The organism is Acutalibacter muris, from assembly GCF_002201475.1.
Taxonomy (GTDB): domain Bacteria; phylum Bacillota; class Clostridia; order Oscillospirales; family Acutalibacteraceae; genus Acutalibacter; species Acutalibacter muris.
The window spans coordinates 1870839-2094745 of sequence record NZ_CP021422.1 but is presented as its reverse complement, the minus strand read 5'-3'; the positions used below and the strand labels follow the sequence as shown (position 1 = coordinate 2094745).

The 223907-nt window shown below is 51.3% G+C and carries 237 protein-coding genes, 1 tRNA gene, 9 pseudogenes, 1 riboswitch and 1 other annotated feature (2 of these 249 cut by a window edge); of the genes and pseudogenes, 151 read left to right on the top strand and 96 right to left on the bottom strand.

Annotated elements, in window-relative coordinates:
- The 9 genes from ADH66_RS10705 to ADH66_RS10665 form a co-directional block, all read right to left on the bottom strand.
- Positions 1-840: the 5' portion of a DUF3991 and TOPRIM domain-containing protein gene (locus ADH66_RS10705; protein ID WP_236757016.1), read on the bottom strand. The gene continues 132 nt to the left of window position 1, outside the view; 840 of the gene's 972 nt are visible here — the first part of the coding sequence; it begins with the start codon at positions 838-840; its stop codon lies beyond the left edge, outside the window.
- Complete coding sequence (locus ADH66_RS10700) at positions 789-1775, bottom strand: hypothetical protein (protein ID WP_066541002.1); 987 nt, start codon at positions 1773-1775, stop codon at positions 789-791. Before ADH66_RS10700 ends, ADH66_RS10705 begins: the two co-directional genes overlap by 52 nt.
- A gap of 15 nt (positions 1776-1790) precedes the next feature.
- The gene (locus ADH66_RS10695; RefSeq protein ID WP_066541004.1) at positions 1791-2219 is read right to left on the bottom strand and encodes a hypothetical protein; all 429 of its coding nucleotides are present in this window, start codon (positions 2217-2219) and stop codon (positions 1791-1793) included.
- Complete coding sequence (locus tag ADH66_RS10690) at positions 2216-3460, bottom strand: VirD4-like conjugal transfer protein, CD1115 family (RefSeq protein WP_157767209.1); 1245 nt, start codon at positions 3458-3460, stop codon at positions 2216-2218. Before ADH66_RS10690 ends, ADH66_RS10695 begins: the two co-directional genes overlap by 4 nt.
- 10 nt (positions 3461-3470) lie before the next feature.
- Positions 3471-4058, bottom strand: coding sequence for a ClpP family protease (locus ADH66_RS10685; protein ID WP_066541011.1), 588 nt, complete (start codon positions 4056-4058; stop codon positions 3471-3473).
- A 13-nt stretch (positions 4059-4071) separates the two neighbouring features.
- Entirely contained in the window at positions 4072-4695 is a 624-nt protein-coding gene (locus ADH66_RS10680) for a hypothetical protein (RefSeq protein WP_066541014.1), read from the bottom strand.
- Between the two features lie 385 nt (positions 4696-5080).
- Positions 5081-5899: an Rpn family recombination-promoting nuclease/putative transposase gene (locus ADH66_RS10675; RefSeq protein ID WP_088364430.1), complete on the bottom strand. Its 819-nt coding sequence runs from the start codon at positions 5897-5899 to the stop codon at positions 5081-5083.
- Between the two features lie 65 nt (positions 5900-5964).
- Entirely contained in the window at positions 5965-6438 is a 474-nt protein-coding gene (locus ADH66_RS10670) for a hypothetical protein (protein ID WP_066541021.1), read from the bottom strand.
- 17 nt (positions 6439-6455) lie between these two features.
- The gene (locus ADH66_RS10665; RefSeq protein WP_066541023.1) at positions 6456-7013 is read right to left on the bottom strand and encodes a hypothetical protein; all 558 of its coding nucleotides are present in this window, start codon (positions 7011-7013) and stop codon (positions 6456-6458) included.
- A gap of 235 nt (positions 7014-7248) precedes the next feature.
- Here ADH66_RS10665 and ADH66_RS10660 point away from each other — a divergent pair, with 235 nt between their 5' ends.
- Positions 7249-8388, top strand: a complete 1140-nt coding sequence (locus tag ADH66_RS10660) for a tyrosine-type recombinase/integrase (RefSeq protein WP_157130712.1) — start codon at positions 7249-7251, stop codon at positions 8386-8388.
- A 613-nt stretch (positions 8389-9001) separates the two neighbouring features.
- Here ADH66_RS10660 and ADH66_RS10655 read toward each other — a convergent pair.
- The 3 genes from ADH66_RS10655 to ADH66_RS10645 form a co-directional block, all read right to left on the bottom strand.
- Positions 9002-10132, bottom strand: coding sequence for a Gfo/Idh/MocA family protein (locus tag ADH66_RS10655; protein ID WP_066541029.1), 1131 nt, complete (start codon positions 10130-10132; stop codon positions 9002-9004).
- Positions 10133-10224: 92 nt separating this feature from the next.
- Positions 10225-11157: a sugar phosphate isomerase/epimerase family protein gene (locus ADH66_RS10650; RefSeq protein ID WP_066541031.1), complete on the bottom strand. Its 933-nt coding sequence runs from the start codon at positions 11155-11157 to the stop codon at positions 10225-10227.
- A 93-nt stretch (positions 11158-11250) separates the two neighbouring features.
- Entirely contained in the window at positions 11251-12486 is a 1236-nt protein-coding gene (locus tag ADH66_RS10645; RefSeq protein WP_066541033.1) for an MFS transporter, read from the bottom strand.
- 298 nt (positions 12487-12784) lie between these two features.
- Here ADH66_RS10645 and ADH66_RS10640 point away from each other — a divergent pair, with 298 nt between their 5' ends.
- The 9 genes from ADH66_RS10640 to ADH66_RS10600 all read left to right on the top strand — a co-directional run bounded on the left by ADH66_RS10640 (position 12785) and on the right by ADH66_RS10600 (position 20237).
- Entirely contained in the window at positions 12785-13699 is a 915-nt protein-coding gene (locus tag ADH66_RS10640) for an ABC transporter permease (RefSeq protein WP_407922926.1), read from the top strand.
- Positions 13700-13724: 25 nt separating this feature from the next.
- Positions 13725-14609 carry a carbohydrate ABC transporter permease gene (locus ADH66_RS10635; RefSeq protein ID WP_066542033.1) on the top strand — a complete coding sequence of 295 codons (885 nt, stop codon included), beginning with the start codon at positions 13725-13727 and terminating at the stop codon, positions 14607-14609.
- 35 nt (positions 14610-14644) lie between these two features.
- The gene (locus tag ADH66_RS10630; RefSeq protein ID WP_162288749.1) at positions 14645-15439 is read left to right on the top strand and encodes an AraC family transcriptional regulator; all 795 of its coding nucleotides are present in this window, start codon (positions 14645-14647) and stop codon (positions 15437-15439) included.
- Positions 15440-15521: 82 nt separating this feature from the next.
- Positions 15522-17081 carry an ABC transporter substrate-binding protein gene (locus ADH66_RS10625; RefSeq protein WP_066541038.1) on the top strand — a complete coding sequence of 520 codons (1560 nt, stop codon included), beginning with the start codon at positions 15522-15524 and terminating at the stop codon, positions 17079-17081.
- Between the two features lie 46 nt (positions 17082-17127).
- Positions 17128-18234 (top strand): Gfo/Idh/MocA family protein, encoded by a 1107-nt coding sequence (locus tag ADH66_RS10620; RefSeq protein ID WP_066541041.1) that lies wholly within the window; start codon positions 17128-17130, stop codon positions 18232-18234.
- A gap of 62 nt (positions 18235-18296) precedes the next feature.
- Positions 18297-19169, top strand: coding sequence for an AraC family transcriptional regulator (locus ADH66_RS10615; protein ID WP_236757243.1), 873 nt, complete (start codon positions 18297-18299; stop codon positions 19167-19169).
- A gap of 279 nt (positions 19170-19448) precedes the next feature.
- A complete protein-coding gene (locus ADH66_RS10610) occupies positions 19449-19634 on the top strand; it encodes a hypothetical protein (protein WP_157130713.1) in 186 nt (61 codons plus the stop codon).
- Positions 19613-19882: a helix-turn-helix domain-containing protein gene (locus ADH66_RS10605; RefSeq protein WP_084384545.1), complete on the top strand. Its 270-nt coding sequence runs from the start codon at positions 19613-19615 to the stop codon at positions 19880-19882. The genes ADH66_RS10610 and ADH66_RS10605 overlap by 22 nt, the downstream gene beginning before the upstream one ends.
- Positions 19875-20237, top strand: a complete 363-nt coding sequence (locus ADH66_RS10600; protein ID WP_066541047.1) for a helix-turn-helix domain-containing protein — start codon at positions 19875-19877, stop codon at positions 20235-20237. Before ADH66_RS10605 ends, ADH66_RS10600 begins: the two co-directional genes overlap by 8 nt.
- A 478-nt stretch (positions 20238-20715) precedes the next feature.
- On the opposite strand, the gene ADH66_RS10595 is transcribed toward ADH66_RS10600, so the two are convergent.
- The 21 genes from ADH66_RS10595 to ADH66_RS10480 all read right to left on the bottom strand — a co-directional run bounded on the left by ADH66_RS10595 (position 20716) and on the right by ADH66_RS10480 (position 48147).
- Positions 20716-22224, bottom strand: coding sequence for a recombinase family protein (locus ADH66_RS10595; protein WP_066542035.1), 1509 nt, complete (start codon positions 22222-22224; stop codon positions 20716-20718).
- 275 nt (positions 22225-22499) lie between these two features.
- Complete coding sequence (locus ADH66_RS10590; protein WP_066541049.1) at positions 22500-22931, bottom strand: hypothetical protein; 432 nt, start codon at positions 22929-22931, stop codon at positions 22500-22502.
- Entirely contained in the window at positions 22928-23452 is a 525-nt protein-coding gene (locus ADH66_RS10585; protein WP_066541051.1) for a hypothetical protein, read from the bottom strand. Before ADH66_RS10585 ends, ADH66_RS10590 begins: the two co-directional genes overlap by 4 nt.
- Before the next feature lie 285 nt (positions 23453-23737).
- Positions 23738-26128 carry a helix-turn-helix domain-containing protein gene (locus ADH66_RS10580; protein ID WP_066541052.1) on the bottom strand — a complete coding sequence of 797 codons (2391 nt, stop codon included), beginning with the start codon at positions 26126-26128 and terminating at the stop codon, positions 23738-23740.
- Between the two features lie 128 nt (positions 26129-26256).
- On the bottom strand, positions 26257-27093 hold the full coding sequence (locus tag ADH66_RS10575) for a hypothetical protein (RefSeq protein WP_066541053.1): 837 nt from the start codon (positions 27091-27093) through the stop codon (positions 26257-26259).
- Positions 27094-27394: 301 nt separating this feature from the next.
- Positions 27395-29362: a PcfJ domain-containing protein gene (locus ADH66_RS10570; protein WP_066541055.1), complete on the bottom strand. Its 1968-nt coding sequence runs from the start codon at positions 29360-29362 to the stop codon at positions 27395-27397.
- An 11-nt stretch (positions 29363-29373) separates the two neighbouring features.
- A complete protein-coding gene (locus ADH66_RS10565) occupies positions 29374-29838 on the bottom strand; it encodes a Cas9 inhibitor AcrIIA9 family protein (RefSeq protein WP_066541056.1) in 465 nt (154 codons plus the stop codon).
- A 74-nt stretch (positions 29839-29912) separates the two neighbouring features.
- Complete coding sequence (locus tag ADH66_RS10560; RefSeq protein ID WP_066541057.1) at positions 29913-30335, bottom strand: single-stranded DNA-binding protein; 423 nt, start codon at positions 30333-30335, stop codon at positions 29913-29915.
- A gap of 659 nt (positions 30336-30994) precedes the next feature.
- Positions 30995-32374 carry an S-layer homology domain-containing protein gene (locus tag ADH66_RS10555; RefSeq protein WP_066541058.1) on the bottom strand — a complete coding sequence of 460 codons (1380 nt, stop codon included), beginning with the start codon at positions 32372-32374 and terminating at the stop codon, positions 30995-30997.
- A 655-nt stretch (positions 32375-33029) separates the two neighbouring features.
- Positions 33030-34967: a DNA primase family protein gene (locus tag ADH66_RS10545; protein ID WP_066541060.1), complete on the bottom strand. Its 1938-nt coding sequence runs from the start codon at positions 34965-34967 to the stop codon at positions 33030-33032.
- Positions 34968-36491: 1524 nt separating this feature from the next.
- Positions 36492-38921, bottom strand: coding sequence for a hypothetical protein (locus tag ADH66_RS10535; protein ID WP_066541062.1), 2430 nt, complete (start codon positions 38919-38921; stop codon positions 36492-36494).
- Complete coding sequence (locus ADH66_RS10530; RefSeq protein WP_066541000.1) at positions 38887-41010, bottom strand: hypothetical protein; 2124 nt, start codon at positions 41008-41010, stop codon at positions 38887-38889. The genes ADH66_RS10535 and ADH66_RS10530 overlap by 35 nt, the downstream gene beginning before the upstream one ends.
- Positions 40988-41959 carry a DUF3991 and TOPRIM domain-containing protein gene (locus ADH66_RS10525; protein WP_236757016.1) on the bottom strand — a complete coding sequence of 324 codons (972 nt, stop codon included), beginning with the start codon at positions 41957-41959 and terminating at the stop codon, positions 40988-40990. Before ADH66_RS10525 ends, ADH66_RS10530 begins: the two co-directional genes overlap by 23 nt.
- Entirely contained in the window at positions 41908-42894 is a 987-nt protein-coding gene (locus ADH66_RS10520) for a hypothetical protein (RefSeq protein ID WP_066541063.1), read from the bottom strand. Before ADH66_RS10520 ends, ADH66_RS10525 begins: the two co-directional genes overlap by 52 nt.
- A gap of 18 nt (positions 42895-42912) precedes the next feature.
- Entirely contained in the window at positions 42913-43341 is a 429-nt protein-coding gene (locus tag ADH66_RS10515) for a hypothetical protein (protein ID WP_066541064.1), read from the bottom strand.
- The gene (locus ADH66_RS10510; protein ID WP_157767209.1) at positions 43338-44582 is read right to left on the bottom strand and encodes a VirD4-like conjugal transfer protein, CD1115 family; all 1245 of its coding nucleotides are present in this window, start codon (positions 44580-44582) and stop codon (positions 43338-43340) included. Before ADH66_RS10510 ends, ADH66_RS10515 begins: the two co-directional genes overlap by 4 nt.
- A 10-nt stretch (positions 44583-44592) precedes the next feature.
- Positions 44593-45180 (bottom strand): ClpP family protease, encoded by a 588-nt coding sequence (locus ADH66_RS10505; protein ID WP_066541011.1) that lies wholly within the window; start codon positions 45178-45180, stop codon positions 44593-44595.
- Positions 45181-45193: 13 nt separating this feature from the next.
- Positions 45194-45817, bottom strand: a complete 624-nt coding sequence (locus ADH66_RS10500) for a hypothetical protein (RefSeq protein ID WP_066541065.1) — start codon at positions 45815-45817, stop codon at positions 45194-45196.
- A 385-nt stretch (positions 45818-46202) separates the two neighbouring features.
- A complete protein-coding gene (locus ADH66_RS10490; protein ID WP_088364426.1) occupies positions 46203-47033 on the bottom strand; it encodes an Rpn family recombination-promoting nuclease/putative transposase in 831 nt (276 codons plus the stop codon).
- A gap of 65 nt (positions 47034-47098) precedes the next feature.
- The gene (locus ADH66_RS10485) at positions 47099-47572 is read right to left on the bottom strand and encodes a hypothetical protein (protein ID WP_066541071.1); all 474 of its coding nucleotides are present in this window, start codon (positions 47570-47572) and stop codon (positions 47099-47101) included.
- Between the two features lie 17 nt (positions 47573-47589).
- Positions 47590-48147 (bottom strand): hypothetical protein, encoded by a 558-nt coding sequence (locus tag ADH66_RS10480; protein ID WP_066541072.1) that lies wholly within the window; start codon positions 48145-48147, stop codon positions 47590-47592.
- A 235-nt stretch (positions 48148-48382) separates the two neighbouring features.
- Here ADH66_RS10480 and ADH66_RS10475 point away from each other — a divergent pair, with 235 nt between their 5' ends.
- The 5 genes from ADH66_RS10475 (at position 48383) to ADH66_RS10455 (ending at position 53394) form a co-directional block, all read left to right on the top strand.
- A complete protein-coding gene (locus ADH66_RS10475) occupies positions 48383-49522 on the top strand; it encodes a tyrosine-type recombinase/integrase (RefSeq protein ID WP_162288748.1) in 1140 nt (379 codons plus the stop codon).
- Positions 49523-50123: 601 nt separating this feature from the next.
- Positions 50124-50993 (top strand): LysR family transcriptional regulator, encoded by an 870-nt coding sequence (locus ADH66_RS10470; RefSeq protein ID WP_066541077.1) that lies wholly within the window; start codon positions 50124-50126, stop codon positions 50991-50993.
- Between the two features lie 81 nt (positions 50994-51074).
- Positions 51075-52232 carry an iron-containing alcohol dehydrogenase gene (locus tag ADH66_RS10465; protein ID WP_066541078.1) on the top strand — a complete coding sequence of 386 codons (1158 nt, stop codon included), beginning with the start codon at positions 51075-51077 and terminating at the stop codon, positions 52230-52232.
- Between the two features lie 16 nt (positions 52233-52248).
- Complete coding sequence (locus ADH66_RS10460; protein WP_066541079.1) at positions 52249-52647, top strand: cupin domain-containing protein; 399 nt, start codon at positions 52249-52251, stop codon at positions 52645-52647.
- Positions 52648-52668: 21 nt separating this feature from the next.
- Complete coding sequence (locus tag ADH66_RS10455; RefSeq protein WP_066541080.1) at positions 52669-53394, top strand: carboxymuconolactone decarboxylase family protein; 726 nt, start codon at positions 52669-52671, stop codon at positions 53392-53394.
- A gap of 138 nt (positions 53395-53532) precedes the next feature.
- Here ADH66_RS10455 and ADH66_RS10450 read toward each other — a convergent pair.
- A pseudogene (locus ADH66_RS10450) lies at positions 53533-54736 on the bottom strand (IS110 family RNA-guided transposase).
- A 324-nt stretch (positions 54737-55060) separates the two neighbouring features.
- On the opposite strand from ADH66_RS10450, the gene ADH66_RS10445 reads away from it, so the two are divergent.
- From ADH66_RS10445 to ADH66_RS10375, 15 genes are all read left to right on the top strand, one after another.
- Positions 55061-55834, top strand: a complete 774-nt coding sequence (locus ADH66_RS10445; RefSeq protein ID WP_066541082.1) for an EFR1 family ferrodoxin — start codon at positions 55061-55063, stop codon at positions 55832-55834.
- A gap of 12 nt (positions 55835-55846) precedes the next feature.
- A complete protein-coding gene (locus tag ADH66_RS10440) occupies positions 55847-57202 on the top strand; it encodes a prolyl oligopeptidase family serine peptidase (RefSeq protein ID WP_066541084.1) in 1356 nt (451 codons plus the stop codon).
- Positions 57203-57868: 666 nt separating this feature from the next.
- The gene (locus tag ADH66_RS10435) at positions 57869-58237 is read left to right on the top strand and encodes a sigma-70 family RNA polymerase sigma factor (RefSeq protein ID WP_157767208.1); all 369 of its coding nucleotides are present in this window, start codon (positions 57869-57871) and stop codon (positions 58235-58237) included.
- Positions 58238-58353: 116 nt separating this feature from the next.
- Positions 58354-58569: a helix-turn-helix domain-containing protein gene (locus ADH66_RS10430; protein ID WP_066541088.1), complete on the top strand. Its 216-nt coding sequence runs from the start codon at positions 58354-58356 to the stop codon at positions 58567-58569.
- Complete coding sequence (locus ADH66_RS10425) at positions 58562-58924, top strand: helix-turn-helix domain-containing protein (RefSeq protein ID WP_066541090.1); 363 nt, start codon at positions 58562-58564, stop codon at positions 58922-58924. Before ADH66_RS10430 ends, ADH66_RS10425 begins: the two co-directional genes overlap by 8 nt.
- A gap of 220 nt (positions 58925-59144) precedes the next feature.
- Positions 59145-59570, top strand: coding sequence for a plasmid mobilization protein (locus tag ADH66_RS21750; RefSeq protein WP_407922925.1), 426 nt, complete (start codon positions 59145-59147; stop codon positions 59568-59570).
- Positions 59571-59591: 21 nt separating this feature from the next.
- Positions 59592-60596 carry a relaxase/mobilization nuclease domain-containing protein gene (locus tag ADH66_RS10415; RefSeq protein ID WP_066541092.1) on the top strand — a complete coding sequence of 335 codons (1005 nt, stop codon included), beginning with the start codon at positions 59592-59594 and terminating at the stop codon, positions 60594-60596.
- Between the two features lie 107 nt (positions 60597-60703).
- Positions 60704-61921 carry a tyrosine-type recombinase/integrase gene (locus ADH66_RS10410; RefSeq protein WP_066541093.1) on the top strand — a complete coding sequence of 406 codons (1218 nt, stop codon included), beginning with the start codon at positions 60704-60706 and terminating at the stop codon, positions 61919-61921.
- A gap of 620 nt (positions 61922-62541) precedes the next feature.
- A complete protein-coding gene (locus tag ADH66_RS10405; RefSeq protein WP_066541077.1) occupies positions 62542-63411 on the top strand; it encodes a LysR family transcriptional regulator in 870 nt (289 codons plus the stop codon).
- 81 nt (positions 63412-63492) lie between these two features.
- A complete protein-coding gene (locus ADH66_RS10400) occupies positions 63493-64650 on the top strand; it encodes an iron-containing alcohol dehydrogenase (protein ID WP_066541094.1) in 1158 nt (385 codons plus the stop codon).
- Between the two features lie 18 nt (positions 64651-64668).
- Positions 64669-65067, top strand: a complete 399-nt coding sequence (locus tag ADH66_RS10395) for a cupin domain-containing protein (protein WP_066541096.1) — start codon at positions 64669-64671, stop codon at positions 65065-65067.
- A gap of 21 nt (positions 65068-65088) precedes the next feature.
- The gene (locus ADH66_RS10390) at positions 65089-65805 is read left to right on the top strand and encodes a carboxymuconolactone decarboxylase family protein (protein WP_066541098.1); all 717 of its coding nucleotides are present in this window, start codon (positions 65089-65091) and stop codon (positions 65803-65805) included.
- A gap of 16 nt (positions 65806-65821) precedes the next feature.
- On the top strand, positions 65822-66595 hold the full coding sequence (locus tag ADH66_RS10385; protein ID WP_066541100.1) for an EFR1 family ferrodoxin: 774 nt from the start codon (positions 65822-65824) through the stop codon (positions 66593-66595).
- Positions 66596-66607: 12 nt separating this feature from the next.
- Positions 66608-67963, top strand: coding sequence for a prolyl oligopeptidase family serine peptidase (locus tag ADH66_RS10380; RefSeq protein WP_066541102.1), 1356 nt, complete (start codon positions 66608-66610; stop codon positions 67961-67963).
- Positions 67964-68572: 609 nt separating this feature from the next.
- Positions 68573-69790, top strand: coding sequence for a tyrosine-type recombinase/integrase (locus ADH66_RS10375; RefSeq protein ID WP_066541103.1), 1218 nt, complete (start codon positions 68573-68575; stop codon positions 69788-69790).
- Positions 69791-69993: 203 nt separating this feature from the next.
- Here ADH66_RS10375 and ADH66_RS10370 read toward each other — a convergent pair.
- Positions 69994-70069, bottom strand: a tRNA-Trp gene (locus tag ADH66_RS10370).
- A 177-nt stretch (positions 70070-70246) separates the two neighbouring features.
- Here ADH66_RS10370 and ADH66_RS10365 point away from each other — a divergent pair.
- The 3 genes from ADH66_RS10365 to ADH66_RS10355 are packed head-to-tail and all read left to right on the top strand — an operon-like array spanning position 70247 to position 72453.
- A complete protein-coding gene (locus ADH66_RS10365; RefSeq protein WP_066541106.1) occupies positions 70247-71218 on the top strand; it encodes a ComEC/Rec2 family competence protein in 972 nt (323 codons plus the stop codon).
- On the top strand, positions 71190-71411 hold the full coding sequence (locus tag ADH66_RS10360; protein WP_066541108.1) for a DUF3006 domain-containing protein: 222 nt from the start codon (positions 71190-71192) through the stop codon (positions 71409-71411). The genes ADH66_RS10365 and ADH66_RS10360 overlap by 29 nt, the downstream gene beginning before the upstream one ends.
- A 31-nt stretch (positions 71412-71442) precedes the next feature.
- The gene (locus ADH66_RS10355; RefSeq protein ID WP_066541110.1) at positions 71443-72453 is read left to right on the top strand and encodes a sugar-transfer associated ATP-grasp domain-containing protein; all 1011 of its coding nucleotides are present in this window, start codon (positions 71443-71445) and stop codon (positions 72451-72453) included.
- 71 nt (positions 72454-72524) lie between these two features.
- On the opposite strand, the gene ADH66_RS10350 is transcribed toward ADH66_RS10355, so the two are convergent.
- Complete coding sequence (locus tag ADH66_RS10350) at positions 72525-73733, bottom strand: FtsW/RodA/SpoVE family cell cycle protein (RefSeq protein ID WP_066541112.1); 1209 nt, start codon at positions 73731-73733, stop codon at positions 72525-72527.
- 226 nt (positions 73734-73959) lie between these two features.
- Here ADH66_RS10350 and ADH66_RS10345 point away from each other — a divergent pair, with 226 nt between their 5' ends.
- The 17 genes from ADH66_RS10345 (at position 73960) to ADH66_RS10265 (ending at position 92811) form a co-directional block, all read left to right on the top strand.
- Positions 73960-75630: a formate--tetrahydrofolate ligase gene (locus ADH66_RS10345; protein ID WP_066541114.1), complete on the top strand. Its 1671-nt coding sequence runs from the start codon at positions 73960-73962 to the stop codon at positions 75628-75630.
- Positions 75617-76066, top strand: coding sequence for a tRNA (adenosine(37)-N6)-threonylcarbamoyltransferase complex ATPase subunit type 1 TsaE (tsaE, locus tag ADH66_RS10340; protein ID WP_066541116.1), 450 nt, complete (start codon positions 75617-75619; stop codon positions 76064-76066). Before ADH66_RS10345 ends, tsaE begins: the two co-directional genes overlap by 14 nt.
- Complete coding sequence (gene tsaB / locus ADH66_RS10335; RefSeq protein ID WP_066541118.1) at positions 76066-76767, top strand: tRNA (adenosine(37)-N6)-threonylcarbamoyltransferase complex dimerization subunit type 1 TsaB; 702 nt, start codon at positions 76066-76068, stop codon at positions 76765-76767. Before tsaE ends, tsaB begins: the two co-directional genes overlap by 1 nt.
- Positions 76764-77210 carry a ribose 5-phosphate isomerase B gene (gene rpiB, locus ADH66_RS10330; RefSeq protein WP_066541120.1) on the top strand — a complete coding sequence of 149 codons (447 nt, stop codon included), beginning with the start codon at positions 76764-76766 and terminating at the stop codon, positions 77208-77210. The genes tsaB and rpiB overlap by 4 nt, the downstream gene beginning before the upstream one ends.
- Before the next feature lie 13 nt (positions 77211-77223).
- Positions 77224-77862, top strand: a complete 639-nt coding sequence (gene upp / locus ADH66_RS10325) for a uracil phosphoribosyltransferase (protein ID WP_066541122.1) — start codon at positions 77224-77226, stop codon at positions 77860-77862.
- Between the two features lie 88 nt (positions 77863-77950).
- Entirely contained in the window at positions 77951-79207 is a 1257-nt protein-coding gene (locus ADH66_RS10320; RefSeq protein WP_066541124.1) for a M16 family metallopeptidase, read from the top strand.
- Positions 79207-80478, top strand: coding sequence for an EF-P 5-aminopentanol modification-associated protein YfmH (gene yfmH, locus ADH66_RS10315; protein ID WP_066541130.1), 1272 nt, complete (start codon positions 79207-79209; stop codon positions 80476-80478). The genes ADH66_RS10320 and yfmH overlap by 1 nt, the downstream gene beginning before the upstream one ends.
- 27 nt (positions 80479-80505) lie before the next feature.
- Positions 80506-81519, top strand: a complete 1014-nt coding sequence (lgt, locus tag ADH66_RS10310; RefSeq protein ID WP_066541131.1) for a prolipoprotein diacylglyceryl transferase — start codon at positions 80506-80508, stop codon at positions 81517-81519.
- Positions 81520-81523: 4 nt separating this feature from the next.
- The gene (folD, locus tag ADH66_RS10305; RefSeq protein ID WP_066541132.1) at positions 81524-82384 is read left to right on the top strand and encodes a bifunctional methylenetetrahydrofolate dehydrogenase/methenyltetrahydrofolate cyclohydrolase FolD; all 861 of its coding nucleotides are present in this window, start codon (positions 81524-81526) and stop codon (positions 82382-82384) included.
- Positions 82385-82427: 43 nt separating this feature from the next.
- On the top strand, positions 82428-84317 hold the full coding sequence (dxs, locus tag ADH66_RS10300) for a 1-deoxy-D-xylulose-5-phosphate synthase (RefSeq protein WP_066541133.1): 1890 nt from the start codon (positions 82428-82430) through the stop codon (positions 84315-84317).
- Between the two features lies 1 nt (position 84318).
- On the top strand, positions 84319-85107 hold the full coding sequence (locus ADH66_RS10295; RefSeq protein ID WP_066541134.1) for a TlyA family RNA methyltransferase: 789 nt from the start codon (positions 84319-84321) through the stop codon (positions 85105-85107).
- A gap of 11 nt (positions 85108-85118) precedes the next feature.
- Positions 85119-85952 (top strand): NAD(+)/NADH kinase, encoded by an 834-nt coding sequence (locus ADH66_RS10290; RefSeq protein WP_066541135.1) that lies wholly within the window; start codon positions 85119-85121, stop codon positions 85950-85952.
- 37 nt (positions 85953-85989) lie between these two features.
- Positions 85990-86436, top strand: coding sequence for an arginine repressor (gene argR / locus ADH66_RS10285; RefSeq protein ID WP_066541136.1), 447 nt, complete (start codon positions 85990-85992; stop codon positions 86434-86436).
- 34 nt (positions 86437-86470) lie between these two features.
- Positions 86471-88129, top strand: a complete 1659-nt coding sequence (recN, locus tag ADH66_RS10280) for a DNA repair protein RecN (protein WP_066541138.1) — start codon at positions 86471-86473, stop codon at positions 88127-88129.
- A gap of 29 nt (positions 88130-88158) precedes the next feature.
- Positions 88159-88427: a binding site (T-box leader), on the top strand.
- Between the two features lie 62 nt (positions 88428-88489).
- Complete coding sequence (locus ADH66_RS10275) at positions 88490-88963, top strand: GNAT family N-acetyltransferase (protein WP_157767207.1); 474 nt, start codon at positions 88490-88492, stop codon at positions 88961-88963.
- Between the two features lie 5 nt (positions 88964-88968).
- Positions 88969-90189, top strand: coding sequence for a tyrosine--tRNA ligase (tyrS, locus tag ADH66_RS10270; RefSeq protein ID WP_066542037.1), 1221 nt, complete (start codon positions 88969-88971; stop codon positions 90187-90189).
- Positions 90190-90267: 78 nt separating this feature from the next.
- A complete protein-coding gene (locus ADH66_RS10265; protein ID WP_084384549.1) occupies positions 90268-92811 on the top strand; it encodes a YfhO family protein in 2544 nt (847 codons plus the stop codon).
- A gap of 58 nt (positions 92812-92869) precedes the next feature.
- Here the strand turns inward: ADH66_RS10265 and ADH66_RS10260 are convergent, their stop codons facing one another.
- From ADH66_RS10260 to asd, 4 genes are read right to left on the bottom strand one after another with little or no spacing between them, the layout of a single operon-like run.
- Positions 92870-93328 (bottom strand): ACT domain-containing protein, encoded by a 459-nt coding sequence (locus ADH66_RS10260; protein WP_066541145.1) that lies wholly within the window; start codon positions 93326-93328, stop codon positions 92870-92872.
- Positions 93329-93346: 18 nt separating this feature from the next.
- Positions 93347-94105: a 4-hydroxy-tetrahydrodipicolinate reductase gene (gene dapB / locus ADH66_RS10255; protein WP_066541147.1), complete on the bottom strand. Its 759-nt coding sequence runs from the start codon at positions 94103-94105 to the stop codon at positions 93347-93349.
- A gap of 40 nt (positions 94106-94145) precedes the next feature.
- Positions 94146-95039 carry a 4-hydroxy-tetrahydrodipicolinate synthase gene (gene dapA / locus ADH66_RS10250; RefSeq protein ID WP_066541148.1) on the bottom strand — a complete coding sequence of 298 codons (894 nt, stop codon included), beginning with the start codon at positions 95037-95039 and terminating at the stop codon, positions 94146-94148.
- Between the two features lie 33 nt (positions 95040-95072).
- A complete protein-coding gene (gene asd / locus ADH66_RS10245) occupies positions 95073-96152 on the bottom strand; it encodes an aspartate-semialdehyde dehydrogenase (RefSeq protein WP_066541150.1) in 1080 nt (359 codons plus the stop codon).
- Positions 96153-96317: 165 nt separating this feature from the next.
- Here asd and queA point away from each other — a divergent pair, with 165 nt between their 5' ends.
- A complete protein-coding gene (gene queA / locus ADH66_RS10240; protein ID WP_066541152.1) occupies positions 96318-97358 on the top strand; it encodes a tRNA preQ1(34) S-adenosylmethionine ribosyltransferase-isomerase QueA in 1041 nt (346 codons plus the stop codon).
- Positions 97359-97367: 9 nt separating this feature from the next.
- Entirely contained in the window at positions 97368-97820 is a 453-nt protein-coding gene (locus ADH66_RS20025) for a hypothetical protein (protein WP_066541155.1), read from the top strand.
- Between the two features lie 137 nt (positions 97821-97957).
- On the opposite strand, the pseudogene ADH66_RS10235 reads toward ADH66_RS20025, so the two are convergent.
- Positions 97958-98238: pseudogene (locus ADH66_RS10235) on the bottom strand (IS256 family transposase); the annotation flags it as partial.
- 71 nt (positions 98239-98309) lie between these two features.
- On the opposite strand from ADH66_RS10235, the gene ADH66_RS20640 reads away from it, so the two are divergent.
- From ADH66_RS20640 to ADH66_RS10205, 7 genes and pseudogenes are all read left to right on the top strand, one after another.
- Positions 98310-98621, top strand: coding sequence for a hypothetical protein (locus ADH66_RS20640; protein WP_066541159.1), 312 nt, complete (start codon positions 98310-98312; stop codon positions 98619-98621).
- A 44-nt stretch (positions 98622-98665) separates the two neighbouring features.
- Complete coding sequence (locus ADH66_RS21020; RefSeq protein WP_066541160.1) at positions 98666-99067, top strand: hypothetical protein; 402 nt, start codon at positions 98666-98668, stop codon at positions 99065-99067.
- Positions 99060-99541, top strand: a pseudogene (locus ADH66_RS21745) (ATP-binding protein). Before ADH66_RS21020 ends, ADH66_RS21745 begins: the two are co-directional and overlap by 8 nt.
- Positions 99538-100200, top strand: a pseudogene (locus ADH66_RS21490) (DUF6033 family protein). The pseudogenes ADH66_RS21745 and ADH66_RS21490 overlap by 4 nt, the downstream one beginning before the upstream one ends.
- 409 nt (positions 100201-100609) lie before the next feature.
- Positions 100610-101394 (top strand): IS5 family transposase gene (locus ADH66_RS10215; RefSeq protein ID WP_088364424.1). Its coding sequence is split into 2 segments (ribosomal slippage): positions 100610-100997 and positions 100997-101394, totalling 786 coding nucleotides; the frame shifts between segments, so codons are not numbered across the junction.
- 39 nt (positions 101395-101433) lie between these two features.
- Positions 101434-102381 (top strand): ATP-binding protein, encoded by a 948-nt coding sequence (locus ADH66_RS10210; protein ID WP_207652979.1) that lies wholly within the window; start codon positions 101434-101436, stop codon positions 102379-102381.
- Between the two features lie 63 nt (positions 102382-102444).
- Positions 102445-102780 carry a hypothetical protein gene (locus ADH66_RS10205; RefSeq protein WP_066541167.1) on the top strand — a complete coding sequence of 112 codons (336 nt, stop codon included), beginning with the start codon at positions 102445-102447 and terminating at the stop codon, positions 102778-102780.
- Positions 102781-102829: 49 nt separating this feature from the next.
- On the opposite strand, the gene ADH66_RS10200 is transcribed toward ADH66_RS10205, so the two are convergent.
- From ADH66_RS10200 to ADH66_RS10190, 3 genes are read right to left on the bottom strand one after another with little or no spacing between them, the layout of a single operon-like run.
- Positions 102830-103363 carry a permease gene (locus ADH66_RS10200; protein WP_066541169.1) on the bottom strand — a complete coding sequence of 178 codons (534 nt, stop codon included), beginning with the start codon at positions 103361-103363 and terminating at the stop codon, positions 102830-102832.
- Positions 103360-103848, bottom strand: a complete 489-nt coding sequence (locus ADH66_RS10195) for a permease (RefSeq protein ID WP_066541172.1) — start codon at positions 103846-103848, stop codon at positions 103360-103362. The genes ADH66_RS10200 and ADH66_RS10195 overlap by 4 nt, the downstream gene beginning before the upstream one ends.
- The gene (locus ADH66_RS10190; RefSeq protein WP_066541173.1) at positions 103845-104393 is read right to left on the bottom strand and encodes an ECF transporter S component; all 549 of its coding nucleotides are present in this window, start codon (positions 104391-104393) and stop codon (positions 103845-103847) included. The genes ADH66_RS10195 and ADH66_RS10190 overlap by 4 nt, the downstream gene beginning before the upstream one ends.
- A gap of 419 nt (positions 104394-104812) precedes the next feature.
- A riboswitch (TPP riboswitch) is annotated at positions 104813-104918 on the top strand.
- Between the two features lie 277 nt (positions 104919-105195).
- On the opposite strand from ADH66_RS10190, the gene thiM reads away from it, so the two are divergent.
- The 5 genes from thiM to tenA all read left to right on the top strand — a co-directional run bounded on the left by thiM (position 105196) and on the right by tenA (position 108848).
- Entirely contained in the window at positions 105196-106017 is an 822-nt protein-coding gene (gene thiM, locus ADH66_RS10185) for a hydroxyethylthiazole kinase (protein WP_066541175.1), read from the top strand.
- Positions 106004-106645, top strand: a complete 642-nt coding sequence (thiE, locus tag ADH66_RS10180) for a thiamine phosphate synthase (RefSeq protein WP_066541177.1) — start codon at positions 106004-106006, stop codon at positions 106643-106645. The genes thiM and thiE overlap by 14 nt, the downstream gene beginning before the upstream one ends.
- Positions 106642-107301: an HAD family hydrolase gene (locus tag ADH66_RS10175; protein ID WP_066541179.1), complete on the top strand. Its 660-nt coding sequence runs from the start codon at positions 106642-106644 to the stop codon at positions 107299-107301. Before thiE ends, ADH66_RS10175 begins: the two co-directional genes overlap by 4 nt.
- Before the next feature lie 78 nt (positions 107302-107379).
- Positions 107380-108186, top strand: coding sequence for a bifunctional hydroxymethylpyrimidine kinase/phosphomethylpyrimidine kinase (gene thiD / locus ADH66_RS10170; RefSeq protein WP_066541180.1), 807 nt, complete (start codon positions 107380-107382; stop codon positions 108184-108186).
- Entirely contained in the window at positions 108186-108848 is a 663-nt protein-coding gene (tenA, locus tag ADH66_RS10165; RefSeq protein ID WP_066541182.1) for a thiaminase II, read from the top strand. The genes thiD and tenA overlap by 1 nt, the downstream gene beginning before the upstream one ends.
- 138 nt (positions 108849-108986) lie before the next feature.
- Here tenA and ADH66_RS10160 read toward each other — a convergent pair whose 3' ends face one another.
- Positions 108987-109247 carry an AbrB/MazE/SpoVT family DNA-binding domain-containing protein gene (locus ADH66_RS10160; RefSeq protein WP_066541184.1) on the bottom strand — a complete coding sequence of 87 codons (261 nt, stop codon included), beginning with the start codon at positions 109245-109247 and terminating at the stop codon, positions 108987-108989.
- A 268-nt stretch (positions 109248-109515) separates the two neighbouring features.
- Here ADH66_RS10160 and ADH66_RS10155 point away from each other — a divergent pair, with 268 nt between their 5' ends.
- The 7 genes from ADH66_RS10155 (at position 109516) to ADH66_RS10125 (ending at position 115720) form a co-directional block, all read left to right on the top strand.
- Complete coding sequence (locus ADH66_RS10155; RefSeq protein WP_066541186.1) at positions 109516-110646, top strand: helix-turn-helix domain-containing protein; 1131 nt, start codon at positions 109516-109518, stop codon at positions 110644-110646.
- A complete protein-coding gene (locus tag ADH66_RS10150) occupies positions 110639-110842 on the top strand; it encodes a PLDc N-terminal domain-containing protein (protein WP_066541188.1) in 204 nt (67 codons plus the stop codon). Before ADH66_RS10155 ends, ADH66_RS10150 begins: the two co-directional genes overlap by 8 nt.
- A gap of 1 nt (position 110843) precedes the next feature.
- Positions 110844-111740, top strand: coding sequence for an ABC transporter ATP-binding protein (locus ADH66_RS10145; protein WP_066541190.1), 897 nt, complete (start codon positions 110844-110846; stop codon positions 111738-111740).
- Positions 111737-112498: an ABC transporter permease gene (locus ADH66_RS10140; protein ID WP_066541192.1), complete on the top strand. Its 762-nt coding sequence runs from the start codon at positions 111737-111739 to the stop codon at positions 112496-112498. The genes ADH66_RS10145 and ADH66_RS10140 overlap by 4 nt, the downstream gene beginning before the upstream one ends.
- Positions 112499-112636: 138 nt before the next feature.
- Complete coding sequence (locus ADH66_RS10135) at positions 112637-113389, top strand: ABC transporter ATP-binding protein (protein WP_066541194.1); 753 nt, start codon at positions 112637-112639, stop codon at positions 113387-113389.
- A complete protein-coding gene (locus tag ADH66_RS10130; protein WP_066541196.1) occupies positions 113358-114935 on the top strand; it encodes a hypothetical protein in 1578 nt (525 codons plus the stop codon). Before ADH66_RS10135 ends, ADH66_RS10130 begins: the two co-directional genes overlap by 32 nt.
- 182 nt (positions 114936-115117) lie before the next feature.
- Positions 115118-115720 carry a helix-turn-helix transcriptional regulator gene (locus ADH66_RS10125; protein ID WP_407922894.1) on the top strand — a complete coding sequence of 201 codons (603 nt, stop codon included), beginning with the start codon at positions 115118-115120 and terminating at the stop codon, positions 115718-115720.
- Here ADH66_RS10125 and ADH66_RS10120 read toward each other — a convergent pair.
- A protein-coding gene (locus ADH66_RS10120; RefSeq protein WP_088364400.1) for an IS5 family transposase occupies positions 115706-116502 on the bottom strand; the annotation gives its coding sequence in 2 pieces (ribosomal slippage) (positions 115706-116112 and positions 116112-116502; 798 coding nt in all). The genes ADH66_RS10125 and ADH66_RS10120 overlap by 15 nt on opposite strands.
- A 92-nt stretch (positions 116503-116594) precedes the next feature.
- Here ADH66_RS10120 and ADH66_RS10115 point away from each other — a divergent pair.
- From ADH66_RS10115 to ADH66_RS20020, 5 genes are all read left to right on the top strand, one after another.
- Positions 116595-116918 (top strand): GyrI-like domain-containing protein, encoded by a 324-nt coding sequence (locus ADH66_RS10115; RefSeq protein ID WP_236757011.1) that lies wholly within the window; start codon positions 116595-116597, stop codon positions 116916-116918.
- Between the two features lie 278 nt (positions 116919-117196).
- The gene (locus ADH66_RS10110) at positions 117197-117772 is read left to right on the top strand and encodes a TetR/AcrR family transcriptional regulator (RefSeq protein ID WP_066541198.1); all 576 of its coding nucleotides are present in this window, start codon (positions 117197-117199) and stop codon (positions 117770-117772) included.
- Between the two features lie 85 nt (positions 117773-117857).
- Positions 117858-119594, top strand: coding sequence for a biosynthetic-type acetolactate synthase large subunit (gene ilvB, locus ADH66_RS10105; protein ID WP_066541202.1), 1737 nt, complete (start codon positions 117858-117860; stop codon positions 119592-119594).
- The gene (gene ilvN, locus ADH66_RS10100) at positions 119591-120091 is read left to right on the top strand and encodes an acetolactate synthase small subunit (RefSeq protein ID WP_066541204.1); all 501 of its coding nucleotides are present in this window, start codon (positions 119591-119593) and stop codon (positions 120089-120091) included. Before ilvB ends, ilvN begins: the two co-directional genes overlap by 4 nt.
- Positions 120092-120284: 193 nt before the next feature.
- Complete coding sequence (locus ADH66_RS20020; RefSeq protein WP_066541206.1) at positions 120285-121019, top strand: DUF6070 family protein; 735 nt, start codon at positions 120285-120287, stop codon at positions 121017-121019.
- On the opposite strand, the pseudogene ADH66_RS10095 reads toward ADH66_RS20020, so the two are convergent.
- Positions 120945-121514: pseudogene (locus ADH66_RS10095) on the bottom strand (IS630 family transposase); the annotation flags it as partial. The gene ADH66_RS20020 and the pseudogene ADH66_RS10095 sit on opposite strands and share 75 nt — an antisense overlap.
- A gap of 21 nt (positions 121515-121535) precedes the next feature.
- A complete protein-coding gene (locus ADH66_RS10090) occupies positions 121536-121988 on the bottom strand; it encodes a winged helix-turn-helix domain-containing protein (protein WP_084384191.1) in 453 nt (150 codons plus the stop codon).
- Between ADH66_RS10090 and ADH66_RS10085 the strand changes: the two genes are divergently transcribed.
- The 5 genes from ADH66_RS10085 to ADH66_RS10065 all read left to right on the top strand — a co-directional run bounded on the left by ADH66_RS10085 (position 121974) and on the right by ADH66_RS10065 (position 125168).
- Complete coding sequence (locus tag ADH66_RS10085) at positions 121974-122663, top strand: DUF6070 family protein (protein WP_330397737.1); 690 nt, start codon at positions 121974-121976, stop codon at positions 122661-122663. The genes ADH66_RS10090 and ADH66_RS10085 overlap by 15 nt on opposite strands.
- A 66-nt stretch (positions 122664-122729) precedes the next feature.
- A complete protein-coding gene (locus tag ADH66_RS10080; RefSeq protein ID WP_066541210.1) occupies positions 122730-122996 on the top strand; it encodes a hypothetical protein in 267 nt (88 codons plus the stop codon).
- 76 nt (positions 122997-123072) lie between these two features.
- On the top strand, positions 123073-123267 hold the full coding sequence (locus ADH66_RS20635; protein ID WP_066541212.1) for a hypothetical protein: 195 nt from the start codon (positions 123073-123075) through the stop codon (positions 123265-123267).
- A 51-nt stretch (positions 123268-123318) separates the two neighbouring features.
- Positions 123319-123966: a response regulator transcription factor gene (locus tag ADH66_RS10070; protein ID WP_066541214.1), complete on the top strand. Its 648-nt coding sequence runs from the start codon at positions 123319-123321 to the stop codon at positions 123964-123966.
- A 14-nt stretch (positions 123967-123980) separates the two neighbouring features.
- Positions 123981-125168, top strand: a complete 1188-nt coding sequence (locus ADH66_RS10065; RefSeq protein ID WP_066541215.1) for a HAMP domain-containing sensor histidine kinase — start codon at positions 123981-123983, stop codon at positions 125166-125168.
- Between the two features lie 190 nt (positions 125169-125358).
- Here ADH66_RS10065 and ADH66_RS10060 read toward each other — a convergent pair.
- Positions 125359-126558, bottom strand: a pseudogene (locus ADH66_RS10060) (IS110 family RNA-guided transposase).
- Between the two features lie 331 nt (positions 126559-126889).
- Between ADH66_RS10060 and ADH66_RS10055 the strand changes: the two are divergent.
- The 14 genes from ADH66_RS10055 (at position 126890) to ADH66_RS09995 (ending at position 135990) form a co-directional block, all read left to right on the top strand.
- On the top strand, positions 126890-127225 hold the full coding sequence (locus tag ADH66_RS10055) for a hypothetical protein (RefSeq protein ID WP_207652978.1): 336 nt from the start codon (positions 126890-126892) through the stop codon (positions 127223-127225).
- Positions 127226-127282: 57 nt separating this feature from the next.
- Entirely contained in the window at positions 127283-127654 is a 372-nt protein-coding gene (locus tag ADH66_RS10050; RefSeq protein WP_207652977.1) for a hypothetical protein, read from the top strand.
- A gap of 457 nt (positions 127655-128111) precedes the next feature.
- A complete protein-coding gene (locus tag ADH66_RS10045; RefSeq protein WP_066541218.1) occupies positions 128112-128489 on the top strand; it encodes a GntR family transcriptional regulator in 378 nt (125 codons plus the stop codon).
- A gap of 2 nt (positions 128490-128491) precedes the next feature.
- Complete coding sequence (locus ADH66_RS10040) at positions 128492-129352, top strand: ABC transporter ATP-binding protein (RefSeq protein WP_066541223.1); 861 nt, start codon at positions 128492-128494, stop codon at positions 129350-129352.
- Complete coding sequence (locus ADH66_RS10035) at positions 129349-129996, top strand: ABC-2 transporter permease (RefSeq protein ID WP_066541225.1); 648 nt, start codon at positions 129349-129351, stop codon at positions 129994-129996. The genes ADH66_RS10040 and ADH66_RS10035 overlap by 4 nt, the downstream gene beginning before the upstream one ends.
- 177 nt (positions 129997-130173) lie before the next feature.
- The gene (locus ADH66_RS20630; RefSeq protein ID WP_207652976.1) at positions 130174-130353 is read left to right on the top strand and encodes a hypothetical protein; all 180 of its coding nucleotides are present in this window, start codon (positions 130174-130176) and stop codon (positions 130351-130353) included.
- Positions 130354-130438: 85 nt separating this feature from the next.
- Entirely contained in the window at positions 130439-130978 is a 540-nt protein-coding gene (locus ADH66_RS10030) for a DUF1697 domain-containing protein (RefSeq protein WP_066541227.1), read from the top strand.
- 40 nt (positions 130979-131018) lie between these two features.
- Positions 131019-131309: a hypothetical protein gene (locus ADH66_RS10025; protein WP_407922893.1), complete on the top strand. Its 291-nt coding sequence runs from the start codon at positions 131019-131021 to the stop codon at positions 131307-131309.
- A gap of 304 nt (positions 131310-131613) precedes the next feature.
- Positions 131614-132378 carry an EFR1 family ferrodoxin gene (locus ADH66_RS10020; RefSeq protein WP_066541229.1) on the top strand — a complete coding sequence of 255 codons (765 nt, stop codon included), beginning with the start codon at positions 131614-131616 and terminating at the stop codon, positions 132376-132378.
- Positions 132379-132441: 63 nt separating this feature from the next.
- On the top strand, positions 132442-133080 hold the full coding sequence (locus ADH66_RS10015) for a methyltransferase type 11 (protein ID WP_066541231.1): 639 nt from the start codon (positions 132442-132444) through the stop codon (positions 133078-133080).
- 73 nt (positions 133081-133153) lie between these two features.
- A complete protein-coding gene (locus ADH66_RS10010; protein ID WP_066541234.1) occupies positions 133154-133567 on the top strand; it encodes an SRPBCC family protein in 414 nt (137 codons plus the stop codon).
- 137 nt (positions 133568-133704) lie between these two features.
- Positions 133705-133854, top strand: a complete 150-nt coding sequence (locus ADH66_RS20015; protein ID WP_157130717.1) for a hypothetical protein — start codon at positions 133705-133707, stop codon at positions 133852-133854.
- Positions 133855-134125: 271 nt separating this feature from the next.
- Positions 134126-134800 carry a response regulator transcription factor gene (locus tag ADH66_RS10000; RefSeq protein ID WP_066541241.1) on the top strand — a complete coding sequence of 225 codons (675 nt, stop codon included), beginning with the start codon at positions 134126-134128 and terminating at the stop codon, positions 134798-134800.
- Positions 134788-135990 (top strand): HAMP domain-containing sensor histidine kinase, encoded by a 1203-nt coding sequence (locus ADH66_RS09995; protein WP_084384552.1) that lies wholly within the window; start codon positions 134788-134790, stop codon positions 135988-135990. The genes ADH66_RS10000 and ADH66_RS09995 overlap by 13 nt, the downstream gene beginning before the upstream one ends.
- Before the next feature lie 83 nt (positions 135991-136073).
- Here ADH66_RS09995 and ADH66_RS09990 read toward each other — a convergent pair whose 3' ends face one another.
- Genes ADH66_RS09990 through ADH66_RS09980 form a run of 3 tightly spaced genes read right to left on the bottom strand, consistent with a single transcriptional unit; the run spans position 136074 to position 138399 of the window.
- Complete coding sequence (locus tag ADH66_RS09990) at positions 136074-136790, bottom strand: ABC transporter permease (RefSeq protein ID WP_066541243.1); 717 nt, start codon at positions 136788-136790, stop codon at positions 136074-136076.
- Between the two features lie 5 nt (positions 136791-136795).
- Positions 136796-137602, bottom strand: a complete 807-nt coding sequence (locus ADH66_RS09985; protein ID WP_066541245.1) for an ABC transporter ATP-binding protein — start codon at positions 137600-137602, stop codon at positions 136796-136798.
- Positions 137599-138399 (bottom strand): MerR family transcriptional regulator, encoded by an 801-nt coding sequence (locus ADH66_RS09980; RefSeq protein WP_066541247.1) that lies wholly within the window; start codon positions 138397-138399, stop codon positions 137599-137601. Before ADH66_RS09980 ends, ADH66_RS09985 begins: the two co-directional genes overlap by 4 nt.
- A 290-nt stretch (positions 138400-138689) precedes the next feature.
- Between ADH66_RS09980 and ADH66_RS09975 the strand changes: the two genes are divergently transcribed.
- The 3 genes from ADH66_RS09975 to ADH66_RS09965 are packed head-to-tail and all read left to right on the top strand — an operon-like array spanning position 138690 to position 141518.
- Entirely contained in the window at positions 138690-139592 is a 903-nt protein-coding gene (locus ADH66_RS09975; RefSeq protein WP_066541249.1) for an ABC transporter ATP-binding protein, read from the top strand.
- Complete coding sequence (locus ADH66_RS09970; protein WP_066541251.1) at positions 139592-140938, top strand: hypothetical protein; 1347 nt, start codon at positions 139592-139594, stop codon at positions 140936-140938. The genes ADH66_RS09975 and ADH66_RS09970 overlap by 1 nt, the downstream gene beginning before the upstream one ends.
- Complete coding sequence (locus tag ADH66_RS09965) at positions 140871-141518, top strand: hypothetical protein (RefSeq protein WP_157130718.1); 648 nt, start codon at positions 140871-140873, stop codon at positions 141516-141518. The genes ADH66_RS09970 and ADH66_RS09965 overlap by 68 nt, the downstream gene beginning before the upstream one ends.
- 118 nt (positions 141519-141636) lie before the next feature.
- On the opposite strand, the gene ADH66_RS09960 is transcribed toward ADH66_RS09965, so the two are convergent.
- Complete coding sequence (locus ADH66_RS09960) at positions 141637-143028, bottom strand: sensor histidine kinase (RefSeq protein ID WP_066541255.1); 1392 nt, start codon at positions 143026-143028, stop codon at positions 141637-141639.
- 1 nt (position 143029) lies between these two features.
- Complete coding sequence (locus ADH66_RS09955; RefSeq protein WP_066541256.1) at positions 143030-143734, bottom strand: response regulator transcription factor; 705 nt, start codon at positions 143732-143734, stop codon at positions 143030-143032.
- A 154-nt stretch (positions 143735-143888) separates the two neighbouring features.
- Here ADH66_RS09955 and ADH66_RS09950 point away from each other — a divergent pair, with 154 nt between their 5' ends.
- The 8 genes from ADH66_RS09950 to ADH66_RS09915 all read left to right on the top strand — a co-directional run bounded on the left by ADH66_RS09950 (position 143889) and on the right by ADH66_RS09915 (position 148752).
- A complete protein-coding gene (locus ADH66_RS09950; RefSeq protein WP_066541257.1) occupies positions 143889-144644 on the top strand; it encodes an ABC transporter ATP-binding protein in 756 nt (251 codons plus the stop codon).
- A gap of 8 nt (positions 144645-144652) precedes the next feature.
- The gene (locus ADH66_RS09945) at positions 144653-145363 is read left to right on the top strand and encodes an ABC transporter permease (RefSeq protein WP_236757009.1); all 711 of its coding nucleotides are present in this window, start codon (positions 144653-144655) and stop codon (positions 145361-145363) included.
- A complete protein-coding gene (locus tag ADH66_RS09940; protein WP_066541259.1) occupies positions 145360-146130 on the top strand; it encodes an ABC transporter permease in 771 nt (256 codons plus the stop codon). Before ADH66_RS09945 ends, ADH66_RS09940 begins: the two co-directional genes overlap by 4 nt.
- Positions 146131-146135: 5 nt before the next feature.
- The gene (locus ADH66_RS09935; protein ID WP_066541260.1) at positions 146136-146420 is read left to right on the top strand and encodes a hypothetical protein; all 285 of its coding nucleotides are present in this window, start codon (positions 146136-146138) and stop codon (positions 146418-146420) included.
- 10 nt (positions 146421-146430) lie between these two features.
- On the top strand, positions 146431-146934 hold the full coding sequence (locus ADH66_RS09930) for a hypothetical protein (RefSeq protein WP_066541261.1): 504 nt from the start codon (positions 146431-146433) through the stop codon (positions 146932-146934).
- 4 nt (positions 146935-146938) lie between these two features.
- Positions 146939-147187 carry an AAA family ATPase gene (locus ADH66_RS09925; RefSeq protein WP_066541262.1) on the top strand — a complete coding sequence of 83 codons (249 nt, stop codon included), beginning with the start codon at positions 146939-146941 and terminating at the stop codon, positions 147185-147187.
- Between the two features lie 74 nt (positions 147188-147261).
- Positions 147262-147831, top strand: a complete 570-nt coding sequence (locus ADH66_RS09920; protein ID WP_066541263.1) for a TetR/AcrR family transcriptional regulator — start codon at positions 147262-147264, stop codon at positions 147829-147831.
- A gap of 168 nt (positions 147832-147999) precedes the next feature.
- Positions 148000-148752, top strand: coding sequence for an RNA polymerase sigma factor (locus tag ADH66_RS09915; RefSeq protein ID WP_084384555.1), 753 nt, complete (start codon positions 148000-148002; stop codon positions 148750-148752).
- A gap of 80 nt (positions 148753-148832) precedes the next feature.
- On the opposite strand, the gene ADH66_RS09905 is transcribed toward ADH66_RS09915, so the two are convergent.
- Positions 148833-149141 carry a hypothetical protein gene (locus tag ADH66_RS09905; RefSeq protein ID WP_236757005.1) on the bottom strand — a complete coding sequence of 103 codons (309 nt, stop codon included), beginning with the start codon at positions 149139-149141 and terminating at the stop codon, positions 148833-148835.
- Between the two features lie 113 nt (positions 149142-149254).
- A pseudogene (locus tag ADH66_RS09900) lies at positions 149255-150224 on the bottom strand (MSCRAMM family protein); the annotation flags it as partial.
- A 307-nt stretch (positions 150225-150531) separates the two neighbouring features.
- On the opposite strand from ADH66_RS09900, the gene ADH66_RS20625 reads away from it, so the two are divergent.
- Both ADH66_RS20625 and ADH66_RS21740 read left to right on the top strand, forming a co-directional pair.
- Positions 150532-150681 (top strand): hypothetical protein, encoded by a 150-nt coding sequence (locus tag ADH66_RS20625; protein WP_207652975.1) that lies wholly within the window; start codon positions 150532-150534, stop codon positions 150679-150681.
- Positions 150682-151200: 519 nt separating this feature from the next.
- A complete protein-coding gene (locus ADH66_RS21740) occupies positions 151201-151461 on the top strand; it encodes a transposase (RefSeq protein ID WP_089413688.1) in 261 nt (86 codons plus the stop codon).
- Positions 151462-151642: 181 nt separating this feature from the next.
- On the opposite strand, the gene ADH66_RS09885 is transcribed toward ADH66_RS21740, so the two are convergent.
- From ADH66_RS09885 to ADH66_RS09880, 3 genes are all read right to left on the bottom strand, one after another.
- Positions 151643-152053, bottom strand: a complete 411-nt coding sequence (locus ADH66_RS09885; RefSeq protein WP_157767205.1) for a transposase — start codon at positions 152051-152053, stop codon at positions 151643-151645.
- 410 nt (positions 152054-152463) lie between these two features.
- Positions 152464-152631 carry a hypothetical protein gene (locus tag ADH66_RS20010; RefSeq protein ID WP_157130719.1) on the bottom strand — a complete coding sequence of 56 codons (168 nt, stop codon included), beginning with the start codon at positions 152629-152631 and terminating at the stop codon, positions 152464-152466.
- Complete coding sequence (locus ADH66_RS09880) at positions 152631-152813, bottom strand: hypothetical protein (protein WP_066541268.1); 183 nt, start codon at positions 152811-152813, stop codon at positions 152631-152633. The genes ADH66_RS20010 and ADH66_RS09880 overlap by 1 nt, the downstream gene beginning before the upstream one ends.
- Positions 152814-153002: 189 nt before the next feature.
- Between ADH66_RS09880 and ADH66_RS09875 the strand changes: the two genes are divergently transcribed.
- Positions 153003-153587: a helix-turn-helix domain-containing protein gene (locus ADH66_RS09875; RefSeq protein ID WP_066541270.1), complete on the top strand. Its 585-nt coding sequence runs from the start codon at positions 153003-153005 to the stop codon at positions 153585-153587.
- A complete protein-coding gene (locus tag ADH66_RS09870) occupies positions 153580-154974 on the top strand; it encodes a site-specific integrase (protein ID WP_066541272.1) in 1395 nt (464 codons plus the stop codon). Before ADH66_RS09875 ends, ADH66_RS09870 begins: the two co-directional genes overlap by 8 nt.
- A 334-nt stretch (positions 154975-155308) precedes the next feature.
- On the opposite strand, the gene ADH66_RS09865 is transcribed toward ADH66_RS09870, so the two are convergent.
- The 3 genes from ADH66_RS09865 to ADH66_RS09855 all read right to left on the bottom strand — a co-directional run bounded on the left by ADH66_RS09865 (position 155309) and on the right by ADH66_RS09855 (position 156447).
- On the bottom strand, positions 155309-155608 hold the full coding sequence (locus tag ADH66_RS09865) for a nucleotidyltransferase domain-containing protein (RefSeq protein WP_066541274.1): 300 nt from the start codon (positions 155606-155608) through the stop codon (positions 155309-155311).
- 134 nt (positions 155609-155742) lie between these two features.
- Positions 155743-155982, bottom strand: coding sequence for a HEPN domain-containing protein (locus ADH66_RS21000; RefSeq protein WP_236757004.1), 240 nt, complete (start codon positions 155980-155982; stop codon positions 155743-155745).
- Between the two features lie 123 nt (positions 155983-156105).
- Entirely contained in the window at positions 156106-156447 is a 342-nt protein-coding gene (locus tag ADH66_RS09855; protein WP_066541278.1) for a PadR family transcriptional regulator, read from the bottom strand.
- A gap of 161 nt (positions 156448-156608) precedes the next feature.
- On the opposite strand from ADH66_RS09855, the gene ADH66_RS09850 reads away from it, so the two are divergent.
- The 4 genes from ADH66_RS09850 to ADH66_RS09835 are packed head-to-tail and all read left to right on the top strand — an operon-like array spanning position 156609 to position 160053.
- A complete protein-coding gene (locus tag ADH66_RS09850) occupies positions 156609-157757 on the top strand; it encodes a hypothetical protein (protein ID WP_066541280.1) in 1149 nt (382 codons plus the stop codon).
- A complete protein-coding gene (locus ADH66_RS09845) occupies positions 157754-158530 on the top strand; it encodes a hypothetical protein (RefSeq protein WP_066541281.1) in 777 nt (258 codons plus the stop codon). Before ADH66_RS09850 ends, ADH66_RS09845 begins: the two co-directional genes overlap by 4 nt.
- Positions 158523-159386 carry a hypothetical protein gene (locus ADH66_RS09840; protein ID WP_066541283.1) on the top strand — a complete coding sequence of 288 codons (864 nt, stop codon included), beginning with the start codon at positions 158523-158525 and terminating at the stop codon, positions 159384-159386. The genes ADH66_RS09845 and ADH66_RS09840 overlap by 8 nt, the downstream gene beginning before the upstream one ends.
- Positions 159387-159396: 10 nt before the next feature.
- Positions 159397-160053: an ABC transporter ATP-binding protein gene (locus ADH66_RS09835; protein ID WP_066541285.1), complete on the top strand. Its 657-nt coding sequence runs from the start codon at positions 159397-159399 to the stop codon at positions 160051-160053.
- A 37-nt stretch (positions 160054-160090) separates the two neighbouring features.
- Here ADH66_RS09835 and ADH66_RS09830 read toward each other — a convergent pair whose 3' ends face one another.
- Complete coding sequence (locus ADH66_RS09830) at positions 160091-161062, bottom strand: DUF6076 domain-containing protein (RefSeq protein ID WP_066541287.1); 972 nt, start codon at positions 161060-161062, stop codon at positions 160091-160093.
- 161 nt (positions 161063-161223) lie between these two features.
- Here ADH66_RS09830 and ADH66_RS09825 point away from each other — a divergent pair, with 161 nt between their 5' ends.
- The 6 genes from ADH66_RS09825 to ADH66_RS09800 all read left to right on the top strand — a co-directional run bounded on the left by ADH66_RS09825 (position 161224) and on the right by ADH66_RS09800 (position 164030).
- The gene (locus ADH66_RS09825) at positions 161224-161436 is read left to right on the top strand and encodes a helix-turn-helix domain-containing protein (RefSeq protein ID WP_066541288.1); all 213 of its coding nucleotides are present in this window, start codon (positions 161224-161226) and stop codon (positions 161434-161436) included.
- A 47-nt stretch (positions 161437-161483) separates the two neighbouring features.
- Positions 161484-161795, top strand: coding sequence for a helix-turn-helix domain-containing protein (locus ADH66_RS09820; RefSeq protein WP_236757003.1), 312 nt, complete (start codon positions 161484-161486; stop codon positions 161793-161795).
- Between the two features lie 96 nt (positions 161796-161891).
- Complete coding sequence (gene mobL, locus ADH66_RS20340) at positions 161892-162404, top strand: relaxase MobL (RefSeq protein ID WP_066541290.1); 513 nt, start codon at positions 161892-161894, stop codon at positions 162402-162404.
- 326 nt (positions 162405-162730) lie between these two features.
- The gene (locus tag ADH66_RS09810) at positions 162731-162943 is read left to right on the top strand and encodes a helix-turn-helix domain-containing protein (RefSeq protein ID WP_066541291.1); all 213 of its coding nucleotides are present in this window, start codon (positions 162731-162733) and stop codon (positions 162941-162943) included.
- Positions 162940-163302 (top strand): helix-turn-helix domain-containing protein, encoded by a 363-nt coding sequence (locus ADH66_RS09805; RefSeq protein WP_066541293.1) that lies wholly within the window; start codon positions 162940-162942, stop codon positions 163300-163302. The genes ADH66_RS09810 and ADH66_RS09805 overlap by 4 nt, the downstream gene beginning before the upstream one ends.
- A gap of 320 nt (positions 163303-163622) precedes the next feature.
- Complete coding sequence (locus tag ADH66_RS09800; protein WP_066541295.1) at positions 163623-164030, top strand: hypothetical protein; 408 nt, start codon at positions 163623-163625, stop codon at positions 164028-164030.
- On the opposite strand, the gene ADH66_RS21735 is transcribed toward ADH66_RS09800, so the two are convergent.
- From ADH66_RS21735 to ADH66_RS09780, 4 genes are read right to left on the bottom strand one after another with little or no spacing between them, the layout of a single operon-like run.
- Complete coding sequence (locus ADH66_RS21735) at positions 164002-164802, bottom strand: hypothetical protein (protein ID WP_236756998.1); 801 nt, start codon at positions 164800-164802, stop codon at positions 164002-164004. The two genes, ADH66_RS09800 and ADH66_RS21735, sit on opposite strands and share 29 nt — an antisense overlap.
- A gap of 60 nt (positions 164803-164862) precedes the next feature.
- The gene (locus tag ADH66_RS09790) at positions 164863-165039 is read right to left on the bottom strand and encodes a winged helix-turn-helix domain-containing protein (RefSeq protein ID WP_236756997.1); all 177 of its coding nucleotides are present in this window, start codon (positions 165037-165039) and stop codon (positions 164863-164865) included.
- Positions 165036-165605 (bottom strand): helix-turn-helix domain-containing protein, encoded by a 570-nt coding sequence (locus tag ADH66_RS09785; RefSeq protein WP_236756995.1) that lies wholly within the window; start codon positions 165603-165605, stop codon positions 165036-165038. Before ADH66_RS09785 ends, ADH66_RS09790 begins: the two co-directional genes overlap by 4 nt.
- Positions 165606-165634: 29 nt before the next feature.
- Entirely contained in the window at positions 165635-166156 is a 522-nt protein-coding gene (locus ADH66_RS09780) for a DUF5720 family protein (RefSeq protein WP_066538197.1), read from the bottom strand.
- 154 nt (positions 166157-166310) lie between these two features.
- Here ADH66_RS09780 and ADH66_RS09775 point away from each other — a divergent pair, with 154 nt between their 5' ends.
- Complete coding sequence (locus ADH66_RS09775) at positions 166311-166508, top strand: hypothetical protein (RefSeq protein WP_088364421.1); 198 nt, start codon at positions 166311-166313, stop codon at positions 166506-166508.
- Here the strand turns inward: ADH66_RS09775 and ADH66_RS09770 are convergent.
- Together ADH66_RS09770 and ADH66_RS09765 are read right to left on the bottom strand one after the other, a co-directional pair.
- Positions 166505-168478: a BbrUII/HgiDII family restriction enzyme gene (locus ADH66_RS09770; RefSeq protein WP_066538200.1), complete on the bottom strand. Its 1974-nt coding sequence runs from the start codon at positions 168476-168478 to the stop codon at positions 166505-166507. The genes ADH66_RS09775 and ADH66_RS09770 overlap by 4 nt on opposite strands.
- Positions 168475-169629, bottom strand: a complete 1155-nt coding sequence (locus ADH66_RS09765) for a DNA cytosine methyltransferase (RefSeq protein ID WP_257789571.1) — start codon at positions 169627-169629, stop codon at positions 168475-168477. The genes ADH66_RS09770 and ADH66_RS09765 overlap by 4 nt, the downstream gene beginning before the upstream one ends.
- Positions 169630-170076: 447 nt before the next feature.
- Between ADH66_RS09765 and ADH66_RS19700 the strand changes: the two are divergent.
- Positions 170077-170250, top strand: a pseudogene (locus ADH66_RS19700) (tyrosine-type recombinase/integrase); the annotation flags it as partial.
- 364 nt (positions 170251-170614) lie between these two features.
- Here ADH66_RS19700 and ADH66_RS21730 read toward each other — a convergent pair.
- Together ADH66_RS21730 and ADH66_RS09755 are read right to left on the bottom strand one after the other, a co-directional pair.
- The gene (locus tag ADH66_RS21730; RefSeq protein WP_066541297.1) at positions 170615-170974 is read right to left on the bottom strand and encodes a HepT-like ribonuclease domain-containing protein; all 360 of its coding nucleotides are present in this window, start codon (positions 170972-170974) and stop codon (positions 170615-170617) included.
- Positions 170943-171245 (bottom strand): nucleotidyltransferase family protein, encoded by a 303-nt coding sequence (locus ADH66_RS09755; RefSeq protein WP_066541299.1) that lies wholly within the window; start codon positions 171243-171245, stop codon positions 170943-170945. Before ADH66_RS09755 ends, ADH66_RS21730 begins: the two co-directional genes overlap by 32 nt.
- Before the next feature lie 53 nt (positions 171246-171298).
- Here ADH66_RS09755 and ADH66_RS09750 point away from each other — a divergent pair.
- Both ADH66_RS09750 and ADH66_RS09740 read left to right on the top strand, forming a co-directional pair.
- A protein-coding gene (locus tag ADH66_RS09750; RefSeq protein ID WP_088364387.1) for an IS5 family transposase occupies positions 171299-172056 on the top strand; the annotation gives its coding sequence in 2 pieces (ribosomal slippage) (positions 171299-171620 and positions 171620-172056; 759 coding nt in all).
- Positions 172057-172980: 924 nt separating this feature from the next.
- The gene (locus tag ADH66_RS09740; protein WP_157767204.1) at positions 172981-175089 is read left to right on the top strand and encodes a helix-turn-helix domain-containing protein; all 2109 of its coding nucleotides are present in this window, start codon (positions 172981-172983) and stop codon (positions 175087-175089) included.
- 52 nt (positions 175090-175141) lie between these two features.
- Here ADH66_RS09740 and ADH66_RS09735 read toward each other — a convergent pair whose 3' ends face one another.
- The 5 genes from ADH66_RS09735 to ADH66_RS09715 form a co-directional block, all read right to left on the bottom strand.
- On the bottom strand, positions 175142-177103 hold the full coding sequence (locus tag ADH66_RS09735) for a glutaminase domain-containing protein (protein WP_066541305.1): 1962 nt from the start codon (positions 177101-177103) through the stop codon (positions 175142-175144).
- Between the two features lie 55 nt (positions 177104-177158).
- Positions 177159-178622, bottom strand: a complete 1464-nt coding sequence (locus tag ADH66_RS09730; protein WP_066541307.1) for a sulfatase family protein — start codon at positions 178620-178622, stop codon at positions 177159-177161.
- 90 nt (positions 178623-178712) lie between these two features.
- Positions 178713-180404 carry an extracellular solute-binding protein gene (locus ADH66_RS09725; RefSeq protein ID WP_066541310.1) on the bottom strand — a complete coding sequence of 564 codons (1692 nt, stop codon included), beginning with the start codon at positions 180402-180404 and terminating at the stop codon, positions 178713-178715.
- Positions 180405-180426: 22 nt separating this feature from the next.
- On the bottom strand, positions 180427-181341 hold the full coding sequence (locus tag ADH66_RS09720; RefSeq protein WP_066541311.1) for a carbohydrate ABC transporter permease: 915 nt from the start codon (positions 181339-181341) through the stop codon (positions 180427-180429).
- 15 nt (positions 181342-181356) lie between these two features.
- A complete protein-coding gene (locus tag ADH66_RS09715) occupies positions 181357-182211 on the bottom strand; it encodes an ABC transporter permease (RefSeq protein ID WP_236756992.1) in 855 nt (284 codons plus the stop codon).
- Between the two features lie 459 nt (positions 182212-182670).
- Between ADH66_RS09715 and ADH66_RS09710 the strand changes: the two genes are divergently transcribed.
- Genes ADH66_RS09710 through ADH66_RS09700 form a run of 3 tightly spaced genes read left to right on the top strand, consistent with a single transcriptional unit; the run spans position 182671 to position 186013 of the window.
- On the top strand, positions 182671-184110 hold the full coding sequence (locus ADH66_RS09710; protein WP_236756991.1) for a sulfatase family protein: 1440 nt from the start codon (positions 182671-182673) through the stop codon (positions 184108-184110).
- Positions 184098-185225: an anaerobic sulfatase maturase gene (locus ADH66_RS09705; protein ID WP_066541314.1), complete on the top strand. Its 1128-nt coding sequence runs from the start codon at positions 184098-184100 to the stop codon at positions 185223-185225. Before ADH66_RS09710 ends, ADH66_RS09705 begins: the two co-directional genes overlap by 13 nt.
- Positions 185222-186013, top strand: a complete 792-nt coding sequence (locus ADH66_RS09700) for a sulfite exporter TauE/SafE family protein (protein WP_066541316.1) — start codon at positions 185222-185224, stop codon at positions 186011-186013. Before ADH66_RS09705 ends, ADH66_RS09700 begins: the two co-directional genes overlap by 4 nt.
- 274 nt (positions 186014-186287) lie before the next feature.
- Here the strand turns inward: ADH66_RS09700 and ADH66_RS09695 are convergent, their stop codons facing one another.
- Positions 186288-187256, bottom strand: coding sequence for a DUF6076 domain-containing protein (locus ADH66_RS09695; RefSeq protein ID WP_066541318.1), 969 nt, complete (start codon positions 187254-187256; stop codon positions 186288-186290).
- A 163-nt stretch (positions 187257-187419) separates the two neighbouring features.
- On the opposite strand from ADH66_RS09695, the gene ADH66_RS09690 reads away from it, so the two are divergent.
- The 7 genes from ADH66_RS09690 to ADH66_RS09660 all read left to right on the top strand — a co-directional run bounded on the left by ADH66_RS09690 (position 187420) and on the right by ADH66_RS09660 (position 192232).
- The gene (locus ADH66_RS09690; RefSeq protein ID WP_088364418.1) at positions 187420-187632 is read left to right on the top strand and encodes a helix-turn-helix domain-containing protein; all 213 of its coding nucleotides are present in this window, start codon (positions 187420-187422) and stop codon (positions 187630-187632) included.
- A complete protein-coding gene (locus tag ADH66_RS09685; protein WP_066541322.1) occupies positions 187629-187991 on the top strand; it encodes a helix-turn-helix domain-containing protein in 363 nt (120 codons plus the stop codon). The genes ADH66_RS09690 and ADH66_RS09685 overlap by 4 nt, the downstream gene beginning before the upstream one ends.
- Before the next feature lie 367 nt (positions 187992-188358).
- A complete protein-coding gene (locus tag ADH66_RS09680) occupies positions 188359-188721 on the top strand; it encodes a hypothetical protein (RefSeq protein ID WP_066541324.1) in 363 nt (120 codons plus the stop codon).
- A 2-nt stretch (positions 188722-188723) separates the two neighbouring features.
- Complete coding sequence (gene mobP3 / locus ADH66_RS09675) at positions 188724-190073, top strand: MobP3 family relaxase (protein ID WP_066541326.1); 1350 nt, start codon at positions 188724-188726, stop codon at positions 190071-190073.
- A 129-nt stretch (positions 190074-190202) separates the two neighbouring features.
- Positions 190203-191351: a tyrosine-type recombinase/integrase gene (locus ADH66_RS09670; protein WP_066541327.1), complete on the top strand. Its 1149-nt coding sequence runs from the start codon at positions 190203-190205 to the stop codon at positions 191349-191351.
- A 373-nt stretch (positions 191352-191724) separates the two neighbouring features.
- Complete coding sequence (locus ADH66_RS09665) at positions 191725-191967, top strand: hypothetical protein (RefSeq protein ID WP_066541328.1); 243 nt, start codon at positions 191725-191727, stop codon at positions 191965-191967.
- On the top strand, positions 191960-192232 hold the full coding sequence (locus tag ADH66_RS09660; RefSeq protein WP_066541329.1) for a type II toxin-antitoxin system YafQ family toxin: 273 nt from the start codon (positions 191960-191962) through the stop codon (positions 192230-192232). The genes ADH66_RS09665 and ADH66_RS09660 overlap by 8 nt, the downstream gene beginning before the upstream one ends.
- 70 nt (positions 192233-192302) lie before the next feature.
- Here the strand turns inward: ADH66_RS09660 and ADH66_RS09655 are convergent, their stop codons facing one another.
- From ADH66_RS09655 to ADH66_RS09610, 11 genes are all read right to left on the bottom strand, one after another.
- On the bottom strand, positions 192303-193955 hold the full coding sequence (locus ADH66_RS09655) for an ABC transporter ATP-binding protein (protein ID WP_066541330.1): 1653 nt from the start codon (positions 193953-193955) through the stop codon (positions 192303-192305).
- Complete coding sequence (locus tag ADH66_RS09650) at positions 193942-194832, bottom strand: helix-turn-helix transcriptional regulator (protein ID WP_066541335.1); 891 nt, start codon at positions 194830-194832, stop codon at positions 193942-193944. The genes ADH66_RS09655 and ADH66_RS09650 overlap by 14 nt, the downstream gene beginning before the upstream one ends.
- A gap of 164 nt (positions 194833-194996) precedes the next feature.
- Complete coding sequence (locus tag ADH66_RS09645; RefSeq protein ID WP_066541337.1) at positions 194997-195326, bottom strand: plasmid mobilization protein; 330 nt, start codon at positions 195324-195326, stop codon at positions 194997-194999.
- Between the two features lie 292 nt (positions 195327-195618).
- On the bottom strand, positions 195619-197841 hold the full coding sequence (locus ADH66_RS21985) for a phage/plasmid primase, P4 family (RefSeq protein ID WP_084384562.1): 2223 nt from the start codon (positions 197839-197841) through the stop codon (positions 195619-195621).
- Positions 197842-197857: 16 nt separating this feature from the next.
- Positions 197858-197983 (bottom strand): cysteine-rich KTR domain-containing protein, encoded by a 126-nt coding sequence (locus ADH66_RS09635; RefSeq protein WP_201448101.1) that lies wholly within the window; start codon positions 197981-197983, stop codon positions 197858-197860.
- 10 nt (positions 197984-197993) lie between these two features.
- Positions 197994-198752, bottom strand: a complete 759-nt coding sequence (locus tag ADH66_RS09630) for a CPBP family intramembrane glutamic endopeptidase (RefSeq protein WP_066541343.1) — start codon at positions 198750-198752, stop codon at positions 197994-197996.
- The gene (locus ADH66_RS09625) at positions 198749-199321 is read right to left on the bottom strand and encodes a TetR/AcrR family transcriptional regulator (RefSeq protein WP_066541345.1); all 573 of its coding nucleotides are present in this window, start codon (positions 199319-199321) and stop codon (positions 198749-198751) included. Before ADH66_RS09625 ends, ADH66_RS09630 begins: the two co-directional genes overlap by 4 nt.
- Before the next feature lie 221 nt (positions 199322-199542).
- Complete coding sequence (locus ADH66_RS09620; RefSeq protein WP_066541347.1) at positions 199543-199917, bottom strand: TnpV protein; 375 nt, start codon at positions 199915-199917, stop codon at positions 199543-199545.
- A gap of 51 nt (positions 199918-199968) precedes the next feature.
- On the bottom strand, positions 199969-200109 hold the full coding sequence (locus ADH66_RS20000) for a hypothetical protein (RefSeq protein ID WP_157130722.1): 141 nt from the start codon (positions 200107-200109) through the stop codon (positions 199969-199971).
- 112 nt (positions 200110-200221) lie between these two features.
- On the bottom strand, positions 200222-200407 hold the full coding sequence (locus ADH66_RS09615) for a hypothetical protein (RefSeq protein WP_066541349.1): 186 nt from the start codon (positions 200405-200407) through the stop codon (positions 200222-200224).
- Complete coding sequence (locus ADH66_RS09610; RefSeq protein ID WP_066541351.1) at positions 200407-200589, bottom strand: hypothetical protein; 183 nt, start codon at positions 200587-200589, stop codon at positions 200407-200409. The genes ADH66_RS09615 and ADH66_RS09610 overlap by 1 nt, the downstream gene beginning before the upstream one ends.
- Positions 200590-200781: 192 nt before the next feature.
- Between ADH66_RS09610 and ADH66_RS09605 the strand changes: the two genes are divergently transcribed.
- From ADH66_RS09605 to ADH66_RS09595, 3 genes are read left to right on the top strand one after another with little or no spacing between them, the layout of a single operon-like run.
- On the top strand, positions 200782-201366 hold the full coding sequence (locus ADH66_RS09605; protein ID WP_066541353.1) for a helix-turn-helix domain-containing protein: 585 nt from the start codon (positions 200782-200784) through the stop codon (positions 201364-201366).
- A complete protein-coding gene (locus ADH66_RS09600; RefSeq protein WP_066541354.1) occupies positions 201359-201895 on the top strand; it encodes a tyrosine-type recombinase/integrase in 537 nt (178 codons plus the stop codon). The genes ADH66_RS09605 and ADH66_RS09600 overlap by 8 nt, the downstream gene beginning before the upstream one ends.
- Positions 201880-202752: a site-specific integrase gene (locus tag ADH66_RS09595; RefSeq protein ID WP_066541355.1), complete on the top strand. Its 873-nt coding sequence runs from the start codon at positions 201880-201882 to the stop codon at positions 202750-202752. The genes ADH66_RS09600 and ADH66_RS09595 overlap by 16 nt, the downstream gene beginning before the upstream one ends.
- A 502-nt stretch (positions 202753-203254) precedes the next feature.
- On the opposite strand, the gene ADH66_RS09590 is transcribed toward ADH66_RS09595, so the two are convergent.
- The 3 genes from ADH66_RS09590 to ADH66_RS09580 are packed head-to-tail and all read right to left on the bottom strand — an operon-like array spanning position 203255 to position 208343.
- On the bottom strand, positions 203255-204535 hold the full coding sequence (locus ADH66_RS09590) for an L-cysteine desulfidase family protein (protein ID WP_066541357.1): 1281 nt from the start codon (positions 204533-204535) through the stop codon (positions 203255-203257).
- Positions 204536-204550: 15 nt separating this feature from the next.
- Positions 204551-205450 carry a YitT family protein gene (locus ADH66_RS09585; RefSeq protein WP_066541359.1) on the bottom strand — a complete coding sequence of 300 codons (900 nt, stop codon included), beginning with the start codon at positions 205448-205450 and terminating at the stop codon, positions 204551-204553.
- 1 nt (position 205451) lies between these two features.
- On the bottom strand, positions 205452-208343 hold the full coding sequence (locus ADH66_RS09580) for an insulinase family protein (protein WP_066541361.1): 2892 nt from the start codon (positions 208341-208343) through the stop codon (positions 205452-205454).
- A gap of 291 nt (positions 208344-208634) precedes the next feature.
- On the opposite strand from ADH66_RS09580, the gene ADH66_RS09575 reads away from it, so the two are divergent.
- The 8 genes from ADH66_RS09575 (at position 208635) to ADH66_RS09540 (ending at position 216191) form a co-directional block, all read left to right on the top strand.
- Positions 208635-209495: an NAD(P)/FAD-dependent oxidoreductase gene (locus ADH66_RS09575; protein ID WP_066541363.1), complete on the top strand. Its 861-nt coding sequence runs from the start codon at positions 208635-208637 to the stop codon at positions 209493-209495.
- Positions 209492-210412, top strand: a complete 921-nt coding sequence (locus ADH66_RS09570) for a trigger factor (protein ID WP_066541365.1) — start codon at positions 209492-209494, stop codon at positions 210410-210412. The genes ADH66_RS09575 and ADH66_RS09570 overlap by 4 nt, the downstream gene beginning before the upstream one ends.
- A gap of 14 nt (positions 210413-210426) precedes the next feature.
- On the top strand, positions 210427-210744 hold the full coding sequence (locus ADH66_RS09565; protein WP_066541367.1) for a thioredoxin family protein: 318 nt from the start codon (positions 210427-210429) through the stop codon (positions 210742-210744).
- 105 nt (positions 210745-210849) lie between these two features.
- Complete coding sequence (locus ADH66_RS09560; RefSeq protein ID WP_066541369.1) at positions 210850-211329, top strand: hypothetical protein; 480 nt, start codon at positions 210850-210852, stop codon at positions 211327-211329.
- Between the two features lie 85 nt (positions 211330-211414).
- The gene (locus tag ADH66_RS09555; protein WP_066541370.1) at positions 211415-213154 is read left to right on the top strand and encodes an ABC transporter ATP-binding protein; all 1740 of its coding nucleotides are present in this window, start codon (positions 211415-211417) and stop codon (positions 213152-213154) included.
- Between the two features lies 1 nt (position 213155).
- The gene (locus ADH66_RS09550) at positions 213156-214931 is read left to right on the top strand and encodes an ABC transporter ATP-binding protein (RefSeq protein WP_066541372.1); all 1776 of its coding nucleotides are present in this window, start codon (positions 213156-213158) and stop codon (positions 214929-214931) included.
- Complete coding sequence (locus ADH66_RS09545) at positions 214928-215407, top strand: hypothetical protein (RefSeq protein WP_066541373.1); 480 nt, start codon at positions 214928-214930, stop codon at positions 215405-215407. The genes ADH66_RS09550 and ADH66_RS09545 overlap by 4 nt, the downstream gene beginning before the upstream one ends.
- 19 nt (positions 215408-215426) lie before the next feature.
- Positions 215427-216191 (top strand): LytR/AlgR family response regulator transcription factor, encoded by a 765-nt coding sequence (locus ADH66_RS09540; RefSeq protein WP_066541374.1) that lies wholly within the window; start codon positions 215427-215429, stop codon positions 216189-216191.
- Between the two features lie 83 nt (positions 216192-216274).
- On the opposite strand, the gene ADH66_RS09535 is transcribed toward ADH66_RS09540, so the two are convergent.
- Complete coding sequence (locus ADH66_RS09535; protein ID WP_066541375.1) at positions 216275-217246, bottom strand: DUF6076 domain-containing protein; 972 nt, start codon at positions 217244-217246, stop codon at positions 216275-216277.
- Between the two features lie 162 nt (positions 217247-217408).
- Here ADH66_RS09535 and ADH66_RS09530 point away from each other — a divergent pair, with 162 nt between their 5' ends.
- From ADH66_RS09530 to ADH66_RS09510, 5 genes are all read left to right on the top strand, one after another.
- Complete coding sequence (locus ADH66_RS09530; RefSeq protein ID WP_066541376.1) at positions 217409-217621, top strand: helix-turn-helix domain-containing protein; 213 nt, start codon at positions 217409-217411, stop codon at positions 217619-217621.
- Positions 217618-217980, top strand: coding sequence for a helix-turn-helix domain-containing protein (locus ADH66_RS09525; protein WP_066541377.1), 363 nt, complete (start codon positions 217618-217620; stop codon positions 217978-217980). The genes ADH66_RS09530 and ADH66_RS09525 overlap by 4 nt, the downstream gene beginning before the upstream one ends.
- 366 nt (positions 217981-218346) lie before the next feature.
- Entirely contained in the window at positions 218347-218709 is a 363-nt protein-coding gene (locus ADH66_RS09520) for a hypothetical protein (protein WP_066541324.1), read from the top strand.
- A 2-nt stretch (positions 218710-218711) separates the two neighbouring features.
- Positions 218712-220061 (top strand): MobP3 family relaxase, encoded by a 1350-nt coding sequence (gene mobP3 / locus ADH66_RS09515; RefSeq protein ID WP_066541326.1) that lies wholly within the window; start codon positions 218712-218714, stop codon positions 220059-220061.
- 129 nt (positions 220062-220190) lie between these two features.
- Positions 220191-221342, top strand: coding sequence for a tyrosine-type recombinase/integrase (locus tag ADH66_RS09510; protein WP_066541378.1), 1152 nt, complete (start codon positions 220191-220193; stop codon positions 221340-221342).
- 281 nt (positions 221343-221623) lie between these two features.
- Here ADH66_RS09510 and ADH66_RS09505 read toward each other — a convergent pair.
- From ADH66_RS09505 to ADH66_RS09495, 4 genes and pseudogenes are all read right to left on the bottom strand, one after another.
- Positions 221624-221872 (bottom strand): annotated as a pseudogene (locus tag ADH66_RS09505) (nucleotidyltransferase domain-containing protein); the annotation flags it as partial.
- A gap of 28 nt (positions 221873-221900) precedes the next feature.
- Entirely contained in the window at positions 221901-222044 is a 144-nt protein-coding gene (locus ADH66_RS21725) for a HEPN domain-containing protein (protein ID WP_201448100.1), read from the bottom strand.
- Between the two features lie 82 nt (positions 222045-222126).
- Positions 222127-222297: a HEPN domain-containing protein gene (locus ADH66_RS21285; RefSeq protein ID WP_201448075.1), complete on the bottom strand. Its 171-nt coding sequence runs from the start codon at positions 222295-222297 to the stop codon at positions 222127-222129.
- A 125-nt stretch (positions 222298-222422) separates the two neighbouring features.
- Positions 222423-222794 (bottom strand): PadR family transcriptional regulator, encoded by a 372-nt coding sequence (locus ADH66_RS09495; RefSeq protein WP_084384566.1) that lies wholly within the window; start codon positions 222792-222794, stop codon positions 222423-222425.
- Between the two features lie 142 nt (positions 222795-222936).
- Here ADH66_RS09495 and ADH66_RS09490 point away from each other — a divergent pair, with 142 nt between their 5' ends.
- On the top strand, positions 222937-223907 hold the 5' portion of the coding sequence (locus ADH66_RS09490; RefSeq protein ID WP_066541382.1) for a hypothetical protein. Its footprint extends 193 nt past the window's final position; the window shows 971 of its 1164 coding nt (coding positions 1-971); the start codon lies at positions 222937-222939; the stop codon falls past the right edge of the window.

Genomic DNA, 223907 nt, shown 5'->3' with positions numbered 1-223907 from the left:
TTCCGCAGCCCTGCGCCCTGGGGGGTCGTTGTCCAGGTGCAGGCCGATTTTCCGGATGCCTCTCTCGTCATGCAGAAACTGCCCGAGAGCGGGGGGCAGGCCGTTTCCCGATACCCCGCCCAAAGACAGCAGGTGGTCCCGCCGCCAGAATCTTCCGTCCAGCGTTTCCAGGGCGGCATAGGACAACAGGTCGACGGCCCCCTCAAACACATGGAGCGCCGCGCTGTCAGCGGCCCGGACGCGGAACGCGAACCGCTTGTCGCTGCCCCTGGCCTCGCCCTTAAAGCTGGAGTTCACCCCTCTTAGGGCGGCATACCGGGGCTGCCCCCGGGCGTCAAAGCCTACGAACACGGCGTTGTGATAGGGCAGGCTCTCATAGAGCAGGCCAGTCCGCAGGCAGTAGTCAATTATGGCTTGGCCGATACCGCGTTTCAGCAGGTACGCGGCTGCACGTTCACTGGACGGGCTTGGGTTTGGCAAAGCTAACTTGCGCTCATGATTTCTGGGCGCAAAAAAAGACGGCATACCTGCCGCCTTTCCATGAAGCCGCTCCATAGCTGTCGTGAACGGCAGATTCTTAACCTTGATAAGATAGTCCAGCGCCGAGCAGCCGCCAAAGCCCTGGGAGAACCAGTACCACTTGCCGTTGCTGATACGCAGGGAATCGTGCTCTTTGGTGCAGAACACCCCCGGCGAGACCCGGCGCAGGTTGTCCGGCTCGTAACGCTGTAGATAGTCCAGCAGGCCGATTCCCCGGACATCCATAATCGCATCTTTGCCGTAGTACATCATGCCGGGATGGCGGCGGGGGCGGGCTGAATGAAGCCAGCCGCCAGCCATTGGTCGAAGTCCTTGCGGGATACCGGGACAGGCTCCTGTTCAGGCAAGTCGATAAAGCTGTACAGGATGGACTCCGCGTCGCTGCCCACAACGGCAAGCTCCCACCCGCCTTGCAGGGTGTAGCGCTTCTCTGGGACAGGCTGGAGTAATGCGGGCTTTGGAACGGCTGGGGCACGCTCTGCCTCGGCCGGCGCGGCCTGCATCCTCCGCACGGCTTTGGCAATCACGGACAGGCACATGGCGGCGGTTTCTGTCACGGCGCTGCCCAGAATCGTCAGGGTAGACGGAGTGTTGAAGTCCAGCAAGCCGTAAAAGTCCTCGTCTATGAAATGTGGCGAGGGGTCAAGCCCGCACCTTGACAGAAGCATATAGCCCACGCTGTTCTCTATCATGGTGCGGTAGGCGGCAAGCAGGTTATCGCTGTCCAGCTCTTCCAGCAGACTGCCGGGGCTATGGGCGGCCAGGTCATCTAAGCGGTCGTCCAGGGTGCAGGCGACCGTCTTTCTGGCAGCGGCAAGCAGGGTTTCGGCAAAGCCAGAGGCGTCCTCCAGCTTGCCGAGGTAAGACTCCAGAGCCTTACCTATCCCCTTTTGATTTTCCGGCCGGACGTGCCAGAGCAGGACCGGTCTGGACTCATCCGTTTCCCTGGTGTCGGCTATGTCGTAATAGTATACCAGCTTCTTCCCCCGGCCCTCCGGCACAGGGACGCCGTGGCAGCCCTTCTTGGCAGGACGCCCGTACACGGCCTCCCAGTCGCTGGATTTCATCAGGGCGGCAGCGTCCGGGCGCTGGGCATAGGCCAGCACCTGGGCCGGGAAGGGCAGCTTAAAGCTCCGGCTGGCAAAGGCCAGAAACTTCCGCCACTCCTGCACATCCAGCAGTTTTTTCATGGTCTGGCGGCTGAGGGCGCGGAGTGAATCATAGGCAGCGGGCATAGCAGGGCCTCCTTTCTACATAATCTCGGATTTATACGCGGTGTAGCTGTACCCATCTTCCGGCACTTCCTCCACCCACAATTTGCAGGCACTGTTCCCGCCGAAACGCTCCCAGGCGGTGCTTTCAGCCGATTCCCGGCTATCCGCAAAGACCACCCCGCACCTGCGCCCAATGGCGATGCCTGTCCGCATGACACAGATTGTCATGCAGAAGAAATAGGGCTTGAGCGTGGGGGTGTTCCCCTCCAGCGCGTGGCGGGCCCGGGCGAGCAGGTCCAGCTTGACGGCGGTAATGCTGTCAAAGTAGTGGCCCCAGCAGTAATCGTTCCCGGCTTTGCACTCCCAGGTAACAAATTGCTTGCCGTTTTCTTGCTCTCCCAGCACGAACTCCACATCCCCGACATGAACTGAATCTGTAATTGTGTAGCCTGCGTTTGTCCTCATGCAATTGCCTCCTCTTGGTCAGTTTTTTCGTAGCCCCGGCGCTCATGACAGCGCCGGTGGCTGTATAGGTCGAATTTCCTGGTGAGCCTCGGCTGCTCTCCCCGGGCGAACAGCCACGCGCTGTCCAGGGGCATAGACAGCATCGTGCCGGTGCTGCGGTTGGCCTTGAGGCCCATGTACCGGGCGGTCTCCACGTCCTGTCCGCCCAGGTACAGGCAATGGTCGCAGTTGTTGATGATGGTCATAGCCGCCGCGTGGCCGTACATACTCTCCAGCTGGGAAATGCTCTGCAAAATCACGCTGGCGGAGATATCTCGGGAACGGACAACGGACAGTATCTTGTCAAAGTCCGGGATGCGGGCGTTGGCGGCAAAGTCGTCCAGGATGAAGCGTACCGGGACGTTCAGACGGTGGGCGGGATTGTGGTCCGCTTCATCGCAGAGGACGTGCAGGGCCTGGGTGTAAAACAGGTTTGCCAGCCGGTCCATGGAGCGGTCGGTATCGCTGACGCCGAGAAACACGGCGGTCTTTTCCCGGCCCAGCCGGGCAAGGCCGATTTTGTCCGGGTTGTGGAACATGGCCCTGGCCCCCGCATAGTCCAGCGGGGCCAGCTTTTCCGCCAGGAACATGAGCACGCAGGCGTTGGTACGGTCGGCCTTTTCGCCGTCCCGGCAAATAGAGTAGCGGCGCGCGGCGAAGGAGTCCGGGTCCAGGACGGCAAGCTCGTCCATCAGCTTCGAGAGCCTGCCCGTGCCAATCTCCCGGGAGAGGCGTACCACGGAGTCCATGGTGTGCTCCTCTTCCGGCAGGCTCTCCAGCACATAGCCAATGATGCTCTCCAGGTAAATCCGGGCGGAAAACTCCCAGAACGGGTCCCGGGGCGTCTCGATGGGGATAAGGGCGGCGGAGACAGCCATAATGTCCTGTTCGTTGTGGCGGTTGGTCTTGGGGTCCAGACGGATGTAGTCCAGGGGGTTGTAGCCGCTGGACGGGCCTCCGCAAAGGTCAAGGGAGAGCACCTTATAGCCATTTTGACGAAGTACGGCCTCGGTCTCGGCCCGCAGGCTGTTCTTGGTGTCAGCCACGATAAAGCTCTCGCTGCATTGCAGGATGTTGGGCAGCACGTACCCCCGGGTCTTGCCCGCTCCGCTGGGGCCGACAATCAGGTCGTTGTTGTTCAGCCCCGTGGCGTGGGAGTTATTGTCTGCGAGGCAGTCTTGGGACAGGATTCTATAGCTCATGGTTTCCACCTCACATTTCTTCCACGATGTAGTCAGCCAGGCCGAAGCCGACAGCCTCCTGGGCGTTGAAATAGGTATCTTTTGCGGTACAGGCGAAAATCTCATCCAGAGGGCGCCCGGTGTGCTTCGCCAGAATCCCGGCTGTGATTTGCCGGGTCTCCATCAGGTTCCTGCTCAAGCTGTCGATGGTTAGGGCGCTGCCATTTATACCTGTAGTCAGCGGGTCGTGAATCATGATTTTCCCGTGGGGTAAAATCCCCCGCTCTGTGCCGCTGGCAAACAGGATAGCGGCCATGCTGGCGGCAGTACCCACGCAGACGGTGCGGACGGGGCACTTGACAGCCCGCATCACGTCATAGAGCGCCAGCCCGCTGGCAACCTCGCCGCCCGGGCTGTTGATATAGACCGTGATGGGGGCCGCAGAGTCAGACTTCTGTAAGTATCTCAGCTGCAAAATGATGGAATAGGCCGACTCCTGGGTGATTTCGCCGACAAGTTCGATTTCCCGCTCTTTGAACAGTTCATCCTGCAAGCTGTGGGCTGTGGCGCCCTCGCTGGTTTCGGTCAGAATATTGGGCATGGTGTAAAATGGATTCATAGCAAAAACCTCCTTATATCATGGTGAATGGCAGGACCAGCAGGTAGTGGCGGATGCAGGCGACCGCAGCGGCTTCCAGTTCCCCGGCCAGGTGCAGCGCCTCGCCGGTTTGGATTTTCCCCTCGTCCTCCGGCACATAATGAACGGCAATATTTTCATGGATGAAGCGGGAGAAATCCATAGGCTTGCCGCCGGTCATCCCCTCCACGGCCAGGGCCATGGCCTGGGTGCGCAGGGCGAGTATGCGCCTCTTGAGATGGCTGTCGGGTGCTTTCAGGCGCTCGGACAGGGGGAGGCGCTGGTTACTGGCTGGGGCAGACGCAGGCCGGCAGTCGGCAAAGGCGCGGCCCAGCAGCGCGATGGCGTCCACGAACATACCCGAGCCGCTGCCGCCAGGGAACGGGGCCTCACACAGCTCCTGTATGGCCCGGGACATTTGCCGGTAGGTGATGACTGCCCCATCGTCTGGGTCCAGGCTGAGAATCCGCTGCATCTGCTCCCACTGTTTCCCCTCCGGGAAGAAGCCGTAGGCCGGGGCGCTGCCCCAGCTTTGGAGGATTTTAGGCAGTACGGTAGGGTCACTGCAACCCGTTTCCTCCAGGGTCTGTAGGCGGGTATCAAGGGATATGCGGCTCATGGCAGGTCACTCCTTTCAGGTGAAATTACGGCATGGCGGCTCCTGGCATCGGGACGATGCGGCTTTGGACAAAGGGGAGGATGATAACACCAGAGCCATGATATGCGGATTGGCTGTCGCATTGTCGCACCGTCGTAGCCTGTCAAAAAACTTTTTTCCAATACTATACACTACCTATTTTTCCTTACCTTTAAAAGTTTTCAAAAATAGGTGAGACAGTGCGACAAACTTTCAGCTTTCCTTTCCTGGCAATATGTTTCCATGTCCCACAACCTGTCGCACCATGGTCGCACGGTTGTCGTCCCTGCGACTGTCCTGCCCTGGGCAAATAAAACAGGAGGCAGGTCCAGTTGACCTGCCTCCCATCACTTTTCTGCTGTGCTTGTTACTCGTCCAGCATCTTCCGGTACTTTGGCCGGTCACTGGCTGGGACATTAAGCAAATCCATTGCCTTGTCCGCTGGAATATCAAGGTTCTCCATTAGAGCCTTGAGGTTGGCAAACAGTTTGCTTTCTTCCCCCTCCTGCCGGCCTTCCCACTTCATATCCTGCAATTTCATAGCCAGCGTCATATAAGTCCCCTCCATTTCTTCATCGGTTTTCACAGCCTCCACCGCCTGCTCTATCTGGGCCACATAGCCCGAGCGAACGTCCAGCGGCCTGCCTCTGTAGCCCGCGTCAATGTAGCGCAGAAAGTCCAGCACCTCAGCGCTGCTGTTGCCCTCTGTGAAGCTGGCGTTGAGGATGTAGGCATGGGAGCCGTCGTCGTAGGCAATATCCTCCGCGCCTTCTATCACGGACCTGCGCCTGTATACCGCCAGCCCGCGCTTGTAGTAATCGTCCGTGCAGATAAAGATAACAAAGCTCTGACGCAGCTCCCGGTAGCTTTCCGCTGATTTCAGGGTCCTGCGGTCAATGCTGCTCTGGTAATAGCGGATGCGCTTTTCCAGGCCATAGCTGGCCCCGGTCTGCATCTCCACGTCATACTGGGTGCGGCTCTCGTCCTCCAGGCACACGTCCAGACGCACGCCGTGAAGGGCCGCGCCGTCTGTCAGCTCTTTCTGCTTGTCTACCGCCGTGATGCTGCCAATCTTCTTGCCCAGCAGGGCCTCTAAAAAGGGCTTTGCGTTCTCCGGGCGGCGCATGACCTCCCCGAACATAAAGTCGTCCGCCAGCGTCAGCTCATGGAACGGCTTGATTGCCATGGGTATCACCTTCTTTACTATTAGTATATTCTTTTTTTCAGGGATTTGCAAGGGCTTTGGCTGTATCAGGCTGCATTTTCCTCCAGGCCGCCGGGCTCAAGACGCCAAAGCTCGTCCGTCAGGTCCTTTAGTGTGCAGGTCACGCGGGGGCACCTCTCTGGAGACTCGGCGGGCAGGATTTCAATGCCCAGCGCCAGCACCTTTCGGTAGACATTCTCACAGCAGAAGTATCCGCCCCGGCTGTCGTTTCTCAAGTGGGACAGGAAGAAGTTATTGTGGTCCACGCCAGCGCGGCGGATGCCGAAAATCTCCACGGTATAGTAAGGCTCTGTGACAGGACGGGGTTCCAGCTGCTTGCGAACCATATCCCAGCTGATAATGAAATCGCTGGCGAAGCGCTCACAGAAGCGGCCCACGTCTTGGATAAGACGCGTGATAATGCTGGACAGGTTTAAATTGTCCAGGGTTCCGGTCTCCGTGCAGAGTATATGCTCACACTGCTCGAAGTTGCGGACGATAATCTGTGGGGTAGGTTGCAAAGGTTTTCCTCCTTCCATCAGGCCAGCAGGCTCTTGCCGGTGGGTTCCATAACGCGGTGGGGTATCCTCTTGACTTCCGTGTACTCGCCAGGGGCATAGTGCTCTAACATGAAAATGAAGCCCTCCCGCAGCCGGTCGCAGGTCTTGTCAAAATCCTGGACCAGCTCCACCCGGCCGCGCAGGTCCTGCATATCCCAGCCGGCAAAGTCCTCGTACATGTCGATGGAGCGGCCGGGATAAAGTGAGTAAGTGCCGTCCTCGTTTGCCTGGGCCTCGTACAGCACCAGGTAGCCGCTGCTGCGGCCGTTGAAGCCGATATGGTAGCCGGTGCGCTGGTAAAAGTCCGAGACAGTACGGGCAAAGAATATGTCCCAATCGGGGGCCTCAACCTCGCCGCTAGCCACGTCATAGGCCAGGTCTTGCAGCTCGCCGGGGATATCCAGGTTTTGGATTTTGACATTGTTGGCGTAGGACGTGAAGCAGTTCAATGAGTTCATGGTGTTGTAGCGGTAGTGGCGGGCCAGGAAGCCGGTCATGGCTGCCCGGCTGCGTTTGTTTACTTTCTGGTAGAACATGGCGTTCCTCCTTTGCGCCCGTAAGGGGGTGGGATTTTTCTAAGGAACGCCTGGCATCGGGAGATGCAAAGGAGGAGCCTGCCCGGGTGGGCAAACTCCTTTTTTGGGGATAGTGTGGAAGCGGGTGTTAGCGGCCCTTTTCAGCTTTTTTGATATTTTCAGACAACTTCATAGTGAATGTAATGGCAAAGCCTTTAAGAGAACCGACGACCGCTGGGACGGCACAGTTTGGTATATGGACGAGAAAGGGGAGCGCAAGCGCAAATCGTTCTCCGGTACTACCAAGGCAGAAGTCACCAAGAAGATGACAGACTACGTTGCTGCTTTCAATGATGCCTTGCAGGAGTCGGACGAGTCCCGCAGAACACTCAAGGAGAGCATGACCCACTGGCTCCAGGTGTTCAAATTTCCCTCAGTGGAGCGCACTACTTACGACCGCTGTGAATGTACGGTAGAACACCAGATTTTTCCTTTGCTTGGAGAGAAAGTAGTGGGCGACATCACCGCCGCCGACCTCAAGGAAGTGCTGAACCACTGGACGGTGGAGGGGTATGCTTACACCACCGTAAAGAAAGTTTACATCGTCCTCAACGAGTATTTCCGTTATCTGACCCAGCAGGAAATCCTCGCAAAGAATCCCATGAACAGCGTTCCCATGATAAAGAAATCTAACTTCATGGCGGCGCAAAACAAAGAGGACTTACCCACGCAAGAAACCGTCACGGTGTTCACGCCGGAAGAAATTGAGAAATTCAAAATTGAGGCATTCAGCAAATTCAGCAACGGCAGGCCCAAGTACCAGCAGCCAGCGGCTTACAGCCTCATGTTGAACACAGGACTAAGGACAGGTGAACTGCTGGGCTTGCTCAACAGCGACATCGACCTGGAGCATAAGTTCCTGGAGGTACGCCAGAACGTGAAAGAGGTGTGCAGGAGGGATGGGGTAGAGTACACACCCGGCAGAGAGGTAAAGGTAGGCAAGACAAAAACGGCCACCAGTAAGCGCCGTGTGCCCCTGAATGGGGCCGCAGTCGAGGCGGTAAGGGAGTTACGCCAGGAACGCGACTTCGGCCCCACAGCGCCCCTCGTGAGCGACGAGAAGGGCGACTACACCCGCCCGGTCAACTTCCGCAAGAGGTACTACAGAATTCTCAGGGCAGCGGGGATAGAGCAGAAGGGTCTCCATAGTCTCAGACACACTTTTGGAAGTTCGCTGGTGAACGGCATCCGCCAGCCAGACGGAACCCTCATGGCACTCTCGCCTCGTCAGGTGGCAGACCTCCTGGGCCACAGCACATCACAGATCACCGAGATGTACTACGTCAAAAAAGACACCACCCGGCTGCAAGGAATCACAGACGGGTTCAATTTTTAGCCAGAGCAGGCCGATGCCACCGAACAAGCCCCGAAATTTTGATGATTTATTGATGATGTGCCAGACGGAAAGGTTAGAAACGGATACGACCAGATACGAAAAAACAGCAAAATACACGCCCCTGGGGGCGGCAATCCAGACCGCATCCCACCACCTCAAAACACGAGAAAAGCCCGGGATTCCAAGGAATTCCGGGCCATATCTGTGGCAGGGGCAGAAGGATTCGAACCCTCGGCACGCGGTTTTGGAGTGGATGTGGGAAAAGCATTAGCGAGCATATAGCCGCCTGTTTTCCGTGCTGTTGAGCCACAAGTTTTTCTGAAATGCACGCCTCGAAAGATTTTGATACCTTATTGATGATTTTCAAAAATCTCAGGCCCCAACCGATCGCCACAACAGTTAAAATTTGCACTACAAACCAAAGAAAAATCGCCCTTAATTACTATAACTGTTTTCAGCATTTTCAGCCGATCAAAAACGCCTGCCCAATGGCACTGGATATTTTTTGAGAATATGCCGCGCTAAACACATTTTTCTGTGAAATGGACAATCACACCAGAATACTTACTACAGACGGAAGGCCACCCCAAAGTGCCCTTCCGCTTTTTTGCAATTACCCTTCAAACAAAACGGCCTCACCACTCTCATTCGACCGAAAACAAGCCTCCATCAATCGCAAAACACGCAGCGCGTGCTCCTGAGTCACGATCTGTTTCGCGGTACCCATGCAGACCTCCGCAAAATTCCTATAGAGAGTATTCCTATCAAAGTCAAAGCGGGGGAGAGGCCGCTCCTCCACAGACTCGCCCACGGAGCGAGGGGCCATAGTCTTTGTCAGCCCGGCTCCGGCGGCAATTGGCTCGGCGTCCTTGTCCTCCCAGGAGGTCAGGCGAATCATTTTGCCGTCCAGCTGAAAATTATGTATTACTGCGGAGCCCCGGTCGCCGTAAATGCACCACATTGGTTCGCTTATAAAGTGGCAGGTGCCAACTTCAATATCAACGGTGAGCCCGCTCTCGAATGTCATGTGCAACTGAAAGCCGTCCTCACATTCTTTGTTAGTAATATAGGTACAGCTGCAAAACAGCTTTATGACCTTTTCCGGAATCATCTGCAAAATGCGGTCAATCAGATGCACTCCCCAGTCCAGCATCATTCCGCCGCCATACTCTTTTATCCCACGCCAATCGCCGGGAATGCCCCGGGAGCCTGTAAGGCGGCTCTTGATGTTAAATACGTTACCAACAAGCTTATCGTCGTATATCTTTTTGATAATAAGATAATCTTCGTCCCATTCTCTGTTCTGCCTGGGATAGAACACCCTGCCCGTCTCCCTGGATACTTGCATGACCTCTTCCAGGTCTTCGCTGGTTATCATAACAGGCTTTTCGCAGAGAACATGCTTTCCGGCGCGCATTGCCGCGATGGATTGCTCCTTGTGAAGATGGTTCGGAGTGGCTACCAAAACAGCGTCTATATCCGGGTCGGCGAGCATGGCGTCATAGCTCTCATAGACAGGAATTTTGCGCTCTTGCGCCCACTGCCTGCGCTCGGGCTTTATATCGAAAATGCCTCTCAGTCGCAAATGTTTTGAAATATCCGTAGTAAGAGCTCCCGGAAATTTAGGCACATCGTCCGTTTTTACCTTCCAAAGGGCGTTGCCGGTGCCGCTTTGAAGGGCAATCGCGTGCCCGCTTCCCATTCCTCCGCATCCGACGATTCCAATATTCAATATTTTTTCCATACTTTTCCTCCTGAGATGAATACTAAAGGGCTGCCGCCCCAAAAGGGGAGAAGCCCTTCAGTTTGGATGATTCGGCTAAGAATACGTGTTTTTTAATTATCCCAGCTTATTCCAGTGTACTTTTTGAACGCCACCATGCTCTTCTCAATGCTTACCAGCTGACTTTCCAGCCTGGTGGCGTCCTGCTCAAGAATTATATACTCGGCGTCTGTATACGTGTTGGCGGCGTCAATAATATCCTGAATATGCATAATGCCCATGCCAATTTCCGTAAATGCGGTGCTGCGGATGCGACGGGCTTTTTTTGCGGCCTCGTCAGGCTCAGCATGGCCGCCGGTTCTTGCGTAGAAGCTGTTGCCGTCGGTACCCGCGCCCTCCGCGGGCATGGTGCACTCCTCGGGGGTAAGGCCGCGCATGTTGAGAGGCTCCATGCTGTCCCAGGCGAAATCCTTCTGGTGCAGCAGCTTAACGCGCCTGCCGAAATGCTTGAGCTGCTCCACAGGATTCAGTCCGGCGCGCATTACCCAGAAGGTGTCCAGCTCCAGAGAGAGATAATCCGGGTCGGTATTCTCCATCATCAGATCCATAACTGTTTTTCCGTTGATGGTATAGAACTCATGATAGTGGTTGTGGTACAGATAGGTCATGCCGGCCTCTTTGCAGATTTTGCCGGTCTTATTAAAGCGCTCGCACTGATACATCAGGTCATCGTATGTAGTAAACCGCCCATTGGGACATACGATATTGTGGTTGCCCAGCACCTGGTTGTATTCAATGACTTCCGGCAGATTGGCCTTTTCCATGGGGAAAATATGGGCGCTCACAACCTTGGAGCCAAACTTGTCAAAGGTGGATTTCAGCGTCTCGGCGGGAACATTGAAGCCGCACCCAGAGTCCTTGATTGCGTTATGGTTGCATACTTCAATGTTTTTGTAGCCCAGCTCCCCAACCTTTTCCACAGTGGCAATGGGGTCTTTTGCCATTTCCTCGCGTACAGAATACAGAATTAACCCTACTTTAATCATTTCAGTAAAACCTCCTTTGTTTGTTGCGGGCTCTATATTAAAATTATATAACGCCTGAAATAGTTGACAATCCCATACGGATGGATAAAGCTCTCATTTTGTTGGGTTCTGCGGGAATGAAATTCCCTGCTTTTTTGAGAACACAAGATAAAAAACGATAGTAAGAGCTGTAACTCCGGCCATAACAAGGTACATGCCCCCATAGCCAGTCTCCTTTGCCAAAAGGCCGGAAACATAGGCCCCAAGGGAAAGTCCTATATCTCCCAAAACGTAATAGGTTCCGTTTGCCACGCCCCTTTTTTCCGGCGGCGCAGATTTTACGGATATCATCTGACTCATTGACATGACAGCGCCAAAGCCTATGCCGTAAAGCGCGCCGCCAATATATATCTGCCAAGGAGACGTGAGGTTTCCTAGCATAACAAAAACCAGGCCCATCAATATCAGTCCGGGGATTATGAGAAAGCTGGGGTGAGTTTTGTCCGCAAATCTGCCCAGAACAGGCCGGAAGAGGATAAGCACAACTGAGTTTACAGTGAAAAACAGCCCTATCTGTGTCAGGTTTTGCTTAAAGCCGTAAATCGCGAGATAGTTTGAAATAGCGCTGTGCAGGATTCCCATAAACAGCAGAAGCATGGCTCCCAGCAGAGCATCTTTATAGATGAATTTTTTCAAGAATCTCATTACGGGATTCCCGTCTTGAGCGCTGTCAACAGGCTCCTCCGCATTAACAGGCAGGGAGACCGGCGCGTCCTTAATAAGCTGTAAAGCCGCAAAAGCACCCACAATAGTAACAAGAGCCAAAATAAAGGCGAGCCTATACTGTGACAGTTTCGCAAAATATGTCCCCAGCACAGGCGCAACACACTGGGCGAGAGAGCTTGCGAGACTGTACATGCCAATGCCCTCGCCCATGCGCTCCGGCGGCAGGTACTCGATGGCAAGAGTGCTCAAAACGGTAATAAGCGCGCCGTGTCCAATGCCCTGCATAATTCGCGCCGCGGCAATCAGCCAAAGGCCTTTAGCGGGCAGATACAGGGCATATGCCGCCATCATGCATATCAGCGATATGCCCACAAGCCTTTTCTTGCTTTTGCTGTCAGACAGCCATCCCACGACCGCGCGTGCAATCATGGAGAAAAAGGTCGCCACCGCGACAATAGCCCCAATAAGGTCGGTGCCTATCCCAAAGCCCTCCGCATAGACCGGCAGCACTGGGTTAAACATGCCGTTTGCCATTGCCACAATAAATGAGACCAGCATGGCCAGGACAAAATTGCGGTTCCAGAGCTTAGGCTTGGGCTCTGCCGTTTTTTGTGTTCTGTTCATATACCCATTCCTTTCAAATGAAGAGTTTTATTCATATTAACAAAACATAGCAAAAATATACACATCAAAACGTCATCTAAAACTCTCAAAATGTTTGATTTAGGGATAAATACGGCGATAAAAAATGGAAATAGTACGCCTATAGAACAAAAACCCAACATTTTGAGATGTTTTCCCGACGGTTTGAGGTATCATTGCATAGGAAAATATGCTAAAATATTTTAAAATTTAGCCGAGTGGCTATGCAATATCCATCAAGAAATCAAATCTGTGACTGGAGGGAAACACTTTGAAGAGAGTGGGTCGAGTACAAAAATGGGTTCAGTTTTTGCCGCTTTATCTGATGATGCTGCCGGGGCTTGCGTATCTGTTTATCAACAATTACATCCCAATGGCTGGAATTGTCGTGGCATTCAAAAAGTACAACGTGAATGACGGGATATTCAGAAGTCCATGGAACGGATTCGAGAATTTCGAGTATCTCTTTTCCACCAGCGACGCCGCTATAATAATCCGCAACACTCTGCTCTATAACGTGGCGTTTATTATTATCAACATGGTGATAGGGGTCACACTTGCCATATTTATCACAGACGTGACGAATAAGGGGCTGCAAAAGCTGTATCAAAGCTCTATACTGCTCCCGTACCTTATTTCCATTGTGGTTGTCAGCTATATTGTCTTCGCGCTTTTAAGCCATGAGAACGGTATGCTGAACAACTCGCTGCTCCCGCTCTTCGGCAAGGAGCCTGTCCAGTGGTATCTTGAGGAGGGGCCATGGCCCGTCATCCTGATAGTGACCAACTGCTGGAAGGGCGTGGGCTATGGAACGCTTATCTACATTGCCGGCATAGCGGGAATTGACAAGGCCTTCTATGAGGCCGCCGAGTTGGACGGAGCGAGCAAATGGCAGCAGATTACCAGAATTACGCTGCCCTGCCTCATTCCCTCTATCGTGACTCTCCTTATCCTTCATATCGGAAAGATTTTCTACTCCGACTTCGGGCTCTTCTATCAGGTGCCCCAAAACTCCGGCGCGATTTATAATGTGACAAATACTATTGACACCTATGTTTACCGGGCGCTGATGGCTGCCGGAGGAATAGGCCGCAGCGCGGCGGCGGGCATTATCCAGTCCGTGGTGGGCTTTGTGCTGGTAATGGTCTCAAACCTTGTCGTCCGGCGCATAAGCTCCGAGAACGCGATATTCTAAAACCAAAGGGGGATTTTCTGTGATTATGTCCAATGGCCGCAGAGCCTATCAGATAGTGATAAACATTATACTTATCCTGGTGGCGCTGGTAATGATACTGCCGCTGGTGCTCCTGTTCATGTCGTCAATTACAGACGAGAACATACTTATTACAAACGGCTACTCCTTCTTCCCGGAGAAATTCAGCCTATACGCCTATCGCTATATCCTGCAAAACTATATGACTATCTTCAGGGCATACGGCATCACTATCTTAGCCACCCTGATTGGCACCACAGGCAGCATTGTGCTTGTCACTATGCTAGCTTACCCGCTTTCACTAAAGGAACTGCCGGGCAAGAGGTTCTTCAACTTTTATGTGCTTTTCACCATGCTCTTCAACGGCGGGCTTGTCCCCTCGTATATCATGTGGACAAACAATTTCCATATAAAAAACACAATTTGGGCCTACATCTTTCCAAATCTGCTCTTGGGTGCGTTCAACATAATTCTCGCCCGCACATATTTCAAAAGCTCAATCCCAGAGGACATCTACGAGGCGGCCAAAATAGACGGTGCAAGCTATATGAAGATATACTGGAAGATGGTGCTTCCCCTTGGCAAGCCGATTATTGTTACCGTAGGACTCTTCACCGGCCTTCATTACTGGAACGATTGGACAAACGGCCTCTATTACATCAATAAGTCCGAGATGCTGAGCATCCAGGCACTGCTAAACAGGATGATACTGGACATCCAGGCGCTCAATGCCAACGCCGGTTCCGCTTCGGGTACTGACGTGCTTGCGATTCCTCAGGTCTCAATCCGCATGGCAATTTCCTTCGTGGCCGTGCTGCCAATTCTCATGGTGTTCCCGTTCCTGCAAAAATACTTTGCAAGCGGCATTATGTTGGGCGCGGTAAAGGGATAATGAAGTCGCCGCTGCGGGTTGAGAGAGACAGCTTTATGATGGCCTACGCAACACACCGGGTCATACCCTTTGTAACTCATTGGCACCCATGTGTTGAAATAGTATACTGTGTGGACGGCAGCTTTGCCGTTCAGGCAGAGGACAAGGTATACCAAATGAAAGAGGACGACATCATTGTTGTGGGCTGCTGCGAAAACCACAATTTCAATTCAGTCACACGTCCGATAAGCTACTATTCTATGCTCTTTGACCCAGAAATACTGCCCCTGCCGTCGGCCGCAGAGCGTTTTGGATTTAATCTGCCATTAAAGCACAGCTCTGATTGGCCGACAGAGCTGAAAGAGAAAATGAGGATTTATATACTGGAAATTTATGAGGAGTATACGCAGAAGAAATGCGGATACATGACGGCCATATTATCCACGCTTCTGAAAATGCAGGCGCTGCTGATTAGAGCCTTCCCCGACTGCCTTAAATCAGACTACAGGCAGATTGGGAACAAGGGAGCCGAGATACTCCGGTATATGTCCGAGCACTATTTAGAGCCAATCACCCTGGGAAGCTGTGCAGACAGCATGAATTTTGGCCGGTCATATTTTTCGCATCTATTTAAGAAAGAGATTGGCGAGCCGTTCCATACGGCGCTTCTAAAGCTTCGGCTCTCAAAGGCGGAGTGGCTTCTGCTGTATACCTCAGAGCCGATAGCGTCAGTGGTCGATAAGTCAGGATTTCAAAACGAGAAAACCTTTTACCGGGTGTTCAGAAAATTCTATGGAGTATCTCCCATAGAATTTAGGCGCACGGCCTCAGTGGACTATAGGGATGGATAGAAAGGAGGTGATAGGCAGAGCGGATAAAATATGGTCAGACGAAAATCATTTTTATTTTTGAAAAAACAGGAGGAACTCTCAAATGAGCAAGAAAATTTTATGCCTGATACTGACTCTCGCGCTTTTAGCCACTTGCTTTGTGGGCTGCGCAGACAAGGGCGAATCCAAGAAGGAAAGCAGCTCCACGCCGGAAAGCAGTGCCGCGGAATCATCCGAGACCCAGAGCAGCGACACCGGAGACAAGACTACAGACGAGGAGCCCTACACCGTGCACTTCGCCTACTATATCGCAAAAGAAAGCCCAAATATGGGCGCTCTTTCAGACGCTGTCAATGAGCTCGCCATGAAGGAGCTGAATATGAAGGTGGATTTGCAGGCGCTGACTCAGGGCACCTATCATCAGCAGATTCCCATGATGTTAGCGGCAGGCGAGCCGATGGACGTATTTATCAGCCGCGCCTCAGAGGTCGGCACCTTTATTGAGTCCCAGTACATTTTAGACTGCACCCCGTATCTGGACAAAATGGAAAACGCGAAGGCGGCTCTTGGCGACGACATCCAGGCCTGCTATATCGGCGATTTTCTAGCGGGCTTCGGCTCCATGGCCGAGCGGGCCACTCCCGGTGCAATGGTAGTGCGCAAGGACATTTTCGACGAGCTGGGATTCAAGAAGGAGGACTTTGACTACACGCTCCCCAATATGGGCGTTCTGGATCAGATTACAGAGATGTACGCAAAGGTAAAGGAAAAATACCCCGACATGATTTGCTTCGACGGTACGGCAGTGCCTGCCTCCTGCGCCTTCTGCTTTGTGGACAACCTGTCCAGCTCCTTTGGCGTCCTTGAGACCCCTGAGAGCACAACCGTTGTAAACTGGTTCGAGACCGATATGTACCGCCGGCTCTGCGAGGCCGCAATGGAGTGGTATAATAAGGGCTATAGCTCCAAAGACATTGCCGTGAACACAGACGGCGGCGACGTGAAAATGAAGGGCGGCAACTGCTTCTCCTATTTCCAGAGCTGGAAGCCCGGCGTTGAGACCGAGAAAAAGTCGCAGACCGGCTATGACGTAGAGATGATACAGCTCATAGACGCCCCGAAGACCAGCTATAATGTTAATACCCGCCTATGGAGCATTGCCAATTCCTCTGAAGACCCGGAGAAGGCGGCTCAGTTCCTGGATTGGACTTATAAGAGCGGAGAGTTTACAGACCTTATCAACTGGGGCGTGCCCGGAACGGACTGGGTGCTGAATGACGACGGTCAGGCCGATTATCCCGAGGGAGTCACCGCGGCCACTGTTGGCTATCACAACGACAAGGGCTTCTCCTATCCGAACCAGTTCAACGGCACTCTCTGGGCCGGAGCCCCCAAGGATCTGTGGGAGCAGTATGAGACTTGGCACGCCACCTTGAAGGAGTCCGCGGCCTTTGGCTTTGCGTTCAACTCCATGCCAGTGGCTACAGAGATGGCTACGCTTCAGACCGTGTACGACAAGTATCAGAAGACCGTGGGCTTTGGCACTCTGCCGGACTTGGACGCCGCCATTCAGGAGTTCAACGACGCGCTGTATGAGGCTGGTCTGCAGAAGGTTCTGGACGAAAAGCAGAAGCAGCTGGACGAGTGGCTTGCAAATAAATAAAATATTAAGTATAATATAAAATGATTTTGAAAGGACATGATATACTATGAAGCATAAGATAGGTATTGTGGGCTGCGGAGGCATTGCCCATCAGAAGCACTTTCCCGCACTGAACAATGCGAAGGACAGGGTGGAGGTAATAGCCCTCTGCGACATCATCCCCGAGAGGGCCGAAAAGGCCGTTTCGGAGGTGGGGGAGCCGGACGCCAAGGTATACACCGATTATCACGACCTTGTGAATAACCCCGATGTGGAGATAGTCTACGTTCTGACGCCGAATGTGGCCCACTGTGAGATATCCGTGGCGGCGCTGGAGGCAGGCAAGCACGTGCTGTGCGAGAAGCCCATGGCCGCGAACGTATTTGACGCCCAGCGCATGATGGACGCCTATAAAAAGAGTGGCAAGCTCTTTACAATAGGCTATCAGAACCGCTACCGCGCGGACAGTCAGACCCTGAAGACCCTCTGCGAGGAGGGGGCCTTGGGCGAGATATATTATGCCCAGGCACATGCCCTGCGCCGCCGCGGTGTACCCACCTGGGGCGTTTTCACAGACAAGTCCAAGCAGGGGGGAGGCCCACTTATTGACATCGGCACCCATTCCCTGGATTTGACTCTATGGTTTATGAACAACTACGAGCCCGCGGCAGTGACCGGCGTGACCTTCGCTAAGCTGGGGCCGACCCTGCCGAAGAATATGCAGGGCAACCCCATGGGCGCCTGGGATCCTGCCACATATGAGGTAGAGGATGCGGCCTTTGCCTTTGTCACCATGAAAGACGGCTCCTTGATAACAATAGACGCCACCTGGATACTCAACTCAACCGAGGAGCGCTGCGCAGCCGCGTATCTCTGCGGAACCAAGGCCGGCGCTGAACTCACCGGCGTGGGCGGTGCCAACGACCATAAGCTGTACTTAAACCAGATTATGGGAAACAAGCAGGTGCAGAGCGAGGTAAATACCTCTGCGGGCGGCGTAGACCTCTTCCCGGGAAAAGCCGTGAAGCCGGGCGATATCGAGTGCAAGGTGTGGCTCGACGCGATTGAAGGCAAGGGCGAGCTGGTTGTAAAGCCCGAGCAGGCTTTTGTGGTCACAAAGATTCTGGACGCGGTCTATCAGTCGGCAAAAGAGGGCAGACAGATAGTTTTCTAAAGGCAATACAATGAAGAAAGCCTGACGGCGCAAACCGTCAGGCTAATTGTATCTTGAGCGAGGTGATTTATATGCCGAAGCTCCCGTTGGGGTGCGGAGCATCCAACTATGAGCCGAGAAAAATTGACGAAAAATTTCCCATTGATATGGCTGTGATGGACGGCTCAAAAGCCTTCCTATATCATTGGCACGAGGCGGTAGAGATACTGCTGGGCCTGGAGGGTGAAACCACCGTTGGCATAAGGAGCGGCGATGTCACTCTTGGCCCCGGAAAGATATTGATAATAAGCTCCAAGGAGAGCCACTCCATACTCCCCGGAAACAGAAAGGCAAAAAGGCTTGCTATAAACTTTTCGCTTTCTCTCTTGCGCGACGAGCGGCTAAACAACAGAGAGCTAGCCGAGGCTTTCAACAGAATAGAGGGCTTCAGTGACAGCTGGAGCACCGCTGACATAGAAAAAATATGGGGCTGCGCCTATAAAATATGGCAGGAGTATATGGAAAGGCAGGTCGGGTGGCGGGAGATGTGCCTTGCGGCGCTTTTGGACATGGCCCTTTATGCGCACAGAAGCCTTCCGAAGCGCAACATGGCGGCAGGTGAGGAAACAGGAATGCTGCGCGAGACCCTAGCATACCTGTCCGCGCACTATCTGGAGGACATCAGCCTCGACAGTTGCGCCGAGGAGCTCTGCTTCAACAGAACTTATCTCTCACACCAATTCAAAAAGGAAACCGGAGTGTCCTTCCACAGCTACGTAGTAAATATGCGCCTCAGAAGAGCCGAAAAGCTGCTAAAAAGCACAGATATGCCCGTCACCATGGTTTCAAGGGAATCGGGATTTCAAAGCGAGAAGTCGTTCTATAGAGTGTTCAGAGAGCGGTATGGAGTATCGCCGGGGGCGTATAGGATAAAAGTGCGTTCTTCTGACAGTTAGTTTAGCGGGCACAAAGAATATATACTGCATAAGCGAAGAAAAGCCTTTTCGACAATTCTAATCCGAATATTGCAATTTAAATTTGGAAGTATTAAAATAAATATAATGAAAGCTAAAAACACGCAGTTTTGGTGAAGTTGCACTCGTGTGGCCTCTGACTTTCATGGCACGCATTGGACACAAAATCAGAACGGGATGCGGGAGATCATGAACGTCCAAAGTATTTGGCGCTCAGCGCTGTGTGGCCTTTCCCAAACGGAAAGGAGCCCGATGGTCATAATGTCCGAAGGTGAGCCGATCTCAGTGCCAAAGGAGGCCGCGGAATTTCTGGAGCAGGATGGAAAGCGGGAGCAAGCAGAGGCTAAGCGGGAATTGATCCAGCTATGCTATCGCGAGGGGCTGTCCTTGGAGAAGATCGGAGCGATCCGAGAGGCGTATCCAAGATGGCAGTCTCAAAGCAACTGAAGAAAGTTCACAAAGAACTGAGGGACTCCTTACTCTTTTTTGTTTCGAGAAATTTATCTAAATTGCTGCCGCTGTTTTTGAACGCAAAGACAGTGGCTCAGGTGCTGGAAATTTCAGCGGGAGAAACCTATCAACTACTGCATCGCAAGGACTTTCCGGTGGTGAAAATCGGGTCACGGTTGGTGGTTCCAAAGGAAAAATTCCTCGCATGGGTTGAGGAACAGGCAGGAGGGGGGCACCATGAATAATTTTCTAAGAGCACAGAGTTGCGGCGCAAAGAATTTCTTTCCTCTGCCTAACGCTATTTTCAGTTTGGGATTGTCAACAGGTGAACTGGCTGTCTACGCCTATCTCATGTACTGCGAGGACAGGAAATCACATCAGTGCTGGCCAAGCTATAAAACTATAGGTGAGGCAGTTGGCATGAGCCGCAACACGGTGCAGAAATATGTGCGGGAGATGGAGTACAAGGCGCTCATTATTACGGAGCCTACCAAGTACGAATCAGCGGGCGGGCATGTTCGAAATGGCAATCTGATTTTCACGATTCTGCCCATTCAAGGGGCAATCGAGTACCACAACGAGTGCCAATTATCGAGATAAGCTTTTGTAACCCCTGTGAGGGCCGCGTCGGGCAATTGTGGCAACGGCTAAAGTTTAGCAACAGCCAGCCCAGGACGCCGTTGCGGGGCGTTTGTGGCGATTTGTGAGGGGTTTTTAGAGAGGGGCAGAACCCAGGATTTTACGACTTTTTCCAGAGATGAAAGGACGAAGGGCGCAGAAAACCTGCCCTTGGGGCAGGGGCAAGCATAGCGTCCGGCTATACGCCGTCCGCAGGAGCCGGGAAACCCGGCTCTCCCCCTGCCCCTAAAGGGGAGTTGGAAGGGCTTTGTTGGGCGCTCAAAAATTGCGCCGCATAAACAAAGAAGAGATTTTTCAGAGGAGGAGAAAAAGTAAGAAAAATGTCAGTGGACTTTCGAGGCAAGGTGTGGTATTGTGGTGTGCTGAGAAAGGGGGGCTGACAGATGGCTCAGAAAAAACTGCTAACAAACGGCAAAGCACTACAATCACTATGAAGTACTCAAATCTTCCACACAATCTCGACACTGTCTTTCGTGGCCTTGACTTGAGCAATCAGCAGGTCAACCACGCTTCTTTTATCATCAATCGAAAGTTCGTCCCACTTTGAAAAATATCCTGTAAGTGTCTTGACATCTGTGGCTGGCGTGGCAGTGGTAATTTCACGTATCTCTTTTTGCACTTCTTTGAGCTGTGCATCCAAGTCGGACGCTCTCTGATTTATGAGAGACATAAGTGCACCATCTGCCTGGATGACCTTCTCCAGAAGCGTGTTCATTTCTTCGCTCAACTGGTGCTCTTTGACCCGAAGCCCATTCAATTTTGGACTCACTCTTGACTCTGTGGAAGAAGTAAGTGTTTCAAAAGATTTCAGTCTTTCCCGTATGGCATCCAATACGAATTTTTCAAGCTCTGGTGCGCGTAGAGTACCAAACCCGTCACATCCTCTGGCGTTAAGGTGATACCCGCACATAAAGTAGCGCACGCCATTCTTTTTGGAATATCGGATACTTAGGGCATGACCACATTTTCCACACTTAGCTTTACCAAGCAGCCAAGAGTTCTTAACCTTTGTGGGTATGCCAACATTTCTATTGTTGAGGCATTTCTTACGAGCCGCCAGCCATATGTCGGACGGAATGATTCCCTCGTGTGGAGCAAGCACCAGCGTTTGCCCTTCCAGCGACAGAGTTTTGCGCTTGGTCTCCTGGGTTTCATAAAGATAGCATCCATTGGTCCCGATAAAGTCGGAAGGGTCATTGACTATGAGAGTACCTTGACCTTTATAGAATTCGTAAATGTCCAAGTCTGCCTGGAGGTATATCGGGTTTTTGACTATCTCGGCAATCCTTGTCCTGTTCCATCCTTTACCCCGCCGGGTGCGAATCTTATTGTCGCCAAGATACCTCATGATGTCTCCAAAAGAAACCTGCGGCTGAGCATACATCTGGTAGATAACTCTAACGACTTCAGCCTCTTCCGGGGAAATTACATATCGGGAGGTTTTTATCCCATCAATAACATAGGGCTCAATGGAATATCCATAGGGAACAGGACCGCCCATAAAGAATCCGTGTTTTGAGCGGGAAGCATAAGCATCGGCCACTCTCTTTTGGATAGTTTCACGCTCAAGCTGCGCAAAGACGATGCAGATATTCAGCATAGCCCGCCCCATGGGGGAAGATGTGTCAAACTTCTCGGTGGTGGACACAAACTCCACACCGTACTTGTGGAACTCTTCCATCATTGAGGTAAAGTCCAGGATAGAGCGGCTAATTCTATCCAGCTTGTACACAATGACGCGCTTGATTTCCCCGTTCTTAATGTCATTCATCATCCGCTGGAAATCCGGCCTGTCGGTGTTCTTGCCAGAAAAGCCCCTGTCACTATAGTATCTGTACTCGCCGCCCCTCGTTTCATATTGACAGAACTCCATCTGGCTCTCAATGGAAATGCTGTCTGCCCGGTCTACAGACTGCCGGGTGTATATGGCGTCAATCATATTGAACAAACCCCTTTCATTATGGAAGGGGGCCGCTAACGGTTTGATTATACCGCAGCAGCCCCCGTTTTTCAAGATATATAATTTTTGAACACCTGATATAATCCCCGCTCGACTTCGGTATGGACTTTCTCTTTCCTTTGCTCGTCATATTGGGGAAACGAGTTTATGAAGATGATTTTTCTCCCATCGAGAACGGAGGATGATGTCTCTTTTGAATACGTGATATGTTTGTTTTGATTCATTTTATGTTTTCTAATGCTGCGCTGTTGTGGCTATATCTTTCACCAAATTCGGAATAACCGCAAATCTTTTGTGATGGTAACACCCATGTGTCCAAAGTCGGAAAAGGCAGGAGTATCATGATTATATGCATACGCAAATAACCTTTTTGCTTCAATATCACCGTGTATCGTGCGCCTGAATTCTGCCCTGTCATGGTTCCATTCTTCCTGGTAATCGCTAACGAAGAGGTAGCAATCTATCGTGCCAATCTGCGTATGAGAGCGAACAACCGCATATACCAGAACCTTATACTGTTCCTCAAACCGCCGGATTCGTTTAAGGTCGTCACCTTTGGCCCAGGAGGAAGTGCCTGTAATATCGTCGCTGATGCTCACTTTATCCTCCTTCTCAAATCGAGTTTTGTCCTGGGAGGAAAGGCCCAGCATTTCCATCCGAGACAAAGCCTCGGTCTTCTTAATTTCTCTTGTCATATGTCTTCCTCGCTTTCTTTTTCATCGGGACATAAGTTGAACTGGATATCTTTTTCAACCATTTCTTCAATAAAGGTAGACAGTACTAAACGTCTCTCTCTTAGGAAGATGTGTGCCCAGGTTCTTGCTTTCATGCAGGAAATAAGGTAGGATGGGTTTTCGCGTACACCGGAGACGCCCTTTTCATATTGGGCTTCCATGTATCCCTTGATGTATGCTGCTATTTCATCTTCCCGCGCTGCCTGCGGTTTGACCAGATGCTCATTGCGGTAATGAGATTCATGAAAAGTGGGTTCAAACTCATCCCCAGTTTCTTCCGCATGGAAGCCCATTAAGTGCTGCACTTCTGTTGGAAGTGTTAGGACATCTTCGATTGTAATGCCGACCAATTCGGGGCTGTCGTTTAGGTGGGCGAGTTTGAGCGCTGCCCGCTCAAGGACAACCAATACGTCCAACTGGCCAGTACTTTTTACCCTGAAAACCCGTTTGCTGCCCCACAAGCCAAATAAAGTGATTATCATATTAAAAACTTCCCTTCGGAAAATTATTTTGAACCGCGAACTCAAACCGGAGTGGCCACTTATCCGGGTGAGCTCTTGTTCTGAGAATATGATAGCACAGTTACCCGGCAAATTTTTTGGGTATTCCTTTTGGGGATATTTATCTAGGTGAAAAGGAGTATATAATACCAAATCCGAACTAGGAAAAAGATAAAAAACGGCGTAAATTCAGCAAACATCACTGATTTTACGCCGCTATAAAAAGACAATTATAGATTTTTCACAAATGAGCTGGCCGAGAAATTATTACTTTTTTTGCTGATTTCTAGACTCCTGGCGCGCCTTTTTTGCGCTAGACTGCATGTCTTCGAACATTTTCCTACAAAACCTCACTGAGTGTAAGTAGTAATTGCAAAGGATGAAATCATAAAATCTGTTGTCGGATGAAGTATTAAGAGAGTATCCGGCAAGCTCTATCAGCCTACGGCTGACTTTATATGGAAGATGTAGGGCGATACATATGTCGACTACGTTGTTTAACCTAGGCGTCTGTGAAGTTTCTCGATAGTTATTTATTGTACTCACCGAAATTCCTGTCACATCGCTAAGAGCTTCTGTAGTCATCTGTCTTTCTTTCATGAGATTCTGCAAAGCGCGTGGAAAAGTGTCCATCATACTTACTTGTTTATCAATAAGTTGGATATTAAATACTATATCTTCAATATGCGGTTGTGTGTCATTCTCATAAGACTCTATGTCTTGCTTTTCATATTCTGCAAAATCTTGCTTCCTTTTTTCGCGTTTCTTTTCATTATAGCTTTCATACGGACGTTTTTTATTGAAATTATATGTCGATTTCCGAACAAGTGGTAATTCTATTGATAGTTTTGTATAGGATTCTTCTCTGAAAAGAACACTGTCCAAAAGGAAAGGTATATTATTCCGTGAGGCTACCACCTCAAACTTCAAACAGCACTCGTCCACATGAAGCCTCGCGTACTCGGTCAGCATGGATGCAGCACCCACACCTAAAACAAAGCGCGGGTCGTTCAGGCAGACGTGGGACTCCACCACCGTGTACTCGCCGGATTGCAGGCGCTCCCTCAATTCCTCGCTCTCATCATAAAGCTGCGCCAGCTCTACCGCGCTGATAGTGAACGTCTGATTTTTCTCCAGCGCCCCCGGCGCAAAGGCATAGGGCCGCAAATACCGGCCATCCACATAATCCAGCACACCCCTGGCCTCCGGGTATCCCACTTCCAACAGGCGTATCTTAACAGCCAGCTTCGATACTCCAAACAGGTCCGCTAACTCGGCTATGACAGGAGGCAGCAGGTCGACAAGCGGCTTGTCCGGCGAGTCTTGCCGTTGTAAACGAATCAGCTCCCAGGTCTTCCTTTTGAACGCGGGATACGGCATCTGTATCTTGGGGGCCAGGGCGTTGGCCTGCCATTCTATCCCTGGAAGGCGGTCTGTCACGCCTCCGGCCATGCCGCCATCCACCAGACAGGAGATAGGCTGTCTGCCGGCAATCAGTCTGGCTAAGTAATACGCCTTTCGGTGCCTGTGCCAGTGGAGGCATTCGTGGACAATTGTGTTGTTTATAGAGCCAATGGGACGCGTTTGGGACGCCTGTTCATCAACGATAATAGTACCCGCCCGGACGTTCTCCTGTACCATAGCGTCCTCGTTGGGGCGATAGAACGCGGCTTCGCAATCGTCCATAAATACCGCGCCAAACACCCTTTTTTCTTTTGAGAGGTGCCGGTACTGTATGGTAAGGCCCATCCTCTGGGCCAGCAAGTCCGGGTCAAGTACTTGCGGCGTATGGATGCACTGGCCGAACCCAAATTCCTTCAATACCTTCAAGGCATCCCGCTCAAGCTGCCTTTCCAAAACAAAGGGCAGAATTACTTCCATGGGGCTGTCCTCGCTGCGGGTGACCGCTTCTATAAAGATGGCGCCCACAGAAAAATCCTGTAGTGATTCTTCCAGGTTTGCATGGCATTTAAGGGTGAACCATTGCTGGTACACGTTTGTTTGCAGAGAGCCCTTTTTGCTGCGTTCCGTGGCGCTGATTTCTGCCGCCGCTACGATTTCAAAACCGATGTCCATGCCCGGCTTGTCCTCTGCGTTGCCAGCCCAAGTGATGTCTAAGCCGCGCAGGCTTGCACCCTCTGTCTTTTCCACCCATGGCGGGGAAGGCAGCCGCAAAGCGTCTGGATGGGCCGAAATATAGGCGCTCAAAGCTGCCTTAACTGCGTCCTGATGTGTATGTATGATAATGCCCCATATGCTATCGTCCTGATACCTTTTCTCCGGTTTGATACGTATCGTGCGCACTCGAAAATCATCCAACGCCATGTCTTTAGACAGCGTGCCAGAGCATGATACCACAAAGGTTTGGCGGCATTCCCAAATACAATCTGGTATCAGGGTTCCGTCAGTGTCATACCGAGGCCCGGTGATTATTACTGCCGAAAGTTCCACATCAAAACCAATCCGGCTTCCACTTTGCCATATGACCGGCGGGACGCCGCTGACAGTGACATTTTTCAATTTCGCGTACTCCACTGAGACCTCTTGCGGCACATGGAGATGCAGCCTTTCCGGATTGCTGAAGACGAAACTTTTTAGAATGGCCGTAATCTTATTGATGTGTTCATCTCTGAGCAGGGCTTCTGTGTTCAACACCATTCCTGACCTCCCGCGTATAGCTTGGTATACAAGCAATTATACACACAGGGGCGCAGCATGTCAACAAAAGGAGAACCCTCTGGAATCCCATCCAGAGGGCTCTTTTTCCTGCTTTGTTTTGCTGCCGGTTACGCGACGGCATCGCGGCTGTAATGGTACGTCTCGCAGCCGCATATTTCGGGGCACTCCGTGTCATTCCAATAGTGGATGACAATCAGGCCCGGATACTTCCTGGCCAAGGCGTCCAAAACCTTATGGGGAATGCCTCCTTCCGTGGTAAATGCCAGATGCGCGGCATAGTCGAGGGTATAGACGCAGGAACAATTCTCCGGCCCGGCCGCAACGCCCCAAAGGTCTGCCAGAAACGCCTGGAAAGCCGGAGAATCCGGCCGGAAAGCCTGGCGGAACCGCTCCCTGCTGTCTTCCCACCTGGCCATGCTTATGGTGTTCCCGCGCTCTTTCAGATAGGCTTCTTCATGGGAAGCAATGAGCGCAAGGAAACTCTCCGGGTCATGGTGGCAGCTGGCAAAGGCTTCCTCCAAACACCAGAATGCCGCGAAGCCGGAAAACGGACGCGTAAGGTGGCAGAAGTAGTAGAACCCTTCCTTGGTAACATTGCGGAAGCCTTGCAGAAAAAGCTCCTTCCCGCGAAGATACGGACCGGCTTTTACTTCCTTGTGCCTGTCCAGGTATTCCCGTTCCTCCCGCAGCATGGCTTTTGTATCCAGCCCTTTGCCGCAAAGAAAGTCTTGTAGGAAAAGCCTGGCCGCGTACCCGGCATATGGCTTCATATCGGGCACATCCACCGGCAAATGGGCCGGCGCAGGCAGAATGCTGGCAAAGTCCAGCCGGGAGTTCCCGACTACGTTTTCTTTGACCGCTCTACGCACCTGGGTGACCCTGCCTGTGAGTTCAAGCCGGCTTTCCATAGTGTGGAAACCCGTGGCATCACATTCGACTGCCATAGGGCATCACTCCTTTTTTATAAATATTCAGAAAAGAGAAACCCGTTCTGCACATTGCACCAAACGATGAAAGCGTGTGGGCCATATGCCCGGCTTGCCCCTTCTGTTGTGCAATCTCGTTATTTTTTACAGGGTATAATCCCTTTTCTGTAGTTATATTATACCATAAACCGGCTCACTTGTCAAAGGTCGGAACACTTTTCCAGGGAGCAGGAAGTTCCGCTGCTGACGCATTAAGTCGTACATATATGCAAAATGTTCATAATTTTTTAACATTTAATTTTGCAAACTTTTGCAAAATTTATGCGGCTTCTCGCCGTATGTCCATACTCTTCCACCGAAGAATCTTCCTGCAAAACCCTTCCGTAAACGCCCGCACCTCTTTGGGGGCGGAGCAGTCCCCGAAGCCGTACAGCTGGATAATCCGCCCGGTGTCCGTGTCGATTTCAGCGGTAAAGTAAGGCTTGTCAGGGGCCGAAACTTTGCGGATAAAGAACACCATCTGATGGCCCAGGAGATGCCTTTCAAAGTAGGCGCTCATGCCCACACAGTGATTGAGCCGCTGGCCCTCAGTGGTCAAGTCGCTGCGCTTCATGGGGTAGGCCACGCAGTAATCCTCATTGGCGTAGTCCTGGGCCCACCCGTACAGGCCCTCGTCAATGGCCCGCTGAAAGCGCTCATCGTCCGGCCTGGACTTCAGCTCGTTGACCCTTGCTGCCAGCAGGTCATGGCGCTCTTTCAGGTCCCGAGGCTCCAGGATGGCCCGCTGGCTCATGTCGCTTTTCAGGCTCTGGGCCATGTCGAGATAGTCCCGGTAGAGCCGCAGGAAGTAGGGGAGCTTGTTGCGCCGCATCCGGCCGGTGGAAGCCTCTTTCTGCGCCTGCACGTACCGCAGGGAGCGGCCTATGGCGTTAAAGTGGGCAATTCTCTCCAGCAGAATCAGGCAATCGCCGTCCAGACGCTGGGCGCACAGCTGGCGCAGGTCCTCGGGGGCAGCGTTCCGCTGGGCAGCTATGGCCTTTATTTCCTGGAAGCTGGCCTGGCTCTCCCGCATGGCGGGAAGGAAGTGCTTGCCCAGCCCGGTCAGCTCCGGCAGGTTCTTCGCGCTGGCATCCGGCAGATTCCCCGCCGCAAGGACCGGCAGTCCGGCCTTCATCAGGTACTCGGCCTGGGGGATATTCTTGAGATTGTCCAGCAGACGGCGGAAGGAGATAGGGCGGCGCAGTCCCGCAAGCCCTGCCTGCAAGTCCACATTGTAATACCTTTCGCCAAATACCTCCCGTAAATTTGACGTGTACACATAGCTGTCCCCCAGGCACTCCGTGCCACACCGCAGCCGCCGCCAATCGTACCCGTAGTATGGGGCCTGGCACCAGGCGTAGGCGTACTCGATGGGCTTGCCGTTGACGGTCAGAAACAGCGTCTTGAAGTAGTCGGAGAAATAGTAATCCGGCTCCTTGCGGTCGGGGTAGATAATGCGCTCCACGTCCACATAGCGCAGGAGCAGCTGGCCGTCTACTTTATAGGCGATGCAGATTTTGACCTTGTGGGTGACTTCTTTTTCAAGCCAGCCGGCCCTATAGATTACCGGGTGGCCGCACTTGGGGCAGATTCCGGAGCCTCCAGGCTTGACCTCGCGCCCCACCTGAAACGACTTTCCGCAATGCCTGCACACGGCCCGCCGCTCACCGGAGACTTGGCCATTGGCCAATATCTTTTTCAGCTTTGAAACATACAGCACCGAGGACTGGAAAACGCGGTCCTCGCAGAACGCCGCCAGGTCTGCGGGGTACTTGGGGAACATGGCAAAGTGGGCCTTTTGCAGCGCCCTTTTTCGCTCCCGGGCCCGGTCGCGGCGTTCCTGATTTACACGGTATATAAACATCTGAATAGCGCAGCCAATCTTGCTATTATCGCCACGCCAGTCCGCAACACGGCCCAGTACCTCTTCCACCGCCGCGATACTCGCGGGATTCGCGGCAATATCGTCGGGCAAAGAATAGATATGGCTTTCTGTAGGATTACGCTTAGTCCAGCCGGGCTCTGTAAAGGTGCTGAAGGGGTGCTGGAGGCGGGTAATATAGTTCCTGCCGTCGGAGTAAAAGCGGTACAGGAGTTCCCGCTTGCGGCTGTATACGTCTACGGCCAGCACGTCGCCGCAGCGTCCGGCGTGGTGGACCGCCGCCCCAGCGCAGACGCCAGCGTGCCTGGGCAGGCGCTTGGGAGCGGGCGACAGTGGCAGGGCGGCCAGAATCTTCTTAATCAGCATAGATTTCCTCCTTAGAATAGCGACAGTTGGATGCTCTCGGGCTTGGCCGGGGCGGGCTTTGGAGCCGGAGCAGGCGCTGCCTTTTTGGCGGACACCTTCGGCGCGGGCTTCTCCGGGAGTTTCGCCATTTCTTCCTCGGAGGGGGCCGCGCCGTTTATCTCAATATTCATCAGGAACCTTACATCCGCATTGGGGAAGTAGGCCCGCACGATGCCGCGGTACACGTCAATGTCCGACACGCAGTTACCGGCGCCCTTCATGACTTCCGCGCAGCAGTCGGAGAGGGTGCGCCTGGTCTTGTAGACTACTTCTGCAAACAATGGCGATTCCTCACAGAAGTGGCACAGCTGGGAGGCGGCGAACTGAGAGATGGCCTGCTCTTTTCTGCCGCCAGTGAAATTATTTAGCTCGGCGGTAATTTTCTCTTGGGCCAGCGCCGGGAAGAGACGGTCCTGGATGGTGATGATTTGCTCCATGTGATTTCATATCCTCCTTTTTTGGGCAGTAAAAAACAGCAGCCCACGCATAGGCGCATGGCTGCTGTTGGGCGTCAGAACGGCAGGTCATCGTCGGCGTCATAGTTTGGAAGCGCCGGGGCTGTAGCCGCATTTTTGGAGTTCCCCTTAGCACGCTTTTTAGGCTTTGGGCTGGCTTCCTGGCTGGCTCTGGGGCCGCAGAAGTCTACTTCGCGGGCGACAACCTCGGTAGCCTTGCGCGTGTTGCCGTTGCGGTCCTCATAGGTGCGGGTCTGGAGGCTGCCGACAAGGTTCATCTCCTGCCCTTTGGCGAAATACTTGCAGATAAACTCGGCTGTGCTGCGCCAGGCTACGCAGTCAACAAAAGACGCTTTCTGCTTATCGCCGTAGCCGGAGTTTACGGCAAGAGAGAAGCTGACAACAGCAATGTCGTTGGGGGTATGCCTGATTTCAGGGGCGGCGGTGAGACGGCCGTGGAGAGCTACTGTATTCATCATAGTTAGTCCATCCTTTTCGTGTTTTTGTCGGTCGGCCCATGCCGCCGGAGATTGTTTTTCAAGGATAAACTTGGCCGCATTTTGCGGCAAAAATTCACGCTGCCCATGGCGCGGACAAGGACAGTCGCAGGGACGACAACCGTGCGACCATGGTGCGACAGGTTGTGGGACATGGAAGCATATTGCCAGAAAAGGAAAGCTGGAAGTTTGTCGCACTGTCTCACCTATTTTTGAAAACTTTTAAAAGTAAGGAAAAATAGGTAGGGTTACAGTATTGGGAAAAAGTTTTTTTGGCAGGCTGCGACGGTGCGACAATGCGACAGCCAATCCGCATATCATGGCTCTGGTGTTATCATCCTCCCCTTTGTCTGAATCCCCCATCGGACGAGGCAGGGAACCTAGACCCTGACGGAAGCAATAGCGGTGGCACGATTGACGAAGTGGCGCCTATTGACAAATAAAATAGCCGAAAAAAAAACACCCCGTACCAAAATCTGTTATGATTCGGTACAGGGTGTTTTATAAAAAATCTTGCTTAATTTAATGACATCAGCTGACATCGATAGGGGTATGTGGTATAATATGGACATAGTAAGAAAAAAAATAAGAAATACCCCTTCAGGCGTATTTCTTATTAGTTGTTGGAGAAGTCATAGGTGTTAATTATCTTTGTTGTACCAGTCATAAATGTTAATGTCCCTTGCACCGCAGGATGTGCAATAACTGAAGTCCGGGCCGAGGTTACCGGAAGAGTAATCATCTCTCCATTCAGGGTGACGGCATCCTGTCATCTCAACGTAAATTCGTTCATGAGTCTCAACGTTTTCAAAGTACTCAATCTCATTGTTGACCCGACGCGGGTGATGGATGGTGTCAATTAAGGTGCCTGCAGGTTGGCCATACTCGTTTGCACCAGTGAGACGGAGTTCTTCGTCCCATGCCTCGGAGATGAGAATTTCTTTGGTATGGCGCTCCCAGATATTCTCATCAGAGATGCTGTTGATTATATGAGTAGACACGCAGGGGCGTACAGTGTTGCACTTGGTGCAGGTCTCTTCGGAGGGCATGTCAGCTTTGTAAATCTTCTCAGACATGGTGCCGAAAGTCAGGGGTAGGCCGTTGTCGGTGCTATGGTTTCCGCCGTGTAAGCAAGGGCAGCCCGTCTCATCGCCGAGGATACCCATAGCGTCACTGAGTTCTTTAGTGCTGGAATACTTGTCCGCATTGTCATACATCCACTGTGCTATATTCATATTGCAGCCGTTACATGCGACGAGGTCCAGCGCGTCGGCGTGAGCCCACTCGCGGACAGTCTCAGTAAGGAGCGTGACCTTCTCAGTCTTCGTCACTTTCCATTCATGGTCGCAGGTGGTAGGGACGTCGGGCTTGTTGGCATCCAGGTCTTCTTTAATCTCAATAAAGCGCTTGAAGATGGTCGCAATCTCAGCACGGGTGGCGGAGTAGCGGGGACGGAGCGTGCCATTGGCGTCGCCGCGCATCAGGGCAGCGGACGTGGCCCACTGCATGGCCTCTACAGCCCAGGAGCTGACGTTAACCTTGTCAGGAGCGTTGTCCAGGAACTTGCTGTCAATGGTCAGCGTGTAGTCTCTCTTGAGATAGTTGAACAGAATAAGGGCGGCCTGCTCGCGGGTGACGTAGTTATTGGGGCCAAATCTATTGTCGCCCACGCCATTGACGATGTTATTCTGAGAGGCCCAGGCAATGTAAGGCTCGGCCCAGTCCTTCTTCACGTCGCGGAACGTGCAGGTGCCTTTGTACTGGTTCTGGTCAATGCCGGCAATGCGGCCCAGCACCGTGACGAACATGGCGCGGGTGGTGGTCTGGTTGGGGCTGAACTTGTTGTCACCGGTGCCGGACATGTAGCCGTTCTCGGCCATGTAGGTGACAGGCTCGTAGTACCAGGCGTTCTGGGGCACGTCCGTGAAGCTGCTGGCCGCCGCAAAGGCGGACATAGGGATGACGGACAGGATGGTGATGATGGCCAACAGGATAGCCATCAGGCGAGTGGATTTTTTCATGGTGCGCTACCGTTTCCTTTCATAAAATGATTCAAAGCGGCCCCCGGTGCTGCCAAGCACCGCCCCGATGGGGAAGAAGGACTGGCACGGTTCAAAAATGCCGCCTCGGGCCAGGAAAATGTCATAGAGCGGTATTCCCAGCGAGGCCCACAGGGACCCCGCTTTTTCTTGGGATTTTCCGCCCAAGACAAACAAAAAAGCGGTGCAGGCTTATTACCTACACCGCATAAATTCATATGCAAAACACAGCCCTATCCGTGAATCCCCTTTGACAAAATATAGCTTGCAAATTCACTGGGGATTCAGTATAATAGGGTTGGCGAAACCACAATAGGTTTCTGTGTAGGAGGGGTCTTCTCCTGCATAGGGTCATGGGGGGACGGCAATCCCCCCAGACCTGCCCTTTATTTATCTTGGTAGCTTAATTGTAGCACTTTCCCTGGCAAAATGCAAGAGAGAAATGCAAAAAGGCACAGGTTTTCAGCCTGGGCCTTTTTTGATGGGCTGGACGCCTTAGCAGACGCTCCCTCATATTATATTCATATAGCTCTGTTGCGCTATTCACTTTCAAATTCAGTTGCGAAATCTTTTCGAAATTAGCTGCAAAGTCGTTTCGTATTCACTATAGTGCCAACTATGTTGGCCAATCAAATCATTAGTCAATTGGTTCTGTAATAAAAGTTATCTTTTCCGGCAGGACATTATCTTCGGGTCTCGTTGCGTATTTTTCTTCTAAATCCTCGTTTTCCGGAACGCGTATGATTCCCCGGTATTTTTCCTTCGGTGTAGGTATGCATCGTAAGCTCCGGTTACCGCCAAAGTAGCGTCTGCTGTACCAGTTCTCCAATTTGTACTCCTCTATGAGGACTTCGGCGCAGTCCATATTTCCTTTTGAACGTACTTCCAGGTCCCTCCTGTTTTCATCCTGATGTAAGGTCCACGCAGGGAATGAAGGAAGGTTTCGCTTTAACTCATCGATAAACCTGTTCCGCGACAGCGGCGATTTACCGGGAACATTTCTGCCATACCAGGATTTGTATAGGTCGTACAGGAACGTGTACGGCACCAAATCCCACATGAGCACACCCATGACCTCATTCATGAATTGAAGCACCGGGTCGTTCATCTCTTTGGACTTGTCCAGCTCGCACTTACACGACTCCGGCTCTGGAAGCTGGTCATAATCCATGTTCAGGACCTTGAACAAAACGTACTGTAAAACTTCTTTCCTATGCACATAGTCAGCCTTGATGTACCTGCGTTCCTCGCCGGTGAAACATTTCGTCATAGGTACGCATAGCTGCCGCCGGTTCAGTGAATCCGATTTATCCCGATAGTTGGGATAGTCGTTCAAACACTGTAACATGAATCCCCGGAACCGGAATGTGATAGGGGGCTTGTACTTGCGGTTGAGCTGAATCTGGTCGCCCGTGATGATTGCTTTCAGATTCCCAACGGAGTCGACATACGTTCCCACATCGTTTTCGTCAGTCAAAATGGCGTTGACGTGGGTGAGCGGCTCCAGCATGAAATCTTTACCGAAGTTGGTGATAGGGATGTTGGCGTAGTTACCCTTTCCCAGCAGGCTGCGCAGCAATTCGCAAAGTGTGCCCTTGCCGTTGTTGCCCTTGGGGGAAATGAGAAATACCGCCTTATCCCACGGCACCAAATACCGCACCATGGCGCCGGTAATCTTCCACAACAGCTCCGTCATTTCCGCTTTGTCGGGAAGATGGTCCACCAGCGATTCCATCCAGGACACCACATCCCACTTTGTGCCGTCCGGATTGATAATGACGGGATTTGCCGCAATCGGGTTGTAATCCGTCCCGCATTTGGATGTAAATACATATTCCGGGCTGAAAGGGATTAGCCGCTTCTTTTTGTAATCAAAAATGCCGTTGTTTACCGGAATCAAATTCGGGTCGAGAAGCCGGCTGGCTATCGGCGCGGTATCCATCAAAACCGCCTTGATTTCGCTGATATCGCTCTTGCGCAGGGAACTGTTATAGCGCCGGCAAAGCGCGTTGATGGCGTCTTCATCAATGTTGTAGATACCACGGTTTGGGCCATCCCTTTCGTAGATGCCAAGAACATAACTTTTCTCGTCATCCTCGTTATTAAGCTGAATCCGTTTGACATGATTCAGTCCTATGCAGCAAGCAGCAATCCGTGGGGGGTCAAGTGCGTCTAAAAATTTCCACTTTTCGTCTTTTTCCCCTTTAGGAAGACTGTTGTTTCTGACTCTAATTGCCAAATTTATATCCTCTACGGCTCCCCCCGCGACCTCCTCGGGAGTTAGAGAAGCGTTCTTCTTTTTCAGTTCCCGCAAGTAATCAAGTAATATGAACTGCAAAAACTGGTCGCGAGTGCGCAGCGACGTTAAGATTGTTCCAGTGGCTGCGGCATTCTGAACATCTGACGTGCTGCCATCAACGGCATTTTCAAGGTCAGGGTGAGGCTTCGGCTCCTTTCTTTCCTGGGCCTCTGGTTCCGCCCCCCACTGTGTCAAGTTGGTGCCCACTGGGAGGTCTGGTTGGAATTCTGGGTGCACAAAATCACACTCCTTTAAAATATTTGGTTGTATTTCCATGGGAGGAAATTCCGACCATTTTTATTCGTGCTCTGTTGTTTTATAGGCATCCTCTCCTTGCGTTTTTGCCATATCTCGGGCTCTGATGTAATTATACCATACCGAAATCGGGAAAATCAAGGGTGCCAAACTGTCCCAATCGAGGAAAAGCCGCGTCACCATTGCAAAGTCTCACGAAAAAATTTTTTTTGCGGCTACTCTTGCCAATGATTGGTTTTTGACTAAGCGTATTTTCAATCATAACCTTATCGAAGTACCGCGCACAAGCCGGAAGCCCTTGCCCTTAAAACCGAAACGATTGGCAGCTTTATCGTTTCGGCTGTGGCGGCTGTGCCGCTTCAGGGCACCCTAAGAACAGTCCGGGGGACTGTTCTTAGGGCAAGCGTAGCGCAGTAAAAGCCTCGGAGCGAAGCGGAGAGGTTGCCCGCCAATGGCGGGCAACGGCGTCGGCTATGCCGACCGTCACCCCGCAGGGGTGGCGTCGCCGCTTTTATGCCCTTTTTCCCTTTTTGGTCTTCTCGCGGGCCATAAGGCCCCGGAAGGCCAAGTTGGCCCATGAATAGCGGCATTTCGGGCGGTGACAAGCTGCAAAATTTGGTCAAAATTTTGTCATCCGCTGTCACCGTTGTCATCGGCGCCGCGAAAATTCCTCGTTTCATGGGCCTTCTGTGTCCTGTGTTGTCACCGCGAATTCGTAAAAAAAACGCGCCGGTGATAAGTCAAAAAATTGGGAGCAATCGCCCCGGCATTGCGACGGATAGTCGTGAGGGGCCCTCGTCCCGTTCGCAGCCTCGGGCAGTTTGCAAAACTGCAAAGCAGGCGGAGGTGTGCTGCGGGGTTGCAGGCGAGCAGCTTTGGATAGTTTGCTGATGGGCTGAGAACCTTGACGCGAGTTCCCACCCCTGGCTGTCGCTGGAATGGGGCCGCTGGCCCCCTATAAAAAAGAGGGCTCCCGGATGGGAGTCCTCTTAACATTCGTAAGCAGGCTTCAGCTTGGGCATTGGCGGGCAGGACAGAGGCAGGGATGACAACCGTGCGACCATGGTGCGACAGGTTGTGGGACATGGAAGCATATTGCCAGAAAAGGAAAGCTGGAAGTTTGTCGCACTGTCTCACCTATTTTTGAAAACTTTTAAGTAAACAGAAATAGGCAGCATACAGAAGACAGAAAAAGTTTTTTGGCGGGGTGCGACAATGCGACAGCCAATCCGCATATCATGGCTCTGCTGTTATCATCCTCCCCCTTTGTCCAAAGCCCGCATTGGGGGGCTGCCTCGGCGCTGGCCCATTCGTGGGCCTTTTCGGGGCCAATTTTGGGCCTTTTCGGGGCCAATTTTGGGCTGAAAGTACCCGTGGGCCTTTTAGGGGCCGTTTTTGGCCCTTTTAGGGGCCAATTTTGGGCTGAAAGTATCCGTGGCCCATTCGTGGGCCTTTTAGGGGCCATTTTTGGCCCATTTCGGGGCCACTTTTGGGCCAAAAAAAGAAGCAGCCCCAGCCAAGTTCTGGCCGGGACTGCTCTGCGTGTTAGCTTTGAATCAGGAACCTGTTGGCCTGGTAGCTGCCCTCCTTGGAGACCGCTGCCTCCCCGTCCAGGCTGTCCAGGTACTGCGCCCCGCCTTTGGACTTGGAAATGAAGATATGCAGCCGGGTCTGGGTGAAGCCCTGGGGACTGTAGTCCGCGTAATCCTGGCTGAGTACCAGCAGGATGCCCAGCTCTTCCGCCTTGCGCTTTGCCAGTTCTACCAGCGCCTGTGCCGCCTGTGTTTTGGCCTCCGGCCCTAGGCCGCTGATATATGGCCGTTCCAGGAATAGGGTCATCTGCTCGCGCTCCTGCTGGCCGGTTCCCCCAGCCTCCAGGTCCACAAAGGTCAGGCTGCCGCCCCCGGCGCTGGTCCTGCGGCACTTGGTCAGCCGCAGGAATGCCCGGCCCACGATACGTCCGTCCAGGCGGGCATACAGCACCTTCTTATTGCTGTCAAAGGCCGAGAGCAGGCACTTTCTGTACATGCCGTCCAAGTAGGACAGGCAGGTCCGCTGGGGCTGGCAGCCCAGGAGCATGGTGTCAAAGAAGCCGTCATGCTCCCCGGCCTCCATGCCGCCAACCGTCACAGCAAGATTCTCCGGCCACTGGCTCTTAACCCGGCTGGGGATATTCATGTCCAGCTCCCGCCGCAGGTCGCCCTCATGGTACTTCACTTCCCGCAGGCGGCCCATCAGCTCGGCCTTTACTACCCGCAGGTACGCTTCCTGGTGGGCTTCGTCCAAGCAGCGCATATACGCGCTGGCAATAGCCGCGCCGTCCTGACTCAAGAATCCGGCAATACTTTCTCTGTGCTGTTCTATGAAATCAGCAGTCAGGCCCATGGTCTGGGCCAATGAGCGCCAGTCACCGTCTACCTCCATAAGACGCGCCTTGAACCCGTCCATAGTCTGAAACTGCCCCAGGGCATCCAGGCTGCGCAGGGCAAGCAGGACGTCGCTGCGGCTCTCCATGCCCGGCAGCAGGTGCCGAACGCCGTCCAAGTGGACCAGCAGCCGCGCCGTGTCCGCCGGGGACAGGCCGTCAATATGGCTGAACAGTTCCTGCCTCCACACGCTTAGCGGCTTTTGGTCCAGCAGGGCGGCGAGAGCGTCTATTGAACCGGCGGCAATATCTCTAAGCGCCTCCCGCTTGCACACTTCCTTGAACACCCGCAGCCTATAGTCCTGGCTTTCCGATTTCAAGGCGTGATAAAAGTCCAAATAAGGCTTCCGGACGCCGTACAGCGCCCGCAGCTCGGGGAATGTGTAACGCCTGCCGGGGACAAGGTGCTGGATATCCAGCTTTGCCCTGCGCATCCAGGCACAGCAGGCCAGGTCTTTGGCAGAAAGTTGGTTGAGGTTGAAGTGCTCCCGGTAGAGCTGCCCTTGCAGTAGGAAGGAGAAAGCGGGCAGGTCAAGGAACGCCCCCGGGTTCCCATCTACCAGACGGATGAAATGAGCCTTGCCGTTGGCCATGGCGTAGAGCAGGACGTCCTCCAGGTGCTGGGGGAGGGCGGCGAGGTCCAGGTTCTTGAACTTTACGCCGGAAATCAGATTGACATAGCCGCTGTAGCTGCAAAGGGCCTTTTCCCAATCCATATCCCCATGCAGGGCCGTGCGCCGGACCATCTGGCCCAGGGCGTTCAGAGAGCAGCCGTCGTGCTGCCAATGGTCCAGAAACCGGGCGGCGGCAGCGGGAAGCAGCTTGTCCGTCAGGCGGGCCAACAGGCGGATGTGCTCCCCCGGAGCCTCCGCAAAGCGGGCATACTCCGGCATACCCAGGTTTTCTTTAATTTGCAGGTTGTGCAGAAGCCAGGGTATCTTCCGCAGGTCCGGGCAGCGTTCCAGCAGCTCCCACACCTCGCGAAACGGCGAACTGCGGAACAGGGTGCTGCCAGGCACGTAAGGCTCCAAAAGCTGGTCCTGCTGCTGGCGGGTAAGCTTCACGGGCACATCCCGGCATTGGCGCAGGCTGTTAATGACCGTGTCGCGCTGTTTATAGGGCAGCACCATGGAGGCAAAGTTTTCCAGGTAGACCAGCCGGGCGTTGGGTTCCAGGCCGTCATATACCAGACACTCTACCAGTTCTTTCAGGCCATAGCGGGTAACAGCAACTCCGTGTTCCTGGCAGGAGGCCAGCAGGCTGTCCAAGCGGTCAAGTTGCCCCTGCTCCAGCAGCGGCAGAAGCCGCGCCAGATACCGGGCAAAGTCCTGCCTTTGAATCAGTTCCCGCTGTATGTGCGGGCCCATGGCCGCGTCCCCGGGGAGTTCCCGCGCCACGCGGCCGCAGGCTTCCCCCAGCTGGGGAAGGCCATACTCTTTCAGCCAGTCCAGCGATAAGTGACGTTCGTTTAAGTCCAAAATGGCGGCGGCCCGCTCTTTTATCCGTTTTCCCAGGTCAGCAGGCCGGACACATTGCGCTGTCATTGTCATGCTCAAAATCCTCCTTTATTTTTTGAATCTGCTCCTGTACATCCGGCCACTCTATGGCATTGTTTTTCAAAAGCAGGGCGTAGACAGCCAGCAGGGCGGTCAGTTCCTCATGTTCCAGCTGGCCAGCAGCCAGCCGGCTGGGAAGCCCCTCGCGGGCGATGCGGCAGGCCAGAGATTGCTTACTGTGGTAGTCGCGGTAGCTCTCCAGAAATTTGAGAACGCCCTGCCAGTTTTCCGCGCTGGTATACCTATCCCGCATAGCTTGCAGTTCTTCCCGCTTTTTCCGCTCCTCTGCCTCCTGCTTCCTGGCGGCGATTGCAGCGCGGTCAGCCTGCTGTTCTTGCTCTGTCAGATACCGTGATTTGAGTTCCCGGACAACATAATCTGGGACCTGTACCCGGCTGATTGCCAGGTCGAATAGTTCCCGCTGTTCCGCCGGGGAGAGCAGCTCCGGCGCGAACCCGTCCCGCAGGATTTCCGACACAAGGCCGGCGTATTTTTCCGGCTCGTAGCAGAAGCAGTAGTCCTGCAGCCAGTCCAGCAGCTGCCGGTGGCCGTCTATGTCCAGAAAATCACGCTTCAGGTGCAGGGACTCCGAGCGGGAGTAATAGCTATAGTTAGGACGATATAGACTTTCCTTAAAATCCCTGTGCTCCCAGTTCCAGAAGCGCTTCAAGCCGGGCATACCGTACTCGGAGAAGAATTTCTCATAGAACCGGTATGCCTGCGCGGTGGATATGCCTTTCAGGTATCGCCGGATATTGCCCATAGCGTCCGGGCTTTTGACATTCCCCTCGCTGTCCAGGCTTTCCTGGAAGCAGGCCCATAGGTCAACGAGGCCGTTGTTCACCAGTAGGGAAAAACAGGAACTGTACGCTTCTCCGGTACAGGCGGTTTTGTAATCGCCGCCGGTGAGCTGGTCGTAGCGCGTTATCCGGGCTGTTAAGTCCTCCGGAGAAAGACCGCTGTGCAGGTCCCGCTCAAAAAGGCCCTTGTATTTGTCCTGGTCCATAGAACCTGCCAGGGAATCCCACTTGGAGTCCAGGATGTCGAAGCCGTCCAGGGCCGGGTGCCCTATCCCCGCCAATTTTGTGAACCAGGCGAAAGTGGCAGGCTCCTGGATTCGCGCCCCCTCTTTGAGAGCGTCTGCAAGGGTCCCGCAGCCATAGCACTTGATGCGGAACCGGCTGTACTTACGAAAGAGCCATTCAAGGGCCGGGTACACTTCCTCCGGGAGAGGGACAGGCTGGCCCAGAGCCGTCTGGAACAGCCCCACCACGATTTTCTCCGTCACCAGGGAGTCAGGGCCCAGCTTGCTCTCTGGGGCCAGCGCCGCCTGCATATTCAGGCAGGCGATTTCCAGGGGCGTGTAGCCGTGGGATTCCAGCACAATATAAGGCTTGCTCCCCGGCTTGACATTCGAGGCGGGCAGGGCACATATGGCCCGGAACAGGGCCGTGTCCTTGCCCCGCAGGGTCTTGACGTGGGGTGCGGCATGGGCAATCAGCCAGGCGAACAGGCGCATATTGCCTATGGCGGGCACAGTGCGTCCGCTCCCCAGCAAAACGGACAGCTGAGGGCGTAAGGCGCGCTCGGCCTGGGCGAAGTCCGGCAGGACGCTCATGGCGAAGAGCAGTTCCTCGGTCTTGGCGCACTGTGTACCCAGTAAAATCCTCTCCCAAAGGCCGGCGTCCTTTTCGTCCTCCAGCAGATAGCGGGCGGCGGTCAGGTAGATATCGCCCCGGAACTCCTCCCGCACTTTCCGCATGAAGTCCACCCGCTGGGGGCCGACGAACATTTCATCTGTCAGCAGGTCTTTCACATAGCCAAGGGCCAGGGCAATAGCCCGCAGGTCGGGGAGGGCCATGCCAAAGCGGGATTCGTAGCGTTCCAGCAGCTCGCCCAGGTAGAGGAAGCCGTACTTGTCCTGGAGGCCGCTGGCATTGGCGGTATTATCGTAAAACAGGCAGCGCTCTTTTACAAACTCCCTCTGGGCGTGGCTGGCCCCGGCTGTTTCCAGCACAAAGGCGATAATATCATTGAGCAGGCTGGTGTTGACCTCTCCCTCATAAATTTTCAGTTGCGTCATTCTGTCCTCCTTGTTGCAGCCGCAAACGCAGCCAGTCGTTATAGTCTTTCCCCTGCGGGGGCGGCAGGTCGTAGAGCGCGTACCGGCCCCGCAGACAGTCCATGATACATTCCGCAGCCCTGCGCCCTGGGGGGTCGTTGTCCAGGTGCAGGCCGATTTTCCGGATGCCTCTCTCGTCATGCAGAAACTGCCCGAGAGCGGGGGGCAGGCCGTTTCCCGATACCCCGCCCAAAGACAGCAGGTGGTCCCGCCGCCAGAATCTTCCGTCCAGCGTTTCCAGGGCGGCATAGGACAACAGGTCGACGGCCCCCTCAAACACATGGAGCGCCGCGCTGTCAGCGGCCCGGACGCGGAACGCGAACCGCTTGTCGCTGCCCCTGGCCTCGCCCTTAAAGCTGGAGTTCACCCCTCTTAGGGCGGCATACCGGGGCTGCCCCCGGGCGTCAAAGCCTACGAACACGGCGTTGTGATAGGGCAGGCTCTCATAGAGCAGGCCAGTCCGCAGGCAGTAGTCAATTATGGCTTGGCCGATACCGCGTTTCAGCAGGTACGCGGCTGCACGTTCACTGGACGGGCTTGGGTTTGGCAAAGCTAACTTGCGCTCATGATTTCTGGGCGCAAAAAAAGACGGCATACCTGCCGCCTTTCCATGAAGCCGCTCCATAGCTGTCGTGAACGGCAGATTCTTAACCTTGATAAGATAGTCCAGCGCCGAGCAGCCGCCAAAGCCCTGGGAGAACCAGTACCACTTGCCGTTGCTGATACGCAGGGAATCGTGCTCTTTGGTGCAGAACACCCCCGGCGAGACCCGGCGCAGGTTGTCCGGCTCGTAACGCTGTAGATAGTCCAGCAGGCCGATTCCCCGGACATCCATAATCGCATCTTTGCCGTAGTACATCATGCCGGGATGGCGGCGGGGGCGGGCTGAATGAAGCCAGCCGCCAGCCATTGGTCGAAGTCCTTGCGGGATACCGGGACAGGCTCCTGTTCAGGCAAGTCGATAAAGCTGTACAGGATGGACTCCGCGTCGCTGCCCACAACGGCAAGCTCCCACCCGCCTTGCAGGGTGTAGCGCTTCTCTGGGACAGGCTGGAGTAATGCGGGCTTTGGAACGGCTGGGGCACGCTCTGCCTCGGCCGGCGCGGCCTGCATCCTCCGCACGGCTTTGGCAATCACGGACAGGCACATGGCGGCGGTTTCTGTCACGGCGCTGCCCAGAATCGTCAGGGTAGACGGAGTGTTGAAGTCCAGCAAGCCGTAAAAGTCCTCGTCTATGAAATGTGGCGAGGGGTCAAGCCCGCACCTTGACAGAAGCATATAGCCCACGCTGTTCTCTATCATGGTGCGGTAGGCGGCAAGCAGGTTATCGCTGTCCAGCTCTTCCAGCAGACTGCCGGGGCTATGGGCGGCCAGGTCATCTAAGCGGTCGTCCAGGGTGCAGGCGACCGTCTTTCTGGCAGCGGCAAGCAGGGTTTCGGCAAAGCCAGAGGCGTCCTCCAGCTTGCCGAGGTAAGACTCCAGAGCCTTACCTATCCCCTTTTGATTTTCCGGCCGGACGTGCCAGAGCGGGACCGGTCTGGACTCATCCGTTTCCCTGGTGTCGGCTATGTCGTAATAGTATACCAGCTTCTTCCCCCGGCCCTCCGGCACAGGGACGCCGTGGCAGCCCTTCTTGACAGGACGCCCGTACACGGCCTCCCAGTCGCTGGATTTCATCAGGGCGGCAGCGTCCGGGCGCTGGGCATAGGCCAGCACCTGGGCCGGGAAGGGCAGCTTAAAGCTCCGGCTGGCAAAGGCCAGAAACTTCCGCCACTCCTGCACATCCAGCAGTTTTTTCATGGTCTGGCGGCTGAGGGCGCGGAGGGAGTCATAGGTCGCGGCCATATGTGGAAACCTCCTTTTCTATATGATTTCAGACTTATACACATTGTAATCGTACCCGTCCTCCGGGACTTCATCCACCCACAATTTGCAGGCACTGTTCCCGCCGAAACGCTCCCAGGCAAGCTCTTCCGCTGGCTCGGGGCCGTCTGCCATGACTACCCCGCACCTGCGGCCGATAGCGGCCCCTGTGCGCCGGGCGCAGACAGTCATGCAGAAGAAATAGGGTTTCCTGGCAGGCTCTTTCCCACCCAGCGCTTCATGGGCCCGGATAAGCAAGTCTCGTTTGGCGGCGGCAAGGCTGTCGAAGTAGTGGCCCCAGCAGTAATCGTTCCCGGCTTTGCACTCCCAGGTAACAAATTGCTTGCCGTTTTCTTGCTCTCCCAGCACGAACTCCACGTCCCCGACATGAACTGAATCTGTAATTGTGTAGCCTGCGTTTGTCCTCATGCAATTGCCTCCTCTTGGTCAGTTTTTTCGTAGCCCCGGCGCTCATGACAGCGCCGGTGGCTGTATAGGTCGAATTTCCTGGTGAGCCTCGGCTGCTCTCCCCGGGCGAACAGCCACGCGCTGTCCAGGGGCATAGACAGCATCGTGCCGGTGCTGCGGTTGGCCTTGAGGCCCATGTACCGGGCGGTCTCCACGTCCTGCCCGCCCAGGTACAGGCAGTGGTCGCAGTTGTTGATGATGGTCATAGCCGCCGCGTGGCCGTACATACTCTCCAGCTGGGAAATGCTCTGCAAAATCACGCTGGCGGAGATATCTCGGGAACGGACAACGGACAGTATCTTGTCAAAGTCCGGGATGCGGGCGTTGGCGGCAAAGTCGTCTAGGATGAAGCGTACCGGGACGTTCAGACGGTGGGCGGGATTGTGGTCCGCTTCATCGCAGAGGACGTGCAGGGCCTGGGTGTAAAACAGGTTTGCCAGCCGGTCCATGGAGCGGTCGGTATCGCTGACGCCGAGAAACACGGCAGTCTTTTCCCGGCCCAGCCGGGCAAGGCCGATTTTGTCCGGGTTGTGGAACATGGCCCTGGCCCCCGCATAGTCCAGCGGGGCCAGCTTTTCCGCCAGGAACATGAGCACGCAGGCGTTGGTACGGTCGGCCTTTTCGCCGTCCCGGCAAATAGAGTAGCGGCGCGCGGCGAAGGAGTCCGGGTCCAGGACGGCAAGCTCGTCCATCAGCTTCGAGAGCCTGCCCGTGCCAATCTCCCGGGAGAGGCGTACCACGGAGTCCATGGTGTGCTCCTCTTCCGGCAGGCTCTCCAGCACATAGCCAATGATGCTCTCCAGGTAAATCCGGGCGGAAAACTCCCAGAACGGGTCCCGGGGCGTCTCGATGGGGATAAGGGCGGCGGAGACAGCCATAATGTCCTGTTCGTTGTGGCGGTTGGTCTTGGGGTCCAGACGGATGTAGTCCAGGGGGTTGTAGCCGCTGGACGGGCCTCCGCAAAGGTCAAGGGAGAGCACCTTATAGCCATTTTGACGAAGTACGGCCTCGGTCTCGGCCCGCAGGCTGTTCTTGGTGTCAGCCACGATAAAGCTCTCGCTGCATTGCAGGATGTTGGGCAGCACGTACCCCCGGGTCTTGCCCGCTCCGCTGGGGCCGACAATCAGGTCGTTGTTGTTCAGCCCCGTGGCGTGGGAGTTATTGTCTGCGAGGCAGTCTTGGGACAGGATTCTATAGCTCATGGTTTCCACCTCACATTTCTTCCACGATGTAGTCAGCCAGGCCGAAGCCGACAGCCTCCTGGGCGTTGAAATAGGTATCTTTTGCGGTACAGGCGAAAATCTCATCCAGAGGGCGCCCGGTGTGCTTCGCCAGAATCCCGGCTGTGATTTGCCGGGTCTCCATCAGGTTCCTGCTCAAGCTGTCGATGGTTAGGGCGCTGCCATTTATACCTGTAGTCAGCGGGTCGTGAATCATGATTTTCCCGTGGGGTAAAATCCCCCGCTCTGTGCCGCTGGCAAACAGGATAGCGGCCATGCTGGCGGCAGTACCCACGCAGACGGTGCGGACGGGGCACTTGACAGCCCGCATCACGTCATAGAGCGCCAGCCCGCTGGCAACCTCGCCGCCCGGGCTGTTGATATAGACCGTGATGGGGGCCGCAGAGTCGGACTTCTGTAAGTATCTCAGCTGCAAAATGATGGAATAGGCCGACTCCTGGGTGATTTCGCCGACAAGTTCGATTTCCCGCTCTTTGAACAGTTCATCCTGCAAGCTGTGGGCTGTGGCGCCCTCGCTGGTTTCGGTCAGAATATTGGGCATGGTGTAAAATGGATTCATAGCAAAAACCTCCTTATATCATGGTGAATGGCAGGACCAGCAGGTAGTGGCGGATGCAGGCGGCCGCAGCGGCTTCCAGTTCCCCGGCCAGGTGCAGCGCCTCGCCGATTTGGATTTTCCCCTCGTCCTCCGGCACATAATGAACGGCAATATTTTCATGGATGAAGCGGGAGAAATCCATAGGCTTGCCGCCGGTCATCCCATCCACTGCCAGGGCCATGGCCTGGGTGCGCAGGGCGAGTATGCGCCTCTTGAGATGGCTGTCGGGTGCTTTCAGGCGCTCGGACAGGGGGAGGCGCTGGTTACTGGCTGGGGCAGACGCAGGCCGGCAGTCGGCAAAGGCGCGGCCCAGCAGCGCGATGGCATCCACGAACATACCTGAGCCGCTGCCGCCAGGGAACGGGGCCTCACACAGCTCCTGTATGGCCCGGGACATTTGCCGGTAGGTGATGACTGCCCCATCGTCTGGGTCCAGGCTGAGAATCCGCTGCATCTGCTCCCACTGTTTCCCCTCCGGGAAGAAGCCGTAGGCCGGGGCGCTGCCCCAGCTTTGGAGGATTTTAGGCAGTACGGTAGGGTCACTGCAACCCGTTTCCTCCAGGGTCTGTAGGCGGGTATCAAGGGATATGCAGCTCATGGCAGGTCACTCCTTTCAGGTGAAATTACGGCATGGCGGCTCCTGGCATCGGGACGATGCGGCTTTGGACAAAGGGGAGGATGATAACACCAGAGCCATGATATGCGGATTGGCTGTCGCATTGTCGCACCGTCGCAGCCTGTCAAAAAACTTTTTCCCAATACTATACACTACCTATTTTTCCTTACTTTTAAAAGTTTTCAAAAATAGGTGAGACAGTGCGACAAACTTTCAGCTTTCCTTTCCTGGCAATATGTTTCCATGTCCCACAACCTGTCGCACCATGGTCGCACGGTTGTCGTCCCTGCGACTGTCCTGCCCTGGGCAAATAAAACAGGAGGCAGGTCCAGTTGACCTGCCTCCCATCACTTTTCTGCTGTGCTTGTTACTCGTCCAGCATCTTCCGGTACTTTGGCCGGTCACTGGCTGGGACATTAAGCAAATCCATTGCCTTGTCCGCTGGAATATCAAGGTTCTCCATTAGAGCCTTGAGGTTGGCAAACAGTTTGCTTTCTTCCCCCTCCTGCCTGCCCTCCTGCCGGCCTTCCCACTTCATATCCTGCAATTTCATAGCCAGCGTCATATAAGTCCCCTCCATTTCTTCATCGGTTTTCACAGCCTCCACCGCCTGCTCTATCTGGGCCACATAGCCCGAGCGAACGTCCAGCGGCCTGCCTCTGTAGCCCGCGTCAATGTAGCGTAGGAAGTCCAGCACCTCAGCGCTGCTGTTGCCCTCTGTGAAGCTGGCGTTGAGGATGTAGGCATGGGAGCCGTCGTCGTAGGCAATATCCTCCGCGCCTTCTATCACGGACCTGCGCCTGTATACCGCCAGTCCGCGCTTGTAGTAATCGTCCGTGCAGATAAAGATAACAAAGCTCTGACGCAGCTCCCGGTAGCTTTCCGCCGATTTCAGGGTCCTGCGGTCAATGCTGCTCTGGTAATAGCGGATGCGCTTTTCCAGGCCATAGCTGGCTCCGGTCTGCATCTCCACGTCATACTGGGTGCGGCTCTCGTCCTCCAGGCACACGTCCAGACGCACGCCGTGAAGGGCCGCGCCGTCTGTCAGCTCTTTCTGCTTGTCTATCGCCGTGATGCTGCCAATCTTCTTGCCCAGCAGGGCCTCTAAAAAGGGCTTTGCGTTCTCCGGGCGGCGCATGACCTCCCCGAACATAAAGTCGTCCGCCAGCGTCAGCTCATGGAACGGCTTGATTGCCATGGGTATCACCTTCTTTACTATTAGTATATTCTTTTTTTCAGGGATTTGCAAGGGCTTTGGCTGTATCAGGCTGCATTTTCCTCCAGGTCGCCGGGCTCAACACGCCAAAGCTCGTCCGTCAGGTCCTTTAGTGTGCAGGTCACGCGGGGGCACCTCTCTGGAGACTCGGCGGGCAGGATTTCAATGCCCAGCGCCAGCACCTTTCGGTAGACATTCTCACAGCAGAAGTATCTGCCCCGGCTGTCGTTTCTCAAGTGGGACAGGAAGAAGTTATTGTGGTCCACCCCAGCGCGGCGGATGCCGAAAATCTCCACGGTATAGTAAGGCTCTGTGACAGGACGGGGTTCCAGCTGCTTGCGAACCATATCCCAGCTGATAATGAAATCGCTGGCGAAGCGCTCACAGAAGCGGCCCACGTCTTGGATAAGACGCGTGATAATGCTGGACAGGTTTAAATTGTCCAGGGTTCCGGTCTCAGTACAAAGTATGCGCTCACACTGCTCGAAGTTGCGGACGATAATCTGTGGGGTAGGTTGCAAAGGTTTTCCTCCTTTCATCAGGCCAGCAGGCTCTTGCCGGTGGGTTCCATAACGCGGTGGGGTATCCTCTTGACTTCCGTGTACTCGCCAGGGGCATAGTGCTCTAACATGAAAATGAAGCCCTCCCGCAGCCGGTCGCAGGTCTTGTCAAAATCCTGGACCAGCTCCACCCGGCCGCGCAGGTCCTGCATATCCCAGCCGGCAAAGTCCTCGTACATGTCGATGGAGCGGCCGGGATAAAGTGAGTAAGTGCCGTCCTCGTTTGCCTGGGCCTCGTACAGCACCAGGTAGCCGCTGCTGCGACCGTTGAAGCCGATATGGTAGCCGGTGCGCTGGTAAAAGTCCGAGACAGTACGGGCAAAGAATATGTCCCAATCGGGAGCCTCCACCTCGCCGCTAGCCACGTCATAGGCCAGGTCTTGCAGCTCGCTGGGGATATCCAGGTTCGGCACCTTGACGTCGTTGGCGTAGGATGTTGACCGGTTCCAGGCGTTCATGGTGTTATAGCGGTAGTGGCGGGCCAGGAAGCCGGTCATGGCCTCCCGGCTGCGGCGGTTGACTTTCTGGTAGAACATGCTGCTCATCTCCTTTCGCTGGCCGGGGCCAGCGTCATTTCCCGCCACCCTTGGCATCGGGAGATGCAAAGGAGGAGCCTGCCCGGGTGGGCAAACTCCTTTTTTGGGGATAGTGTGGAAGCGGGTGTTAGCGGCCCTTTTCAGCTTTTTTGATATTTTCAGACAACTTCATAGTGAATGTAATGGCAAAGCCTTTAAGCGAACCGATGACCGCTGGGGAGGTACGGTCTGGTACATGGATGAGCGAGGGGAGCGACAACGGAAATCTTTCTCTGGCAAAACCAAGGCAGAGGTTACGAAGAAGATGACCGATTACGTTGCGGCCTTTAACGATACCTTGCAGGGGTCCGATGAATCTCGCAAAACGCTCAGGGAGAGCATGACCCACTGGCTCCAAGTGTTCAAGTTTCCTTCGGTGGAGCGCACAACCTACGACCGCTGTGAATGTACGTTAGAGCATCAAATTTTTCCTCTGCTTGGTGATAAGGTGGTGGGTGACATCACTGCTGCTGACCTCAAAGAATTGCTGAACCACTGGATGAGGAATGGCTACGCCTACACCACGGTGAAGAAAGTTTACATCGTTCTCAACGAGTATTTCCGCTACCTAACCCAGCAGGAAATCCTGGTGAAGAACCCCATGAACAGTGTACCCATGATAAAGAAATCGAACTTCATGGCGGCTCAGAACAAGGAAGATTTGCCCACGCAGGAAACGGTCACGGTGTTCACGCCGGAGGAAATAGAGAAATTCAAGGCCGAGGCATTCAGCAAATTTTCAAATGGCAAGCCAAAGTACCAGCAACCAGCGGCATACATTCTCATGCTGAACACAGGGTTACGGACAGGCGAACTGCTGGGCTTGCTAAATAGCGACATTAATTTGGAGGGCAGATACCTGGAGGTACGTCAGGGCGTGAAAGAGGTTTGTAAGCGTGAAGGAACAGATTACGTCCCCGGCCGGGAGGTAAAGGTAGGCAAGACCAAGACGGCCACCAGTAAGCGCCGTGTGCCCTTAAATGGGGCCGCAGTAGCCGCGATAGAGGAACTACGTGCCGAACGCGATTTCGGGCCAAATTCGCCCCTTGTGAGCGACGAGAAGGGCGGTTACACCCGCCCGGTGAACTTCCGAAAGAGGTACTACCGAATCTTGAAAGCAGCGGGCATAGAACAAAAAGGGCTACATTCACTCAGGCACCACTTCGCCACGCAGTTGATAAACGGTGTGAAACAGCCAGACGGCACAATTCTCGCCTTATCACCCCGTCAAGTAGCCGACCTTCTAGGCCACAGTACCTCTCAGATCACCGAGATGTACTACGTCAAGAAGGATACCACCCGCCTGCAAGGAATCACAGACGGGTTCATTTTTTAGCCAGAGCAGGCCGATGCCACCGAACAAGCCCCGAAATTTTGATGATTTATTGATGATGTGCCAGACGGAAAGGTTAGAAACGGATACGACCAGATGCGAAAATGAAGCGCAAAACAGGCAAAATGGAGCGGCACTATAGACCGCATACCACCACCCCAAAACACGAGAAAAGCCCGGAATTCCAAGGAATTCCGGGCCATGTCTGTGGCAGGGGCAGAAGGATTCGAACCCTCGGCACGCGGTTTTGGAGTGGATGTGGAAAAGACATGAGAGGACATACAACAGCCAGTTTTCCGCGCCGTTGAGCCGTTTGTGTTCCCGAAAAGTACGCCACAAAAGATTTTGATGATTTATTGATGATGTTGGATTTTCTCAGCCCTCAAAAAGGGCTTTTTTCATCTGCTTGTCTGAAAAAACTCTCAGAAAACTACATAGATAATACCATGCACACAAGCTAACTGTCAAGAGTTCGTCAGCTCAAAATTTGCGCCGCTAAACAAAGAAAACAATCAATTGCATGAATCGCTCTCAAAAACTCTTGCAGTCCAACGCCCCTACCTGATATACTATAAGTCAAAGTGAAAATGAGAGGAGAAACATAGTGGATTTACGCGTTCTCGAATACTTCCTGATGACCGCCGAAGAAGGCAGCATCACCCACGCCGCCGAGCTCCTCCACGTCTCCCAGCCCACCGTTTCCCGGCAGCTGATGGACCTGGAGCGTGAGCTTGGCAAGACACTTTTTATCCGCACAAAAAAGAACGTCAGCCTCACAAAGGACGGCCTCCTCTTTCGTGAGACCGCCCGAGAAATTCTCGCCCTCTACCAGAAGGCCGTGCGAGAAGACACCGGCGCCGCGGAGCTCTCCGGCGAGCTGTACCTGGGCATGGGCGAGACCGGCTCGGTGCGATTTTTGGCAGAGCAGATCGCCGCCTTTCAAGTGCTGCACCCCAGCGTACACTTCCACCTGATATCCGAAAACGCCGACCGCATATGCGAGGATATCGAGAAGGGGCTGCTGGACGCGGGATTTGTCATGCGGAATGTGAATCCGGCCACCTTTGAGATACTTGAGCTGGGCCTGACAGAGACCTGGGGTGTGCTGGTGCCAGAGAGCCATCCATTGGCCGGGGAGCCGGAGGTATCGGGCAGGCAGCTCCGGCAGGAGCGGCTGATATTGCCGGAGAACACCGTATTCAAGCAGGAGCTTTTGCGCTGGCTGGGGCAAGGGGCTGAAGAACGGGTAGGGGCCACCTACAACCTCATCTACAATGCCTTTCCCCTGGCCCAAACCGCCGGCGCGCTGATCGTCTGCCTGGGTACGGTCGGGGAACGCCAGGAGGGCCTGATCTTCCTTCCATTCGCCAAGGGTAAGACCGCCTCGGCGTCTCTGATATGGAAGAAAAAGCCCGTGCAGACTCCGGCGCTGGAGGCGTTCCTTGAGCATGTGGTTCATGCAATTTCCGAATAATGCTTTATTCAAAATGGGCATTTTACATTTCAATGGCCTTCTGTTATAATGTAACCAACACAAAAACAGGAGGTCATTTTCATGAAAAACTTTTTCTATCACGCACCGGTAAAGGTACTGTTCGGCGAGGGCGGCGTAGAGCGGCATTTGGGTATGGAGCTGCGGGCTTACGGCAAGACTGTCATGCTGGCTTACGGCGGCGGGTCCGTGAAGCGCAGCGGGCTCTACGACCAGCTCACCGGTATTTTGGAGCAGGCAGGCAAGACTGTCGTTGACTTCGGCGGCATCACCTCCAACCCCACTTATGACATGGTGGTAAAGGGTGCCGAGACCGTCAAAAACCAGAACGTTGACTTCATCCTGGCCGTAGGCGGCGGCTCGGTGATGGACTGTGTGAAGGTCATTTCGGCGGCGGCGAAGGCCCCCGGCGACTACTGGAAGCTGATTTTCGAGGACCATTACTACCCCATGAGCGGCACACCCTGGGGCGCTGTCGTCACCCTCTCGGGCACCGGCTCGGAAATGAACGGGCTGGGCGGTATCAGCAATAAGGCGCTGAACACGAAAGCCACCATGCCGGGCACCCCCGCCGGCTTCGCTATCTGTGACCCCACCTATCTGCTGACAGTACCGCAAAAGCAGCTGGCCTCCGGCATTTTCGACAATCTCAGCCACTGCATGGAGACCTACTTCGGCCCCGGCGAGTGCGTGTCCGACGCCATGAACGAGGCCGTCATGCACGATATTATTGAGAATGCCCGGGCCTGGCGGAGGGACCCCAAGAATATCGAGATTCTCGGCAACCTCATGTGGGATTCCTCCCTGCCCCAGACGTTCCTCTTCAACTGCGGCAAGGAGGGCGGCTTCCAGTGCCACCCCATCGAGGCCCAGCTTTGCGCCTACACTGGCGGTAACCACGGCATGGCCCTTGCAGTCATACACCCCAGTTACTACCGGCACATTGTGAAGGATATGCCCGAAAAATTCGCCCGGTTTGGGCAGAGGGTGTTCGACTTAGACCCCGCCGGGAAGACCACTCAGGAGCTGGCGGACGAGGCCGTTGAGGCTGTGGCTGCGTTCGTGAAGGAGCTGGGGCTGGACAGCAGCTTTACCGGGCTGGGGCTGAAGGTGGACGAGGATATCCTGCGCAAGGTCGCGGAGAATTGCGGCGTGAACGAGAGTATGCCCCGGGTGCTGCCCAGGGAGGAAATTTTCCAAATGCTGATGGAAGTCATGTAACCAAAAGGAGAAAACCATGAGCGGCACACTATTCCCCAAAGGCGGGCCGAACCCCGCCGGAGCCTATTTCACCGGGCAGTCATACCTGTCTCCCTTGAGCAAGGCGGGCGTTCAGATTTTTAATGTCACCTTCGAGCCGGGATGCCGGAACTTCTGGCACATCCACCACGCCAAGTCCGGCGGCGGGCAGATTTTGCTCTGCACCAGCGGCCGGGGCTGGTATCAAGAGTGGGAGCGTGAACCCCAAGAACTCCATTTTGGGGACGTAGTGAACATTCCACCAGAAGTCAAGCACTGGCACGGCGCGGCAAAAGACAGCGAATTCGTCCATGTGGCGGTGGAGGTGCCCGGGGAGGACTACTCCACCCAGTGGTGCGAGCCGGTCAGCGACGAAGAATACAGCAAACTGCCCTGAGCAGGAAAGGAGCAAGAGAGAATGGATATGAAGAAAATTTTCCCGGGCCTTAGCGAGAGCGACCCGGAGTTCGCTCAAATTTTCACAAACTTTGCCTTTGGCGAGGCGCTAGACACTCTACCGGAACTGCCGCCTATGGATGATTCTACACGCTACCTAGCAATTCTGGCCACCCTGCTGGGCTGTCAGGGGCTGGGCGCTTTCCGGCTCATGCTGCCCCTGGCCCTGGACGGCGGGCTTACCCCGGTGGAGGTAAAGGAGGCTGTATACCAGGCCGCGGCCTATCTGGGATTTGGCCGTATACTGCCCTTCCTGGACGCGGTCAACGAGGAATTGACCTGCAGGGGCATAGCCCTGCCATTGGAGCCCCAAGGCACCGTTGAGCCCGAACAGCGCCGGGAGGCGGGGAACCAGGTGCAAGTGGAGGCCTTCGGTGAGGGTCTGCGTGAGAGCTGGGAGCAGGGCCCCAAGGAGAAACGGCACATCAATAGCTGGCTTGCAAGCAATTGCTTTGGTGATTACTACACCCGCAAGGGCCTGAGCCTGCCCCAGCGGGAGATGATAACCTTCTGCTTCCTGGCGGCACAGGGCGGATGCGATCCCCAGCTCACCGCCCATGCCCGGGCCAATATAGTGGTGGGCAATGACAGGCTTTTCTTGATCCATATGGTCAGCCAGTGCCTGCCTTATATCGGCTATCCCAGAAGCCTGAACGCCTTGAACTGCATTGAAAACGCTTCAAAATAATCAAGACCTGCTAAAAAAAGTCAATAGAAAAAAGCAAGAAAAGCAAAAAAATAAATGTGTTGCAAAAAAGAGTATATGGAACCAGGCCACCGCCAGCAGTAAAAAGCGTTGGCCTGGGATAATTAAATTCATAAACAGTTATGCTTCTAAAGAATCGAGATAAGATTTCACAGAAGCATAGTAAATACGCAGGAACTTGTTAGCGGAAGCCATCATGTAAACTTTGTAAGGCTTGCCCTCAGAACGCTTTTTGTCCATAAACTGGTAAACAGGTTCATCGGCTGGAGAGCGGATCAGGATTGCAGTCATAATCAAAAACAAGGTTCTGCGCAGAGCAGGAGAGCCGCGCTTGGAAATGCTGCGGCTGTGGATATTGAGAGTGCCAGACTGGTAAGGCGGTGCATCAATCCCAGCGAAAGCAACCAAGGATTTCTTGGACTTGAAGCGGCCGCACGTCGCCAATCTCAGCCATAAGCTGGGGGCCGAGGGCAAGGCCGACACCGAACTTTTCCATTACCACAAAATATTCGGGTAGAGTAGAGGCTAAGGACTGCATTTTCTGCCTAAGAGCCGCAAGGTTTGAGGAAGCAGCCATGAGTTGTAAAACGGCCTGGTTGACCAGAAACTTGGTAGTGTCGGTTTTAGCAAACACGCTGACACAGGCGCTGGCGTGTCTGTGAATTTCACAGGCTTTGTCCACGTTGAAATGATATCCATGTTTACCGCACCATTTCTGGTATCTGGCGATAAAGACATTCTCAGAAAGCCCAGAAACACAGCCGCAATGCCAGAACTTGTCCACAAAGTCTACCCACTTTTCAGTGCCGTCAGCCCTTTGCGGGCTTGTGAAAAGGCGATTTGAGCCTGGGAATACCATGTCCAGCAGAGAAATCAGATTGTTTTTGAGCATGGTCTGAATCTTTGCGCACTGCTGGTACTGACGGTAGCAGGTCTTGAGCAACGCCCTGGTATCTTCCGGCGGTGCATAAGGTAAAAGGTCAGCCCAGTGCTGCAGGCCGTAGTCAGCAAGTTTCTCTGCGTCCTTCCTGTCCGTTTTAGCGGGTCGCAGGCTGTTGTTTCCATATCCATGTATCAACACAGGATTGACGACCGAAACGAAAACACCCGCACTATGCAAGGTGGAAGCAATAGGCAGATGATAGTTACCTGTCGCCTCCATGACCACACGAATCTCACCGTCCAGGCTTTTCAGCAGCTTTGCCAACTCGCTGAGTTCACTGGCGGTGTGGTTGATCTCAAACGGTGAAAGCACTTCTTCGCCAACACGCTTGACACATACTGTGCTTTTGCCCTTTGAAACATCGATGCCAACAGAGTTCATTTACATTCCTCCAATACAATATTGCACAACCGGAACCCATCTTTTCTCGCTGCCGATTCAATCTATTGGGTGACACGAACTCTGCCGGCAAATCTATCTTCCCGCCCATGGGTGGGAAGATGAACCACAGGACTGGCTCAATCTGCTTAAACCGAACGCTGCAACAAGAGGATGGCGGACTGTCTTGATTACGGACTTTGAAGCCCCAGGAGGTATACGTCAGCCAGTTGCCACTCTTATTGTAGCTTAGGCACGAGACGGTGAAAAGCCCTTCTGGTTGAAGGGTTCTTTCGACCAAATATATTGTAATAGGAGGAAAACATCATGGTCTTTTACTTCACCGCCACCGGCAACAGCCTCTATGCCGCAAAGCAGTTCGACATGGAGCTCGTCAGCATTCCCCAGGAGCTGAAAAAGACGGAGCGTCATTATAAGGCTGATTCCATCGGCATCGTGTGCCCGCTCTATGAGCTGGATATGCCCGAGGTCATCAAGGAGTTTATCAAAAACTCGGAATTCGAGACAGATTACTTTTACATCGTCATCACCTACGGCTGCCACCACGGCGGCGTGGCTGAGCGGGTACAGGAGTATCTTACAAGTATCGGCAAAAAGGCCGACTACATCAACACCGTTATCATGCTGGACAACGCCCTGCCGGTGTTCGACATGGAGGAACAGAAAAAGCTGGAGCCTGAGAAGAAGGTTGACGATCATTTAGCCGCCATCAAGGCCGACATCGATGGCAGAAAGCGGGAGATACAGTTTGCATCGCAACGTGAAAAGGACTTCTATCAGGGGTTTGTCAGCATGATAAAAGAGAACGGCCCCATGCTGTCAAAGCCCTACTACCGGGTGACGGAGGACTGCATCGGGTGCGGCATATGCTCACGGGTGTGTCCTATGGGGTGCATATCTGTGGAGGACAGCAAGGCCGAACACGACTATACCGACTGCGTAAGCTGCATGGCCTGCATCCACGCCTGCCCACAGAAGTCCATACAGTTCGCCACCTTCAAGGAAGTCAACCCTGAGCGCCGCTACCGCAACCCCAACATCCCGCTCAAGGAAATTATTGCGGGGAATTGCCAAAAGTAAAGGAGGACAACCATGTACCCATACAAAACCTTCACCATTGTTACCGACAACGGCCCCTACATCACCAAGCTCATTTTGAAAGCCCCCAAGTCCGTCCGCGCCGAGTGCATTGACAAAGACACCTTCTCCGTCTACGTGGAGCGCATCGACCCCAAGACCGGCAAGGGCTTCCTTGAGAACCACACCTGGCCCGGTCCGAAGATTTTCCCTTCCCAAGGCTACCGCCCGGTGTCGGCGGCATACCCCTGCGACGAGAACGGCGGTAAGGTCTACCAGTCGGGGCACATCGCTCTGGAGATGCCCTACCAGATGGGCGCTCCCATCGGCTACTCTATGGCGGCGAGCCTCCGGGAGGGCGGCTACAACGCCCTGGTGGAGTGCCGCTACCGGGTCACCCAGGTGAAGGATATCCCCGGCGAAGTGCCCATAAACGGCTGGATATTCGACGAGTCCCAGGGGGATATCTGCCCACAGCTGAGGGGATGGCAGAATGGGTGCTCCCACTATGAGCCGCTCCCTCTGAACTACGGCTATTTCACCCCGGACTTGGACCATGCCAAGCAAAGCTTCACCGCCCTGGACAGCAACTACGGCGACGAGTGGGAGCATACCTTCCCGGAGAAGCTGCCCCTGGTGATTTGGCTCCACGGCCACGGCGAGGGCGGCGATGACCCGGCTTTGGCCTACACCGGCAACAAGGTGGTGGCCATCTCCTCCGACGATATTCAGCGCAAGCTGGGAGGCGCGGCCTATGTGCTGGCCCCCCAGTGCCCCACCTTCTGGATGAATTCCGGCGCGGTGAACCATCAGGATCCCCAGGAGCTTACCAGCAGCAAAAGCATGTACACCGAGGCGGTGAAGGCCGCGATTGACGAGTTTATTGAGCTGCACCCGGACATCGACCGGGATAGGGTGTATATTGGAGGTTGCTCCAACGGCGGATTCATGACCATGCGTATGCTCCTGAGCTATCCGGACTTCTTCGCTGCGGCATACCCGGTCTGCGAGGCCTTGCGGCCCAGCGATTTCTCTCAGCAGGATATTGAGAACCTTAAGCACCTGCCCATGTGGTTCACCCAGGCTGAGAACGACCCCATCGTGCCCCCAGACGGCCTCGTGCTGCCACTCGTGCAGCGGCTGAAAGCGGCTGGCGCGGAGAATGTCCATGTTTCCCTATTTGAGCGGATCGTGGACCAGTCCGGGCTGCATAAGGACGGCCAGGGCAGGCCGCTGGAGTATATGGGGCACTTCTCTTGGATACACACCTTTAACGATGACTGTGTGTATGATCTGGATGGGACGAGAGTCATGCACGAGGGGCGGCCGGTGACCTTGTGGCGCTGGATGGGGAGGCAGTGCAGAAAATAGAGGAATATACGGAAAAGGGCATGACAGAAAACACCTAACATCAACCAAGCAACAGGCTGTTGAGCCGTGTGAGGGCGCTGTCGGACGATTTGAGGCAGTGGTAGGGAAGTTGACCGACCACAGGTAAAACACCGTGTTGTGGCATTTGTGGCGATTTGTGAGGGATGATTACCACAGTGCAGATATGCAGGACTCTGAAAGATTTTCCAGCCCCAGAGGACGCAGAAAGCCATCAAAAAGACAAGCAGGTTAAAGCGCGGGGGCGCTGGTCGCCATGTGGCGTAGAGTTCATGCAAAACATGAACTCTTGTCAAGCACCGACCGAGCCGACAGGCGAGACCTACCGCGCGGAAGACATCGGACGGCAGAGTCGACTGAATTTCTGGCACTCAAAATTTGCGCTGCATAAACAAAGAAAAAGGCTTTTCGACAATTCCAATCTCAGTATTGCAATTTCAGTGCGAAAGTGTTAAAATAAATATAGCGAAAGCTAAAAAACACACAGTTTCGGTGAGGTTACACTCGTGTGGCCTCTGACTTTCATGGCGCGCATCGGACACTAAAATTGCCCCGGGATGCGGGAGATCATGAACGTCCACAGTATTTGGCGCTGTGCCGACAGCGCTGTGTGGCCTTTCCTAAACGGAAAGGAGTCCGATGGTCATAATGTACGAGGGTGAGCCGATCTCAGTGCCAAAGGAGGTCGCAGAATTCCTGGAGCAGGACAGAAAGCGTGAGCAGGCGGAGGCCAAGCGGGACCAAAGGCATCTTAGTAAAGGTGATCTCGAAATGGTGCTGTCCCCGAAAAGCTATTGCTTGTACTCGTTGGACGATCTTGCGATCAGGAACCTCCGGCTTGAAAATTTGCGGAAAGCCGTGGCGTGTCTGGACAAGACCAAGCAGGAATTGATCCAGCTACGCTATGGCGAGGGGCTGTCCTTGGAGAAAATCGGAGCGATCCGAGGCGTATCCAAAATGGCAGTCTCAAAGCAACTGAAGAAAGTTCACAAAGAACTGAGGAGTTCCGTCTGGTGACGGGCTCCTTATTCTTTTTTGTTTCGAGAATTTTTTCTAAATTTTGGTTTACAAACTGTCTGCGAGTGTCCTTTATTATGTAGGATCAAATAGAAATCTATGGAAGGAGAATGCGATTGAAACAATCAAAATTCAAAAGCTATGATGAACTGCCGCTGTTTTTGAACGCAAAGACAGTGGCGCAGGTGCTGGGTATTTCGCTGGCGGGTACCTATGAACTACTGCACCGAGAGGGCTTTCCAGTGGTGAAAATCGGGTCACGGTTGGTGGTTCCCAAGGAAAAATTCCTCGCTTGGGTTGAGGAACAGGCAGGAGGTAGATGCCATGAATAATTTTCTGAGAGCACAATGCAGCGGAGCAAAGAATTTCTTTCCTCTGCCTAACGCTATCTTTAGTTTAGGGTTGTCTACGGGGGAACTGGCTGTCTATGCGTACCTCATGTACTGTGAGGATAGGAAGTCACATCAGTGCTGGCCCAGCTACAAAACGATAGGCCGGGCGGTGGGCATGAGCCGCAACACGGTGCAGAAGTATGTGCGGGAGCTTGAGTACAAGGCGCTGATTATTACGGAGCCTACAAAGTACGAATCTGATGGCAGGCAGGTTCGAAATGGTAATCTTGTTTTTACGATTCTGCCGATTCAAGGAGCAATTGAGTACCACAATGAGTGCCAGCTATCGGGGTAAGCGTTTGTAATCCCTGTGAGGGCCGTGTCGGGCAATCGTGGCAGGGGCTAAGGAAGCAGCGACAGCCAGCATAGAACGCCGTGTGAGGGCATTTGTGGCGATTTGTGAGGGCTTTTTGAAAGAGAGCAGAACCCACAATTTTCCAGCCTTATTTCCGGGGATGAAAGGGCGAAGGGCGCAGAAAACCTGCCTTTAGGCAGGGCAAGCATAGCGTCCGGCTATACGCCGGACGCAGGAGCCGGGAAATCCCGGCTCTCCCCCCCGGCCCCCTAAAGGGGGAGTTTTAAGGGCAAGGGCCATAACAGAGAGCAGAAAGGAGAGTGGATTTGCACTGAAAAAGAAGACAACTATCATTACCGCAAGGCTCACGCCGAGTGAAAAAGCCGCCATCCAAAAGCGGGCAAGGAAGGCCAAGATGACTATGACGGACTACATTATCCAGTATGCGCTGGGGAAAGAAATCGTCCAGGTGGATGGATTGGGTGAAATTCTTTCAGAAATAAAAGCCCAGGGACGCAATATAAATCAGCTTGCTACGCTGGCGAATATGGGGAGGCTCAGCGTGGTTCAAAGCGAGGATTTGATTGTTGCCTACAGTAAACTGTGTTCTCAACTGGAGAAAATTGCCGGGGAGGTGAATAGTTGACGCTGAGCGTCAACTATCGTGATGGCAACATTTATTGCGATTAGGAATAGGAAACAAACGGCTGGCGCGATGCAAGGTGTTCTGAAATATGTGGCGCAGGATTACAAAACCAAGTGGGGAAATTTGAAATTTGTGACAGGGCATAACTGCGTTCCACAGTGCGCTTTCACTGAGATGATGACCACGAAGAAACGATTTCGCAAGACTGACGGCAGACAGTTTTATCATTTCGTGCAGTCGTTCCCGGAGGAAGATGACCTCACTCCGCAGGAAGTGAACGCTATCGGTTTGGAATTTGCGGCGAGGGAGTTCCCGGATTTTGAAGTGGTGGTGGCAACGCATTTGGACACTGGTCACCTGCATAATCACCTTGTAGTCAACTCTGTAAACTGTGTAGATGGCAAGAAACTACATCAAAATGCTACTGACTTGCAGGCTCATCGTAATGTGAATGACGAGATTTGTTTGAAACATGGGCTTTCAGTTTTGGAAAAAGCAAAGCGGCACGAGAAGAAAAAGCGCATGAAGCCCGGCGAGTATCAGGCTGGCTTACGCGGAGAGAGTTGGAAATTGGATCTGATTCATGTGATCAATGAAGCGCTGGAGTACGCCGACGATCGGGAGTCTTTCATCTACAATGTGGAGCAAGAAGGGTATCAAGTGGTATGGTCAGACACCAGAAAGCACATCACTTTCATTACGCCAGAGGGTCGGCGGTGCCGTGACAGCAGTTTGCATGATGAAACGTTCCTCAAAGAGAACTTGGAGATGTTGTTCATGTTCCGGCAGGTGTTTGAGTTTTACCCCGGCAGCGAGGAACCAGAGGAAGGATGGCTTGGTGAAGTCGCGTACAATGCCGTGGAGTTTGGGCGGTACTTGGAACAGGCATTGGACACACCAGAGCTACCGCCCATTCCGACCTGGTCGGAGAGCAAACAGCGCAGCCGGGAGGCACTCAAGAAGTTAGCTCATGGTCAGCGCTTCGGTGGCGAGGACTATGATTACGATTATAGTTTTTCAATGTAGTGGGCGTTCAAAATTTGCGACGCAGAACAAAGAATACGGAAGAAAAATTTTCTGGACATTGCCGGGACATTATGGTATTGTGTTGTGTTAAGAAAGGGGGCTGACAAATGGCTCAGAAGAAGTTGTTGACTAACGGAAAAGCCTTTAAGAGAACCGACGACCGCTGGGGCGGCACAGTCTGGTATATGGACGAAAAAGGAGAGCGTAAGCGTAAATCATTCTCAGGCACGACAAAGGCTGAAGTCACCAAGAAAATGACAGACTATGTTGCAGCTTTCAACGATGTCTTGCAGGAGTCCGATGAATCCCGCAAAACGCTCAAGGAGAGCATGACCCACTGGCTCCAAGTGTTCAAGTTTCCATCGGTGGAACGCACCACCTACGACCGTTGTGAATGTACGGTGGAGCATCAAATCTTTCCTCTCCTGGGTGACAAGGTGGTAGGTGATATAACCGCCACTGACCTCAAGGGAGTGCTCAACCATTGGATGGGGGAGGGTTACGCTTATACCACGGTGAAGAAAGTGTACATTGTCCTCAACGAGTATTTCCGCTACCTGACCCAGCAGGAAATCCTGGCAAAGAACCCCATGAATAGCGTACCCATGATAAAGAAGTCAAACTTTATGGCGGCTCAGAACAAGGAAGACCTGCCTACGCAGGAAACGGTTACCGTGTTTACGCCAGAGGAAATAGAAAAATTCAAAGTCGAGGCGTTCAGTAAATTCAGTAACGGTAAGCCCAAGTATCAGCAGCCAGCGGCATACATTCTCATGCTGAACACAGGTCTACGCACAGGGGAGCTGCTGGGCCTGCTCAATAGCGACATTGACCTGGAGTATAAATATCTTGAGGTGCGCCAGGGAGTAAAGGAAGTGTGCAGGCGAGAGGGGACAGACTACGTCCCCGGCAGAGAAGTCAAAGTCGGCAAGACCAAAACGGCCACCAGCAAGCGCCGTGTGCCGCTGAATCAGGCCGCAGTGCAGGCGGTAAGGGAGTTACGCCAGGAACGCAACTTCGGCCCCACAGCGCCCCTCGTGAGCGACGAGAAGGGCGGCTACACCAGGCCGGTGAACTTCCGCAAGAGGTACTACCGGATTTTGAAAGCAGCGGGCATAGATCAGAAAGGATTGCACAGTTTAAGACATCATTTTGCGACCCAACTGATAAACGGCGTGAAACAGCCCGACGGCACCATCAAAGCACTCTCGCCCCGGCAGGTAGCCGACCTTCTGGGCCACAGCACATCGCAAATCACCGAGATGTACTACGTCAAGAAAGATACGACCCGTCTGCAAGGGATAACAGACGGGTTCAATTTTTGACCGAGGCCAGCAAAGCAAGATCGCAGCCCCGAATTTTTGATGATTTATTGATGCTGTGCCAAACGGAAAAGTTAGAAACGGATGCGACCAGATGCGAAAAAAGCGCAAAATACACGCCATAGAGAGCGGCTCGACAGACCGCACCCCACCGCCCCAAAACACGAGAAAAGCCCGGAATTCCAAGGAATTCCGGGCTTTGTCAGACTTGCCGGAGGCAACGTCTTTGGCAGGGGCAGAAGGATTCGAACCCTCGGCACGCGGTTTTGGAGTGGATGTGGAAAAGACATGAGAGGACATACAACAGCCAGTTTTCCGCGCCGTTGAGCCGTTTGTGTTCCCGAAAAGTACGCCACAAAAGATTTTGATGATTTATTGATGATGTTGGATTTTCTCAGCCCTCAAAAAGGGCTTTTTTCATCTGCTTGTCTGAAAAAACTCTCAGAAAACTACATAGATAATACCATGCACACAAGCTAACTGTCAAGAGTTCGTCAGCTCAAAATTTGCGCCGCTAAACAAAGAAAACAATCAATTGCATGAATCGCTCTCAAAAACTCTTGCAGTCCAACGCCCCTACCTGATATACTATAAGTCAAAGTGAAAATGAGAGGAGAAACATAGTGGATTTACGCGTTCTCGAATACTTCCTGATGACCGCCGAAGAAGGCAGCATCACCCACGCCGCCGAGCTCCTCCACGTCTCCCAGCCCACCGTTTCCCGGCAGCTGATGGACCTGGAGCGTGAGCTTGGCAAGACACTTTTTATCCGCACAAAAAAGAACGTCAGCCTCACAAAGGACGGCCTCCTCTTTCGTGAGACCGCCCGAGAAATTCTCGCCCTCTACCAGAAGGCCGTGCGAGAAGACACCGGCGCCGCGGAGCTCTCCGGCGAGCTGTACCTGGGCATGGGCGAGACCGGCTCGGTGCGATTTTTGGCAGAGCAGATCGCCGCCTTTCAAGTGCTGCACCCCAGCGTACACTTCCACCTGATATCCGAAAACGCCGACCGCATATGCGAGGATATCGAGAAGGGGCTGCTGGACGCGGGATTTGTCATGCGGAATGTGAATCCGGCCACCTTTGAGATACTTGAGCTGGGCCTGACAGAGACCTGGGGTGTGCTGGTGCCAGAGAGCCATCCATTGGCCGGGGAGCCGGAGGTATCGGGCAGGCAGCTCCGGCAGGAGCGGCTGATATTGCCGGAGAACACCGTATTCAAGCAGGAGCTTTTGCGCTGGCTGGGGCAAGGGGCTGAAGAACGGGTAGGGGCCACCTACAACCTCATCTACAATGCCTTTCCCCTGGCCCAAACCGCCGGCGCGCTGATCGTCTGCCTGGGTACGGTCGGGGAACGCCAGGAGGGCCTGATCTTCCTTCCATTCGCCAAGGGTAAGACCGCCTCGGCGTCTCTGATATGGAAGAAAAAGCCCGTGCAGACTCCGGCGCTGGAGGCGTTCCTTGAGCATGTGGTTCATGCAATTTCCGAATAATGCTTTATTCAAAATGGGCATTTTACATTTCAATGGCCTTCTGTTATAATGTAACCAACACAAAAACAGGAGGTCATTTTCATGAAAAACTTTTTCTATCACGCACCGGTAAAGGTACTGTTCGGCGAGGGCGGCGTAGAGCGGCATTTGGGTATGGAGCTGCGGGCTTACGGCAAGACTGTCATGCTGGCTTACGGCGGCGGGTCCGTGAAGCGCAGCGGGCTCTACGACCAGCTCACCGGTATTTTGGAGCAGGCAGGCAAGACTGTCGTTGACTTCGGCGGCATCACCTCCAACCCCACTTATGACATGGTGGTAAAGGGTGCCGAGACCGTCAAAAACCAGAACGTTGACTTCATCCTGGCCGTAGGCGGCGGCTCGGTGATGGACTGTGTGAAGGTCATTTCGGCGGCGGCGAAGGCCCCCGGCGACTACTGGAAGCTGATTTTCGAGGACCATTACTACCCCATGAGCGGCACACCCTGGGGCGCTGTCGTCACCCTCTCGGGCACCGGCTCGGAAATGAACGGGCTGGGCGGTATCAGCAATAAGGCGCTGAACACGAAAGCCACCATGCCGGGCACCCCCGCCGGCTTCGCTATCTGTGACCCCACCTATCTGCTGACAGTACCGCAAAAGCAGCTGGCCTCCGGCATTTTCGACAATCTCAGCCACTGCATGGAGACCTACTTCGGCCCCGGCGAGTGCGTGTCCGACGCCATGAACGAGGCCGTCATGCACGATATTATTGAGAATGCCCGGGCCTGGCGGAGGGACCCCAAGAATATCGAGATTCTCGGCAACCTCATGTGGGATTCCTCCCTGCCCCAGACGTTCCTCTTCAACTGCGGCAAGGAGGGCGGCTTCCAGTGCCACCCCATCGAGGCCCAGCTTTGCGCCTACACTGGCGGTAACCACGGCATGGCCCTTGCAGTCATACACCCCAGTTACTACCGGCACATTGTGAAGGATATGCCCGAAAAATTCGCCCGGTTTGGGCAGAGGGTGTTCGACTTAGACCCCGCCGGGAAGACCACTCAGGAGCTGGCGGACGAGGCCGTTGAGGCTGTGGCTGCGTTCGTGAAGGAGCTGGGGCTGGACAGCAGCTTTACGGAGCTGGGGTTGAAGGTGGACGAGGATATTTTGCGGAAGGTTTCTGAGAATTGCGGAGTGAACCCGAGTATGCCCCGGGTACTGCCCAGGGAGGAGATTTTCCAGATGTTGATGGAAGTCATGTAACCAAAAGGAGGAAGAACCATGAGCGGCACACTGTTCCCCAAAGGCGGGCCGAACCCCGCCGGAGCCTATTTCACCGGGCAGTCCTATCTGTCTGCCTTGAGCGAGGCGGGCGTGCAGATCTTCAATGTCACCTTCGAGCCGGGATGCCGGAACTTCTGGCACATCCACCACGCCAAATCCGGCGGCGGGCAGATCTTGCTCTGTACCCAAGGCCGGGGCTGGTATCAGGAGTGGGGCCAGGAGCCCCGGGAGCTCCATCCCGGGGACGTAGTAAACATTCCATCAGAGGTCAAGCACTGGCACGGCGCGGCAAAAGACAGCGAATTTGTCCATGTGGCGGTCGAGGTGCCCGGGGAGGACTACTCCACCCAGTGGTGCGAGCCGGTCAGCGACGAGGAATACAGCAAACTGCCCTGAACAGGAAAGGAGCAAGAGAGAATGGACACTAAGAAGATATTTCCGAGTCTTAGCGAGACCGACCCGGAGTTCGCTCGAATTTTTACAAGCTTCGCCTTCGGCGAGGTGCTGGACACCACGGAGCCTATGGACGAGCCCACACGCTATCTGGCGATCTTAGCCACCCTGCTGGGCTGTCAGGGGCTGGACGCCTTCCGGCTCATGCTGCCCCTGGCCCTGGACGGCGGGGTAACTCCCATAGAGGTGAAGGAAACTGTGTACCAGGCCGCCGCCTATCTGGGGCTGGGCCGTATGCTGCCCTTTCTGAGTGCGGTCAACGAGGAACTGAGCCGCCGGGGCATCGCCCTGCCGCTGGAGCCCCAGGGCACTGTCCAGCCCGAGCAACGCCGGGAGGCTGGTAATCAGATACAGGTGGAGGCTTTCGGAGAAGGCCTGAGAAATAGCTGGGAGCAGGGGCCAAGGGAGAAGCGGCACATCAACAGCTGGCTTGCCAGCAACTGTTTTGGGGATTACTACACCCGCACGGGCCTGAGTCTGCCCCAGCGGGAGATGATAACCTTCTGTTTCCTGGCGGCACAGGGCGGGTGCGAGCCCCAGCTTACCGCTCATGCCCGGGCCAACATGACCGTGGGCAATGACCGGCTTTTCCTGATCCAGGTGGTCAGCCAGTGCCTGCCCTATATCGGCTACCCAAGGAGCCTGAACGCTTTGAACTGCATTGAAAACGCTTCAAAATAAACAGGAGGAATTTTACATGGTATTATACTTCACTGCTACCGGAAACAGCCTCTATGCCGCCAAGCAGTTTGACACGGAGCTGGTCAGCATCCCTCAGGAGCTGAAAAAGACGGACAGGCGCTATAAGGCTGATTCCATCGGCATCGTCTGCCCGCTCTACGAGCTGGATATGCCTGATGTAATCAAGGAGTTTATCAAAAACTCAGAGTTTGAGACAGACTACTTTTACATCGTCATCACCTACGGTTGCCACCACGGCGGCGTGGCTGAGCGGGTACAGGAGTACCTTACAAGTGTCGGCAAAAAGGCCGACTACATCAACACCGTCATTATGCTGGACAACGCCCTGCCGGTGTTCGACATGGAGGAACAGAAAAAGCTGGAGCCAGAGAAAAATGTTGACGAGCATTTAGCTGCCATCAGGGCCGACATCGACGGCAAAAAGCGGGAGATTCAGTTTGCCAGCCAGGAGGAGAAAGACTTCTACCAGGGGTTTGTCAACATGATAAAAGAGAACGGCCCCATGCTGGTAAAGCCTTACTACCGGGTGACGGAGGACTGCATCGGCTGTGGGATATGCTCACGGGTGTGCCCAATGGGGTGCATTAGCGTGAAAGAGGGCAGGGCCGAACACGACTATACCGACTGCGTAAGCTGTATGGCCTGCATCCACGCCTGCCCACAGAAGTCCATACAGTTCGCCACCTTCAAGGAAGTCAACCCTGAGCACCGCTACCGCAACCCCAACATCCCGCTCAAGGAAATTATTGCGGGGAATTGCCAAAAGTAAAGGAGGACAACCATGTACCCATACAAAACCTTCACCATTGTCACCGACAACGGCCCCTACATCACCAAGCTCATTTTGAAAGCCCCCAAGTCCGTCCGCGCCGAGTGCATTGACAAAGACACCTTCTCCGTCTACGTGGAGCGCATCGACCCCAAGACCGGCAAGGGCTTCCTTGAGAACCACACCTGGCCCGGTCCGAAGATTTTCCCTTCCCAGGGCTACCGCCCGGTGTCGGCGGCGTACCCCTGCGACGAGAACGGCGGTAAGGTCTACCAGTCGGGGCACATCGCTCTGGAGATGCCCTACCAGATGGGCGCTCCCATCGGCTACTCTATGGCGGCGAGCCTCCGGGAGGGCGGCTACAACGCCCTGGTGGAGTGCCGCTACCGGGTCACCCAGGTGAAGGATATCCCCGGCGAAGTGCCCATAAACGGCTGGATATTCGACGAGTCCCAGGGGGATATCTGCCCACAGCTGAGGGGATGGCAGAATGGGTGCTCCCACTATGAGCCGCTCCCTCTGAACTACGGCTATTTCACCCCGGACTTGGACCATGCCAGGCAAAGCTTCACCGCCCTGGACAGCAACTACGGCGACGAGTGGGAGCATACCTTCCCGGAGAAGCTGCCCCTGGTGATTTGGCTCCACGGCCACGGCGAGGGCGGCGATGACCCGGCTTTGGCCTACACCGGCAACAAGGTGGTGGCCATCTCCTCCGACGATATTCAGCGCAAGCTGGGAGGTGCGGCCTATGTGCTGGTCCCCCAGTGCCCCACCTTCTGGATGAATTCCGGCGCGGTGAACCATCAGGATCCCCAGGAGCTTACCAGCAGCAAAAGCATGTACACCGAGGCGGTGAAGGCCGCGATTGACGAGTTTATTGAGCTGCACCCGGACATCGACCGGGACCGGGTGTACATCGGCGGATGCTCCAACGGCGGATTTATGACCATGCGGATGCTTCTGAGCTACCCGGGCTTCTTCGCGGCGGCATACCCGGTGTGCGAGGCCCTGCGGCCCAGCGACTTCTCAGAGCAGGATATTGAGAACCTCAAACACCTGCCTATGTGGTTCACCCAGGCCGAGAACGACCCCATCGTGCCCCCGGACGGTCTTGTATTGCCCCTGGTACGGCGGCTGAAGGCGGCGGGTGCGGAGAATGTCCATGTTTCCCTGTTCGAGCGGATCGTGGACAAGTCCGGGCTGTATAAGGACGGCCAGGGGAGGCCGCTGGAGTATATGGGGCACTTCTCCTGGATACACACCTTTAACGATGACTGTGTGTATGACCTGGACGGGACGAGGGTCATGCACGAGGGACGGCCTGTGACCCTCTGGCGCTGGATGGGGCGGCAGTGCAGAAAATAGAGGGATATGCAGAAAAGGAAAACACTTAGCATCAACAAGCAACAGGCTGTTGAGCCGTGTAAGGGCCGTGTCGGGCGATTTTGGGCAGCGGTCAAGAAAGTTACCACCCGCAGGTAAAGAACGCCGTGTGAGGGTATTTGTGGCGATTTGTGATGGGAGTATTTGCTAAGCCAGATAAAGGGCAGATATGCAGGAATATGAAAGATTATCCAGCCTCAAAGGGTGCAGAAAACGGTCGAAAAGCCAAGCAGGTTAAAGCGCGGGGTCTACCGCGCGGATAACATCGGACGGCAGAGCCGACCGTTGGGGCAAAATCAGGAATAAGCAGGTTCAGAAATCAGGGGTCGGTGGATGTCATGCAAAAACTTCCACTATTGTGGAAGGGCAAGCAGAGCGCTCGTCCGACGTTGTCGGACAGCACAGGTATCGGGCAGCAGCCCGAACCCACTTTTGTAAGGGTAAGGCGCCTAGCTCAAAATTTGCGCCGCATAACAAAGAATACGGCCTTTAGAAATCCGGAAATGCCAGAGCAAAAAGTAAGAAAAATGTCAGTAGACTTTTGCAACAGAGTGTGGTATGTTGTGTTGTTGACGAAAGGAGGGCTGACAAATGGCTCAGAAGAAGTTGTTGACTAACGGAAAAGCCTTTAAGCGCACAGATGACCGCTGGGGCGGGACAGTCTGGTACATGGATGAGAAAGGGGAGCGTAAGCGTAAAAGTTTTTCAGGCACTACCAAGGCAGAAGTCACAAAGAAGATGACTGACTACGTTGCGGCATTTAACGATGCCTTGCAGGAGTCAGACGAATCCCATAAGACTCTCCGCGAGAGCATGACCCACTGGCTCCAGGTTTTCAAGTTCCCCTCGGTGGAACGCACCACCTACGACCGCTGTGAATGTACGGTGGAGCATCAAATTTTTCCTTTGCTCGGAGAGAAAGTTGTAGGCGATATCACTGCGGCAGACCTCAAGGAACTGCTGAACCACTGGATGGGAGAGGGCTACGCCTACACCACAGTCAAGAAGGTGTACATCGTCCTCAACGAGTATTTCCGCTACCTGACCCAGCAAGAAATTTTAGCAAAGAGCCCAATGAACAGCGTACCCATGATAAAAAAGTCAAACTTCATGGCGGCTCAAAACAAAGAAGATCTGCCTACGCAGGAAACTGTCACGATTTTCACGCCAGAAGAAATTGAGAAATTCAAGGCCGAGGCATTCAGCACTTACGCCAACAGCAAGCCGAAATACCAGCAGCCAGCGGCTTACATCCTCATGCTGAACACCGGCCTGCGCACCGGGGAACTGCTGGGCTTGCTTAACAGCGATATCGACCTAGAGCATAAATATCTTGAGGTGCGCCAAGGGGTAAAGGAAGTCTGCAAGCGAGATGGCGTGAATTTTGAGCCAGGCAGGGAGGTCAAAGTTGGCAAAACGAAAACAGCCACCAGTAAGCGCCGTGTGCCGCTGAATCAGGCCGCAGTACAGGCAGTAAGGGAGTTACGCCAGGAGCGCGATTTCGGCCCCACAGCGCCCCTCGTGAGCGACGAGAGGGGCGACTACACCCGCCCAGTGAACTTCCGCAAGAGGTACTACAGAATTTTGAAAGCTGCCGGGATAGAACAGAAAGGGCTACATTCTCTCCGACACACATTCGGCAGCTCACTGGTCAACGGCATCCGCCAGCCGGACGGAACCCTCATGGCACTCTCGCCTAGGCAGGTAGCCGACCTCCTGGGACACAGTACCTCGCAAATCACGGAAATGTACTATGTCAAGAAAGACACGACTCGCCTACAAGGGATAACAGACGAGTTCAATTTTTAGCCAGAGCCAGTGCGAGAGAGGGGAGCACCTCGGATTTTTGATGATTTATTGATGATGTGCCAGATGGAAAAGTTAGAAACAGATACGACCAGATGCGAAAAAACAGCAAAATACACGCCGTAGAGAGCGGCACCATAGACCGCACCCCACCACCCCAAATACGAGAAAATCCCGGAATTCCAAGGAATTCCGGGATTTACCAGTGGCAGGGGCAGAAGGATTCGAACCCTCGGCACGCGGTTTTGGAGACCGCTGCTCTACCAGCTGAGCTATACCCCTATCTCTTAAGACTTGATTATTATACCACCTCACATACTAGATGTCAATCCTTTTTTCAGCAATTTTTGAGTTTGCAAGCAATATTATACTTTTGGAAAAACCAGTTGCGCCAGGAAGAAAATTGCGCTATAATAATTTAGAACACAGGCATAGTATTCATCCAACGAGGTTACATCAATGTCAAAAAGCACAGCCTCCGGCAGGAAAACAAGTTTTGTGCGGCGGTTTAGGATTATGAGGGTGTTTATGGTCTTGTCTGCGCTGATAATCTCCATTACCCCGGCGGGGCGACGGATATTTTCGCAGGCGTGCTATGAGTTTGGATTCAACGACCGGCGGGACGAGACAGGGCTGCTGGAGATACACATACTTGATGTGGGAAAAGCAGACGCTATCCTTATACGCAGCCAAGACCATGCGGCGCTGATAGACGCCGGAAAGTTTGACGCCGCAGACACGGTTGCGGACTATCTGCTGAGACACAAGGTGACGGCCCTCGATTACCTGATAATGTCACACCCTGACAGCGACCATATTGGCGGTATGCCGGGCGTGCTGGGTGAAATCAGCGTAGGCGCTTTCGTACAAGCTGATACCGGCTACTTTTCAGAAGAGGGCTCGGGCCTTTCGGCACTGCTGAGTATGCTTGAACAGAACGGTACAGATACTATGTCCATGGAACCAGGCGACAGCTTTACAATGGGGCAGGCCGTTTTTACAGCCATAGGACCGATGGGCAGCTTTGAAGATCCGAATAACTCATCGCTGGTGCTGCGTATGGACTGCCGTGATTTTTCTGCCCTGTTCTGCGGAGATATGGAGTATGACGCTGAGCAGGCGTTGATACTAAGCGGGCAGGATATTGATATCGATCTGTTAAAGGTCGGTCATCACGGCAGCAGCACCTCAAGCAGTCTGCGGTTCTTATGGGAGACGTCGCCTAAATACGCGGCGATATCCACTGCTCTGGACAGGAACCTGCTGCCCAGGGACGAGGTTCTGGAACGTCTTGAGGATGTTGGCGCGGAGATATACCGCACGGATACGGACGGAAATATTGTGTTTATATACGATGGGGGCCGCGTGCGGGTCAGATTGGATAAGGAGGAGCGTACAGATTATGAAACAGTTGAGCATAGACCGTTTTGAGGGCAAATTCGCCATTTGTGAGGATTCGGAGGAAAAATACTATGCCATAGAGACCTCCGAGTTGCCCGAGGGGGCAAAGGAAGGGGACGTATTGAGGATAACTGACGAGGGCGAGCTGCTTATTGACGAGGGGGAGACCCGTGCCCGCCGGGAGCGTATTGCGGCCAAGCAGCGCAGGGCTTTTGGAAAGTAAGCTTATTCTATCACAAAGGAGATGCTATAAATTGGGCAAGCTGAGTTATATCCTTGGTACGGCCATGCGTATGGACTATAAGGAGCTGTTCCGCACGGCGGGCATAGTCCACGCTATCACCGGCAGGAGCAGCCCTGCGGTGCTTGCTGATATTGTAGGCTGCGGACTACGCTATGGCGCGGGTTTTAACGACTATCTGCTGTGCGAATTTTACAATCTGACCCCGGAACAGAGGGCCACCTACGTGACGCGCAGTGTGAACAACACCCTGGTACAGATGTTGAACGATCCCGCATATTACAAGTATTTTGACTATAAGAGCACGTTTTATCGGACGTTCGCGGATTATATAGGCAGGGAATGGCTTGAGTTTTCTTCGGCCACCCAAAACCAGCTGGAGGATTTTGTCAGCGGCAGGGACGCCGTTATAGTGAAGCCGAACGATGGCACCGGCGGCAAAGGAGTGGAGAAGCTGGTCCTAAAGGATTTTTCAAGCGTAGAGGAGCTTTACAATAAGCTGCGGGAGGACAATGTGGGCGTGGTCGAGGAGGTACTGGAACAGCACCCTGAATTGAACGCGCTAAATCCATACTCTATTAACACTCTGCGTATAGTGACTATCCGAAACGATACCGGCGGGCATATCCTGTATGCCCATCTGCGCATAGGCAACGGCGGCCGCCCGGTAGACAACCTGCACTCGGGGGGGATGTTCGCGCCGGTGGACCTGGACACGGGGCGTATACAGTACCCGGCCTATGACAAGGACAGAAAGACATATGAGAAGCACCCCATGACAGGCGTGGCCATAGAGGGGCTTTTAATACCCCTCTGGGAGCAGGCGAAGGAACTGTGCCTGAAGGCCTCGGAGGTGATACCGCAGATGCGGTATGTGGGCTGGGACGTGGCCGTTACGCACAAGGGCCCGGTGCTGGTGGAGGGGAATAATCTGCCGGGGTACGATATCCTGCAAATGCCGCCCCATACGCCGGACAAGATAGGTATGCTGCCAAGGTTCAGGGAGTTTGTGGACGGTATATGAGAACACAAAAAAGCTGGTACGGCGTGGCCGTACCGGCTTTTTTGTGTTTACTATATTGAATATTCTGAAGGCTAGAGCTTTTTCACCTCGTGAGTTTTCTTGTAGGAGGGCCGAATCGGTTGACTGGGCCTTAGATGCAGGCCGTCTATCTCCTTGCGGCGCATATGGACGCTCTGGACCAGCCCGAAGCCCAGGTACAGGCACATGGACGAGGAGCCGCCAGCGCTGAAGAAGGGTAATGTTATACCCATGGCGGGGAGTATCGTCAGGCACATGCCGATGTTCCAGACGGACTGTAACGCTATTATCCCAAAGAATCCAAAACAAATATACCGGCCCAGGTCGTCCCGGGAGGTGCTTGCCACATGCAGGATCTTTATCATAAATAGCAGGAGAAGCCCAAGGATGGCCACGCACCCGATGAAGCCCAGCTCCTCGCCGGCTACGGAGAAGATGTAGTCGCTGTGCTGAAAGGGAACCACATTGCTCCTGACCCTTGGCCCCTGTCCAAGACCCTGGCCCCGGAGACCGCCGCTGCCGATGGAAACGCGTCCCTGCCACTGCTGAAATCCATCGGTCATGCGTATATCCGGGTCGGTGTCCAGGTTGAACACAGCCACGAAGCGGTTCTTCTGATAGTCCTTGAGAACGTACTGCCACACGATGGGCAGGGCCACCACAACAAGGCCAGCCAGTATGGCGAAGTACCGAAGGGGTACCCCGGCGGCAAGGCTCATGAACAGGAACATGGAGAAAAAACCGATGGTGGCGCCAGTGTCACCCTGAAGCTCACACAGGGCCATCGCTATCCCGGCGTGAAGGCACAGCAGGAGTATCTGGGGAAAATCTCCAATGGCCCCCTTCTTCTTAACGATGTCCAGATGCTTTGCGAAGGTGATCATAAACGCTATTTTGACCAATTCGCTGGATTGGAAGGTTCTGTTGCCGATACTTATCCACGCCCGGGCGTCCACGCCGCCGGAGCCCATAATGCGCTCGCCGAAAAGATAGGTATATATCATTAAAAAAATAGAGAAACCCGCGATAATGTACCAAAAGTTGGCAATATCGGCATAGTCAATGGAGCTGACAATCAGGGCGCCGGCGGCTCCAAGGACGATGGGGAACAGCTGTGCGCGGAAGTAGTCGGCGGAGGCAGACTGGGAAACGCTGTGCAGGAGCAAAAGGCTATAGGCGCACATGGCCGCCAGCAGCAACCAGAGAAGGATATCAGCGCGTTTTAGATAGTTAAGTATACTCTTTCCTATACTGTTAAGCATATATTGATTCCTTTATATAATAATATCGGATATATTGAAGTTTTAAAAAAGACGGCACATCAATTATGTTGACCTGTTTTGTTATTATAACATATCCGACGGCAGTGGGCAAGACCGAAAAACCTTGTTTGTTTCTTTTTTCCGATTCACTCTTTACTATTTCGCAAAGATACACTATAATGATAGAGCCATAAAGAAAATTTGCTGAAAGGTGTTGACGCGAGCCATGCTGACTGACATTGAGATCGCCCAGAGCGTAGAGCTGAAGCCCATAAAGGAGATTGGGGAGAAGCTGGGGCTTCTGGAGGAGGAGCTGGAGTTTTACGGCAGGTATAAGGCAAAGATCAGCGATAAGGCCATGAGCAGACTGAAGGACCGCAGGGACGGTAAGCTGATACTTGTTACCGCCATTAACCCGACCCCCGCCGGAGAGGGGAAGACCACCACCACCGCCGGCCTGGGACAGGCTATGGCGAAGATAGGCAAGAATGCCATTATAGCTCTTAGAGAGCCTTCTCTGGGGCCGGTGTTTGGTATCAAGGGCGGCGCGGCCGGAGGCGGCTATGCCCAGGTGCTGCCCATGGAGGATATAAATCTTCACTTTACCGGGGATATGCACGCTATAACCTCGGCCAATAACCTGTGCTGCGCTATGCTTGACAACCATCTCCAGCAGGGGAACCCCCTGGGGATAGACCCACGGCGGATTCTCATCAAGCGCTGCCTTGATATGAACGACAGGGCTCTGCGCAACGTAATAGTTGGGCTGGGCGGTAAAATAAACGGTGTGCCCAGGGAGGATAACTTTATCATCACCGTGGCCAGCGAGGTCATGGCTATACTTTGCCTTGCAAAAGACACCGTGGACCTGAAGGAGCGACTGGGGAATATCCTCATAGCCTACGATTATGAGGGCAAGCCCGTCTATGCCCGGGATATTAAGGCCCAGGGGGCCATGGCCGCGCTTTTGAGGGATGCCATCAACCCCAATCTGGTGCAGACTATAGAGGGAACTCCCGCCATCATGCACGGCGGGCCCTTTGCAAACATTGCCCACGGCTGCAACTCTGTGCGGGCCACAAGACTGGCGTTAAAGCTTGCGGACTACTGCATAACCGAGGCGGGCTTCGGATCTGACCTGGGGGCGGAGAAATTTATGGACATCAAGTGCCGCATGGCGGGGCTTGCGCCGGACTGCGTGGTGGTGGTGGCTACCGTGCGTGCCCTGAAATATAACGGCGGCGTACCGAAGGCGGAGCTCTCCACGGAGAACGTAGAAGCGCTAAAAAAGGGCATTGTGAATCTCAAGGCCCATGTGGAGAATATGCATAAGTTCGGCGTGCCGGTGGTGGTGGCTATCAACCGCTTCGGCACCGATACGGACGCGGAGCTGGGCGTAATAGACAGCTGCTGCAGGGAGCTGGGAGTCAGCTATGCCCTGTCCGAGGTATTCGGCAAGGGCGGTGAGGGCGGCATGGAGCTGGCAAAGACCGTCTGCGACGTGATAGACTGCAAAAAATCCAAATTTGCGCCCATCTATCCCGACGATGCCCCGGTGGAGGAGAAGATAAACGATATCGCCAGCAAAATTTACGGTGCGGCGGGTGTCGCTTTCACTAATCAGGCAAATAAGTCCCTGAAAGAGATAAAGGCTCTGGGCGGCGACAAAATGCCGGTCTGTATAGCAAAAACCCAGTATTCCCTCTCTGACGACCCAACCCTGCTGGGCAGGCCTACAGGGTTTACAGTGACGATCAGGGATCTGAAGCTGTCCTCCGGGGCGGGCTTTGTGGTGGCCTATGCGGGGGATATCATGACCATGCCCGGGCTGCCCAAGGTGCCGGCGGCGGAGAAGATTGACGTGGACGATAACGCGGTGATACATGGGCTGTTCTGACAAGGAGTTTTGCTTTACGACAAATTCGCCGGGCGAAACCCAGGCCCTTGGGGAGCGCCTTGCCCGCAGGCTCAAGGGTGGTGAGGTCATCGCCTTTACAGGTGGCATGGGGGCGGGAAAGACCGCCTTTACCCGAGGCTTGGCCATAGGCCTTGGGGCCGGGGACGTGGCAAGCAGCCCCACCTTCGCCATAGTGAACGAGTATAGGGGCAGGCTCACCCTGGAGCATTTTGATATGTACCGCATAGATACCTGGGAAAGCCTCTACTCCACCGGCTTTTTCGACTATCTGGACGCCGACCGGGTGCTGGCTATTGAGTGGAGCGAGAATATAGAAGGCGCGCTGCCGGAGGGCACGATATTTATAGACATATGCCCTGGGGACGCTGAGACACAGCGCATGATCACTATTAGAGGCTGGAGGGGGGAGCTTTAATGCTTATTCTGGGGATAGAATCCTCTGCGGGGCCGGCTTCGGCCGCCGTTGTGCAGGACGGGCGGCTGCTGGGGGAATTTTTTGTGAACACCAAGCAAACCCACAGCCAGACCCTTCTGCCCATGGTGAAGTCGTTGTTGGCAAATCTCAGCTTGAAGGTACGGGACCTGGACTGCATTGCCGTTGCCAACGGGCCTGGCTCCTTTACAGGAGTGCGCATTGGCGTAGCGTGTGTAAAGGGTATGGCCTTGCCGAACAATACTGCCTGCTGCGGTATTTCAACCTTGGAGGGGATCGCCTATGGCGGCGCTGGCCTTGTGGGCAGCATTATATGCGCGGCTATGGATGCCCGCTGCGGTCAGGTCTACAATGCGCTTTTTGAGGTGGAAGATACCGGCCTTGCCCGACTGACAGAGGACCGCGCCATATCCCTTGAGGAGCTGAGCCGGGAGTGCCGGAGCTATGGTGAACGGCTGGTGCTTTTCGGAGACGGCGCGCAGGTGTGCTATAAGGAGTTCGCCGCGTGGGGCGCAAGGCTGGCCCCGGAACCGGTGCGTTTCCAGCGTGCCGGCAGCGTGGCGCTGCTGGCAGGGGAACGGCAGTGGGTCACGGCGGGCGAATTGATGCCCGCATACCTGCGTATGCCCCAGGCGGAGAGGGAACTGAAAGCAAAACAGATGAATAGGGAGGATGTAAAATGAAACTTGCGGTAGGCTGTGACCACGGGGGCTTTGAGGTCCTGGAGAGTATTAGGGCGTATTTGAAAGAGAAGGGTATAGAGTATGTGGACTTTGGCACCCACAGCACGGACTCGGTGGATTATCCGCTTATAGCCCTAAAGGTGGCGAAGGACGTGTCCGGCGGTGATGCCGATCTGGGGGTGCTGGTGTGCTCCACGGGTATAGGCATCTCCATTGCCGCCAACAAGGTGGTGGGCATACGTGCCGCCGTTGTTACCAACGAGCTCTGCGCGGAGCTTACCCGCAAGGATAACAACGCCAATATCCTGTGCATGGGCGGCAAGGTGGTGGACGGCGGGACAGCGGTGAAAATACTTGACAAATTTATCAATACGGATTTTGAGGGCGGCCGCCACGCCCGCCGGGTGGGGCAGATAGCGGACATCGAAGCCGGAAGATTATAAAGGAGAAAATACCATGAAAAGTTATGATAATGTTTTTGTTATGGACCACCCGCTCATCCAGCACAAGCTGACCTTCCTGCGAAGTGTTGACACGGGCACCAAGGAGTTCAGGGAGCTTGTCAGCGAGATAGCCACCCTCATGTGCTATGAGGCCACTCGGGACCTGCCCCTTATGGACGTAGAGACGGTGACCCCCATGCAGAAGACCACCACCAAGGTGATAGCCGGGCGCAAGCTGGCCTTTGTGCCAATACTCCGGGCGGGCCTGGGCATGGTGGACGGTATGCTGAACCTGGTGCCCTCTGCAAAGGTTGGGCATATTGGGCTATATCGGGACCACGACACACTGAAGCCGGTGGAATACTATAATAAGCTGCCCCAGGACATCACCGAGAGGGACGTTATCGTGCTGGACCCCATGCTGGCCACCGGCGGCTCGGCCATGGACGCCATCACCCTTGTGAAGCGCAGCCACCCAAAGAGCATCAAGTTCCTGTGCATAATCGCCGCCCCTGAGGGCCTGGAGGTCCTGACAAAGACCCACCCGGATGTGCAGATATACTGCGCGGCGGTGGACGAGAAGCTCAACGAGAACGGCTATATCCTGCCGGGGTTGGGGGACGCAGGGGACAGGATTTTCGGTACACTGTAAACGGGGCTTTTCATTTTCCCATATCTGTGGTATAATATACATTATGGTGTATAACCGCCGTATAATCTGAGAATAAGGAAGCGTTTGGATGAGCGAGATCATGACCTGTCCCATCAGCGAGACCGTTGTGCTGAAAAGCTTTATAGACCCCAGCTTCAAGACCATGCGGGTGTCTGTGAATATGCTTTTGCCGATTGACAAGGCCACGGCGGCGAAGTATGCCCTGCTGCCCGCCCTTGTGAGCCGTGCCACCCGGGAGTACCCGGACTACACCGCGCTGGGCCGCCGGCTTGCGGAGCTCTATGGGGCGAGCCTGGGCTCGGGGGTGCAGAAGATAGGGGAGTATCAGGCCCTGGGGCTGTCCGTGGGGGGCATAGCCAGCCGGTATGCCCTTGACGGAGAGGATATGTTTCAAAAGCTGACAGGCCTCTTATTCAGCGTGCTTTTTGACCCGCTGAAGGAGGAGGACGGCTTGTTCCCCCTGGACGGCTTTACCCAGGAGAAGCGGCAGCAGCTGGAGCAGAAGGACGCGGAGTTCAGCGACAAGATGATATATGCCCACCAGCGATGCCACGAGCTGCTTTTTGAGGGCAGGCCCGCAGGTCTGGACCGCTTGGGCAGTAGGGAGGAGATAGAGGCCTTGACCTGTGAGGAGCTGAAAGGGGCTTGGGAGGAACTGCTGGAGAACGCCAGGTTCGAGATATTCGCCCTGGGCGACTGCCGGCCCGACGTGGAAGCTATCAGGGAAAGGTTTTCCAAAGTAGGTCATGCCTATAAGCTGGGTCAGGTGGCCTATGAGCCGCCGGAGCTGCGGAGGGTTACCGAGCGCCAGCCTGTTTCCCAATCAAAGCTGGCCATGGCTTTCCGGGCCAAGGTCCCCAAAGAGGAGCGGCTGCTGTTCCAGCTGATGAGCGCTGTGCTGGGTGAGCCCACCAGTTCCAAGCTGTTCCAGAACGTCAGGGAGAAACAGGGCCTTTGCTACTATTGCGACAGCACCTTCTCGTGGGTCAATAACGCGCTGTTTATTGAGAGCGGAGTGGAGACCGAAAACCTTGAGCGGACAGAGGAGGCCATACTGGCCCAGCTTACCGCCCTGCAGAGGGGCGAGGTCACGAAGGAGGAGCTGGAGTACGCAAAGCTCTATATGCGCAACAGCCTGCGTTCGGTGCGGGATACCCTTCACAGGGTGGAGGGCTGGTATTTGGGCCGTGCCTTTGATCAGCCGGACCTGTCGCCGGAGCGGGCGGCGGACCTTCTGATGGAGTACACCGTGGAGGACGTGGTGGAGGCCGCGAACCGCCTTGAACCGGCGGTCATCTACAAGCTGAAGGGAGGCGGGGAGTGATGGAGCTGAAAAGGGTTGAGAGTGCGCGGACCGGCGACTTTTACTATAAGGGCCGTCACCCTTCGGGGCTGGATATCTATCTGTACCCCAAGGAAAACGGCCGGAGCACCCGGGCGGTGTTTGGAACAAAGTACGGCTCTATTGACAACTGTTTCCAGCGCAGTGACGAGGCTTCGGCGGAGACCTTCCCCGAGGGTATTGCCCACTATCTTGAGCACAAGCTGTTTGAAAGCGAGGACGGCGACGCCTTTGCGCGCTATGCCGAGACCGGCGCCAACGCCAACGCCTTTACGGGCTTTGAGTCCACCTGCTACGTGTTCTCCTGCACGGATAGGCTGTACGATTCACTGCGCATACTGCTGGACTTTGTGCAGTCGCCATATTTCACAGAGGAAACCGTGGCGAAGGAGCAGGGGATAATTGGGCAGGAGATAAAGATGTATGAGGATCTTCCCGGATGGAGAGTGTTCTTTAATTATCTTCAAGCCATGTACCACAGCCACCCTGTGCGCAAGGACGCGGCCGGAACCATAGAGAGTATAGCTGAGATTACCCCTGAACACCTGTACCGCTGTTATAATACTTTCTATAATCTAAATAATATGGCCCTGGTGCTCTCCGGAAAATTTGATGTGGATAAGGTAATTACTGTCTGTGACGAAATGCTGAAGCCCTCCCCGCTTATAAGCGTAAAGAGGGTATTCCCAAAAGAGCCGGATACCGTTGTCCGGCCATTTATAGAGCAGAAGCTGTCGGTAGCTATGCCAGTCTTCCAGTTCGGCTATAAAGAGGACGCAAAAAAGCCCCGCAAAGAAACAGACATGGCGGCTATGAGCGCTCTTCTGGCTATATTGGCCTCCGACGCCTCGCCGATGTTCCGTAAGCTTTTAGACGGGGGACTGATAAACGAGGCCAGCTTTAGCCGGGATTATTTTGAAGGCTCCGGCTATGCTACAGTCATGTTCGGCGGAGAATCCAGGGACCCAGAGGCGGCCGCGGAACTTATCCGCAGCGAGGTGGCAAGGCTTCAAAAAGAGGGGATCACAGAAGAAGATTTCCGATGGGCCAAGCGAAGCTTGTATGGTGAGAGTATCTCAGCCTTGAACCATGCGGCGGGGATAGCCAGCTGGGTCATTGATTTTGCCTTTAAGGGCATGGAGCTCTTTACCTACATTGACGCGCTGGCCGGGCTTACGCTGCCACAGGTCCGTCAAAAGCTGGAGACACTACGCGACGACCGCAGCGTGCTGTCGGTGATATGGCCAATATAGCCTTTAGAGAAAGGATGGGTTTATCAGGTGGAGCACATTGTTGAATTTCCCGGAATGGGGATAAGCGTCAAGGTCAACGAGGTGGCGCTTACGCTTACTGAGAGCTATAGCATTCGCTGGTATGGGGTGATAATTGCCTTGGGATATCTGCTGGCGGTGCTGTATGCCTGGCGGAGCGTAAAGAAAATGAATATCAGCATGGACAAGCTTATTGATGCGGTGATAGCCGGCACCATTGGCGGAATTGTTTTCGCCAGACTCTATTATGTGGTGTTCTATTATGACAGCACGGGCCATAATAGGTATTTTGAAAACCCGATAGATATCCTCAAGATACATGATGGTGGAATTGCCATATACGGCGGCGTTATAGGCGCTCTGCTTATCGGCGGCCTTGTGGCCAAATGGCGTGGGCTTCGGGTGCCGGCGGTGCTTGATATAGCCTGCCTTGGCTTTCTTATCGGCCAGGGTGTGGGCCGCTGGGGAAACTTCGTGAACCAAGAGTGCTTCGGCGGGCCCACGGATCTGCCCTGGGGCATGGTGAGCGACAATACCGGCGGCGTGGCCGTGCACCCCTGCTTTTTGTATGAATCTCTCTTGTGTCTCCTGGGATTTGTGCTGCTGCATATCTTCACAAGAAAGTACCGGCGGTATGACGGACAGACCTTTATTCTGTACCTTATCTGGTACGGCGTGGTGCGCTTCTTTATTGAGGGCACCCGCACGGACAGCCTTGTGCTGTTCCCGGGGGGACCCAAGACGTCCCAGCTGGTGGCGGCGGGCTGTGTGCTGGTGGGAGTAATACTGCTCATAGTGTTCCGCAATAGGAACGACCTCTCCGGCTGCGGCAACAGGCATGTGATGGAGTCGGTGGGGCTGATAAAGGCAGAGGTGGATCCCTCCTTGCAGGCCAGCACCATTTTCGGAGACCTTCCGCCCTTTGAGGAGACCGGGGATAAGAAGGAGGAGAACGAAAGCGAGAACCGGGAAAAGCCGGATAAAGCCAAGAAGAAGGATAAAAAGGAAAAGGAAAGAGGGTGAGAGCATGGCTCTGCGCATAGACGGAAAGGCCGTTGCGGCCAAGGTGAAAGCCAGGGCTGCTGAGGAAACTGCCGCGCTGAAGGAGAGAGGCATTGTTCCAGGCCTTGCGGTGGTGATAGTTGGCAGCGACCCGGCCTCTAGGGTTTATGTAAACAACAAGAAGAAGGCCTGTCAAGAGACGGGTATATACTCGGAGGAGTATGCCCTGCCGGAGGAGACCACTCAGGAGGAGTTGCTGGCCCTGGTGGATCGGCTGAATAAGAAACCGAAGATAAGCGGCATACTAGTTCAGTCTCCGCTGCCAAAGGGGCTGGAGGAATCCGCGCTGGTGGAGGCCATAGACCCGCAGAAGGACGTGGACGCGTTCCACCCTTATAATGTGGGCAAGCTTATGCAAGGCAGGCAGATCTTTCTGCCGTGTACCCCGGCAGGGGTCATCGAGCTGCTGCACTCTGCGGGAGTGGAGATTGCTGGGAAGGATTGCGTGGTGATAGGCCGCAGCGACATTGTGGGCAAGCCTATGGCAATGCTCCTTATGCAGAATAACGGCACGGTCACTGTATGCCATAGCAGGACCAGGGAACTCTCCGATATCTGCCGCAGGGCGGATATCCTGGTTTCAGCGGTGGGCAAGGCCGGTTTTGTTACCGGGGACATGATAAAGCCCGGAGCGGCGGTGATAGACGTGGGCATGAACCGGGATGAAAACGGAAAGCTTTGCGGCGATGTGGTATTTGCCGAGGCAGAGAAAATAGCCGGGTGCATAACCCCTGTCCCCGGAGGGGTAGGGCCGATGACCATCGCTATGCTTATGCAGAACACCGTCACTGCGGCAAAGCTGCAAAACGGCATAGGCAGAAACTAAAGGGAAAGGAGCGGCCGGGCGTCCCGGGCCGTATGGCGCAGTTATGGGTAAAATTCTGGAAAAAATCCGCTCGCCCCAGGACCTTCGGCAGCTGAGCCGCCAGGAACTGGAGACGCTCTGTGAGGAGATGCGGGAGGTCATAATCCGAACGGTGTCCGACAACGGCGGGCACCTGGCCTCGAACCTTGGGGTAGTGGAGCTGACCGTGGCCCTGTGCCTGACTTTTTCGCCGCCCAAGGACTCCATCGTTTGGGACGTGGGCCACCAGAGTTACCCCTATAAGCTTCTCACCGGGCGCTATTCGAAGTTTTCCACACTGCGCCGGGAGGGGGGGCTCTCCGGCTTTCCTAACCGAGAGGAGAGCCCATGTGATAGTTTTACCAGCGGCCACAGCAGCGCTTCTATTTCCTCGGCCCTGGGCCTTTCAGAAGCCTGCCGTCTACAGGAGGATGACAGCCGGGTGGTGGCCGTCATTGGCGACGGAGCCCTTACCGGGGGTCTGGCCTTTGAGGGACTAAATAATGCCGGGCAGTTCCGGCGCAATCTTATCGTGATACTAAACGACAATACCATGTCTATTTCCAAAAACGTGGGGTCCCTGGCGAGATACCTGACATATATGCGCACAAAGCCCGGCTATATCAAGGCAAAGAGCAGCGTCGAGGACGCGCTTGGGCGTGTGCCGCTGGTGGGTAAGCCCATTGCAAGGCTCATGCGCCGAGCCAAGAGCAATATCAAAAAGCTGCTTTATAACTCCACTATTTTCAGCGATCTGGGCTTTGCCTATTATGGTCCCTTTGACGGCCACAATATAAAGGAGCTTTCTGAGACCCTGGAGGCCGCGAAGCTGCTGAAAAAGCCTGTGCTTATCCATGTGCGCACCTATAAGGGCAAGGGGTACCAGTACGCCGAACAGTCGCCTACCTTGTACCATGGGATATCCGGTTTTAACGTGGACACCGGTGACCCAGGGGAGAAGGCCCAGACCTTTTCCGACGTGTTCGGTCAAACTCTGTGCAGGCTGGCGGAGAAGGACGAGAAAATATGCGCCATCACCGCCGCCATGGCCGAGGGCACGGGGCTGGCGGGTTTCCGTCAGCAGTTCAAGGGACGCTTTTACGACGTGGGCATCGCGGAGGAACACGCCGTGACCTTTGCCGGAGGGTTGGCGGCGGGGGGGATGCTGCCGGTGTTTGCCGTATACTCCACCTTTTTGCAGAGGTGCTATGACCAGCTGATACACGACGTTGCTCTCCAAAAGGTCAAGGTTTTATTGGCGATAGACCGGGCGGGTATTGTGGGCGAGGACGGCATGACCCACCAGGGGCTGTTCGATGTGGCCTTTCTCAGGACGGTACCTGGGGTGACACTCTATTCGCCCGCCTATTTTGGGGAGCTTAGAGAGCAGACGGCGTATTTGGCAGAGAAGGGCCGAGGTCTTTGCGCCATACGCTATCCCCGTGGAAGGGAGTTATATAAGCCCGTATACTTCCATAGCGGCACGGAGTCCTACTTTGTATACGGCAGCCACAGCGCTGAGATATGTATCGTCACCTATGGTAGGCTGTTTTCTTTCGCAGCCGAAGCTGCGGACAAGCTCGGGGCCCGGGGCATAGATGTGAAGCTGCTGAAGCTCAACAGGGTGATACCGATAGCTGCTGACGCTGTCAGTGAGGTCCTTGACTGCCCTCAGGTGTTCTTCTTTGAGGAGGGCATACGTCAGGGAGGGGTGGGCGAGTATTTTGCCGCTCTGCTGCTGGAGGGCGGCTTTGCCGGCCGGTACGTGCTGAGGGCCATAGACCAGCCCTTTATAAAGCACGCGCCCATGTTCCGAGCATTGGAGCAGCTGGGTTTGAGTACAGGGGGCATCTGTAGGACAGTGCTTGAGCACTACAAAGAGGAGGGAGCTGAATTTGCCGAGAAAGAGGCTTGATATGCTGGTTATGGACCGGGGACTTGCCACCAGCAGAGAGCGCGCAAAAGCGCTTATCATGGCTGGGGACGTATATGTGGACAACCAGAAAGCCGACAAGCCCGGGGACCTCTACCCGGAGGAGGCGCACGTCGAGTGCCGGAGCAGCGGGCTCAGGTATGTGAGCCGGGGCGGGTTGAAGCTGGAGAAGGCCATAGCCGCGTTCGGGATTGAGCTCTGCGGGCTTACCTGCATGGACATTGGGGCCTCCACCGGCGGCTTTACGGATTGTATGCTGCAAAACGGCGCAAAAAGGGTGTATTCCGTTGATGTGGGCTATGGACAGCTTGCCTGGCAGCTGCGCAACGACTCCAGGGTGGTAAACCTGGAACGCACCAATGCCCGCTATCTATCCCGGGAACAGGTGCCGGAGGATATAGGCTTCTTTTCGGTGGACGTGTCGTTTATATCCCTTGCATTGGTACTGCCCGCCATACGCAAGCTTCTCTCTGGGAAGGGCCGGGGCGTCTGCCTGATAAAACCTCAGTTTGAAGCGGGCCGGGAGAAGGTAGGCAAAAAAGGTGTTGTTCGTGAACCGGCGGTGCATATGGATGTCATTGAAAAGATAACCGGCTTCGCTATTAATAATGGATTTTCCGTGCTGGGCCTGGACTTTTCGCCTGTGAAGGGGCCGGAGGGGAATATCGAGTACCTGATATTACTGGAGCGGTCTGATTCGCCTGAGCTTTGTGCGGGCGTGCCAAAGGCAAAAGAGGTTGTGACGGCGTCACACGCCAGCTTGGATAAATGAGGTGGGACCCTATGAAAATAGCCATAGCCCCAAACCCTGTAAAAAAGCAGGCGCCCTCCCTTGCTGAGGAGGCTGCCAGATTACTGGTCGCTTCAGGCTGTGAGACTGTTTCTATATCAGGCATGTATGGGGAGGGGTCCCAGCGGGGTGAGGCCGCAAAGCTTTTGCGGGACTGCGACGTACTGCTGGCAGTGGGCGGAGACGGCACCATAATCAGCGCGGCAAAGCTGGCGGCGGAGCTGAACATACCCCTTTTGGGGCTCAACGCCGGAAAGCTGGGCTTTACCGCCGGCCTTGAGCCCGGGCAGCTGCACCTTTTGCCAAAGCTCATAAAAGGCCGGTGGCACGAGGAGCGCAGGATGATGCTGGAGGTTTCTCTGTACTCGGAGGAGGACCAGCGCAGGTTTTATGCTCTTAACGATGCGGTGGTGTCCGCAGAGCTTGCCAAGATAGTGGAGTACAGAATGGCCATAGGCGGCAACTCCAGCTATCTGTACCGGGCCGACGGCTTTCTTGTGGCCACCCCCACAGGCTCCACTGCCTACTCCCTCTCGGCGGGGGGGCCTGTGGTGGAGCCCACGCTGGACTGCATGATATACACGCCCATCTGCCCACACTCCCTCTTTAACCGCAGCGTGGCCTTTGCCCCGGACACCCGACTTGTGGTGGATATACCACGCAATCGGGGCAGGCTCTTTCTAACCGTGGACGGCGCGGAGCCGGTAGAACTGCGGGCCGGGGACAGGCTTGTCTTCACCCGGGCCAGGCGCTATGCCCGGTTTATTAAACTTACGAACAACAGCTTTTACGACATTCTGAACCAAAAGCTGCTGGAAAATCAATAAATAAGGCTGAGATTATATCTGCCGGAAAGGACCCAGAATGAAGACCCGTCGACATGCAAAGATTTTAGAACTGATACGAGAGCACGATATAGAGACCCAGGACGAGCTTCTGCGCCATCTGCGCGAGGCCGGCTTCGACGTTACCCAGGCCACCGTTTCCCGGGACATAAAGGAGCTGCGCCTGATAAAGACCCTGTCCGGCAGCGGCAGGTACAAATATTCCACCGGCAGCGAAGGCAATGCGGATATGTCGTCAAAGTTCCACTCGCTGTTTACCGACAGTGCGATTTCTGTGGACTATGCCATGAATATGCTGGTGATAAAGTGCATGAACGGCATGGCCCAGGCGGTCTGTGCTTCTATGGACGCCATGTACTGGAAGGATTTTGTAGGCACCCTTGCCGGGGAGGACACAATCCTGGTGGTATGCCGCACAGAGACAGCCGCCAGGCAAACCATGGAGGAGCTTCAAAAGCTCATATGATTATCAAAAGCACAGGAACAGGAGGCTTTCGCACGTGCTTTCAGAGCTGTTTATAAACAATATCGCCGTTATAGAGAGGGCCTCCATCGATTTGGAACCCGGCTTTACGGTGCTGACCGGCGAGACCGGCGCAGGCAAATCCATGATAATCGACGCCCTCCACGCCGTGTTGGGAGAGCGTACCTCTAAGGAACTGGTGCGCACGGGAGAGTCGTCGGCGTCAGTCTCGGCCATGTTTACCGGGCTGTCGGAGGACGTTTTAGCTATCTTGGACGGTATGTCAGTGCCCAGGGAGGAGGACGGTTCTCTGCTTGTACAGCGGGACATTAAGCTTGAGGGTAAGTCCGCCTGCAAGCTGAACGGCGCACCTGCAACGGTTTCCATGCTCAAGAGCATCGCCCCAAGGCTTGTGGGCATCCACGGCCAGCACGAAAGCTACGAGCTGCTGTCCCCAGAGCTGCACATGACATATATTGACAGCTTCGGCAAACTGGAAACTCTGCTGGAAAAATACCGGCAGAGCTATAAGCGGCTGCGGGAATTGCAACGGCAGCTGCGTGACTTGAACACGGACGAGAACGAGAAGAGCCGCAGGAGGGACCTATTGCGCTATCAGATAGAGGAGCTGGAGGGGGCAAACATCACCCCTGGCGAGAGGGAAAGCCTTGCGGAGAGCAGGGACATCGCCAGAAATTCCGAGCACATATCCTCGGCTATAGAGATGGTAAAGGGGCTGCTCTCCGGGGACGAGGAGCGCAGCGGCATACTTTCCGATGTGTCTGCCGCCGCCGGGGAGCTGGAGCGCGTAGCCGGATATATGTCACAGCTGGAGGAGCCAGTGCAGAAGCTGCGGGAGGCGGGCTTTCTTTTGGAGGACGCGGAGGTGGCCCTTCAGAGTCTTTCGGTAGACTTTGACCCGGCGGCCCTGGACGAGATAGAAGGGCGGCTGGACCTTCTGTACCGATTGGGCTTAAAGTACGGCGAGAGCGAGGAGCAGATGCTCCAATATTTGGCGGACTGCCGGGAGGAGCTTCACAAGATAGAGTTTTCTGACGAGGAAAAGGAGCGCCTTGGCGCGGAATACGAGCAGGAAAAGCAGAAGGCCATCGCCCTTGCCAAGGAACTTTCGGCAAAGCGCCGGGCCGCCGGCGAGCGCTTTACAAAACAGGTTAAGGCTGAGCTTGCATTTTTGAATATGCCCGGAGTGGAGTTCATCACCCAGATAGAGCGCGTACCACTTACGCCTACCGGCTGTGACAAGCTGCAATTCCTGGTATCGGCCAATAAGGGCGAGCCGCCGAAGCCCCTGTCGAAGATAGCTTCCGGCGGCGAGCTGTCGCGCATTATGCTGGCGGTAAAGACGGTGCTTTCCGGTAGAGATAAGATAGATACCCTTATCTTCGACGAGGTGGACGCGGGGGTTAGCGGAGCGGCGGCCAATCGCATCGGGGAGAAGCTGCGGCAGGTCAGCGAGAACCGCCAGGTGCTCTGTATCACCCACCTGGCTCAGATAGCCGCCATGGCCGACCACCACCTGCGCATCAGCAAGCATGTGGAGAAAGGCCGTACTTACACCCAGGTGGAGCCCCTGGACTTGGAGGGCCGTAAGCGGGAACTGGCCCGCATAATCGGCGGCGAGGAGATAACCCAGCTCCAGTTGGATATGGCCGGGGAAATGTTGAAAAGGGCTTGACAAACCAGGAAATATAGGTTAAAATAGCGCTAATGGCTGTGACGGAAATATGTAGGAGCCGCTCTATATGGCAAAGAGAGCCCGCGGTTGGTGCAAGCGGGAGCATGGCGGTGCTGAAGATACCTTCCTGAGCCGCTTTTCGGAACGCAAAAGTAGGGAAAGCCGCGCGGCGCGCGTTACAGCGCCAGGGTATAATAGCTTTCGATACTACTGTATCTCAAGCTGTCGTACCTGTCGAGACCGGGGCCGTGAGGCCGCGGTGAACTGAGGTGGTACCGCGACAATGTTCGCCCTCTGTTAAAGCTATGCTGACGCTGGCTTTTACAGAGGGCTTTTCGCGTCGGCGGGAAGGTGATGAATATGGTAACACTTAAACCAGCGGGACTGGAGGACGCCGAAGCCCTGCTGGCCGTGCAGAAACTTGCGTTCAATGCTCTGCTGGAGAAGTATCAGGACTATGACACAAACCCGGCCATGGAGCTGCTGTCAAACTTAAGGCGCAAGCTGTCGGAGAGGGACTACTACTTTATCCTGCTGGACGGCAGGGAGGTGGGGTATGTTGGCGTGAAACATACCGAAAGCGCCCTGCACATAACCCCAATAGGTATAATGCCTGAGTGTCAGGGGAGGGGCGTGGGCCATAAGGCCATGCTTCTGTTAGAGGAGCTGTACCCGGAAAACCAGCGCTGGTCCCTGGGCACTATCCTCCAGGAGCCTGGGCTGTGCCGGTTCTATGAGAGCCTGGGCTACAGGCGCACCGGTGAGGTCACCAATATCCGGCCGGGAATGGATGAGGTTGGATATGAAAAAGTGATAGAAAGAGAGAAAGGATGAGAAAAATGCAGATTTTTGAGGAACTCCAGGCCAGAGGGCTCATTGCCCAGACCACCGACGAGGGCCATTTAAGGGACCTGTTCAACAACGGCAAGGCGGTATTTTATATCGGCTTCGACTGCACGGCCGACAGCCTGACCGCCGGGCACTTTATGGCCCTTACCATGATGAAGCGCTTACAGATGGCGGGGAATAAGCCCATCGCCCTTATCGGCGGGGCCACCACCATGATAGGCGACCCCTCGGGCCGCACAGACATGCGCCCTATGCTGACCCGAGAGGACATAGACCACAACGCCGAATGCTTCCGCCGGCAGATGGAGAAGTTCATCGACTTCGGCGAGGGCAAGGCCATAATGCTCAACAACGCCGACTGGCTCTGTGACATCGGCTATATCGAGATACTCCGGGAGGTGGGGGCCTGCTTCTCGGTGAACAATATGCTTCGGGCAGACTGTTACAAGCAGAGAATGGAGAAGGGGCTGTCTTTCCTCGAGTTCAACTATATGATCATGCAGTCCTACGACTTTTACCATATGTATAAGCATAACGGCTGCAACGTCCAGGTGGGCGGCGACGACCAGTGGAGCAATATGCTGGGCGGAACGGAGCTTATCCGCCGCAAGCTCTCGAAGGACGCTCCCGCCATGACCATAACCCTCCTGACCGACTCCCAGGGCAAGAAGATGGGCAAGACCGCCGGCAACGCCGTGTGGCTGGACCCCAACAAGACCTCGCCCTTCGACTTCTACCAGTATTGGCGCAACGTGGACGACGGCAGCGTTATAAAGTGTCTCAGGATGCTCACCTTCCTGCCTCTGGAGCAGATAGACGAGATGGCCCACTGGAAGGACAGCCAGATAAATCAGGCCAAAGAGATATTGGCTTTCGAGCTTACCAGAATGGTCCACGGCGAGGAGGAGGCCAATAAAGCCCAGGAGGGCGCAAGGGCCCTGTTCAGCGTCGGGGGAAATACCGCCAATATGCCCACCACCCAGCTTGCTGAGAGCGACTTGACAGACGGCGTAGTAGGTGTCCTTGACCTGCTGGTGAAGACCGGCCTTGCCAGCTCTAAGGGAGAGGGCCGCAGACTTGTCCAGCAGGGTGGCGTTACTGTCAATGAGGAGAAGGTTTCTGACATTTCGGCAAACTTCACCGAGAGCCAGCTGAAAGAGGGGCTTGTCATAAAGAAGGGTAAGAAGGTGTTCCATAAGGCGGTGCTGTAAGAAACTTGTAATGTATCCGACATAAATTCCTAACAGAAAATTTGGAATAGCTTAACAAAAATAAGGCATACTTTCTCTATGAGAAAAGTATGCCTTATCCATTTTTCGGCCGCCCTATGCTGTGCGGCCCTTCTAAGCGTTATATATACCGTCTTCGGCCTATATCCCTTTGGAGGAAAGACCCTCTCCTGGTGCGATATGTCACAGCAGGTAATACCACTGCTGATGGAGATGAAAGAGGTCTTTACCGGAAAAGCCGGGTGGTTCCTCAATATGCAGAACGCCGGGGGCATGAGCTTCTGGGGAGTATTTTTCTTCTTTCTAGCAAGTCCGCTGCATCTGTCGGTGCTGTTTGTGGAGAAGGCGGATATCTACCTTTTGGTAAATGTGCTGGTGCTTATAAAGCTCTCCCTGGCTGCGTCCACGGCCTCCATATTTTTCCGGCATGAAACCCCGTCTTTGGAGTTGCCGGCCCATCTAGCGCTGTGTATCGGCTATGGGCTATGCGGGTATGGTCTGATGTATTACCAGAATCTTGTGTGGTTGGATATACTCTATCTGTTTCCCTTGACTATGCTGGGCTTTGTCAAACTGATGGAGAAGGGCAGGGTGTGTTTGCTTGCAGTATGCTTTGCGTTGAACATTGTTTTTAACTATTATCTTAGCTATATGCTGCTTCTGGGCATGATAATATTCGGCACGGTTTTCATCTTCCGCTGTGCCACGAAGGAGCGGCGGGGTGAGCTGGCGGGCAAATTGGGATTCGGCGCGATAGCCGCACTGTTGGCAACGGCAGTGGTATGGCTGCCCTCGCTACTACAGTGCCTTTCATCGGCGCGTACTGGGGGCGGTGTAGTACAGTCAGTACAATCCGGCAGGATGTTTACAAAGATGGGTACGACGCTACCGGTACTGTTGTGCACGATAGGAGCCGTCACGCCACTATTTGTACCCTCCAGAAGCGCAAAGACCGGGGCCATAAGGCTGTGCTGGGGCATTACGGTGTTACCAATACTGCTAGAGCCGGTAAATAAGCTATGGCATATGGGTAGCTATCAGGCTTTCCCGGTGCGCTATGGGTATATGCCTATATTCTTTGGGCTCTGGTATCTGGCTCTGAGTCTAAGCTCATTACCCGAAAGCTCAAAACACCGGCCAAAATGGTTAGCGCTGATACTTTTATTGCCGGCGATGCTGGGAGTGTATATCCTATATACTCATTTTGAGGAAATAAGCTCATATACATCAACCTTATGGGTAAGCGACAAGGGGTTCCTATATCTTTCCGTATTCTGGCTGGCATGTCTGGCGGTGTTGCTGGTGGTGTGCTTCGCGCACACAAGAGGCTGCTCCCGCCGCTTCGGTTCCCGGGCATTACTGGCGCTTGTGCTGCTGCAATCAATCGTACAAGTACCGGCATTTATAGGCTCTGCGGCCAATGTGCCGTCTAACAGTTTATCTGTACTATCAGCTCCACCCATTGATGACGACAGCCTGTACCGGGTAAAACAGGACAGCAAGTTCTGTCATGTAAACCTGTTGGGGGGTATGGGGTATCCCACGCTGAACCACTATACGTCCCTAACTGACGCGCGTTATCTTGCCGTAATGAAAAAGCTGGGGTATTCCTCCTATTGGATGGAGACCTCAGGCTGCTGCGGCACTCTTGTCAGCGATATCCTCATGTCAAATAAATATGTGATTGACGGTAGCCTTAACTGGACTCCCACAGGCAGCGGGGGCCTGGGGTATATTGTGCCTGCCGGAGCGCTGCCAGAAAATCTGGAGCTGGGGGACCGTATTCAGCTGCAAAATGAGCTGTGTGAGCGCATCACCGGCCAGCCGCTGTTCACGCGCTATGAGCCGGTAGAGGGCCTGCCGTTGGAGCAGAACGGCAAGATAGCTTTAGAAGAGGGCGTTTTTCGATATCAGATACAGGTGGGGCAGAGGGAAACCTTGTACTTCGACGCTTTCGACTGTATATCCACCAACCTGCGCGAGGCTATAAACGATGGATTTTCTATAAAGGTGAACGGAGAAGAAGTAGCTGAAAACTACCCAACCCAGCGCTGCAACGGCATATTTTGGCTGGGCAGCTTTGAAAATGAGACTGTTACAGTGGAGGTGGCCGTTAAGAAGCGGATGCGGGTATGTTCCTTTGGCGTGTGGGGCTTAAAAGATACAAAGCCGCTGACGGACTCCCTTGTAAACGCTGAACTTCGGTACGATAAAGGAAGAATAGCTGGCAGTGTGGAGGCACAAGAGGGACAGGTGCTTTTCCTGTCAGTGCCGCAGTACAGCGGGATGAAGGTTCAGGTGAACGGCCGGGTGGTGCACCCCAAACAGGTGCTGGACTGTTTTATGGAGATACCTCTGTCAACGGGCCGCAGTGAAATTATAGTCAGCTATATTCCCGCCGGACTGTTGCCAGGGGCGGCTATAAGCGCGTCCACGATAGTTCTGCTGGTATTATGCAGGCTGTTCTGTAAAAAGCGGCTGGCGGTCAAGCTAAAGGCCACGTGGTACCGATGTGCCCCTGTTTTGCTGGGGCTGGGCTTTGGCATAGCTATTATGGCAGTTTATTTGTTCCCCGTCATAGTATGGATAGCTGGGGCCATATGAAAAAGAGAGCCTTCCGAACACCCGGAAAGCTCTCTTTAATATTCAAATCAATAAGTTCCTATAGCACGGCATTCTGGATGGCTGACAATACGGTATCGAAGTCAGCCTCAGTGACCAGCAGGGAAATCTCCACCTCTGAGGTGGTTATCAGCCGCAAATCGGCCTTTGTCCCAGCAATGGCGTCAAACACCTTGGCTGCAATGCCGGGGGTATTCTTCATTGCCGGGTCGTACACGGAAATTTTGTGGTTCACAGAGCTGACTATCACATTGACGTTGGTCTCTTTTTTCAGCTTTGTAGTGAAGGCCAGCACCTCCACCAGGTCATTGTCAGAGATGGTAAAGGAAAGCCCCGTGAAAGCCCCGTGTGTTGGGGCCATGGAGATCATGTCGATGTTGATGTTGTATTCGGCTATAGATTTGAGTATCGTGGCAATGGAGTCCACCTGGGCGGGAAAGCCCACCAGGGTCACCAGGGTGATATTGTCCACGGTGCTTATCACAGTGTTTGCACCCATTTTGTCTTATCCTCCTTTTTATATGCCGTCCCGGATCAGATCGCCCATGTCGTAAAGCCCCGGCCCACGCCCGGCCATAAACACGGCGGCGTTCACCGCGCCCACAGCGAAAAGCTCTTTGGACTGGGCGGAGTGGGAGAGGGTTATCACCTCATGCTGTCCGGCGAAGATCACCTGGTGCTCGCCCACAATGGTGCCGCCCCGGACGGAGTGTATTCCGAGCTCATTTTGCTCCCTCTTTTTTCTCTGGGAGTGACGGTCATAGGTATATTTCATACGGTTTTCCCGCACCCCATTTACAGCGTCGGCCAGCATCAGGGCTGTGCCGCTGGGAGCGTCTATCTTCTGGTTATGATGGGCTTCGACGATCTCTACATCAAAGCCGTCGCCCAGCACGCTCTCGGCGGTCTTTACCAGTTCCATAAGCAAATTTATGCCCAAGGACATATTTCTGGAGTAAAACACTGGCAGCTCCCTGGCGGCCTCCTCCACGTTTTTTACCTGTTCCGCAGAATACCCCGTGGTACACAGCACAGCCGGTGTGCTGTTTTTTTTACAGTATTGAAGGAGGGACTTAAGAGCGGTGGGATGGGAGAAATCCACCACAACATCCACATGTTCGGCAATGGATTCCATAGCCGTGTATACTGGGAAATCCAGTTGCATCGGGACTTGATCAAAACCCGCAGAGATTTGACAGTCCTGACGGTTTGCTACAATATTTCTTACAGCCGTACCCATCTTACCTGAACAGCCGCAGAGCAGAATATCGGTCATATTTTCACATCCGTTCATTATACTTTATGCTTTCAGGCTATTACTGCACCAAGCCATGCCTTTTAAGCAGCGCTTCCAGTGCCGCCTTTTTATCGTCGGGCATGGTGGTAAGCGGCATACGGCAAAAGTTAGTGGAGATTATCCCCATCTGATGCAGGGCTTCCTTAATGGGGATCGGATTTACGTCCATAAAGAAGCCGTCCATCAGGTCGATATACCGGCTGTTCAGCTGCCTGGCGGCGGTCAGGTCGCCCATGAGCATAGCTTCGCTCAGACGGTGCATCTCGCCGGGCAGGGCGTTTGAAAACACAGAGATAACGCCTTTACCACCAAGAGCCATAATTGCTAGGGCCTGATTGTCCTCGCCGGAGTACACGGTCAGGTCGTCTCCGCACAAAGCAATGGTTCGCGCCACCGCGGCCGTGTCGCCGTTGGCCTCCTTTGTGGCCACGATATATGGGTTCTTTGCCAGCTCCCTATAGGTGGAGGGCTGTATATTGCACCCGGTACGGGCGGGCACGTTATAGAGAATACAGGGCATTTCAACACAGTCCGCGATATAGTTGAAGCTCTCAATAAGCCCCTTCTGCGAGGTCTTATTGTAGTACGGCGTCACCAGCAGCAGACCGTCTGCGCCCAGGGCCTTCGCCTCCAGGGAAAGGTCCACGCAGAAGCAGGTGTCGTTGCTGCCGGTGCCAGCTATAACCGGCACCCGACCCTTGACCTTCTCAATAATGAAGGCGATGACCTTTAAATGCTCCTCGCTGCTCATGGTGGCAGCTTCACCTGTGGTGCCGCAGGCAATGATAGCGTCAGCACCGCCGCTTATCTGGAGCTCCACAAGCTTTTCCAGTTCCTCCCAAAGGATTTCTCCTCTATGGTTAAAAGGGGTGATGAGGGCAGTGCCTACACCGGTAAAAACGGTATGTTTCATATACGGATTCCTCCCAAGATTTAAGTGAAAGGCTCAGTCAAAGTACCCCAGCTTGCACAGCAGTTCGGCCATAAGCAGCCCTCCGCCTGCCGCGCCGCGCAGAGTGTTGTGAGAAAGGCAGACGAACTTATAGTCGTACTGGGTGTCGGGCCGCAGCCGTCCTGCAGAGATAGCCATGCCGCCCTCAATATCCCTGTCAAGCTTTGTCTGGGGCCGGTTATCCTCCTCAAAGTAGTGGATAAACTGTTTGGGGGCGCTGGGCAGCTCCAGCTCCTGGGCGGGGCCCTTAAACTCCCGCCAGCGCTTAATGATTTCCTCTTTGCCCACATTGTTCTCCAAAGAGAAGAACACCGCCGCCATATGCCCGTCGCTCACTGGCACCCGCAGGCACTGGGAGGTGATAGAAGGAGAGGTGGCGTTGACGATAACTCCCTTCTCCACATGGCCCCAAATCTTCATGGGCTCCCGCTCAGATTTTTCCTCCTCGCCGCCGATATAGGGTATCACGTTGTCGATAATCTCCGGCATGGTATCAAAAGTCTTGCTTGCCCCGGAGATGGCCTGATAGGTGCAGGCAAGCACCTTGGTAACCCCCAGGTCCAGAAGGGGGTGTATGGCCGGGACATAGCTCTGTAGGGAGCAGTTGCACTTTACGGCGATAAAACCTCGCTTTGTGCCCAGGCGCTTGCGTTGGTGCTCTATAACCTGGTGGTGATTGGCGTTGAGCTCGGGGATTATCATGGGAACGTCGGGGGTGCCCCGGTGTTCCTTATTGTTGGAGATGACCGGGCACTCCAGCTTTGCGTAGGCCTCCTCAAGGGCTATTATCTCCTCGGACTTCATATTTACAGCGCAGAACACAAAGTCCACCAGAGAGACCACCTTCTCCATGTCGGCCTGAGCATCATAGACCAGCAGCTTTGCCATATCCTCGGGTATGGGCTCCTTCATTGCCCAGCGGCCCGCTACGGCCTCCTCATAGGTCTTCCCAGCTGACCGGCCGCTGGCGGCAAGGGCGGTCACCTTGAACCAGGGATGATCCTTTAAAATAGTGGCGAAACGCTGGCCCACCATACCTGTACATCCAATTATACCTACGCGATACTGTTTCATTTTCTTCTTCCTTTCATGCCTAAAATGGAAAACCGGTTGAAAAACTGCCGGTAATCGTTTATAATAAACCCTATATCGATTTTGTTTATTATACTCTAGTCTGCGCCGCTTGTCAATTTTTTCAGCCAGCATATACTATGATTTTTTCCTTTGGAGAGTGAACGCATGGAAACAACACCAATAAAAACCAGTGATTTTTTCTTTGACCTGCCACAAGAACTTATAGCCCAGACGCCCATAGAGCCCAGGGATGCCTCAAGGCTCATGATCCTGGATAAGCGGACCGGCGAGGTGGAGCACCGGCATTTTTATGAGATAGCGGAGCTCTTAGGTCCTAAAGACTGCCTTATACTCAACGATTCCCGGGTGCTCCCTGCCAGAATATACGGCGTAAAGGAGGGCACCGGGGCCCATGTGGAGTTTCTGTTGCTGGAGAATAAAGGAAATGACACCTGGGAAGTGTTATGTAAACCAGGAAAGCGGGCAAAGGAGGGCAGTCGCTTTATATTTGGGGACGGATTGTTCACCGGTGAGGTAGTTAGAGTGAAGGAAGACGGCGGAAGGCTGGTGCGCTTTACATATGAAGGCGTTTTCTTCACGCTGCTGGATAAGATAGGACAGATGCCGCTGCCGCCATATATAAAGGAGAGACTTGAGAATAAGGAACGCTATCAGACCGTGTACTCCAAAGAAGTGGGCTCTGCCGCCGCGCCCACGGCTGGGCTCCATTTTACCCCTGAACTGCTGCAAAGGCTGAGAAATAAAGGGATAGAGCTTGGATATGTGACCCTGCACGTGGGCCTGGGGACTTTCCGGCCAGTGAGCGCCGAATTTATAACCGGCCACAAGATGCACGCTGAACATTACTATATGCCAGCAGCGGCGGCCGAGCTGATAAACCGCACAAAGCAGAGGGGTGGTCGGGTAATTGCTGTTGGAACAACCAGCTGCCGCACGATAGAATCCGTGGCCCAGCGAGAAGGCTGTTTTAAGGAGAGTTCGGGCTGGACGGATATTTTTATCTATCCGGGATATGAGTTCAGAGGGGTAGACGCGCTCATTACCAACTTCCACCTGCCGGAGAGCACGCTGATAATGCTGGTGTCTGCGCTGGCGGGGAGAGAGAAGGTGCTAAGGGCATATAAGGAAGCGGTGGAGGAAAGATATAGGTTCTTTAGTTTTGGGGATGCAATGTATATTGGGTGAGTAAAAATTTTGGGCGGAGATAGGCCCGCAAAAGCGCAGTGTTACTGGGGGTTCACGGTTTTTAACACTGAATTTTTAAAACAGCTTTTTGAGAGTTTTTTGGGTGAAATCTGGGAAAATATGGAAGCTACTGATAATTCTGAGTATGATACTTCTGAACTAGAGGGGTTTCAAGATGATCTTCTTGTTGCTATTGAGTATTTAAATCCTTATCCGAAAAAATTGGATACACTTTCCTATGAAAGCAAAGGCGCAATGCAATTCGTTGCCGACTTCCCTTGTGAGCAGTGTGGGAAGTTTGGCGTATCTACCGATGAAACCTTTCTGAATATAGGTAGGTGCTGTTATTGTGTCTATGAAAACGAACTAGCAAAATGTGAACGATGTGGAGAAATGGTAAATGTTGATATTCTTGAGCATGGTCTATGCACATCATGTACTGCCTATATAAACAGACAGTAAATAAAAAGTAGGAATCCATAACTAACTATACTTGAGTGTGAAAATGGTTTTATCACTTTGATCTCATATTATAATTCTCAATATCCCATTGTGCAAAGAGGAGATTACCGAAAAGGTAACCTCCTCTTTGCGTTATGCAGATAGATTCCGTCCACATAGACGTAAGGATATTTGCCGTCCTGCAAGAGCCGGTTCCGCAAAGTCTCAATATGGACGTAAGCTTTCTTGTTCAGCTCGCTGATAGTGGCTGGCGATACCCCTGCCGCTGCTCATTACGCTAATACCGCACCGCTTGAGTCAGCTTCTCTGCCTCCGCTTCCAGCAGTTCGTTAAGCGTTGCCTCCACGCTGTGTCGCACAAGTTCCTTGAGCTGACCCTTGATTACTTCTTCATTTAGCCGTACAATCTTCTTGGACATGGTTTGCGGTCTCCTTTCAGAAGGGTGTGTCACGACTTCATTCTACCAGAGGGCTGCAAACTAAGGCTCGCATGAAGGAAGCAGTTTTATGGCGGATATCGCATTGGGTCCAGGGTAAGCCGCCAGAAGGGACCGAGAACTTCAAAGCGTGCTTCCGTGATAGTGTACGGGATACTCAAATGCTGGATATAAGCAGCTTTTCGGACAAAGAACTTTCGCAGGTGGATCCATTCAGCCAGGAAATCGAGGCGTTTTGGCATGATATGAATGTTACGCCCTTTATAGGCGTTTTCGTTGCGAAAGATGGCAGGATGCCTATGAAATGGCTGCAAAGACATATCACTATGATGTGCGCAGCTTATACGCAGATGAAATTGAAATAAGGGGTGGCGTTTGATATACAAATTGGAAAAAGGGAGGAGTCAGTATGCCGAAAAAGCATTCCGGCATCTGCTATGTTTTTGAGCGTAGCAGTGGCTATAGACCAGAGAAAAAAGCTCATTCGGTGAAAAATGATTTAGGATTGGATTTGTTACGATTCAAGAACACACTTTATGAAGGACAGACGGGGCTGCTGTTCTATGTCGGGGCCTATCTGACCATTGCTTTTCAACAGGGAATGGCGTCGCTCCGGGAGGAACAGGCGGTGCTGTTTGCAGAGTACCAGCAAACACAGGCGATTCGGACACGTATTCATGAAGCGGAGCAGTTTTACGCCCATATCCGCCAGTTGAGACACGATATGCGGGCCCATCTGGCCAATATCAAGGGTTTGGCACAAAGCGGTGAGCACGAAAGCCTTACAGAACTATATCGCCAAAATGGATGAGAGTATGAGCAGCCTTGAGCTGACACTGCAGACTGGCAATCCGGTAACGGATGTGATCGTGGGCGATATGCGGCAGCGGAGCCTAAATTTGGGCATCCGATTCCAGGTGAATTTCCATTACGCCGATCCAGAGGCCTATGATGCCTTTGACATGGGTATCATTCTCCAAAATCTGCTGCAAAATGCGGTAGAGGCTTGTGAGAAGGTGGGCGAGGGTGAGCGGTTTATTTCGCTGACTGGAAAGAGAAAAGGACGTTTTTTCTGATAGAGGTTAAAAATTCTTTTGCGGGGGAGGTGGTATTTGGGCAAAACGGCTTGCCTGTCACAACAAAACAAGAGGGCACCTCCATGCACGGGATCGGTCTTACCAACGTGCGCCGGGAGACGGAGAAGTATATGGGAGAATTGGAGCTGAAAGCAGTTCAGCAGGAATTTTCCGCAACGGTTTTACTGCAAGAAAGGAGCAGTTTATGAGCGGCATGATTGATTGCAGATTCTTGAACAGGATGTATAGCCCCCTGAACGGAAACCGCACTGTTCGGAGAACGGCGGCACAGAGTTCCACCTTTTTGGATATGGTTGCAAAGACCAGCAAAGGCACGACTGATGTGTTGGAAATCAGCAACAGGTCAGAAGTTACTACCGAGAGTGAAACATCAAATGTAGATACCTATAAGAAATACCTGGAAAACAAATATGAACAGGTTATGATTCAGCACGTTGGAAAAGACCAAGCCAGCCTTCAAAAAGCGGACAGCCGCATGAATGACAGCAGCGTTGTGGTTGCGCCCAACATTTTGGAGGATATGGCGAATGCCCCCCAAAAGGCGGCTTATTACGAGCAGAAGATTGATGATTTTTTCAATGCCACTCCAAGATTGACAGCATAGTTTGCTGCCCAGGGTCTTAACTATGAGCCTTGCGGCGTGGTGGTCCATGAGGAGGGAAGCGTTACCTATATTATCGGCTGTAGCGATTCCCCGGAGCGTGTAGCCGAGGTAAACAGAATCAACGCTGAAAAAGCCAAGAAAAAGGCGGAACAGCAGCGGCAGCCCAGCGTAGAGCCATGTGGGGACGTACCGCCGCGGCGGTGGCGTTGCAAAAGTCCTTTTATAATACGGGTGATCTGCTAAAGATGCGGATGGTATCTGCTCCCACGATTACACCGGAAATTTCTTTACAGGCAGGAACGAATATGTTTTTTCTCGATAAGTAATCAACCAGAAAGGGCAATACATGGAGCGGGCCGGGCTGGGTATATCCAATCCAATACCATAGGCATATGCACAAATAGAAACCGGGCGCTGTCGAAATTGGCAGCGCCCGGTTTCTATATAAAGTTGTAAGCAGGTTCATTTCCATTCTACGCAGAAGACATGATCCGTAGGCTCCCACGTAATGGAAAAGTTGATATCCTGTACCGTCAGAGATGAGGTGCAGTATGCGATTTCCCGGGAGGAGCTTAAGAGCCTGTTTAAAATCTTTTGACAAACGAGGAGGAAAAGCAGATAATAAGGGAAAACAGGGAGGAGATGATGGCGAATGCGTCAATATCCAAGCGATATCAGCCGGGAAGAGTATGAAGAGATACGAGAGGATTTAGAAGGAGCAAGGAAAAAGACGCGCCCCAGAGAGTACGATTTGTACGACGTATTTTGTGCGGTGCTATATGTGGTGCAGGGTGGAATACAATGGCGAATGCTGCCCAGCGATTATCCCAAATGGCAAAGCGTTTACTACTATTTCCGGGTATGGTCCGAAAAAGATGAAACGGGCGTCAGTATTCTGGATAAGGTGCTGCACAAACTGGTCAAGCAGATACGGAATGAAGACCTGAGACGGGATAAGACCACCTTTGGAATCGTTGATGCGCAAAGTGTGCAGAATGCTGACACAGCGGAAGAAAAAGGTTATGACGCAGGAAAAAAGTATCCGGAATCAAACGCCACGTTGTCGTAGATACGATGGGGCTGCCTCATGCCATAGCTGTAACGACCGCTGATGTTACGGACCGGGATGGGGCCATTCAGATGATCCTTGTTAACCTGGACAGTCTTTCCTGTGTAAAGAAATTTCTAGTGGATGGAGGATACACTGGTGAGCGCTTTGCCAATCAGGTCAAGGAGATTTGCAATGCTCAGGTCGAAGTTGTAAAGCGTAACGAATTACACAGATTTGTTGTGCTGCCGCGTCGTTGGGTGGTAGAGCGCCTTTTCGGCTGGCTGGACAAATTCCGCAGGCTTTGGAAAAATTGTGAGCGTAAACTCGTTATTTCTGCTCAGATTCTTACTTTCGCCCTCATTGCCATCCTCATCAGAAGATATTAAACAGGCTCTAAGAACCCAGAAAGCATTCACCTGTACAATGTGCTCAACGGCCTGCAAAGGCTTCGAAACGTGGACATTTATGTGACCGGGAGCAATTCAAAAATGCTCTCCAAGGATGTGATGACGGCTTTCCGGGGGCGGGGGGATTCGGTTGAGGTTCATCCGCTTTCTTTCAAGGAATACTACGACTATGTAGGCGGGGATAAGGCAGAGGCTTATGAGGAATATGCCCTGTACGGCGGTATGCCGCTGGTCTTGTTCCGGAAGACGGAAGATGATAAATTCAAATATCTGTCTTCCCTTTTTGAGGAGGTCTATTTTAAGGATATCATAGAGCGGTACCAGATTGGGCTTCCGGAGGTTTTAAGCGAATTGACAGATGACCTGTGTTCCTCCGTGGGTTCGCTTACCAATGCTACGAAAATAGCGAATACCCTACAGACGGTAAAGGGGATCAAGGTGGACAGTGGGACCATTGCCAGCTATCTGACCTATCTTTCCGAATCTTTTCTGTTCCGCCAGGCAAAGCGGTACGACGTGAAGGGAAAGAAATATTTTTCCTATCCGTCGAAATATTACTGCAGCGATATCGGGCTTCGGAACGTGCGGCTGAATCTGCGGCAGCAGGAGGAGACGCATATCATGGAGAACATCATGTACAACGAGCTGATCTGCAGGGGCTATTCAGTGGATGTAGGCGTGGTTGATATTTTTGAGACGGACGCAGAAGGAAAAAGGAGGAAGGTCAGCTGTGAGATCGATTTTGTCATCAACAAAGGCGTAAAGAAGTATTACATCCAGTCTGCCCTGAGCCTTGGCAATGCCCAGAAGGAAAAGTCAGAGCTTCGGCCGCTGCTTGGCGTCAAGGATTTCTTCCGGAAAATCATTGTCACGAAGAGCGGGATGAAGCCGTGGTTTGATGAAGAGGGAATCCTGCATCTGGGACTCTATGAGTTCCTGCTAAATCCCGCCGCACTGGATTTATGATGGGAATGTACGCCGGCAAAACAAGGATATAAATTCTAAAGAAACAAAGGGAGTTTAAAAGCAGTGAACAGAGCAGAGCGGAGACGTTTGGAAAAGCAGGGGAAAAAGGATCCCACAATGACAATCAAGGCCAGTGAATTGGAGGCCATGAAGCAGAAGGAACGGCAAAAAGCTTTAGACGCAGTATTGCCTCTGCTTTTAGGGCTCCCGGTAAAGGTCTTAAAGGAGAAGTACGGCTGGGGAACACAAAAGCGTCTGCCGGATTTCGCAGACGCTTTACTGGAAGCATATGAAGAGTCCAGTAAGAACGAGCGGAGCATGGAAGACTTGATGAAGCAGGTAGAACAGGACTGCGGCATTCGGTTTTCGGAGGATGAAGTGTGTAGTATGAAGGAATGAAAAGAAGTTCACCGTAATGGCCCTTTATCATTGCGGCGATTCGATTGCATTACAGTTTCTCCGCATTTCCATAGATTTCCTTTCTATCCTTATCGGACAACAGTCCTTCAATGATAAAGGCAATCGCAAAAACAGCGAACAGATTCAGGCAAAACCGCATCAGTGTAAAAGATATGCCCAAAGAGGATATTTCAAAAAGGAGTAAAGGAATGCGGATACTGGCGCTTGTGCATAGGAAAAGCACCACGTTTGAAATCCTGCAGCCCTTTTTCAACAGCACCCCGGCAACAGGCAGCAACACATATATGGGAACGGCCGTTATCGTTCCAGACAATATGGCGACGGTAATTCCTTTCACACCGGAATTCGCTCCCATAATTCGTATCATTTTTTCACGTTCAACCCATACGTCCATCAAGCCAATACAGATGAAAACAGGCGTAAGTATAAAGCGGAAGTTGATAAAGTTCTTTCCGCTAAAGGCCAATGCTGTTTTTCCAATCTCCGGGTCATAGGTCCAGATGATGAGATTACAAAGTACCATTACAAATAGAAACCAATATTTTTTTATCGCTGTTTTCATTTGAGAAACACCCCCATTAGGTAAGCTGTGATAAAAGAAAACGCAAATGAAAGCATATTCCGAAGAATGGCTACCTTCTTACCCAGATATTTTGTCTCTATCGGGATTGTAATCAACCCAACCGTAGTGAGAGTAGAAACAAATACCGCCATTTGAATTATGCCCGCGCCGTTTTCCAGAAGTTCCGCAACAATGGGGAAAGCAATCATGACGGGTACTAACGAAACCGCACCAACAAGCGAAGCCAAGAGCATGCCGATAAAACCCGTTTCTTCGCCTATTAAGCGTCTGATTGTCTCCGGCGAAAGCACCGCAAGCGCAAACCCAACAAAAAGCAGGATAGCAACAAATTGCGGCAGGACGCCCGTAAACATCTTCCACGCCTTTTTTAAGGATAACAGCGTTTTTTCTTGTCTTTCAGAAAAGAGAAAAAAAGTAAAAGTGCTGCTAAACCGTAGTAATGAATAGGTAAATACTGTGTTCAACTCTGCTCACGCCCTCCCCGGATCGCTTTTTTTAACGGCGAAAGAACCAACAGCGCAGCACCGCCGCCCAAAAGAGCTGTTAGCAGCTGCGGTATAGAGAACATACTCGAAATCACCGCCGCCTGCGGAGCCGGTAATCTTAAAAGGAACGGTACGGTTATTTGCGCGATTCCAAGGTATAGGACCAAGAACTTGGCGGTTGCCGCAGCTGTCAAAGCAATTATTGGCGCGGTATATTTATGTCCCCAACGCCTGTTGCCGATGAAGTGCCAAATCAGCACGAGGGTGATGTTTCCGGCTACAATAAAGGGGATCAGGCTCCAAAGCGGGCCTATTCCAATCAGCTTCGCCATAATAGGCGAAATGACAGCGACGCAAAGTCCTGACATCATGTCGCAGGTCATAACGGAAACAATCAGCAGCATATTCACGACAGATCCCGTAATAATGGTGCTCCCTAATGCTCCGGTAGCCGCCTGCAATACGACAAGTAAGGCGATAAAAACTGCTGTGCGGGTAATCCAAAGCGTTCTTTCTTTAATCATAATTTTGAAATATCCTTTCTCTTGCTTTTCGTATTTTATTATAGTACAATTTAGACCATTCCCTTGTTGCACGCGCAACAAAAAACGAGGTTATTGTGATGTGTGAGTTTATAGAAGATTTAAAACAGACAAATCTATTTTTCCATATTGAATCAGAGGAGATGGAGGGACTCCTTAGGCTGATTTGAGCTGCATAAAAGCAGTGTGCAGAAGAGGAGCTGGAATGTTTAGAAAAGCAGGGCGAAAAAGGCTCCTGCAATGACAATCAAGACCAGAGAACTGGAAGCCACGAAGCGAAAAGCGCCTGAAGGGTTTTGCAAGCGCTTTGGTAGAAGGTTTTAAAAGAGAACGGATACCAATCGAGTTTTCCTGCGGAAGCCACTTGAAAAACAAAAAATGGAATGCTATAATAGCTTTAACAGAATAAACAGGGGAGCTTGTGTGACAGGCTGAGAGGAAGGTAGACCTTCGACCCTTGAACCTGATGCGGATAATGCCGCCGGAGGAAGTCGTGAAGATTGGAACTTTTTCAGGGGGCATCCTATGCAGATGCCTCCTGTTTTTTATTGCACTTTGAAGGAAAGGATGTGAGACGAGCAACCGCGGTACGCCCGCGGCGGGCCGGGGGGAGCGCCCTGAGCCTTGTACAATAGCGATGGGAAGCCGTGTTCCGGCGTGAGAGGGGGCCAATGAGCCTCGACCGAATCTTTCCAACCAGGCGGATTCTACCGGCCTGCCATCATTAGGGAAAAGCGCCGCTGTACAGGGCCGTTTTCTCTCATTACGAAGGAGTGTTTTTACTATGTTTGAACAGATTTTTGAAAATGTCCGGCGAAAATCCCCACTGGTCCACTGTATCACCAACTATGTTACGGTCAACGACTGTGCCAATATGCTGCTGGCCTGCGGCGGCTCGCCTATCATGGCGGACGAGCCGGATGACGCCGTGGAGATTACCGCCATCTGCGGTGGATTGACCATCAATATCGGCACGCTGAACCAGCGAACCCTCCCGTCCATGCTTGCCGCCGGGAAGCGTGCCAACGAGCTGGGCCACTCCGTGGTACTGGATCCGGTGGGGGCCGGAGCCTCCAAACTGCGGACGGACACGGCCCTCCGGCTACTGAAGGATGTAAGGTTCACGGCAATCCGGGGCAATATCTCGGAGATCAAGACCCTTGCTTCCGGAAGCGGCACCACCAAGGGTGTAGACGCCGACGTGGCGGATAGGGTCACGGATGAGAATTTGGATGGGGCAGTATCCTTTGTCAAGGAGCTGGCCCGGCGTACCGGGGCAATCATCGCCGTCACCGGGGCAATCGATATCGTAGCGGAGGGGGAGCGGGCTTTCTGTATCCGCAACGGCCGTCCGGAGATGTCTTCCATTACCGGAACCGGCTGCCAGCTCTCTGTCCTGACGACGGCCTTTGTCACCGCCAACCCGAATCAGCCTCTGGAGGCTGCCGCTGCCGCCGTGTGTGCCATGGGCCTGTGCGGAGAGATTGCCTACAAGCGCATGACGGAGCAGGATGGCAATGCCTCTTACCGAAACTATATTATCGACGCCATGTACCGCTTGACCCCGGCGGAGCTGGAGAAAGGAACCAAATATGAAGTGCGATAAGCGGCATATGCAGCTCTACGCTGTCACCGACCGGGCCTGGGTTGGCAAGCATACTCTCTATGAGCAAGTGGAGGCGGCATTAAAAGGCGGCGTGACCTGTGTGCAGCTGCGGGAGAAGGAACTGGACGAGGCGGCTTTTCTACAGGAGGCCAAGGATATCTGTGCCTTGTGCCGACGATATAACGTACCTTTCATTATAAATGATAACGTGGAGATTGCCATCGCCTGTGGAGCGGACGGTATCCATGTGGGCCAGGAGGACATGGCGGCAGGAGAGGTCCGCCGCCGGGTTGGGGACGGCATGATTTTGGGCGTCTCTGTCCATACCGTAGAAGAGGCCCGTCAGGCTGTTCAGGACGGCGCGGATTATCTGGGACTGGGAGCGGTGTTCCCCACCAGCACAAAGACGGACGTGGAACAGATGTCCAGCGAAACCCTGCAAACTATCTGCAACGCGGTGGATGTGCCTATCGTGGCCATCGGTGGCATCAACCGGGACAACCTCCTAAAGCTGGCCGGCAGCGGGGTGGATGGAGTGGCCCTGGTATCCGCCATCTTCTCGGCGGAGGATATTGAGGGGGCCTGCCGGGAACTGCGGGCGCTTTCGGAGAGGATGGTGAAGGCATGAGGATCTGCGGCGCTATTTTCGATGTAGATGGTACGCTGCTGGATTCCATGTCCACTTGGGACACCATCGGCGAGACCTATCTGCGCTCCATTGGATATGAGCCGAAGGAGAACCTCAACGAGGTATTCAAGAATATGAGTCTGCGCCAGGCGGCCCGCTACTACCAGACTGAGTATGGCGTGACGCTGGGCATTGAGCAGATCATGGATGGGGTCAACGCCATGCTGGAACGGTACTATCGTTTTGAGGTTCTGCTGAAACCAGGTGCAGCGGAGCTATTAGCGCGGCTTCGAGAGAGCGGCGTCAAGCTATGTATTGCCACCGCCACAGATCGGTATCTGGCAGAGGCTGCCTTGGAGCGGTGCGGGGTACTCTCCTGTTTTGGGGAGATCTTTACCTGCAACGAGGTGGGCAGCGGCAAGGACGAACCGGATATCTTTGAGGCAGCCCTTAGCTTTCTGGGAACGGAGAAGGCAAAGACCATTGTGTTTGACGACGCACTCTACGCTGTTAAAACGGCAAAAGCGGCCGGATTTCCGGTGGCTGCGGTCTATGACCGTCATGAAAAGAATTCAGAGGAAATCCGTGCGCTGGCTGACCTATACCTGGAAGATTTGACACAGTTAGACAAACTCGGGAGCTGCTTTCCGGCTTAGCGGCTGGAAGTTCCAAGCGGTAAATTGGGGGCACCACCTTTTGCCGCTCTATAAAAATAATGCAAAGGAGACACAGTTATGAGAACAGCATTATCAATCGCTGGGACAGATCCCAGCGGAGGCGCCGGGATTCAGGCTGATCTGAAAACGATGACCATGAACGGAGTTTTCGCCATGAGCGCCATTACGGCGCTGGTGGCCCAGAACACCACCGGTGTAAGAGAAATCGTAGAGATGACGCCAGATTTTCTCGGGCAGCAAATCGACGTGGTATTCGAGGACATTCCGCCCGACGCGGTGAAGATCGGCATGGTAGCCTCCTGTGGACTGATTGAGAAAATTGCAGAGCGGCTGCGCTTTTATCAAGCAAGGAACGTTGTAGTGGACCCGGTGATGGTGGCCACCAGCGGCTACCGGCTGATTTCAGAGGAGGCAGTAGACACAATGAAAACCTGTCTGCTCCCATTGGCGGTCGTGGTCACACCCAACATACCAGAGGCGGAGATTCTGGCGGGTATGGATATCCACAGGCAGGAGGATATTGAAGCTGCCGCCAAACGGATCAGTGAAGCTTATGGCTGCGCGGTTCTGCTCAAAGGCGGGCACAACATCAATGACGCCAACGATTATCTCTATGCGGGCGGCGTTGGGACATGGTTCTACGGAACGCACATCAATAACCCAAACACCCACGGAACCGGCTGCACTCTATCCAGCGCCATCGCGGCCAATCTGGCCAAAGGCTTTGACCTGCCTACATCCATCCGGCGGTCGAAAAAGTACCTCTCCGGCGCGCTGGGGGCCATGCTGGATTTGGGGAAGGGCCGGGGCCCCATGCAGCACAATTTCAATCTGACCGGCGAATACGCAAAGGAGGCAGAGTAATGAAGACAACAGAGCGGCTTTTGTCCGCAACGGCGGATATTTGGGCGGCTTACAATGCACATCCCTTTGTGATGGGGATCCAGGACGGTACGTTGGCCCGGGATAAATTCAAATATTACATCCTCCAGGATTACCTCTATCTGGAGGAGTACGCCAAGGTGTTCGCTATTGGGATCGCCAAGGCAAAGAGCCTGGACACCATGCGGCTTTTCTCTAGGCAGGTAAATTTTCTGACAGAAGGGGAGATGAACATCCACCGGGGGTATATGGGGGCTTTCACCGTATCACAGGAAGAATTGAGCGCAACGCCCCGGGCCTTGGATAATCTATCCTACACCTCCTATATGCTCCGGGTGGCCTATGAGGAGGGGGAGGCGGAGATCCTGGCGGCCATCCTGTCCTGCGCCTACAGCTATGAGGTGATTGCCAAGACCATCCTCAAAAACAATCCCAGAGCGGCAGAGCATCCCTTTTATGGAAATTGGGTCAAGGGCTATGCCGGATCTGACTTTTGCGATGGGAATGTTGTATTGCTTGATACACTCAACTTCCTGACCTGCAACTATACGGAAGACCAGCTCCAACACCTGACAGATATCTTTGTGGCCTGCTCCCGCTATGAGCTGGCCTTCTGGGAAATGGCCTGGAACATGAGCAAGTAGGGGAGAGCCAAGGAATAAAACGGTGTGTGATTATCGCGGGGCAGAGATAGGGCGGTGCGTCTATGACGCACCGCCCTATCTTTGTCAGACATTTAAAATGCTTTTGAAAGCGGGGAGTGAAGGTAAGTTCATACGCCATCACTCCGCCTCCAATTTGTCAAACAGAGCGTCCACGCTGTCAAAGACAGGCTGTTCCCCGGATGCGAGCTTTGCTTTGACATCACTGATTTCGTCCTTAAGCTCACTCAAGTATTTTTTGGGATAGACAACCACCGGCATAATGCAGATGGTACCGTCTTTTTCGAAAATGTCCAGCTTATCGCCCTCTGACAGACCAAGTTTGACAATAATTTCTCTTGGGATCGTGACTTGGGCTTTTTGACGTAATTCGGCCAGCATAGTATCATCTCCTTTATATAAAGTAAGAAAGTAGGAAGTTCTTGTTTTCTTACTTATAGTATATCCATTTCGAGGGGTTTATGCAAGGGGATACGAATAATTTTTACTTGCAAAAGTGGTAAACCCTGCGGTTTACAGCGTGCTAGAGCAAAAAAGTTTCCTAACAGTCGATTTCATATCTCAAAGTATCGAGATAGTCGATTGAATTGCCCCGTCCTTTCCTGCTATAATAATGTAGACGTACTTTGAGAGATATAGGAGAAAATCAATGAACAGACTGAATTTACCAGAAAATATCATTCGGTTTCGGCATGAAAAGAGGCTTACCCAAGAGGAACTGGCCGACTTTATGGGTGTAACCAAGGCGTCGGTATCCAAGTGGGAGAAAGGAATCAATACGCCGGACCTATTGCTTTTGCCACAGCTGGCAACCTTTTTTGATGTAACAGTAGACGAACTGATCGGATATGAAGCTCAACTTTCCAGTGAGCAGATTCGTCACCAATACGCAGACTTGTCAAGAGATTTCGCAACCCTTCCTTTTGCGGACGTATTGGAGAAGACCAGGGTGCTGGCTCATAAATATTATGCCTGCTATCCGTTTCTGCTCCAGCTCAGCGTCCTATACTGGAATCACTATATGCTTGCGGGGACAGAGGAGGAACGCAGAGCGCTCCTGCAGGAAGCAGTGGGATGGTGTGACCGCATTGTGGAGAATTGCAGTGATGTGGGCGTCTGCAGCGACGCTGTAGTTCTGAGAGCAGGATTATATCTTCAGCTTGGAAAAGCGGCGGAGGCGATTGAGGAGCTGGAACCGTCTGCAGATCCCAGCCGCCTTTCCGGTCAAAACGGAACCTTGCTGGTGCAGGCGTATCAGCTATCCGGAGATGCGGAAAAGGCAAGGAGCTATGCACAGGCGAAGCAATATCTGGATTTGCTGAATTTGATAGGCGACGCAATACTGGATCTTTCCCTGGATGAAAGAAATATAGAACATTGTGAGGAAACCATCCGGCGTATAAAAGGAGTCATGGACCTGTATCATTTGGATACGCTCCACCCGAATGTCGCTGCCCAGTTCCAATTCCAGTCTGCAATCGTTTATGCGGTAAATGGGAGAGAAGAGGAAGCGTTAGCGGCTCTCCGCCGCTTTGAAAAATGTATCGATAAACTTTTCCAACCAGAGCAATCCGGGTTACATGGGGACGGTTACTTCAATCAACTGGAGGCCTGGATTGACCGTCTGCCTCTGGGAAGCATGGCGCCCCGGGACAAAAGCTTTATCCGTCAGAGTCTGCGGGAAGCCCTGGTCTATCCTGCATTTGACAGCTTGAAAGAAAAAGAGAAATTTCAAAAGCTCGTCTACAGATTAACGGAAGGAGGTGGGGAGAATGCCTGATATCAAGGGAATGCTGCCATTACTAATTCCGCTGGCTGTGGCAGAGATCGCATTGCTTGGTTATACCCTTTATCATATTCTGACGCATAAAACATATAAGCGCGGCAGCCGTGGGCTGTGGATTGCAGTTGTGCTGATCGGAATGCAGTTTATCGGCCCGATTTTATATTTCTTTTTGGGAAGAGAGGACAACTGATATGGAAATGTTGACTCTTTCTCATATAGCAAAGCGCTTTGGGGAGAAACAGGTGCTGCGGGATGTGAGCTTTTCTGTTCCGGAACATACAGTGTTCGGTTTTGTTGGGCAAAACGGAGCGGGGAAAACGACCGCCATGAAACTGATTCTCGGTCTGCTTACCAGCGATAGCGGCGAAATAACTGTAAACGGGATGCGGGTTCATTATGGGAATACGCAGACCAACCGGTTTGTGGGATATCTGCCGGATGTTCCGGAATTCTATTCTTATATGACACCGACCGAGTACCTACGGTTCTGCGGGGAGATTACCGGTATGCCGTCAAAAGAAATTAAGGGACGCTGTGAGGAGCTGCTTCGCCTGGTGGGGTTGGAAAAAGAGGATCGCCGGATCAAGGGCTTTTCCCGTGGAATGAAACAGCGTTTAGGAATTGCGCAAGCTTTATTTGGCCGTCCTAAGCTTTTGATCTGTGATGAGCCCACTTCCGCACTGGATCCGGCAGGGCGTAAGGAACTGCTGGATATTCTGGTAAACGCAAAGGAACAGACAACGGTGCTCTTTTCCACCCATATCCTTTCCGATGTAGAACATATCTGTGATGAAATTGCATTTCTGCATGACGGACGGATTGTCCTGCAGGGAAGCCTTGAGGAAGTACGGAAAATAAAAACGACTGCGGCAGCTGAACTGGAGCTGGAGCGGCTAGAAGATTCGCAGACGCTTTCATCGGTATTTCCTCACCTGAAATCTATTGGACGAAACACCCTTCTGTTGGAGGATGCGGGGAATCTGCCCGATATCCTGTATTACCTCGGGGATAAAAGGATACCCGTCCTGCGTATCGAACGTCAGGAGGCGTCCCTGGAAGAATTGTTCATGGAGGTGGTGGGAAAATGAGTGCATTTCTGAAAAAAGAATGGATGGAACTTTGCCGAACCGGACGCCTTATGATTTTGCTGCTAGTATTTACCTTGTTTGGAATCATGAATCCGGCATTGGCAAAGCTGACGCCATGGCTGATGGAAACACTTTCGGAATCCCTTGCGGACACAGGGCTTGTCACTACGTCTGTTAATGTAGACGCCATGACTTCATGGGCGCAGTTTTATAAGAATATCCCGGTAGGGCTTATTATATTTATCTTGATAAGCAGCGGAAGCTTTACCGCTGAATATCAAAAGGGAACCTTGATCCCTGTGGTAACAAAGGGATTGTCCAGGCGGAAGATCGTACTGGCAAAAGCATGGATGATTTTTGCTGCATGGACAGCGCTGTATTGGATTTGTTTTGGGATTACTTACGGATACAATGCGTATTTTTGGGATAACGGGATTGCATACCATCTGTTCCTAGCCGCTGCCCTGACCTGGTTGTTTGGGATGTGGGCAATCGCGCTATTGGTATTCTTTTCGGCTGTATCACGGAGTAGCACACAGGTGCTGTTAGGAGTCGGCGGCGCTTCCATGGGGGTATACCTGCTGAGTATGTTCCCAAAACTTAGTGCGTTTCTTCCGGTAAAGCTAATGGATGGCATGTCTTTGCTGCAAGGGCAAAATAACCCAGGGGATTACTTTATCAGTATAGCAGCAGTAGGACTTATGATATGCCTGTCTATGGTGCTGGCAGTCGTTTTCTTTGACCGGAAACGGTTATAATATAGAAAGTAGGTTACTACAGATATCTCAGGCGCAGAACTGGTACGTCAAAAGAGATGAACCCGGTTCTGCGCTTTTTGAATAGAGAAAACATAAAATTCATTAGATGGAGTGTATGTAATCAAAAAGGAGTGTGCCATGTTAAAGATCGATCATTTGACCAAGCACTACAAAGGAAGCAGCAAGGGCGTCACCGACCTGAGCCTGCACATTGCGCCGGGGGATCTTTACGCCTTTATTGGCCACAACGGCGCGGGAAAAACCACCACCCTGAAATGCGTGGCGGGAATTCAGGGCTTTGACGCCGGAACGATAGAAATAGGTGGAATTGATATCAGAAAGGATCCCCTTGCCTATAAACGTCAGTTTGCCTATATCCCGGACAACCCGGATTTATACGAATACCTGACCGGCATCCAATACCTGAACTTTACCGCCGATGTATTCGGCGTGGGGGCAGGGGAGAGGGAGGAGAGAATTAGAAAGTACGGAGAGGCCTTTGAAATCACGGCATCCCTGGGGGATCTCATCTCCACCTATTCCCACGGCATGAAGCAGAAGTTGGCGCTCCTTTCCGCGCTGGTACATCAGCCCAAGCTTCTGATTCTGGACGAGCCCTTTGTGGGGCTTGACCCAAAGGCGGCGGTAATCCTCAAAGACATCATGCGCAGCATCTGTGCAGAGGGCGGCTCCATCTTCTTTTCCACCCATGTGCTGGATGTGGCGGAGAAGCTGTGCAACAAAGTGGCCATGATCAAGGAGGGGACGCTGATTGCCTCTGGCGATATGCAGGCCATCGTAAAGCAGGGGCAGTCCCTGGAGTCCATTTTTATGGAGGTGGTAGAGGATGCTAAAACAGATGAAAATACTGACCAAACTGGAACTATGTAACCTGTGCGGACTCAATGTTCTCCGCTTTTCCAAGGACAAAAGGGCAAAAAAGAAGTCGCTCGGTTTGTTGGCCCTCTGGATTATCTTGCTTGCCATGCTGATTTTTTATGTGGGTGGCCTGACCTATGGGCTGATTTACTCGGGATTGGAGGAAACGGTTCCCGCCTATCTCATCACCCTTTCCAGCGCACTGATTTTTGCTTTTGGTGTGCTCAAAGCGGGGAGCGTCATCTTCCGAAAAGAAGGATACGATATTTTGTGCGCGCTGCCTCTGTCAAAGGGTTCGGTTGTCATCAGCCGGTTACTTAGAATGTATGTGGAAGATTTGCTTATGACCTTGGCGGTGCTGCTGCCCGGCATGGCTGTATATGCGTGGAACCTCCATCCGGGCACCGGTTTTTATCTAACGGGACTGCTTGGATTGGGGAGCATTCCCTTAATCCCCATAGCTGCATCCATTTTTATCGGCGCACTGATTACCGGCATCTCCTCCCGTATGCGCCACAAAAGCCTGATAGCGGCAAGCTTGTCAATTTTAGCAGTTTTGGGGATCATGTACGGTTCGTCCCGGCTGTCGGCCATGGATGGCGGCATAGACCCGGGAATGCTGCAAAACCTGTCTGCAACTGTGATGGCGCTGTTAAGGAAGGTGTATCCACCGGCGGTCTGGCTTGGCACAGCCATAACCCGCGAGGATATTTTGAGCGGTGTGCTGTGCGCCGCTGTGTCTCTGGCGGTATTTGCAGTTGTAGCGACAGGCGTTGTCCTTTGTTTTCAGAAGATTTGTGAGAGCCTTTACAGCAGCGCAGCAAAGCACAATTACCAGATGGGAGCGCTCAAGGCAAGTACTGTTTTGTCCTCTCTGTGCAGGCGGGAGTTTAGACGGTACTTTTCTTCCAGCATCTATGTGACCAATACCATCATTGGGCCGGTGATGAGCTGCGTCTTATCCGGGGCACTGCTTGTCACCGGACCAGAGACGCTAAAAAAGCTGCTGCCCCTGCCCATAGATGTAGGTCAAGTGGTCCCGTTTGTGATAGCGGGAGTGTTTTGTATGATGACCACCACAGCGACATCCATCTCTATGGAGGGCAAAAACTGGTGGATTATAAAAAGCCTGCCCCTGTCTGCCAAAAACATTCTGGATGCCAAGATCCTCATGAATCTGCTGCTCCTTTTGCCTTTCTACCTGCTCTCGGAGCTGCTTCTTATCTTTGCCCTGAAACCGGGAGCAGGGGAGCTGCTGTGGCTGGTGCTGATTCCCGCCGCGATTATCCTGTTTTCCTGTGTATACGGCATCACGATCAATCTCCGCTTCCCTATACTGGAATGGGAGAGTGAGGTGCGCGTCGTCAAACAGAGCGCTTCCTCCATGCTTGGGGGTATGGGCGGCTTTTTATTGGCAATTCTATGCGCTGTGGCTGTTGGAATTGTTCCCAAAGGGTATGCCGTTTACCTAAGGGCCGGGATTTGTATTGTCATTCTGGCTGCAACCGCAGTTTTATACCGCAAAAACAATCTCTTTGACATTTGCGGGAGGATTTGAGGATACGATAGAAAACAAATGAGCCGTTCCTATACTGGGTTTGCGAAATCCGGAAAGGAGCGGCTTGGATTTGTTATACGGAAGATCTATTCCAGGTTATATGGACAGAAAGGGCATAGGGTGAGAAGCACGGTCAAAAATAGTATGGTATGATGGGATCATCAAATATAGGAGGTGCCGCAATGCACGCATGGGAAGCAATCGAACAGTCTTTAGATTTTATTGAAGAACACTTGGCAGAAGAAATTTTGACGGAAGAGCTGGCGAATATCGCCTGCCTGTCGCCGTTCTATTTCCAGCGACTGTTTAAACGCTTGGTCAGTAAACCGGTACAGGAATATGTGAAGCTCCGTCGTCTGGCAAAGGTAATCGAAAATCTGAAGGATACGGACCGAAGGATTCTTGATATAGCCATGGACTATGGTTTTTCCAGCCATGCCAATTTCACACGGGTTTTCAAAGAAACATATGGAATAACTCCGGACGAGTACAGAAAGGATTTACCGATGCTGAATACATTTGACCGCCCGCAAGTTTTAATGAATTATGTATTGGTAGATGAAGGTGTTCCACTGGTAGTGGGAGATATCGTCTTGGGAATTCAAAGAAAGACGCTGGAACAGCCAGACACATATCTCGGCTTTGAAACAGAGGTTAATATCTCCGAACAAACGCCAGTGGGTGAAAGTACTGGCGTAGATGTACCGGGACAGCTTTGGAGGCGTTACTACAAGGAGAAGGAACTGCTGGGGGCAAGTCTTAGAACCTGTTTAGCATCTATTTAAGAGCAGACGAATAAAGGCAAGAGAAAACATTTGAAAAGAGTTCTGTAATTTACGTTCGCAGTTTTTCCAGAGTCTCCGACATTTGTCGAGCCAGGCAAAAGAGCGCTCCACAATCCAGCGCTTTGGCAGGACAGCAAAAGTATGGAGCTCGTTGCGCTTAACGACCTCAACCTCCGCACCAGAAAGATCCTTGATTGAGTTTGCAAATGTTTCTCCGGTGTAGCCTCCATCTGCCATAATCTTTTTGAGCGCAGACAGATGGTCGGTTACATCACAATAATAATCAACCATATCAATTGCGCCGGTTCGATCTGTTACATTGGCGGTCGTCACCATAATTGCGTGGGGTAGCCCCAAAATGTCCACGCCAATATGTAGTTTTATCCCAGATACTTTTTCCCCGCGTCATAGCCCTTTTCTTCTGCGGTATCAGCATTTTGAATGCTTTTGGAATCGACAATTATCATTGTTGTTTGTGCCTTGCGTCCGTTTTTTTCCCGCTCTGCTTCCACCAGTTTGCGTAAAACCCTGTCAAGAACACTGACTCCATTTTCATCTGGATTTGACCATATGTCGTAATGATACCGCACATTTTGCCATTTAGGGAAATCATGTGGGATGGCTCGCCATGTGCATCCTTCTTTCAACAGATACAAAACTGCACAAAATATGTCATACAGGTCGTAGCTTCTGGGATGTGTTAGCTTTTTGACTCTGGACAATTCCTCGCGTATTTCTTCAAATTGTTTCCGACTGATGTCACTTGGATAGCTTTTCCTCACCTGTCTTCCCCCCTCATCCCCTCTATTTTATCACTGGACCGGATGGTTGGCTAGATACTAAACAGGTTCTTAGCAGTGGGGTAGAAATGGGAATGTCCTACATGGGGAATTCCGCACAGGGGTGTTTTACTTATTTTGCGGGCGGACTGGTTCATGAAATCCCGGATCAGTTACCAGAGGGCTTTGTGTATAAGGAACTCCCCGAAGGAGAATATATCGTCTGCAGAATTGAAGCGGAGAATTTTGAAGATTTGGTAACAGTGGCGCTCAATCAGGCCAATAAGTATCTTTTCAGCACATGGCTGCCCAGACACGGCTTAACAACTGAGCCATTCTCGGCAGAAAAGTATGATCGCAGCCCAGAGGATATGGCTTGTATGGAAATATGGGTGAAACCCTTGCAAATGGAAACTTGAATGCGAGAAGACGAACAGATGGGGTTGAGCGCACTATACAATTACAGAAATATGGGATCCAAAGGATGAGGGCACTTATAAACAATATAAGAATGTTCGCTGGAAACGGTATAGCTTTTGGGCTATGCCGTTTATCCGCTTTGATGTGCTTGCAATTGCATTTTACACCTCTTACTTAAAAGATTACTTTCAGTATTTCAGTACTGAAAGTGGATTGGTTGACTTTTAGGTACTTTTTTGTTATAATGAAAGTGTGTACTTGCATGGAGGCGATGAACATGGATGAAACAAGTCAAAAAATAATTGACGCTGCAATGGCATTAGTGCGGGATAAAGGATATGTTGCAACTACCACGAAAGAGATTGCCAAGGTAGCAGGTGTGAATGAATGTACGTTGTTTCGTAAATTCAAGAATAAGAAAGATATCGTGTTACAGGGAGTAAAACAAGCTGGTTGGAGGGCAAATATAACCCCAAAAATTTTTGAAAATGTGCAGTGGGATTTGCAGGCAGACATAGAGATGTTTATGAAAGCATACATGGACAGAATGACGCCAGATTTTGTAAATTTGTCTATCGGCTTGAGAGCGCCTCGATTATATGAGGAAACGTCTGCCCTCATTATGAAAGTTCCGCAGGCTTTTTTATCATCGTTCACGCAGTATCTTAATCAAATGTTTGTATTGGGAAAAATACCAAAAGCAGATTTTGATGCGCTGGCTCTGACAGTTATTTCATCAACGTTTGGCTATACGTTTCTAAATGCGTCTTTTGGCAATGAATTATCTAAAGTAGAAAAAGATGAATACATAAAAAGCAGTGTGCAAATGTTCATAAAGGGATTGGAACAGTAAAAATCGGTACTGCCCTTATGGTAGTACCGAAAAAAATAGACTATATGCAATCAAGCACACGCATACAAAAGGAGGAATGTTATTTATGGAGATAACAGGTGCTGAGTTATTTGTAAAAGCTTTGAAAGAAGAATCTGTTACAACTTTATTTGCTTATCCGGGAGGACAGGCAATAGACCTATTTAATGCGTTATATGGAGAAAAGGATATAGATGTAATTTTGCCACGCCATGAGCAGGGTTTAGTTCATGCGGCAGACGGATATGCCCGTTCCACAGGAAAAGTGGGCGTCTGTCTTGTAACCAGCGGACCCGGTGCTACGAATCTCGTTACGGGTATTGCCACTGCAAATTATGACAGTGTTCCGCTTGTATGCTTTACGGGGCAAGTGCCAACCAGCCTGATTGGGAATGATGCTTTTCAAGAAGTGGATATCGTAGGCATTACAAGAAGCATCAGCAAATATGCGGTAACTGTACGAAAGAGAGAGGATTTGGCAGAAACAATCAGAAAGGCTTTTTATATTGCAAAGACAGGAAAGCCAGGCGTAGTTGTTGTTGATTTGCCGAAGGACATCCAGAGGGCGTATGGCAGCGATTTTTACCCGAAAGAAATAACTATTCGAGGTTATAAGCCGAACACCTCCGTACATATGGGGCAGTTAAATAAAGCGTTGGATATTTTGCGCCATGCGAAAAAGCCCGTCTTTCTGATAGGAGGCGGAGTAAATATCGCACATGCAAACAAAGAGATGACACGGCTTGCGGAGCTCACAGGTATTCCTGTCATCACCACCATTATGGGAAAAGGAGCAATTCCCACAACGCATAGCCTATATGTGGGTAATATAGGGATTCATGGAAGCTATGCGGCAAACAGGGCAATCAGTAACTGCGATGTCCTATTTTCTATAGGGACACGTTTTAACGACCGTATCACGGGAAAGATAGAGGAATTTGCGACAGCCGCCAAAATAATCCACATTGACATTGACGCAGCCTCCATTTCACGGAATATTGTGGTGGATGTCCCTATCGTGGCTGATGCGAAGAAAGCAATCTGCTCCCTGCTTGAAAAAGCAGAGCCGCTTTCTGTTTCGGAATGGGTAAATGAAATCAATGATTGGAAAAAGGAATATCCCATCGACATGGGGAGATCTGGACTGACTCCGCAAATGGTAATAAAAGCCGTCAATGAAATCTTTACGGATGCAGTTGTCACTACAGATGTTGGACAGAATCAGTTGTGGACAACACAGTTTCTTGCGCTTGATGAAAATAGACAAATGCTGACCTCTGGAGGATTGGGAACTATGGGTTACGGCTTCCCTGCGGCAATCGGGGCTAAGCTTGGCAATCCACATAAAGATGTAATTGTTATCTCTGGAGACGGCGGTATGCAGATGAATATACAGGAAATGGCTACTGCTGTCGTTTACGAGCTTCCTATTATCATCTGTATATTGAATAACGGATATTTAGGGAATGTGCGGCAATGGCAGGAAATGTTCTATGACAGACGGTATTCAAGTACTTGTATGCGTTACCGAAAGAGTTGCGAGATAGGCTGCAATACGCCAAACCATTGCTGCCCAGAATATACGCCCGATTTTATCAGACTGGCGGAGAGCTATGGGACAAAAGGCATCCGTGTAACCAAGCCAGCAGATATAAAAGATGCTTTGATAAGTGCAAAGCAGAATACAAAAGCTCCTACAGTTATTGAATTTATTATAGACAGAGAAATCAATGTTATGCCGATTGTTCCCCCAGGGAACTCCCTTAACGATATGATTCTGGAAAGCGAGGAGCATGGAGAATGAAAAAAAGATGGATATGTTTATTTGTGGAAAATGAAATAGGCGTACTTGCCCGCATTTCAGGCTTATTTTCTGCCAAGTCTTATAATTTAGACAGTTTAACAGTTGGAGTTACAGAGGACAGCACTATATCACGAATGACAATCAGCTTAACAAGTGATGATAAGACTTTTGAGCAGATTAAGAAGCAGCTAAGCAGGAGTGTCGAGGTGATCAAATTAGTGGACTATACGGACACCCCCATTCACATGAAAGAAATTTTGTTTGTAAGGGTGAATGGCTGCTCTGATGAGGATATAACAGAGCTGTTTCGAATTTCAAAAGTGTTTGGGGTTACAATCATTGACTATGACGGCTCTGCCGTTCTTTTGGAATGTACCCAGACAGAAAACAGAAATGATGATTTGATTGCTTTGTTGCAAAGGAAATTTACGAATAGAATTGAGATTGTAAGGGGCGGCAGTGTTGCAGTTGAAGTTGTTAGCATCTCGGAAAGATAGTAAGCTTTTGTCATGCGTACTGGATTTTGCTGCTAGGCTATCAGCTATCATTAGATAGGGATGAAAAGTGGAGAATCTATCCGTGCTCTTTGCTATAATATACATGCTTTGAAGTGTGCCTGCTTTTTCAAGTATAGCCGCTTAGCAAAATGCAATATTATGTTACTGTCACTGGGTACGGCGGCAGAAAGGTATGGTGATAGAAATGAGAAAAGCCAAGATCATAGTTCTTGTTCTGCTGCTGACAGCTACCCTGAGCGGATGCAATAATCCTATGCCAGATAGTGGCAAAACAAGTGAAGAAGAATCATCACAAATCAGACCCATAGATTCTGGCTATACTGGGGATGAAATCTCAGAGAGTGAGATGAAAGAGATTCATGACGAATGCAAAAAAGCGGCGTCGCTTTACAAGGATATATATGAGGAGGCCGAAAAGACGCCTTCTCAGGATTGGCCGAATTGGGACGTCATATCTCAGGAAGACAGAGATTCGATTGAAATGGTTTTGAAAAAAGCAGGATATTCTGTTATTAACAGTGATAGCGTCTACCCAGAATACCTTGAGAACCCTGACGGTGTTTCAAGCTTTTGGGAAGACGTTCAGAAAAATAAGGACGCAGAAACTGTGTTCTGGGAGGTGTCGCTCACCGGCAGTGTATATTATCGTGCTTTGCGATATTCCGCCGGTGATGCAAGTTATATTTTTGTCTCCACAGTTTGGGACGAGCAAGGTAATTTGGAGATATCTGATGGGGGAAAGTGGGAAGTCTTAAATTGGGATACGACTTTTAATGGAGACTTCTATTTTCAAAACAAACCGGCAAAAAAGGTGTGGGATGCGACGCAGCTATTACCCCCGAACAAGAATATAGGAAATCTGATTATGTTGAAAGAAAGCGGAGACCTTATCAGGAGAATGTTGTAATGTTCGCATGAAGGAAGTAGTTTTATGGCGGATATCGTATATGGTCCGAGGTAAGTCGCCAGAATGGACCGAAAGTTTCAGCGCGTGATTGAGATATTCGTCCGGATTGCTCTCGGGAGCATAGGGCGGCAGAAAGAACAGCTCGATTTTATCCCGATGCTTGTCCAGCCAGGCTGCGGCTTTCTTCCCGTGGTGCACCTTTAAGTTGTCCAAAATCAGGAAAACCTTTTGGTTGGAGGTCCGAATCAACCGGTCCATAAATTGGATCAGGCGCTGCTGGTTCATGGAATCCTCGTACATCATAAAGCGAACGTCCCCCTGCCTGCTCAGGGCGGAAAGCATATTCAGCCTCTCTCTTTTCGTTTCCACCGACAGAACAGGAGGCTGTCCTTTGGGTGCAAACCCGCGCTCACAGTTCGAGCAGTTGTCGATTCCAGTCTCGTCTCCCCAGTAAATCACGGCATTTTCTGCCTTGGCCCGCTGGTCGATGGCCGGATATTCTTCCTCCCGCCACCTTTAGATACGGGAAGGATTCTGTTTCCGGGCACGCTTGACCGGACGCTGGCACGTCAAGCCCCAGCGCCGCATATAATCCGACACACTGCCGTCCGAGATCTTTTTCCGATACCTTTTCCAGACGTATGCACACACTTTCTTCAGCGTCCACAGACTCCCAGGAATGCCGAATTCCTCTGGGCGGCGGGTAACAATCGTTTCCCGTATTTCCGCCTGCTCCTCCGGTGTCAGAAGCAGATGCGTCCCCTTCTGGAATCCGTGTTTCTTCGGTTCCAGCGCTTTGTCTCCCTCTCGCTTATATGCCGTCCATATTTCGCTGGCGCGACTCTGCCGTACTCCGGTTAATTCCTCTATTTCTTTCCCGGTTTTCCCCATCTTTTTGAGGCGTACGACCTGCCGGCGTATCTGCTTGAGTTCTCCACTTTTCAGTTTTCGTAAATCTATGTATTCCATACTCTCTATTTTACCACTTTCTACTGCTTTTTTCTAGGTCGTTTTTCAGGAATAATATTAAGGCTTAAGCCTGTAGACAAGGAATTATACGACTTAAATGCAAAATATATTTTGCCAGTGGGGTATCACAATGTAAATCTGTTTCTCTGTGATTGGGATACCTCGGATTATGGGGACTTGTGCTTTAACGACCTGTTTGAATGGCTATATAAATTGAAACACAATGATTATGTCTATGCAAGGGACTATGCGCAAGAGGATGAGCCATATTACCATTGCTGTATTCCGGCAGAGGAGTTTGAGGGGATAATTCTGCCATATTTTGAAATCTCTCTGGCAGAGTTCAAAGAAAGGGCATTATATAACGCGGAAAAAGATATATACCCCTGGCAGGACCTTAACTGCTCCAACATTGCGTATTACCCAACGGTGATACCGGAAATCACAGAGGCAACAGAGAATAAAGACGGGTCAATAACATTGAAAGTGAATGTCATGTGCCTGGACAATAAGACGGATTGCCTTTTTTCGCACGAGGTTACAGTAATGCCATATGACAACGGAGGCTTCAAGTATCTTGGGAATAAGATAACCTATAAAAGTCAGATAGAGCTTCCTTCGAGCGAACCGCGTATACCGGCACAGAGAACAGCGAAAGAGCAAGAGAGCGAATGATAATTAAACAGGATATATTATGTTGCTATATTTTGTTATAAAAATCGGCGTTGAATGGAGGATAATATGGGGAATTATAAAGAACTGCAAAAATATCTTGAAAATACCGGAAAAACAGAGATTAAGTTATCCTTTGATAATCTAAAAAATATTTTGAATATTGAAGTTAATTATGCTATTGTTCTCCGTTTACAAAAGGAATTTCAATGCAGCTATATGGTTTACAATATTTCCAAACAAGAGAAATGGGTTGGCTTTTGCAAAATCGAAACGCAAAACAATGACGATGATGATGCAACCGTTACAACATTAGCTTCAATGTTATGGTGGTAAGGAGGTTGTTAGATGGTAAAAACCGAATGGGCGTTGTGTCCTAATGTAAGCAAAAATACAAAAAAGGTTGTCGAATATGGGAACCAAAGAAGAAATAATGAGGGTGGGGACCTGCGTCTCTGCCCTCATTGCTTTTAGATATATGAGTTTGACCGTAAAGCATCTGCTTCTTTATGATGCCGACCTATGTAGACGCTATCATTCAGCACCCATGAAATATGGAAAGAGCAGAAAGCTTATTGGACATAATATGAGAGGAAAGAAGATGTAGATAAAATGTTGAGAAGCATCTGTTATACTAATCCAAATGGAGGTGTGAAAAATGAGCGCAAAAATATTGATAGCCGATGACGAAGCGGATATTGTGTCAATGCTTGGAAGTTTCTTTAGGCGCAAAGGCTATGTCGTTTTAACGGCGGCAAATGGAACGGAAACGCTAAAACAAGTGGAGCATAATCCGGATATTATTTTGCTTGATATATGCATGCCAGGTCTGGATGGATTAGAGGTCTGCAGGCATATTCGGGATTATATATCGTGTCCTATTCTTTTTCTGACCGCCCGGATTGAAGATACAGATAAGGTAAAAGGATTTGCTGCCGGCGGTGATGATTATATCGTTAAGCCCTTTTCACTTGTAGAGCTTGAAGCAAGGGTAAAAGCACATTTACGGAGAGAAACACGGCATAATTTCGAGGCGAAGATTAAGTTTTCCAGTGACTTGGTTATCGACTATACAGAACGCTGTTTGTTCTTTCAGGGGAAACGTATAGGATTTGCAAAAAGAGAATTTGACATCGTAGAGTTTTTATCCCAGAATCCGGGGCAGATTTTCGATAAGGAACGGATTTATGAAAGCATTTGGGGATATGACAGCGAAGGGGACAGCAGTGTTGTGACAGAGTATATTCGCAGGATCCGGACAAAAATAGCTGCATATACAGACAAAGTATATATCGAAACGGTTTAGGGGTGCGGGTATAAATGGATAAAATGAAGCGTACCCTGCGAGATTTATCCCTTCCTGGAAGTCTTGTGTTTTATATTGTGATTTTTGTCATGCTTGCACTCGTTCTTTCGGTAATGACAAATTCCATATGCGAAAGAGCAGCCGAAGCCATTCGGATGTCTTACCCAGCGTCCGGTGAAAAAAATTATCTGACAAATGAGCAGGGCGAACGCTTGGGAGACGGCGTATATATTGGAAAAGAATTTGTTCCGTTGTCTCCAAGTGACGAACGCACTATAAATCTATTGAAGCTGCTTCCCTTGATTGCCGCACCTGTGTATTCTGCGCTGTGTATTATAGCGGCGGCATTGCTTTTTTACAGAAAAAAACTGAGAAAGCCGCTTGCTGAGTTACGGACAGCATCAGAAAAGATATCCAATAACGATTTAGACTTTTCAATTGGATATGACAGCAAAGATGAATTGGGGAGACTGGTTGGCTCTTTTGAAACTATGCGGGCTATGCTTGCAAATAATTTTTCTGAAATGTGGCGTCAGGTCGAAGAACGCAAGCGGCTTAATGCTACTTTTGCACATGACCTGCGCACCCCTCTCGCGGTGCTGAAAGGATATAATGAGATGCTGCAGTCAAGTGAACATGCGCAGACAAAAGAAATCGCTGTCACCATGGGAAAGCACCTTTCCCGTATGGAAGCCTACGTAAATAGTGTGAGTAACCTTCGGCGACTGGAGGATACACGGCCGGAATATAAAACGGTTCCTTTACAGCAGTTCGTATCGTCTCTGCAGGAAAGTGCGCTGATTTTATGCACACAAAACGGGAAAAAGCTACTTATGCAAAATAAAACGGTTGACTGTGATATTCTTATGGATAAAATGTTTGTTTCTGAAGTATGCAATAATCTCATAGCAAATGCTGTGCGATTTGCCCAGACTTCCATCACACTGTCTTTTTCTTTACAGGGCAACGGGTTATTACTTTCCGTATCAGATGACGGAAAAGGATTCGATAAAAAGACTGTTCACAAGGTAACAAGTCCCTATTTTACAGAAGAAACAGAACGTTCTGAACATTTTGGCCTTGGATTATACATCTGTAAGTTGCTATGTGAAAATTATGGCGGTTACTTGAAGATTGCCGATGTTTCAAACGGCGCAAGAGTACTCGCTTTTTTCAAAACTCCCTCTTTTGAGAAAAAGTAGATAATTGCAGTGTATACTCTCTATTGAAAACAGATAGGGAGTATTTTTTTACCCCTATGAGACCTGCTAATAAAAGTCAATACCGAAAATGAAAAAAAGTGATGATGAAAGAGAAGCGGTAAAAAGAGCATATAAAAACAAGCCGCCGCCCAATAAAAACGTCAGCCGAATTGTCAAATTCAAATGGAAGTTAAGCCTGCAGGGAATTGAGAAAGGCGTTTACAGAGGCATAGTAGATGCGGAGAAATTTATTGGCGGAAGCCATCATGCACACTTTATAAGGCTTGCCCGCAGAGCGCTTTTTGATCATGAACTGGTAGACAGGTTCGTCGGATGGAGAACGTGCCAGGATCGTAGTCATAATAAGAAACAGGGTTCTGCGTAAAGCCGGAGAACCGCGCTTAGAGATATGACGGCTGCGCATATTGAATAACCCCGACTGATGCGGCGGAGCATCGATCCCAGCGAATGCAACCGGAGATTTCTTCGATTTGAAACGGCGCACATCGCCGATCTAGGCTATGAGCTGAGGGCCAAGGGCAGGGCCAACACCGAATTTCTCCATGACCACGAAATATTCGGGCAGCGCCGAGGCTAAGGACTGCATTTCGTTGCGGAGCGCGGCCAAAGACGCGGAAGTGGATTTAAGCTGAGCGGCAGCATGTTTGAGCAAGAATTTTGTGTGCTCAGTTTTAGGAAGGACGCTTACAGCGGCAGAGGCACAGGCATAAATCTGGCAGGCTTTGGCGATGCAAAAATTATAGCCATGCTTTTTGCACCACATATGATACTTGTCCGTAAAAGTCTTCTCGGAAAGCCCAGAAACACATTCACGATGCCAGAAACTGTCAGCAAAGTCCACCCATTTCTGGCTGCCGTCAGGCCTTTGCGGACTGGTGAAAATCCGGTTTACGCCAGGAAAAGTCATATCCAGCAGTGCAATAAGACTGTTTTTGAGCATAGTCTGTATCTTCGCGCACTGCTGATATTGCCGGGAACAGGTTTTGAGCAGTGCCCGGGTGTTCTCCTGCGGTGCATATGGCAAAAGTTCAGTCCAGTGTTCCAGGCCATACCTGGCGAGCCTTCTGGCGTCTGCCCGGTCTGTTTTGCCAGGTCTCAGGCTGCTGCCGTACCCTCGTAACAGTATGGGATTGACCACGCAGACAAAAATGCCGGCATTGTAAATCATGGCGGCAATGGGCAGATAGTAGTTGCCTGTTGCCTCCATAACAACGCGGGTCTCACCGTCCAGGCTTTTCAGCAGCTTTGCCAGCTCGCTGAGTTCACTGATGGTGTGATCAACATCAAAGGGCGGGATGATTTCTTCTCCCATACGATTTACAGTTATCGTGCTTTTACCTTTTGAAACATCGATGCCAACAGAGTTCATTTACATTCCTCCAATACAATATTGCACAACCGGAACCCATCTTTTCTCGCTGCCGATTCAATCTATTGGGTGACACGAACTCTGCCGGCAAATCTATCTTCCCGCCCATGGGCGGGAGGATGAGCCACAGGACTGGCTCAACCTGCTTAAACCGAACGCCGCAACAAGAGGATGGCTGACTGTCTCATGTGCGGACTTAGAAGCCCTAAAAGAGTTACGCCAGCCAGTTGCTCCTCTTATTGTAGCTTAGGCACGAGATGGTGGAAAGTCCTTCTGGTTGAAGGATTATTTCGACCAAATATATTGTAATAAAAGATTTTTACTTTGTGGTTTGGCCGCAATCATGATTTTAGCTTTGGCTGCCTGTGGAAATAACTCCGGCGATAAGAAGGATGATCAGAGCGGAAAACAGGCCCAGACCGGGTTGAAGCAGGGAGCACAGGAGCTTGTCCCGGAGTGGGTGGACGGCGAAGCATACACACCGCCCATCAGCGAACCTATTGATGACGGCGAGGATGTACGGAAGAATTCAGCTCCCGGCAACCAAACAGAGGAGCCTGAACAGCAGAAGGCCGGTGGACATGGTGTTCATGAACTTGTGCCGGAAGGGGTAGATGGGCAGGAATATCCGCAGGGCAAAGACGAATCGGCAGATGAGGGCGCATGAATATGTGAATATCTGGTGTTTTGACAGCGTCACAAAGTTGTTGTTTATTGCAGAGCTATGTATTGGTTTAACTCACTTGTTTGGGGGATGTATGTACTTGCCAACCGGGAATTGACTTGTCATACGATGAGGAGGTTGTCCGCCTTTTCGAAGAGACAACAAAGTTTAATGTATGGCATTTCTTATCACCTTGATCCTCAAGTAGTCACAGTCGGAGAACGGGACACAGCACTTGCAAATGCAATCAATGATATTCAATCTTTTTGGTATGATACTGATCTCGAAACTCTTGCTGAAATGTCGTCTGACGAAGTGTTTTTCAAACTAAATGCAATCGCAGATGACAATAGCACAAATGCTATACAGCTTTCGATTGTGGAGAATTATCATATATTTCTATCATCATCCATGTTTGGAGAACAAAAATAAAGCGGTCTGCATCGGAAAGAACCGGGGGTGTCGAAACAGAGTATTTTATTCCTCTGGTGCAGGGCCATGGGACTTCGCACCACACCCCACGCAAATCGTTGTAAACTGCCTGCAGTCCGCCAAAGAATGGGGAGCGGGCCGCGTATGCCTGGGCGCAACGGAACAGGGCAGGCCGCTTTATGAAAAGCTGGGATTTAAGTCCCTAAATGATGAAATGCAGTTGGACTTCTGACTAAAGTGTTTGAAACGGAAAAGTGTACCGAGCCTTTTGGGTGGCACACTTTTTTTATTCGTTTCAGAAGGCGATCGTCCGTGTCATGGGTCCGTTTTAGCTATCCCAAGTAAATCCCATGAAGAAATTGCTCCAATTTTGAAATTTCTCTTGACAACAATGTGCGAATTGGTTATAATGTACTCATACAAGCAATACAATTAGAACAACGAGAGGAGCTGCAGCGTGGAAATAATCATCAGCAGCAATAAAGGTCAGCCAATCTATGAGCAGATTACCTCGCAGATTAAAGCGAAAGTTATGAGCGGCGAGCTGCAAACCGGTGATTCCATTCCCTCCATGCGCGCTTTGGCAAAGTCAATTCATGTAAGCGTTACCTCCGTACAGAAGGCATATGAAGACCTGCAGCGGGACGGTTTCATCGAAACAACGGTGGGGCGAGGGAGTTTTATCACGGCAAACAACAAGGACTTCTATCAGGAGGAGCGGCAGAGGCAGATGGAAGAACACCTGCAGGAAGCGGCGGAAATTGCCCGGACCAGCGGAATTTCACTGGGAAAAACGATAGATTTGCTGACGATGTTCTATCAGGAGGAGGAATAGTGATGGACAACATTTTAGAGGTCAGAAACCTGACAAAGCAATATGCAGATTTTACACTGGATCATGTGTCCTTTTCGATTCCGAAAGGAACGATTATGGGGCTGATCGGTGAAAACGGCGCTGGCAAGAGTACCACAATCAACGCCATTCTGGAGCTGATTCATAAGGATGACGGAACTGTGACCTTCTGGGGGCAGGAACTGTCCTCTGCAAAGCAGCTGAAGGAGGATATCGGTGTTGTATTCGACGGTATCAATTTCTACGAGACGCTGACAGCGGCCAAGGTCGGGAAAATCTCTCAGGCGGCATATAAGCAGTGGGAGGACCGCCTGTACAGAGAATACCTGAACCGTTTCCAGCTTCCTGCGGATAAAGAGATTAAGACTTTCTCCAAAGGGATGAAGATGAAGCTCTGCATCGCAGTGGCGCTTTCGCACAGGCCGAAGCTGCTGATTCTGGATGAGGCCACCAGCGGTCTTGATCCGGTGATGAGGGATGATATTCTGGACGTCTTCCTGGAATTTGTGCAGGACGAGGAACATTCTATTCTGATTTCCTCGCATATCACCACTGACCTGGAGAAAGTTGCGGACTCTATTACGTTTATTCACCAGGGAAAAGTGCTGTTCTGCAAGGCAAAGGATGAGCTTCTATACCAGTACGGCATAATCCGCTGCGGAGCTGCTGCCTTTGACGAAATTGACAAATCGGAGATCCTTGCGTATCGAAAAGAAGATTACCAGTGGAACGTGCTGGTAGCGGATAAAGAAAAGGCAAGACGGCGATATAAAAACGCTGTGGTGGATGACGCCGCTATTGACGATATTCTGCTTTTGTATGTGAAGGGAGAGAGGACAAAATGAAAAGCCTGATTTTGAAAGACCTATATAATATCGGACATAACATGAAGTCTATGCTCTTGGTTCTGGTCATTTTGGCAGTCGGACTGATATCCTCTGCCGGTACAGAGAGCTATGTGGTTGCCAGCGGCGTGATCTGCGGAACGATGGTTATCACGACATTTTCCTTTGATAATATGTCCAAGTGGCCGCGATATGCCATGATTATGCCTGTCTCCAGAAAGGATCTGGTAGCCTCCAAGTTTATCGTTCTGCTGATTTTTGCGGTTGGCGGCGCTATTGCAGGCCTTGTGCTGGGGGCTGGCGGCGGCGTCCTGCTTCATAAACTTGTGCTGAATACAGAGGGAATCGTGACGCTTCTGCAGTTGAGCCTAATTGGTTTGCTGTACACGGCAATCTGTGGCAGTATTTCGATCCCCTTAGTGTTCAAGTTTGGCGCAGAGCGGGCGCGTATGCTGATGATTGCCTCGTTTATCGCCCCGAGTGCAATTTTCTACGGTATATATAAGCTGCTGGAGGGTATAGGAATCGTCTTAACGGAGGATATGATCCCAATGCTGCTCTGTATCGCTCCGGTGATCGTCGTTATATGGGTTGCCGTGATGTTCAAACTAAGCTGTTATATCTTTTCAAAGCAGGAGCTATAATGAGAGTGATGTGAATATTTCAGCCCATCTGATGAGAATTAAGTTATCATTAGATGGGCTTGAAATGTTGAGCAGAGCCAATGGAAATCTGTTATAATAAGCTACTAAAACAATAGAGTGTTTATTGGGGGAAAGGAGAGTCGGGATGAAGTTAAAAGACATAACGAACGGACCAGATTGGATGATATGGGTGGTGTTTGCTGTATTTGTCCTGATAACAATCCTTTTACTGATCATTTTGATATGGCGATTGGCCAAAAAACACTTCCTGCTGCTATGGAGTATGTCTTCGGGGCGACTACTTTGCTTGACTGCGCTGTGATGATGATACTGGCAAATTCAATATGCAAAAAGTAAAAAGAGAACGGTAGAGGCGGAGAACCTATAATACAGTCTGTGGGGGTTCATAACGAAACAGGGAAAAGTGAGGTGTTAAATTGAAATGAAAAGATATATTGCGTTTTTGCGTGGTGTTAATATAAGCGGTAAAAATAAAGTCCCAATGGCGGAATTAAAGAATGGCTTTGAAGAAATGGGCTTTGCGGAAGTCAGGACATATCTGAACAGCGGCAATGTGATTTTTTCAAGTGATGAAGGCGGTATGGAGGGATTCACAAACCAGATTGAAACAATGATACAAAGGCTTTTTGGCGTTGATGTTCCCGTTTTTGTCATATCAAAAGAAGCGCTCGAGGATATTTTAGCACATGCACCTGATTGGTGGGGGAGCGAAGATAAGGCAACCTATGACAATCTGATTTTCATTATCCCACCAACCACATTTGCTGATGTGTTTGGCGAGATTGGAGAACCGAAAGAAGAATTGGAAAAGCTAGAGGGCTACAAAGAGACGGTATTCTGGTCCTTTAGCCGGAAAGATTACCGGAAAACAAATTGGTGGCCCAAGACTGCGAGCACAAATATAAGTACCAAGCTGACGATCAGAACCGCAAATACTGTTCGGAAGATTGTTGAAATGTAGCTGTCGGATTGAAATATAAAGCGAAAGGAATGGCAAAGCAATGAAAATCGAAAAATGCCAAAAAGAGTCCTTTGTCGTAATCGGAAAAGAAGGGGCAACGACAGACGGGGCCGGTTTTATTCAAAAGCTATGGGACGATGCAAATTCCCATTTTGGAGAAGTTTCGCATCTGGTAAAGAAAGACGAAAACGGGAACATCAGCGGAATATGGGGCGCGATGTCCGATTTTTCCCGGTCATTTAAGACTTGGGAGGATTTCAGTAAAGGACTTTATCTTGCGGGAGTAGAATGCATCGATGGCGCGGAGGCCCCCGGTGGCTGGATAAAATGAGCTGTCCATTATTTTACCTGCCCTCAGTCCGGGAAAGGATATATGTTTTTACCGATAAGGAAGTTGTAAAACAGAATGAAATCTTTCTGTGGAATTGGCTGCACCAATAGATGTTTGAGATGATAACAAGATTTACTTGGGGAACTGGCTATATAAAAAGACATTGACAAGTATTACGGGATCATTGCTGATGAGAAATATCTCATGGTGTCTGAGTACAGCGGTTTTGGGGCTGATGCGGAAATAGTCGTATTCAAACAGTGGAATGATGCAGAGAACAAATAGATAGTTTTGAGGAAAAAGTATGATAGGCATATATTTAAGTGGAACAGGAAATACCAAACACTGTATCGAGAAATTGATGGAGTTATTAGATCAATCGGCACAGACCCTCCCGATTGAGGGAAAAGAAACAGCAAATTTATTGGCACAACATAACTTTGTTGTTTTGGCATATCCTGTACAGTTTTCAAATGTCCCTGTCATGGTACGGGATTTTATAAAGGATCATTCAGCCCTTTGGAAAGGAAAGACGGTGCTTTGCCTTACCACAATGGGGTTGTTTAGCGGAGATGGGGCGGGCTGTTCCGCACGATTATTGAAAAAATATGGTGCAAAAGTCGTTGGCGGTTTACACATTCAAATGCCCGATTCCGTTTGTGATGTGAAGCTGCTAAAGAAATCCCTTGAAAAAAATCGGGAGATAATAAGGGCGGCAGACAGAAAAATTGAAAATAGTGTGGGCAAAATGAAGCAAGGAAAATACCCAAAAGACGGATTGCATTTTTACGATAGAATAGCAGGATTGCTCTGCCAACGATTATGGTATTATGGAAAAACAAAGGACTATTCTGATAAGCTGAAAATCAGCAAAGCCTGTGTGGGGTGTGGACTCTGTGTCAGTCTATGTCCTATGGAAAATCTCGTCATAAAAAACAGTAAGGCGACTGCAGGAAGTCGTTGTACCATGTGTTACCGTTGCATTAGCTCCTGTCCCCAGCAAGCAATAACTTTATTGGGAGATACAGTTGTTGAACAATGCCGCTATGAAAGATATTTGGAAGAATAGATATCTTTCTGACGGGGAGCTACACGATAACAAGATGATCATAGGCAAAACAGGAGAAACAGTATGGTAAATCCGTGGATAGAAATTCCATTAGATGATTACGAAAATCATATGCGGCTTGGATCTGTTATGCAGTTGCAGACAATGAACCAAATGATGAAAAGTCAGCTTGAGGATTACCCGGTTTCCAGCGCAATGATATTAGGTGTTGCCGGAGGTAATGGTCTTGAGCATGTACAAAAAAGTAAATATGCAAAAGTGTATGGGGTGGATATCAATCCTGACTATCTTCAGGAGAGTGTCCTCAGATATCCTGATTTAACAGGAGTGCTGGAGTGCTTGTGCATTGACCTGACGAAACATATGGAGAGGTTGCCGGAAACAGAGCTACTTATTGCAAACCTACTGATTGAATATATAGGTTACAATAATTTTCAAAAGGTAGTTCAACGTACCAATCCAAAGTATGTTTCATGTGCAATTCAATATAACATAGACGTGGAATGGGTGTCGGATTCTCCTTATATTCATGTATTTGACGGGTTGGAGAGTGTACATCAGCAAATAGACGCATCATTTGTTGAGAACTTGATGAAAAATATAGGATATCATCCAATCAAAGTATTAAGATATCCGCTTCCCAACGGGAAAGAACTTATACAGATGGATTATGAAAAAGAGGGGATACAGGCTTTGGAATAGTAATGTCTTTGATCAAAGAGGGACATAGCATTGCTAAATGCAGACAAATGTATAGTTTGGCAAAAAGAATAGAATGGGGGAACATCTAGTGAAGCGATCAACAGTGACAGCGCAGTTTCCTTGTGACTGCAAGACAGTCTGGGACATTGTTACAGACAACAAAAACTATGAATGGCGGAGTGATTTATCCAAAATAGAAATGATTGACGAAAATCGGTTTGATGAGTATACAAAGACCGGGTTTGTGACGCATTTTCAGATTACCGCAAAAGAGCCATACCGGAAATACCGATTTGATATGGAGAATCAAAATATGAGCGGTCACTGGAGCGGCATATTTGAGAGCCGGAATGATGGTACCCAGATTACTTTTACAGAAGAAGTTCGGGTGAAGAACCCGATTATGAATCTGTTTGTAAAGGGGTATCTGAAAAAACAACAGGCTAAGTATATAGCTGATCTCAGAGAAGCGATAGCAAAATTGTAAGATTGTTGGCTGGTTACAGATAAAACAGTTTACAAAAAAATATTGATAATTTAATTAGGAGAACTCAAGGATTAGATGCATAATCAAAGAGAAACGAGGAGGCAACTACAAGGGCAAAAAAACAACGGAAGTGCGACATGGAATATAAAATCCAAGCCGTAAAATTAGCAAAAGATCTTGGCGGTGTAAAAGGAGCAGGAAAAGGAAATCCGCCGCCAGCCGTCGGAAGTCTGCAAAAGGCAGAGAATATTGACAATATCAAAAGCGGAGCTGACCATTCTTTTTGATGAAGACTCAGGAATTCGCTTGAACAAGGGAGACATATTCAAGTATAATGCTGACGAACCGAACGCTGAAGCAGTAGGTTGGGAGACCGCTCTGTTTGGAGCGGTCTCCTTTGCCGCATACTTAAAATATGTACTTCACCCGCAGGACGTGGTATAATCAGACGAATGCTTTGGAAGATGGAGGGATAAAAAACGCAGCTTGCACTGAATAGTAGATAAAATGTTGAAAATTGCGGCATAATCTGAAAGCTAGAAATGGGAGGTGGGCAGAATGCGAGACACTATTTTAATTGTAGATGATGAGGCGGATATCGTTTCCACTCTTGCGGACTACTTTATGTACAACAACTATGATGTAATGACGGCGACAAATGGAATGGAAGCGATTGAAAAGGCAGGAATGCAGCCGAATCTCATTTTGTTGGATATTAATATGCCCAATGTGGACGGTCTGGAGGTTTGCGCCCGGATACGGGATTTTGTCAGCTGCCCGATTCTGTTCCTGACTGCCAGAGTGGAGGACAGCGATAAGGTCAAAGGCTTCGGTATGGGCGGGGATGATTACATTGTAAAGCCCTTTTCATTGGACGAACTTGGTGCAAGGGTTGCCGCGCACATCAGGCGGGAACGCCGCAGAGGGAAGACGCCCAAAGTGCAGCTTGCCGATAAACTGGCGATTGACTATACAGAAAGACGAGTGTTCTATGACGGCAAGGAAATCCCCTTTGCAAAGAAGGAGTTTGATATTATCGAGCTTCTGTCCGGCCATCCGGGGCAGATTTTCAGCAAAGAGCGGATCTATGAACTTGTCTGGGGCTATGACAGTGAAGGAGAGTCTTCCGTGGTGGCCGAACATGTTCGCAGAATTCGTGCGAAGCTTGCAGCCTCAGACATAAAACCGTATGTAGAAACGGTTTGGGGAGTGGGATATAAATGGGCAAAATAACAGAGTTTTTCAAAAGAAAGTCGATAAAGACGGCTTTTACTACGTCTATGCTCGTCTGTATTGTTTCTGCATTGCTGTTATCCTTGGCTCTATCAAGCTGTTGTCAATGGGGGCAGTCCCAAATTTATAAGCAATATCAATTTGAGTTTGGCGTATCCGATCCTGAAATGGTGATTGGATTTGATAGAACAGCCGATGAACAGAAAGGAAGCATATCTTATCAGACGCCACTGAATTTAATGGATCATTTTACGCCGGCAGACCGGACTATATATAATATTCTTGGTTTTTTGAGTATTGGCGTATATCCCATTTGCTTCATTTTCTGTATTGTCGCCACCAGCATTTTATTCTACAAACGGCATATGCAGAAACCTCTCGCCATACTGGATCATGCCGCCGGCCAGATTGCCGATAACAACTTGGATTTTAAAATCGTTTATGATAAAGAGGACGAACTGGGAAAGCTGTGCGCTTCCTTTGAGAAAATGCGGCAGGCATTACAGGAAAGCAATGAGGAGATGTGGCGGCAGATGGAGGAACGCAAAAGGCTGAATGCGGCGTTCTCTCATGATTTGCGGACACCGCTGACGGTTCTGAAAGGACAGAGCGAATTGCTGCGGCAATATGCTCCGAAAATGACAGCAGAAAAAGTGAGTGATACCTCAGATATGATGCACCGGCACATCGTAAGGCTGGAGGAGTATGTGCAGACTATGGGAGAGCTGCAGCGGCTGGAGGATATTGAAATTGTCCGGCAATCCATAACACTGGAGGCGCTTTGCAGGCAATTAGAGGAAACGGGAGAGGCTGTATGCGATAAGAAAGGGTTTTCCTATGAAGTTATAGGTAATAGGGATTCTGGTTTAAATATAGACGCCTCTATTGTAATGCGGGTATATGAAAATCTCCTTGCCAATGCAGTGCGGTTTGCAAAGGAAAAGATTATGGTATCGGCAGAGTCGCAGGAGGGATATCTGTATCTTACTGTTTCCGACGATGGAGCCGGATTTGCCAAAAAGGATTTGGAGAATGCCACGAAACCGTTTTACAAAACAGTGCGGGAAACAGATAACGAGCATTTCGGTATGGGGCTGAATATCTGCAAGATTCTTTGCGAGAAGCATGGCGGATATATCCGGCTGAGCAACCGTGACGGGGCGGTTGTTACTGCGGCGTTCAGGCAGTGATTCTTCTGACTACGATAAGGTAATAAAAAGAATCCCATATGGAAAAGTGATTACTATTGGAAAGATTAGCGACTGCTTTCAAGCTAATCCGATTTTTGTTTCTTCAAAAGTATTCCGCATACGATTACCGCCGCAAAAAAGACAAGGATTAAATACCATAAATTTTCCAGGTAAAAGCCCTTGTCCAACATCAGTCGGTATCCCCAAGAAGCAGGAAAAATTCTCCCTATCATTTCGAGAAAATCGGGCAATAAATCGACGGGAAACATAATCCCCGAAAGCATAATTGAGGGCAAAAATACTAACTGTGCTATCATCGTTAGTTTCGCCTGGTTTTTTATAATCAACCCTAAAATACTTCCAATACTTAACGACACAATAATGTATATAGCAAGTGCCAAAAAGAAAGTCGGAGGCTGTGCCGGCAAGACTGCTTCAAATAATACGGGAGCCAGCAGCACTATCACAGCACAAGCAATCATCAAATGTATGAATGCGGAAAGAAACATCGTAATAAGACCCAGATAGATAGGCACTCCGTTTGATTTATAAACTTTTTTTATGTCACTTCCATAAGTTTCAAGCAACGACGGCGGTAATCCGATAAATGCCCCCATTGAAACACTCATTACAATCATAGATTGAATGAGCGTGCCTCTCATATCGGGCATAACAGAAGTGAAAATACCGCCCATCAGAAGGAAGAAAATAAGCGGAATGATATAACAGGTAACTAACAAGGATTTGCTTCGTATATCCAATTTCCACTGTAACGCTACACCATATAAAAAACCACTCATTCTGTTTACCTCCTCGTCATCTCTATAAAATGCTGTTCCAGTGTGCCACGGTCAATTTTAATATCTAACACGTGAATTTCATTTTGTTTCAACTCGCCGAGCAGAGTGATCAAACTATCTTCTATATTATCTGTTTCAAAAGTGCTCTCCCCATGCTGTGTTTTGATATGGATAAAATATTTCTTTTCAACCTTTTCTGTAAGCTCTGAAGCCGTACCACAAAAAGCAATATTTCCGTGATTTAAAATTGCAATGCGGTCACATAAGGTTTCTACCTCCGCCATATCATGGCTTGCAAATACAAGCGTTTTTCCTTGTGACTTGAGTTTGCGAATTTGTTCGTGAAGTGAAACCCTACCCTCGACATCAAGCCCCGCAGTCGGCTCATCAAGAAAAATAATATCTGGATTGCCAATAAGCGCAAGGGCGAGATGCAGCCGCCTTTTTTGTCCTGTGGATAATTGGATATACTGCTTTTTCTCAATATCTTTAATACCGAGAGCGTTAAGCATAGTGAAATCAACCTTTGCCCTATTCCATTTTGAAAATAGCCTTATAGCTTCCCTTGGTTTGATATGGGCAGGTAAAGATGATGATTGCAATTGAATACCCATTTTCCCGTTTATCGTAATTGCACCGCTATCATATTTTTTCAAACCCTCAATACATTCAAGGGCTGTAGTTTTTCCTGCGCCATTTACACCGAGCAGAGCGAAAGTTTCTCCCTTTTTAATTTCAAAATCAAGTCCATTGAGAACAATGTTGCTGCCATAGCTTTTCTTTAATCCACAAACTTGTATTGCGCTATTCATCCTTGCACCTCCTCAAACGGATTTACTCCGAGTTTCGAAAAGTAGACTTGCAAAGCTGGCTCTAAATACTCGTTTACAATTTTTTGCCTTTCTTCCCAAGCGTTTGTGGCGGTATCAATGTTGCCGATCTCCATCAATTTTGGAAGCATACTCATATCGCCGTTTGTAAATTCCATAATCAAACCCCAATATTCTTTTACAACCTGTTGGCATTTTTCGCTTTCAGGCGGTACATTTTCCTTTTGAAATTGTACGATTTCATCGCTCAAACGATTAAATCTATCTACAAAATTCAAACCGCTTTCCTTATCAAACCGATTACGGATATGGTCAAGCGTATCATCATCAAAACGCTTAATGAGATAGTAAGAGTCGTTTTTCATTTGTAGATTAACAATAATATCTGCATACTTCTTGAAATTGACTGTCTGCATTTGTAACACTTCTTCTTTTAACTGTTCGATTGCTGCCAACGAGGCAGTTAACTGTTCTATCTTCTCCCGAATGCTATCTGCCTGTTCGGTAAGGGCGTTTGCCACATCAGTCGGCGTTTCTAAAGAAATCAGGCGTTGCTTTATGTCGTCCAAAGAAAATCCCAGTGATTTCAAAGATGTAATCTGATGAAGTGTAACCAAATCTTTATCTGTATAAAGTCTGCGTCCGCCTTCGCTTTCTGCTGATGGAGATAACAAGCCCTCTTTATCATAGTATTGCAATGTGCGGACAGTAACTCCTATTTTCTTTGCAACCTCTCCAACTGTCATAAACCCAGGCGGTATTGCTCTGTGTTTTGCCATAATTTTTTACCTCCTATGATACATTATACATCATTACGCTGCGTCACAAGCAAGCCTTTTGAAAAAAATTAATTATGCACACACTTGTATGTTGTTCATTTTGGGGGACTATTCTAAAGAATTCTTCACCTTTCATCGAGCCCTCCTCTGTTATTGATGGCTGCCTGTGCATTTAAAAAAGACAATTTATTCCGCAAGGTTTTCTTGACGAGTAGACAAAAAGTTGAAAATCTCCTTTTATCCTATACCTGTCAGAGGGGAAACCCATCTGAGGAAAGGAGCTTTTTCAAATGAACAATTCTATAGAAATCAAAGGGCTGAATAAATTTTACGGAAAGAAGCAGGCGCTTTTTGACGTGAATCTTTCTATCCAACAGGGTATGTTCGGCCTGCTGGGGCGCAACGGCGCAGGTAAGACCACCTTGATGAAGACGTTGGCTACACTGCTGCAAAAGAAAAATGGAGAGATTACGGTATGCGGCGTTCCAATAGAGAACGCCAAAGAGATCCGCAGGATTATCGGGTATCTGCCCCAGGAGTTTTCCATGTACCCATCCATGAAGGTGGGGGAGGCCATGGAATATCTGGCAATTCTGTCCGGGCTCAGCGGTGCCGAGAGAGAAGAACGGGTAGACACACTCCTCAAAAAAGTGAATCTGACAGAGCACTGGGACAAAAAGGTGAAGGCTCTTTCCGGCGGCATGAAACGCCGTCTTGGAATCGCCCAGGCGCTGCTCAATAATCCTAAGGTGCTGATTGTTGACGAGCCCACCGCTGGGCTGGACCCCGAGGAGCGTGTCCGATTTAGAAACCTGCTGTCTGAGATTGCGGAGGATAAGATTGTGATTTTGTCCACCCACATTGTAGGGGACATTGAGGCCACCTGTGAGGATATCGCCATCATCAACGAGGGCAGGGTTATCTATAACGGGACAGTCGATCAGCTTTTGCAGGAAGCAGAAGGCAGAGTATTTACCATGACCGCTTCCAAGCGAGAACTTCCAGAGCTTAAAAGACAGCTTTCCATCACCAGTATGCACACCCAGGGAAACAAGGTTCATATCCGCTTTATAGCAGAGGCCTTGATGCAGGGTGCCAAGGTGTGTGAGCCGAATATTGAGGATGCATATATGCTGTATCTCCACACCAGCGGCGTTCGTGAGATTTTGGGTGAAATGGGAGGTGAGTGGTAATGCTGTTGTTGCAGGAGATTAAAAAGGTTGTAAAATCCCTTCCCTACTTGATTTTCGTTGCAGCTGTTGTGATCGGGCTGTTCTCTCAGGGGGTATTCCGCTTTCAAGACAATCTCCTTGAGGAACCACAGCCGGGCGGCAGCTACGGATTTAAATACGAGGAAATCCCCGAAATCATCATGCCAGCTGCACTCCAAGCTCTGTTGGCGGAGTTTGGAGGCAATGACTATACCACCTATCCCATTGGATTCATTAAGCATGTAAAGCTCAGCGAGGGGAAGCAGGAAAAAATGGCTGAGATACTCTCTGAAATTACGGGAGCTGACAAGGAAACAATTCTGCAGGAAGTAGCCGGGATGACGGCTGGCGGTTCCGACAATTACACCTTTCAAATCGGCGGGGAGGGGATGCAGCAGGACGGCAACGGCAGCTTTACCATCGGCTCGGAGGAGAAACAGCAGAACAGTCCTGAAAAAATGACATTCGCAGTCCGTGATGACATGGACTATGCCCGTTTCAAGGAGCTGATGGGGAAGGCAGACGATCTTCTGGGCGGCGGTTCCAACTACGCGGTGGATTCCCTGATTGGGTACGGGACGGTTCCGCTGACCTATGAAGAGGCAAAAGAGCGGTACGACCTTGCAATCAGTTCCGACAAAGTGACCGGCGGTTATGCCCGTCTGTTCTCTGACTATGCGGGCGTTATGGTGCTGTCAATCCTGCCGGTGTTTCTGGCGGTCATTCTGAGTATGAAGGACCGGCGTGCCAAAATGGAGGCGTTGATCTATACAAAGAAAACCTCCGCTGCCAAGCTTACCTTTATCCGGTATCTGGCGCTTGTGATAGCAGCTATGCTCCCGGTCATTATCATCTCTTATATATCAAACATGATGGTCTGGAGCAGTTATCACGGTATGCAGCTGGATTACCTGGCTCCTCTCAAGTACGATTTCGGCTGGCTGCTGCCAAGCGTGATGATTTCCACAGCTATCGGTATGTTCTTGACGGAATTAACCGGCACACCCATTGCCGTTGCAGTACAGGGGCTTTGGTGGATGTTCGATGTGAATCTGGGAATCAAAACCGTTCCTTCGGCATATGCCCTGTTTCGCCTGGCGCCCCGCCACAACGCAGGAGCATATTCATGGTTCCGCACCCAGGATTATCTGGAGCATTTTGGGAACCTTGTGCAGAACAGGCTGCTGATGGCGGGAATCGCCCTGGCACTTATCCTACTCACAATTTTCATCTATGAAGCGAAAAGAAAGGGGAAATTCGGTGGAAATGCATTCTTCAAAAAAGCGGTTTCCGGTATTAGAGATCGCAAAAATCAATCTCAGGCATAACGCACTTTTGTCCATTGCGGTGGCTGTCCTATTGTGCCTTGTCACTCCGTTATTTATCGGCACAGCTAATCTGGATCGAAATTCCGCTGCCATGCCACTGGAGATGTTTGTTTCTCTGATTGGTGTTGTGCTGCTGACGCCAGTATTTCAGCCGGAGCAGAACGAGGAAATTGACGACCTGGTATCTTCCAAGTATTGCAGCACAGCAAAGGTTCATCTGATACGAACGGTGTATTCGATAGGGGCTGCCGCTCTGCTGATCTGTGTATTTACCGTATCTATGAAGCTGCAAAGCTGCGATGTCACGCCAGTGTTGGCGCTTGGAACTATTGCAGATGCCTTGTTCTTAGGTTCCATGGGTATGTTTACCTCAGCGCTGACAGGAAATACAGTCATCGGATACATGCCGCCGCTGCTGTACTATGCGATCAATATCGGAATGGGGCCAAAGCTGGGAAGCTTTTATCTGTTTTCTATGGCCACAGGCAGCTACGCAGCAAAGCTGTGGCTGTTCCTTGCAGGACTACTGATGACGGCAGCAGCTCTATTCTATCAAAGGCTCCGCAAGCGGAGGGCATAAATTATTCGCAGTGAGAACCAGATGATTGCTGTCCCTTCAGAAAGCATAAATAATCAAAAGCCCTGATCCTTCACAAATCAATGTGGGTATCAGGGCTTTACATATTTCCTCTTTTGCCTTACACAGACATCGGCAAGCTTAGATCGACCTCAAAGCCGCCGTGCTCGCTATGCTTTATCTGCATTATGCCGTTGTGTGCAAATATGATTTGTTTGACAAGGAGCAATCCTAATCCATGGCGCTGTTCGTTTGTTTGTTCATCGCACACCATATAATGCGGCGTGTTGTTCAATTTTTCAATCTGCTCATCTGTTGCACCCACACCGTCATCGGCAACAACGACCGTACAAACAGCATCTTCAGCTACAACACGAACGAAGATATGGCTTCCTTGTTCGTTATGATTCATGCTGTTTTGAATCAGATTACTTACTGCTCTTTTAATTAAGTCTTTGTCAACATTTGCGGTACAGGAAGTTAATTCTTCATCTGTTTCCCATTCAATCGTGTACTTTTCATCAATACTCATATTGATGAAATCAACTACTACCTGACGGACAACGGCAATTAGATTTTGCCTTTCAGGGCTTATCGGCTGCATATTATATTCCAGCTTGGACGCAAGATTCAAGTCGTTAATCAGGTTTCGCATTCGTTTGCTTTGGCGTACAATAACCGCCGCTTTTTGACGGTTATCTTCTGATAGCTGCATATCACTTTCCAACTGGCCGGCATACCCCATTACCATTGACAGAGGGGTTCGTATGTCGTGGGACACCCCTGCGATCCAATTTGCTCTTGCGGTTTCTCTTTTTCGGAGCTGTCCACTTTGCGTTTTTAAAATATCTGAGGTCTTGTTAATGCTTACTGCAAGCTCGGATAAAAGCCCCTTTTCCCTGATGTGGACTTCTTCGTTGGTTGACAAAGCCTGTATTCCACTGACAATCGGTTTCACGGATTTTAACAGATTGGAATTGGCAATCACATAGATGATAAAAATCAGGGCCAGATTGATTGCTAAAACAGAAAGGACTGTTTTGGGCAAGTTGACGATGAAATGATAGTCCCAACTCGGCCACATATGTTTCCAAAAGCTGTCTTTCGGATAGCCCAGTACCACAAGTCCGTTTTCCGCTTCTCCTGTAAATGTAGGATATCCGTCGATATAACCACGGGTCAGGCTCGCTATATCCGAAATGGTGTATGACATGGGTACGGCTTCGGGAAGATAATCCGTCTGCCATACTACTTTCATTGCCCTGTTGTCAATAAAAATAGCCCATACATTTGCGTGTTGAAGTTCAAGCGCGGTGTCTTCGCTTAAAACATATCCGGTTTCACTTTTGGATAAGTGATCGGCAACTTCCTGCGCCGTTATCCAAGGAGAACCATTCGGCGCCTGATTCAGCGTATATATTCCCAATAAAGCGAAATTCAGAATAATGAGCAACATCGAGGAGAGGAGCATAATACCGATAAAACGCCGTATTAGTTTCGGTACGCTTTTCATGTCACTTGCCCTCCGTAACGAGCTTATATCCAAGTCCCTTGATTGTTATCAGAGAAACAGGCTGAGATGGGTTCGCTTCAATTTTTTCTCTGATACGGCGGATATGCGCCATCAGCGAGTTTTCGTAGCCGAAAGGATTATCGCCCCAAGCCGCTTCGCAGAGAGCGTCAATCGTAACAATTCGCCCTGCGTTCCGATATAAAGCTGTAAGGAGGTCATGTTCTTTTGCCGTAAGTAAAATATGTTCTCCATTCTTTATGACCTCTGCACGCGCAAAGTCAATTTCGCTGTCACGCAGTTTCACAAGGGGATTTTCTGCTTTATAGCTTCTGCGAAGAATGGCATTTATACGGAATAAAAGCTCCTTTGGCAAAAACGGCTTTACCATATAATCATCTGCGCCAAGTCCGAAGCCATGGAACTTATCGTCATCCTCGCCACGGGCAGTTAAGAACAGCATGGGATAATCAGCCGATTGTTTAAGCCGCTCCATCAGGGCAAACCCATTCCCATCAGGGAGCATTACATCGAGAATCGCAAGTTCAGGCTGATAGGTTTCAGAAACCGTAACTGCTTCACTTACCGTTTTTGCCGTTCTGATATTTTGAAATCCGCCCTCGTTTAAGATGGATACGACCATATCTAAAAGCTCCTGCTCATCATCGACAAGCAAAATGCGTTTTTGTTTTAAGTAATCAAAGTCCATAAGGGTGCCTCCTTTGTGCTTCCTATTATACCATAGAAAATGTGTCATTTTCTAATATGCGATGAAATGTAAGGTAAATGTAAGGACACGAGAAGGTTAGCACAAGGTTGAGAAGTTACAATGTACTTGCAATGATAAGAAAGGAGCAAACACAATGAATATCATTGAAACAAAAAACTTAACGAAATCGTATGCAGATTTTACAGCGGTTTCGGGTATCGACCTGCATATTCCGAAAGGTGCTGTCTATGGCTTTCTCGGTCCGAACGGTGCCGGAAAGTCCACTACCATGAAAATGTTTTTGGGGCTTACCAAACCTACCGGCGGTTCATTTACGATTGATGGGAAGACGTACTCCGACAACAGAGTGCAGATTCTAAAAGAAATCGGCTCGTTTATTGAAGCCCCCGCTTTTTATGGGAATTTAAGCGGTGAAGAAAATCTCGAAATTATCCGCAAAATATTAGGGTTGCCTAAATCCACCGTAGCGGAAGCACTTGAAATCGTGGGACTGACGCAGTTTAAGAAGCGGCTTGCAAAAAAATATTCTCTTGGAATGAAACAGCGGTTAGGTCTTGCAAGCGCCTTAATCGGAAAGCCGCCGATCCTGATTTTAGACGAACCGACAAACGGACTTGATCCTGTCGGTATTCACGAAATCCGAACGCTGATCCGTTCTTTGCCGGAAAAGTTTAATTGTACCGTTTTGGTATCGTCGCACCTGCTGTCCGAAATAGAACTGATGGCGGACACCATCGGCATTTTGAATCACGGTCATTTGCTGTTTGAGGGAACGCTTGATCAGTTGAAATCCAGTGCAGTTTCACAGGGCTACCCTACGGATAATCTGGAGGATACCTTCCTTGCCCTGATCGACGCTGACAACAGACAAAGGGGGGAGGTGCGATGAGTGTTTCTTTGGAATGTAAAAAGGTAAAGCGGACTGGTTTTTTGCCTTCATTCTTCGGCGGCGGAATATTAGCTGCGGCTGTTCCTGTGATCAACATGGCAGTCCGTTCTGAAATGTATCTTAACCAGCAGGGCAGTCCAATACAAATTTTGCTTGGTGCAAACTGGCAGATGATGGCCATGCTGAATGTGCTGCTTGTTGTAGCCGGAAGCTGCCTTTTATATCATACGGAATATGCTGACAACGCTATGCAGAAAATGAAGTCCCTGCCAATTCTGGAAAGCTCCATTTTCTTTGGTAAAGCGGTTTTGACGGCTTTTATGAGCCTTTTTGTGCTTGTCCTTGAAGCTGGAGCAATCACATTCTGTTCTTATCATTGGTTTGAGGTCGGAAGCGGCTTTTTTGGTGAACTGTGCAAATATTTTGGGTATTCGTTATTGTTGATGTTACCCTGCATGATTTTGTCGCTTCTTATTTCGGAAGCCTGTAAAAATATGTGGGTATCCCTTGGGATCGGCGTAGTATGCGTATTTACCGCAACGATGCTGCCGGCAACGAATTTTGCTCTTTCCCTTTTTCCCTTTGCAATGCCTTTTCAGATATTTGCGGGTGCAGATATAACGAGGTCAACGTACTATATCTGCGGAGCAATCGCAGAGCTTGCTATTTGTGGATTAGCACAGCTCATACTCGTAAAGGTAAGGAGGTCGTTTGAATGAACTTTTTAACACTTGTCGGCGTAGAGGCAGGAAAGATACGCCGATCTAAAATCCTTTTCATTTTGGCTGTGGCTGCCGTTATTCTTTGGATACCATCTATCCTGAATGCTAAAATGAATTTTGGTATGCAGGCGGAGGGGATTTCGCCGGAAAACAATTTCTTTATTCAAGGTTTTATGGGAATGGCGTGGTTTATGTTCCCCGCAAGTATGGTAGTTGGGACAGTTCTTTTAAGTCAGACGGAAAGAGCAAACAAGGGCATTTTGAAAATGCTCTCCCTGCCTATAAGTACAGCGAAACTCTGTATAGCCAAGTTTGTTGTATTGCTCACGCTGGCGGCAGTGCAAATCTTAATGATGACGGGCGTGTACTATGCCAGCGCCGCCATCAGTTCGGGGACACAGGATTATAACTTCATTCTGCCGCCGTTATTTGTACTGAAAGAAATTAGCTTGATATTTCTGTCTGCAATACCGATGATTGCATTTTTTTGGATGCTATCGGTTTGTATCCAGACGCCGATTTTTTCAATCGGTATTGGCTTAGCTTCGATAGTTCCATCTGTATTGATAATCAATACAAAGGCATGGTTTGTCTATCCAATGTCGTATCCGTTCTTTGTGATAACGGCAGAATATGGAAAACTTGCAACAAATCTTGATATGGCGCAGGTCGAACTCATACCATGGATACCTGTTGCCACCCTTATTACAATCTTATGTTTGGGCATTTCCTGCCTTCGTTTCGGGCAGGCTGAAAGGAGATAATTATTATGAAAACCAAAATTTTAACCACTGTCAGCACCATTATGCTTTTTGTCCCGTGGACAGTTCTCCCTCTTAGAACTTTTGATTGGGCGTTAGAATCGCCTGTTGCTGAAATTATGATTGCCTGCTATGCTGCATTTATGATTTTCAGCGGCGTGTTTACCATTATCTCATATATCAAGGCAAAGGCGCAAAGCAATTTAATGAAAGTCTGCTTGGTTGTAAACAGCCTTTATGCCGTTGGGGGAATTGTATTCGTGGGAATGATGATAAACACGCACTTTATGTGAGGTGAGCGTTATGAAAAAGGCAAAAACAATCCTATCTGTTCTTTTGGTTTTGAGTATTATCGGCGTTCTTTCTGCGTGCAGCTCTAATCATGATAAAGGCAGCTTGAAAGACAATCTTATTGACGGGTGGGACAGGTGGGTCCAGTCCTTCAGCAAACACGCACTTACAAAAGAAAAGGATTTGCAGGGTGAGAAAGACGAAGGCGTTGACGCCTATACGGGTACTTATGTGGCTGCCTATGATGGATTTAACGGAAAAGAGTTCATTTTCGGCGGAACGGCTTTGAATCGTGAAAACGGCAATCACCTGCAAGTAACCTATAAACTTACCATAGAGGGTGGAACGGCGGAGTTGAATTGGATCGCCGGTAGCGATGAATACTCGGTTGCAAATACCAGTTCGGAGGATACGAAAGAGTACACGATTTCGTCAGGCGATAATTACCTAGTTCTGAAAGGTGAAAATTTCAGCGGAAGCCTTGAAGTGTCGGTCAAAGACGTGAGAGGTGGATAAAATAATGGCTTATATGGACATCCTTTTTGCAAAAATACTCACAGGAGTACGCCGCTGCGGAAAGTCTACGATACTCAAAATGATTATGGAAAAGCTTAAGACCAAGCGAAATGTTCCGGCGGAGCGTATCATAAACTGCTGCTTTGATTCAATGGAATATGAGGATATGACGGCGAAGCAGATATATGCTCATCTAAAAGAACAGCTATTGATGTTTAATATGGCACAGAAGGTGAGAAACATAGAGGTCTGACAGCGCAGAGGACTCTTGGCAAAATTATTCTGATTAGTTATAATATAAGTAAGAATAGTTTTCGGAGGTGCATGATGGCACGAGCGGGCCTTGATAAGGAAACAGTAATACGAAAAGCGGCTGAACTGGCAAATGAAATCGGTTATGATAAGATTACATTGAAATTGCTCGCTGAACACTTAAATGTTCAGCCTCCGTCCCTTTACAATCATATTAAAGGTATAGAGGAACTACAAAAGGAAATTATGCTCTTTGGCTGGAGACAAATGGACAAAGCTCTTACGGGTGCGGCAGTATGTGTCAGCGGGTATATTGCGTTGGAAGCAATCTGCCGCGCGTTTTATAAGTACGCAACTGAAAATCCTGGTGTTTTCAATGCGATGCTCTGGTACAACAAATTTGAAAATGAGGAAACGCAGAATGCCACGAAAGAGATGTTTTCCATAATATATAAAGCTTTCACCATGCTTAATATATCAAAGGAAAACAGCGAACACCTGATACGCACATATCGTGGATTCTTGGAAGGCTTCGCCTTACTGGTAAATAACCATGCGTTTGGAAATCCGGTATCTATTGAGGAGAGTTTTGAAATTTCATTGAGGGTTTTGATAGCGGGAACAAAGGCGCTGGAGGGGAAATAGTAGTTTTTTGAAAAACATAAAATTTCCTGTCGCACATACGGGAAAGGGTTGTCTAATTATATATACGGATAAAACCCTGCGTTGAAGCGCCGCAGAGGGGGGCGGAGTCAAATGCTTCCAGATGTGTTTCCGTATAAAATAGCATAAGCGCTTCAGAAAAGAGGAATCATGAATCAGTTTACGAACGAAGAATTATTGGATTTGGTCCAAAAAGCGACATCTGGGGATAAAAGGTCACTTGAGAGCATTGTGCTTGGCATACAGGATCTGGTGTTTAACCTTTCCCTGCGTATGCTTGGAACTTTCCATGATGCGGAGGACGCAACACAGGATATCCTGCTGAAAGTCATTACCCACCTGTCTTCCTTTAAGGGTGAGAGTTCATTTTCAACATGGGTGTTCAGCATTGCGACCAACCATCTGAAGAACTACCAGAAGCATATGTTTGCCAAGTTCCCCCTCAGCTTTGAGTTTTATGGGGACGATATCAAAAACGCAAAAATCGGTGATGTGCCGGATCTGACTCAGAATGTAGAGCAGTCTATTCTGGCTGAAGAGCTGAAGCTTTCCTGCACCAATGTTATGCTGCAGTGCCTGGACGCTGAAAGCCGCTGCATCTTCATACTGGGTACGATGTTCAAGTTGGACAGCCGTATTGCTGGAGATATTCTGGGAATTACGCCGGAAGCCTATCGCCAGCGCCTGTCAAGAATCCGCAAAAAGGTTGCAGAGTTCTTAAAGGAATACTGTGGCGAATATGGAAACGGGACATGCCACTGTGCAGATAGAGTTAATTATGCCATACATAATCGCAGAATTAACCCGGCACAGTTGGACTTTACTACTGCTGTACCAAAAGAGATAACGAATTTTAAGGAAGCAATGGAGGAGATTGATGGAATTACCCATCGCAGAAAATAATGTGCCTGTCCTTATATCGGGGATAAGGGCAGGTCGTACAGTCATATTTTTTAGGGCTGCTTTCCGCAGCCTTTTTATCGCTAACGGTTATCGTCGTTTCTCTGCTTCGGGGCGGGGGGATTGTTATAGGGCATACGGCTCTCGGTCTGGTAGCGTTCATTCAGCTTTTCCCGTGCCGCCGACAGTTCGTTGCAGTAATATCCCCAGAAATAGTTGTCCCCGCCCTTGCAGTACCAACACACATAGGGGTTGGGGGCTTTGGGGTTATGCCCGATGACAAGTTCTGTATCTCCCGTGTAGTTAGCTTCGCTAACTACCGTACAGCCCTCTATAATCTCATAGCCGCCATTGGAGCGCTTTTCTTCCTCGACAATCAGACCTCCGTTCAATCGCTTTTTGCATACTTACGGTATGCCTTTTCCCCTCTGGCTCGGAGCTTCTGCATCCGCAGGCTTCCAAGCAGTTCGGGGAGCTTCTCCTGCAATCTGCGGCGTGTCCTGCCTTCCTTATCCAGTTTGCCGTCGCCATTGGTATCGGAGTAGACCTCGAACACCGCACCAGAGAGCTTGTTTTCGGGATAGTCCTCGTCCACCTTTGTCAGCTCAATGCTGCCCTTGATGAAGTAGTTGACAAGCTCGATTTCCACAACCTCGTCCACTTCGCTGACTGTCACGGCGATTTCTTCCTCGGAAAGTACAAAATCTGTCGGGCTTTCGATTTCACGGATTACCCATGTGCCATAGGGTACTTCGGCAAAAGAAAAACTACCGTCCTCTGCGGATACGGTAGTGGCAATGGCATTTTCCTCTGTAAACTCGGTTGTTCCTGTCTTAAAGATACCGATAACAGCACCGCCCAGAGCGTTGCCGTCCTCGTCCGATTTCTTTCCGCTGACAGAGCCGTAGATGATTTCATTCTCAATGGCGTTGCGGTCATTGGCGGAGATGTGGACGGTTGCGGTGTCCTGTCCTGCGTATTCAAAGATAACAGGGTATTTCTGGTCGCTGATGATATAGGCGGAGTTGGTGGAGATTTCCTGCACATAGTAGCTGCCAATCGGCAGGTCGCTCCTGACCATGCCTTTGCCGTTTTCATCAAGAGAGATAATCTCAATCAGTCCGTCAGCAGGGATAACTTCGCCGTCTGCGGCGGTCAGTTCCTCGGCTGCATACAGACCAAAGGTCACATCAAAGATTTCGCCGTTCTTTCCGATGCCGTAAGCTTCGTCCGTTTCAAAACTCTTTACAAGGTCGATTTCCACACGCTGACGCTCGTTTACAAAGCCTGTTGCCGTTTCAGTCACGGCAATATTCTGACCTGCATACACAAGCTCTACGCTGTGGACTTCCTCGTTCAGCACCATGCCATACGGGGCTATGATTTCCTTTACCTCATATCTGCCAAGGTACAGCTCCTTGGATTTTGCCGTGCCGTCCGCACCTGTTGGTAACGGTATCAACCACTTCGCCCTTACGCTATAATTGCAGGGCCGCAGAGGCTGAAACGAAAGCGATAATCAGCCGATTCCTGCGTAAGAATATTTACGCACTTGGGCTATCAATTTGTATATGTAGATTGGCCTTTCTATTTCCCATGATATTCTGCACTCTTCTTGTAAAAGGAGTGATCAGTAGGGAAAGAATCACATATAAGCAGGGGATATCCAGCAAAGAATTCTTCGGATACTTTTTTGCCATTGGATTTCCAGCCGCGATACTGACGCATTGCCTTGTCATTGTCACACGGTTCGGACAGTTCGGGCAAAATCTGATGACGCCTATGTATCAGGAGGAAGAGAGCTGTCCTGTGGAGGAACGAAAACTAAACTACTTGTGCTATGAGGTTGAGGTTATGAGCCCGGATACTTGGGAGAAACAGCAGTACAACATGATAACGGTAATCTGCAATATCCTCCGTTCTGTGGCGTAGGGGCTTCTATACCTGTATGGGGTCAGGGCATCGGATACAATATCGAGACGGCAAAGCAGAGCGCACACAGAGATTTCCTAGAGTCTGTTTTAGAACTCTGCTATTGCGTGCAAAAGGAAGAAGTGATAGAATAGAGTACATGAAATCAGTGAAAGACAATGGAATAAAATCAAGACCCTCTTCCCCCCGAGAGAAAGCCCCAAAGGGGCCGGCCAGAAAAAAGCAATCATGAGCGGGCGTATGGGAAAGTGTCCTTTTGCCCTGATTGAGCAGGACATGGTAGATGAAACGACACCTGATGCTAGACAGCACCACGATTAAGGCCCACCAACATGCCAGTGGCGCTAAAAAGGGGGTATCACGGGGAAACCGGGAGCAGCAGAGGAGGATTGACCACGAAAGTCCATGCGGTGGAGGGGCTGGGGAATCCATTGCGCTTTTTACTCTCCAACGGGAACCGCAACGATATCTGTATGGCGCAGACTCTGTTGGAACCTTTTGATCTGAAAGGGCAAACTTATACTGGCTAATAAAGGCTATGACAGCAATAAGTTTGTGCGTTGGCTGGAGGAACGGGGCGGAATTGTGGTGATCCCAAGCCGTATCATTGCCAAACGTCCCAGAAAAACAGACTGGCACACTTACAAAGAGTGCCATTTGGTAGGAAATCTGTTCCTTAAACTCAAAAACAACCGCCGTTTTGCTACCAGATATGAGAAGAAAGCTCTTTGCTTTCAGGCCGTTGTTTGTCTTTCCTGTATCCTCGTTTGGCTGCTTTGATGCTTTTAAAACAGGCTCTAGGATTCATCGCATCTGTAGAAGTAAGCATAATTCCACTCCAGTTTCAACATAAAATTTTTAATATCACACAGTAACAATTGATAACCTTTGATAGATAAGCAACTTGTTCCAAATCGGATTATATCGATTTCCCTAAGTACACATTAGACCTCTTGCGAAATTAGGCAAAGCGGTCAAAATTACAGATACCAGCAATCAAAGAAAAGCGAAGCGCGAAACGATGCCTACGGTTGCGATAGCGTTCAGAGAGGATCCGAAACCTTTTAACGAATCGGATAGCGTGTTCAATAAAAATGCGTTTCTTAGAAATCTTGCGGTTATCTTTGCGTTCTTGTTTGGACAACGGAGGGTTCTTGGAACGCTTTTTTGGCAGAAGAGAATTGGAGTGTATCTGAGCAAGTCCCTGGTATCCGGTGTCTGCCTCCAACACAGTTTCTGCCTTGACATGGACATGAGAATCCTTGAATAGTTGAAAATCATGCCTCTTTCCGTTAGAAAATGCCAGTGCAAGGATTTCTCCGGTTTGAAGGCTGACGGAGAGCCGTATGTCAAACTTACGCTTATCTGTCAACCAAATCCCTCCTTCAGCGCGTCAGCGCTCAAAAAACATGGGGTTATAGGGCTCGCCCTATCCAGTTTGCGTTTGCCGTACATTTGTCCTTACAAATGTGATACAAATGCGATGCTGGCTCGTACAAAAAACGTCCAATAGCCGTTTTCCGTACCCGCGCCCCCTTCGGGGCCGCATTTATACCCGGCAAGCCGAGTGTGTGTCAGGTGTGTCAACAAAATATAGAGGTAAAAATATTTGCTCTCGCGTAGTGACCTCTATTTTGAACTGACACACCTGACACACCACTTGTTTACAGACTTATTCTATCATCAATTCTAAGCTGAACGCCGCACAGTATAGCCGTTGCATTTACTGCTCTCCCAGCCCCTTTGGGCCGCTTTCTCCTGATTTGCGCATACCCCTCCATTCTAGCTTATCTCCTCCAGCTTTTCCTCAAGTTGGGGAACGTTCACCATGAATTTCACCCCGGAGTACACCCCCGGAAGCTTGCCTTGCTTTTGCCAGAGCCGTAGCTGGTACTCGCTCAGAAGCCCCAGCTTGGCGGTCTGGCGGATGGTCAAAAAGCGTTTCTCCATTAAACCACCTCTCTTTCCAGTTTCTCGATTGCTGCCAGCATAGCGGCCACCTTGTCCGGGGCGAGCGGGAACCGAAGCCACCGGGTCAAGGTGGGTTCGGAGATTCCCAACTCTGCCGCGACCTTCCAGAGTGGGACATTGGCGGTTCGTGCGGCCTTGCGTACAGTTTCGTTCGCTTTCATTACTCATCTTCCTTTCGCTTTGAATTATCTACTTGACATCAGCCTGGACATCGTGTAGAATAATAATGAACTTGTAAACGTGGTTTCATTATAGAGAACGGAGCTGAAAATGTCAAGCAAGTTCACGATGTTCTTTTTGATGATGATTTAGAAGTGGGGTTCACGATTATGTGTAGAGAGGATGAGCGAATGAAACAAGATTCTTACGCCCGATTGCTGGCCCAACGGCTCAGCGGTCTGACAAAAGAGAGCGGGAAATCCATTAAGGAGCTGGCAAAAGAAATCGACATCTCAGTGGGAGCACTGTCAAACTACCAGAACGGTAAGGCAGAGCCGGGGCTGACCGCCCTATGTGCCATCGCCGACTATTTCCAGGTGCCGGTTGACTGGCTGGTAGGGCGCTCTCAGGTCAGAGACCCGGAAGCGGCAGAGGCGGAGGTTTGCGAATATTTGAAGCTTTCACATGAGGCTGTCCGCTTTTTGCGCGACCTTACGTATGGCTCGCAGATAGAGGAGGGGCGCGTTCAGTCAGCGGAAATCTCCAACTGGCTCTTTGAGCAAAAAGAGTTTCAGGAGTTGATAATCAGCATCTGGATTGCCGTAATGCTGGAAAAGGACAGAAATGACCACGAGCTGGAGCCGCAATTTCAAAAACATTTGCAGGCATACGTGGAGAGAATACAAGACCCAAAGTATATAGCCATGAGTTCCCTTGTACACTTGTTGGATGACAGAGTGGAGGACTTTCTCAAAAGGAGGCGGTTGAATGGCTAATATCCAGGAGCGCCGGGACAAGTCCGGCAGGCGGATATGTTACAGTATTCGCGTCCACCGGGGGCGTGGTGCGGAGGGTAAGCAGCTAAAGCCATATACCGCTACCTTTGAAGTAAAGCCCACATGGACGGAAAAGAGCGCAAGGAAAAAGGCCGAGGCGTTCGCCGCGACCTTTGAGAAGGAGTGCAGGGAGGGTGTGACATCGGACAGCCGCCAGACCTTCCGGGATTATTGTGAGTATGTGCTGGAGCTGAAGGAGTCCCGGGGAGTTAAGCATAGTACCATAGTGAGGTACAAGGAGCTAACAGACAGGATTTTCCCTGCCATGGGCCATATCAAGCTAAAGGACTTGAGAGCTGACCACTTAAACAGCCTCTATACGGCACTTGGCAAGGAAGGGGCGGAGAAAGGCAGTGATAAAGCCGTCTGTAAGCTCGATTTGGCCTCGTTGCTAAAAGATAAGGGATTGACTAGGGCGGGTATTGCAAATACCTCAGAACTGCCGCTAGGGGCAGTTTGTGCGGCAATTAAGGGTAAGCCAGTTGGAGTGGATATTGCCGGAGGTGTAGCCAATGCGCTGGGTGTCAAACTTGATAAGGCTTTTTCTATCCAGAAAAACCAGCGGAGTTTATCGGCTAAGACTGTAGTAGAGCACCATCGGCTAATCTCAACGGTATTGGAGCAGGCTAGCAAGGAGGGGCTTGTACCCTTTAACGTGGCGGGCAAGGCCACTCTGCCAAAGGTTGAGAAGAAAGAGGTCAACTATTTCCAGCCGGAACAGGTGGCGGCCATCCGAGAGACTCTGGAGACTGAGCCCATCAAGTGGAGGACCATTACCCACCTGCTACTGATAACCGGGGCCAGGAGAGGCGAGATTCTGGGCCTAAAGTGGGATAAGGTGGACTTCGAGGCAGAACATATACATATCTGCAATTCTGTGTTGTACTCTGCCGACATCGGTATCTATGAAAGCACCCCAAAGACAGCAACCTCTAACCGCTATGTGAGTCTGCCACGGGAGACTATGGAGATGCTTAGAGAGTACCGTATCTGGCAGAACACGGAGCGTTTGCGGCTGGGGACCTATTATGAGAACCAGGGTTTTGTATTCACCCAAGACAACGGCTGTCCCATGCACCCGGATAGTGTGACCGATTGGCTGGCAAAGTTTAGCAAGCGTCACGGTCTGCCGCACATCACCACCCATGCCTTTCGCCACACAATGGCCTCCATGCTGTACTTCAACGGCGTGGACAGTGTGAGTATCAGCAAGAGGCTGGGCCACGCCCAGGTGAGCACCACCGCCAACATCTACGCCCATGTGATGGAGGAAGCGGACGAGCGGAACGCCGACATTCTGGCGGAGGTGTTCTTGAAAAAGGCATAAAGCGCCGGGTGTTATCTGTTGAACTTAGAGTTGAATTTGAGGAGAAAAAAGGCCGAGTTGAATTATAGTTGAATTTTTGGGCCTGGGGAGGCCCTTAAAAATGTTGCGAATGAATAGCAAAAATCCCCAGAAACCTTGCGGTTACTAGGGATTTGATGTGGTTGCGGGGGCAGGATTTGAACCTGCGGCCTTCGGGTTATGAGCTGTGGTGAGCCGATTTTTCCAACAATTTCCAGGCATTTCCGGCCATTTCTACTCCATTATTCCGCCAAAACCCGAAGGTCTGGCCCTGCCCGTTCCACTGAGTTTTTCCGGTTCTGGGTCAGCTTATGGGTCAAACGGCGATCCCGGTCTCACGGACAGTATGGAGAAAGCCGCTGTCAGAATCAGCAGCAGTCAAAAGGATAGGCTCGATATCCGCGTTGACTTTTCTGGAAAGTTTCCATAGCAAGGCAACGCTGTCTAAATAATCACCTGAAACATCGTCTACTATAACAGCAATATCAATGTCGCTGTTTTCTGTGGGGTTACCTTTTGCCTGAGAACCATATAGGATGACAGACTGCACATTCAAGGATTCACGAACATCAGCGGCGTATTTTTTTGCCAAGCTTAACACTTCGTTTTTATCCATATCAATAAATCCTCCGTTTTGCGAATCAAATTCTCACAGCGTGATTCGGTCAGGGAACGCAAAAGTTTTTCTTTGTTGAGTGGATATCTGGCCTCAACATTCAATGGGCTTAGAATATCCAGTAGGGAAAGCTGCTACTCGCTCATCTCAGCGGTGATTTTCGATAGGTTGGCAAGGCGCACCAAGCTGTGAATATATGGCAGTTCGCTGTCTGGCTGCCGCTGAACAAAGACTGCTTTTAATCCTTTCTCGATGGTCTGGTGGCACATGAATCCAACATAGAGAAATCGTTTTGTTTCAAGCATAGCTTTGGCGGTCTGCAAGTCGTAATCGGCACAGTCCAGCCAGTATGCAGTTTTTGCAAATTCGTTCATTACATAATCCTCACACGTATCAGTTTACAGTTTATAGTATACCATAAAGCACATGAAAAAGGAAGGGCAAATTCCTGCTCAAAATTTGCGCCGCATAACAAAGAAAAGCCCTTTCCCAACCACTCATGCCCCCCCGAACTCCAAAAACCTCCTGACCCCCAGCGTGACCCTCTCATACTCCTCCTCCAGCTTCTGCCGGTACTCCTCAGCCGTAGGCTCCAAATGGTAATAAATTCTTGACCGCTCCCGGGCGGCCTCGGCGTCCGAGTAGTACATGGACACGTAGCCGTGGTCATTAAGCCGCTTGAGCGCCAGATAGAGCGTGGTGATGTTCAGCTTCAGCAGCCCGTCGCTTCGCTTTTTTATTTCCTGCACCATCTCATAGCCGTACATGTCCCGCTCGCCCAGCAGGTGTATGCACAGCAGCTCCAGGGGTATTTTCTTCGTTATCTCCGCGCTTCTCATGGGCCACCTCGCTTCTTCTGTGCCTCTATTCTATCACATTTCGTGTGGCAAAGTAAATAGCCCCGGAGAAAAAATACCATTTGCCGGTATATTTTTACACTTGACATATAATAGTGAATGGAATATAATGGAGACATCACAGGGAGGGGAGATGTTTTGAGATGAAGCTTCGGGCATTGCTGCCGCTCATGCTGTGCGCCCTGCTGCTGGCCTCGTGCCGTGAAGGCTCCGCGCTGGGGGAGATAGAGCTGCCGGAGACTCTGAAGGTGACCGCCCAACTGCCGGAGGGCTACCCCGCCGAGGTGATCGCATATAATCTCAGCTGGTATGAAGCGGACGAGCGCGTGGCAATCGACACATTCATGCACGCTGAGCCCCAGGAGCGGGAGGAACAGGCTACCGGGCCCATATTCAGGACATATACTGAGAGCTTTATTGAGCATCTCAACATATATGCAGGGGTTTCCCATGGGGGCATGGACTACGGGTACTACACTCCCGGCGGCGCTGATTACAGTGAAGTGATGAAAGAACGCGATACGTTGAAGCACTATCTCCGCCGCCAGCAGCCCTGGGAGTGTATAAATACCGACCTGACCCCCAGGGCAAGAGGCAACGGCAGCATGGGCGAGGCCGGCCAGGAGAACCTGGGCTTCATGTCCTACGACGACGCTCTGGGAGAGCTGGAGGACAGACTGGCTCTGTTCCCCGGCCATGAGCTTATCCGGGGCGAGGCCCATACCGCCGGGCTGCTGAACCAGAACCGGGATATCTTCAACCGCAACACCACTCAATGGTCCAGCGATACGGTATCCAAGAGCTTCACCAAGGACGACGAGTATTACTACTTCGAGTTCCGGGAGGTACTGGACGGCATACCCTTCTGCAACGCCCAATGGGCGGAGTCTACTTTCGGTGAGAGCGGAGGCGGCAGCCTGCCCAGCATCCACGCCATCTACAATAAGGACGGCCTCATCGAGCTGCACGCCGGAAGCATGGTGGAGCCCGGGGAAGCAATCTCCACCGAGCCTATCATCCCGCCGGAGGAGGCCCTCAAAGTATATGTGGACGAGTACAGCAAGGCCATACACTTTGAGAACAGTGAGGTAATCAGCTTAGAGCTGAACTACCTGATACTCGCGGACAGCAAGGGCCTCTACGCCCGCCCCGCATGGGTGCTCACCACCGCCATTGAGAAGAAGGCCGGTCAGGGCGACAGCACCAGCGATTTCGACTACACTGACTATGGTGTCACCGCCGTAAGCGCCTACAGCGGCGTTATCTTAGAGAGGGAGACGGATATGCGATGAAATTTCTGCAGGCCCTTTATGTACAGATCCGTCAGGCCCTCTCCTGGCCCGTGGCCCTTTGCGGACTGCTCACGGCTTTGATGATGGAGCTGAGCGTGGCGGGGATAATCGCCGGGTATTTCTCGGGCCTTGACCCCTATGTGAACGTATGGTATCTGGTAAATTCCAACGGTGCCGCCCTGCTGACCCTGTTCGTGGCGCCGGCCCTGCCATTTGCCATGAGCCTTACCCGGGACTGGGACAGTCGGGCCGTGCCATACTGGACAGTGCGTGAGGGCATAGCCCGGTATACTGTCTCGAAGCTGCTGGCAAGCGCTGCTGCCGGTCTGCTGACGGTGGGGCTGGGGCTGACCCTGTTTGTGCTGGGCAACGGGATGTTCCTGCCGTGGTTCAAGTCCTGCTCCGGCGTGGACTATGAAACGCTCTTCGAGGAAGGGCACATCTTCCTGGGCTGGATTAGCTATATCCTGCATATGTCCCTTTCGGGGGCGCTTATCGGCGCGCTGGGGATGTTCATGAGTATACTTGTGCCCAACCAGTTTGTGGCTGTCTCCGCGCCGCTGGCTATCCACCTGACGGTCATGCGCGTTATCCCCACGGAGCTTATCTCGCCCATCTCCATCTGGCACCCGGTGAACTGGGTGGAAAGCGTACACTGCACTTTCTCGCCCTGGCTGACCCTGCTGGGGAAGTTCCTGCTTACCGCCGGATTTTGCGGGCTGATGTGCATAGCCGGATGCGTGTGCATGAAAAGGAGGCTTGAGCATGGGTGAAGCGAAGAAAAGCCTACACTGCTGTGGGATACTCCTTCGGCGGGAGCTGGGCAGCCCGAAGATGTGGCTGATTGGTATCATGATGGCGGTGTTCAGCTTCTATAATTATGCCCCGCTGTGCACGATAGCGGACTTCTACAAGGTGCCGGTGACCCCCTGGGCGTTCCCCTTTTTTCTGTCCTTCCCCATTATGCAGGTGGTGAATAACGGCCTGTGCTTACTGCTGTTCTCAGACGTGGGCGAGACCGACGGCTACGGGGAGCTGATGATAGCAAGGAGCGGGAGGAGAGCCTATATGGCCGGGCAGCTGCTGTGCGTGGCCGCTATGGCTTTCCTGTACGGGCTGGCGCTCTGGGCGCTGTCCATACTTTTCGCCCTGCCAAAGATAGGCTGGGACGCGGACTGGGGCGTGCTGCTGCACACATTAGCCGAGTCCCGCAGGCAGGTGCAGGCCCAGACCGGGGTGAGCCTGTCCATAATCGTCTCTCCGGAGGTGCTGGCGATATTTACGCCTATAGAGGCGGCGTTGGTATGCTTTGCCTGCATATGGCTCCCGGCGGCGTTTACCGGCACGCTCATCTGCTTCTTCCGGGTGTTTGTCAGCCGCCCGGCGGGGATATTTGCGGCGGGGGCGCTGACGGCGTTGGCGCTGTTCGCAAATTCCCTTGGAATCTTCACCTTCGGGCGGTGGCTGCAGTTCCTGTCGCCGCTGAGCTGGTCGGGCCTGCTGGGGATAGACTGGTACCACAGCGGCTTTGCGCCCGGGCCGGGATATGTGTTCACGGTCTGGATAGGGGGAATCGCGGCGATGTCCCTTGCCGCCGCCTGGAAATTCGGCAGGCGTGACCTGGAGTAGGGAGGACAAAATGGACAATATCATCGAAGTGAAGAACGTGACGAAAACCTTCCGGGAGGTAAAGGCCCTGGACGGCGTGAGCCTTGACTTTGAGCGGGGAAAGATACACGGAATAATAGGCAGGAACGGCTCCGGCAAAACGGTGCTCATGAAGTGCATATGCGGGTTCATGACCCCAGCCTCCGGCGAGATATGCGTGAACGGGCAGCGTGTGAAGCCCTCAAAAGCCCAGGAGAATATCGGGATCATTATTGAGACGCCGGGATTTATCGGCGGCAAAAGCGGGCTGAAAAACCTCTTGTACCTTCTTGCCTTGCGTGGCAGGAAAGATGTGTCCGTAGCCCAAAACGCCATGCGCTGCCTGGGCCTGGACCCTGAGAACAGGAAGCCGGTGCGAAAGTATTCCCTGGGCATGCGCCAGCGGCTGGGGATAGTCCAGGCTATTATGGAGGACCCGGAGCTGCTGCTTCTGGACGAGCCTATGAACGGCCTGGATAATCAAGGGGTTGAGGATATGCGCGGGCTGTTTGCAGAGCTTCGGGAGAGGGGGAAGACTATCCTGCTGGCCAGCCACAGCAATGAAGATATCCGGACCCTTTGCGATACGGTGTGCGAGTTGGACCATGGGCGTGTGGCTGCACGAATTGGGGAGGAGATTGAGGGGTAGAGCACTAAGGACGTTTGGCAAGGCAGGGGAGAGCGCTTTACGATTCAGCCAGCCACTCCTTGAAATCCTCAAAGGTCATTTTACCAGAAGCGCACTCATCCCGCTTGCCCTTTGCCGTGGCGCTCCAAGCATAGAATGAGCCAGGGCTTATCTTCCCCGCTTTTATCCAGTTGAAACGCTTTTTGTACTCCCGACGATACTCCTTGAACAGTTCGTCCGAGTTTTTCTTCTCCGCCCAGCGCTTTACCGCACCGACTTCTCTGCAAGTGTGCCCATTCTCGTCAACGGTCAGATTACAGAACTCCGCTGTATTGCGCCGGGGAATCGCAAAATACTTGCCACAGTAGGAGCAGATGCGCATACGCTGTTCCCGCTTGACGCACTCGCGGAGAGAAAACTCGACCAGGTCGGAGAGGGAGGTTGGGTGCAGCACTTCGGCGAAAGTAGCGTTGTTGGTTCGCTCATAGGTGGTGGAAATCGGTCGGAACTGGTATGCGTAGAGAGAGTTCCTTTTCTCTTTATCGAGGTAGGCTTGCAGCTTTTCATGTACGGGTTTCTTCTTGCCGTCGTCGATGTCCAGTACATCTTCGAATAGGCGCATGATTTGTTTTTGGAGAGTGTCGAGGTCACTTGGGATGTGTCTTAACTGCTTGTGCGGGAGAATTGTTTGAATATCCTCGTCATCGTGCCCCTCTGCACAGCGGAATCGTGACTGCCAATCGAGGCGAAGGAACTCAAAAAAGATGTGTTCCTTTGCCAGCTTTTCCAGCGTTCCCATTACTATTCCCCTCGAGTCAGTGTTCCGTTCCCGATAGAAATTCAGTAGGGCCTTGTCCATTTCCTTAAACAGACCTTCCATCGGCCAGATGTCCAAGTAGGTGAACAGCAAAAGGCTTTCCAGAAACGGGAAGTCCTTTTCTTTTTTGTGCGAGCGTTCAAACGTCAAATCCTTGTAGACAAAGTACTCGCGGCCATCTTCAAAGTAGGTGTAGAATAGGTAGTCAGCCATTCCAATTACGCTCCTTTTGAAAATTAAAAATATTTTTGAGATTGTCTTCGGTAAACTGGCTGCCATGTGTTACCATACGACAGTCGGCAAATCAAATTTTCTTTAAGAGTAAGTCTACAGAAAGTGAGCGAAAAAGTCAAGATGTTTTTTGGAGGTGCGGAGTGGTTCAATCAAAGTTCAAAAGCTACGATGAATTGCCACTGTTTCTCAACTCGAAAACAGTGGCAAAAGTTTTGGGGATTTCAGTTGCCGGGGCCTATGAGTTGCTGCACAAGGAAGACTTTCCTGTGCTGAGAATCGGTTCGCGCCTGGTGGTTCCTAAAGAAAAATTCCTCGCTTGGGTCGAGGGACAGACAGGAGGTAATGCGATATGAGTAATTTCTTGAAAGCATTATGCAGTGGAGCGAAGAATTTCTTTCCTATGCCTAACGCAATTTTCAGTTTGGGATTGTCGGCTGGTGAGCTGGCGGTCTATGCTTACCTCATGCATTGCGAGGACAGGAAGTCGCATCAATGCTGGCCAAGCTACAAAACCATCGGCAGGGCGGTGGGCATGAGCGAGAACACCGTGCGGAAATATGTGCGGGTGCTTGAGTACAAAACGCTCATACTGACGGAGCCGACAAAGTATGAGAGCGCCAGAAGACAGGTTCGGAATGGTAACTTGATTTTCACGATCCTCCCCATTTATGGGGCAGTCAAATACCACATCGGGTGCCAGTTGGGAAAGTAGTCGTTCGTAAGCCGCTGTGAGGGCCTCGTTGGGCGGTTTGGGCCGGGGTCGAGGAAGTGGAGCGGCGACTGGTCCAGAACGCCGTTTGGGGCATTTGTGGCGATTTGTGAGGGATGTATCCGCAAGGAACCGAATCGCCTAATATGCAAAGAGTTGCAAGTTTATCCGGCAAAACAGGACTCAGAAAACGGTCAAAAAGACAAGCAGGTTATCAGCTTGCACCGTGAGGACACGGAGCGGTTGGGGTATAACAATGCCGAGGCATGGCGAGAATTGGTGCGGAGGAACGTCACAGAACTGGCCGAGGCTCAGAAAATTGACATCAGTAGTCTACAATGGTACGGAGCATTTCACAACACCACGCACCATCCGCATATGCACTTGTCTGTTTTGCGTGATGTGCTGCTTATCGTGTTTTCTCTGGTTATCCCCATCTTTACCGGCGTGACAGGTATTTTCTGGGCCGCGCCAGCGGCGGATGTGATTGCCATTATCATCACGAGTACAGTCATGGTACGGCTGTGGAAAGAGCTGAAGGTCCCAGATGAAAACGTGCAGGAGAGCCGGACTGCCCTAAAAGCAAGCCGTCCCGGCCCCACATTTCCTTAAACAGATTCTCCATCGGCCAGATGTCCAAATAGGTAAACCGCAAAAGGCTTTCCAGAAATGGGAAGTCCTTTTCTTTTTTGTGCGAGCGCTCGAACGTCAAATCCTTGTAGACGAAATATTCGCTGCCATCTTCAAAGTAGGTGTAGAACAGGTAGTCAGACATTTTGATTGCTCCTTGCTTAGAAAATTAAAAACATTTTTGAAATTGTCCTTGACAAATGAATTGTCATGTGTTACCATATGACAGTCGGCAAATCAAACTCTGTTTAAGAATTAGTCTACAACAGCCAAACCAAAAAGTCAAGACAATTTTTAGGAGGTGCGGAGTGGTTCGATCAAAGTTCAAAAGCTATGATGAACTGCCACTGTTTCTCAACGCGAAAACAGTGGCAGAAATTTTGGGGATTTCAGTTGCGGGGGCATATGAGTTGCTGCACCAGGAAGACTTTCCTGTGCTGAGAATCGGTTCGCGCCTGGTGGTTCCCAAGGAGAAATTTCTCTCGTGGATTGAGAGTCAGACAGGAGGTAATACAATTTGAATAATTTCTTGAGAGCATCAAGCAATGGCGCAAAGAATTTCTTTCCTCTTCCTAACGCTATTTTTAGTTTAGGATTATCAGCAGGCGAACTGGCGGTCTACGCATACCTTATGTTTTGTGAGGACAGAAAGTCACACCAGTGCTGGCCCAGCTACAAAACTATTGGCAAAGCGGTGGGCATGAGCGAGAACACCGTGAGGAAGTATGTGCGGGATCTGGAGTACAAAACACTCATACTGACGGAGCCGACAACGTATGAGAGTTCCAGCGGGCAGGTTCGCAACAGTAACTTGATTTTCACGATTCTTCCTATCCAGGGAGCAGTCAAGTTCCACAACGAGTGCCAGTTAGGAAAGTAGCCGTTCGTAAGCCGCTGTGAGGGCCGCGTTGGGCGGTTTGGGCCGGAGTCGAGGAAGTTAGCGGCAACCGGCCCAGAGCGCCGTTTTGGGGCATTTGTGGCGATTTGTGAAGGGCATCGGTCAGGGCGGAGAATAATGCAAATATGCAGAGTTATGGAAGAATATCCAGCCCCAAAGGGCGCGGAAAACGGTCAAAAAGACAAGCAGGTTAAAGCACGGGGTCTACCGCGCGGTTCACATCGTCCGGCAGAGCCGGTCGGTAGGGAAAAATCAAGGATTACCGGCACCTGAACTCAGGGGTCGGTCAGAAAGGAGAGCTTTTGAGCGAAAAAAAGCAAAAATATGCGTACTGGATGCGGCCTTCGATGGTCGCGGAGATAGAGGAAATGCTGTCAACAGCTAATGCAACCTCGAAAGGGGACTTTGTTTGCAAGGCAGTAGAGTTCTACATTGGTTACCTCAGGCAGCAGAAAAACATCAATTTCTTGGCACCCATGTTGGCAGGGGCAATCAAGAGCGAGGTGCGTTCCCTCGGCAAAGATGTTTGCGAAATGCTGTTCAAGCTGGCGGTGGAGATGGGGATCAATAGCAATATTACGGCGGCAGTTAACGACATCGAAGATGAATCTTTAGAAAATATACGGCGCAATGTTGCTCAGGAAATAGCGAGGGTGAATGGCATTTTAACCTTTGGGGACGCTAACGAGTGGCAGAATGGGGGCGACTGATAATGGCAAAAATTATTGTCACCAGCAGGTATATGCGGAACTCTCCGAAACGGTCGGCGACAAATCTGGTGAAGTATATGGGTACCCGCGAGGGGGTGGAGAACAGGGAAATAGCCCGGTAGAGCCTCGCATGTTCTTCCTCCTGGACCAAGACATCTTCCGGTGCCAGCATAATCACAAGGGCGTCCCGTTCAACATTCTTGTCATAGTCCAGAGAAAAATATGCCTTATGCCGATATGTACGCAGGAAATGGGCCGCCTCGCTTAATTTATATTCCCGGAGCAGGTCGGCCACCTCGTCCGGCACTTCAACAACAGTATCTTTCGTATAAAACGGGTAATAGTCCCGCAAGTTAATTTCTTTCATGGGTAATTCCTCCAATTTCGATTTTTTTAGTTGATAGGCAAAATCGAAATCAGAAGGTGGAGAGCGACACCCCGGACTATCACCTGCAACAGAGGCAGCAGGAAAGTTTGTCTGTTTTGTAGATAAGAAAAGAGCGCGTACCCGTTTTGTTACAGGCGCGCGCTTAATGGAACATTTTGCTGATTGCTGGGAGAAAAAATAAAAATATGTCGATACAAAAAGTGCCGCAGCTTTTTGAACTGCGGCACTAAAATATATTTGGCTTTTTTTGTCGTTTCCTGTGAAAATATAGGACTTTTCTAATGTGCATGTCTGCCCCCATATCTGGGGGAGTATAAATGGATTTGTCACTATACTTTGATATATCCCCCAACCTGTTACATGGGGGATATTATACAGGGGCATATTTGCTTTTTATCGCCAGCCTTTCCCGGTAATGTCCTAAAAATGCCCTAAATTTATCTGTCATATTCCAGCATCGAATTTATAACCGATGCCTCGCACACTGATAACATATTCAGGTGCTTCAGGTGCAATTTGAAGTTTCTGGCGAAGGCGGCTCAACAGATTATGGATTGTTTTTGGTGTAACGTCAATATATTCTTCGCCCCAAACATGGTAAGCTATGGTCTCAAAGGTCAATACTCAATATTTTCTTTAATGATCTCGCGGTAGGCGTCTATCAGCTCTATCCGATCCATCCTATCCGGGCGGCCTGCCGCCTCCGGCTCTGCCGGATAGATTGATTGATGGGTCCTTGATATATCCGTTTTTGATTTTTTAGTCCTTAGTGGATTAGTATTTAATTGTGCGGGATTTTCCTGTCCAGGTTCCGCCTGTTCAGGTTTTGCCTGTCCTGGATTTACCTGTCCTGGATTTTCCCGTTTAGGTGAATCATCCTGTTTTTCAGCGTTTACAGGCTTTTCATGAATCGTATATTCAATATCTCCGAGCTGCCCGTTCCCATAGCGGAGGCGCTGCCTGGTGAGGTACCCGTGCCGCTCCAGCTCTTTCAGGGCGGTAGTGATCGAATCCACGCCGTCCTTACAGATATGGGCGAGCCCCTTTGTGGTATAATCCCAATCTTCCGGCAGCGACAGCATGAGCGAGAGGAGCCCCTTTGCCTTTAAGGACAGTTCCGTATTGCGCAGATGGTGGTTGCACATGATTGTGAAGTCCTTTGTTTTTTCTACCCGGAATACAGCCATTTCAAAGCCTCCTTTCTCCGGTTATCCTGTTACAAGACGCGGTCCCTGCGGTCATAATGGAGATGCCCGTCTGAGACCTTCGCATGGTTTTTCAGTTTGACTTCGCCCCGCTCCTGGCTGTCTAAAAATTTCTGATAGCCGGCATCCGTAAGGAACAGGCGCATCCTATCGCCCTTATCGCCGACAGGAGAATTATAAGACAGCACATTGAAGATGATCATGTGCCGTACCTCTGGGGCAAAGCGTTCCAGGGCCATGATGTCATGCCCTTTCAATTTTTCCGCGCCGGATCGCTGCCTGGCCTCCGCAATCTTTTCCCCAATCGTCCGGGGCGGGTAGGGCAGGAGGTAATTCTTCTGGATATCCCGCACGATGTCCATGCACTCGTCATCCGTCAGGACGCGCAGCTTTGCCATCAGACTTTCCGCTGCCTTCCGCTGTTCAGGGTTCTTTGTGTACCGGGCAGCCATGTGGAGCTCGTTCAGGACTTTGTATTGATAGTCTCCCTCAACCTGAAACAGCAGCCGTTTTTCCATTTCGTTTAATTCCATGTGGATCTCCTTTCTTTTGAAAATGGGTATAAAAATGCCATAGGTGGTTAACCTATGGCACATAAAAGAATATATAAATATTTCTTTTATTGGTTTGAATTTTAGGTAAGCAGAGATTTTTCTGTCCAATAATAAGTTTATCGAGAGGTTGTTTATGAAACAGTATAAAACTAAATGTATGTATGGCTATTCAATTTTGGGGGAGCGCCCACCCAAATTAGATACTCAAACAAAATATGTAATTATTGAACAATCGAGGTTTTTCCCGCATTGTGTTATTATTCAACGAGTAGACGGTAAAATCTTTCAAGGTGAAAAAACTTGGATTGTTCCGCAAAACAGCATATATTAACCAAGCTCTAATTCGTTAATAATGTCACTCAATGTTGATAGATTTTTGTTTTGCTCTAAGAAATCACTATATAAGTTTTGTGCATTTCTTAAAAGTTCATCATAATACATAATCCTACAATGGTAAGCTTTTAAGGCTTCTTTAGTAGCTTGATATACATCTTCATCATAATGTTTTCCGTCTAGGTGATTCCCTAAGAGGACAATAATTTCAAATGGTTCAGGCTGATCTAAGGTAGCCATTACTTTTTTTGTGGCAGAAAAATATTTATATACTTGAGCCGTTATTTCTTGTGATTTTACCGTTCGATCTCCTTTTTTTAATTCAATTATCAAATGCTTATTAGATGCTTTTTTATATCGAATATCAAGGCGGGCATCTAATTCTTCTTGAGTGAGACTTGCGTCTATGGTTTCAAATTGTGTTTTAAACGCTTGTTCTACGATTGGAGCTTCAGTTCCTCTATCCCATGAGGGATCAAGTAGCCACAAATTTTTGCTTAAATGGTCTTGTATGACTTTTTCAAGGCTACCATCCGATACAACATCTTGCATTTTCCTAATAACAGCAAGACGCTCTTGCACAATTTGATAATACATAGTTGCTTCAATATCATCAAGCCGTCCCGCAACTTCTATAAATGCCGCAATATTTTCGGCGGAAATTTTTTCAAGTTGACTTAATTCGTTTTTTAATTTAAATGATTCAAAAGCCAAAACTCCATGCTTGAATAGTTCTTTTTTCTCCTCTTTTTCAACAGTTAACTGATTGATTTTACCGAATAATTTTTTTGCAGATCTTTTATCATCTCCTTTCAACTCGTTATACCAATCGCTTACAACCACGTATTTGCACGCTTCGTCGACTCCATTAGTGCTTCTGGTCTCTTCCCAATCAGTTCGAACTGATGTAAGGCTCTTTCTAACAAATTCTTTTAAAGCGATATAACGTTCATCGTCTTCAAAGAAATCCTGCCTGCTACTTGTAGTTATATCTGCCTCATCGTCTAAATCCAAAAAATCCGCAGATAATTCTCCAAAAACATATTTTGAATAGAGGGCAGTTGTTCCAATTTCAGAAAAAATATCTTCTTTTGCCATTTTCCCACGAACCATAATTACAATACGATTTAAATTTTCGTCATCATCTAGTTCCTTTGGTTCTGAGCAAGTAGCAATCCATCCTGTAATGTGATAAGAAACTTCACCAACCGTTATCGTAGAGGGCAGTTCCTTTATAAGTTTAATTTTATTTGCTTTGGTTTGACTCTCCAAATCTTTTTTGAATTCATCAGGCTTATCCTCTGGAAGAAACATCCATACACATTGTGCTTTGGAGAGATAATTTCTATCAGATATGACTATTTCATCACCATTTATTGATACTTTAAAATTATTCTTTGCACCAATAATTGCAAATCTGCGGGCTAAACGCTGCCTTAAATGCGTCGCCAAAGCAGCTGTTCGCTTTTTCTTAAGATCATTTAAAATAATTTTTGTACCGTTCCCACAAAAAGTTATATTATCAGGAGATAACTCTGTAGGAAGGTATGTATCGTTGGTTTTAATTGCCTCCTTCAGAGAATTTGCATCAATTTTAAAACCGTTAATTTCTCCATCTTTTTTAGAGTAAACCTCAACAACATTTGCAATAGAGAAAAGAGATAGTTTTCCAATTCCTTTTCTTCCCATTACTGGTCTATGAAGTATTGGTGACAGACCACTTTCGCTACGTTTCTGATAGCCTACAGTCAAATATTTATTATTTATATCGGATAGGTTCATCCCAATACCATTGTCAGTAATGGATATACTATCGCCATTAATTTCTATTAACACTTCTTTAGCATCTGCATCCCAGGCGTTTGCAACCACTTCAGATAATACTGCAGAAGTATTACTATAGAGATTTAATCCCAGATGATTTAATACCTGTAAATTTATAGACATTTGAAATTTGGGTTGATTCATGGCTCTACCTCCCTATGTTCAGAAATATATTCAAAATAAAGTCGTATTGCACGTCGAATTTGAGCACGTACAGACGGAACAATATCTTCAAACATAGATTCCTTACTTAATTTTTTTAAATAATATTCACAATCATCTGTACCGAATTCCGAAATCCTTTTTGCACGACCTATTCTTGAAAGAGTATCTCCTGCTACTTCCGCAGAAAGTTTTTTTTCGTTCTTCAACCAATCAATGAAGCGCAGGTTGTGTAAATCGGTATCTCCTTTAATAAAGCGCATTAAACAAGTTGCTACATAATTAGCCAATTTGACTGGAACCGCATTTCCAATCATTTGTTCAGTTGAAGCAGATGAATCATCCCAAATAAAATTAGGCGGAAAGGTTTGTATAAGGGATCGCTCTAGGCGAGATAAGTTACGTATTCCATCGGGATCAATTACATCTCCACTATGCTTTTTATAGTTTCCTGGTTTAGGACGGTTAACACCTCGTATTGTAGGAGAGGGCTCGTCAACAGAAAATATACCACGTCGTTTGTATGAACGAGGGTGTCGATAGTAATATTCCATTGACAAATTGTAATTTTCCTGTCGAAAGTATTCTCTTACTGTTAAAGGGAAAATAGACTGATTTGTTGATAATAAACCATCTAAAAAACTGTCTTGCCCATTCTTAAATCCAATACAAAAAAATCGTTTCCTTTTCTGAGGAACACCACAAAAACTAGCATCAAGAACTTTTTCTGTTAGCCCATATCCAGCTTCTTTAAAAATAACTCTGGCTTTTTTATAGGCCTCACTACTAGCTGCACGCTCTACATTTTCCATTACAAAATATTTTGGAGAGATTGCCTTTATTATTTTTGCATATGAAACAGTTAAATCTGCACGATCGCCTTCAACCCTATTTCCTGCTCCAGAAAAGTCTTGACAAGGCGGTCCCCCTATTATAATATCAGGATTATATTTTATAATGGTCTGGACGGAAAGGTTTACATCTGAGAGGTCAACATCTTCAATCGGATGTGTGAAATTTTTCTTATAGCAAGAGATAGCAACATCCCAATGCTCAAATCCCGCCAAAATGTCAAATCCTGCTCTTTGGAAACCCAATGACATTCCGCCACAACCACAAAATAAATCTACAATGTTAATGTTAATCTCCTCCTTTCTGCCAGTCTGTTTAATAGTTTATTATAACATACCGGAGTCCATGAACGCAATAAGATTCTCGTATTATTACAAAATGCCCCAGAGATTTTTCTCTTAGGTGTTTTGAAAACTACAATTCTATGTTATTTAAGCACTCGTCAGCCGTTTTTCCATTTCGTTTAATTCCATGTGAATCTCCTTCTCTTGAAAATGGGTACTAAAAAGGGCGCCCACCTATAAAAGTAAAACGCCCACGGCAATCAGCGGCCAGGCAATACACCGGACCGCTGGCGCTATTAAATTTTGTCGTTAATGAAACAGCCTCCTTTTTTCGATATTTTTCTCGTCAGATTTCAACTTGGAAAAGGAATTGAATAAATGACGGCAAACGCTCAAACCCCTTGAAAATCAAGGCTTTTTCCGTTTGTCGTTATTATACCGTAACGGCACACGTTTTCGACCCTGGCACTCCAAAATGGAGTAGATATCAAAACGGTGTCGGGTATGCTTGGTCACTACAGCGCAGGGTTCACCCTTGACACCTACGCCCACGTCACAATCGCCGCACAGAAAGAGGTGGCCCGGACGATGAACAACTTACTATCCGGCAGCGTTTAGAAGTACCCGGTCGTTTCCCCGTATGGGTCAACGAATGGGTCAGGTAAGGGAAACTAAGGGAAAATGCAAAATGAAATCCCCGGAAACCCTAGAGTTTCCGAGGAAATTTGGTTGCGGGGGCAGGATTTGAACCTGCGGCCTTCGGGTTATGAGCTGTGGTGAGCCAGTTTTTCCAGCAGTTTTCAGGCATTTCCGACCATTTTTACTCCATTTTTCCGCAAAAACCTGAAGGTCTGACCCTGTCCGCTCCACTGAGTTTTTTCGGTTCTGGGTCAGAAAGTGGGTCAAGCCAAAGCAACACCAAGGAAGAAAGCAATGAGGGAAGACCTCAAAATTTGCGCCGCTAAACAAAGAGAACTGGTCATTATGTGTTGGAGAGCAATTCCTCGCAGGCAGTAGCAGGCAAGGGAATATCGTTTACCAATGTTTCCCAAACGGAGGGCAAGTCAATCGAGCCATATGCATGGACATAGAAGTTTCGCGTATCCTTAATTGCTCTCCAGGGGATAGAGGGAGCGTCCCTTTTTACGTCATCTGAAAGCTGGCTTACTAATTCTCCAATCTGAACTACGCACATACAACATGCATCCTGAAATAAGTAATATGTTTCAAAAGAGTGATAGTCAAAATTGAACCGCTCTAAATTCGTCTTGATACGTTGGCAAAAGCCAACAATTTTTTGTAAAATGATTTTATTCCGCGTTTCGATAGAGCAACACCTCATCTTTCCGGATCGCATTTAAGAATTCTTTGTCTGAAGATTCAGTAGTAATAATGTCAACGGGAATGGAGAGAGCATCCTCAATGGCCAATCGAAAACTACAGATTTGAATTAGGGAGCGCAAGGCTTCTTTTTCTATTTTCAGGTCTATGTCGCTGTTTTCATCGGCGTTGCCCTTGGAATAGGAGCCAAAGAGAGAAATGCTTTTTACACCATGCTGTTGAGCAATTGGAGCAACGATATTGCGAATATCGGAAATTGTATATAGAGTCATTAGATTCTGTTCTCACTATAGACAACTCAAGGAAAAAGTGATAAAATAGGAATATGGAAATCACAAAAGAGCAATACAGGAAAATAGAGAAATATCTGCCGAAACAGAGAGGAAACGTGAAAATTGAGAATCTCCAACTGATAAATGCGATCCTGTATGTGGCCGAAAATGGGTGCAAATGGAGGGCGCTGCCGGAACGGTATGGGAAATGGCATACAGTATATGAGCGGATGAACAGGTGGAGTAAAAACGGTGTGCTTCAGCGGGTGTTTGAAGGACTGCAGGCAGAAGGCATCATCAGGATCAAGATGGAAAACGTGTGCCTGGACAGCACTGCAGTGAAAGTGCACCCGGATGGGACGGGTGCTTTAAAGCAAGTGGCCGGCAATCTATCGGACGCTCCAGAGGGGGACTCACCACAAAAATTCATATGGTCACCGCGTCTGACCGGGCTGTAGTCGGCTTTTCCTTGTCTGGCGGCCAGGCCCACGATGCGCCGGAAGGAATAGCGTTGCTCTCGGAGATCAGTCGGGCAGAGGAGCAAAAATACTTACTGATGGATCGGGCCTATGAGGGCGAAAACGTGCGTGTGGCGGCGGTGGAGATGGGCTTTGTGCCTGTGGTTCCGCCGAAGAGAAACCGCAAGGACCCATGGGGCTACGATAAGGAGCGCTACAAGCGCCGCAATGAAATTGAGCGATATTTCCTGCGGCTAAAGCGTTTTCGCAGAATATTTACCCGATACGATAAGTTGGACATCCTTTTCTGCGGCTTTATTTATGTCGTCATGATTTGTGATGCTGTTTTGTGAGAACAGACTCTAGAAACCTCCCCACACAAAAAGTGCAACTGCATAATCTATGCAGGGTAAAAGGGTTGCCTGGTATTTATGCTGTTTTATCCATGCAGCACCCATTTTGTTTAAACAAGCGGCGCTTTTGTAATAACTTTCTGACAGCATCATAATGAAAAATGAGATTGTTATTTGACATTTTTTCGCGCAAATAGTCATAAATATTGGATCCCTGTGGAATATGGTATCCGTCTATAGAACTGCAAAAAAGTTGAGACTGCTTTACACCTATTCTCTCTAACATAATGACAAACGGCTCGACGATAGAGTAGTCATTGCTGGCGTGGCTCATAAATATTTGTGGCGGGAGATAAGTTTCGTCAAAGCGGTTGTACATATGGTGGACTATTTCATATAGGGCAACAAGAACCTTATATGCAGAAATCAGATTGTAGCTAAGAAACCATGGGAGCAATTCAAGTTGAGCACATTCTTCTGGAAATATATGTTTATATATAACATTAATGTCTTTAATTAATATGGCTTAAAAAATCTTTTGGAACGAGACGGGACATCATCATATTTTTGTATTTGCTGCAATACTCAAAAAGATCAGCTTTACTTGGAGTTGAATCCAAATATCTTTCCTTTCTGCAACAAGTTGCGTTCATTATGCTTACTTTATTTTTAGTATACCACAAGGGTGAAAAAAAGAAAAGCCCCATTTAGATATTTTGGATAAAGCCGTTTAAGATTTGCGTTGCTAAACAAAGAAAAGTTCTATATGGGTCTGAGGCTGGATTGCGGTAGTAATCTTATTGCTTTTTCGTATCACCTCCGTTCTCCTGCCATACTAAAATTATCTATTTGACTTTCCCCTATGAAATGGGTATAATGAAGTATAAGAATCAGAGACATAACATATTGCAGGGAGGGATAAAATTGCTGCCGCGCTCCTTGAGAAGGTATCTCCTCATGTACTCCACGGTTTTGCTGCTTCCTATGGCAATACTTACATATTTCTGCTCCTCGCAGCTTATCAATCAGTTCAGGGAGGTCACCTATGAGAATGAGCGGGCCGTATACCAGAGCGAGGTTGTAGCCATTGAGCATAGGCTTTCCCAGATGCAGGATATCAGCTTTCAACTGGCCAATAAGCCGTATGTATTGCCATACCATATTTCATCCGACCTTGACAGCCAGATAAACATGATAGAGATGCTGCGCTACTCGCTGTCAGTGGGGGATGCTTATAAGGATATCTTCCTTTTGGATCCGTCAGGCAATATCTATACTTCCAGAGGAACATATAACCTGGACACCTTTTCAGGCGTGGGTAATCTGGAGGAGTTAGCGGATGCTATAAACAGTGATCAGATTGCCAGCGCCGGCATCCGCCGTATAGATGCTGACGATGAGAATATGCTCTGCTTTGCCAGCAGCTATCCCTATGGATTTGTATATTCAGGCGGCGCACTTGTGTTCCAGGTGGACAAGCGGGCGTTTTTCTCTAGGCTGGAGATGCCCTGTGCGGTTCTCTACGACGGTCAGCTTATCGCCATGAACGGAGATGTAAGCGAGGGAGTGGAGAGCTATTTGGAGAACGGTGATACATCAGCTTTTAATCTGATACTTAACAGCGACCGGGTACAGATTTTGGCATATCAGGACGAATCGGTATCTTTCCAGCGGTTCTATAATGTGCAGACAAAATTCATGATTCTTTCCGTTGCTCTTGCAGTGCTGTCGCTGCTGCTCATTACTTTTTTCAGCTACCGAAGCTATCAGCCAATGAAAAAACTGAAGACCGCCATGCTCCGACTGGGTGTTGGCGAAAGCGAGCAGGGCGAAATTGATGTATCTATAGCTACCATGGAGCAGTTGAGCAGGCAGAGTCGGGAGATGGGTTTAAGGCTCGCTGCAGAGCAGTACATAGTTCGGGAGATGTGGCTCTCAAAGCTTGTGAACCGGCAGTACAGTGACGTGGAAATAGACGTAATTGTGGAGAGCTTAAAGGAACATGGAGTCATGCTTGAGAGTAACCTGTATGCTGTATGCGTGTTCCGCTGTGCCCGGCCCCTTCCGAAAGAGATGTATCCTGATACGGAGGGCTCTGTGCTGCGCTGGCATTTCTTCCACGACTCTGACAACAGGCTTATCGGCCTGATATGCGGAGAGTCCCTGGCACGGATTCTGGTTGAGGAAGCGGTGGCTCAGGTAATGAGACAGTTCTCTTTGCAGGAGAGAGAGGTGGAGTGTTTTATAGGCTCTGTTTGCGACAGGGTCGAGGATATTAACCTGTCTTACATACAGGCGCTCTCTATTGTGCGCTATGGCTCGCTGAAAAATGGAAAGGTATCGTTCTACAACGGCCCAATGCGTGCCGGGCCGGCATTCTCCTATCCCCAGGACGAGCTGAACCGGCTGTCCGTTGTACTCAGCGGTAAGGATATCCCCGCAGCGGTGATATTGCTTTCCTCTATTTCAGCCCGGGTCTCCGGCGAGGGTTTCGGGTTTTCATTCTCCAAGACCATCGCTTATGCGGTGGTGAACGCTCTTATAAAGGGACTTGTGGCGGACGAGGGGGATATAGGCGAGCGTGTGCCCCAATATCTGTTCCTTCTGGAGCAGGCCTACTGCAAGGATGATGTCATCAGGCTTTTCCAGCAGATATCAAGCGATTTGGAGAAACGCGGCGTACTGCCGTCCAAGGAGAAGGGCTCGGATAGGATGCAAAAATGTCTCAGCTATATCGATGCACACTATACGGACACAAACTTCTATGTGGGGCAGGCCGCAGAATTTTGTGGTCTCTCACCAAACAATTTCAGCCAGCAGTTTAAGCACCAGTTTGGCATAAGCCCTGTAAAGTACCTGACCTCCATCCGCATAGAGCGGGCCAAAAAGCTGCTGGTCGAGACACAACTGCCGGTCAATGAGATAGCTGCTCAGTCCGGATTCTCCGATATATCCTCCTTCCAGCGCAACTTCAAAAACAGTGTTTCCGCCACCCCGACCCAGTACAGGGCGGCCCATATTAAGGAGAAATAAAAGTTATATAGCCCCCGGTTGACCGGGGGCTATGCTATAGCTATTGGTGAAATCAGGCCCAGGATTTCCATGCCCTTCTTAGCAGCGGCATAAATATTCCGCCCTGGACGGATCGCGCGATAAAGCCTACATATCGACCGTCAGTAGTTTCGTACCAGTCGGAGAAGGGCACTCGGGACGGCGTCTCCCGAAGGTACCGGGCTACCGGCGCACAGAGCCGCTCAAGTATGCTTTTATCGCTGCTCAAGGCTGCTGCCCACAGCATCCAGTCGCTCTTTGTATAGGTCTTGCGGCTATCAAGGGGCACGCCGTAGGCTTCTGTCTTAGAGAGGTACCATTCCAGCTCCCGGCTGTACCATTGGGGCTCGCATAGTCCAAGGTCCAGCAGAATGTCCCAAACAGCGTTATACTTCAGGCTCCAGCTCTCCTTCGGGCCATCCAGAGTCAGGGCGGTGTGGTTTTCCCGATCTGCCTGAGTGCAGATTCCTTCTGCCATTTTGCGAGCCTTCTCCTTCCAGGCGGCACCTTCACCGGCTTTGCCCAGGCGCTCAAGCATAAGACCGTATGCGCCCAGCCCGCAGGCGGCTTTCAGGGCCAGATTCACATTTTGCGCCAGATGGCCGGCAAAATCATCCGTGCAGAGCTGTTCGCCGGGGTCACGACCGTTTTTCTCAAGATAAACGGCCCATTTCTCAATTACGGGCAGATGTTCCTCTATCAGCTCAAGGTCACCGTCGGCGTTAAGCGCCGCGGCCAGCATGAGGAGCATATTGCCGCACTCCTCGATGGGCATCTGCCAGTGGAGGTCATAGACCTGGGCAGATGCCGGAAGGAGATAATAGGGGAAGTGTACGCCGCTTGGACCAGCAGGGTCGCACACCGAATCCTCCGGATGTCTGAGGGAATAGACCTGCCCGCAGGCATAGGGGTATCGTCCGACATCATGGGGCGCAAATTCATAGGGCCACACCGGGCAGGAAGCGAACCTGAGTATTGGGCGGCACATGGCGCGAACCAGCTCCGGATTGTACAGCAGGAACAGTGGCATAGAGGGGTAGCTCACATCGGCGGTGCCGATACATCCGTTGGAGCTGTTCTCCTTGGACAGGAACACCGGCCTGCCGTCCTCGCCGGCAATAAGCTTATGGGCGGAAATGGACTGCCGGTAGGAGGCGCACACCAGCTCCGCGTAATCCTCGCCGCCCAGATCCTCCGCCTGGCGGATAAGCTGTCTGTCGAAACTCTCACACCGGCTCCAAAGGGCCTCCCGTTGCTCCCACGTGTTTGTGATTGCCTCACGGATAGTGCGGCCGTTTCTGGCGTACCAGGCCTTGGTGGGGACGCCAAAATAGCAGATCGAGGCCACATCGTCATAGGCAAGCACTGCCCAAAGAGGGTTTTGGCCTGCTTTTCCCCGGAGTTCCAAGGCGTAGTGCCCGGCCTGTCTGGAGAAAGCCGTCTGAGTTTCTGATGCCATCCAGGCATAGCCCCAGTCGATACAGATGTGGTCACCGCTGTGACCCAGTATATTTTGCTGCTGCCTGCCCATAGCCGCAAGATACAGCCCGTTTTCCTGCACCGAACGACCAGTCATTTCAGGATGTATCAGGCCGTTATAGCAGATATCGTCATGTAGCAGGACTTTTGCCTGAACCGAATGGCCAGGGCTGGTTTCCAGTTTCAGCAGGGTCACGGGTGTGGACATCTGCTCCAGGTCGTCCAGCAACAGGGGAGTGCAGAAGGAGAGCCGGATATCGTTATCCTCAACGCGGTATTCAAACTCAGTGACGGTCGGCCGTACATGACAGCCGGTGAGCTCGGCGGCAGGCGCGCTGCCGTGTCCCAGCAGCCGGTACTCCCTGCCGTCTGTTTCCACAGAGACCTCCAGCCGCTTTCTCTCCCCGGTCCAGTGGCGGGTGTCGTCGCCGGTGGGCAGGTCCTGGCAGGACCAGATGGAGAAATAGGGGTCAACGGTGATAAGGGGAACGGCGGGGAGGCGTTGTATATTTTTCATAGTATAGTCCCTTTCATGAAATTATATAAATTTGTTCCTATAGAGGCAAGAGGTTTTACCAGCAGGCCTGACGCACCGGGAGCGGGTCGCAGGTTTCAGCCATACGGTCGCACATCAGGGCAAGCATCTCGGCTTTAACAGAGAGGTACGCCGGATCCTCATAGAGATTACGAGTCTCGCCAGGATCCTCGTGGAGGTCATACAGTTCTCCATGGCACTCCATCTGCTTGTCCCTGTCGTGGACTTTTACCAACTTATAACGCCCGTCGAACACCATGGTGTCAAAAGCCAAGGGGTTCCGGTGCTTAATATTGGAGTTATAGTATTCACAGTATATGCTGTCGCGGAAATGGTCCAGATCTGCCTGCCCGGTGAGCATGGGCCAGAGGGAGCGCCCCTGCATTCCGGGGGCTTTTTCTATACCTGCCGCGTCACAGATAGTTGGGGCCAAGTCAATAAGTTCCACCAATGCCTCTGATACCTGGCCAGCAGGTATTTTCCCGGGCCAGGCAATAATAAGCGGCACATGGACATTGCACTCGTAGAAATACGGACCCTTCAGGTATATTCCATGGTCTCCAAGGCTCTCGCCGTGGTCGGAGGTAAAGATGATAAGCGTGTCCTCCATCTGGCCGCTCTTATCAAGATAGTCCAGCAGTCGGCCGAACTGAGCGTCTATCAGATCGATCATGGCCCAGTAAGCGGCCCGAAGGTAGCGGTGATCCTTTTCGCACATGGGATCAAAGGAGTAGTTCCCGGCAGTATCATATGCACCCCCGTGATCCTTTGTCTGGAAAATGGGCTTATGCGCCAACTCTCCTGGTATGTAGTTGGGCAGGGGGATGTTGTCAAATTTTTCAAGGTAGCGGTCAAGATACTCTGTTGGCGGATTGAAGGGGTGATGGGGGTCGAACACATTCACAGAGAACAGCCAGGGCTTCCCATAGGCTTTGGCGCTCCGCATATACTCTATGGCGCAATCCACGCACCAGGTGGTCTGATGGTACTGCTCCGGCATGCCCTCCTCTACATACTTGCACTTCTCAAGCGGCTTTGAGCTGTATTCTATGCCCTGGGATGTCAGCCACATGGTATAGTCGTTGGTGGGCCAGTTGCCGCCGGAACCCTCCTCGCTGGGGTGGTGGGACCACTTGAAATAGTCGTAGCCGTCGTCTATCCTGGGCTCTTTAGCCCGGCCCGTGGCCTGATTGCAGGCGGATATATGCAGCTTGCCGGAAAGTCCGCAGGTATAGCCGTTCCCCTGTAAAAGCTTTGTCACAAGAAGCTCCTGGGGGGGCATATCCTGCCCGTTCTGCCGCACGCCGCAGGTGCGGGGATAGCGGCCGGTGAGGAAGCTCGCACGGCTGGGGGCGCATACCGGCGACTGTGGGTACGCCCTGGTGAAACGCACGCCCATCTGGGCAAGCCTGTCCAGGTTTGGCGTTTTCACATATGGGTTACCATAGCAGCCCAGGGTGTCAAAGCGCTGCTGGTCGGTGCAAAACCAAAGAATGTTCATGATTTCCTCCCTGATGAGTTATAATATATTTTGAAGGAATGGGCGGTGTTGTCATACACCGCCCTCCTTCATAGTGCCTAAGCTGCCGAATTACTCGGCGTACATCTCATTATAATAGGTTGAGTAGAGCTCTACCCAGCGGTCGGCCTGGAGGTTGGAGCACTTTTTGACAAAGGCATCCCAGGAATTGTCTGTCACGCCGTTGGTAAGGAAATTGGCAATCTCAGAGTCCACATACTTGAATAGGTCGGTCTTGATGGTCAGTGCTTCCTTGTTCTCGGCCTCTTCATAGGTTATACTTGGCAGACCTGGAGTTGCGACCTTGATATAGCTCTCGCGTATGGCCGCGCCGCGCTCCAAGGCGTTCTCAACGGTGATTTCCTTCTGTCCCCAGAAGTCGCCGAAACACCAGTAGGGGATGCCGGTGCCCCATGTGCAGTAGAGGGTGGAGTTCTCCATGTTGCGAGTCTCGCCGGAGGGTATAGTCGCGGTTTCGGTCCATACGCCGTTTTCCTTGTCCAGCCATTTCCAGGAGTAGTCCTCGGGGCCGAAACGGTTGGTAAGGGCCTTCTCGTTATTGTCCATCCAGTAGTCAATATACCGGAGAGTTTCGGCAGGGTGCTCATTTACGTTGGTGATAAAGAATTGGTTTGCGCTGTAGCCCGGAATATAGCCGTCGCGATACCACAGGCCGGGATTGCCGTCCTGCATGGTAGGAGCCGGAATAATATGGTATTCGTTTTTCTCTGCATTATTGCCATTCATATCAGGGTACGTGTCGCCGATACCCAGGGCTACGCCCTGGTCAGCGCCCTTTGCACGAAGCTGAGAGCCGTCCTGCGTGAATATCTCGGGGTCGATAAGTCCGTCGGCATACCAGGTGTGGAAGTATTCCAGAGCTTTTCTTGTTTCATCCATAATGGGGGCAAACACAAAATCGCCCTCGCCGGTATAGTGCAGGTAAGTTCTGGGCTCCCAGGAGACGCCGAACATACTGAACATACGGGTTATGCCGTTAGGATCCCTTTTGGCGAAGCTAAGGCCTATCTCATTCTTGCCGTCGCCGTTCAGATCCTGTGAGGTTGCGGCCCGCAGATACTCCTCTACCTCTGTGAGGCTTGAGGGGACTTCCATCTCCAGCTTGTCCAGGAAGGTATGGTTGGCAATCAGGAAACTGCCCATACGTATATTCTGATTCTCGTCAATGGAGGGGATGGCATAGATATGGCCATCAGGATAGGTGCTGAGCTTGCGGAAATCCTCACGCTCGTTAAACCACTTTTTCATATTGACAGTGGAACTGTCAATCAAGTCCTCCAAGGGAATAATCAAACCTTCCTGGGCGTAGCGATATATGATGCTACCGTCATAGCCAAAACCGGCGCCAAAGGCGTCGGGCAGGTCGTTGGAGGCCAGTACCAGCTTGTACTTCTCCTCGTAGGCCTGTGCGGAGACCTCGTCCCACTCGACGTGCACGTTCGTCATCTCTTCGTACTCCTTGATCATCTCAAGGTCATTGAGGGAAGTGCTCTGAGATGCCTGGTGGGGCACCATAATGCGCAGAGTGATGGGCTCCTCTGAGATGGGGAAGGTTCCGGGCTCGGTGCCGGTGGACTGGGGCTCTGAGGACTCTGACGAACTGCCGGCAGAGCTTGAATCAGGGCTTGAGCTCTCTTTAGAGCTCTCTCCGGAGGAACCGGAGGGTGTGCCGCCGCATGCAGACAGTGCTGAAACGATAAGAATTATCGCCAGAACCAGGGATAGAACTTTCTTGCCTTTCATTTGATGATACCTCCTAAAAAATTTATCCTTTGGTAGAACCTAGCATAACCCCTTTGGCAAAGTATTTCTGCACAAACGGATATACGCACAACATTGGGACGGAAGCGACCACGATAATGCCGTACTTAATAAGATTGGCATACCGCTCCCGGCGGAGCATTTCCTCCAGCATACTTTCGTCCATGGCCATCTCAATGGTGGAGTTCTGTATGAGAATCTCCCTGAGGACCATCTGCAGAGGCTGCAACTCCTTATTGGAAACATAGATAAGGGCGTTGAAATATTCGTTCCAGTGCCCTATTGCATAGTACACTACCAGCACGCCGATAAGAGCCTTAGAGAGTGGGAGAGCAATGCTCACAAAGAACCGAAAACTCCCACAGCCGTCAATTTCCGCGGCCTCCTGCAAATCGAGGGAAATGGTGTTCTCGAAAAAAGATTTGGCGATTATCATATTATAGACACTTATGGCGCCCAGTATAATCAGCACCAGCGGCGTATTATAAAGCCCCAGATTACATACCTGCAAATATGTAGGTATAAGTCCGCCGTTGAAGAACATGGTAAACAGGAAGAAGAACAAGAAGAACTTTTTCCCGGCAAGATCCCGCCTGGAAAGAGGATAGGCGGTTATCAGGGTTATCAGCAGGTTCAGGGCTGTGCCGGCCACTGTATAGATGACTGTGTTGCGGTACCCAAGCCAGATGCGTATATCCTCAAACAGGCGCTCGTAGCCTTCTAGGGAGAAACCTCTGGGGTACAAGATTACCTGCCCGCTGTTTACGGCGTCTGGTTCGCTGATAGACGCAATCAGGACGAAATACAGTGGATACAGAGTTACAAGCCCGATAATTCCCAGAAAAAGGTAGTTGACTATATCGAATGCCTTATCAGCCCTGGTGCTCCGGATTTTGTTATGATTTCTTGTGGTTGTCATACTGAACGGCTCCTTTCACCACAGACTGGAGTCCGTGAATTTCTTCGATGCCTGATTGACAGTGAACAGCAGTATTAGATTGATAATGTTGTTAAACAGTCCTACCGCCGCAGAAAAACTGTAGTCCACGTCCAGAAGACCCTTCTTATATACATAGGTGGAAAGTATTTCCGATACGCCGATATTCAGGGAGTTCTGCATAAGGTAAGCCTTCTCATAGCCAAGGCTCATGATTTTTCCGGCGTTAAGTGTCAGGATAATTACGGCAGTCGGCAGAATAGACGGAAAGTCAATATGAAGCAGGCGCTTAAACTTACTTGCGCCGTCTATCATTGCCGCCTCATGCAACTCGGGGCTGACGCTGGAAAGGGCCGCCAGATAGATGATGGAACTCCAGCCTGTGGTCTGCCATACGGCGGAGAATACGAACATATGCCTGAAAAATTTTGGTTCACCCATAAATAGCTGTGGGGTTCCGCCAAACTGTTCGATGATGACGTTGAACACGCCTGTGGGGGAGAACATAATGTTCATCATACCCACCAGCACCACCACGGAGATGAAGTAGGGAGCATAGGTGACGTTCTGGATGAACTTCCCGAACCGCTTGCTTGCACATGCATTAATGAGCAGTGAGATTATAATAGGAAGTGGGAAAGTGACCAACAGTTGATATAGGCTGAGGGAAAGAGTGTTCCATAGAATAGGAAGAAAGTCTGGGGAACGCCAGATGCGTTCAAAGTGCTCCATTCCCACCCACGGACTATCCATGATGCCTTTGCTTGCCATAAAGTCCTTGAAGGCGATGGTCACGCCATACATAGGGACATAGTTGAACAGGAGCAGATAGATCATTCCGGGAACCAGCATAATGTATAAAGGCCAATTCCTTCGGATAGAGCCTTTTAGTCGAGCGGACATGTGCAATACCCTCCTTGTGTGAATTTTGTATAGTTTCGTCCTTGAAACACATTGTACACTTGTCTGTTGCGGGAGTCTATAGACAAAAGCAAGGGGCAATAAGCATAATTTCATAACGCGGTAAGGCAATTTCATTGGAGAATGCATTTTTTCATTTTGACGTTATGGGAAGGACGCAGGCAGGGCAAAGAAGACAAGGTTGTAGCACATATTGGGCAAAACAGAGCACAGCCAACGTGGAGTGAAAAAAAGCGCATAATGAAAAAATCCCGGCTCCGTGGGGTGAAAAGCCCCAGTTTGCAGGGATTATGAGTATGTACAAAAGCTTTGCTAATGTGTATAATGACAGTAAAGCCGCTGGGACAGCCCCGGCGGCACACTTGAAATATGAAAATGGAGGACAGCAAAATGAGTAAGAAGCCTAACCTGATCTATGTTTTTGCGGACCAGCTTCGCTGGAACAGCCTAGGGTGCCACGGAGATGCACTGGCTCAGACACCAGGTATTGACGCCTTCTCGGAGCGGAGTCTTGAGCTGTGCAACGCAGTGTCCGGCCATCCTGTATGTGCGCCGTATCGGGCTAGCTTATTTACCGGCAAGTATACGACCAGTACTGGCATGGTTATCAACGAGATACGCATGAACACCAACCACCGCTGTTTCGCCCATGTGCTTAATGACGGCGGGTATGAAACAGCATATATCGGAAAGTGGCATATGTACGCCGCAGAACTCGGCAACCACTATGACCCCAAGAACTCATATATACCGAAAGGCCCAGACCGTCTGGGCTTTGACGGACTGTTCGCCGGGTACAATTTTCACCACAATTATTATGGCGCCGCAGCCTACTACCATCTGAACAGCCCGGAAAAGCACTATGTTTCCGGCTATGAGCCTGACGCCCAGACGGATATGGCCATTGAGTGCCTGAAGGACTTGAAGGAAGGGGAGAAACCCTTCGCACTCTTCCTGTCCCTTGGTACGCCTCACGACCCCTGGGTTCCCGAGAATGTGCCCGGAGAGTACCTTGACAGGTTCCGTGATACGGAGTTTACCCTGCCTGAAAACTATCTCCCGGATAACGACCCTCATGCGGACGACTGGGCCAAGCTCTCTCCAAGGGAGCGGAAGGAGCTTACGGAGTGGATGAGGGTCTACTATGCAATGACAGCAAATCTGGACAGCAATATAAGCAGACTGCTGGAGGAGATACGACGCATGGGGCTGGATGAGAACAGTATCATTATATTCACATCTGACCACGGCGAGCTGTTTGGGGCCCACGGCCGTCGGGCGAAGAATATCTTCTATGAGGAGGCTGTCAGGGTACCCTTCTTCATGCGCTATAAGGCCGCCGGACTGACAGGTGGGAGCAGTGACATCTGCTTGAACACCGTAGATATTATGCCGACACTTCTTACCATGATGGGCCTGCCAGTACCCTCTGAAGTGGAAGGGCAGGATTACAGCAAGGCACTTCTGGGGCAAGGCGGGGCAGAGCCGGAGGGCGCGCTGATGATGGGAACCGGGGCCACTGCCGCCTGGGAGGACGGTCACGAGTGGCGGGCATTCCGGACTAAGGAGTACACATATGCTGTGTACAAGTCCGACGGGCAGGAGCTGCTTTTCGATAATATTCACGACCCAATGCAAATGAAAAACCTGATAAATGCCCCGGGGTATGCGCATATAGCAGAGGAACTTAGAGAGAAAATGCTTGCCGAGATGAAAAAAATCAGCGATACCTTTGAAAGCTCCAGCTATTATGAAAAGAATTGGGTTGAGGATCGCCTGATTATTCGGACGGCGACACTTGCAGAAAGGGGTGCCAAATGCCCTCGTTAAGCCTGCTGATAAAGCCCTCCTCCGGCGGGTGCAATATGCGCTGCCAATACTGTTTCTATCACGACGAGCAGGTGAATCGAGAGACATTTTCTTATGGCTTTATGTCTGAAGAAACACTGGAAATACTTATAAAGAAGGCTCTGGAATATGCTACGGTTCAATGTACCTTTGGTTTCCAGGGGGGAGAGCCTACGCTTCGCGGGCTTGATTTTTACCATAAGGTCGTGGAGCTACAGAAAAGATACAATGTACATAATGTGCAGATTTCTAATGCGATACAGACCAACGGTATGCTGATTGACAATAGATGGGCAAAGTTTTTGCATGACAACCACTTTTTAGTGGGACTCTCCCTGGATGGAACCAAGAACGTACACGACGGCAACCGTTTGGATCTGGAGGGCAGGGGTACCTTTAATCGGGTACTGCAGGCGGCCCAAAAGCTCTCAGCACATAAGGTGGATTTCAACGTGCTTACGGTAGTCACAAATCTCACGGCGGACAGTATTACCAAAATTTACAATTTTTACCGACGCTCTGATCTGCTTTACCAGCAGTATATCCCATGTTTAGATCCGCTGGAGGCGGAGCGAGGCGTTTCATCGTACTTCCTGACTCCGGAGAAATACGCTAAGTTCCTGAAAATCCTGTTTGACCTGTGGTACAGAGATGTGACCCAGGGAAAGTTCATATACATCCGCTATTTTGAGAACTTGGTGGGTATGCTGATGGGCCATAGGCCGGAGAGCTGTGGGCTTTCTGGGCAGTGCGCAATACAAAACGTGATTGAAGCAGACGGCTCTGTATACCCATGTGATTTCTACTGCCTGGATCAATGGAAGCTTGGAAATATCCGGGAGCAGGACTTTCGGGAGCTCATTGAATCTGAAACGGCAAGGCGGTTTCTGACAGAAGGCCGTTCAGAGAACGAGAAGTGCCGGGGGTGTCGGTTTGGTTCTGTCTGCCGGGGAGGCTGTAGGCGGGATCGGGAGCCGTTGGATGGGTCCGAGAATTACTTTTGCATGGCTTATAAGGAGTTCTTCGGATATGCGTTGCCAAGGTTGCAGGAGATGGCACGGACAATTCAAAAAGCGGAAATGGAGAGATTCAGATGACCGAACTCGTAATGCTTTTGGTATGCCTGATTGCCTCAGGGCTCGGCTCTGTGGCAGGCTTTGGGGGCGGGGTTATTATTAAGCCGGTGCTGGATGCGTTGAATGTCCTCCCAGTGTCTACAATCAGCTTTTTGTCAGGCTGTACGGTACTGGCAATGTCCGTAGTGTCACTTCTAAAAAGCCGGGGTAATGGGGTAAAACTGCAGATCCGTACCACTATGCCATTGGCCGCGGGAGCGGCCGTAGGCGGACTGATAGGAAAATGGCTGTTTGAACTGATAAAATCCAGTGCGGACGAGAATGTGCTGGGACTCTGCCAGTCGGCGTTGTTGCTGGCTTTAACGGTGCTGGTGTGGATCTATACTGTCAAGCGGGATTGCCTACCATCATACCGTTTGGAAAATCTGCAGGTATGCGGATTGGCGGGCCTGGGGCTTGGAATGGTATCGTCCTTCCTTGGTATCGGGGGCGGGCCGATGAATGTAGCGCTACTGTTTCTGTTGTTCTCAATGGATGCAAAAACGGCGGCGAAGAACTCAATTTTTATCATACTATTTTCACAGGCGGCCAGCTTAGCCAGTGCTCTATGCCAACAGAACGTGCCATATTTCGCTTGGCACCAGTTGACCCTGATGGTTGCAGGAGGTGTAGGCGGCGCTTTGTTAGGAGCGGCTATGAGCAGGCGGATGGATAACCGGGCGGTTGAGCGATTGTTGATGGCGCTGATGTTGATTATCCTTATAGTTAATGGGTACAATATTTTTCACTTTGCTTTTGGGAGAGGGTAAGATGATGGTGTTGCGACGTTATTAAATTTTTATTTCAGAATAAAACATAGGACTTCAGAACCTTTTACGTTGTGAGCGGCATAAGGGAGGCCAAAGTTCAGAACAAGTATAAGTTGCTGACATTGAGAGTACAAGATTATTTTCCTGAGCATGAAGCGGAGAGATGCAATCTAAGAGCATTTAGTGATTTCACGATATTATCGAGGTTTTTCGACAAGAACGAAACTGGAATGATGTGATATCAAAAACTGCGCCGCTAAACAAAGAATACGATTTACGATTTCGCCAGCCACTCCTTGAAGTCATCAAAGTCCATCTTACCAGCAGCGCACTCGTCACGCGTGCCCTTTGCCGTGGCGCTCCAAGCATAGAACGCTCCGGGGCTTATCTTCCCGGCCTTTATCCAGTTAAAGCGTTTCTTGTACTCCCGACGGTACTCCTTGAACAGCTCGTCTGAATTTTTCTTCTCCGCCCAGCGTTTTACCGCGCCGACTTCTCTGCAAGTGTGCCCGTTCTCGTCAACCGTCAGATTGCAGAACTCCGCCGTGTTGCGCCGTGGAATCGCAAAATACTTGCCGCAGTAGGAGCAGATACGCATACGCTGTTCACGCTTGACGCACTCGCGGAGGGAGAACTCCACTAGGTCGGAAAGAGAGGTTGGGTGCAGCACCTCGGTAAAAGTACCGTTGCCGGTTCGCTCATAGGTGGTAGAGATCGGTCTGAACTGGTAGGCATAGAGTGATTCTCTTTTCTCCTTATCAAGGTAAGCTTGTAGTTTTTCTTGCACAGGTTTCTTCTTGACGTCATCGATGTCCAACACGTCCTCGAACAGGCGCATGATTTGTTTTTGCAGAGTGTCCAGGTCGCTGGGGATGTGCCGCAGCTGCTTGTGCGGGAGAATCTCTTGAACATCGTCAGGATGGTGCTCCGCATTGCGGAACCGTGACTGCCAGTCGAGACGCAAAAACTCGAAGTAGATGTGCTTCTTTGCAAGCTCCTCCAGAGTACTCATCACAGCAGCCTGCGAATCAAAGTCGCGTTCCCGATAGAAATTCAGCAGAGCCTTGTCCATTTCCTTAAACAGACCTTCCATCGGCCAGATGTCCAAATAGGTAAACCGCAAAAGGCTTTCCAGAAATGGGAAGTCCTTTTCTTTTTTGTGCGAGCGCTCAAACGTCAAATCCTTGTAGACGAAATATTCGCGGCCATCTTCAAAGTAGGTGTAGAACAGGTAGTCAGCCATTTTGATTGCTCCTTGCTTAGAAAGTTAAAAGTATTTTTGAAATTGTCCTTAACAAACGTATTGCCATGTGTTACCATTAGACGGTCGAGGAATTAAACTCACAGTAAGAATAAGTCTACAACAGACGGCCGAAAAAGTCAAGATGTTTTTTAGGAGGTGCGGAGTGGTTCAATCAAAGTTCAAAAGCTATGATGAACTGCCACTGTTTCTCAACGCGAAAACAGTGGCAGAAATTTTGGGGATTTCAGTTGCGGGGGCCTATGAGTTGCTGCACCAGGAAGACTTTCCTGTGCTGAGAATCGGTTCGCGCCTGGTGGTTCCCAAGGAGAAATTTCTTTCGTGGGTCGAGAGCCAAACAGGAGGTAATGCAATATGAGTAATTTCTTGAGAACGTCATGCAGCGGAGCAAAGAATTTCTTTCCTCTGCCTAACGCTATTTTCACTTTAGGATTGTCAGCAGGTGAACTGACTGTCTACGCCTACCTCATGTTTTGTGAGGACAGAAAGTCGTATCAGTGCTGGCCAAGCTACAAAACTATTGGCAGAGCGGTGGGCATGAGCGAGAACACTGTGCGGAAATATGTGCGGGAGTTGGAGTACAAAACGCTCATACTGACGGAGCCTACAAAGTACGAATCTGAGAGTGGGCAGGTTCGGAATGGCAACTTGATTTTCACGATCCTCCCCATTTATGGGGCAGTCAAGTACCACAACGAGTGCCAGACATCAAGGTAGGCGTTTGTGGTCCCTGTGAAGGCCGTGTTAAGCGAACCGAGGCCGCTCTCGAGGAACAAGACGAGGGCAGGCCCAGAACGCCGTGTGAGGGCATTTGTAGCGATTTATGAGGGCGGTATCCGTGGGGTGGAAACCGTCCCCCAATATGCAAAGGGTTGCAACTTTATCCAGCAGAACAGGCTACAGAAAACCGTCAAAAAGACAAGCAGGTTAAAGCGCGGGGTCTACCGCGCGGTTCACATCGTCCGGCAGAGCCGGTCGTTGGGGAAAAATCAGGGATTACCGGCCTCTGAAATCAGGGGTCGGTCGGAAAGGAGCGCTTTTGAGCGAGAAAAAGCAAAAATATGCGTACTGGATGCGGCCATCGATGGTCGCGGAAATAGAGGAAATGCTGGCGGCGGCAAACGCCACCTCGAAAGGGGACTTCGTTTGCAAGGCGATTGAGTTCTACATCGGTTATCTCAGGCAGCAGAAAAACATCAATTACTTGGCTCCGATGTTGGCAGGGGCAATCAAGAGCGAGGTGCGTTCCCTCGGCAGAGATGTGTGCGAAATACTGTTCAAGCTGGCGGTGGAAATTGGAATCAACAGCAATATCACGGCGGCGGTCAATGATATTTCCGATGAATCTCTGGACACGGTGCGGCTCAATGTTGCCCAGGAAGTAGCGCGGACAAATGGGATTCTGACCTTTGAGGATGCCGATGAGTGGCAGAACGGGGGCGACTGATTATGGCAAAAATAATTGTTACCAGCAGGTATATGCGGAACTCTCCGAAACGCTCGGCGACAAATCTTGTGAAATATATGGGTACTCGTGAGGGGGTGGAAAAGGTAGCTGAGGGCATTGACAACGCTCCTGCCACTGTTCGTCAGCAACGATTAGTGCAGGACATACTCAAGTTTGACTCGTCTGCCAAGGACTATGGTGAGTACCATGACTACGAGAGTTCTCCCACCAGGAGCAACACAAGCGAGTTCATCGATGCTTTTATTGAGCGCAACGCTGACCGCATTGGCGAACTGGACAAGCTGGTCAGCTATATGGCAGAGTGCCATGGGGTGGAAAAGCTTGGAAGTCATGGCCTTTTTAGTCAGACCGATGACAAAATAGATTTGGATTCGGTCGCCGAGGAAGTGGGCCAGCACAAGGGCATCATCTGGACACACGTCATCAGCTTACACCGTGAGGATGCGGAGCGGTTGGGCTATAACAGGGCCGAGGCATGGCGTGAATTGGTGCGGCGCAATGTCACCGAGTTGGCCGAGGCTCAGAAAATCGACATCAGTAACCTGCAGTGGTATGGAGCATTTCACAATACCACACACCACCCACATATGCACTTGCTGGTCTATTCCAGGGACGCTAAACAGGGTTGGCTGACGAAAAAGGGGATAGATTCGCTGCGGAGTGCGCTGGGCAACGACATCTTCCGGTTGGAGCAGTACAAGCTATTCTCGATGGAAACAGACCTCCGCGACCGGTTGAAGAAGGAGAGCCGGGAGGAAATAGAAAAGCTGCTTACGAAAATCCGCGACTCATGTGCGCCCACTTCTGAAGTGGAGATGTTGTTTCTGAAACTGGCTTCACAGCTAAAGACCTGCAAAGGGCGAAAGCAGTATGGTTATCTGCCGAAGGATGTTAAGGATACTGTCAACAAAATTGTAGCTGAGCTTGCAAAAGACGAGGGCATTGCAAGGCTGAACTCAGAATGGAATAAGGTCAACCGAGAAAAATTATCACTATATTTTGAGAAGAAGGGGCTGGATATTTCGCTGGAGGATAACCCTGAGTTTCGCAGTATTAAGAATGTAATCGTCAGGAGTGCGGCGCTGGCTATGAGGATAATGGAGGCAGAACCCACGCACAGTTACGACGTAGGGTCAGCAATGAGGTCGGTGGTCAACGCGATGTGTAAGATAATCTCAAATAGTTATGAGAAAAAACTGTCCCGGCTGAATACTCAGATTGACAGCAAGCTTAGGAGTGAAATCGAGCAGAAGAAGGCGGCGCATGGGCTGAAAACTGAGCGTGGTGTTCAGCCGGATATAGATGATGAGAGTTATTCAATGAGGATGTAGGCCCTCAAAATTTGCGTTGCATAAACAAAGAAAAGGGTTTTGGGCGAAACCAGAAAAAGTAAGAAAAATGTCAGTGGACATACGCGGGGGCTATGTGGTAGTGTTGGTAGTCAGAAAGGAGGCCAAGATATGGCAAAACGCAGAGCAAATGGCGAGGGCAACATACGCAAGCGCAAGGACGGTCGGTGGGAGGGGCGCTATACCGCAGGCCGCGATTCTGAGTCCGGCAAGGTGATTTATAAGAACGTGCTTGGGAAAACCCAGGCTGAGGTCAAAGAAAAGCTGGCCAGAGCCATTGAGGACAACAAGGGCTTGGATATCGTCAAAGCAGGCCAGTATACGGTAGGCCAATGGATGGACGTGTGGTTTGAGAACTACGCTAAAATCAAGGTGCGCCCGTCCTCGCACAAAACATACAAGGGTTATATTGAAAATCACATCAAGCCAAGTATCGGCAGAATACCTCTCGGCAAGCTAACAACGCTGGAAGTGCAGGCACTTTACAGAAAACTGTTGACCAGCGGCAGGGTAGAGCGTACAGAATCCAAGCAACAGCCCAACGGTTTGAGCGCGAAAACTGTGCGGAACATAAATCAGGTGATTTCGTCAGCGATGGAGTTAGCCAAAAGCCAGAAACTCATTACCACTAATCCAACAGACGGTTGCGCCCTACCAAAGGTAGAGCACCAAGAGATGAAAACGCTGACCGCCGACCAACTATCCGCCTTCTTCCGAGAGGCAAAGAACAGTGGTGTGTTCGAGATGTACTACCTGGAGTTAGCGACAGGCTTACGCCGGGGCGAACTGTTGGGCCTAAAGTGGGATGACATCAACTTAGAAACAGGCATAATCCAAGTGAAACGACAGGTAGCCAGAATCGACGGAGAGGTGGTAGAGGCTCCGCTGAAAACAAAAAATTCCTACCGCACGCTGTCCATCGGGGCAGACGCGGTAGAAATCCTCAAAGAGCAGAGGAGCAAAGTGGCTGGTGAGTATGTGTTTCCCTCGCCAAACGGCGGGCCGATTTCGCCCGACAGCGTCCTGCATATGCTACATCGAGTGCTCGAGAGGGCGGGGCTACCCAAGATACGGTTCCACGACCTCCGCCACACGTTTTCGACCCTGGCACTCCAAAACGGTGTTGACATCAAGACGGTCTCCGGTATGCTGGGCCACTACTCGGCAGGGTTCACCCTGGACACCTACGCCCACGTCACAACCGCCGCACAGAAGGAGGCGGCCCGGACGATGGGCAACTTACTATCCGGCAGTGTTTAGAAGTACCCGGTCGTTTCCCCGTATGGGTCAGCGAATGGGTCAGGCAAGGGAAAATAAGGAAAAACACAAAAGAGAATCCCCGGAAACCCTAGAGTTTCCGGGGAAAATTGGTTGCGGGGGCAGGATTTGAACCTGCGGCCTTCGGGTTATGAGTTCACCTCAAACCGTAACGTACCGTTCTGTAAAGTGCCAAAACGCCTAGAAAACACTAGGGTTTTGGCACTTTACCGTTTTGTACCGTATCGCCTGATTTTGCGGATTCTTGTAACGGAGTTGAATTTTTGTTGAACTCAAAACAGCTTTTCAAACCCTCTTGCGCAGTCGCTGAAAATGTGCTATACTAACGAAAAGAAGCTACCAGGAGGTCATAACCATGAGCGAGAGAGAGAAAGCCATAGCGCTGCTTGAAAAAATTCCCGATTATAAGATGGCCTATGTGGTGGGCTATCTACAAGGCTTATCTGCCGGCGAAACTGACGAGGTTCCCAATGCCACAACAGTTGCCGCTCTGGAAGAAGTGAACGAGATGATTCGCACTGGCTCCGGCCAGCACTTTGAGGGTACTGCGGCGGAATTCTTCGCCATGCTGGATAGGGAGGATGGGGCGGATGCTTAAACTGAACGTCAGCTCTCAGTTCCGGCGCGATCGCCGCCTGTGCGGAAAAAGAGGGTACAATCTGGCTCTTTTGGAGAATGCTGTTGACACCCTGCTTGTTCCCGCCGCACTGCCGGAGCAGAACCGCAACCATCAGCTTACAGGCAATTGGGCAGGCTTCCAGGAGTGCCATCTGGCCCCGGATTGGCTGCTGATTTATCGGGTGGATGGTAATGAGCTTTACTTAGTTCGTACTGGCACTCATGCGGACTTGTTTAGTAAATAATCACGTTTGAAATATGTTGCGTTTTTAATGCCTGCCTTAAATGGTAGGCAATTTATTTGGCATAGTAAAATTATGAGGCATAACTCGCCGCTGGTGGCTCTAACTCATACACCTCACTAAACTGCCCCTTGCGCGCCTCGGTCAGATGATGGCTCACCAGAATCAGCGTCAGGTCGGGATTAGCCAGCAGGCTCTTTTCCACGATGTCTGCATTCTTCTGATCCAGGGCGCTGGTGCCCTCGTCCACCAGGAGGATGGAGCGGTTGTGGATCAGGGCGCGGGCAATGGCCACCCGCTGCTTCTGTCCACCGGAGAGGTTGCCGCCCTCTTCGCCCACGATGGTGTCCAGGCCGTCGGGCATAGCGGCCAGATCGCCTATCAGAGCGCTGTCCCGCAGGGCCTTCTCCATCTGTGCGTCAGTGAACGTTTCGCCCAGGGTGATGTTGTCCCGGATGGTGGAGTTGAACAGGAACACGTTCTGCTCGATGTAGCTCATCTGCCGCCCCAGCTGCTCCGGGGTAAACTCCTTGGCATCCTTCCCGTCGAACCGGATGGCCCCGCTGTAGCCCGGCAGCCATCCCAGCAGAAGCTTCAACAGAGTGGATTTTCCGCAGCCGGAGGGTCCGGTAATGGCATATTTGCCTCCCTTTTGGAACTGTAGAGATAGATTGTGCAGGATGGGGCGCTTCCCGTATTGGAAGCGGAGGTTTTCCAGGGTAATCGCATCCGCCAGCGGTTCCAACTCCATTCTGGCGTGGGTTTCTGCCTCCTCAGTGCGAACTGTAATCTTCTCAAAAAACGGTTTGGCGGAGGAGAAGGAGAGGAGCAGGCCCGCGATACTTCCCAGGCCGTTGCTGAGCATCCCACAGAGGTTACCCCCCGCCGCCAGAGAGCCCGCCTGAGTATAGCCCCAAATGGCCAACAGCCCCACTAGGCCCGTGACCAGCACCTGGCAAATCACGTTTACGCAGCCTACCCCCGCGCTCACAAAGCCTTTCACATAGGCCAAGCGGTACCGGGGCTTTTCTATCTGGTCGCTGGCTTTTCCCGCCCCCTGAGAAAAGCGCACTTCCCGGCCGAAAGAGCGCAGCACGTCCCGGCCGGAGAGCAGGTCCTTGAGTGCCCCGGTGGCCTTAGCCTGTTCCTCTGAGCAGACCGCGCCCAGCGCCTCCATGCGCTTGTTAAAAAGCTGGGGCACAAACACCATGACCACGGTGGTGAGCAACGCCGCCAGCACCAGCGACCAGTGAATGGTCAACAGGGCGATCACGCTAAACAGAGAGGTGGCCGCGGCCTCCACAAGTTGAAAGAACGGTTTCCAGGCTAGATTCTCTATTTGGTTCACGTCGTTGGTGAAGCGGGAGAGGTACTCCCCCGCACCCTTGGCGTGATAGTCCTGGTGGCTCATACGCAAAAGGGCCTCGGCCATGTCCTCCCGGACAGCGTTGTTCAGCCTGCGGATGGCTCGGGCCTGCAAAAGCTCATGCAGCACGCTCACCGCCTGCACCAAAAACCATGCCCCCGTTAAAATCAACATCCACTTTATCAGGCCGGACAGGTCCCCCTCGAATACCCGCTGGAACACCTGGGCAGTCACCAGGCTGGTGACCGACAGCATACCACAGATCACCACCAGGGGCAGCAGCGCAAGAAGGACGTCTCCTTTGAATTTCACAAGATAGCGTGCCATAGTGGCGACGGTTTTTTTATTATGCTTTTTCATGTTCGTTATCCTCCTGTGCTTTCCATTTTTTCCCCCGCAAAAGAGGGTCCTCGTCGTCATAAAAGTACATATAGTTGCAGCTGGTTTCCATGAAGCCCTGGGCAGCCATCAGGAACGGCACCAGGGTCAGGGGCTCGGCCAGCTTATAGGCATTGACCTCCCCGTCCTCCAGCTCCAGCTTCATAGACCAGAAAATGCCAATGTCCGCCAGTTCCTCCAGCAGCCCGGTAACGGTTTCCGGCGGCAGGCCGCAGAGCTTTGCGATTACCGGGGGAATGAAGTAATTGGATTTACGCCAATAGAGGCTGTCCAGCAACTCCAGACAGCCGTGCTTCGCCAGCAACGCAAACAGCCTGCGGTAGTCCTCCATGGGCGCGAAAAAGGAGGCGTAGCCCTCCTTGGGCTCAGGCCAGAGGGTGACGAAGGTCATATCTTCCGCGTGCACATCCATCAGCAGCCCACCGCCACCCCGTATCTCCGTATACATAATCTGGTTCTCCCCGTCCATATGGGTGCGGCAGGTGTCCAGGTATTCCATCTTCGGCACGTCAAGCCCGCTGGGCATAAAATAGTTGATGGAGCTCCACACCAGGCGGCAGAACCGCTCCATGCGCTCCTTTTCCGGGAAATCCCGCAGCCACCGGCCCACGGCCTCCGCCGCATCTACCCGTTCCCCGCCTTCCAGCCCGAACAGGGCGTCAATGGTGACCCCCAGTTGTTCCGCCAGAATGGGCAGCAGCTCCACGTCCGGCGCGCCGCCCTTCTCCCATTTGCCCACCGCCTGCGACGACACCCCGCACATTTTGCCCAGCTGATCCTGGGTCAGGCCCCGTTCTTTTCGCAGGGAGGCTATGTGTTCGCTCAATACACCTGGCATATTGCCACCGTCCTTTCGCTTATCTGGTTACATTATAGCAAAAGCGGCGGTTGGATTCAAGGTCGGCGTTTTTTCACAAAATCAACCCCCGGTTTCATACCGAAACCAGGGGCGGCATTGGGGGAAACGGAGATGCTTACCGGCAGGAGGGCGCGGATCCCGCTCTAATCGTCCTCATCATACTCCCCAGCCACAGCTAATCCAATTTTCTCAGAGGTCTTTCGGAGTTCACGCAGCTGCACGTCAATAGCCTTTGCGTCGATGAACCCTGTAGCTGTTGCCATCTGTGCAAGCACGTCCAAATCCTTGCGTATCACCTTCAGCTCGTTCATCATGCTGTAGTAATCAAGAGGCGGAGCCTCTCTCGGGACACACCTATTTAGCAACCGGCGCATATACTCCGACTTGCTGATCTTGCACCTGCGCGCTCTCCTCTCCAGCATATTGAAGTCCCTCTGCGAGAGCCGTATGTCAAATTTTCTTTTGTCTGTCAAACAATTCCCTCCTTATGCGTGTCAGCGCTCTAAAAATATGGGGTCATAGGGTACTCCCTATCCAGTCTGCGTTTGGCCGCACATTTGTCCTTACAAATGTGGGACAAATGCGATGCTGGCTCATTCAGAAAACGCCTTTTGGCCGTTTTCCGAATCTGTGACCCCTGCGGGGCCACTTTGCACCCCGAAAGCTGAGTGTGTGTCAGGTGTGCCAGTTGAAAGCAGAGGTTCTTACGCGAGAGCAAATATTTTTACCCCTATATTTCGTTGACACACCTGACACACCGGCTACTTACAAGCCTATTCTATCATCCATTTTCAGCTGAACACCGCACAGCATGGCGGTCGCGTTCACCGACCTTCCGGCCCCTTTGGGACGTTTCCTTTTGACTTGGGCGTACCCCTCTATGCCCTGCTTAAATGTTGGGTAACCGTCCGCAAACTGCCCATTACGCTGGCACCAGTCCCGGTATTCGCGGTAAGCGTCCTCTGTACGGACTTCACCATCGGGGTCGGGTGTCAGCATTTCCTCCACGAACCGGGTCAGTTTGTCGCTGTCATGCTGGTACTGGGCGGTCGCCGCCAGCACCGATTGGGGCGGTTCAAAACCTGTTTCACGCATAAGCCACAGCCCATCTAAGCACCAGTTCAACACGCCGGACAGCTCCTTTTCCAACCGTTTTTTGAGAGTTTTATCCTGCTCTTTCGGCTCAAAATGACGGTTGAACGGCAAAACTTTTACTCGACCAGAACTGAAAATCGTCACATCATTGGCCTTTGGAAGATGATTTGTATTGATGAACAGCTTGAATTGAGGCTTGAACTCGAAGCTGTTTTCGTTCAAAAACCGGGCGCTCATGGTGTCGTTGCCGGTTAGAGTTTTCACCAACGCCGCCGATAAAACCATCTGCTTGTCCGGCTCAGAGATGTTCACAGCTCTGGCTCCGGCCAGCTTCGCGATGTCCTCAGAGGGGCCGCTGGCATTATAATTTTGCCGCAGAGCTATTGTTTCCGGCCGCGCTGCTTTGCCATAACCGCCCAGCATTTTCATATAAGTTCCCATGATAGTCCCCTTGCCGTTGCGGGTCGTGGGGCCGTAGAGGAGGAAGAAACATTCCTCGGACGTGTCCCCGGTCAGGCCGTAGCCCAGAGCCTTTTGGATGTAGGCGGCAAGGTCAATATCGCCTTGCATAACGTCCTGGATGGTGCGCTCCCACAACTCTGAGCGAGCCTCCGGGTCGTACTTCACGCCGGAAATCGTCGCTAGCATATCGGCTGGGTCGTGCTCATGGAACGCTCTGGTATGTAGGTTCAGCGTTCCATTTTTGCAGTTAAATAGATAAGGCTTACTATCAAACTCGCTGAGTTTTGCCGGGTAAATGCCCATCGCGTCTTTCAGGATGATCTCCCGGTAATGGCGAATCTGCCACCTCTCAACTGCCCTGCGATACTCGTCCCGCTCGCGTCCATCGGGGAGAGACAGAGCGTAAATCACCAGTTCGTCAGCCAACTTTTTACATAGTTCCATAGCCTGGAGATTGCCTACATCCGGCTCCCACAGCTTGCCCGTAAAGATGTACCACATCAGTCGGTCATTTTTTGCGGACAGTTCAATACATGCCATCCGTTTCTGCTCCCTGCTCCTGCGTTTGCTCTCGTTTGACTTCTCCCTCTGCATCTTCTTGGCGCAAACGGGACAATACTTTGATATGCCAGAGCCAGGGACGTATTCAACGCCGCACACTGTACAGCATTTAGCGGGCAACGCTGTCCACCGCTTTGTGGGTGTGATATGTAATTCACCGACAAAGCCGATGAATTTATAGTAAATCTTGATTTCCTGCCTAACTGTTCCGTCTGCCATCTTCTCACGCTCCGAAACAAGTATCTTGTCTATCAGTGCATTTACAACCGTTGCGTCCAGTTCCTTTAAGCCTTGATAGTTGCGGATAAGGGAGAGGAAGTCACGGATTCCCTGCGATTTCTCGTAGCTTTCATTAAGGGTTTCCGTTACCTCTTTTAATCTCGCTTCAATTTCAAGCTGTTCTTTCTGGTATTTCCCCGACATCATCTCGAAATTCCGCTCGGTGATACGCTCCATGACCTTATCCTCATAGAGAGAGGAAAACAGCCTGTCAAGCTCCGCAAGGCGTTTGTTCAGTTTCTTCCGTTCTTTCTCCATTGCCTTTGCCTTGCTCTGGTCTGTTTCCGTGAGCCGCTTTTCAATCGCCCTCACCGCCCGCTCGTCATTCACCGCCATATCCGCAAAACGATTGATGTCGTCAAGGACGGCGTTGAATAAGTCCCTCGCTTCAATGGCGTGTGCGGTACACATGACGTTTCCGTACCTGCCATAATTATTACAAGTGTATTGTACGCAGTCGATGATGTCGGGGCGTTTCCTCCTGTTTGCACTCATAGCCCGCAGAGCATAGCCGCAGTCCGCACATTTGATAACGCCTGAAAAAATATTCTCAAAGCCGCCCTTATTCTTTTCCCGCCTGCGGCTCGTCATAAGCTGTTGGACAGTATCAAATTCTTCTTTCCTGTCTGCACTTCGGGCAGTATAGAGGAAAGTTTTTTAATTCCGTATCTTTCCGTATCTGCAATCTCGTTTTGTTCCCGCAGACAGGGCAGCGCACCCATTCTGAAATCATATTCGTCATATCATCTATCCCTCGTATTATTCTTATTTGCCAGTTGGCTTTTCGGAAGCGTTTTTGTAAGGACTAAGTTATAGGCAACGGTTATAAAAATTAAAACCAAAGCATGAATAATGTGCTTTTCCACTGTAACCCCTGCTTTATTTGAAAAAGTACTAAGAGTGTTAATAGCAGAATGAACAATAATGCAGGGGAGCAAACTTCCGCCACGATAGAAAATCGTTACAAGCAAAAAGCCTATCGCAATCGCAAAGCAAATCTGGCACAAATTGTTTACCAAGTCCATACCACTGCCATTAAACAAATTTACTATATGCCCTATGCCAAAAGTCACGCTCGAAACGATAATTGCAGATTTTATACCATCCTTTTCCATTGCCTTGAAAAGAAAACCTCTGAAAATCACTTCTTCCACAAATCCAACGCAAAGCATACACGCAATACGGCAAACCGTATCCGATAATGGATAGTTGACAGCAACACCGTTCCAAAGATTTCCCGTTGCTAAGATAATAAGCGGCACATAGTAAAGGAACCGATGGGCAGGAACAGGTGATTTACAAAGCCCATACCGTTCTTGCAACTTGTTTTTTCGAATAAAGGCAAAAAGAATAATGGTTTGCAAGATACAAAAAATAGCGCTTGCAGAGTATTCAATTCCTATTTTCTCGTTTAACGGATATGCTAAAGATTGCAGAACACAATAAACCACTATCCATACAATAGCAAAAGCCTGTTCGTTTTTTTCATATAACTTTTTCATTTTATTTCCTCCTGTATCGCTAATATTGCACCTGTGCCTACCCGTTCCAAATGCTTTTCTATAAGTTTTTCATCATACTCCAACGAATTGTTGGCTATGATACTGGCATATCCATGAACAAACATCGCAAGCGTTATAAAAACTTCTTTTGTCTGTTCAATATTCATATCCATTTCTTCCTGCATGGCAGAAATAACAGGTATAAGTTCCTCGGAATTTATCATTTCAAGCAAGCTGTTTTCAACAGCAAATCCCGATTGAAACAGAAAGCGGAACAAATAAGGTTCTTCAACCGCAAAGCGGATATAATTCACCCCAATTCCAAGCATTATATCTTCCTGTGTTTCTGGAATGTTCATCAAATATTCCGTATGATAGTCACCTGTTTTTTTGTAAGCAGCTTTTTTTAATTCTTCAATCGTTGCAAAATGGTACATAACGGGCTGTGTGGAACAGTTTAGCTTCTTTGATACTGTCCGTGCATTGATGTTTTCCACGCCAGTTTTGCGGGCAACCTCAAATGCAGCGTCAATAATCATATCTCTTGTGATTTTAGGTTTTGGTGGCATTATGATTTCCTCCTCAAATTATAATTTGTATTATATAACATCAATTATAATCAAATCCCACTGCCTTGTCAATCGGTCTCAATAAATTTACAAAAACCCTATTCGTTCTTTCGCTTTCGCTTATAGGCTGCTAAATCTCCTATTGCAAGAAATTTCACATCATTTAACCAAAACTCCCCGAAAAGAAAGTGGCAGAGCTTTAGCCTCTGCCACTGCATTGCCTATGTGAAAATGATTTCCTCGTTCACAATCTCCCTCGCACAAGCCCTTATGTTACCTAGCCGTCCTGTCCATTCTAAGGCGTTTTCTTCCTTTAGGCGTTCCGTTATACCCTGTGCCTGTTTCATGCCCTCTATGAGCCTTACAAAGCGTTCCTGCGCCTGCCTGTCAATGTCGGCAAGATAAGCGTTGAGCCTGCCGCTTGTGAGAAGATTGGTATATGTAACCTTTCGGTACTGCTTCAGATAGTCCAAGTGCCGCTGTCCCCATATGCCCATCGGCTGTTCTTCTTCGGCGGGTAAAGCTATACATGGAATTAAATAATCTCCTTGCCTTTCGTATCTGCCGCCCAGTTCCTCAAAAATCGTCTTTGCCATTGTCTGTTACCTCCACATTCTTTTTTATTTTGAATGTCCGCAAAATCCGTCCTACATCTTTCGCTCGGGGACGTAGCGGGCTATGTCATGGTAATAATCGGCAAACAAGTTGCTATTGCCGATGTCGGTCACGGTGTAGCGGGGGTTGAGTTCGGGCGCGAGATTTTCTAAAACCGAAATTTTTTCGTTCATAGGCGTACCCCTTGACTTCCCCTACTGCCCATGCTACAATGGGCTTGTGAATGTAGCTCTTGCCCTTTCCCAGCGTTGCCGCGCGGGGAGAGGGCCTTTTCTTTGGTGTACATCATGCGGTACCTCCGTTCCGGCTAATTTCCTCTAGCTTTTCCTCAAGCTGAGGAACATTCACCATGAACTTCACCCCAGAGTATACCCCAGGCAGTTTGCCTTGCTTTTGCCATAGCCGCAGTTGGTATTCGCTCAAAAGCCCCAGCTTGGCGGTCTGGCGGATGGTCAAAAAGCGTTTCTCCATTAACCTACCTCTCTTTCCAGTTTCTTGATTGCCTCAAGCATTGCGGTCTCCTTGTCCGGGGTGAGCGGGAACCGCAGCCACCGGGTCATGGTCGGCTCGGAGATTCCCAGCTCTGCCGCGACTTGCCAGAGTGGGACATTGGCGGTGCGTGCGGCTTTGCGTACAGTTTCGTTCGCTTTCATTGCACATCTTCCTTTCAACATGAATTTTCTACTTGACATCGGGCTGGACATTGTGTAGAATGATTATGATGAATTTATCATTACGTTTTCATTATAGAGAATCATGGCAAGAAAGTCAAGCGAGTTCATGATGTTCTTTTTAGTGACGATTTGTGGATGAAGTTCACGATTATATGTAGAAAGGATGAGCGAATGAAACAAGATTCTTACGCCCGATTGCTAGCCCAGCGGCTGAGTAGTCTGACAAAAGAGAGCGGAAAGCCCATCAAGGAACTGGCCAGGGAGATAGACATCTCTGTGGGTGCGCTGTCCAACTACCAGAACGGCAAGGCAGAGCCGGGGCTGACCGCCCTGTGTGCCATCGCAGACTACTTTGAAGTCCCGGTTGACTGGCTGGTAGGGCGCTCTCAGGTTCGGGACCCGAAAGCAGCGGAGGCGGAGGTTTGCGAGTATTTGCGGCTATCTGAGGACAATGTGGCCTTTTGGAAGGAGTTTACTTCTGGCGGATATGAGGAGGAACACCGTGTTCATGGGGTCGAGTTTGCAAACTGGCTGATGGAACAAAAGGAGTTTCGCAGGATGATGAATGCCATAGACGTGGCCTTCCTGATTGCAGCGGACGATGCGGACCGTGGCTCTGAGCAGCGTGTACAGGACTATTGGAAGAAGTTTACCCATAATCTGCAAGACCCCAAATATGTTGCAATGAGTTCGCTTTTGCACCTGATGGACGACAGGGTGGAGGACTTTCTCAAAATGAGGCAGCTAAATGGCTAACATCCAAGAGCGCCGGGACAAGTCCGGCAGGCTGATAAGCTACTCGATCCGTGTCCACCGGGGCCGTGGGGCAGACGGCAAGCAGCTAAAGCCCTACACGGCTACATTCGAGGTTAAGCCCACCTGGACGGAAAAGAGTGCGCGAAAAAAGGCCGAGGCTTTCGCCGCGACCTTTGAGAAGGAGTGCCGGGAGGGGGTGGCCAGCGACAGCCGCCAGACCTTCCAGACCTATTGCGAGTACGTGCTGGAACTGAAGGAGGCCAGAAGGACAAAGCATAGCACCGTAGTGCGCTATAGGCAGCTGGCAGAGAGAATATACCCGGCCATCGGGCATATCAAGCTGAAAGACCTGCGTGCCGACCACTTAAACAGCCTTTACACCGCTTTAGGAAAAGAGGGCGCGGGGAAAGGGACGTCAAAGGCGGTTGCCAAGCTGGATTTGGCCGCTCTCGTCAAGGAGAAGGGCCTTACAAGGGCCAAGATAGCCCAGGAGGGGGGATACCTCTCGGCAGCGTGTACGCCGCCTTAAAGGGCCAGCCTGTCAGCGTAATGGCCGCGCAGGCCGTAGCTGACGCGCTGGGGGTCAAGCTGGATAAGGCGTTCAGGATTCAAGAGAACACCCGCAGGTTGTCGCCTAAGACCGTGGTGGAGCACCACCGGCTTATCTCCACGGTGCTTGACCAAGCCGAGAAGGAGGGGCTGGTGCCGTTCAATGTGGCAAGCAAGGCCACGTTGCCAAAGGTGGAAAGAAAAGAGGTCAACTACTTCCAGCCGGAACAAGTGGCGGCTATTCGGGAGGCTCTGGAAACGGAGTCAATCAAGTGGAGAACCATCACCCATCTGCTGCTGATAACTGGGGCCAGAAGAGGCGAGATTCTAGGCCTAAAGTGGGATAAGGTGGACTTCGAGGCAGGGCGTTTACATATCTGCAATTCCGTGTTGTACTCTGCCGACATCGGTATCTATGAGAGTACACCAAAGACAGCGACCTCTAACCGTTATGTGAGCCTGCCCCGGGAAACGATGGAGCTGCTGAGGGAGTACCGCCTGTGGCAGAACCGGGAACGCCTGCGGCTGAGAGCATACTACGAGAACAAGGATTTCGTGTTCGCTCAAGATAACGGCGGGCCAATGCACCCGGACAGTGTGACCGACTGGCTGGCTAAGTTCAGCAAGCGCCACGGCCTGCCGCACATCAATCTCCACGCCTTCCGTCATACAATGGCCTCTATACTGTACTTCAACGGAGTGGACAGCGTGAGCATCAGCAAGCGGCTGGGCCATGCCCAGGTAAGCACCACGGCTAACATCTACGCCCATGTGATGGAGGAGGCAGACGAGCGGAACGCCGACATTCTAGCCGATGTGTTCCTGAAAAAAGCGTAGACAGTTGGAGTGCCGCCTGTTGAACTCAGAGTTGAATTTGAGGATAAAAAAGACCGAGTTGAATTATAGTTGAATTTTGGGGCCTGGAGAGGCCCTTAAAAATGTTGCGAACGAATAGCAAAAATCCCTAGAAACCTTACAGTTTCTAGGGATTTGATGTGGTTGCGGGGGCAGGATTTGAACCTGCGACCTTCGGGTTATGAGCTGTGGTGAGCCAGTTTTTCCAGCAGTTTTCAGGCATTTTTACTCCATTTTCCCGCAAAAACCCGAAGGTCTGCCCCTATCCGTTCCACTGAGTTTTTTCGGTTCTGGGTCAGAAAATGGGTCAAACACAGCGTGTGGAGGGGTAGGAGTGGGGGAGACTACATCAAAATTTGCGCCGCTAAACAAAGAAAAGCTCCATCCGGTCCTGAGATTCGATTACGGTAGCCTGCTCATTGAGTTTTCAGATCACTTCCAGGCAGACCTCGTCCTGCTCCAATTTTCCAAAATATGCCTCCTGTCATTTGCACCGCTCAGTCATAATAGACAATATCGTCTGGTCCGTCTGCCGCATTCCCTGCTGAGCTAAAAGGCCCACATTCGCGATCGTATCATCCACGCCTTTGGTCACGATGCCGTCGCCGCTTTTGAATTCCTGGTGGTTTTTATACATAGAGTAGCCCAATATCCCCGCGTCTACACTGGCGGCAATCTTGGCGGCGCAGGAGGGCTTTGCCCCATCGCAGATGGTTCCGCTGATGATAGCCACTGCGTTGACGATGGTGTGCGCTATGGCCTCGTAGCCGCCGTCCAGCAGATAGGCGATCCCGGCTCCTGCCCCGACCCCTGCGCTGACCGCGCCACAGTAGGCCGAAAGACGGCCTATGCCGCTTTTCTGGTGGATGGTCACCAGGTCGCTGACCAGCAGCGCCCGGTACAGCTTTTCCTGGTTTGCCCCCAGGAACCTTGCGTACCGGACCACCGGCACGGAGGCGGTTATCCCCTGGTTGCCGGAGCCGGAGAGTATCACCACCGGCAGCTCGCACCCGCTCATCCGGGCGTCGCTCCCTGCGGCGGCCCAGGCTTTCGCCTCGGTCTTGATGTCCCCGGGGTACTCCACCAGCAGAACGGAGCCAATATTGGCGCCCCAGTTATTTTTCAGCCCTTCCGCCGCGATAGCCGTGTTGCAGTCGATCTGCCGCTGTAGTAGCGGTGCGATATCCCCAAGCTCCGCCGTGTTCGCAAACTCCAGAATATCCGCCACATTCAGCACGCTCTTGTCCGTCAGGCTGTCCTCGGCGGAATCTGTCACCGGCTTTTCCAACAGGACTTCGCCGTTCTTTTCTTCTCTGACGATATTGCTGTGGCTGTTGGCGATATGTACACAGGCGGAATGCTCCCCAGCCCAGCCGGTGAGCCGGATGTCCAGCATCCGGGGGGTGTCGGCACAGACTATCTCAATGGGGGTATCCTGACAATAGGCCGCGATTGCCCCATGCCGGTCCGACGGAACGGTGGAGATGACCTGCAGGATTTTCTCAGCGTCCCCCGCGGCTATTCCCGCCGCAATAGCCGCGGAGATGCCCTTTAGCCCTCCGGTGTTGGGGACGACCACGCTTTTCACATTTTTGATGATATTGCCGGAGACCTCTGCCCGTATCCTTTCCGGCCAGACTCCCAGGATATCTCGGAGCCGGGCAGCGGCATAGGCTAGGGCGATGGGCTCCGTACAGCCTGTGGCGGGGACCAGTTCTTCCCTTAAAATGGACAGATACGCCTTTGTGGTTTCGGTAGTCAACATAAATTTTACCTCCTTTTATCGGGCAGGGATTTCGGGCGGCTCCACATAGACCCGTTCGCTGGAAAAGCCCTGCCCCCGAACCTCCTTGATCTGTGTGATGGTCAGGAACGCGTTAGGGTCAACGGATTGTATCAGCGACTGTGCGGCATAGAGCTTCCTGGGCGGGATCACGCACAGCACACCGCGCTGAGGTGACCTTGTCCTGCCGGTTTCGATTTGAACCATAGTGATACCGGCCTGCAGCTTTGTCAGGCATTTCTGCCGTATCTCCTCGTACCGGCTGGAAATCACAAAGAGCTGTATCTGTGACTGCCCTAAAAGCATCACCTTGTCCAGCACAATCGTCTCTACCACCAGCAGCACAACGCCGTACAGGATTTGCTCCGGGTCAGAGAACACAGCCTGCGCGCCCATGATGACAATATCCGTCAGGTAGACCGCCACGGAGACCGGGATATGTGTACACTTATGCAGTACCAGATTGACCACATCCGTGCCGCCGGTGGAGGAGCCCACCCGCATCACCAGCCCCACGGCTATTCCCACCAGCCCGCCGCCCAGCAGGGCCGACAGCAACGGGTCGGCAGTCAGTCCTTCGATACCCGGCACCCTCTGGGCCGCGCCCAGGAAGATGGGGTAGAGCAAGGAGCTGGCCACCGTAGCCAAAACGAACCTCCATCCCAACACCGCCCAGCCCAGCGCCAGGGCCAGCAGGTTCACGCATAAAACAATCAGGGCGGTGTCCAGCGGGATGAACCTTGCCAGAACCACCCCAACGCCCGTGGCCCCGCCCATGATGACGCCGCTGGGCAGGATGAATGCTGCCACGGCGAACCCCAGCAGCATATTCCCGGCTATGATCGCAAAGCCAACCTCCGACGCTTTTTTCAAGCGCTTCCAATCAAGCCTTCTCATATCAGAGTACCACTATATTGTCCAGCCAACCGGCACAGGCGTCCACCTGCTGTCGGGAGCCGAGGACGCAGATGCTGCCCCGCGCTGTCAGGTCCTCCACGGGGCCGGCCAGAGCTTTCAGATCTTCCGGCACGGCGGCGAGCATCTCCCGGCGGACGCGGCACCGGTCCTCGTGGCTAATCTGCCGCCAGTAGAGAGCGTCTGCCATCCGGCCCTTCATGCGGGCTGTCAGAAGCGGGTCAGACTCCGCCGCCGCGCCGGTGATCATGCCGGTCAGGTCTATGTCAATGCCTCTCAGAAAGTCCGAGGAGGTGCGGTAGCAGTCCAGCGTCCGAGCGGCGCTGGGGTCGCGGAAGGAGTAGAATCCAGCAAAGCCTGTGTCACGCAAAACCATTCCCGTGCCGTAGGCCCCGCCTTGGACCCGTACCGTGTTCCAAAGGTGGGCAAGGGAGACGGTACGTCCCATGACCTTCGCCGAGCCGCTTCCGGCTCCCTGGAAAACGCCGCCCAGAGCCGCGTATGATACGCCGGAGGGGATCACAAACCCCTCCCGACGGGGTTCCCAGGGCAGAACGGCCCCCGTGCAGGGCAGGGCAAAGCTGCCCTGCGGCAGGCTGGACGAAAGCAGTCGGGTGACAGTTTTGGCAGAAGCTTCATTCCCGGCAGTGACGCTGACCGTCATGCGTGCGCGGCAGAAAATGCGCTGGGCCAGAGATATAAGATCCTGCGCCAAAGCAGGAAAGCGGGCGGGGAAGTTCTGCTCCAGTTCCGTCAGCCACCGCAGGAAGGTGATGCCCGACGCCTGCTCCTGGACGGCACCCTCGGCGGTGGAGCAGGCCAGGACCCTGGACATGGCGGCGCTGTGTCCTGCCGTGACCATCTGCTCCGCCATCGCCGCCCGCCGCTGGCGCAGGAAGGTGAGCGCCTGCTGGGAGTTCTCCCACTGCTGTCCAACTAAAAGCTCTGTCAGGAGGGACAGGGCTTTTTCCAGTTTCGCGTCCAGAATACTGCAGGAAACGCACAGGAATGTCCGGCAGCGGTCCGGGGCGTTTTGCCGCCCATACGCTTCTACCGTGAACCAGATATTCCCGAACAGGGAGCGCATCTCCCGGCTCAGGTCTGCCAGACTGTATTTAGCCGTATCCAGACAGCCGAACAACTGGGCCATAAAGGATGCCTTAGCCAGTTCCTCTGGGGACAAGTCATCCAGCGCGAAATAGAGATTGCAATAGGTGATACCGTTGGTGGGCAGCCGATGGCGGAGGAGCGTCACGCAACCGGTGGATTCTTCCTCTATGGGCAGCTTTTCCGGCTCCGCCGGAATCTGGTCAAGGCGAAGCCTGGGGATGGACGCCAGCTGCTCCGGCGTGTCCGGCATGTTCTGCCAGGCGGCGATAGCTTCCTGGAAGCGATGGACGCCGGCGGCTTCCTCGGTTCCCCAGCTGGATCGGATGGCACTGAGCCGAGCTGTCTCCTGGGCCCGGCGCTCCTGGCCTATGGTGTGGGAGGGCAGTGCAAGGATCCGGCAGTGATGGGGGTTCTCTAAAATGAGCTGCTTTAGAAGCTCCTCAAAATAGCCTGTCCCGCACTTGTCCCGCAAGCCGTCAAAGAGCGTACCGACGCTGAGATTTGCCGCAGGGTCGCCGCCGTAGAGCCAGCTCTCCATCACCTGGAAGCAGAGCATAAGCCCCTGGGGCATCTGCCCATAGTCCCGCTGCCGGGCCTCAAACTCCAGATTGTCCAGCGCCGCCAGGATCCGCCGGTGATCCAGCCCCTCCCGGGACAGCCGCTCCAGCTCATCCCGGAGGGCGGAGGACACCTCCTCGGACTTGTCCTCGGCAATGTCCCTGGCCTCCAGCAGGAGCCAGGGCTGCTGTACGCCGTCGTGAAGCTCTAAGCGGACGTCCTGAGCCAGGCCGCTTTCCAGAAGACGCCGCTTCAGGGGGGCCTGGTTGTCCCCACATAGTACATCCGATAAGGCTTGCAGCGCCATTAACGTCTCCCTGTCCCGGAAGGTGCAGACAGCGTACCCATCTGCCAGCCGGGCGCGTCCCTCCAAGGATTCCTGTGCGGACAGCTCATAGCGTATAGCGGACAGGCCCGCCTCAACAGGCTTTTGCAGAGGTATCCCTTCCGGCGTGGGACAGCGCTCGTATGCACAAAGGTATTCACTGTCCAAAATCTCAAGAACCTGCGCGATATCTACGCTGCCGTCCAGGAATATATAGGAATTTGATGGGTGGTAGAGACGGCTGTGGGCGGCAGCGAAGGCTTCGTAGGTCAGCTCCGGGATATGCGCCGGGTCACCCCCAAAAACATAGCGGTAGCAGGTATCCGGGAACAGGCGGCGGGCCGCTTCCCGCTCCAGAAGGGCGTCCGGCGAGGAGAAGGCCCCCTTCATCTCGTTATACACCACGCCCTTGACGGAGAGCGCGCCGTCTTCGCCCAGCTCGTAGTGCCAGCCCTCCTGGCCGAAAATCTCCGGCTTGGAGTGTAGCAGCGGGTGCAGTACCGCGTCCATGTAGACCCGCAGGAGATTGATAAAATCCTGGCCGTTCCGGCTGGATACAGGGTAGACAGTTCTGTCAGGGAAGGTCATGGCGTTGAGGAAGGTGTTCATGGAGCTTTTCATCAGCTCCACAAAGGGCTCCTTCACCGGGTAGCGTTTGGAGCCGCACAGGACGGAGTGCTCCAGGATATGGAACACGCCTGTGTCGTCCCAGGGCTGGGTCTGGAAGGCGATGGCGAAGGTCTTGTTTTCCTCCGCCCGCTCCAGCCATACCAGTCGGGCGCCGGACTTTTGGTGCTCCATCTGCCAGAGGTCCGCCTCCAGCTCGTCAACACGTTGTTGATCTAGGACAATAAAACCTGAAAGGATACTGTTCTTTTCCATGATAGCCTCCTTGTAGTGAGTTCCTTTTTGTTCGATCCGGCTTAGGTGCCAATATTATAGGAGCTTTTCCCCTCTGGCGCAAGGTGCTATGCTTATTCTGTTCATTTTCCCGACCATTCTGTCCCCTTCGTCAAAACTCCCTGCTTTTTCATACCGGCTTTGGACTGGGACAGAGCGTCCGCTATCTGTACAGAATAGACCGTTTCCGGGGCGGAATGAGCAAGTAGTATTGATTTTTTCGGAAAAAATGATATGGTTGCATCATAGAAAAATCTGGGAGGGGTATGTCAAATGTACGACCTGCTTATTATCGGCAGCGGGCCCGCCGGTGTTTCCGCCGCGCTGAGCGCAAAGGCGCGGGGCTTGGATTTCCTGTGGTTCGGCTCCAGACAGTTGAGCCCTAAAATTGCGAAAGCTGAGCGCGTTATGAACTATCCGGGGCTTCCGGCGGTCACCGGGCCAGAGATGCGGGAAGCCTTTTTACATCAAGTAGACAGCCTGGGCATTTCTGTTTTAGAGGAACGGGTCAATTCCATCTACGGCATGGGCGGCTATTATACCGCCGTGGTCAACGACAAGATGTATGACGGCAGGACTGTCATCCTGGCCCCGGGGGTATCTAACAGCCGTGAGATACCCGGCGAGAGCCGGTTGCTGGGGAAGGGGGTCAGCTATTGCGCCACCTGTGACGGGGAGCTGTATCGGGGCAAACGTATAGCGGTGGTCTGCACGGACCCGTCCTTGGAGGAAGAAGTGGAGTTTCTGGCCGGGCTGGCTTCGGACGTGTTCCTGTGTACCAGCTATAAGGATTGCGGTGTCCAGCGGGACAATGTGCGGCATACGGTGGGCTATCCCGCGGAAATTTTGGGTGAGGACAGGGCCTCCGGCCTGATCTGCGGCGGAGAGACAGTAGCGGCGGACGGAGTCTTCTGTCTGCGTTCCTGCGTGGCCCCCTCGGCGCTGCTGCCGGGACTGGCGGCAGAGTGCGGGCACATCCAGGTGGACCGGGGACAGCGGACCAACCTGCCGGGCTGTTTTGCCGCCGGGGACTGCACGGGACGGCCCTATCAGTACGCAAAAGCGGTGGGCGAGGGCAACGTGGCCCTGCACAGCGTGGTGGAATACCTGAAAGAAATGGAGGCGTGTGAATGAAATCAAGAATATTGAAGGTAAAGGACTACCGGGAGGTGGACGTGGAGCCTCTGCTCAGGCCCTTTGTGCCGGATGAGACAGCGCTGGAGGCGGAGCTGAGGCGGCTGACTAACCCATATATCCGCTGGGAACCCGGCGAGGAGGTTTCTGCCGGGGACCAGGTGGTGTGCCGGTTGCTTTCGGACTGCCCCCGGTACAATAAGGAGAAAGTTCGCTTCGTGGCAGGGAGCGGGATGTTTCAAAGGGAGCTGGAAAATCTCTCCATCGGCATGAGGGTGGGCGAGACCCGGGAGGCCGGCCTGCCGGAGGGGAAGGTGTCCCTTACGCTGGCGGGGGTGATGAACCGCGTGGCCCCGGAACCCAGTGATGAGATGGTGGAGAAGCTGGAGCTGGACGGCGTGCATACTGTGGCGGAATACCGGGCCTACCTGCTGGAGCAGCAGCGGGAGGCCGCCTTCGGACAAGACTCCTTTGAAGCGCTGAAGAAACTCACCCGGGAGGTGATAAGCGGCTCGGAGTTTATCCTATACAGGGAGGACTGGGCCGAAGCTATCAACCGGGAGCTGGACCGCTGCCGGACGCTGTGCCGCCAGGAGGGCATGGTCCTGGAGGAAATGACGCCGGAGCAGTTCCAGGGCCGCATCCCAGTGAAAAGCTACCATGAGCTGGTAGCCATGCTCCAATATGATGGTTGGGACAATCTCTGCCGCTATCTGCTGGGCCGCCGGTACGCCGAAACGGACAGTTTCCACTCCGGCGAGGCGGAGTACAAGGCGTTTATCGCGGACTATGCAAAAACCTGGCGCGTCTCAGAGGAAAGCGCCAGGGAGGCCAACCCGTTTGAGAACTTCATTTTTAACGAATACACCGGGCACGCCTATACAGTGCTGAGAAACTATATCAGAGAATTTTATTAAGGGAGGAACCCATCATGGCGATCCAAAACGCGGACAAGACCAATTTTAAAGAGCTGATCAGAGAGGACTTTGTGATTGCTGACTTCTACGGCACAACCTGCGTCCCCTGCAAGCTGTTTTCCAAGATACTGGAGGACATTGAGGCGGAGATACCATTCCTGAACATCGTCAAGCTCAATACCACCGATAACCCGGAGTTGGCAGAGGAGTATGGGATAACAGCCGTGCCCACCGTCCACTTCTACAAGGACGGACAGCTGGTGGCAAGCCATGTGGGTGTCATGCAGCCCCAGGCGGTGAAGGAGGTTATTGCCCAGCATATGTATGCGTAAAACCGGACAGATTAAGCGGCTTTTCGGGCAAAATCGACATCTGCCCTTTTTTCGATAATCTCAATATGCTATAATCCATTCACCAATATAAGGAGGCTATGTCCCATGAAAAAGACTGTGAAACGCACCATCTGCTCTCTGCTTGCACTGCTTTTAGTATGCGGCCTCGCCGCCTGCGGCGGCACAAAGAGCGTGGACCCAAAAACATGTACATACGATGAGATGGTGGACTACCTTACCGCCAAGGGCTACATCTCCAAAGATGCCGTTCCGGTGGACATGCTAACTACCGAGGGCTATCTCACGGACAACACCGGCGGTGATATCCCCTATGGGCCCTTTGCGGATAAGGCGCAGGACTACGACGGGCTTTGGCTGATGTGGTGGGACGCCGCCACCCCCTCTGAGGCGTACACCAACTGCTTCCAGAACCTTGCCATGAACGAGGGCGTCATCGTCTACATGGGCGGCGCGGCCGTTCTGGAAACCGCCGCTTACAACGGCAGCTTTGCCCTTGCCTTTGGGGAGGGCTACGCCCAAAAGGAGGCCGTCACAGCGGACTTCCAGGCGCTTTCCCAGAAATAAGGACATAGAAACGCCCCTACCCTATCCTATATGGGATAGGGCGGGGGCGTTTCGTTGAAATGCACATAAGAGGAAGGAGAAAACCATGGAAACAAACGCGATTTTCCGAAAAAATTACGGCAGCTTCCGCCGCTTCTTCTCCATGCTGGGCAAGGCGAACCTGCCATATCTGTGGATTGTAGGCTACCTTGCGGCAAGCGCCGTCATTGCCAATGTGGGCGTCAGCTCTACCGAATACAGCGCCGCCCTTTTTGCAGGAAACGTGGGACTGACCGCCGTGGTGCTGCCATACCTGTTTTACCAGATACTATCCCTGATTCTCAGTTCCGTCTCCGGTCTCATTAATAACCTCTGCACAGCCCGCATGGACAGGAATCTGCGGCGTATGGTCTGGCGCAAGACGGTAAGTCTGCCACTGCGGTTCTATGAGAACAACAACCCCAAGGAACTGCTCAGCCGTATCACCACCGATATCTCCAGCATCAGCAATCTGGTCATGAAGGTTTTCCTCCCCATCTTCACCACGGCCTATGCCAGCTTTGTCATCCTCCAGAAGGTCTCCAGCTATGACGGGGCGCTGATGTGGTCTTTAGTGGCGGCGCTGCCGGTGAATATCCTCATCAGCTTTATTCTGGGCCGCCTGCAATTTGGCGTACAGGACCTTATCAACCGGCGCAATGCCGAGCTGACCGCCACTGTAGCGGAGCGTACCAATAACCTTATGCTGATAAAATCTATGAGCGCCGAGGCAAAGGAGGCCGCTGCCGGAGGGGAGCGGATGAAGGCCAGCTACCGGGCCGCCGGGATGAATATCTGGATCACCGGCACTGCCATCCCCATTAGGGCCATTGCCAGTGTCCTGCAGACCATTGTTATCATCCTGGTGGGCCGGGGCTACTACGCCTCCGGCGCACTGAGCCTGACGGAGTGGATCGCCTATTACGGCTTTGCCATTCAACTGACCAATATCCTCAGCGCATACTGCGGATACTGGACCTCCTTCAAAAGCGCCCAGGGCGCGGTAGATCGGGTGAGCGAGATCATGGCCGAGCCTTCAGAAAATTTGAACGCCGGAAGCACCATGGAGTCACCGGCGGGAGGCATCCGCTTTGAGAAGGTGGATTTCTCCTTCGGAAGTGAGCCCCTTTTCCAGGGCTTAGATCTGGACATCCCCGCCGGGAGAATCACCGCTGTGGTAGGTCCCTCCGGGTCGGGAAAGACCACCCTGCTGAACCTGATCGACCGCCTTTACCCGCTGAACGGCGGCTTGATACAGATAGGCGGAAAGGACACCTCGGACTACTCCCTGACCAGCTTCCGCCGCGCCCTGGGATACGTGACCCAGGAGAGCGTCATGTACGCGGGCACCATCCGGGACAACTTGCTCCACGGCCTGGGGCGCACGCCGTCGGACGAGGAGCTGGACGAGGCCTGCGCCGCCGTGGGCATCCTTGACTATGTCCGCCGCCAGTCCCTGGGCTACGACGCCCCGGTAGGGGAAAGCGGGGCCAGTCTCTCCGGCGGGCAGCGGCAGCGTTTCTCTGTGGCCCGGGCCCTGTTGAAAAAGCCGGACTGCCTGCTGCTGGACGAGGCCACTGCCGCCATGGACATCGGCGGCAAGGCGGGCGTTTGGGCCAGCATCCGGCAGGTGATGGCGGGTAAAACCGTGGTCTATGTGGCCCACGACGCCCAGACCATACGCAACGCGGACTACCTGATCGTCCTTCGGGACGGACAGGTGGAGGCCGCCGGGGAGCGGGAGGACGTTATGGCTTCCAATTCCTATTGTCGGGAAATGATGGAAAACGGAGAGGAGGGCCGCTGATATGAAGCGCAACGGAAAAGACGGCAGTCAACAGCAAAAGCAGATATTCTCTTTCCGGTCCTATATCTCGTTTTACACCCGGTTCCCCATTCCATGGTGGCTGTTTATCGCGTCCCTGGTCTTCGGCCTTGTCAATACCGAGGTGGTGCTGGCTATCTCCAAGTATGTGATCCAGATCAACAAGGGCGAGCTCTACAACGGCGTAATTATCGGCTACTCCCTGTTGACCGTGCTGAACGCCGTAATAGCCATGTTCAGCAACCTCTGCGGGGAGTATGGCATCCAGAAAGTCACACTTAGGGCCAGGATGTTGCTGTGGAACAAGATACTCCATCTGCCAATGCGGGAAGTGGAGCGCCGCCAGCCCTCGTCCCTCATTTCCGGCGTTGTGAACGATATCACCCAGGCCAGCGCGGTGATACATATGATATTCTCTACAGTGGCCTCGATCTACGGCTTTATCCGCTGCTGCGTGGAGATGGCCCGGTTCAACGCGAAGCTTTCCGCCTATATGCTGCTGCTTGTCCCTCTGGCTGTTGGCGTGTTCGCCCTGGTGGGACAGCTGCAGTACCGTATGATGCTGCGGCGGTATGAGAGCCTGGGTGCCATGACGGAGTTCTTCTCCGAGCATATCTCTGCCGCCAAGCACGTGAAGGCCCAGGCCATGGAGGGGTTGGAAGCAGAGGAGGGCCTTCGGGCCATTGATGAGCGGTACAAAGCGGACATCTATTATGCCTTTATGGAAGTCCTGCAGGTGTTCTCCAATACGCTTTATACCTCCATCGGCAGCATTGCCATCGCCCTGTTCGGCTCTGACATGATCCGAAAGGGCCAGATGCCTGATACCGGCATCAATGACTTTACCACCTATAAGGGTCGGGTGGACCAGTACCAGGCTGAGGTGCTGACCCATTACCAGACCCTAAAGGGCACCCAGGGTGCCCTGCAGTATGTGGGCGTCCTCCTGGATGGGCCGGAGGAGGACCCGGACGCCGGGTACGACCTGCCGGAGGGCCGGGCGAAGGAGGACATCGTGCTGGAACGGGTGAGCTTTGGTTACGACCCCCGCCAGCCGGTGCTCCACGACCTGAGCCTTACCATCCCCGCCGGGATAACCACTGCCATTATTGGTAACAACGGCTGCGGCAAGTCCACCCTGCTCAAGCTGCTCCAGGGCATATATCTGCCGGACAGCGGCCGGGTATGGCTGGGGGAGTCCGCGGTGGACAAGGTGAAGCTGTCCCAGCTGCGCCGGCGCTTTGGCTGTATCTTCCAGCATAACCCCTTGTTTTCCGGCTCCGTTCGTGATAACATAGCCTATGGAGAAAAGGGCGAAGTGTCGGATGAGGCTGTGGCCGGGGCCGCAAGGCTTGCGGACGCGGACGGCTTTATCAGCCAGCTGCCAGAAGGGTATGACTCTGATGTGGGCATGAGCGGGGCACTGCTCTCCGGCGGGCAGCGCCAGCGGGTGGCAATCGCCAGGACGCTGCTGTCCGACCCGGAGTATCTCCTCATGGACGAGGCAGGGGCCAGTCTGGACCATAAGAGCGACATGACCATCTTCCGCGCCGTCAGGGAACATATGAAGGGTCGGACGATCGTGGTGGTGGCCCATGATATGCGCACGGTGATGGAGGCGGATCATATCATCGTCCTTAACAGCGGCTCCCTGGAGGCTGCTGGCACCCACGAGGAACTGCTGAAAACCAGCCCGACTTACCGCAGTTATCTGGAGCTGCAGGGCTTTGCCCTGGCGGGAGAGGAGGCAGGACAATGAAACGCTTTACGATTTTATTTTCCGTTCTTCTGGTGCTGGGCTTTGGCGGTGTGCTGGCCTATGTGGCGGCGTCACCGGAGTTTGTCCCGCCAGCGGCACTGATAGGCGAAGGGGAAGACCCTGACGCTCCCATCTGGGACATGACCATGGACGAGGTCCTGGCTGAGTTGGCAGCCCAGGGGCTCATTGACGACCCGGCCTCCGCCATCTCTCTGGCAAGCGACGGCCTATGTACCGACGCCCGCCAAGTCAGCGGCGCGGAATTTTACTGGTGGGACCTGGAAAACCTGAAGGAGGGCAGCCAGGAAGAGACTGCCTATAAGAGCCTGAAGTCAGACGGCGTCATCGATCTCTACGGCTCCGGGCACATTTTGAGTTATGTTCACAACGGCCCCTTTGCGATGTGGCTGGACCTCTATGAGGGCGACCCGGGCGCATTGGAGCAGGCGTTCAAGGATGTCGGGCAGGCAGAGTAAAAACAGGGAGGAAACGGCGATGGAGATGAAAGCTCTGCTGGTGGACAGCAACCAGCGTCTGTTGGGTGAGCTGACCGTTATGCTGCACGCGTTCCAGTGCTTCCGGGTGGTAGGGACGGCGCGGACATCAACGGAGGCCGTTGAATATGTCCAGTTCAATGATGTGGACGTGGTATTTGCCAGCCACCAGCCCGCTGACCCCCGCACTACCAGCGTGGGGGAGCATTTGTCCGCCGTTTTTGGGCAGAGCCATCCACATATCCAGGTGGTGGTCTATTCCGACTCGGAGGAGTGGGCTTTCAACGCTTTCCGCTGTCAGTGCGCCGGGTACCTGCTGACGCCTTTTGACCCCCTGGCGCTCCAATCGCTGGTCAACAGGCTGAGCTATGTGTTCGACCTGCAGCAGGCCAAGCGGGAGGTGGCGAATCGCAGTATCATGATCAAAACCCGAAACGGGTATCAGCTCACCCGCCTCAGTGATATTCTCTTCATCGAACGGAACAACCGCAAAAACAGCATCGTTACTACTGATGGGCAGGAAATAGCGCTGCTGGGATACACCATGAACCAGCTGGAAGAAATGCTGGAGGGCTGCGGGTTTTACCGCTGCTATCAGTCTTTCATCGTCAACCTCTCCCAGGTGGCGGCTGTCCGGGCGGACAATGAGGCGAAAAATTATACCATTCGTTTCAAAGGCTATGAGGGAGAGATTCTGCTCAGCCGGGAAAAATACGCGGAGCTGGTAACCCTTCTGAAGGGGCGGTACGCGAAGATCAATATCTGACGCCACGTCATAAATGTGGCACGAAAAGGGCTGTACGCCGGTTTTGAAGTGATTTTTGCGCCGCTAAACAAAGAAAAAGTGTTTTACGATTCCGCCATCCACTTCTTAAATTCCTCAAAAGACATTTTACCCGTAGCGCACTCGTCCCGTTTACCCTTAGCCGTTGCACTCCAAGCGTAGAACGCACCGGGACTGATCCTCCCCGCCTTGATCCAGTTGAAACGTTTCTTGTACTCCCGACGGTACTCCTTGAACAGCTCGTCTGAATTTTTCTTCTCCGCCCAGCGCTTTACCGCGCCGACTTCTCTGCAAGTATGTCCATTCTCGTCAACCGTCAGATTGCAAAACTCCGCCGTGTTGCGCCGGGGAATAGCAAAATACTTGCCACAGTATGAGCAGATACGCATACGCTGTTCCCGCTTGACGCACTCACGAATGGAAAACTCAACGAGGTCAGATAGGGAGGTTGGGTGCAACATCTCGGCGAAACTGCCGTTGTTGGTTCGCTCATAGGTGGTAGAGATTGGTCTGAACTGGTAGGCGTAGAGCGGTTCTTTTTTCTCTTTGTCCAGATACGCTTGCAACTTTTCACGAACAGGTTTCTTTTTCCCGTCATCGATATCCAGCACATCTTCAAACAACCGCATAACTTGTTTTTGCAGAGTGTCCAGGTCGCTGGGAATGTGCCTTAACTGCTTATGCGGTAGATGTTTATACACATCCTCGTCCGGGTGATGATCCATATATCGGAAACGCGCCTGCCAGTCGAGACGTAGAAACTCGAAATAGATGTGTTTCTTTGCAAGCGCCTCCAGAATGCCCATCACAGCAGCCTGCGAATCAAAGTTGTGTTCCCGATAGAAATTTAGCAGGGCCTTGTCCATTTGCTTAAACAAATCCTCCATCGGCCAGATATCCAAGTAGGTAAATCGCAAAAGGCTTTCCAGAAATGGGAAGTCTTTTTCTTTTTTGTGCGAGCGCTCGAACGTCAAATCTTTGTAGACAAAGTACTCGCGGCCCTCTTCAAAGTAGGTGTAGAACAGGTAGTCAGCCATTTTGATTGCTCCTTGCTTAGAAAATTAAAAACATTTTTGAAATTGTCCTTGACAAATGAATTATCATGTGTTACCATATGACAGTCGGCAAATCAAACTCTGTTTAAGAATTAGTCTACAACAGCCAAACCAAAAAGTCAAGACATTTTTAGGAGGTGCGGAGTGGTTCAATCAAAGTTCAAAAGCTATGACGAACTGCCACTGTTTCTCAACGCGAAAACAGTGGCAGAAATTTTGGGGATTTCAGTTGCGGGGGCATATGAGTTGCTGCACCAGGAAGACTTTCCTGTGCTGAGAATCGGTTCGCGCCTGGTGGTTCCCAAGGAGAAATTCCTCTCGTGGATTGAGAGTCAGACAGGAGGTAATGAGATATGAATACTTTCTTGAGAGAGTCATGCAGCGGAGCAAAGAATTTCTTTCCTCTGCCTAACGCTATTTTCACTTTAGGATTGTCAGCAGGTGAACTGGCTGTCTACGCCTACCTCATGTATTGCGAGGACAGGAAGTCGCACAAATGCTGGCCAAGCTACAAAACTATTGGCATTGCCGTTGGCATGAGCGAAAATACGGTGAGGAAATATGTGCGGGAGCTTGAGTGCAAGACACTCATACTGACGGAGCCGACAACGTATGAGTGTGCCAGTGGGCAGGTTCGGAATGGCAACTTGGTTTTCACGATTCTTCCCATTTATGGGGCGGTCAAATACCGCAATGAGTGCCAAACAGCGAGGTAAGCGTTTATGGCCCCTGTGAGGGCCGTGTCAGGCGATTTGGGCCGGGGTCGAGGGAAGTGAGTGGCAACCGGCTCAGAACGCCATTCTGGGGCATTTGTGACGATTTGTGAGGGCAGCAGCCACCATATCAAAGCAAGGAGAAATATGCAGGATTGTGGAATAATATCCAGCCAAATAGGACACTGAAAACGGTCAAAAAGACAAGCAGGTTAAAGCGCGGGGTCTACCGCGCAGTTCACATCGTCCGGCAGAGCCGGTCGTTGGGGAAAAATCAGGGATTACCGGCCTCTGAAATCAGGGGTCGGTCGGAAAGGAGCGCTTTTGAGCGAAAAAAAGCAAAAATATGCGTACTGGATGCGGCCATCGATGGTCGCAGAGATAGAGGAAATGCTGGCGGCGGCAAACGCCACCTCGAAAGGGGACTTCGTTTGCAAGGCGATTGAGTTCTACATCGGTTATCTCAGGCAGCAGAAAAACATCAATTACTTGGCTCCGATGTTGGCAGGGGCAATCAAGAGCGAGGTGCGTTCCCTCGGCAGAGATGTGTGCGAAATACTGTTCAAGCTGGCGGTGGAAATTGGAATCAACAGCAATATCACGGCGGCGGTCAATGATATTTCCGATGAATCTCTGGACACGGTGCGGCTCAATGTTGCCCAGGAAGTAGCGCGGACAAATGGGATTCTGACCTTTGAGGATGCCGATGAGTGGCAGAACGGGGGCGACTGATTATGGCAAAAATAATTGTTACCAGCAGGTATATGCGGAACTCTCCGAAACGCTCGGCGACAAATCTTGTGAAATATATGGGTACTCGTGAGGGGGTGGAAAAGGTAGCTGAGGGCATTGACAACGCTCCTGCCACTGTTCGTCAGCAACGATTAGTGCAGGACATACTCAAGTTTGACTCGTCTGCCAAGGACTATGGTGAGTACCATGACTACGAGAGTTCTCCCACCAGGAGCAACACAAGCGAGTTCATCGATGCTTTTATTGAGCGCAACGCTGACCGCATTGGCGAACTGGACAAGCTGGTCAGCTATATGGCAGAGTGCCATGGGGTGGAAAAGCTTGGAAGTCATGGCCTTTTTAGTCAGACCGATGACAAAATAGATTTGGATTCGGTCGCCGAGGAAGTGGGCCAGCACAAGGGCATCATCTGGACACACGTCATCAGCTTACACCGTGAGGATGCGGAGCGGTTGGGCTATAACAGGGCCGAGGCATGGCGTGAATTGGTGCGGCGCAATGTCACCGAGTTGGCCGAGGCTCAGAAAATCGACATCAGTAACCTGCAGTGGTATGGAGCATTTCACAATACCACACACCACCCACATATGCACTTGCTGGTCTATTCCAGGGACGCTAAACAGGGTTGGCTGACGAAAAAGGGGATAGATTCGCTGCGGAGTGCGCTGGGCAACGACATCTTCCGGTTGGAGCAGTACAAGCTATTCTCGATGGAAACAGACCTCCGCGACCGGTTGAAGAAGGAGAGCCGGGAGGAAATAGAAAAGCTGCTTACGAAAATCCGCGACTCATGTGCGCCCACTTCTGAAGTGGAGATGTTGTTTCTGAAACTGGCTTCACAGCTAAAGACCTGCAAAGGGCGAAAGCAGTATGGTTATCTGCCGAAGGATGTTAAGGATACTGTCAACAAAATTGTAGCTGAGCTTGCAAAAGACGAGGGCATTGCAAGGCTGAACTCAGAATGGAATAAGGTCAACCGAGAAAAATTATCACTATATTTTGAGAAGAAGGGGCTGGATATTTCGCTGGAGGATAACCCTGAGTTTCGCAGTATTAAGAATGTAATCGTCAGGAGTGCGGCGCTGGCTATGAGGATAATGGAGGCAGAACCCACGCACAGTTACGACGTAGGGTCAGCAATGAGGTCGGTGGTCAACGCGATGTGTAAGATAATCTCAAATAGTTATGAGAAAAAACTGTCCCGGCTGAATACTCAGATTGACAGCAAGCTTAGGAGTGAAATCGAGCAGAAGAAGGCGGCGCATGGGCTGAAAACTGAGCGTGGTGTTCAGCCGGATATAGATGATGAGAGTTATTCAATGAGGATGTAGGCCCTCAAAATTTGCGTTGCATAAACAAAGAAAAGGGTTTTGGGCGAAACCAGAAAAAGTAAGAAAAATGTCAGTGGACATACGCGGGGGCTATGTGGTAGTGTTGGTAGTCAGAAAGGAGGCCAAGATATGGCAAAACGCAGAGCAAATGGTGAGGGTAACATACGCAAGCGCAAGGACGGTCGCTGGGAGGGGCGCTATACGGCTGGCCGCGACCCTGAGTCCGGCAAGGTGATTTACAAGAATGTGCTCGGCAAGACCCAGGCGGAAGTCAAGGAAAAACTTGCCAGGGCCATCGAGAATAGCAAAGGCTTGGACGTGGTCAAGGCCGGTCAATACACGGTAGGGCAGTGGATGGACGTATGGTTTGAGAACTACGCTAAAATCAAGGTGCGACCGTCCTCGCACAAAACATACAAAGGTTATATTGAAAATCACATTAAGCCGAACATCGGCAGAATACCTCTCAGTAAGCTGACCACGCTGGAAGTCCAAGCCCTTTACAGAAAACTGCTTACCAGTGGTAGGGTAGAGCGTACTGAGTCCAAACAGCAGTCCAAAGGGCTAAGTGCGAAAACAGTCCACAATATTAATCAGGTGATTTCGTCAGCAATGGCACTTGCTATGAGCCAGAAACTTATCTCAAGCAATCCGACGGATGGCTGTGCCCTGCCAAAAGTAGAGCACCAAGAGATGAAAACGCTGGCCGCTGACCAATTAGCGGCCTTCTTCCTAGAAGCCAAGAACAGCGGCGTGTTCGAGATGTACTACCTGGAACTGGCAACAGGGTTACGTCGGGGCGAACTGTTGGGCTTGAAGTGGGATGACATCGACCTGGACACAGGTGTTATCCAAGTAAAACGACAGGTGGCCAGAATCGACGGAGAGGTGGTTGAGGCTCCGCTGAAGACAAAAAATTCCTACCGCACGCTGTCCATTGGGGCAGACGCGGTAGAAATCCTCAAAGAGCAGAGGGATAAAGTATCTGGTGGGTATGTGTTTCCCTCGCCAAACGGCGGCCCGATCTCGCCGGACAGCGTCCTGCATATGCTACATCGGGTGCTTGAGAGGGCGGGGCTACCCAAGATACGGTTCCACGATCTCCGTCACACGTTTTCGACCCTGGCACTCCAAAATGGAGTAGATATCAAAACGGTGTCGGGTATGCTTGGTCACTACAGCGCCGGATTCACCCTGGACACCTACGCCCACGTCACCACCGCCGCGCAAAAAGAAGCAGCCAAGACGATGGGCAACCTCCTGGGGAGTAGTATCCGATAGTTTCTGGTCCTATCCCCGTATGGGTCAGCGAATGGGTCAGGCAAGGGAAAATAAGGGAAAAAGCAAAATGAAATCCCCGGAAACCTTAGAGTTTCCGGGGAAAAGTGGTTGCGGGGGCAGGATTTGAACCTGCGACCTTCGGGTTATGAGCTGTGGTGAGCGGATTTTTTCAGCGGCTTCCGGGCATTTCCGGCCCTTTTCGCTCGATTTTTCAGCCAAAACCCGAAGGTTAAGACCTATCCAGTCCACTGAGTTTTTTCGATTCTGGGTCAGCTTATGGGTCAGACAGCGATCCCGGTTTCACGGACAGTGTGGAGAAAGCCGCTGTCAGAATCGGCAGCAGTCAAAAGGACAGGCTCGATATCCGTATTGATTTTTCTGGAAAGCCTCCATAATAGAGCGACACTGTCCAAATAGTCGCCTGGAATATCATCAACAATAACGGCAATATCAATATCGCTGCTTTCTGTGGAAGTCCCCTTTACCTGAGAGCCATAAAGGATAATTGACCGGGTGTCCAACTCCTTCCGGACAACAGCGGCATATTTTTTGCCAAGTTTAACACTTCGTTTTTATCCATGTCAATAATTTCTCCGCTTTGCGAATTAAATCTTCACAGCGTGATTCAGTTAGGGAACGCAAGAGCTTTTCTTTGTTGAGAGGGTATCTGGCTTCGATATTCAGCGGATTAAGAACGTCCAGGAGGAAAAGCTAACTTTCATTGATCTCAGCTGCAATTCCCGATAGATTGGCAAGGTGTACCAAGCTGTGAATATAAGGCAGTTCACTGTTTGGCTGTCGTTGAACGAAAACTGCTTTTAACCCCTTTATCAATGGTCTGATGGCACATGAATCCAACGTAGAGAAATCGCTTTGTTTCAAGCATAGCTTTGGCGGTCTGCAAGTCGTAATCCGCACAGTCCAGCCAGTATGCGGGTTTTGCAAATTCATCCATTGCATAATCCTCACAAAATATCAGTTTACAGTTTATAGTATACCACAAAGTATATGAAAAAGAAAGGGCAAAGTTCCTGTGCAAAATTTGCGCCACATAACAAAGAAAAGCCCTTTCCCAACCATTCAAGGCTGCCCGAACTCCAAAAACCTTCTAACTCCTAATGTTACCCGCTCATACTCCTCTTTCAGTTTCTGCTTATACTCCCCGACGGTTTCCTCCAAATGATAATAAATCCTCGACCGTTCCCGGGCGGCTTCCGCGTCGGAATAATACATCGACACATACCCATGCTCATTCAGCCGCTTGAGCGCCAGATACAGCGTAGTGATGTTCAACTCCAAGAGCCCCTCGCTGCGCTTTCTTATTTCCTGCACCATCTCATAGCCGTACATATCCCGCTCCTCCAGAAGCCGGATGCACAATAGCTCCAGCGGTATCTTCTTGGTTATCTCCGCGCTTCTCATGGGCCGCCTCCGTTCTATCAATACGTTCATTTTAACACATTTCCACCGGCAAAGTAAATAGGGGCGGGCAAAAAATATTACCCGTCCTTATATTTCTATTCTTGACATATAATAGTGAATGAAATATAATAAAAACACAACGGTCCGGTCTGGGCCAGGATTGAGGTGCTTTATGAAACGACGCTACGGTTTTATTTTACTTGTGTTATGCACACTGCTGCTCTTTTCCGGCTGCGGTTCCGGCAAGGAAACTGTCGAGCTGCCCCAAACTCTGCAAATCATGGCGGAGCTGCCGGAGGACTACCCGCAGGAGGTGACCGCCTATAACCTTAGCTGGTACGAAACGGACGAGAATACGGCCATCGACACCTTCATGCACACAGATCCCCAGGAACGGGAGGAGCAGGCTACCGGGCCGATATTCAGGACGTATACTGAGGACTTTTCAGAGCATCTTCATATCTATGAGGGGGTCGTGCATGGAGGCATGGACTACAGCTACTACTCTCCAGGCGGCGCGGATTTCGATAGTGTGGCAGATACAAATGAAGAACGCTACACATTGATGTACTATCTGCGCCGCCAGCAGCCATGGGAGTGCATAAATGCTGACCTGACCCCAAGGGAAAGGGGCAACGGCAGCATGGGCGAGGCCGGTCAGGAAGACCTGGATTTCATGTCATACGACGATGCTTTGAGAGAGCTGGAGGACAGGCTGTCCGCCTGCTCTGTCCCCGGCCATGCGCTGATCCGGGGCGAGGCCCACACCGCCGGGCTTCTGAATAAGAACCTGGATATTTACAACCGTCACGCCACCGAATGGAGCAGCGATACAATATCCAAGAGTTTCACAGAGGACGACGAGTACTACTACTTCGAGTTCCGGGAGATATTGGACGATATCCCCTTCTGCAACGGACAATGGGCGGAGTCCACTTTTGGCGAGAGCAGGGGCGGCAGTCTTCCCAGCATCCACGCCATTTACAATAAAGACGGCCTCATAGAATTTCACGCCGGAAGTATGGTAGAGTCCGGCGAAGCCATCTCCACCGAGCCGATTATCCCGCCGGAGCAGGCGCTAAAGGCGTACGTGGACGAGTATAGCAAGGCCATCCACTTTGAGGACAGCGAAATAATCGGCTT

What these genes read in the sequence shown, in the direction of transcription:
- ADH66_RS09695 (WP_066541318.1), bottom strand. Translation starts at nt 187,256, where the DNA reads ATGGCTGACTACCTGTTCTACACCTACTTTGAAGATGGCCGCGAATAT.
- ADH66_RS09705 (WP_066541314.1), top strand. Translation starts at nt 184,098, where the DNA reads ATGCCCTCGTTAAGCCTGCTGATAAAGCCCTCCTCCGGCGGGTGCAAT.
- ADH66_RS09775 (WP_088364421.1), top strand. Translation starts at nt 166,311, where the DNA reads ATGAAACAGTATAAAACTAAATGTATGTATGGCTATTCAATTTTGGGG.
- ADH66_RS09550 (WP_066541372.1), top strand. Translation starts at nt 213,156, where the DNA reads ATGAAGCGCAACGGAAAAGACGGCAGTCAACAGCAAAAGCAGATATTC.
- ADH66_RS20015 (WP_157130717.1), top strand. Translation starts at nt 133,705, where the DNA reads ATGGAATATAAAATCCAAGCCGTAAAATTAGCAAAAGATCTTGGCGGT.
- ADH66_RS10565 (WP_066541056.1), bottom strand. Translation starts at nt 29,838, where the DNA reads ATGGAGCAAATCATCACCATCCAGGACCGTCTCTTCCCGGCGCTGGCC.
- ADH66_RS10605 (WP_084384545.1), top strand. Translation starts at nt 19,613, where the DNA reads ATGGCAGTCTCAAAGCAACTGAAGAAAGTTCACAAAGAACTGAGGGAC.
- ADH66_RS10575 (WP_066541053.1), bottom strand. Translation starts at nt 27,093, where the DNA reads ATGGCAGTCGAATGTGATGCCACGGGTTTCCACACTATGGAAAGCCGG.
- mobP3 (WP_066541326.1), top strand. Translation starts at nt 218,712, where the DNA reads ATGGCAAAAATAATTGTTACCAGCAGGTATATGCGGAACTCTCCGAAA.
- dxs (WP_066541133.1), top strand. Translation starts at nt 82,428, where the DNA reads ATGGGTAAAATTCTGGAAAAAATCCGCTCGCCCCAGGACCTTCGGCAG.
- ADH66_RS09535 (WP_066541375.1), bottom strand. Translation starts at nt 217,246, where the DNA reads ATGGCTGACTACCTGTTCTACACCTACTTTGAAGAGGGCCGCGAGTAC.
- ADH66_RS10410 (WP_066541093.1), top strand. Translation starts at nt 60,704, where the DNA reads ATGGCTCAGAAGAAGTTGTTGACTAACGGAAAAGCCTTTAAGAGAACC.
- ADH66_RS10130 (WP_066541196.1), top strand. Translation starts at nt 113,358, where the DNA reads ATGAAAATACTGACCAAACTGGAACTATGTAACCTGTGCGGACTCAAT.
- ADH66_RS10345 (WP_066541114.1), top strand. Translation starts at nt 73,960, where the DNA reads ATGCTGACTGACATTGAGATCGCCCAGAGCGTAGAGCTGAAGCCCATA.
- ADH66_RS09785 (WP_236756995.1), bottom strand. Translation starts at nt 165,605, where the DNA reads ATGGCTGTATTCCGGGTAGAAAAAACAAAGGACTTCACAATCATGTGC.
- tsaE (WP_066541116.1), top strand. Translation starts at nt 75,617, where the DNA reads ATGGGCTGTTCTGACAAGGAGTTTTGCTTTACGACAAATTCGCCGGGC.
- ADH66_RS10560 (WP_066541057.1), bottom strand. Translation starts at nt 30,335, where the DNA reads ATGATGAATACAGTAGCTCTCCACGGCCGTCTCACCGCCGCCCCTGAA.
- ADH66_RS09545 (WP_066541373.1), top strand. Translation starts at nt 214,928, where the DNA reads ATGAAACGCTTTACGATTTTATTTTCCGTTCTTCTGGTGCTGGGCTTT.
- ADH66_RS21020 (WP_066541160.1), top strand. Translation starts at nt 98,666, where the DNA reads ATGCCGAAAAAGCATTCCGGCATCTGCTATGTTTTTGAGCGTAGCAGT.
- ADH66_RS10360 (WP_066541108.1), top strand. Translation starts at nt 71,190, where the DNA reads ATGAAACAGTTGAGCATAGACCGTTTTGAGGGCAAATTCGCCATTTGT.
- ADH66_RS09865 (WP_066541274.1), bottom strand. Translation starts at nt 155,608, where the DNA reads ATGGATAAAAACGAAGTGTTAAGCTTGGCAAAAAAATACGCCGCTGAT.
- ADH66_RS09845 (WP_066541281.1), top strand. Translation starts at nt 157,754, where the DNA reads ATGAAATTTCTGCAGGCCCTTTATGTACAGATCCGTCAGGCCCTCTCC.
- ADH66_RS10135 (WP_066541194.1), top strand. Translation starts at nt 112,637, where the DNA reads ATGTTAAAGATCGATCATTTGACCAAGCACTACAAAGGAAGCAGCAAG.
- ADH66_RS09935 (WP_066541260.1), top strand. Translation starts at nt 146,136, where the DNA reads ATGAAAACCAAAATTTTAACCACTGTCAGCACCATTATGCTTTTTGTC.
- queA (WP_066541152.1), top strand. Translation starts at nt 96,318, where the DNA reads ATGGAAACAACACCAATAAAAACCAGTGATTTTTTCTTTGACCTGCCA.
- ADH66_RS09915 (WP_084384555.1), top strand. Translation starts at nt 148,000, where the DNA reads ATGAATCAGTTTACGAACGAAGAATTATTGGATTTGGTCCAAAAAGCG.
- ADH66_RS10585 (WP_066541051.1), bottom strand. Translation starts at nt 23,452, where the DNA reads ATGATAATCACTTTATTTGGCTTGTGGGGCAGCAAACGGGTTTTCAGG.
- ADH66_RS10000 (WP_066541241.1), top strand. Translation starts at nt 134,126, where the DNA reads ATGCGAGACACTATTTTAATTGTAGATGATGAGGCGGATATCGTTTCC.
- ADH66_RS20010 (WP_157130719.1), bottom strand. Translation starts at nt 152,631, where the DNA reads ATGGAGAAACGCTTTTTGACCATCCGCCAGACCGCCAAGCTGGGGCTT.
- ADH66_RS10440 (WP_066541084.1), top strand. Translation starts at nt 55,847, where the DNA reads ATGTACCCATACAAAACCTTCACCATTGTTACCGACAACGGCCCCTAC.
- ilvB (WP_066541202.1), top strand. Translation starts at nt 117,858, where the DNA reads ATGGAGATAACAGGTGCTGAGTTATTTGTAAAAGCTTTGAAAGAAGAA.
- ADH66_RS09620 (WP_066541347.1), bottom strand. Translation starts at nt 199,917, where the DNA reads ATGGCAAAGACGATTTTTGAGGAACTGGGCGGCAGATACGAAAGGCAA.
- ADH66_RS10190 (WP_066541173.1), bottom strand. Translation starts at nt 104,393, where the DNA reads ATGATTAAAGAAAGAACGCTTTGGATTACCCGCACAGCAGTTTTTATC.
- ADH66_RS10630 (WP_162288749.1), top strand. Translation starts at nt 14,645, where the DNA reads ATGATGGCCTACGCAACACACCGGGTCATACCCTTTGTAACTCATTGG.
- ADH66_RS09980 (WP_066541247.1), bottom strand. Translation starts at nt 138,399, where the DNA reads ATGGCAAAACACAGAGCAATACCGCCTGGGTTTATGACAGTTGGAGAG.
- thiM (WP_066541175.1), top strand. Translation starts at nt 105,196, where the DNA reads ATGTTTGAACAGATTTTTGAAAATGTCCGGCGAAAATCCCCACTGGTC.
- ADH66_RS09580 (WP_066541361.1), bottom strand. Translation starts at nt 208,343, where the DNA reads ATGGAAAAGAACAGTATCCTTTCAGGTTTTATTGTCCTAGATCAACAA.
- ADH66_RS09605 (WP_066541353.1), top strand. Translation starts at nt 200,782, where the DNA reads ATGAAACAAGATTCTTACGCCCGATTGCTAGCCCAGCGGCTGAGTAGT.
- ADH66_RS09880 (WP_066541268.1), bottom strand. Translation starts at nt 152,813, where the DNA reads ATGAAAGCGAACGAAACTGTACGCAAGGCCGCACGAACCGCCAATGTC.
- ADH66_RS10415 (WP_066541092.1), top strand. Translation starts at nt 59,592, where the DNA reads ATGGCAACATTTATTGCGATTAGGAATAGGAAACAAACGGCTGGCGCG.
- ADH66_RS10510 (WP_157767209.1), bottom strand. Translation starts at nt 44,582, where the DNA reads ATGAGCTATAGAATCCTGTCCCAAGACTGCCTCGCAGACAATAACTCC.
- ADH66_RS09600 (WP_066541354.1), top strand. Translation starts at nt 201,359, where the DNA reads ATGGCTAACATCCAAGAGCGCCGGGACAAGTCCGGCAGGCTGATAAGC.
- ADH66_RS09700 (WP_066541316.1), top strand. Translation starts at nt 185,222, where the DNA reads ATGACCGAACTCGTAATGCTTTTGGTATGCCTGATTGCCTCAGGGCTC.
- ADH66_RS09930 (WP_066541261.1), top strand. Translation starts at nt 146,431, where the DNA reads ATGAAAAAGGCAAAAACAATCCTATCTGTTCTTTTGGTTTTGAGTATT.
- ADH66_RS09985 (WP_066541245.1), bottom strand. Translation starts at nt 137,602, where the DNA reads ATGAATAGCGCAATACAAGTTTGTGGATTAAAGAAAAGCTATGGCAGC.
- ADH66_RS10400 (WP_066541094.1), top strand. Translation starts at nt 63,493, where the DNA reads ATGAAAAACTTTTTCTATCACGCACCGGTAAAGGTACTGTTCGGCGAG.
- ADH66_RS09840 (WP_066541283.1), top strand. Translation starts at nt 158,523, where the DNA reads ATGGGTGAAGCGAAGAAAAGCCTACACTGCTGTGGGATACTCCTTCGG.
- ADH66_RS09615 (WP_066541349.1), bottom strand. Translation starts at nt 200,407, where the DNA reads ATGGAGAAACGCTTTTTGACCATCCGCCAGACCGCCAAGCTGGGGCTT.
- yfmH (WP_066541130.1), top strand. Translation starts at nt 79,207, where the DNA reads ATGGAGCTGAAAAGGGTTGAGAGTGCGCGGACCGGCGACTTTTACTAT.
- ADH66_RS09590 (WP_066541357.1), bottom strand. Translation starts at nt 204,535, where the DNA reads ATGTTGACTACCGAAACCACAAAGGCGTATCTGTCCATTTTAAGGGAA.
- ADH66_RS09650 (WP_066541335.1), bottom strand. Translation starts at nt 194,832, where the DNA reads ATGCCAGGTGTATTGAGCGAACACATAGCCTCCCTGCGAAAAGAACGG.
- ADH66_RS10665 (WP_066541023.1), bottom strand. Translation starts at nt 7,013, where the DNA reads ATGTTCTACCAGAAAGTAAACAAACGCAGCCGGGCAGCCATGACCGGC.
- ADH66_RS10070 (WP_066541214.1), top strand. Translation starts at nt 123,319, where the DNA reads ATGAGCGCAAAAATATTGATAGCCGATGACGAAGCGGATATTGTGTCA.
- ADH66_RS10020 (WP_066541229.1), top strand. Translation starts at nt 131,614, where the DNA reads ATGATAGGCATATATTTAAGTGGAACAGGAAATACCAAACACTGTATC.
- ADH66_RS09525 (WP_066541377.1), top strand. Translation starts at nt 217,618, where the DNA reads ATGAATACTTTCTTGAGAGAGTCATGCAGCGGAGCAAAGAATTTCTTT.
- ADH66_RS10275 (WP_157767207.1), top strand. Translation starts at nt 88,490, where the DNA reads ATGGTAACACTTAAACCAGCGGGACTGGAGGACGCCGAAGCCCTGCTG.
- ADH66_RS10390 (WP_066541098.1), top strand. Translation starts at nt 65,089, where the DNA reads ATGGACACTAAGAAGATATTTCCGAGTCTTAGCGAGACCGACCCGGAG.
- ADH66_RS09850 (WP_066541280.1), top strand. Translation starts at nt 156,609, where the DNA reads ATGAAGCTTCGGGCATTGCTGCCGCTCATGCTGTGCGCCCTGCTGCTG.
- ADH66_RS10520 (WP_066541063.1), bottom strand. Translation starts at nt 42,894, where the DNA reads ATGGCCGCGACCTATGACTCCCTCCGCGCCCTCAGCCGCCAGACCATG.
- ADH66_RS10610 (WP_157130713.1), top strand. Translation starts at nt 19,449, where the DNA reads ATGTCCGAAGGTGAGCCGATCTCAGTGCCAAAGGAGGCCGCGGAATTT.
- ADH66_RS10475 (WP_162288748.1), top strand. Translation starts at nt 48,383, where the DNA reads ATGGATGAGCGAGGGGAGCGACAACGGAAATCTTTCTCTGGCAAAACC.
- ADH66_RS10545 (WP_066541060.1), bottom strand. Translation starts at nt 34,967, where the DNA reads ATGGAAATACAACCAAATATTTTAAAGGAGTGTGATTTTGTGCACCCA.
- ADH66_RS09655 (WP_066541330.1), bottom strand. Translation starts at nt 193,955, where the DNA reads ATGAAAAAGCATAATAAAAAAACCGTCGCCACTATGGCACGCTATCTT.
- ADH66_RS09875 (WP_066541270.1), top strand. Translation starts at nt 153,003, where the DNA reads ATGAAACAAGATTCTTACGCCCGATTGCTGGCCCAACGGCTCAGCGGT.
- ADH66_RS10160 (WP_066541184.1), bottom strand. Translation starts at nt 109,247, where the DNA reads ATGCTGGCCGAATTACGTCAAAAAGCCCAAGTCACGATCCCAAGAGAA.
- ADH66_RS10500 (WP_066541065.1), bottom strand. Translation starts at nt 45,817, where the DNA reads ATGAGCTGCATATCCCTTGATACCCGCCTACAGACCCTGGAGGAAACG.
- ADH66_RS09990 (WP_066541243.1), bottom strand. Translation starts at nt 136,790, where the DNA reads ATGAGTGGTTTTTTATATGGTGTAGCGTTACAGTGGAAATTGGATATA.
- ADH66_RS10140 (WP_066541192.1), top strand. Translation starts at nt 111,737, where the DNA reads ATGAGTGCATTTCTGAAAAAAGAATGGATGGAACTTTGCCGAACCGGA.
- ADH66_RS20635 (WP_066541212.1), top strand. Translation starts at nt 123,073, where the DNA reads ATGGGAACCAAAGAAGAAATAATGAGGGTGGGGACCTGCGTCTCTGCC.
- tenA (WP_066541182.1), top strand. Translation starts at nt 108,186, where the DNA reads ATGAAGACAACAGAGCGGCTTTTGTCCGCAACGGCGGATATTTGGGCG.
- ADH66_RS10655 (WP_066541029.1), bottom strand. Translation starts at nt 10,132, where the DNA reads ATGGAAAAAATATTGAATATTGGAATCGTCGGATGCGGAGGAATGGGA.
- ADH66_RS10200 (WP_066541169.1), bottom strand. Translation starts at nt 103,363, where the DNA reads ATGAAAACAGCGATAAAAAAATATTGGTTTCTATTTGTAATGGTACTT.
- ADH66_RS10645 (WP_066541033.1), bottom strand. Translation starts at nt 12,486, where the DNA reads ATGAACAGAACACAAAAAACGGCAGAGCCCAAGCCTAAGCTCTGGAAC.
- ADH66_RS10145 (WP_066541190.1), top strand. Translation starts at nt 110,844, where the DNA reads ATGGAAATGTTGACTCTTTCTCATATAGCAAAGCGCTTTGGGGAGAAA.
- tyrS (WP_066542037.1), top strand. Translation starts at nt 88,969, where the DNA reads ATGCAGATTTTTGAGGAACTCCAGGCCAGAGGGCTCATTGCCCAGACC.
- dapB (WP_066541147.1), bottom strand. Translation starts at nt 94,105, where the DNA reads ATGACCGATATTCTGCTCTGCGGCTGTTCAGGTAAGATGGGTACGGCT.
- ADH66_RS09575 (WP_066541363.1), top strand. Translation starts at nt 208,635, where the DNA reads ATGTACGACCTGCTTATTATCGGCAGCGGGCCCGCCGGTGTTTCCGCC.
- ADH66_RS10115 (WP_236757011.1), top strand. Translation starts at nt 116,595, where the DNA reads ATGTCCTACATGGGGAATTCCGCACAGGGGTGTTTTACTTATTTTGCG.
- ADH66_RS09560 (WP_066541369.1), top strand. Translation starts at nt 210,850, where the DNA reads ATGAAAAAGACTGTGAAACGCACCATCTGCTCTCTGCTTGCACTGCTT.
- folD (WP_066541132.1), top strand. Translation starts at nt 81,524, where the DNA reads ATGGCTCTGCGCATAGACGGAAAGGCCGTTGCGGCCAAGGTGAAAGCC.
- ADH66_RS09495 (WP_084384566.1), bottom strand. Translation starts at nt 222,794, where the DNA reads ATGAACGTATTGATAGAACGGAGGCGGCCCATGAGAAGCGCGGAGATA.
- ADH66_RS10380 (WP_066541102.1), top strand. Translation starts at nt 66,608, where the DNA reads ATGTACCCATACAAAACCTTCACCATTGTCACCGACAACGGCCCCTAC.
- ADH66_RS10375 (WP_066541103.1), top strand. Translation starts at nt 68,573, where the DNA reads ATGGCTCAGAAGAAGTTGTTGACTAACGGAAAAGCCTTTAAGCGCACA.
- ADH66_RS09635 (WP_201448101.1), bottom strand. Translation starts at nt 197,983, where the DNA reads ATGATTTCAGAATGGGTGCGCTGCCCTGTCTGCGGGAACAAAACGAGA.
- ADH66_RS09755 (WP_066541299.1), bottom strand. Translation starts at nt 171,245, where the DNA reads ATGACTCTATATACAATTTCCGATATTCGCAATATCGTTGCTCCAATT.
- ADH66_RS09770 (WP_066538200.1), bottom strand. Translation starts at nt 168,478, where the DNA reads ATGAATCAACCCAAATTTCAAATGTCTATAAATTTACAGGTATTAAAT.
- ADH66_RS10035 (WP_066541225.1), top strand. Translation starts at nt 129,349, where the DNA reads ATGAAAAGCCTGATTTTGAAAGACCTATATAATATCGGACATAACATG.
- ADH66_RS10650 (WP_066541031.1), bottom strand. Translation starts at nt 11,157, where the DNA reads ATGATTAAAGTAGGGTTAATTCTGTATTCTGTACGCGAGGAAATGGCA.
- ADH66_RS10525 (WP_236757016.1), bottom strand. Translation starts at nt 41,959, where the DNA reads ATGGCTGGCGGCTGGCTTCATTCAGCCCGCCCCCGCCGCCATCCCGGC.
- ADH66_RS10025 (WP_407922893.1), top strand. Translation starts at nt 131,019, where the DNA reads ATGAAAATCGAAAAATGCCAAAAAGAGTCCTTTGTCGTAATCGGAAAA.
- ADH66_RS10590 (WP_066541049.1), bottom strand. Translation starts at nt 22,931, where the DNA reads ATGACAAGAGAAATTAAGAAGACCGAGGCTTTGTCTCGGATGGAAATG.
- ADH66_RS10385 (WP_066541100.1), top strand. Translation starts at nt 65,822, where the DNA reads ATGGTATTATACTTCACTGCTACCGGAAACAGCCTCTATGCCGCCAAG.
- ADH66_RS10600 (WP_066541047.1), top strand. Translation starts at nt 19,875, where the DNA reads ATGAATAATTTTCTAAGAGCACAGAGTTGCGGCGCAAAGAATTTCTTT.
- tsaB (WP_066541118.1), top strand. Translation starts at nt 76,066, where the DNA reads ATGCTTATTCTGGGGATAGAATCCTCTGCGGGGCCGGCTTCGGCCGCC.
- ADH66_RS20020 (WP_066541206.1), top strand. Translation starts at nt 120,285, where the DNA reads ATGGTGATAGAAATGAGAAAAGCCAAGATCATAGTTCTTGTTCTGCTG.
- ADH66_RS10150 (WP_066541188.1), top strand. Translation starts at nt 110,639, where the DNA reads ATGCCTGATATCAAGGGAATGCTGCCATTACTAATTCCGCTGGCTGTG.
- ADH66_RS09665 (WP_066541328.1), top strand. Translation starts at nt 191,725, where the DNA reads ATGAGCGAGAGAGAGAAAGCCATAGCGCTGCTTGAAAAAATTCCCGAT.
- asd (WP_066541150.1), bottom strand. Translation starts at nt 96,152, where the DNA reads ATGAAACAGTATCGCGTAGGTATAATTGGATGTACAGGTATGGTGGGC.
- ADH66_RS21985 (WP_084384562.1), bottom strand. Translation starts at nt 197,841, where the DNA reads ATGACGAGCCGCAGGCGGGAAAAGAATAAGGGCGGCTTTGAGAATATT.
- ADH66_RS10260 (WP_066541145.1), bottom strand. Translation starts at nt 93,328, where the DNA reads ATGGGTGCAAACACTGTGATAAGCACCGTGGACAATATCACCCTGGTG.
- ADH66_RS09685 (WP_066541322.1), top strand. Translation starts at nt 187,629, where the DNA reads ATGAGTAATTTCTTGAGAACGTCATGCAGCGGAGCAAAGAATTTCTTT.
- ADH66_RS09680 (WP_066541324.1), top strand. Translation starts at nt 188,359, where the DNA reads ATGGTCGCGGAAATAGAGGAAATGCTGGCGGCGGCAAACGCCACCTCG.
- ADH66_RS10530 (WP_066541000.1), bottom strand. Translation starts at nt 41,010, where the DNA reads ATGACGCAACTGAAAATTTATGAGGGAGAGGTCAACACCAGCCTGCTC.
- ADH66_RS10680 (WP_066541014.1), bottom strand. Translation starts at nt 4,695, where the DNA reads ATGAGCCGCATATCCCTTGATACCCGCCTACAGACCCTGGAGGAAACG.
- ADH66_RS10675 (WP_088364430.1), bottom strand. Translation starts at nt 5,899, where the DNA reads ATGGCAATCAAGCCGTTCCATGAGCTGACGCTGGCGGACGACTTTATG.
- ADH66_RS09830 (WP_066541287.1), bottom strand. Translation starts at nt 161,062, where the DNA reads ATGGCTGACTACCTATTCTACACCTACTTTGAAGATGGCCGCGAGTAC.
- ADH66_RS09975 (WP_066541249.1), top strand. Translation starts at nt 138,690, where the DNA reads ATGAACAATTCTATAGAAATCAAAGGGCTGAATAAATTTTACGGAAAG.
- ADH66_RS10445 (WP_066541082.1), top strand. Translation starts at nt 55,061, where the DNA reads ATGGTCTTTTACTTCACCGCCACCGGCAACAGCCTCTATGCCGCAAAG.
- ADH66_RS10535 (WP_066541062.1), bottom strand. Translation starts at nt 38,921, where the DNA reads ATGACAATGACAGCGCAATGTGTCCGGCCTGCTGACCTGGGAAAACGG.
- ADH66_RS10515 (WP_066541064.1), bottom strand. Translation starts at nt 43,341, where the DNA reads ATGAGGACAAACGCAGGCTACACAATTACAGATTCAGTTCATGTCGGG.
- ADH66_RS09610 (WP_066541351.1), bottom strand. Translation starts at nt 200,589, where the DNA reads ATGAAAGCGAACGAAACTGTACGCAAAGCCGCACGCACCGCCAATGTC.
- ADH66_RS09565 (WP_066541367.1), top strand. Translation starts at nt 210,427, where the DNA reads ATGGCGATCCAAAACGCGGACAAGACCAATTTTAAAGAGCTGATCAGA.
- ADH66_RS09870 (WP_066541272.1), top strand. Translation starts at nt 153,580, where the DNA reads ATGGCTAATATCCAGGAGCGCCGGGACAAGTCCGGCAGGCGGATATGT.
- ADH66_RS20640 (WP_066541159.1), top strand. Translation starts at nt 98,310, where the DNA reads ATGAAGGAAGCAGTTTTATGGCGGATATCGCATTGGGTCCAGGGTAAG.
- ADH66_RS10350 (WP_066541112.1), bottom strand. Translation starts at nt 73,733, where the DNA reads ATGCTTAACAGTATAGGAAAGAGTATACTTAACTATCTAAAACGCGCT.
- ADH66_RS10155 (WP_066541186.1), top strand. Translation starts at nt 109,516, where the DNA reads ATGAACAGACTGAATTTACCAGAAAATATCATTCGGTTTCGGCATGAA.
- ADH66_RS09570 (WP_066541365.1), top strand. Translation starts at nt 209,492, where the DNA reads ATGAAATCAAGAATATTGAAGGTAAAGGACTACCGGGAGGTGGACGTG.
- ADH66_RS09725 (WP_066541310.1), bottom strand. Translation starts at nt 180,404, where the DNA reads ATGAAAGGCAAGAAAGTTCTATCCCTGGTTCTGGCGATAATTCTTATC.
- ADH66_RS09835 (WP_066541285.1), top strand. Translation starts at nt 159,397, where the DNA reads ATGGACAATATCATCGAAGTGAAGAACGTGACGAAAACCTTCCGGGAG.
- ADH66_RS10080 (WP_066541210.1), top strand. Translation starts at nt 122,730, where the DNA reads ATGGGGAATTATAAAGAACTGCAAAAATATCTTGAAAATACCGGAAAA.
- ADH66_RS09920 (WP_066541263.1), top strand. Translation starts at nt 147,262, where the DNA reads ATGGCACGAGCGGGCCTTGATAAGGAAACAGTAATACGAAAAGCGGCT.
- mobP3 (WP_066541326.1), top strand. Translation starts at nt 188,724, where the DNA reads ATGGCAAAAATAATTGTTACCAGCAGGTATATGCGGAACTCTCCGAAA.
- ADH66_RS10455 (WP_066541080.1), top strand. Translation starts at nt 52,669, where the DNA reads ATGGATATGAAGAAAATTTTCCCGGGCCTTAGCGAGAGCGACCCGGAG.
- ADH66_RS20000 (WP_157130722.1), bottom strand. Translation starts at nt 200,109, where the DNA reads ATGAACGAAAAAATTTCGGTTTTAGAAAATCTCGCGCCCGAACTCAAC.
- ilvN (WP_066541204.1), top strand. Translation starts at nt 119,591, where the DNA reads ATGAAAAAAAGATGGATATGTTTATTTGTGGAAAATGAAATAGGCGTA.
- ADH66_RS09730 (WP_066541307.1), bottom strand. Translation starts at nt 178,622, where the DNA reads ATGAACATTCTTTGGTTTTGCACCGACCAGCAGCGCTTTGACACCCTG.
- ADH66_RS10065 (WP_066541215.1), top strand. Translation starts at nt 123,981, where the DNA reads ATGGATAAAATGAAGCGTACCCTGCGAGATTTATCCCTTCCTGGAAGT.
- ADH66_RS09555 (WP_066541370.1), top strand. Translation starts at nt 211,415, where the DNA reads ATGGAAACAAACGCGATTTTCCGAAAAAATTACGGCAGCTTCCGCCGC.
- ADH66_RS10685 (WP_066541011.1), bottom strand. Translation starts at nt 4,058, where the DNA reads ATGAATCCATTTTACACCATGCCCAATATTCTGACCGAAACCAGCGAG.
- ADH66_RS09625 (WP_066541345.1), bottom strand. Translation starts at nt 199,321, where the DNA reads ATGCCACCAAAACCTAAAATCACAAGAGATATGATTATTGACGCTGCA.
- ADH66_RS09520 (WP_066541324.1), top strand. Translation starts at nt 218,347, where the DNA reads ATGGTCGCAGAGATAGAGGAAATGCTGGCGGCGGCAAACGCCACCTCG.
- ADH66_RS10435 (WP_157767208.1), top strand. Translation starts at nt 57,869, where the DNA reads ATGTACGAGGGTGAGCCGATCTCAGTGCCAAAGGAGGTCGCAGAATTC.
- ADH66_RS10175 (WP_066541179.1), top strand. Translation starts at nt 106,642, where the DNA reads ATGAGGATCTGCGGCGCTATTTTCGATGTAGATGGTACGCTGCTGGAT.
- ADH66_RS09660 (WP_066541329.1), top strand. Translation starts at nt 191,960, where the DNA reads ATGCTTAAACTGAACGTCAGCTCTCAGTTCCGGCGCGATCGCCGCCTG.
- ADH66_RS10125 (WP_407922894.1), top strand. Translation starts at nt 115,118, where the DNA reads ATGCACGCATGGGAAGCAATCGAACAGTCTTTAGATTTTATTGAAGAA.
- ADH66_RS09720 (WP_066541311.1), bottom strand. Translation starts at nt 181,341, where the DNA reads ATGACAACCACAAGAAATCATAACAAAATCCGGAGCACCAGGGCTGAT.
- ADH66_RS09670 (WP_066541327.1), top strand. Translation starts at nt 190,203, where the DNA reads ATGGCAAAACGCAGAGCAAATGGCGAGGGCAACATACGCAAGCGCAAG.
- ADH66_RS10690 (WP_157767209.1), bottom strand. Translation starts at nt 3,460, where the DNA reads ATGAGCTATAGAATCCTGTCCCAAGACTGCCTCGCAGACAATAACTCC.
- dapA (WP_066541148.1), bottom strand. Translation starts at nt 95,039, where the DNA reads ATGAAACATACCGTTTTTACCGGTGTAGGCACTGCCCTCATCACCCCT.
- upp (WP_066541122.1), top strand. Translation starts at nt 77,224, where the DNA reads ATGAAAAGTTATGATAATGTTTTTGTTATGGACCACCCGCTCATCCAG.
- ADH66_RS10460 (WP_066541079.1), top strand. Translation starts at nt 52,249, where the DNA reads ATGAGCGGCACACTATTCCCCAAAGGCGGGCCGAACCCCGCCGGAGCC.
- ADH66_RS10365 (WP_066541106.1), top strand. Translation starts at nt 70,247, where the DNA reads ATGTCAAAAAGCACAGCCTCCGGCAGGAAAACAAGTTTTGTGCGGCGG.
- ADH66_RS10620 (WP_066541041.1), top strand. Translation starts at nt 17,128, where the DNA reads ATGAAGCATAAGATAGGTATTGTGGGCTGCGGAGGCATTGCCCATCAG.
- ADH66_RS10010 (WP_066541234.1), top strand. Translation starts at nt 133,154, where the DNA reads ATGGGGGAACATCTAGTGAAGCGATCAACAGTGACAGCGCAGTTTCCT.
- ADH66_RS10110 (WP_066541198.1), top strand. Translation starts at nt 117,197, where the DNA reads ATGGATGAAACAAGTCAAAAAATAATTGACGCTGCAATGGCATTAGTG.
- ADH66_RS09630 (WP_066541343.1), bottom strand. Translation starts at nt 198,752, where the DNA reads ATGAAAAAGTTATATGAAAAAAACGAACAGGCTTTTGCTATTGTATGG.
- ADH66_RS10505 (WP_066541011.1), bottom strand. Translation starts at nt 45,180, where the DNA reads ATGAATCCATTTTACACCATGCCCAATATTCTGACCGAAACCAGCGAG.
- ADH66_RS10090 (WP_084384191.1), bottom strand. Translation starts at nt 121,988, where the DNA reads ATGGAATACATAGATTTACGAAAACTGAAAAGTGGAGAACTCAAGCAG.
- ADH66_RS20625 (WP_207652975.1), top strand. Translation starts at nt 150,532, where the DNA reads ATGTATCAGGAGGAAGAGAGCTGTCCTGTGGAGGAACGAAAACTAAAC.
- ADH66_RS10015 (WP_066541231.1), top strand. Translation starts at nt 132,442, where the DNA reads ATGGTAAATCCGTGGATAGAAATTCCATTAGATGATTACGAAAATCAT.
- ADH66_RS09960 (WP_066541255.1), bottom strand. Translation starts at nt 143,028, where the DNA reads ATGAAAAGCGTACCGAAACTAATACGGCGTTTTATCGGTATTATGCTC.
- ADH66_RS10265 (WP_084384549.1), top strand. Translation starts at nt 90,268, where the DNA reads ATGAGAAAAGTATGCCTTATCCATTTTTCGGCCGCCCTATGCTGTGCG.
- ADH66_RS10555 (WP_066541058.1), bottom strand. Translation starts at nt 32,374, where the DNA reads ATGAAAAAATCCACTCGCCTGATGGCTATCCTGTTGGCCATCATCACC.
- ADH66_RS09585 (WP_066541359.1), bottom strand. Translation starts at nt 205,450, where the DNA reads ATGAGAAGGCTTGATTGGAAGCGCTTGAAAAAAGCGTCGGAGGTTGGC.
- ADH66_RS09940 (WP_066541259.1), top strand. Translation starts at nt 145,360, where the DNA reads ATGAACTTTTTAACACTTGTCGGCGTAGAGGCAGGAAAGATACGCCGA.
- ADH66_RS21730 (WP_066541297.1), bottom strand. Translation starts at nt 170,974, where the DNA reads ATGAGGTGTTGCTCTATCGAAACGCGGAATAAAATCATTTTACAAAAA.
- ADH66_RS21735 (WP_236756998.1), bottom strand. Translation starts at nt 164,802, where the DNA reads ATGCCCCTGTATAATATCCCCCATGTAACAGGTTGGGGGATATATCAA.
- ADH66_RS21285 (WP_201448075.1), bottom strand. Translation starts at nt 222,297, where the DNA reads ATGGATGAATTTGCAAAACCCGCATACTGGCTGGACTGTGCGGATTAC.
- ADH66_RS09510 (WP_066541378.1), top strand. Translation starts at nt 220,191, where the DNA reads ATGGCAAAACGCAGAGCAAATGGTGAGGGTAACATACGCAAGCGCAAG.
- ADH66_RS10570 (WP_066541055.1), bottom strand. Translation starts at nt 29,362, where the DNA reads ATGCTGATTAAGAAGATTCTGGCCGCCCTGCCACTGTCGCCCGCTCCC.
- ADH66_RS10290 (WP_066541135.1), top strand. Translation starts at nt 85,119, where the DNA reads ATGAAAATAGCCATAGCCCCAAACCCTGTAAAAAAGCAGGCGCCCTCC.
- ADH66_RS09780 (WP_066538197.1), bottom strand. Translation starts at nt 166,156, where the DNA reads ATGGAATTAAACGAAATGGAAAAACGGCTGCTGTTTCAGGTTGAGGGA.
- ADH66_RS09970 (WP_066541251.1), top strand. Translation starts at nt 139,592, where the DNA reads ATGCTGTTGTTGCAGGAGATTAAAAAGGTTGTAAAATCCCTTCCCTAC.
- ADH66_RS09925 (WP_066541262.1), top strand. Translation starts at nt 146,939, where the DNA reads ATGGCTTATATGGACATCCTTTTTGCAAAAATACTCACAGGAGTACGC.
- ADH66_RS10660 (WP_157130712.1), top strand. Translation starts at nt 7,249, where the DNA reads ATGGACGAGAAAGGGGAGCGCAAGCGCAAATCGTTCTCCGGTACTACC.
- ADH66_RS10295 (WP_066541134.1), top strand. Translation starts at nt 84,319, where the DNA reads ATGCTGGTTATGGACCGGGGACTTGCCACCAGCAGAGAGCGCGCAAAA.
- ADH66_RS09540 (WP_066541374.1), top strand. Translation starts at nt 215,427, where the DNA reads ATGGAGATGAAAGCTCTGCTGGTGGACAGCAACCAGCGTCTGTTGGGT.
- ADH66_RS10030 (WP_066541227.1), top strand. Translation starts at nt 130,439, where the DNA reads ATGAAAAGATATATTGCGTTTTTGCGTGGTGTTAATATAAGCGGTAAA.
- ADH66_RS10320 (WP_066541124.1), top strand. Translation starts at nt 77,951, where the DNA reads ATGAGCGAGATCATGACCTGTCCCATCAGCGAGACCGTTGTGCTGAAA.
- thiE (WP_066541177.1), top strand. Translation starts at nt 106,004, where the DNA reads ATGAAGTGCGATAAGCGGCATATGCAGCTCTACGCTGTCACCGACCGG.
- ADH66_RS10040 (WP_066541223.1), top strand. Translation starts at nt 128,492, where the DNA reads ATGGACAACATTTTAGAGGTCAGAAACCTGACAAAGCAATATGCAGAT.
- ADH66_RS09820 (WP_236757003.1), top strand. Translation starts at nt 161,484, where the DNA reads ATGCCTAACGCAATTTTCAGTTTGGGATTGTCGGCTGGTGAGCTGGCG.
- ADH66_RS09955 (WP_066541256.1), bottom strand. Translation starts at nt 143,734, where the DNA reads ATGGACTTTGATTACTTAAAACAAAAACGCATTTTGCTTGTCGATGAT.
- ADH66_RS10580 (WP_066541052.1), bottom strand. Translation starts at nt 26,128, where the DNA reads ATGGTGTTGAACACAGAAGCCCTGCTCAGAGATGAACACATCAATAAG.
- ADH66_RS09950 (WP_066541257.1), top strand. Translation starts at nt 143,889, where the DNA reads ATGAATATCATTGAAACAAAAAACTTAACGAAATCGTATGCAGATTTT.
- ADH66_RS10700 (WP_066541002.1), bottom strand. Translation starts at nt 1,775, where the DNA reads ATGCCCGCTGCCTATGATTCACTCCGCGCCCTCAGCCGCCAGACCATG.
- ADH66_RS10635 (WP_066542033.1), top strand. Translation starts at nt 13,725, where the DNA reads ATGTCCAATGGCCGCAGAGCCTATCAGATAGTGATAAACATTATACTT.
- ADH66_RS10480 (WP_066541072.1), bottom strand. Translation starts at nt 48,147, where the DNA reads ATGTTCTACCAGAAAGTCAACCGCCGCAGCCGGGAGGCCATGACCGGC.
- ADH66_RS10465 (WP_066541078.1), top strand. Translation starts at nt 51,075, where the DNA reads ATGAAAAACTTTTTCTATCACGCACCGGTAAAGGTACTGTTCGGCGAG.
- thiD (WP_066541180.1), top strand. Translation starts at nt 107,380, where the DNA reads ATGAGAACAGCATTATCAATCGCTGGGACAGATCCCAGCGGAGGCGCC.
- ADH66_RS09995 (WP_084384552.1), top strand. Translation starts at nt 134,788, where the DNA reads ATGGGCAAAATAACAGAGTTTTTCAAAAGAAAGTCGATAAAGACGGCT.
- ADH66_RS09710 (WP_236756991.1), top strand. Translation starts at nt 182,671, where the DNA reads ATGAGTAAGAAGCCTAACCTGATCTATGTTTTTGCGGACCAGCTTCGC.
- ADH66_RS10490 (WP_088364426.1), bottom strand. Translation starts at nt 47,033, where the DNA reads ATGGCAATCAAGCCGTTCCATGAGCTGACGCTGGCGGACGACTTTATG.
- ADH66_RS10395 (WP_066541096.1), top strand. Translation starts at nt 64,669, where the DNA reads ATGAGCGGCACACTGTTCCCCAAAGGCGGGCCGAACCCCGCCGGAGCC.
- ADH66_RS10050 (WP_207652977.1), top strand. Translation starts at nt 127,283, where the DNA reads ATGTATTGGTTTAACTCACTTGTTTGGGGGATGTATGTACTTGCCAAC.
- ADH66_RS21000 (WP_236757004.1), bottom strand. Translation starts at nt 155,982, where the DNA reads ATGAACGAATTTGCAAAAACTGCATACTGGCTGGACTGTGCCGATTAC.
- ADH66_RS09855 (WP_066541278.1), bottom strand. Translation starts at nt 156,447, where the DNA reads ATGAGAAGCGCGGAGATAACGAAGAAAATACCCCTGGAGCTGCTGTGC.
- ADH66_RS10625 (WP_066541038.1), top strand. Translation starts at nt 15,522, where the DNA reads ATGAGCAAGAAAATTTTATGCCTGATACTGACTCTCGCGCTTTTAGCC.
- ADH66_RS09735 (WP_066541305.1), bottom strand. Translation starts at nt 177,103, where the DNA reads ATGAAAAATATACAACGCCTCCCCGCCGTTCCCCTTATCACCGTTGAC.
- ADH66_RS10425 (WP_066541090.1), top strand. Translation starts at nt 58,562, where the DNA reads ATGAATAATTTTCTGAGAGCACAATGCAGCGGAGCAAAGAATTTCTTT.
- ADH66_RS10695 (WP_066541004.1), bottom strand. Translation starts at nt 2,219, where the DNA reads ATGAGGACAAACGCAGGCTACACAATTACAGATTCAGTTCATGTCGGG.
- rpiB (WP_066541120.1), top strand. Translation starts at nt 76,764, where the DNA reads ATGAAACTTGCGGTAGGCTGTGACCACGGGGGCTTTGAGGTCCTGGAG.
- argR (WP_066541136.1), top strand. Translation starts at nt 85,990, where the DNA reads ATGAAGACCCGTCGACATGCAAAGATTTTAGAACTGATACGAGAGCAC.
- ADH66_RS09715 (WP_236756992.1), bottom strand. Translation starts at nt 182,211, where the DNA reads ATGCTGGTTCCCGGAATGATCTATCTGCTCCTGTTCAACTATGTCCCT.